The following is a 230686-nucleotide window of genomic DNA, read 5'->3' on the forward strand; positions in this document are numbered from 1 at the left end:
AATACTGTAATGGTACCAAGGTATCTTTTTGAATGTAAAGTAACGCATTGAACCAATCGTTCCAATAACCCAAAGCCGCAAACAAACTAATTGTGGCAATCCCTGGAACGGCTAGCGGTAACACAATGCTGACAAAAATGCGCATTTCACTTGCGCCATCAATACGTGCCGATTCAATAATACTGTCAGGCACGGTTTTCTTGAAAAACGTTCGCATCACTAAAATATTAAATGGTCCTAAAGCTAAAGGCAAAATTAACGCCCAAATTGTATCTTTCAATTGCAATAAGTTTGTCATTACTAAATAGTTCGCAACCATCCCTGGTGAAAATAACATTGTAATTAACGCAAACAATGTAAAGAATTTTTTAAATGGAAAGTTGGAACGAGAAATGACATAGGCATATAATGACGTCATTGTTGCATTGACAATCGTCCCTGTCACCGTAATGAAGACCGTTACCCCTAAGGCATGAATAATGCGTTGACTCATTGCCCCTTGGAAAATGTAACGATAGGCCTCCAATGAAAATTCTTTTGGCCAAAACCGGTAGCCGTTTGCTGCTAATGATCCTTCACTTGTCAATGAAATCATAATAACAAAGAAAAACGGAACCACACAGGAAATAGCAAAAATCGCAATGACAATATTGAAAATCAAATTCGCTGTCGGGTTGAAGGATCGAACGTTAACGCTAGTGACTTTTTTCTTTTTCATAATCCTTCCTCCTAAAATAGTGCTGAATCTGGTTCAATTCGACGAACAACTAAATTCGCAATTAATAACAAACATGCCCCAACGACAGATTGATATAACGCTGCAGCTGCCGTCATGCCTACATCACCAGTAGCCGTTAAGCCATTGTAAATATAGGTATCTAACACACTTGTCACGTTGTAAAGCGCACCTGAGTTTCTTGGTACGATGTAGAACAAACCAAAGTCTGCTCTGAAGATACCGCCGATGTTTAAAATTAATAAAACAGACATCATTGGCAAAATTTGTGGAATCGTAACATTTTTTATTTGTTGCCATTTGTTGGCACCATCCACCATCGCTGCTTCATAGTATGTCGGATCAATCCCCATCACAGAAGCATAGTAGATAATACTGTTGTAGCCTAGACTCTTCCAAACATTTAGGAAGACAAAAATTACTGGCCACCAACGTGGATCTGCATACCAGTTAATCATTGTGCCGCCATTACCAGTAATCCATTGATTCAAAATCCCTTTATCTGGACTTAAAAAGGCATAAACAAAATAGTTAATAACCATCCAAGATAAGAAATATGGTAGCAATGACATCGTGTGATAAACTTTAACCAAGCGACGATTTCTTAATTCACTCATAATAATAGCAAAAGCAATCGCGAAGAATAAGTTAAAGGCTAAAAAGACGACATTGTACAAAATGGTGTTTCTAGTAATTAACCAAGCATCTTTTGACGCAAATAAAAATTTAAAGTTTTCAAAACCAACCCAAGGACTTTCTCTTAGACTAGCTAAGAAACCATCTGGTGAAATATGAAAATCTTTAAATGCGACCACATTGGCTAAGACTGGTATATAGAAGAAAAATATAAACCAGATAAATCCTGGTAACGCCATAAGGATTAAGGCCTTATAACGCCATACATTTTGAAAAAACCCGTTTTTCTTCTTCATTCGTTTCGCTCCTTTCATAAATATAATAGCGTTTTCATAATATCTTTTTAAGGAACAAATTATAGGATTTGAGAAACAAATTATAGATTTTGTGTCATTTTAAGGTAAAAATTTACCGAAATGACTGTTCTTTGTGAAAACGTTTATCTGATATTTTTTTTACAACTGTTTAAGAACCTTAAAAACAATTGGCTAAACCTCACTCATAAAGCGATTTTGCTAGCGTGTATTTGTTTTATAAAATCTGAGAACTTGATAGTTTCACAGAGGATATCCTCTAATTATTTTTGAGGAGGACTATTTTTGAATTTTATCCGTAAAAAACACTAGAGCAATTCGTTTAATTGTAGTTTATTTTTTTGCAGTTTTAATGCAAGCTGGTTCTTTATTATTACTAGCTATTTCACTACTATTTTTCTATTTGCCTTTATGCACACACAATATGTTGGATTTCTTGTTATAAATCAAAAAGAGTTGACGACATAGGTCATTTTGACCTATGTCGTCAACTCTTAAATTTTCAGCTAATTAGTCGTTCTAAAACAATCGATTTTGTTTACTCCTCTTTTTCTTTGTTTCTCTTTATAACATAGAGAATTAATACAATTAAGATCAGTCCTACACCCAGATACGCAAATATTTTTTGAACTTTTTCTCCTGTTTTTGGTAAATAGGATGATTTAGACGTTTCTTTCTTGTTTATGGCAATTTCATTTTTACTATTTTTTGTAGGTTTGTTCTGGTCTGTAACAACTTTTTTTGTTTCCTTTTTATTTTCCGCTGGTTCTTCGGGTGTAATAGGTACCTCTGGTTCTTCTGGTGGATTGATGCCATCACCTACTTTGGCTTTGTTAAGAATTGTTTCGCCCGCTTTCGCTTCTTCATTAACGATCACTTTGAAGCGAATACTCCGCTCTTTTGTATCAGTGATACTTGGGTATTCCGCTGTGATTGTGCCGTTAGTTTCTTTCAAGCTGGTTGGTTTTGGTTCATCACCGACACTTGTTAGGCTATCTTTGACATACGTCAGTCCTTTGGGTAGTTGGTCTGTGATAACTACTTTGTTTAGGACGCCGTTTTCGATGGTGTTGCGGAAACTGATTGTGTACTCGATTTCTTCCCCTAGTTTTGGTTTAGCGTTATTAACAGTTTTTGTTGCGGTTAATTTGCCTTCTTTTACTTGAGGTGTGATTGGTTCTTCGGGCGTAATGGGCACCTCTGGTTCTTCGGGCGGATTAACTGTGTCATCTACTTTGGCTTTGTTGAGAATTGTTTCGCCCGCTTTGGCTTCTTCGTTAACGATCACTTTGAAACGAATAATCCGCTCTTTTGTATCAGTGATACTTGGGTATTCCGCCGTGATTATGCCGTTGGTTTCTTTCAAGCTGGTTGGTTTTGGTTCATCACCAACACTTGTTAGGCTATCTTTGACATACGTTAGTCCTTTGGGTAGTTGGTCTGTGATAACTACTTTGTTTAAAACGCCGTTTTCGACAGTGTTGCGGAAGCTAATTGTGTACTCGATAGTTTCGCCTAGTTTTGGTTTAGCGTTATTAACGGTTTTTGTTGCGGTTAGTTTGCCTTCTTTCGCTTCTGGTACCACCGGCACCTCTGGTTCTTCGGGCGGATTAACTGTGTCATCTACTTTGGCTTTGTTGAGAATTATTTCGCCCGCTTTCGCTTCTTCGTTAACGATCACTTTGAAGCGAATACTCCGCTCTTTCGTATCGGTGATACTTGGGTATTCCGCTGTGATTATGCCGTTGGTTTCTTTCAAGCTGGTTGGTTTTGGTTCATCACCAACACTTGTTAGGCTATCTTTGACATACGTTAGTCCTTTGGGTAGTTGGTCTGTGATAACTACTTTGTTTAAGACGCCGTTTTCGATGGTGTTGCGGAAACTGATTGTGTATTCGATCGCTTCCCCTAGTTTTGGTTTAGCGTTATTAACAGTTTTTGTTGCGGTTAATTTGCCTGCGTTCGTTTCTGGTACCACAGGCACCTCTGGTTCTTCGGGCGGATTAACTGTGTCATCTACTTTGGCTTTGTTGAGAATTGTTTCGCCTGCCTTAGCTTCTTCGTTAACGATCACTTTGAAACGAATACTCCGCTCTTTTGTATCAGTGATACTTGGGTATTCCGCTGTGATTGTGCCGTTGATTTCTTTCAAGCTGGTTGGTTTTGGTTCATCACCGACACTTGTTAGGCTATCTTTGACATACGTCAGTCCTTTGGGTAGTTGGTCTGTGATAACTACTTTGTTTAGGACGCCATTTTCGATAGTATTGCGGAAGCTGATGGTGTATTCGATAGTTTCGCCTAGTTTTGGTTTGGCGTTATTAACGGTTTTTGTTGCGGCTAGTTTGCCTTCTTTCGCTTCTGGTACCACAGGCACCTCTGGTTCTTCGGGCGGATTAACTGTGTCATCTACTTTGGCTTTGTTAAGAATTGTTTCGCCCGCTTTCGCTTCTTCATTAACGATCACTTTGAAGCGAATACTCCGCTCTTTTGTATCAGTGATACTTGGGTATTCCGCTGTGATTGTACCGTTAGTTTCTTTCAAGCTGGTTGGTTTTGGTTCATCACCGACACTTGTTAGGCTATCTTTGACATACGTCAGTCCTTTGGGTAGTTGGTCTGTGATAACTACTTTGTTTAGGACGCCGTTTTCGATGGTGTTGCGGAAACTGATTGTGTACTCGATTTCTTCCCCTAGTTTTGGTTTAGCGTTATTAACAGTTTTTGTTGCGGTTAATTTGCCTTCTTTTACTTGAGGTGTGATTGGTTCTTCGGGCGTAATGGGCACCTCTGGTTCTTCGGGCGGATTAACTGTGTCATCTACTTTGGCTTTGTTGAGAATTGTTTCGCCCGCTTTGGCTTCTTCGTTAACGATCACTTTGAAACGAATAATCCGCTCTTTTGTATCAGTGATACTTGGGTATTCCGCCGTGATTATGCCGTTGGTTTCTTTCAAGCTGGTTGGTTTTGGTTCATCACCAACACTTGTTAGGCTATCTTTGACATACGTTAGTCCTTTGGGTAGTTGGTCTGTGATAACTACTTTGTTTAAAACGCCGTTTTCGACAGTGTTGCGGAAGCTAATTGTGTACTCGATAGTTTCGCCTAGTTTTGGTTTAGCGTTATTAACGGTTTTTGTTGCGGTTAGTTTGCCTTCTTTCGCTTCTGGTACCACCGGCACCTCTGGTTCTTCGGGCGGATTAACTGTGTCATCTACTTTGGCTTTGTTGAGAATTATTTCGCCCGCTTTCGCTTCTTCGTTAACGATCACTTTGAAGCGAATACTCCGCTCTTTCGTATCGGTGATACTTGGGTATTCCGCTGTGATTATGCCGTTGGTTTCTTTCAAGCTGGTTGGTTTTGGTTCATCACCAACACTTGTTAGGCTATCTTTGACATACGTTAGTCCTTTGGGTAGTTGGTCTGTGATAACTACTTTGTTTAGGACACCGTTTTCGACAGTGTTGCGGAAGCTAATTGTGTACTCGATAGTTTCGCCTAGTTTTGGTTTAGCGTTATTAACGGTTTTTGTTGCGGTTAGTTTGCCAGTTACTTGTTCGTCTGCAATTTTCGCTTCTACTATATTAGAAGTTTCGTTGACTTTTGCAGATGTTAAAATATCTACTGCCTCAACGGTTGCGCTATTAGGCACTAATTCATTTGCTTTTGCTCGTTCATTTATCCGCGCTTTAAATTCGTAAATTGTTTCAGCTGTATCAGCTTTGTAGCTACCTCCTTGTGTAGCAGTTGCACCATTGCCGACACGGACTATAATTTGTTTATTGGTTTCATCATATTCAGCTTGATCATCGCCTGAAGCATCCGTTTTTTCACCAGAATTTGGTCCACTAATAATTTTTAAAGAGCCTGGCAAATAATTTAAGCGACCATCTAGTGCATCCTTTGAGACTGAATTTATCGCTTCTGAATCAGCTTTTGTATTTTTTAGTGAGACACGATACGTGATTGTTTCACCAACTTTGTAAGTTTCTTTTGGTTCCACAATTTCTTTCTTAATTTCAAATTCAGGCGTTTCTGCGTTTACAGCAAAACCAATCGCATTCGTAGAATAATCGTCACCACTACTTGTTGTTCTAAAATTAATTTGGTTTTGTCCAGCATTTAAAACACCTTCGGGAATTGCCATACGATCGATATCAATATCTAAAAAATTAGGATGATCCGGCGCAAATTTTCCTGGATACTTGTCTACCATATGTTCATCGTTATCTGTCACAGTTGCGTTCATAGCATTATTAACTGGATTGAGCGTGTTCGAAATATTTACCCAAGTTCCTGCGCTATTTTTAATTTGTGCGTTGTCTCCAGTCCAGTATTTATCTCCTTGAACAGTAAACCAGGTCACAATTGGATCAAGATTTCCTTGTTTTGCTGTTAAAAAGTTGCTCATAGTAAATTCATTATTAGTTCCAGCAGCATTGCCACGTGCTCCATAGTAAATACTAAAAGCTCTTGACTTACTTGCCTGATCCTTTGTAACAACAAACAAACTCCAACCACTAAAGTTATAATATTGATATTGACCATTTAAACTACTTGTCATAGGAATATCTGCCAACGTATAACTCCCTGTCGCACTTTTATCCCCTTGTAAAATTGAAGTTACATCTGCATAATTAGAAAATCCAGTGTTATTGTACCCGAAACGTTGTCCTGGGTTTGTTGCATCTTGATCGATACGATGGTACCTTTGGGGCGAAACACGCTGTACGGTTCCATTTGGTGTTGTAAATTGAACTGGTGCACTAATTTCTTCATCAGAAAGATTTGTTCCGTAAGCAGGGCCTTTATATCTAGATGCACTCCAAAATAAGCCCGCCCAAGCAATCTCTTTTGCACCATTTAAATCAATATAAGCCCGACTAGAGTTATACGTATTTGGATCATTGTCAACATCTGCAAATTCTAAAGGAAAATTGTTAATTGCATAACCACTACTTGCTCCTCGTGTGTTTAAAAATGTTTGCGCAGCCGCCGTATTTTCATTCGCAATTTTTAAGTTGGTATTTCCCGTTGAAAAAAGTTCTCCTTTATGAACGCTTTGATAAATCGGCGTATTAAACCCCCGACCAGGTGTTGGTGGCACTAACGGACCAGTAGGTTGCGCCTTTAATGGAGGTTGCTCAGGACTTTCGGTAGCCTGCGTTAGTGCTGTCTCTTGAATACTTTCTGTCGCCTTTCCTGCTTCAGGCTTTGTTTCGTTACTAGTAGTTGCGGTCATTTCATTTGTAGAAGAGACTGTTTCGTTTGCCTGATTTTCTACTTTTGTTTCTGAAGTTTCCTGTTTTTCCTTCGAAACCGACTCTTTATCTGCTAGTATATCTTTACTAGGTAAATCAATTACTAGTGTTCCTTTTTCATTATCTTCTATTAGTACGCTGACCAATAACTTGCTCGACGATTTTGTAGTTATTTGCCCATTTATGGTAATCTTTCTTGTCGAATTTGGTTGAAGGTTAAGCAGTTTAATATCGGTTGTTTGATCTTTCTCATTTGTTTCAACCTTTGCTTGTTCTTCTAAAGACGTAGGTCCTCGCTCTTCGCTTAAAGTATCTAATACAAATTTGATTGGACTATCATTGTTATTTTTTTGTTTTAAAATGAGATCTTTGATTGGTACATCTCGCGTATTTGTTACTTCGTAAGTGACCGTTTTAATATCTTCTTGAGACGATGTATCTTCTATTTTCCCTATTACTTTGAGCCCGTCTTTTTCAACAGTCTTCTCAGCATCACTTGTTACTTCTTGAGCAAATGCGTTCATCATTGGTAACAAATTTAAAATAAACAGCATGGTAATCATAAGGTAACTCACAAAATTTTTAACTGCTTTATTCATTTACATTCTCCTTCGTTCTTTTCATTTACTTAAACAAATCATCTTCAAACAACTTTTACAATTACTAATTGTTTCTCAACATCCACCTCCATAAAATACTTTTCAACCTTCAATTCTTTCTTTATTTAGCTACAACAACTTTTTTTAACGTACGATTTTCCGTTTCTCCTTATAATCAAAAAGTAACACATTATATTAGCTAAAAAAAGAAAAAAACCCGATATTTCAACAAAAAATCGTGAATTAAATAACACGTTTTATATGAAGCAAATATATTGACTTTCCCTAAAAAAATACAAACATAGGTAAGTTCTAGCTTTAAGAGTAATTTTTTTATTGTTTTCCCTTTAATAACATTCGTTCTAAATTGTTTTAAAAACTAAAACTTTTTTCATGTAATTTTCATTACATTTACCAAAAAAAGAAACTAGCTTAGCTACATTTGCTATTGCTAGTTCCTTTTTTTAATTGTTTTACTTTTCCCCTAAAATTTCAATCCAACCATAATAATATTCAATATATTGGTTTTCCTCTTCTAGTTGTGTCAAGATATGCTCTCCGACAACGATGCCTGTTTCAAATCCTTGTTTTGCTAAACGCTTTTTTACTTCTTCGATATTATTCAAACGGGTATCTTGTGTATTGACTTTTAAAATGAAGCCTTTGTATTGGCTACTTGATTCTTTGAGCCAAATCACTTTATCTAAACTTTTTTTATTCACATGATTTGCCAAACAAATCCCATACGTCAGTTCATTGGATTCACTTAAATCCCCATAAATACCTAAAGTTGAAATGTGTTCCATGTAAACTTTCATCTCTTCTGGATCCTCAATATCAACAACAACAATTTTATCAAAAGGAATTGGTTCATCTGAAAAAACCAATGTTTCTAAATCAATTAACGCGTGTAAATGTAATTTTCTTTTCTTAATTTCTTTGTATTTATGTTGAAGCCTTTTTATTTCTTGCCCCAGTTGTTCTTCTGTTGCTTCCATGGTGGCATAGAGATCGGTAGGTGTCTTTTTATATAAATTCAACATATCTTTGATAGGAATCCCCATTTTTCGATAAAAATCAATATCATATATTTTGAACAAATCTTCTAAATCAAAGGTTCGATATCCGTTTTCTTCATTGCGTGTTGTACTAATCAACCCTTGCTCGTCCCAATAACGAATCGTGGACTTAGGGATATTTAACAACTCAGAAACATCTTTTATTGTGTAATTTTTTTCCATACTGTTCCCTCCATCAAAAAGTTTAGCATTTCTACTGTTGACATTCAAGTTACTTGAACGTGTACAATGACTCTTTGTAACAGCTAAAACGGTATTGTTTAAGGAGGAAATTTCATGAAATTAATGAAAGAGTTTATTAAAGAAAATAAATGGATTGTTCTTGCGACAACTTTAACCATCTGTTTGCAAATCGCAGGAACCCTTGGCGTCCCTAAATTAGTTGGCAAGTTGATTGATGTGGGCATCGTTAGCGGTGACCAACAAGTAATTAAAACGATTGGCATACAAATGTTTCTTGTGGCATTCATTGGAACAATTGCCGCAATTATTTCTAGCTATTTGTCTGCTTTAGTAGCTGCTAAATTTGGTTTTCAAGTTAGAGGATTGTTCTTTAAAAAATTTCAACAATTCTCGATGAAAAATGTTGATAAATTTGGTTCAAATTCTTTGCTAACTAGAATGACCAACGATGTAGATAATGTTCAAACAATGATTGTGCTATTTTGCCAATTAATCTTTCCAGCGCCTATTATTAGTTTATTTGCCTTAGTGATGACATTTTCTTATTCAGTTTCACTCGCTTGGGTAACATTGGCTTCCATCGTATTTTACTTAGTCGTTGTTTATTTTTTAATGAAAAAAGGTACCCCTTTATCTTTAAAAATTCAACCAAAAATGGATCGAATTACTACGACTTTACGAGAGTTCTTTACTGGAATTAATATGATTCGTGCGTTCAATAATCAAGATTTTGAAGAGCAGCGAACCAATCAAACATTTAAAAATTATGCTGAACGCATGAGTAAAGTGAATCAAATCTTTGCTTGGATTACTCCCGTTGCCTTTTTATTAATGGGCGTTGTGTACGCCTCTATTTTGTGGTTTGGCGGTAATTTAGTTGCAGTAGGCACCCTACAAATTGGCACCGTTACAGCTGTGATTGAATATACGCTTCTAACTTTGGCCTACTTAATGATCGCGGCTATGGTATTAGTTGTCATTCCACGGTCCGTTGCTTCCTTGAATCGCTTGCAAGAAGTTTTGTCAGAAGAAATTGAAATTAGCGATCCTCATACTGAAGCAACCATTGCTTATCATCCTGAGAAAGCCTTGATTTGCTTCGATCACGTCACGTTTCAATACACAGAAACAGCTGATCCTGTTTTAGAAAATGTTAGTTTTGTCATTCCTAAAGGAAAAACAACGGCGATTGTTGGTGCAACTGGCGCTGGTAAAAGTACTTTAGTTAAGTTACTTTTACGAATAAATGAGGTCACAGCCGGCACGATTAGCTATTCTGGCACAGATATCCGCTCATTATCTCAGCAAACGATTCGCCAAGTCATCAGTTATGTGCCACAAAAAGCCTTTCTTTTCAGTGGGACAATCTTATCAAACTTATTAATGGGAAATGCCGAAGCAACTACAGAAGAAATAAGAACGGCACTAGAAATTTCACAATCTTCTGAATTTATCGATTCCTTACCACAAGGGATTGAAAGTTTCGTAGCACAAGGCGGGTCCAACTATTCTGGTGGTCAAAAACAAAGAATGTGTATTGCACGAGCCTTAATCAAACCGGCAGATGTTTATATTTTCGATGATAGCTTTTCCGCATTAGATTACAAAACTGATGCCGCTCTACGTGCCGCTTTACATGCACAAATGGCGGACAAAACTTTACTCATTGTTGCTCAACGGTTAAGTACAATCATGAACGCTGACAATATTATCGTCCTAGATGAAGGAAGGATTGTTGGTCAAGGCAGCCACGCTGATTTACTTACCACTAATAGCTATTACCAAGACTTTGCTAAATCGCAAGGTATCTTACCCAAGTAACTAAAGAAAGGATGTGACCGCTTGAAAGAAAATTTTCTTTTCAAGCTATACAATGAAAAAAACAATGAATCTTCAAAGCTTTAAACGTTTCTGGAAAATGATTAAACCTGAGCATCCAATCTTTTATGGTCTAATGATCTGCAGTTTAATTGGAAACTTATTAATTGTTGCCATGACCTATATTATGGCAATCGGGATTGATAACCTCTTAGAAGCTATCAAGCGTGTCGGGCTCAAAGGCATGACACTTTCTTTAGTTGAAGAAGCGCTCTTAGGTCCCGTCTTACTTTTAATTCTCTTTTCAATCATTAGTAGTATCACTTCTTTTATTCAGGAACGAGCAATGGCTTCTTTAAGCGAACGGGTTACTTTAAGAATTAGAAAAGAAGTGACAAAAAAGTTTAAAACTTTACCAATGGCCTTCTTTGACAATCACCAAGTGGGCGATATCATTAGTCGTTCAACAACTGGCTTAAACCAATTGTCACAAGTTCTTTTAACAGGCATCAACCAATTTTTCACTTCCGTCGTGACTATCCTTTTTGCAGGAATCATGTTGTTCTATATTGATGCAAAATTAACCATTTTAGTGTTGCTCCTAATTGGCGGCAGTACTTTCATGACGACAAAAATCGCGAATAAAAACAAGGTGTTTGCTGATCAAAGTCAAGCTGAATTAGGTCAATTAAATAATAAGATGGAAGAATATTTAGCAGGAAATTTGGTCACAAAAACCTTTAATCAACAACAAAATGCTGAAAAAACAATTGATGCTGTTAATCAACAACATTATCGTGCCTTTAAAAAAGCACAGTTTCTAAATTTTGCGATTTATCCAGCTATTCGTTTTATTAATCAGTTGGCTTTTATTATTAGTGCTATCTTAGGCGCAATGCTCGTTTTATCTGGTGGTATTACGATTGGTTTCTTGCAAGCGTATTTGCAATATATCAACCAAATTTCTGAGCCGATTTCTACCGCTTCTTATGTCATTAACTCAATTCAAGCAGCGATGGCTTCCATTGATCGGATTTTTGTTATCTTAGATGAAGCTGATGAACAGCCAGAAGCAACTCATTTAGAAACTATTTCTTCTCCTAAAGGAGCCATTGAATTTAAAAATGTTCAATTTGGCTACACACCAGAAAAAATTTTAATGAAAAATGTTGATTTTTCTGTTCAACCGAAAAAAACAGTGGCCATTGTGGGACCCACCGGCGCTGGTAAAACAACATTAGTCAACTTATTAATGCGTTTCTATGAAATAAATCAAGGCGCCATTACTTTTGATGGGATTGATATTACGAAACTTTCTCGACAAAATCTAAGAAATTTATTTGGCATGGTTTTACAAAACACTTGGCTATTTGAAGGAACCGTAGCAGATAATATTGCCTATGGAAAAAAAGATGCTTCTCGTGAAGAAATAATTGAAGCAGCTAAAATTGCTCAATGTGATCATTTTATTCGGACCCTTCCTCAAGGATATGATACAATTATTTCTAGCGAAAATGGTGCATTATCACAAGGGCAACAACAGTTATTAACCATCGCCCGAATCATTTTAGCAAATCCGCCCGTTGTTATTCTCGATGAAGCAACTTCGAGTGTGGACACACGAACAGAAGCCCATATTCAAAAAGCGATGGAAACTGTCACAGAAAATCGAACAAGCTTCGTTATCGCTCATCGATTATCCACAATTGAAAATGCTGATTTAATTTTAGTGATGAAAAATGGCGATATTATTGAAAAAGGAACGCATCAGGAACTATTACAAGCTCCGACTCTTTACGCCAGCTTATATAATAGTCAATTTCAAACCACTTAAAAAGAACTGGAACAAGTCATTCTTCTTTTGACTCGTTCCAGTTCTTTTATTGCTTAGAAATATTGAATTCCCATTGCTTTTTTGACTTCTGTTAAGGTTTGTGCTGCCACTTTTTCAGCAGCAAGACTTCCTTTATGCAACATTTCCATAATCGCTTCTGGATTTTTAGCCAGCTCTTCACGACGTCGACGAATCGGTGCGAGTTCTTCTTCTAGGACATCAATTAAGTAACGTTTAATTTTCACATCTCCTAAACCGCCATGGCGATAGTGCTCTTTTAATTCTTCAATATATTCTTTATTTTTCCCAAAAACATCCAAGTAAGTAAAGACCATATTTCCTTCAACTTGTCCTGGGTCCTCTATACGAATATGATTTGGATCGGTATACATACTCATTACTTTTTTCTGTACCACTTCAGCTGGATCTGAAAGATAAATACCATTGCCTAAAGACTTACTCATTTTTCCGTTGCCATCAATTCCTGGCAAGCGTCCCATGCCTTTTGGTGGTAACACAGCTTCCGGTCTAACTAAAACTTCACCGTACGTCTGATTAAAACTATGCACAATTTCTTGCGCTTGTTCCAACATTGGTTTTTGATCTTCCCCAACTGGGACTAAATTCGCTTGAAAGGCAGTAATATCAGCTGCTTGTGAAACGGGATATATAAAGAATCCTGTCGGAACACCTTCCCCAAATTTTTTTTGCTCAATTTCTGCTTTGACCGTTGGATTCCGACGAACACGTGACGTGGTCACTAAATTTAGATAGTACATTGTTAATTCAGCTAACTGTGGAATTTGCGATTGGATAAAAATTGTTGTTTTCGTAGGGTCTAAACCAACTGCTAAATAGTCCAAAGCAACTTCTAAAACATTGGCTGAAACTTTTTCGGGATTTTTTGCATTATCTGTCAATGCTTGTAAATCTGCAATCATGACAAATAATTGATTTGTAGGGTCTGCTTGCATTTCTACTCGTTTTTTTAAGGAACCTACGTAATGTCCTAGGTGCAATTTACCAGTTGGACGATCACCTGTTAAGATAGTATTCATTGTCTACACACCTTTATCGTTTACTTTCATTTATTATTTTACCTTGTTTTAAAAAGAATGAATAGTAGGCAATAGAATATTTATTGATTCTAGATAATCGAAGAGACTAGAAAGATTGCAAGGTACAGCAATTCTTGTTCCAGCCTCTTCAAACAGTTTATTTATTTTGTGACTTTAATTGAAAATTGTGCAGTCACTATCGGTAAAACTTTGCTTGTTACTTTGATTTGATAATTTCCTGCAGCAGTCGTTGCTTCTGTCCTAATCAGACCGTTTTCATCTACACTTACTGTATTGCCAGCATCTGGTGTAACCAACTCATACGTTACTTGCGAGCTCCAAGCATCCGTTTCTGTGTGCGGCGCTTGACCAATCACTTTAGATTGAATTTGATAATTTTCGCCTGATTTTATAGTGGCTGTTTCTGTAGCAAATTGAATTCTTTCAGGAATCGCATGAGTTTGCACGACTTGGAAGATTTTTCGTTCATCGGGATTCGCAATTCCTATTTTTTCTTCTACTGCAGCAGGGAACTGGTAAGTACCTGGCGGGCTACTTGGCGAATAATTACTAACATCGTCATCCCAAGAAATAACCTTCAATTTCGTTTCGCTACCATCATCTAATTTTGCAATTACTTCAGTTGGCAAATTCAGTTCGCCTCGCGAGGTGCCTGTTAGTCGATCCAGCGTAGGCAATTCCTTGAATCCAACAATATGTTTAGCGGTGACTTTTACATTGGCAATAATTGGCAGTGAAACACCTGCTGCTCGTCCTACAACAGTGAATGTTCCTTCTTTTTGATAAGAAGATGCTGGAACTTCTGACCAATTGACAGTCACTTCACGTTGTGAACCATCCGAATAAAAAATAGTTGTTTTTTCTGGTAGATTAGGGGCTTGACCCGCTTCTGTCGCAACCTCAATCGACTCATGTTTGACTTCGAAAACATTCGATAAAACAATTTTAGGAGCTAAACTATCCTCTGTTAGCTGTTGACCAGTTGGCAAGGTCAATTTGCCTGCTAAAAAGTCTTGATAGGCCTTTTGTGCGCCTTCTTTTGAAAAAGCATCAAACCCAGCATTATCAGAATCATAACCAGGCAAACGACTGTCTGTAATCGCTAATAAGAAACTTAACTTGGCTGGAATTTTCTCACCACTTTGAATTAGCTTCCGTAGATAGTTACTAATATCAATAGAGATTGTATTTTGATTATTCATAATTGAGCTATTTGTAAAAGATTGTCGAGCAATAAATTCTTCATTTGGTACATTTAAATTATTTGGACCATTGTTCCAAGTAATGGTGTTACTCATCCAATTAGTATCTGTTCCATAAACATCTACTTGGAACTGCGTATTTTTCAAACGTTCATCATTTGTATTTCCAGCACCATTCCACGCATCATAACGCATCACATTTAGTTCTAAATTGGCACTTTTTAGTGATTGATAGTTCTTCAATTCTTGTGTATCAATTTCAACGTAAATCCGGCGATTATACCCCGCAGAACTAGCATTTTTTAATTTTAATGCGTAATTGCCCGTATAGTTTACTCCATAAGGATATTTATAGGCGTCTCCTGAACTAATGGCAGCGGTACCGCCTGCTATAGCAGAGTATGCTCGGTTACCATCACTCTTTTGAACATAGGCAGTTTGAGCTGTTTTTAGTTTAACGGTGTCTTTTCCTTCACCAAGTTCACCCTCAAAAGAGACCTTGGCTGTTACTTTGACAGCATCTATCGGTAAGCCGATAACTGTTGCTGCAACTTCAACTGTGCCTGCTGTATTAATTTTTTCTTGAGGGATTGCTTCCCATTGTAACTTAAATTCTTTTTTGCCTGTCGCAACCACTTCTTCATTAACGACTTCTTCGTACGTTAATTCAACTTGCTCTGGCAAATTAGGATACACACCTGTTGCCGAACTAATTTCTAACACTTGATTTTGATAACGAATACTTTTTTCAATTGTGGATGCTTGTTGCGCACCAATATCTAAAACTTTATTTTTCAAGCTATTTCCAAAGAAGTCTTCGGCCGCACTGTTCACTTCCGACAAGCCTTTACCAATCGCTGGAGAGGTTTCTTTTAATTGGAACATTTGTGCTCGCTGACGTAAGCGTTCTTTGGAAGTAAATTCAACCACATTATCTTTTGTTGGTTTCAATGTCGTAAATTCTTGCTCTGCCAACTCTTTCACTTTTTCAGGGTTATCTGTGATTTCTAATTGTGGTTTTTCAAAAATGTTTCCACTTGATACTAATTTTTCAACAGTTGCACCACTTTTTTCTGTAGCAATTTCTTTTGGCCAAATAACATTATTTTTGAAATATTTTTCTGGATTATCGACCATTTTACGTTCAATTGGTTGTGTCCCATTTGTTGGATAATTAGATAAGAATTTTAATTGTCCGGTACCTTCTTTGTATAAAATATTATTGTAAAAATTGGCTACTGTACCACTGTTGTCAGAACTATTTCCTTCACCAAATAATGATGTTGAAATACCGTCGCCAACATAAATCGTATTATTGTGGATAGTTGGCATTGCCGCTCCATCATTTTTCACCCAATAATGGAAAATGCTTTGTTCTTTATAATTGTAGCCACCAGCTCCGCCTGGATTGTCTTTACCTGTTCCTCGGTTACCACCGCCGTCATTAGCTGAGATATTGTACCGAATAACCGAATTTTTTTGATCAGACATAAGCAATAAAAAGCCGCCAGTATTATGATGTGAATAGTTATATTGATAAATAACATTGTTTGACTGCATGTCCACATCATAAGCTTCGGCATCGTTAAATCCATATTTGATTCCGTATACTTCGTTATATTGGAACAGTCCGTCATCTACAGACATTGCCCAAACGCCCGCGTAATTTTGTGTACCATAATCAGCATTGCACATTCGGACAGCAACATTTCCTTCGACGACTCCGCCACTTTTGGCTTCTGACAAGACAATCCCGTCGCCAGCAATATCTTCTAAATAGTTATTACGAATCGTAATATTAGAAAACGTTTTGTAGAAAGTGTTGCCTCTTGAGGTATCTGAATCAGCTTTTGTTCGAATTCCTTCAAGTCCCACTCGTTGAATCACATTATTTTCAATCAAAATATCATTAAATCCAGTCGTTGTTCGATGATCATTGGCTGCCGTTACTACATTTCCATTCTCATCAAACCAACTTCCTAAAACAATAATTCCACCTACCGCTTTTAATCGTTTGGTTGCAGTATTCCCACTTAGATTCAAATAATATTCTGTTTGAACATCATGAACATAGTTATTCCGTATCGTGACACTATTGAACGTTCGATTTTGTTCATATCCTAGGACTAATATCCCCGCTCTTTGAGCATCTCCTGGTTTCTTATAGCCTTCGAGATTATCTAGCTCTGGTGTATTTGTCACTTCTAAGTTTGAAATATCCCAATATTCTTGGTTCACTAACTGCACGGCCCCTGAGATTGCACGTTTGAAAGTCCCTGTGCTGTAGGTGCCACCACCGTTAATAATCGGACGCCGTGTTGTTTCAAAAATGGTTTCTCCTTTGTCATTCGTATCATAAAAATCAATGACAATCTTTTGTGCCGCTGTCCCATTCCCTTTTGGATGCAACAATTGGTTATTCCAGGTACTTTGCGCATTCAGCAAAAGATGGTCGCCTGGCTGAAACTCCGTCTGATTCACTTTTTCAAAATCACGCCAAGCACTGGCAGGTGACTGCCCATCATTGGCATTATTTCCTCCTTCCCCATCCACATAGTAGGTCGTCCCACTTTGAGCGACACCTACTGAACGAAAAAGTAACGGTTGATCACTCACTGTTTCCCCATAAGCAGGAAGACTAAATAATTGAAGCTGGGAAAAAACAAGCAAAATAGAAAGGAAGATGGTTACACTTTTAAAATACGCTTTTTTTCTCATTTTCTGCTCCTTAACTGTTTTTATTTTGATAATTTTGAAAAAACTTTTCTCTGTCTTTCTCCAACAAGTCTACTTTGGTTGCTTGTTGATACGTAGCTAATTTCTCTTTGTAGCATGTGTTGATATAGGCATTTTTGCCAAATTGTGGTGCTTCTTCAAACTGTAAAAGTTGCCCTCCTTCCTTATTAAAAATATAAAAGTATTGGTTTTCGTGGTATCCTTTCACCACGGTACCAACAGCTTTTTCACTAAGAATCTCCCCAACAGACAACGAATAAATATCCTCTTTTTGGATTTCTGCACTCTTCAATTGATACGATTCAATAACAAGATTAGGTAATTTATTTTGCCACTCCAATAACGTCTCCTCATAAGATAGATTCGGAGAGATTGCTTCGGCTATTTTTTCTAATTCTGCTTGCTTACCTGAAAAATTTGGAATTTCAATTGCTTCAACAAAGTAATCGGTCTTTTTATATTTATCATCCAATTGCTCAAAGGCCTGCCGCAATTCTTTTTGCGTTGGCTTTTCTTTCTCCATTAATTTCTCTTTTATTTGGTCCTGTAACTGTTGATCTTTTGCATCTAAAAATTGCCAGAGCGTTAAACTGCTCTTTTGGTCTTGCCATTCTTTTTTTTCTTGCCCAAATGTTTGTGAGTGGGCTATCTCTAACTCCGTTGCCAGTTGTTTAATCATTTTATGTTGTACTAAATCCTCCGTTGCAACCTTCAGTAGTTCCTGAGTGGGTAATTTTCCGTTATACGTTTTGCGCCAGAAATTTTTCCCAAACGAAGTTAAATTATTCTGATCAGAGAATTGCTTCGCTACACGATTCATATTTTTATCGCCATAAACAATTAATTCTTCGACTTGGATTGCTTCGTTATTAATCATACTTTGCTGGCTGGTAGTAAAAATAACGACCACAAAAATAGCACCTATCAAAAAGCTACTTAAAATAATTATTTTTTTCTTCATTCGTTCGCTCCCTCCACTTTAATAAACAAGGCAAGAACAAAATAAGCAACCCCACCTTCATTCATTTTCCTGAAAATCGAGATTACTTATTATGTAAAAATTATTTATTCTTTTTTTGCTTTTCATGCAATTTCCCAGTATTTAAATAAATAATCCCTAGGAAAAGGACAGGGGTTACAACAAACCCAAACTGTGGCTTCAAAAACATCATTGCAAACATTGAGAATAGTAAAAAAACATTTAGACAGCTGACATACCATTTCCGCAGTCCATAGTAAACAGAAATCCGAAACACATCTTTAAAAGAAGCTTGCGGGTTTCGTACTTGAAAATACCAAGCATTCAGCATAATAGCTAACCCAAAAATTAGCAGAAGGACCATCAACGGAATAAACCATTTACCAATCGTTGTTTTGGCAAAAAAGAATATATCTGTCACACTGATGATGCTACTTCCTAAGCCTAGCAAGCTGATAAGAAAGCCTCTTAACCCAAACTGACGAAACTTTTGAAAAAAAGTTTTAAATGGATCCAGCTCCTTTTCTTCTTTAAAAGTATCGATTAAACCTAAAAGTGCAATCATCCCTGCCCCCATCGGCAGCAACGTTACTACAAAAAGTGGGAGGTTTCGTGGATCAATGTCTAAGCTAATCACCGCTATGAAAAAAGGAATGTTCACTAAGAGAAGCCCTAGATTACCGATAAATAAAATGTAAAGCCAGCGAAAAATTTTCATATAGATATTATTATCAAAGGTTTGCTTAGTAAACATTCAAACTTCCTCCTAATTCTTCATTCCAGATGTAGCAATACCTTCAACAAAGTATTTTTGCATTGCTAAAAAGACAATCCCTACTGGTAAAATAGAAACCACTGATGCGGCCATGATTAAGGCATATTCAGCATCAAATAAACCGACGAACATTTTCAAACCTAACTGAATCGTTTTATTCTCAGTAGAAGATAAATAAATGAAAGGTCCCATATAGTCATTCCATGTATTCACAAAAGTAATAATAGTGAGACTAGCTAAAGCTGGTTTGGTTAATGGTAAAATAATTTTCCAATAAATTCCCCACTCACTTAACCCATCAATCCGCGCACTTTCACATAGTGAATCTGGAATACTACTGTAATATTGTTTCAGTAAAAAGACTCCAAATGCATTAAATGCTTGTAATAAAACAAGTGACCATAACGTGTCAGTCAAACCTAATTGACGCATCATAATAAATTGTGGAATCATATACGATTGCCAAGGAATAGCAATTGTTGCGATGTACGTAATAAAAAGTGTATCTCTTCCTCTAAAATTCATTTTTGAAAAGCCATATGCTGCAAAGCTTGAAGTAAATAGTTGAATAATCGTAATCACAATACTTAAAAATAACGTATTTTTAAAGAAAGTTAACAATGGAATGCGTTCCCAAATAACGGAATAGTTTTCTGGATGCCAACTTTTAGGAATCCATTGAATTGGAATGGTGAAAACTTCATTGTTTGTTTTAAATGATGCTGAAACCATCCAAATGAAAGGCACCAAAGTAATTAACGCAAGTAAAGTTAAGAGAATGATTACAAGGATCCCACCAGGTGTGACTTTTTCTGCTTTTTTCGTTTTTGCTTTTCGAGTATTTTCTTTTTTTGAAAAAGTTGCTTCCATCTTTTCTCCTCCTAAACTTTCTCTTGATGTTGATTCCATTTAAATTGGGCCACAGTAATCGCTAGAACGATGATGAATAAGACCATCGCAATGGCTGATGCATAACCAAAATTAAATTTGACAAAGGCTTCATTGTAAATTTCATAAACTAACACATTCGTTGCACGTCCTGGTCCACCACCAGTCATAACTTGAACTAAGTCAAAAACTTTGAAACAGTTAATTACAAGCATGATAGTCACGAAAAAGGTCGTTGGTCGTAATGAAGGTAAGGTAACATTTAAAAATTGATTCCATTTACCCGCGCCATCCATTGACGCTGCTTCATATAATTCTCTTGGCACACTTTGTAAACCAGCTAAATACAAAATCATATAATACCCCATAAAGCGCCACACACTAACGATGATAATTGCTGGTAAAGCCCAAGTAGAACTAGATGTCCAGCCAGGAGGATTTTCAATAAATAATTTCAAAAATTGATTAATTGGTCCCATCGTTGGATGAAATAGCATATTCCAAACGACCGCAATCGCAACTAATGACGTTACATAAGGAAAGAAAAAAGCCGTTCTAAAAAATTTCATCCCTCTAATTTTACGATTCAACAAAATCGCTAGTCCTAATGAGCAAATCAATGTTAACGGAACAACACCAATCGTATAGATAAACGTTTGTTTTAACGAAATCCAAAACGTATCATCATGAATCATTTTGGTGAAATTTTTCATTCCGACAAATTCAGGGGTTGAAAAAGAATCCCAACTCATAAAAGCTAAAATCAGTGAACAGATAACCGGGATTAAAGTGAAGAGGAAAAAGCCAATAAAGTTTGGTGCGATAAAAGATAACGCAGTCCACGTATTTTTTCGTCTCAATTTATTTGCTGTTTTTGTTTTTGAAGTAATTTCCATAATTGTATTCTGTTAAGTGAACTTAACAGGCCCTCCTTCCAAAATCAAGCTACATTCTTTATTTAAAAAAATAAGCTGAAATTCATTGTAGGTTACTCATTTCAGCTTATTTTTTTCATCAATCTTTTGTGTTTTTGCAGGAAATAATAGTTAGTCTATCTCTGCTTTGACACGTTTTTCCATGTTAGCAATACCATCTTTTGGTTTTTCGTCGCCGACCATAATTAAATCATGTTCTTCTTGTAATACTTTATCAATTGCGGCACCGTTTTTATCAGATGGGAATTCTAAATTAATTGTATCTGGGTTAAAGGCTTTTTGTGAGACTTCATCTGAAGGCATTCCTTTTCTTGCAAAGTAGATTTTATCAATTTCATCTGTTTTATAAGAAGGAACCACCCCTACTTCTGCTAAAAGTTTTGCACCTTCTTTACCTGAAGCAAAGTCTAAGAATTTTTGAGCAGCTTTTTGTTTTTTACTGTTTTTATTAATTGCAAAACTTGTCGGTGAGCCAAAGGTAGTTGCTTTGCCTTTTTCTTGTTGTGGTATTTCGGCAATCCCCCATTCGACATTTGTTTTGCCATCATCAATGTTGGTTAATAAAGTCCCCATGTACCAGCTACCCATGTACATCATCGCCGCTTTTGAATTTTCAAATTGTGATTGATACGTTACTTTTGTTGATTTTGCTGTTCCAAAATCCATTTGTGATTGATCTTTTTGCATTCTCAATGCGCGATCATAATAAGTTTCCATATAATTGTATTTTGGTTCAATCAAATTGGCATTGTTTTGAGCAGCAGCAATCGCTTGAACGGTTGAGCGCCAAGTATGTTGATAGGCACCATATACTTGTTCTTCTGGTTTAGATAATTTTTTCGCTAACGCTTCATATTCATCCCAAGTTAAGTTATCGGGATAGGCAATTCCGGCTTCATCAAACATTTTTTTATTGTAATACAATACCCAGAAATCTGTACGGTAAGGCTGAGCATAGGTTTTACCATCGATTTCATACATCTCGTAACTTGCTTTGGCAGGTGCGATATCTAAATCTTTAACGTGATCGGTTAAATCCACCAATTGATTGCGTAGCGCGTAATTAGAATATGAAAGTAAGTTTTTCATGGTTAAAATATCCGTCGTATCTCCTGATGAAAGCATCGTTGTTACTTTTGTGTCATAATCATCTGAAGCAATGTCCACCGGTTCAATAGTGATATCAGGATTTTCCGCTTCAAAAGCTCTGAATAATTTCTCAAATTCTGGGGTCGTGTCATAATTCCAAGTAGTTACTGTTAATTTTGTTTTGCCATCTTCACTCTTTTCAGTTGCTTTCTTTTCACTTGAACCACCACATGCTGTTAAAGTTACTGCCGCCACCGCTAACAACGCTGCCGCTGTTAAGCCTTTTTTCCAAAATTTCATTTGTACTACCTCCGCTATTTATTATTTTTTAGGAGTTTTCCTCCATGAATTACCAAAAAGAATACCAGCTTTTCGCTAAACGAGTTAACGCTTCCAAATAAAAGTAGTCGCCCCAAATCATGCATTCATCGACTCCTGTATTTGTTTTTTTATCATAGACACCATGAAGCAATAGGCCGTTCGACTCTGGTCGTAAAACCGTTGTATACTTTTCCGCTAATGCTTGTAATAGTTCTAGCGCAACCTTTTCATAATAGCCATGTTTTTCATCATTTAATGGAAGCTGACGAGATAATTCTAGTAAGCCACATGCAGCAATTGCAGCAGATGAGCTATCACGTTCTTCTTCACTCCCTTCATTGAAAATTAAATCCCAGTAACAGATTTTGTCCTCTGGTAATTCTTGAATAAAGTAATCAGCAACATTTTTTGCTGTTTCCAGAAAACTACTATCTCCTGTATATAAATAACTTAACGTAAAGCCGTAAATTCCCCAGGCTTGGCCGCGAGCCCAACAAGAATCGTCTGAATATCCTTGTTGCGTCTTACCGTATAAAGCTTCGCCTGTTTCCGTATCAAAATAATACGTATGGAACGTGGTGTGATTTTCTCGCACAATATATTTTTGTGTTTGTTTCGCATGATTGTAGGCAGCTTCATAATACTCTTGCTTGCCAGTCATTTTTGCTGCAAAGTATAATAATGGTAAGTTCATTAAACAATCAATAATCATTCTACCTCGTTGCTCTGGATCGTCTAAATTCCCCCAAGCTTGAATAATCTTGGCTTTTGGTGAATAACGTTTCATTAATAAGTCCGCAGCTTGCAAGGCCATTTCTTTTGAGGCCTCATGACCATTGACTTGATAATCGGCAATTGCTGTTAAAATATACAAAAAGCCTATATCATGTGTTTCCAGCTCAATTTGTTCATCCAAGCGATGTTGAAAAGAAGCCATCTGTGTGGTAATCACTTCATCGAACTCTGTTGAATTTGTTAATTCCTTTGCTAAAAATAACATTCCTGGCCAAAAGCTGGCCGTCCAGTCAATATTTTCTTCAGGATAATAAATTTGATTTAAACTTGCCGCGGGTGGAACTAATTCTTTAAATGTCTCTAAATTTCCTCGAACTTTGTTTAAAGCAAAACTGATTTGCTTCGGCAACCACTCAATCTGTCCATTTTCTGTCATTGTGTATTTCTCCCCCTAATTCCCCAAAATTACAACTTTTTCTTCAACTAAAAGCTGATTTTCTTTTAACCTAACTTTAACTGGCTCAATTTGCTCATTCGGTAGTACGCCTGTCACCAATGAAATTAAAAGATGTTTCCCTTTCGACAAGTTTGCTTTCAAATATGGCAACTCCGTTAACGGATAAAGTAAATTTGTATTCGGTTCTGTTCGAATAATCGCAGCTTCAGAAAAGCCGTTGATATTTTCTACTTTTGACACACCTTTTGCATTTTTTACCTCAGCCATTTGATCAGAAACACAAGTGACCTTTTCATCGAAGAGCGGGATTGAGAAGCCACCTTCATAAGCCACTAATGCACGTTGTGTCTCAATTTCGTGGATCCGTAAATGTTGGCCTTCTAATGGTACAATTGTCGTTTTGATTGCTACATCGGACCAAGGATGCCATTGATGAATGATACGATCATCAAGAATTTCGTACTGATCATCTAATCCTTTCGTGCGGAAATAGTGGTCGTTTTCAGCTAAAGCCAAGCAATTATCATAAGCACCTTCGTAATACCAATAATCACTCTTTATAGTACTGAAACCAAAATGGGAAGAATAAACAAATTTACTATATTTATCATGCGCATGAGCTTGATAATTAATAAATTGTCCCGCTGGAAACATTAAACCATGTGTCCCTGCATCATTTACTTGATAGTAGTTCCGACTTTCTGGTGAAGGTAAGTGTTTTTCTGGAAAGCTAATAGGCTGTGTTTCTGCTTGCCAATAAGGATGATCTTTTGGAACCGCTAACAAAATGAATGTTTTAAAGGCCCAATAAGGTGAACCAGGACCATTATAGCCTTCGGCAAAGACCATATTTTGATAATCATAACCTACCGACAATAATCCATCTGTTGTAAAAATATCTTTGTTCATCCATTGATGAAGATGTCGGCTGATTAGACCTTTAATCTCACCCCACGGCAATGCTTCAACATCTGCAAAAACTAAAGCACTAAAAAATGACACTTGAGCAAAACGATACGTTAAGCTACGTCCAAAGGGAATCGCTTCTCCTGGCTGAGTAAACCAATATTTAAACTCTTGCGCGAACAAAGTTGCTCGTTCCTTCATAATAGCCACTCTTGCGGTATCTTCCGGGGCAAAACGACAATACAATAAACTATAATAATGAATAGCGAAAGAAACATAATAATCAACTTGTGTCTCGACTCCGTCATAATACCAACCATTACCGACATAAAAACGATCAATTACAGCCAAATCAACAGCGATCTGTTCTTTTGAATACGGCATTTCACAATGTTTCATCGCTAAATTCAGCAACACTCTAAAGAAATGCCAATTATTTGGCGGAATAATGTTTTCATTGGCTTGTATCAGCCAACTGTGTAAATTGTTTTGCTGTTCTTTTGTTAATTGGTCCCACGTTTTTTCTTTGTTTAACAAAAGAAATGTACTTAATGCTGCCATCTCAACAATCAATTGATCATAATCTTTTGTTTTTCCCCAATAAGATGAACTCTCAGGATCGGTTCCTTCGATAATTCCCGTTAGAAAGTCATTCAAATACTCACTTTCATTTTGCGTTACATAAGGACCTAGTCCCCATAATGGTCGTAAAAATGCCTCCGCATCACGTGTCCCTTTAGAATAAACCGTTCCGTGTGTCCCTAAATCCAGATGACCTTGATACTCTCGATCAAAAAACAATTCCAGTGGCGCTAATAAATCTTCAAATCCTTCTGCAACTTCTTCGTATGTTTCAAAAGGATTCTGTCTAATTCGTGGCTGAATCATGATTCTCCTCACTTTCAATTAATGTCCCTTTCAAAAAGCCGTAATATTCTCCGTAAACTGTCACTTCGTCACCAATCTTCAATTTTTTCTTTTGCTCATTAAAAACTTGATATTTACTAGAACCACTTTTCAAAATAAAACGATCACCTTTTTTTATTAAACTGGAACGACTGTCACTCTCAACAATCTCCCCTTTCAAAGAAATATATTCATTTAAACGAACGTCACCATTTTGTAATTCTGTTTCTGAATAAGACTGTGCCGTTTCCTTTAGATTTTGAAGAGATTCTTCATCAAATTCTTTTTCACCGGATTTACAACCTGTTAAAGCAAGTAAAATTAGTAAAAAAAATGAAAATCTTTTCACTAAACCACCTTCTCCATCGAATTAAAGCGCTTTCTTTGACTTTATAGTATATTTTTTTAGTCAAAAAATCAATAGTTTTTGCTAAAAAAAAGTAAAAAAAGCTTTTTCTTGCTTTTTTTTACTAAAAAGAAATATACTATATGCTATAATAGTACTTGAGAAGGAGGCATTTAGAATGGCAACTATCACAGATATCGCAAAAGTCGCGAATGTTTCAATTTCAACTGTATCGCGAGTTCTGAACTATGATCCAAACTTATCCGTTACAGAGGAAACCAAGCGAAAAATTTTTGAAGCAGCAGAAACCCTGAATTATACGAAATATAAAACTAAAAATAAAAACAAACAGCAGGAGCAACTGACACCTAACCTTTCCGTACAAACAGCTCCGCAAGAGCCTTCGATTGCCGTCGTTCAGTGGCGTTCAGATGACGAAGAACTAACGGATATTTACTATATGTCGATTCGTTTAGGCGCTGAAAAGCGGGCCGAAGAGTTAGGTTACAATATTCTAAAAGTTTCTCAATTGGAACAACATAACCTTCAAGGGATTGATGGCATTTTGGCAATTGGCAAATTCACTCAAAAGACGTTACAAGAGTTGCAGCAACTGCATCCCAATCTTTGTGTAATTGGCAGTAATTTCCCATTGGAAGAATTTGATTCTGTAAATACTGATTTTTATCAAGCAACCGAGATTGCCTTAACCCATCTTTTGGAATTGGGCCACGAAAAAATTGCCTTTATTGGTGCCGAAGAAAGCGAAAACATGTATGGTTTCCGTCGCTATAAAACGCCGACAACCAATGCTTATCTTGACATTATGCAGCATTATCACTTGTTTAACGAAGATTATTTTATCTTAAAAGAAAATGGCATGTTGGATGTCAAAACGGGGGAACAATTGACAGAAGAAGCGTTAGAGAAATGGGGAAATGATTTACCTACTGCGATTCTTGCTTATAATGATGCCTTTGCAATCGGTGTGATACATACGTTAGCCGCACACGGTATAAAGGTTCCTGAAGAAATTAGTGTCATGGGGATCAATGATATCTCTATTTCTCAATATGTCTCACCACCGCTATCCTCTGTCCATGCCTTTACTGAAGAAATGGGCGAGACAGGCATTAATTTATTGCACAAACGAATTCAAATGCCTAGCATTCCTCGTAGAGTCCTGTTAAACACAGAATTGGTTGTCCGCCAATCAACAACTAGCCCACGCCAGAAATAAAAAATAAGGACCGCTCCTATAAAGGAACCGTCCTTATTTTTTATTTGTTTTGACCAAATAATTCAATTTGTGTTAATGCTGGAAATGGTGATGGTTCATCTGCTTGAATTAACTCTGTTAGTATCACCCACTCCGCTGCCCGTTTCGCAAAGGTAAAGCTCTGGCGTTGCTCAGTCTTAACAGTTTTAAAGACCTCATGTGTACCGTCGGAAAATTTTAAAGTCACTTGTTGCCAATAATTATCATGAGGAAAGTCCGCTCGTAATGTTAAGATCACTTTATCCAACAAGACTTCACGCCCAAATTCAATTTTTAATGCGGCATCTAATTGCTGATTAATCCCCCATGATTGATAAGGATACGGCCCATGATAAAGATTAGCGAAGGTACCGTCAATCGCATTGCAAGCAAAAAAAGTGGCATCATTTCGCGTTTCCACGTTGGCAGATGCATGAGGATACGCACCAGTAAAATGTTGTAAATCATGCGGATTTAACGCCCAATTACGATAACTCTTAATTTCTTCTTTAGTGGCAATACGCACACTTATATAAGGTTTCTTGGTTTCAAAACGATACGCTGCTCGCGCTTCGATAGCGTTTTCATTTTTTATGATTGGAAACGTCCATTTTTGTTCTGGAACATAAATTAAACTGCTATCAAGCGTAGCATCTAACTTCACCATTAAATAAGTATTGGGCGTATCTAAACAAACTTGAATCACATCGCCGTCTTGTAATTGACAATCCCGAGCAGCTAAACAAACAAAATCTTTTCCTGTAATAGTTAACTCTTTCAAAGAATCTGAATCATCTATCTTAGCTTTTCTAACTTCTTGTTCTTGATTTAAAATCGATAATGAAATACACGTCATATGCTTCCCTCCTAATTTTACCTTTATTATATATTATTTTAGTAAATTAATCTATTTTTTACTAAAATAATAACTTTAGCTTTATTTCTATAAAAGAAAAGCATTTGATATTCACTATGAAACGTAAGATTTTGACTCTGCTCTTTTGAACACAATAAAAAAGCAGGACATCAACCAAAATTGACTGATGTCCCACTCTCTAAATCTTACTTTTCGATACTTGCGAGTATCTTCTCTGTGTTCATATAACGAAAATCTTCTTGATCGATAAAAACAACCTGCCCCTGACATCCTTCTAAATATTTTTCCACTTTTTCTTTGACACGAGCGACTTGTGGGGTCAACATTAACACATCATACTCTTTATAACCAAGTTTTTCCTCAATCCGACAAACAGGTGCATAATCTAAATCATAAGATAACTCTTTTTTCCTAATTGCTTCAAGTAATTTTGAAACTAACAGCGATGCACTAATTCCTGTCTCATAAATAATCAATATGTTTTTGCTCATAAACTTCTCCTCATTCATGAAATATTTTTATCTAGCAAATCCGATTGGTGAAAATGCTGCATAGGTTAGGATAACCACGACAACTAATATACTTGCGACAAGTTTTGTATGTTTCCAAGGTTCAATATTTACTTTCGTATCAAAAGAATTTAAAACAAATTCGCCATCTGGTTTTATTTTAGAAACTACTATTAAAATAAGAATGTCTAAGAAGAAGAGCAGGCTTAAGACATATAAAAAATGGATATCTTTCAAAAGTACTTTTGATAGCGCATACAAAACAATATGGATAGCAATTGTCATTTTTGCTCCAAAAGCAGTTGCTTTTTTGGAATAAAACGCAAAAAGTATAATCACTAACAATGGCATATTGTATAATCCATTAAACTCTTGAACAAATTGGTACAATCCAGCTGGTGCAAAAGAAATAAACGGTGCAACGATAATTGAAATAATCCCTACAATAACTGTAACTGTTTTTCCCGCACGAGCAATTTGTTTGTCATCTGCTTTCTTATTGATAATTGGTTTGTAAAAATCTAGCGAAAACAGAGTCGAGGTTGCATTTAAAGCCCCCGCAAAGGAAGATAAAATTGCCCCAAAAATAACTGCAGCAAAAATGCCGAAAAGCATTTTTGGTAAAACTTCAGTTACTAAATATGGATATGCGTTATCAGGATTGGACATCAACGCATCCCCAAAAAGATTTCTTGCAACAATTCCTGGAAATACTAAGAATAATGCGCCAAACACTTTGAAAATCCCCACTAAAAAAGCCCCTTTTTGTGCTTCTGCTAAATTTTTTCCTGAAAGTGCTTTTTGAACAATCATCTGATTGGTACACCAGAAATACAAATTATTAAACAACATCCCTGTAAATAATGTTGGCCATGGTACAACAGCAGAATCAATTGGACCTACAGAGTTCAGTAACCATGGTGTGTTTTCAACAACCTGTTCAATCCCACCAATAAAACTGCCATCACCCAGTTTCATTAAACCTAGTATTGGAACCAACAAACCACAAACCAATAAACCAACGCCATAAATCGAATCGCTATTGGCACTTAAAGATAGGCCGCCAATCAGCAGATAAAGAATCCCAACAATACCAATCACCATCGCCACAAGAATGATTGCGACAATAGGTTCGACACCCAACAGCTCATCAATATGAAAAATCTTATTGAATACTAGTGACCCAGAATAAAGAACTACTGGTAAAAAAGAAATCATATAGGTAACAATAAACAAGATTGAAATAATTCGTTTTGTAACTGTATCATAACGAATTTCAATGAAATCTGAAACCGTATTAATACCGTATTTAAAATATTTTGGTAAAAAAATGACTGCCAATGCGACAATTGCAATTGCAGCAGTTACTTCCCAAGCCATAACTTCCATTCCTGCATGATAGCTTTGACCGTTTTGTCCAACAATTTGCTCTGTGGATAGGTTGGTCATAATAATTGTCCCAGCAATCGGTAAGGCTGTTAAGCTTCGGCCACCCATGAAGAAACCTTCTGATCCAGAAGTATCTACACTTCTGGATCGAGAATAGGCAAAAATCCATACGCAGATGACAATTACTAGGAAACTGATTATTGAAAATAGATTCATTGTCTAGCTCCTTCTCGATTAAATTAAAGATCGGTGACCTTTCGGATATAGTTTCGCGCTTTGACGGCATATTCAAACGGATTGGCTTTGGCCGGATCTTGTTCCGCTTCAACCACAAGCCAACCTTCATAGCCACTCTCATCGATTGCTGACCAAATTGGTTTGAAATCAATCATACCATCCCCAGGGACTGTAAAGACGCCTTTTTTCACGGCCTTTAAGAAGCTATCTTCTTCTGTTCTGACTTCCTCTGCCATTTGTTGGCGAATATCTTTGAAGTGAATGTGTTTAATCCGGTCTTGATAGCGCTGATAGATTGCGATTGGATCTTCTCCTGAGAAGACAAGATGGCCAGTGTCAAACAATAATTTAACTTTTGTCGGATCCGTCATTTTCATTAATCGATTGATTTCTTCAGTCGTTTGGACTCCTGTCCCCATATGGTGATGGTAAACAATCTCCATACCTTTTTCATGTGCCAAGTCTCCTAGTTTTTCTAATCCTTCAGCTAGTTTTTGCCACTCTTCATCAGAAAAAATTGGTTTCTCATTAAAAACAGGAGCCGTCATAATTCCTTGTATGCTGTGTCCTTGTTCAGCCACAACAATAACCTTAGCATCCATTGCATGTAAGAAATCTCGATGTTTTTTGAAGTCTTCCGCGGTTTCTTCGAAAGATTTTGTTGTTAAAAATGTACTAAACCAGGCACTCGCTACTTTTAGTCCACGAATATCTAAATATTGTTTTAAAACCTGTGGATCTTTTGGATACTTATTGCCAATCTCCGTACCTGTGAATCCAGCTAGCGCCATCTCACTAACGCATTGTTCAAACGTATTTTCGCTTCCTAGCTCTGGCATATCATCATTTGTCCATGCAATCGGCGCAATAGCTAGTTGAATTTGTTTCGCCATTATGTCACTCTCCTACTTCATTTATAGTTGTACCAAACGATTCGTATCAAATGATTCTTGACAAGCTAATGCAATTTTTGTTGATTGTAGACCATCTTCTGCATTAACTGCTGGTTGACGTTTTTCTTGAATACAGGAAATAAATTCTTGTGCTTCTCGAATGAACGCTTCTCTAAATCTTTCTGGAAAGTTTTGAGAGCAAGGTCGCACAATCCCTTGATTATTCATAACAGTCACTAAATTTTTTTCAGGTACTTGCGCTACTCGTAATATCCCTTTGGTGCCCATGATTTCTGTTTCGACATGGTAACCATGTGTAGCATTTCTTCCAGCAACTAGTAAAGCCATTGTTTTATCTTTAAGACTCATCATAGCTGCTCCGGTTTCCAATTCACCGACTTGATCTAATTCTGGATATGCAGCATTTTTACCAATTGCCCAAACTTGTTCTACCTCTTGACCAGTAAACCAACGAACCAAATCAATATCGTGAATCGCCATATCTAGAAATAAACCGCCACTATCATTGTTCATTGCAAACTTAACGAAGCTTTCCAGTCCATCACTCGGATCAATTCCATAACAACGGATTAACGTGACTTCCCCAATTTCCCCGTCTTCTACCATTTTTTTCGCATACTGATAAGATTCATCGTAACGGCGCATGAAACCTAACATAAATACTTGCTCGGGATATTTTTCAATAACCTCTTGTGTTTTTTTTATGTCCTCAATTTCAATTCCCAATGGTTTTTCAGTAAATACGTGTTTCCCATTTTCCATAGCTAAACGGACTTGTTCACAGTGGAATCCTGAAGGTGAAACAATAAAAACGGCATCAATTACAGCGCTTTGAACCATTTCTTCATAACTAGAAAACGTATACTTAACACCTAACTCCTTCTGTGCAAATGCTAATTCTGATTCAACTAAACTACAGGCGGCCGTAAGCTCACAGCCACTAACAGCAGAAGATAAATTTTTTGCGTGTACCTTGCCTAATCTACCTAGTCCTACGATTCCTACTCTAATATTTTCCACAAAACCCCTCCTTTTTTTAAGAATTATTTGGTATATAACGCTGGTTGTTCATCTATTTCAATCATTACTTTTTCCCCTGACTCACGAGATTCATGACAAGCCATCATTGTGATTGCTGCCACGTAGCCATCCCAAGCAGTTGGACCAACAAGTTTATCGTTTTTAATTGAATCAACCCATAACTTAAATTCGTAATCATACGCATCTAAAAAACGCGTTTGCCAGTCGGGCGAAATTGGTGTGTAATTTTTCTCCGCAGCTTTAATTTTGGTATAGGCTGGATCCGTCATTCCGACTTCTGCCGTTTCAAAAACTACGTCACACTTAATGTCGTAGCCAAAACGACAATTAACAAAAATTTCTAAATCAATTGTTACACCTGATTTCGTCTGGAAAATCAGTAATTGAGGATCATGTAAATCTGCATGTGTATGACTGGTTTTCTTTGGTAAAATCATTTGCACTGAAGCATAATCTTCGGCTAATAGCCAACGAAGAACATCAATTTCATGGATTGCAGTATTACTGATTGCCATTGGCGTCTTATAATTTTCATCAGCGCTTGGATTTCTATGCGCACAATGGAGCATCAGAGCTTCACCATACTGTTTTGATTCAATTGCTTCTTTCAACTCAATGTAGCCACGATCGTATCGACGCATGAAGCCCACCTGTACCAATTTTTTACCATAAGCGACTTCTGCATCTACAATTCGGCGACATCCTGCGGCATCCATTGCTAATGGTTTTTCGCAGAATACGTATTTTCCATGCTTGATTGCTTCCAAGACATATTTTTCGTGTGTTGGGTCCCAGGAAGTAACAACAACAACTTCCACTTCTTCAGAAGCAATTAATTCTTCGCCTGTTTTGAAAAATTGAGCCCCAATCTCCTCAGCAATTTTGCTTGCCGCTTCAACATTAATATCTGATACTGCTGTTACAAAAGCGCCTTGTGTCTTGTGATTAATTCTGTTAATATGTTCGATTCCAATCGCCCCTGTACCAATTACGCCTACTTTTACTTTCAATTATTTGTCCTCCGATTTCTTTATTTTATGCGTATTATGTATACGCTTACAATTTTATTTAGTCAATCATTATTTTCAGAAAGTCATGTCTTATATTTGTACTAATAAAAGATACTTTCACCGCTTTAATCATAGAATCCTCGAAGCTCCTTTGACAGAGCTTCGAAGTAAAACTAGTTTATTTCGCTAGGAGCGTATCGAGCAGTTACAACTTTTCGATGTGTATAAAATTCTACACTGTCTTTTCCATTGGCGTGTAAGTCACCATAGAAAGAGTGTTTCCAGCCGGAAAAAGCAAACCAAGCCATTGGTGCTGGTACACCTAAATTGATGCCTAACATTCCTGCATCAACATTCTCTCTAAAGTAACGGATAGCTGAAGCATTACTCGTATAGAGGCATGAACCGTTAGCAAATTCTGATTGATTGGTCAGTGTAACTGCTGCTTCTAGATTTTTCACTCGAACAATTGAGGCAACGGGTGCAAAAATTTCATCTTGCCAAATCTTCATGTCCATCGTGACACGATCAAAGATCGTAGGTCCCACGAAGTAGCCTTTTTCAGGAATATTTTCACGGCCATCTAACAATAAGTCCGCTCCTTCATCAATACCTTTTTGAATGTAATCAAATGTTCGTTGCTGCGCCTCTTTTCGAATCACGGGGCCTAAAAAGACTCCTTCTTCCAGACCATTTCCAATTTTTATCGTCTGTGCTGCAGCCTTAAATTTTTCAACGAATTGATCTGCAATAGTTTCTTCTACAACGATCACCGAAGCGGCCATACAGCGTTCACCGGCTGATCCAAAAGAGCCACCGATAATGTCTTTTACTGCACGATCAAGGTTGGCATCTTTTAAAACGATGACATGATTTTTTGCGCCAGTTAATGCCTGGACTCGTTTCAGATTTTTTGTTCCTTCTTTATAGACATATTCACCAACATTTTTTGAACCTACAAAGCTAATTCCTTTTACTAATGGATCACGCAATAAAGTATTAACAACATCGTGTGCCCCATAGACAACATTAAAGACGCCACTTGGAAATCCTGCTTCTTCTATTAATTCAACAATTTTTTCCATCAATAATGGCGTTTTTTCGGAAGGCTTCAGCACCACCGTATTCCCTGCTGCTAACGCCATTGGGAAAATCCAAAACGGTACCATCATCGGAAAATTGAAAGGAGTAATTCCCCCAACAACACCGATGGGATAACGGTAATTGGTAATTTCAATATCTGTAGCCGCTGTGGATAGAGAATCACCCATTATTAAATTCGTAATGCCCGCTGCATGCTCGACATTTTCAATCCCTCGCTGAACCTCACCTAATGATTCTGACAAAGATTTTCCATTTTCAAGCGTAATTAATCGTGCTAGCTCTTCTTTATTCGTCATCAATAAATGATGCAATTTGAAAAGATAGCGGCCACGAACTGGAACACTTACTTTTTTCCATGTTTGAAAAGCCTCATCCGCTACTCTGATTGCTTCTGCAGTTTCTGCTTCACTAGATAATGGAACATTTACTAATGCTTCTTCTGTTGCCGGATTGACCACTTCTTCAAATTCAGTGGCTGCACTTGTTACCCAGCGGCCACCTATATAATTCTTTAAAAATCGAGTCATTTATTTTCCTCCTAAAAAAGTCTACTTATTTTTTTGTTTCTAATTGTTAGTCAATTCGTTCCGATTTAAAATCCACTCGTGTTTTTTCTCGTTATGAAACTTCCAAATTCGTTCAGGTCCTGCCATCACATTTAAATAATAAGAGGTGTAGCCATCTGGCACGCCGACAGGATGATATCCCTTAGGTACCTCCACAACATTTTGATGCTCTACAGTCATCGTTTCATCTATAGAACCATCCTCTGTATATACTCGTTGGAAAACAAATCCTTGCTCTGGATTCAGCTCATGATAATACGTCTCTTCTAAATAAGATTCGTCAGGTAAATTTTCTTGGTCATGTTTGTGTGGTGGATAGCTAGAAAAGTTACCACCTTCAGTGTAGACTTCAACCACCAACAAACTACTGGCAGTATCGACATTGTCTGGTAAAATGTTATGCACTAGTCGTTTATTCTGATATATCCCTCGTTTTTCAACCGTATTTTCCTCAGCGGTAATCACGTGCACTGGTAACGTTTTTTTAGCTGGCGAATAACAAAGGGCCAAACGAACAGTATCAGAAGTTGCTATTAGTTCAAACGACGTTTTTGCTGGGATATAGATACTATCTGTCGGAATTTTTTCAAAAACAGAGGTTCGTTTACCTAAATTCTCGTACCATTTATCGCCCACCTTAACATTGATTTTGCCAGTTAATACGACGATACAAACTTCCAGTTCATTACCAGCTTCTTGATACATTGCTCCATTATCTAATTCAAGAACTTGAAACTCAATATACTGTAAATCAGTGTTGTTTTTTCGAATATTTTGAACTTGTCGAACACCGGGAGCTAGTTCTTTTATCAACGGTTGATGTTTCAATGTTTTTTTCAATTCATTCGCTCCTAACTTTTTGGTTGTATAACGAATACCTAATATTTCCTAGCAGTTGCAAGTTTTTCTTTTTTAACTTGGTATGCTTCTTGAATCGCTGGTTTTTCTGATACTTCAGCAACACCGACATTCCACCAACTACCATCGTAACCAGCAGTCATCGTTTTAGGAAGAACATTTATTTCAATCAATGTCGATTGCGTTTGGTTTTTCGCGTCGACAATCGCCTGTTTTAGTTCTTCAATCGAATGGACTTGATACGCTTTGGCACCATATCCTTCAGCGATTTTAGCATAATTGATATTCATAATTTCGCCTTTTGTATTTCTAAATTCCGTCCCTTGACTTACGCCGCCATTCTCCATTTGCAGATTATTAATGCATCCGAACCCAGAATTATTGAACAGAACAATATTGATTTTTTTGTCATATTGTAATGCAGAGACCAGTTCGCTATGCAACATCAAAAAACTACCGTCACCGACTAATGCGTAAACCTCTTGATTAGGATTAGCAAGCCGTACCCCCATTGCACCAGCAATTTCATAGCCCATACAAGAATAGCCATACTCTAAATGATAAGTATTTTCCTTTACAGGATTCCACAATCGTTGCATATCTCCTGGTAATGACCCTGCCGAACCAATCACAATCGCATCATCTTCGACAAAATCATTCAGATGAACGAAAACCTCTGTTTGTGTCAGAGTTGTATTCAAAGAATCAGCATAATCATTTAAAATATCCTGTGTAAAGTGGTTTTTGATTTCCGGATCAAAATCTTTCCGTTTAAAATGAGTTGTTTTTAATCGCTCCCGCTCTTTCACCCATTCGTTCTTCAGTTCAGTGATTTTTTCACCATAAGCCGTCCGATATCCTTCAATCATTGGCAGAATTCCTTCTAAGGTTGCTCGAGCATCTCCCACAATTTGAAACGCTTCCATTTTGTAAGTCTGTGGTCGACTTACGTTAATATTTATCATTTTTGATTGTTCAAAATTAAAAATACTTTTTGATGCAGTGGTAAAATCCGTATAACGCGTGCCAATTCCAATAATCAAATCCGCTTGCTGAACAGCTTTATTAGCAGCCGAGGTACCTAAAATTCCCAAGCCTCCAAGATTATTTTCAAATTCCCATGAAACAGTTGATTTACCAGCATGTGTTTCAACCAAAGGTATCTGATGAACTTGAGAAATTTTCTGAAGGCTCTCACCTGCTTCTGAATACTTGCAACCGCCCCCCACAATAATTACTGGGTGTTTACTATCCTTTATCAAGTGACTAGCTGTTTCAAGCTCACGAATTGTCGGCATCCGTCGATCGATATAATGAACTCTTTTTCTAAAAAACTCTACTGGATAATCATAGGCTTCTGACTCAACATCTTGTGGCAAACAAATGGTGGCAGGTCCTGTAGTTGCAGGATTGGTCATAACTTCAAATGCCCGTAGCAATGCTGACATCAGCTGTTCTGGCCGATTAATACGATCCCAATAGCGAGAAACCGCTTGGAAAGCATCGTTGGTAGAAAAGGTTACACTTGATTCATGTTCCAACTGCTGTAATACGGGATCTGGTTGCCGAGTAGCAAACGTATCTGCTGGCAGAAACAATACAGGTATATTATTAGCGAAGGCGGTTCCAGCAGCAGTCAATAAATTAGCAGAACCTGGACCAGCAGACGCTGAAACTGCGAATATTTTCTTACGTAAACTTTGTCTAGCAAAAGCGATAGCAGCATGAGCCATCCCTTGTTCGTTTTTTCCACTGTAACTTTTTAAATGTCCCGGAGCTTGTTCCAACGCTTGACCAATCCCTAAAACATTCCCATGACCATATACATGAAAGATTCCTTCCACATAAGGTGTTTCTTTTCCATCAATGCTGATATATTGTTGATTCAAAAATTTTAATAATGCTTGTGCTGTCGTTAAACGAATCGTCTTTTCCATTTTATCCACCTTAAATCCTGGCGATCATTTCGCCGTATATTTCCTTCTCCAGTTTAATGAACTCTTTTACTTCTTGTGTCGTTGGTAAAGAATCTGAGCAATTGTTACTTTTGACCATCATCGAAGCTTCCGCTGAGCCAAACTCCAAGCAATCGATAATTTCCCAACCTTCAAATAAACCATATAAAAATCCAGCAGCATAGCCATCACCGCCACCAAATCCCTTGCGTGCCTCCACTGGAAATGGTTTAATTGAAAACTGTTGATGATCTGCTGTATAAGCTGTTGAGCCTTTCATCCCGTGTTTAATAACGACTATTTGAGCGCCACAATTATGCCAAAAAGCAGCGCTTTCATTATCTGTCATATTTGGTTGAATCAATCTTTCAGTTAAATCAAATTCTTCTCTCGAGCCCATAATAATATCTGATTCTTTCGCAACTATTGAATAATAAATAGCGATTTCATCCACATTTTTCCAATTGTATTCTCGATAGTCGATATCAAAAATAATTTTGACGTTGTTTTTTTTCGCTAACATCACAGCTTTTAACACGGCTTCTCTTGAAGGGCTTTCCGCCAAAGCAGTCCCTGAAATTAATAAGGCTTTTGAACGTTTCAAATAATCTTCATCGATATCTTCGACACTTAGTTGTAAATCCGCAGCTTGGTTCCGATACATTAAAATACTACTTTCTTTAGGCGATAGCATTTCTGTAAAAGTCAGACCCAACTTTTCGCCATGCTGCGCTTTACTTATCTGAGAAGTATCAATGCCTTGCTCATTAAAATAATCAATAACATATTCTCCGAACTGGTCATCGGATACTTTCCCAATGAAGCCAGCTTTCATCCCATGTTTGGTGATACCCACGGAAATATTTGCAGGAGACCCTCCCACAAACTTTTCAAACATATGAACATTTTTTAAAGGCTTAAATTCTTCTTTAACTTGCTCATTATAGGCAGGGTTAAAATCGATAGCCACTCTACCTAAAAGAACTAGATCAAATTCTTTTGATTGATCAAAGCTAATATAACTCATAGATCCACCTCTTCTTCGTTCTTCTATTATTTACAAACGAATTATAGCACGCTTTCAAAATGCGTGCAACATTAAATTTGCACATAATTTTTGCGTGCATTTTAAAAGAACGCAAAAAAAGAAGCATGAATTGCTTTACAGCAAGATTCACACTTCTTTTAAAGATTATATTTTGTTTTAATAATGATATCTGTAAATAACATCTCTTCTGTCATAAATTTATTATTCTGTAGTTGATTCGCTAATAATAGCAAAGAACGATAACCCTGCGTAAAACCATCTTGATCAATTAGAAAGTCAACTTGATTTTTTTTCAGCATCTCGATATTTTTCTCAGTTAAATCATAGATAATCACATACGGTCTGTCTTTACCTGCCCTTTTTTTCAACACACGAGCAATTCCTGCTTGACCTCCTGAAAACACAACGACGCCTTTTAAATTAGTATAGTTCTCTAATGTGTCACTTAAAATCTTTTCGACTTCATCGCTCGAATCAAAACTGCTTTGAACACCTGTTAATTTCAATTGTGGAAATGACTGTTTCAATTCTTCAACAAAACCAGCAACTCGTAAACTATTCACACTATTTCCAAAATATCCAGTAATAGCTAGGACATCTCCCTCTCCTTTTGTCAACATTCCTAATAATCCAGCAGCTGTCTTCCCGCTTTTAAAGTTATCCATTCCGACAAAGCATTGACGTTTACTACCAACAATGTCCGAATTGAATGTGATAACCTTAATGCCTTGTTCCGTAAGCTGATTGATTTTTTCCCTAATCGCCACGCTATCAACTGGCATGATGGCAATTCCTTTTACACCAAGTCCTAACAAGCGTTCAAGTGCCTGTAACTGCGCCGCTTCATCGACCCCGTCTATTTCCTCTAAAAAGCAATCGATATTTCTTTTTTTTAGATCGCCTATAACTGCTTGTAAACCTGATCGAATTGGAATCATAAAAGAAGATTTTGCCAATTGTGTCACAACACCTAATTTGATTGGTTCTTCTTTGGCCATCTTTTTTTTCTTCGGAACATAGTTCATTTCTTTCGCTATTGTTTTAATTTTTTCAGCAACCTCAGGATTGATTCGGCCGCGATTATTCAATGCTCGATCCACAGTTCCCCTAGATACTCCTGCTTTTTCAGCAATTTCTTTTATTGTTCCAGCCATTTGTTCTCTCCTTATTTACTTGATTTGCAAAATTATTTTGATTAATTATAAGCTTTCGTATGTATATTCTATCACAATATAAAAAAGCACGCAATTTTGCGTGTTTTATTTTAAAATGTAATTTACTTTAATTTATATTTTCAAAAAAAAAGCACCTCAGCTCAGACTGAGGTACTTTTTTGATAAGTTATTTTTTCTGATCATCTTCATCCATCTTCAGAACCGCCATAAAGGCTTCTTGAGGAACTTCCACGGATCCAATTTGTTTCATCCGTTTCTTCCCTTCTTTTTGTTTCTCTAACAATTTACGTTTACGAGAAACATCTCCACCATAGCATTTAGCCAGTACGTTTTTGCGTAAGGCTTTAATATCTGAACGAGCCACAATTTTTTGACCAATCGCCGCTTGAACCGGGACTTCAAACTGTTGACGTGGAATTAGTTTTTTCAGTTTCTCAACAATCGCTTTACCACGCTCAAATGCGAAATCTCGGTGAACAATAAAGCTTAACGCATCCACTTTTTCAGCATTTAATAGAATATCCATTTTCACTAGGCGGCTGGTACGATAGCCAGCCATTTCGTAATCTAAGGATGCATAGCCTTTTGTACTTGATTTCAATTTATCGAAAAAGTCAAACACGATTTCAGATAACGGAATTTCATAAACTACGTTTACACGATAATCGTCTAAGTAATCCATTGTAATGAATTCGCCACGTTTACGTTGTGATAATTCCATTACTGCTCCTACATAATCGTTTGGCACCATGATTTGCGCTTTAACATAAGGTTCTTCCACAGATTCAATCGTTACTGGTTCTGGAAATTCAGCTGGGTTGTCAACAACAACGGTTGTTCCGTCAGTTTTATTAACGTGATAGATTACGGACGGTGCTGTTGTAATTAACTCTAAATTAAATTCTCGTTCCAAACGTTCCTGAACAACATCCATGTGCAGCAAACCTAAGAAACCACAACGGAAACCAAACCCTAAAGCTTGCGATGTTTCTGGTTCAAATTGTAACGCCGCATCATTTAATTGTAATTTTTCTAATGCTTCCCGTAAATCATTGTAGCGCGACGTATCAATTGGATATAAGCCACAATAAACCATTGGATTCATTTTGCGATAGCCTGGTAGTGCTTCTGCTGCTGGATTGTCGGCCAAAGTCACTGTATCCCCGACCCGTGTATCTTGAACCGTTTTAATGCTAGCGGTGATATAGCCCACATCACCAACCATTAAATAATCACGAGCGATTGGTTTCGGTGAAAAAACGCCGACTTCTGTTACATCAAACGTTTTACCGTTACTCATCATTTGGATTTTATCCCCAGGACGAACGACACCGTCAATTACACGGATGTTTAAAACGACCCCCCGATAACTATCGTAAATAGAGTCAAAAATCAAAGCCTTTAAAGGAGCCTCAATATCGCCTGATGGAGCTGGTACATACTCCACCACTTGTTCTAAAATATCTTCAATCCCAATCCCTGCTTTTGCACTTGCTAAAACAGCTTCCGATGCATCAATTCCAATTACGTCTTCAATCTCTGTCCGAACACGCTCTGGATCAGCGGCGGGTAAATCAATTTTATTAATAACAGGTAAAATTTCTAAGTCATTATCCAATGCCAAATAGACATTTGCTAGCGTTTGCGCTTCAATTCCTTGCGCCGCATCAACAACTAGAACAGCCCCTTCACAAGCTGCCAAGCTACGAGAAACTTCGTAGGTGAAATCGACGTGCCCTGGTGTGTCAATCAAATGGAAAGTATAGGTTTCACCATCTTTGGCTGTATAGTTTAATTCAATTGCGTTCAATTTGATGGTAATGCCGCGTTCTCTCTCTAAATCCATTGAATCAAGTAATTGATCTTGCATTTCTCGACTGCTGACTGTATTTGTTTTTTCCAAAATCCGGTCGGCTAAAGTTGACTTCCCATGGTCAATGTGGGCAATGATCGAGAAATTACGAATTTTCTCTTGTCTTGCTTTCATTTCTTTATTGTTCATTTTTTGCCTCATTTCTTTTAAGAAAAGCTAGCTCCCTGCTAGCTTCATCAATCAATTGTTATATTTTAGTTGCCTTTTTTATCAAATTATCATGTTTAAAGGTCTAGGATAATCAGCACTTTTCATTATACCAATTTTTGAAGAAGATTTAAAGCACTTCCCTTTTATTCTTTTGGTTTCGAAAGGCTAACAGAGTTTCGAAAAATTTGGTATACTAAAAACAGTAAATTTATTGGAGATGGAAAAATGGATGAACAAGAATTTCGAAAGCAACTGACCTTAAAGCCTGTTGAGGAAGAACACATTGATCAATTTAATGAACTTCTTTCCTATGTTTTTCAAGTGACTGAAGCAGATATTGAAGAAAGTGGTTTTGAAAACAAACGCGCATTTATCAAATCAAAACAACCGATTTTAGAACTTTCAAAAGTATTTGGCTGGTTTCACGAAAATCAATTAATTTCACAAATTGCTATCTATCCATGCGAAGTCAATATCCATGGCGCTTTGTATAAAATGGGCGGCGTTACTGGTGTCGGTACCTATCCTGAATATGCCAACCACGGCTTAATGAAAGACTTGATTCAAACGGCATTAGAAGAAATGCGCCAAGATAAACAGTGGATTTCTTATCTTTTCCCTTACAACATTCCTTATTACCGACGTAAAGGTTGGGAAATCATGTCCGACAAGTTATCTTTTAAAATTCGGGATACACAATTACCAAAAACCGTTCCAGTTCCAGGAATGATTGAACGATTAGCTGTCGATCACCCAGATGTCTTTGATGTCTATGCGCGATTCGCTCGTCAAAATCACGGCGCGCTCATTCGTAGTGCCTTCAACTGGGAAGAATATTGGCGTTTCGAAAACGAGGAAGAACGGACTGCTGCTGTCTATTATGGTGCCAATCAAGAACCTTTAGGAGTACTTTTCTATTGGGTGGCCGATGAGGTATTTCATATTAAGGAAATGTTTTACTTGAACCAAGAAGCCCGAAATGGCTTGTGGAATTTTATTACTGCGCATTTTTCGATGGTTTATTGGGTCAAGGGCGATATCTATAAAAATGAACCACTAGCCTTTCTTTTAGAAGACAGCCAAATTAAAGAAAGCATTGAGCCCTATTATATGGCTCGAATTGTTGATGTCAAAGCCTTTTTAGAAAACTTTCCTTTTGAAAGTACGGCTAAGCCCTTCCATTTTGTCGTTAAAGATCCTGTTGCTGAGTGGAATAATGGTATTTTTGGCTTAATTTGGGATGAAAATGATCAAGTAACCATTACGGATGAACCTCTAGGCACCGCCGTTCACTTAGATATTCAAACACTAACTTGTTTAGTCATGAATTACCGACGCCCTTCGTACTTACATCGAATTGAGCGCATTGATACAGATAAAGAAACTTTAAATTCTTTGGAACGGATTTTTCCTGACCAAGAAGCTTATTTCAGTGATTATTTCTAAACCCTTGGATTGGAGACAGACAAATGACAAAAATTTATTTTGCAGGACCTTTATTTTCGCAAGCTGACTTACGTTATAATGCCTATTTAGTCGAACAAATTCGACAATTGGATAAAACAATCGATCTTTATTTACCACAAGAAAATGCGGCGATTAACGACAAATCTGCTTATGCCGATAGTAAAATGATTGCCTTAGCAGATACAGAAAATGTCCTTGCTAGCGACTTATTAGTTGCTTTATTAGACGGTCCAACCATTGATGCGGGCGTAGCTTCCGAAATTGGTGTTGCTTATGCCAAAGGAATTCCGGTGGTTGCCCTTTACACAGACAGCCGCCAACAAGGTGCTGATAATCACCAAAAGCTTGACGCTTTGAGCGAAGTCGCTGAAAATCAATTCCATTATTTAAACCTTTATACAGTTGGTTTGATTAAATTAAATGGTCGGGTTGTTTCTTCAGAAGAGGATTTGTTGGAAGAAATTAAGCAACGATTGTCATAATAAAAAAAGAACGAGCGAATTCGCTCGTTCTTTTTTTATACTTCTTCTATCGGTTCATTTTCAAAAACTAATTGATTGTCTAATAGACTAATCGTGACTTTTGTTTTTGGCATTACTCGACCAGAAACAATTTCTTTTGCTAATGGTGTTTCGACTTCGCGAGTAATGAAACGTTTTAACGGACGAGCTCCATAAGCTGGCTCATACCCATTTTCAGCAATCCATGTTTTAGCTTCATCAGTGATTTCCAACACAATTTCTTGTTGCTCTAAACGATGAGCAAGTTGTGCGGTCATTTTACCAATGATTCCTTTCACATTATCCAAGCTTAATGGTGTAAATAAAATAGTATCATCAATTCTGTTTAAGAACTCTGGTTTAAAGTGTCCTTTCAGAATATTCATGACTTGATTTTCAACTTCTTCTGGAATTGTTCCTTCAGGTGTCACACCTTCCAATAAAAGCTGAGAACCGATATTGCTTGTCATAATTAAAACTGTATTTTTAAAATCAACGACCCGACCTTTAGAATCTGTCAAACGACCATCATCTAAAACTTGTAATAAGATATTAAAGACATCTGGGTGCGCTTTTTCAATTTCGTCTAATAAGACAATTGTATAAGGGTTTCGACGAACAGCTTCTGTTAACTGGCCACCTTCTTCATAACCAATATAGCCTGGAGGGGCACCAACCAAACGAGACACGGCATGTTTTTCCATGTATTCACTCATGTCAATCCGTACCATATGATCTTCAGAATCAAACAAATCTTCAGCTAAAGCTTTAGCAAGTTCTGTTTTACCAACACCAGTTGGTCCTAGGAAAAGGAACGAACCAAGTGGGCGATTTGGATCTTGTAAGCCTGCTCTTGAACGAATCACCGCATCACTAACAGCATCGACGGCTTCGTCTTGACCAATCACACGTTTGTGTAATGTTTCATTCAGTTTCATTAATTTTTCTCGTTCGCCTTCAACTAATTTTGTCACAGGAATACCGGTTAAACGACCGACCACTTGCGCAATTTCGTTTTCAGTAACCGATTCTTGTACCATTTTGACGTTATCTTTAGCGTTCTTTTCTTCCAATTCTTTCAATTCATGTTCTAATTGCGGAATTGTTCCATGACGCAAAACAGCAGCTCGTTCTAAATCATAATTATTTTCAGCATCTTCTAATTCGTGTTTTGCTTTATCAATCTCTGCACGTTTATTGGAAACCGCATTAACTTCTTCTTTTTCCGTTTCCCATTGCATTTTCATTGAGTTGGCTTCTTCACGCAAATCTGCTAATTCTTCTTGCAAGTTGGCTAACCGTTTTTTACTTGCATCATCTGATTCTTTTTTCAAGGCCGCTTCTTCAATTTCTAGTTGCATTAACCGACGTGTTACTTGATCGAGCTCTGTTGGCATCGAATTCATTTCCACTCGAATCGTTGCGCTTGCTTCATCGACTAAGTCAATCGCTTTATCTGGTAAGAAACGATCAGTAATATAGCGATCGGATAAAGTAGCGGCAGCAACTAAAGCATTGTCATGAATATTCACGCCGTGGTGAATTTCAAATCGTTCTTTTAAGCCACGCAAAATAGAAATTGTATCTTCTACTGTTGGTTCTTTGACTAATACTTTTTGGAAACGACGTTCTAAGGCTTTATCTTTTTCCATATATTGGCGATATTCATCAAGCGTTGTGGCACCGATTAAATGCAATTCACCACGTGCTAGCATCGGTTTTAATAAATTCCCGGCGTCCATACTGCCTTCAGTTTTACCAGCTCCGACGATATTATGAATTTCATCAATGAATAAAATGATTTTGCCATCACTTTTTTTCACTTCTTTTAAAACAGCTTTTAACCGTTCTTCAAATTCGCCACGGAATTTTGCTCCCGCAATTAAGGCACCCATATCTAAAGAAAAAATGGTTTTATCTTTTAAGTTTTCGGGAACATCTTTACGAACGATTCGTTGTGCTAATCCTTCAACAATCGCTGTTTTACCAACACCTGGTTCACCAATTAAGACTGGATTATTTTTAGTTTTTCTTGATAAAATCCGAATAACGTCACGAATTTCTTCGTCACGACCAATGATTGGATCTTGTTTTCCTGCTTTTACTTGTTGTACTAAGTCAACACCGTATTTTTCTAGTGCTTTATATTGTTCTTCCTGGTTTTGAGAAGTCACACGATCTCCTCCTCTCATCTCTTCAATATTTTTTCTTAACTCTTTTTCCGTAATGCCTTGTTGCATTAAATATTTTGTTAAACGATAATTTTTCAATTTCATTAAAGCTAAAAGTACAATTTCGGTTGATAAAAATTCATCTTGGAATTCTTCTCGAAGTGAATCAGCTTCTTGCAATAAATGGAACAAATTTTGACTTAAATTTTGACCATATTGCACATTACCGCCTGCCACACTTGGATATTCATCTAACGCGTTATCTACTTCTCGTTCAAATGCGTCAACATCTAAACCAGCATCTGTGTAAAAATTACGTCCAAAATGGTTTGGTTGAAGAAAAATTTTCCATAAATGTGCGATATCAATTTCTTGATGTTGCCGTGTCACCGCAACTTTTTGAGCTTCAGCAATCGCCTCTTGAAGCGTGGTTGTCATTTTTTCAATATTCATAAACGATCCCTCCCGTTTATTATTTTGTCTTTTTTATTTTAACATTCTTTACAATTATTATTATCCGACTTTTGATGGATTTCTTCAAAAGTTAAGGTATTCGTAAACCTTATAAATTTATTATACCCCATTGGTCAGTAAAGGTCAATAAATAAATTGACCTTTTTTGACCTTTTTTTGATAAAAAAAACCTAAAACAACTAAATATCACTGTTTTAGGGCTTTTTTCGCAATCACAACTAGTTTGACCAACTCTTTATTGCTTTGATTTATTAAAAATAAAGTTTTAACGTAAGATACTTTTTATCGGCATAGCTAACCAAAATAGCCAAACTGGTTATCGCTAAAAATAATTCGTACTCATAACCACTAAAACCACTTGCCAAACCAAAAGAAAAAATAGCTCCGACTAAAACTGCTATGAATCCTACTGATACCAAAGGAATTAAAAAGCCAATAATCATAAATAATCCACCAATTAATTCAATTGCTGCTACACCATAAACAAAAAGACTTGGCAAACCAATACTAGCAAAAAACGCTAAAGTATCTTCCAATGACGTTACTTTCATCACTCCATGAATTAGCATCGTCACCCCTAGCCAAATTCTAATCACTTGAATGCCTCGCTGTTGTTTATCCATACTTCTCCTCCTTTGTTTTCATTAAATAGTTAATGTAACTATTTAAGTTACATTATAAAGGATAAATCGAAAAAAGTATAGAAAAAAACAAACGTATTTAACAATACGTTTGTTTTTTAATCCTTCAGTTTATAACATTATAAGAGAAAAGCGAGAAGAATCATCCTTCTTCTCGCTTTCTTTTTATCCTAAACCAACACGTTCAAAAATCGTGTCAACATTTTTTAAATGATAATGGTAATCAAAGGCATCATCTAGCTCTTCTTTTGATAAGACAGATGTAATTTTTTCATCCGCATCTAGCAACGGACGGAACGCCGTTTGATGATCCCATGCGTAAGCTGTTTTTGGTTGAACCAGATCATACGCTTCTTCACGTGTCATGCCATGATCAATCAATTTTAACAAGACACGTTGGCTATAAATTAGTCCATAGGTCGCATCCATGTTACGCTTCATATTTTCTGGGAAGACCGTTAAGTTTTTGACAATATTACCAAAACGATTCAACATGTAATTTAGTAAAATCGTCGTATCGGGAATAATAATCCGTTCAGCAGACGAGTGAGAAATATCTCGTTCATGCCATAAACTCACATTTTCAAAGGCAGTAATGACATGACCACGAATCACACGTGCCAAACCAGTCATATTTTCAGAACCAATTGGATTCCGTTTATGCGGCATTGCCGAAGATCCTTTTTGTCCTTTTGCAAAAAATTCTTCTACTTCACGTGTTTCTGATTTTTGTAGACCACGAATTTCTGTTGCAAATTTTTCAATACTTGTCGCAATTAATGCCATGGCAGAAACATATTCTGCATGTAAATCACGTGGTAAAACTTGTGTCGAAATCTCTTGAGCACGGATCCCCAAATGTTCGCAAACATATTCTTCAACAAATGGTGAAATATTGGCAAAGGTACCTACGGCTCCACTGATTTTACCCGCTTCGACACCTTTGGCTGCATGTTCAAAACGTTCAATGTTGCGTTTCATTTCAGAATACCACAACGCTAATTTCAAACCAAATGTAGTCGGTTCTGCATGAACACCATGCGTTCTTCCCATCATGACCGTATGTTTATACTCTTTGGCTTTGGCTCCGACAATCTCCGTAAATGTTTGTAAATCTTTCCGTAAAATATCATTCGCCTGTTTCAATAGATAACCATAGGCAGTATCCACAACATCTGTGCTGGTTAACCCATAGTGCACCCATTTTCGCTCTTCACCAAGCGTTTCTGAAACGGCACGGGTAAAAGCGACAACATCATGACGTGTTTCTGCTTCAATTTCTAAAATACGTGCAACATCAAATGATGCATTTTCTCGGATTTTTTGTACATCTTCTTTAGGAATTTCGCCAAGTTCTGCCCAAGCTTCATCCGCCAAAATTTCAACTTCTAGCCATGCCTTGTAGCGATTCTCATCTGTCCAAATTGCGCCCATTTCGGGTCTTGTATAACGATCAATCATTGTGCCTTATCCCCTCTTTACTCCTCAATTTTTGAAAAATAATTACGACCAAATCTTTGTTTCTTTAATTTCTTCCAGTGTTTCATCGATTTCTTTGGTTAATATAGTAATATGCCCCATCGCTCGTTGCGCTTTTGCTTCACTGTGGCCATAATAGTGGAAATGCCAATCTGGATGTTCATTAATAATGTCCATCGTTTCATAGGCCTCATTTCCAAGCACATTGACCGTGACTGCTTCAGACAACAGTTGAATCGTTGGCATTGGCCAATTACATAAACCACGAATATGCGTATCATATTGGCTAAAAGAACAAGCATCTATTGAAAAATTCCCAGCATCTTCTGGACGAGGTAAAATTTTATTTACATAAATCCCGCCTGTTTCTGTATAAAACATTTCAATTGAAAGGGTGCCGACTAAACCAACTGCTTTAGCAATCACCTTAGCAATTCGTTGCAACTCACCACTGACTTCGTCATCAATTCGGGCTGGTGCAATCGTTTCATGTAGCTTACGCTCTTTTTTAATTGTTTCCACAACTGGAAATGTCGCAAATTCGCCACGACCATTACCAGAAATCAGAACAGATAATTCTTTTTCGTAAGGAATCCAAGCTTCCAAGACACAGGTTCCTTCTCTCAGAAGATTCATGGATGGCGCTAAGTCTGAAGTACTATGTAGTACATAACGACCTTCCCCTCGCGTATTCTTCAAGATACACGGATAACCAATGCCATCAATTGCTTCTTGAATATCAGTCGGACTAACAATCGTTGCATAAGGTGCAATCACAATATTATTATCTTCCAAGAAACTTTTTTCCATTAAGCGATCTTGCGTAATCGCTAAAATGTCTGTTCCTTGTGGTATATTCGCTAAATGTTGAATCGCTGTTAACGCATCAACATCTGCATGTTCAAATTCATACGTAATCACTTGGGCACGTTTTGCCAATTTCTCTAACGCTTCAGGATCATTATATGCTCCTAATAATTGCCAATCGGCAACTTGTGCAGCAGGACAATCAATTTGTGGATCTAGCACACCCACTCGAAACCCCATTTCTCTTGCACTAAGGGCCATCATTTTTGCTAAATGTCCGCCACCAATGATACCAATCACTTGACCAGGTAATAGTGGTTTATCCAAGTTCATCACAACTTTCCATCACAGTTTTATCCTTAAAATCCTTCTGCGGTTTCTCGTCGCAGTCTAGCCTTTAAGAGTGCTCTTTTTACATGATACAAGGAAAAAGGCTCAACTTCAAGTGCCAGCAGTGTTTCCCTTAGGTTTTCTCATCAGAATTTATTAACATACTTTAGGATAAAACAGCGGTAACTTACTACTCGTCTCTTTGTAACCAAGCTTTTTTCTCTTTTTCTCTTCAGATTGATGAAAACATTAAATTTTTCTAAACGATGATGAGGTCAAAAAAGTATGAAAGAAAAGCCACCTGACCTTATCTATCATACTTTTTTGAAACTATTCGTTACTTTCTGAGGTTTCTTTTAAACCATTGAATAAAAGATTTAAAATAATTGCGGTAATGCTGCTCATGACAATTCCATTACCAGTAAACATGCTAACAGTTTCTGGTACTTTATTAAAGAGCGTCGGCATAATATTAAAGCCTAAACCAAAGCCAATTGAGATGGCAATAATTAATAAATTTTTGTCATTTGAGTAGTCAACTTTTGACAACATGCGCATTCCTTGGACAGCCACCATTCCAAACATAACCAGCATTCCGCCGCCTAAAACTGGCTCTGGGATAATTTGGGCCATCGCACCAATTTTTGGTAATAAGCCTAAAATAATTAAGAAAAAAGCAGAAAAATAAATTGGTCGACGTGTTTTGATCCCAGATAATTGAACTAACCCGACATTTTGAGAGAAACCTGTATAAGGAAACGTATTAAAAATCCCCCCTAAAATGACGGCTAAACCTTCTGCATGATACCCACGACGTAAATCATCTTCGCCAATTTTCTTCCCTGTAATATCTCCTAAGGCAAAATAAACACCTGTTGATTCAACCATACTAACAATTGAAATAATAATCATCAACACAATAGAAGAAAGATCAAACGTTGGTTTGCCAAAATAAAATGGCTGTGGAAAATGAAACCACGTAGCTTGACCAACAGGAGACAAATCCACTAATCCCAGAAACGCAGCTAAAATTGTGCCACCGACTAGGCCGATTAACACGGCAATTGACTTGATAAAGCCACGTCCCCAAACTTGCACAACAATGATTAAGGCAATTGTTACAAATGCGAGTAGCAAGTTTTTAGGATCACCAAAACTTTTGTCCGTTGCTAAGCCGCCACCCATTTTTTCAACAGCAACAGGAATTAAGGTCAAACCAATAACTGTAATGACTGTGCCGGTGACTAAAGGCGGAAATAGACGTTTAATTTTTGAGAAAAATCCTGCAATAAGAACGACAAAAATGCCCGAAGCAATAATTGAACCGTAAATTGCACCAACCCCTTTGTTCGTACCAATCATGATTAAAGGCGCAACTGCTTGAATGGCACAACCTAAAACGACTGGCAAGCCAATCCCAAAAAACTTATTCACCGTTAATTGTAAAAGTGTCGCAACGCCGCACATAAAAATATCGATTGAAATCAAATACGTCATTTGTTGCGAATCAAAATTCAAGCCGGTTCCGATTAATAAAGGTACGGCAACTGCTCCAGCATACATCGCTAATAAATGTTGCAATCCTAAAACGGCGGCTTTCCCATTTGGTGTTTCCGTCTGTTGTGGTGTATTCAATTGTTTTGTTTCCAAGATTATGCGTCCTCCTCTAAAAACGTCACCGTTCCTTCACTTAATGAAGCGATACGTGCTAAAGAGACTACATTTAAGCCCATGTCTTCTAATAACTGACGACCATCTTGGAATGATTTTTCAATTACGATACCAATTCCTTCAACCTTTGCACCAGCCTGTTGGCATAATTCTACCAATCCTTTAGCAGCTTGTCCGTTAGCTAAAAAGTCATCAATAATCAACACTTTATCAGCATCAGATAAAAATTTTCTTGAAATTGAAATTTGACTTGTCACTTGTTTTGTAAATGAATAAACTGAAGCCGTTAAAAGCTCTTCATCCATGGTTAAACTTTTTGCCTTACGAGCGAAGATCATTGGCACGCCTAATTTTTGCGCTGCGTATAAGGCAGGAGCGATTCCTGATGCTTCAATTGTAATTACTTTGGTAATGCCTGCTTCTGCGAAAACCTCAGCAAAACGATTACCCATAGCCTCCATTAATTCTGGATCCACTTGGTGCGTAATAAAACTATCTACTTTTAAAACACCATCACCTAATACACGGCCATCATTTTTAATACGTTCGACTAATTCCTTCACAATATGAACTCCTTTACTTATTTTTCGATAGATGCTTTGTTCTCATCCTGAGGAAAGGACGGTTCGTTAAAAACGAACGAAATAAAACAAAGTGCTATTTATATTCGTGTTCTAACAAAAGAAAAAACCCATTTTGCCAAAGCAAAAAAGGGCTATCCGCTCTTCTTCACTTATAGACCAGCATTTACGGTGCTGGGTAGAGACGGTCAACCGTATTTTGACCTTATACAAGCTTCTATGTTTCTCTAGGATAGTACAAAAATCTCTAACTTTCAATGGTTTAACAACTTTTTTTCATTAGAATTTTCAAATAATTGGTTCATTCTTCCATTGTTCCGTAAAAGCGAACATTAAATAGCCAAAAACGCTTTGGCAAGATAGACTGCCAAAGCGTTTTTTATTCTTCATCGGTTGCTTTTTCTTGTTCACGATATTTTTTCATTTTTTTGCTGAATAATTCACCGTTACTAGGGGGCGTATATGTAATAGCATTCGCTCCGGCGATAATGGTTTCATGAATACTCGATTCAGTTGGTCCTCCTGTTGCAATAATCGGTAATTCTGGATACTTGCCACGGAAATAGCGTACGGTGGCTGCAGTGTCTTTTCCTGCACTGATATTAATCATATCCACGCCAGCCGCAAGTTTTTCATCAATTGGTGTATGAATAGAAGTTACTGTGCTGATAATAGGAATATCGATTGCTTCATCCACCATTTTAATTGTTTCAATTGGTGTAGGACCATTCAAAACGACACCCATTGAGCCTTGTGCTTCTGCAAATAAACTCATATAAGCAGAACGCATGCCTTGCGTTAAACCGCCGCCGACTCCTGAAAAGACAGGAATATCCGCTGCTTCAATAATGCCTTTTGTAATCGCTGGATGCGGTGTAAAAGGATATACGGCAATCACTGCCTGTGCATCCGTATTGCGGATAATCGCAATATCTGTCGTAAAAATAATTGATTTTATTTTACGGCCAAAAATTTTAATGCCACTGGCTTGCCGAATAATCTCTGGCATTTTTACAATATCTTGTTTCAGCGGCGTCATAATTTCTGGAATCCACTTTTCGCTCATTGTCATCGTTCCTCCATGCTTAACGGTCGTATTTATTTAAATTGTATTCTTCAATTACATGAATGATCTTATCAGCGTATGTAGGATCCGTTGCGTATCCAGCATCTTGAAGCGCTTGTGCAGCCTCTTTATAATTTTTTGCTAACAAGACTTTTTCATATAAATTTGGATCCCAATCGACCCCATCAACAAATAACTTGGTATGATCTCGCATGGATTCTTCCCAATTGTCATAAACTCGAAAATCACCCTGAATCGTAATCCAGACCTCATTGACATACTCCTTTGTTTCTAAATTGACTTTTGGTTGATTGCCATATGCTTTAATCCCAAAAAGATTGTTATATTTCGATGCTAATTGACTTTGTCCAAAATTTGATTCTAAAACTGCTTGCCCCATAATAATACTTGGTAATACCCCGTAAGATTCTTGTAATTCACGTGCATACGGTGTGATTTCAGCAACAAATTCTTCTTTTGAGATGTTTTCATTTTGGCGATTGACTGACTCGCTTTGTCCCTTATCTGAATCAGAAAGGACAGATAACGAAAAGACAAAGGCCAAACCGACGACAACTACGCCTAAGAATAACTTTGGCAAATTCAGCTGCTTTTTTCTTTTTTTCTGATAGTTGCTCACTTCATTAATTCCCCACTTCATCTTTTATTTTCCGATAAAATGTTTCACTATCTTTCACTTTCGTGATTGATTTCATTTGTTACTATAACCGAATAATTGTATCATTTTCACAGAAAATTATCAACTTTCATCACTGCTTACGCTCGTGATTTCAGTACTTGATTCAGTGGTAGCAGTTGAAGAAACTGTACTACTTTCAGAAATTTTAGTGGATGATTTCACTGTTGTTTCAGTTGATGTGTGAACAGATTCTTCAACTGGCTTTTTGCCAAAAAAGACAAAAATTACCGCACCAAACATAATAATCACAGATAAAATCCCAGCAATTGTGTATTTCAAAAGACCATCCTTCCTATTCGTTATTCACCTACGTAAGTATCCATCAGATTTTCATTGACCCAATCTAATAATTCAACTTTTGAACCTTCCAATTGTCGTTGAATCGTAGCTGGTAACCGGAATGTAATAATATCATCAAAACCCCATTCGCCATAGGCCAGCGTCACTTTCAAATCAATATAACCAGCAGCAATTTCTTGTTCCTGTTTATTGTTAGGAATCAATTCTACAACGCCCAAATCAGATTGTAACCATTTTTTGGCAATTGTTGTTTTTAACCGTTTATATTCCGAAACAGCTAGGTTACGTTTTTCCGGAAATAAGATGGTTTGGCGGAGTATTTTTTGAGTCAGCATCCACTCATAATCCGTAAACAAATTTTTAATTTTTTGCATGACTTCATTGTCCAAACCAAATTGGCCTTCTTTCCAAGCTTGCCAATCGGCTGCTTGAATTTGATAAGCGGAGTAAAAATTTTCTTCTGTTTGGTACTGTTCAATAATTGCGTCAACAATAATATCTACATAAACTTGATGCATAATCATTCGCCTCCATTTTCTATTTTACTGAAATTCTCTAAAAAAAGCATCTTTTTATCTCTGGATTTTATCATATTTACAAAATTGTCCTTGTTTTCTAATTTCTCTTGTTTACAGTATAATAAATAATGAAGAAGATTTGAAGAAATTGCATAGATTAGGAGGACTTCTTTTGACAAAAAAATTATATCAATGGGGCATCGTAGGATTAGGTGGGATTGCCCACGAATTTGCTTCAACGTTTAAACAAGAAACTAGCCAACTTGCAGCTGTTGCTTCACGGACATTGACTAAAGCAGAACAATTTGCCGCTGATTATTCAATCCCTAAAGCCTATGGTTCTTATGAAGAATTGCTAGCAGATGAAACAATCGATGTTGTTTATATAGCAGTGCCAAATAAACAACATGCTGAACACATTTTAAAAGCGCTCCAGGCCGGAAAACATGTGTTGTGTGAAAAAGCTATTACGATGAACGCGGCAGAATTAAAACAAGCCTTGGCAGTTGCAGAAAAAAATGACCTTATTTTAGCAGAAGCCATGACTATTTTTAACATGCCACTATACGACGAATTACGTCGCTTGATGGATGCTGGCAAATTTGGTCAGTTAAAAATGATTCAAGCACCATTTGGAAGTTACAAAGAACCCGATCCTAAAAATCGCTTTTTTAATCCTGACTTAGCAGGCGGCGCATTGTTAGATATTGGTACTTATGCGGTTTCGTTTGCTCGTTGGTTTCTCAGCTCACAGCCAGACGTTTTAGCTTCTAGCATGGTTCCCTTCTCTACTGGCGTTGATGAACAATCGGTGACATTGCTTCGGAATAAAGAAAATGAGTTGGCTACTATTTCATTAACATTCCAAGCAAAAATGCCAAAGCAAGGAATTGTTGCTTTTGAAGATGCCTATATTACCATTACAGATTATCCACGTGCAGATGAAGCAATCGTTCACTACAATGACGGTACAGTTGAGACCATCGTTTCTGGGTACTCAGCTGAAGCCATGAATTATGAAATCTACAATATGGTTGAAGCAATCAAAGGTACTCAACCCAACCGCTCCTTATTTTTCACAACAGAAGTCATTGATATTTTGGACCAGATGCAAAAATTATGGCAGAATTAAAAAAAGAACTTCGGCTTTTGCTGAAGTTCTCTTTTTTATTTGTTCTCTATGGATAAATACGGTTTAACATACGTGGGAACGGAATCGCTTCACGAATGTGTTCATTACCAGTAATGAACGTAACAGCACGTTCTAAACCTAATCCGAAGCCAGAATGTGGTACAGAACCGTATTTACGTAAATCTAAATACCAGCTATATTCTTCTTCAGATAAGCCAAACTCAGCAACTTTTTCTTTCAAATAATCATAATCAGTTGCACGCTCGGAACCACCGATAATTTCACCATAACCTTCTGGTGCAATTAAATCGGCACAAATTACAACATCTTCACGTGTTGGATGTGGTTTCATATAGAAGGCTTTAATTGCTTTTGGATAATTTAAAATGAATGTTGGAACGCCATAGTAATTTGAAATAAAGGTTTCATGTGGGCTACCAAAGTCTTCGCCCCATTCAATGTGATCATAATCATTGTTTGCTTCTTCTTTTTGTAATAACTCAATCGCATCATCGTAAGTAATACGTTTGAATGGCTCCGAAACATATTTTTCCAGTAACGCTGTATCACGTTCTAAAACATCCAATGGATATTGTTGATTTTTCAATACCGATTTAATTAAATGTTTTACATAGGCTTCTTGAATATCTAGTGATTCTTCATGAGTTGTGTATGCCATTTCTGGTTCAATCATCCAGAATTCCGTTAAGTGACGACGAGTTTTGGATTTTTCCGCACGGAAGGTTGGTCCAAAAGTAAAGACTTTTCCAAATGCCATCGCACCAGCTTCTGCATATAATTGACCTGTTTGTGATAAGAATGCTGGTTGTCCGAAGTAATCTGTTTCAAATAATTCTGTTGTGCCTTCTGGTGCTGAGCCTGTTAAAATTGGGCTATCAATTTTAATGAATCCTTGTTCGTTAAAGAACTCGTAAGTAGCACGAATAATTTCGTTACGAACTAACATGATCGCATGTTGTTTGCTTGAACGTAACCATAAATGACGATGATCCATTAAGAAATCTGTGCCGTGTTCTTTCGGCGTAATTGGGTAATCTTCTGAAGCGCCAACGACTTCTAAATCAGTGATATCCATTTCATAGCCGAATTTAGAACGGCTATCTTCTTTGATAACACCAGTAACCATGACTGCTGTTTCTTGTGATAAGTGTTTAATTTGTTGGAATTTTTCTGTACCAGCTTCTTCACCAAAGGCTTCAATGAAGTTTGGTTTGAACACGACACCTTGGAAAAAGGCTGTCCCGTCACGTAATTGTAAAAAGGCAATTTTTCCGCTTGAGCGTTTGTTAGCAATCCAAGCGCCAATTTTTACTGTTTCTCCAACATGTTTGTTTGAATCAATAATTTGAATTTGTTCCACGTTTGTCTCTCCGTTCATTTCTTAGTTTATTCTTTTAGGCGTTGTGCTGAATTCGTTTCTTTTCTATAAAGTCGTTCATTCGCTCAATCGCTTTTTCTAACGTCATTAAATCTGTCGCATAGCTCATCCGCACATGTTCTGGTGCACCAAAGCCTTCTCCTGTTACCAGAGCAACATGCGCTTCTTGTAATAAATCTTCCACCCAATTAGTCACGTTATCATACCCACAAATTTCTAACGTTTTTTTGACATTCGGGAATAGATAAAATGCGCCTTCAGGTTTTATTAGCGAAACACCTGGCAAAGCTGCTACTTTTGGATAGATATGATTCAGGCGTTTTTCAAAGGCCTGACGCATGTCTTCAACTGTCGACTGTTCACCTGTTAAAGCCTCAATTGCCGCATATTGGCTAACTGCGACTGGATTACTGGTGGATTGTGAAGCGAGTTGTGTCATTGCTTGAATAATTTTTTCATCACCGACTGCAAAACCAATGCGCCAGCCTGTCATTGCATATGTTTTGGAAACACCATTAATAATGATTGTCTGTTGACGAATTGCTTCTGAGATGGTTGCAATTGGTGTGAACCGATGTCCATTGTACACCAAACGACCATAAATATCATCTGCAATAATGAGGATATTATGAGCAACTGCCCATTCACCAATTTGGCGTAATTCTTCTTCCGTATAAATAACACCAGTTGGGTTAGATGGTGAATTTAAAATGATTGCTTTTGTTTTGTCCGTTCGTACAGCTTCTAATTGTGCGACTGACACTTTAAATGATTGCTCTTGCGTGCTTGATACAAATACTGGCTTGCCTTCTGCTAATTTGACTTGTTCACCATAACTTACCCAATAAGGGACAGGGATAATCACTTCGTCCCCAACGTTCAAAATGGCTTGAAATAATAGATACAGCGCATATTTGGCACCATCTGTCACAATAACTTGCTTGGGTTGATAACGAAGTTGATATTCTCGTTCCACATAAGAAACAATCGCTTGCTTTAATTCAGGAATGCCGCCAGAAGGTGTGTAATAACTTGCTCTTCCATCCTCAATTGAAGCAATTGCTGCTTTTTGAATATTTTTCGGGGTTACAAAATCTGGTTCCCCAACCGTTAAGCTTAAAACATCTACACCTTTTGCTTTTAATGCTTTCGCTTTGGCGGCAGCTGCTAATGTAACAGAAGGAGTCAATTGCTGTGCTCGATTTGATACGTTCATACACCTTTCACTCCCACTTTCATCAAAACCTATCTAAATTAAATATCTTTGACAACGTTGATCTCTTCGCCTTTATCAAAGCTCATCAGATAATACGTCAGTACTCCTTGATCATTTTCGGTGACCACTTCCCATGCAGGGCGCTTATCATAAAGCCCTAACGTAGCTTTCATCACCGATTCATCGGGATGGGCTTTAGCAACAATGTCTGTTATTTGTTGTTCAGTTTGACCATCTTTTTGATTTAAGACCGTGACTTTTTCTCCCGATTTAGGGACAATCACGACAATCTCTGTGCCTTTATCATTTTTGCCGGTTAAAGTAAAATACGTATTTTTGCGTGTAAACCAGTAAAATTTATCAACTGTTTCTAAATTAGCAGAAGTTTTGGCAATTGCGGTTGCTTCTTTTTTGGCTTGAGCCATTGGTTGATTGGTTCGTACAAAAAAGATAATTATTGTTACAAGAATTGCTAAAAGGATTGCCAATAGGGTTAAAAGGACAGTAATCCGTTTCTTCTCTTTCTTTTCTTCTAATTCCTCCAAAAATCCTTCCATCCTCTCTAAACTTACTGGGTCTTATTATAGCAGAAAAATAGCGGCCTTTCACAAATATGACCTAAAAATAATCGATTATTTGTTTAAAAATTCCTTTAATTCTTCTAAAATTTCAGGCATGGGCGCTTCTTTTACTGAGAGTCCCTTGGGAAACGCTTTGATTAATCGTTTGCCATATTTTGCAGTGACTAAACGACGATCCAGAATCAGCAATGCCCCTCTATCTTCTTCAGAACGGATTAAACGGCCCAGTGCTTGTCGCAAACGTAAGGCTGCTTTCGGTACCGCTTCTTGAGCAAATGGTTGTATCCCTTCTGCTTCTAAATACGCATATTTTGCTTGCACAAGTGGTCGTTTCGGGTTTTCAAAAGGTAAACGCGTGACTATCAATAACTGTAAAGCTGTTCCTGGTAAGTCCACACCTTCCCAAAAGCTATCGGCTCCTAGCAAGACATTCTGTTTTCCATTAGAGAACCGTTTAAGAATTTTTTCACGACTGCCGCTAATCCCTTGGGCGAGGACCTCTTGTCCTTTTTCCAATAATCTCGGCTGGACTTGATGATACACGGTGGACAATAATTCATGCGAAGTAAAAAGAACCAACATCGAACGTTCCTCTTGCGCCATCAATTTTTCAATGGTATCTGAAATGTATTGACCCATTTCATAGGAAGAGGCATTTTGAATGGCTACTGCTTCTTCCGGTACATAGACTCGCGCATTTTCTGCATAGTTATATGGCGTTGGCAGGGTTTTGAACGTCACCTCTGTTAAACCTAACCGTTGCGGTAAATACTTTTTATTGTTGCCAAACTTCAATGTGCCGCTTGTATAAATAATTCGTTCATACCGCGGATACCACTTTGTTTCAGGAAGCAAACTAGCTTCTAAGTCATGAATTTCAATCAAGCCATGGTCTTCATTTTGTGGTAAATATTCTTTTACCCAACGTGGACGCCAATCATCAAGATAAATGGTAAAACAGTGATGAATACGTTCAATTTCATCAAAAAATTGAAACAAGCGAACAAAAACGATGCGATCAGCCAAACTAAAGGTTTCCAACTGACTCATAATTGTTTGCTGTAACTTACTTTGAATAGTCAACAGCTCCTGCAGTAAAAGCTGGAGCGTTTGACTATGTTTTTCTCCCGCAGCAGATAAATAATCAATACGTTCTTTGGTTAAAAGCAACTCCTGATGGTCTATTCGCTTCTGCGTTTTACTAAATAAACGATGCAGTTCAAAAAGAAAATCTTGGCATTCATCCACAAAATCCAGTAAACCTTGCTGATAAATTTTTACAAGCCGCTGCTCTTCAGAAAACTGTTGAAAAATTTGCTGTAAAGCAACAAAAAGTTGTTCTTTTTCAATAAAATGCGTGACTTGTTTTTTTAGTATCACGCTGTTCACTCGTTCGCTCGCCATCCGACTAGCGATGTCTGGTAAATGATGTGCTTCATCAATAATTAGCCACGGACTTTCAGGTAATAACGGTTGTTTTCTTAGCGACTCTTGCGCCAAAAATGCATGATTAACAATCAACACGTTACTTTGAGCGACTTTTTTATACAGATGTCTTAAAAAGTCAACTTCATAAAGTTCATCTTTTTTTGAAAGAAAATCCAATCCGCGATGTGTAACTTCTTTCCAGAATAAATGATTTAAATTCGTCAATTGTAGTTCATCTAAATCGCCCGTTTCTGTTTCTAGCAACCAGACGAGAACGCCCATTTGATAAAGAGCGTATTGTTTTTGCGGAGTTGGCTGATTCAACGTTGCCTTAAAGCGTTGTAAATCAAGATAGTGTCGATGGCTTTTAATAACAATGCCTCGTAATTTCCCTTGGCAGATTTGATTGGCTAATGGTAAATCTTTTTCCACTAATTGATTTTGTAAAACAATCGAAACTGTTGAAATGATGACTGGTTTTTCTGGCGTTGCTAAATAGCTCATCGGCAACAGATAGCCTAATGTTTTTCCCGTTCCAGTCGCCGCTTCAATAAATAAATCTTTTGTCGTTCCTTCTGTAAAATGATCATAGACTAAATTCATCATCCGACTCTGTTCCGCACGATAAGCGAAACGTTCGCCAAACAGTTTTTCTTTGGCTTTTTTAGTTTTGGGATACGTGCTAGTCTGATAGAACGTTTCTTCAAAAAGAGGAACTTCTTTTTTGCGTAAAGCAATGCCACTGACCACTTGATAAGCTGGATTTAATGGTGTGACTTGTTTTTTCATTTGTTCATACGTTTGTTGAATAAAAGTACTGGTTTCCCGCGCTGTCTGTTGACTTAATTCCGCAATTTTTTCCATAGTGACTAATGGTAAAGATTTCATTTTTTCTTGAATTAATAACAAAAGTTCGGCTGTAACCTGCGCATCACTATCTGCTTGATGGGGATTCTCATGAGACAAACCTAAGCTTTCCGACAAATCACTTAAACGGAAACTTTTTTCTGTCGGTAAAAAAATCTGTGCCAACTCCACTGTATCAATGGCTGGAATAGTAAGTGGCGGCGTGCCACACCGTACCAGTTCACGAGCTAAAAAATTATAATCAAAGTGGACGTTATGCGCCACAAAAATAGTATCTTCCAGATAATGATAAATTGTATGTGCTACATCTTCAAAATAAGGCGCTTTTTGAACTTGCGTATTACTAATCCCCGTTAAACTTTGAATTTGTTTTGGTACTACTTGATTGGGATTCACATCTGTCGCAAAGTTCGCAATAATCTTTCCATCTTGAACGAGAACGCATCCAAACTGAATGATCCGATCACTTGTAGGATCTGTTCCAGTCGTTTCAAGGTCAACTACTGCATACACTTGTTTGTCTTTCAATGACTTCACGCCTTTCATTCATCTTTGAAAATTATACTACAATTTATAGGATTTTCACTAGTATTTCAAAAATTCTCTTGAAATCTTTTCCAGAAATAATAAGAAAGAGCCTGAAACAAAAATCCAAAGTGATTTTTGTTTCAGGCTTAAAAGCTGATAAACTGAACGGTTTTGTCTTACCTTCTCCTAAATAAACGATTAATAACAGTCAAGGATTTTCTGCATATACTGGTTTAATTGCCCATAGCCTTCCAATTCTCTGATTACTGGGAGCGGACAACGAACCTTTTTATTAAATAGTGTCCGCTTTTCAACATATTCTGTAACTTCGTCTAAAAATTTATCTAATCCTTTTTCTAATTTCATACAACTTAACTGATTGCAAATTCGCACGTCTCCTGCCTTTTTCTTTTGAACTTGTTTAAATGATTGTGAGAATGCTTTTGCTTCAAACATTTGTGCTTCTAACTGTCTTTTTTCAATAGTTATTTTCGGTACTGCTTGATTTCCATCAGTATCCTCTAACTGGCGACTCATAAAGCGACGATAAATTTCCTCTTCTAATTCGTCCAATTGTCGTTGAAAGTCCGCAGGAATTGTCCGACTTGATGAATTTTCTTTCTCACTTTCCATAGAGACAGCTTCTTTTTCTGACTTCTGCTCCTCTTCTTTTTCGGCAGACTTATTCACTGAATTTAGCGAGCTTTTTTCTGTTTCTTGTGGAAAAGTAAATAAAGGTTTTGCCGCGGTACTCTGCTGGTTTTCTTGTTTTTTTTCTGGCAGCGCTTCTTTAATTGGCGCTGGTTCAGATAACACTGGTTCTTTCGCTGGTTCTTCAAGCACTAGTTTGTTAACGGGAAGCACTGCTTCACTTGTTGCTACAGTTGTTTCACCTTCTTGATTTTCCCGATTATCAGGCGAGAGATTGACGTCTGGTTGTTCCAGATTAGTATCCTCTGATACTTTCAGCGATGCCTGTTCTGCGGCTATCACAGGAGAAGCTCTTTTCAAATGGATCGTTTTTATTTGTCTAGAAATGACGGGATTTCTCGTTTGATTAACGGCTTCATTTAAGGAGGCTAAATTTTCTTTTAAAAGTGTCAACATTTCACGTAAGACAGCAATTTCACCAGCTAATTCCGTTAATTGATTTTCTTGCGGCACTACTTGCACATTGGTTTCATTCATACGGACTGTTTTTTTATTTTTAGTTGTCGGTATTTCATACATCCATTGTTTCAGTGCGGATCGTAAGTCACGAGTGGTCGGCTCAAAACTTCCAAAATAAACAGTGTAGTACATTAACTCCGTTTCAACATAGACATAAATCTTTTTAACAATTAACTCTTCAAACTGTTCTGATTCATCCCAACTTTCGCATAAAGCCTCAAAAAATTGTTCCCCTTCTGCTAAATTTTGATACTCTTTCGCTAAATAAAGCTTGCGAATTAAGTAAAAATTATACGGTGTTTCAACATTATCTGCATAAATTTCTCGTCCTAAAAAATCTGGATTCGTTTCTTTACAAAGAAAGACCGTTTTCTCTTCTGGTTGTGTTTCAAGTGTTTTAGTCATGAGATTCACTTCCTTTTTCTCCGTTAATAACCATTTTTTAATGATAGATACCTTTAGTATACAGGAGAAATTCTTCTGATTTTCTCATATTTTTAAGAGACAATAGAAATTTTAGAGAAAAATCGACAGAAAAAAAAACGTGAGATAAACAGTCCTATTGACCATTTATCTCACGTAAAATACTTAAACTGACTATTTTATCCTTGGACATGTAACCAATTATTCTGCTGAATCAATTGGCAAAATCGTGTCTTTTTTCTCGCGACGTGCAATTGCTGGTAAAATCATTCCTAATAGAATTAAGACGATTGGTGTCACAATGTTAGAAGCTAATTGGAACAACCAGCCTTGAGGGTCTGAAGCATACTCAAATTTAGGCACCATTCCTAGGATACAAGCAAAGGCTGTAAATAGGAAACACCAAAGACCAAACACAAAACCAATTTTAGGATTTTTAACAAATTTATATTCTGAATTAAATTGTTTGTATGCTTTGTTTAGAAGCATATAGGCAAAGAAGACCCACAAGTAACGCATTGGCATAACTACAGAATTTAAGTTAGTTAGCCATTTAACCACTTCGTTCATGTCCTTCAACCCAAACATTGGTAAAGCGATAATAATACTTACTAAAATACCTGTTAATAAGTAACCATTAATTAACGTACCTTTTTTCGTACGTTTACGTAACCAACTTGGAACAAATTCTGGATCTGCTTCAGCTAAAAGAATTTTCAGTGGAGCATCAATTGAAAAGGCTAACGCAGCCACTTGACCCACTGTATTCGTTAACGCATAAACAATCATTAAGAGATTACCGACACCATAATACGCGCCTAATTTTTGGAAGGCACTATAGGCACCATTTGCCATTAAATCTTTAGGAATATTGTCACTTGAGAATAACATTCCCATTGCAAATGAACCTAAAACAGCCGATAAACCAACCATTGCTGCTAGGAAAATCATTCCTTTAGGGAACTCTTTGGCTGGATTTTTAGTTGCATTTACGTAAGGAGAAATTTTTTCAGCGCCACCTACCGCAAAAACTAACATCGATACGGTTGTAAAATAACTAAAGTCAAATTTAGGAATGTAGGTGCTGACTTGTGACATGTTGGGCGTCGCAAATTCAACCGTTGAATTAATAAATGGTGCGCCTACCGCTAATAAAATGAATAAAATAGACATCACAAACATGGCGGTTCCAGCTAAACCACCAATAACTTTTAAGGTGGTTAACCCTTTTGTTGATAATAACAAGAAAACCAAGAAAATTATTAATGAAATAAATGATACCGTTACAATTGGCATCGTATTGACTAAGTTTCCATTCCCTTGAACTGCCCAACCTAAGGCAATTAAAATTGCTTGTGGTTTTTGTGCCAAGTAAGGAATGTGCACTACCCAATAAGTCCATGCTGCATAATAGGCTAGACGTTTAGTACTGGTATTTTGCACCCACGAACTAACCCCACCATTACTGTCTTTAAATGTTGAACCTAACTGTCCTACGATTAACGCATAGGGAATAAAATATAAAACTAAAATCAAAAGCCATGAAGTGACCACTGAAATCCCTTGTTGTGCATAATTATTCACAACATTTCCAAGACCCCAGACCATGTTAAAGGCAATTAACCCGACGGTGAACCATCGTAATTGCTTTTTGTCCATATAACCAATTCCTTTCTTATTAAAAAATAAAGCTCTTCATTTATCATAAGCATTTTACTTTTTATGCACAAGCTCAACATAATTAAATAAAGATGGCTTTTTAATAAGTAATTAAAACGCTTCTAGCAATGATTTTCTAATTTATTTGATGACTAAAAAAGGCCGGTGAATAAGTTGCTTCACCGGCCTTTTTCTAAAAGATTTTTCTTTTATAACATATCAAATAATGATAATTGGTTTTCATCTGGCAAGTCTTTTAAGACACCATTTTCATTCATGTATTCAATCAATGTTTTAGAAACTTTACCTCGTGTTGCCAAATCTTCTTTCGACAAGAACGGTTGCTCTTCTCGCGCAGCGACAATGGCTTTCGCTACGTTGAGGCCTAAACTTGGCACTGCTCGGAAAGGTGCAATCAAGGTATCCCCTTCAATCACAAAATTTTCAGCATCTGATTTGTATAAATCAATCATGCCAAATTTATAGCCCCGTTCCAACATTTCATTACATAATTCTAAAACCGTTAATAAGTTTTTCTCTTTAGTGGAGGCGTCCATCCCTTTGTCCGTAATTTCTTTCATTCGTGCTTTCACAGCTTCTTTTCCTTGTGACATTGCCACTAAGTCAAAGTCATCCGCCCGAACGGAGAAAAATGCACAGTAATATAAGATTGGGAAATAAACTTTAAAGTAAGCGACCCGCAATGCCATTAATACGTATGCTGCCGCATGGGCTTTCGGGAACATATATTTAATTTTAGAACAAGAATCAATATACCAGTCAGGGACGTTGTTTTCTTTCATCGCATTTAAATACGTATCCCGTAGTTCATCAGGAATCTTATTCCATTGTCCTTTACGTACCGTTTCCATAATCTTAAAGGCCATCCCACTGTCCAAACCAGCATGAATTAAATAAACCATGATATCATCCCGACAACCAATTACTTCAGCAAGATTGGCTTCGCCACGGCGAATCAATTCTTCTGCATTCCCTAGCCACACATCGGTTCCGTGAGACAGTCCAGAAATTTGAAGTAATTCTGCAAAAGTTGATGGATGCGTCTGTTCTAACATACCTCGAACGAAACGTGTCCCAAATTCAGGAATTCCTAAAGTTCCTGTTTTAGAATAAATTTGCTCTGCATCCACACCTAGAACATCAGGTCCTTCAAAAATACGCATCACTTCTGGATCGTCTGTTGGGATGGTTTTTGGCTCAATCCCAGATAAATCTTGTAACATCCGAATCACGGTAGGATCATCATGTCCTAGAATATCAAGTTTTAAAATATTATCGTGAATAGAATGGAAATCAAAGTGCGTCGTTTTCCATTCTGCCTCTTGATCATCTGCAGGGTATTGGATTGGCGTAAAGTCATAAACATCCATGTAATCAGGAATTACAATAATACCGCCGGGATGCTGCCCAGTCGTCCGTTTAACCCCTGTTGAACCTTTGGCTAAGCGATCAATTTCAGCACCACGCAAATGTAAATTATGATCTCTTTCATATCCTTTAACAAAGCCATACGCTGTTTTGTCGGCTACTGTACCAATGGTTCCTGCCCGGTAGACATATTCTTCACCAAAAAGAACTTTCGTGTAGTTATGGGCTTCGGCTTGATAATCGCCAGAAAAGTTCAAATCGATATCGGGAACTTTGTCGCCATGAAACCCTAAGAACGTTTCAAAAGGAATGTCGTGACCATCTTTAAACAATCGAGCGCCACATTTTGGACAGGCTTTTTCAGGCATATCAAACCCTGAACCATAGGAACCATCTTCATAGAACTCAGAATATTGACACTCAGGACAATAATAATGTGGCGCTAAAGGATTTACTTCAGTAATCCCTGTCATTGTCGCAACAAAACTCGAACCGACAGAGCCCCGTGAACCAACTAAATAGCCGTCTTCATTACTTTTATGCACCAGTTTTTGAGAAATTAAATAAATGACCGAGAAACCATTCCCGTTAATCGAATTCAGTTCCTTTTCTAACCGTTTTTCGACAATTTCTGGTAAAGGATCGCCATACAATTCGCGCGCACGATTGTAGCTTAAATCAGTGATCTCTTGTTCAGACCCAGGAATTTTTGGCGTATACAAATCGTCTTTTACTGGAATAACTTCTTCACATAAATCAGCGACTTTGTTGGGATTTTCTACTACAATTCGCTTAGCGACGTCTTGTCCTAAAAATTGAAATTCCGTTAACATTTCATCGGTGGTTCTGAAATGAACCTTTGGTAAACTATGGCGATTTAACGGATTAGCGCCACCCATAGACCCGACTAAAATTTTCCGATAGATGGCATCTTCTTCATTTAAATAATGAACATTTCCAGTGGCGACAACCAGCTTGCCAAGTTCGTCACCGATTTTCACCAGATTACTAATAATTTCTTCCAAATCTGCTTCATTTTTCACCAATTCTTGTTCAATTAACGGCGCGTAAACTGGTTTGGGCATAACTTCAATATAATCGTAGAATTTGGCACGATTTTTTGCTTCTTCGACACCTTTTTGCATCATTGCTTCAAAGATTTCGCCGTTTGAACATGCGGAACCGATTAAAAGCCCTTCTCTTAACTTCGATAATTGCGAACGAGGAATCCGTGGTACTCGGAAAAAATAATCTACATTGGACATGGAAATCAATTTAAAAAGATTTTTTAATCCTGCTTGAGTTGTTGCTAAAATCGTTGCATGGAAAGGTCGAGCTCGTTTGTATGAATCTCCTTCGCCAATATGACGATTCAAATCATCATGGAAATGCATATCATGATTCTCTTTCGCTTCTTTTAAGAAAATCCAGCACAAATGACCCGTTGATTCCGAGTCATAGATGGCGCGGTGATGTTGTTCTAAGTTGACGCCAAATTTTTTCGATAAGGTATTTAGACGATGGCTTTTGAAATGTGGATACAAGAATCTGGATAATTCTAATGTATCGATGACGGGATTAGCCGCTTCAGGTATTCCATGTTTGCCATAACTTGTATTTAAGAACCCCATATCAAAAGAAGCGTTGTGGGCCACTAAAATAGTTCCTTCTGAAAACTCTTTAAACATGCGTAAAACTTCTTCTTCGGATTTTGAACCGCGCACCATTTCATCTGTAATCCCAGTTAAATTGATCGTTGTTTGAGATAATGGATGGCCAGGATCAATAAATTGCTCAAAAGTCTCAATGACATTTCCTTTGTGCATTTTGACAGCGGCCAATTCAATAATTGTATCATAAACAGCGGAAAGCCCCGTTGTTTCCACGTCAAAGACCACATAGGTAGCATCTGTTAATTCAATATGTTCTTCGTTGTAAGCAATGGGTACACCATCATCAACAATATTGGCTTCCACGCCGTATAAAATTTTAACGCCTGCTTTTTTACCTGCAGCATGGGCATCGGGAAACGCTTGGGCGCCGCCATGATCCGTAATTGCGATGGCCTTGTGCCCCCATTTCCCCGCTTGCGCCACCAAGTCACCGACTTTATTGGTCGCATCCATTGTACTCATGTTACTATGCATGTGTAATTCTACACGTTTTTCACCTTCTGGCGCGTAGTCTTTTCTTGGCGCATGGGCGACTTCCATCAAATCTTGAGCATTCATGACTAAATCACGCATGAAGGTATCTTCTTGTACACTACCACGAACACGAATCCAACTTTGCGGTTGAATCGCATCAAAAACTTGTTCATCTTTTTCCCCATTCGAAAATTTCTTCACCACGAAAGAGGAAGTATAATCAGTAATTTTCAAAATTAAAATTTTTCGTTTAGAACGCAATTCACGCACTTCTTTATCAAAAATAAAGCCTTCAATCGTTATCCGGCGTTCTTCTTCCAGTATATTTCCCATTGGCATAATGGGTTCATCATTGGGAATATTCCGACCTAAACGAATTGGACCATCAAAAGCAGGCGCTTGTTGTTGTTTTTCTTTTTTCATTTGTTCATGTTTAACAAGCGATTCAGCAGCTTGTTGTTGAAAGGCTGCGGCTTGTTCTAATTTTTGCTCTTCAAACTTTTTCAGCACTTCTGCAGCTTGCTGTTGATCCATTTTTGGTTCAATATGAAATTTAGGAAACCCATAAGAGAAATAAAGTTCCTCAATAATTGGTAAATATTGTTGCTTCAAATAAGGAATAACTGCTTCATTATCAACAGGTAAGATAATTTTCCGATCTTCAAATTGTGGTGTCTGTGTTTTTAAGACTTTCTGAACTAACGGTGTATTGCATTGACTATTTAACAAGGCCAATTGCCAATAATCCGTTAATTGTTCCTCAGTAAATGTTGTCTGATTTGTGGTTATTTGAACGGAAACCTGCGCAATTTGTTGAAAAGCTAGTTCCAATTGTTGCATAAATGTTTGATATAGCATCACTGGCATCAATTCATCAAAACTTAAATGAAATTCCCATAAGCGACTTTGTTGGTGAACAATGACCTTGTCAATCCGGCCATTTTGAATTAAGGGATGTTCTTTCGCTGTGTCATCTAACTGAATTTGCGTCATCAGTTTATCAAATAAATCGCGTGCTTTTTCTGTCACAAAATGAACCTCCTTCTATCATTGAAAAAAGGCCCTCAGACAAATCTGTCAAGTGCCTTTTTTCGGTTTCTCTGCATTCGCTTCTCTATTAAGTATACTCGTTTTTTGTAAAAAAACAATCTTGTTTCTTTTCTAAAAAGAGCTAAGAAGAGCTTGAAGCAAAAATCACTTTAGATTTTTGCTTCAAGCTTAAACGCTGATAAGTGGCGGAAACAGTTTATCCTAATCATTCTGTCCGCCCTTTTCATTATTATTCCACTTCTGATGTTGTGTTCATCAAAATAGAAAGTGTACTTTCTAATTCTTCTTTGCGTACTTCCAACATTTCACCAGTACGTTTGATTTTGACTTCTACCACACCATCGACTGCTTTTTTACCGACTGTGATACGGATTGGACAACCAATTAAATCAGCATCAGCAAATTTTACGCCTGCGCGCTCGTTGCGGTCATCAACTAATACTTCGTAGCCCGCTTCGGTCATCATTGCTTCAACTTCTTGTGATAGTTTTGTTTGGTACTCATCTTTCACATTCATTTGGACCACGTGTAAATCAAATGGCGCAATTCCTGTTGGCCAATTAATACCACGCTCGTCTGCATTTTGTTCAACGATTGCTGAAAGTAAACGACTAACACCGATACCATAGCAACCCATGATCACTGATTTTTCACGACCGTTTTCATCTAAAACTGTTGCGCCCATAGCATCACTGTAACGCGTTCCTAGTTTAAAGATATGACCAATTTCGATTCCTTTGGTAAAGGCTAAGACACCATTGCCATCAGGAGAAGGATCGCCTTCTTGAACAAAGCGTAAATCTTCGTAACTAATTGGTTGGAAATCACGATCTGGATTTACATTTGTCAAATGATAGCCGTCTTCGTTAGCTCCAACAATGGCGTTGGCTAAATCTTGAACAGCTAAATCTGCATAAATTTTAACATCTTCGGAAACATTGACTGGACCAATTGAACCAAAGCCAGCTCCTAAGACACGGCGAGCATCTTCTTCTGTTGCTTCATCTAGGAAATCAGCGCCTAAGAAGTTTTTCAATTTGACATCATTGACATCATGATCGCCACGAACCAAGACCATTACTGGCTCTTCATCGGCAATAAATAGTACTGATTTAATAATTCGTTGTGGCTCAACTTCAAAGAAGTTTGCCACTTCGGCAATTGTACCCACTTCTGGTGTTGCAATTTTTTCTAAATCTAATTGTGTTTCATGTGATTTTTTCGGCGTATAAAGACTTGTTGCCATTTCTAAATTGGCAGCATAATCACTTTCTGTTGAATAACAAATAGTATCTTCCCCAATTTCAGAAATCGCCATAAATTCTTTAGAATCTTTACCACCCATGGCACCACCGTCCCCAATAATGGCACGGAATTCTAGTCCACAGCGTTCAAAAATGCGTGAGTAAGCTTTTTCGTAATCACGGTATGATTGATCTAAACTAGCTTCATCGGCATGGAAAGAATAGCCATCTTTCATGATAAATTCACGGCCTCTTAATAAGCCAGAACGAGGGCGTTTTTCATCACGATATTTTGTTTGAATTTGGTATAAATTCAAAGGTAATCGTTTGTAAGAATTGATTTCATCACGAATTAATTCTGTGAAGGTTTCTTCATGCGTTGGGCCTAAGATATAGTCACGGTCATTGCGATCTTTTAAGCGATACAAGTTAGGTCCATAAGTTTCATAACGGCCTGATTCTTTCCAAAGTTCTGCTGGTAATAACGCAGGCATTAACATTTCAACTGCATCAATTTTCTCAAATTCTTCTCGCATAATCGTTTTTAATTTTTCTAAAACACGATTGGCTAAAGGTAAATAAGAATAGATCCCTGCAGCGACTTGACGAATATAGCCTGCGCGCAACAGAATTTGATGACTTAAGACCTCTGCATCATTTGGTACTTCTCTTAACGTTGGAATTAACATTTTTGACTGTTTCATTAAAACTCTCCTCTATTTTAAAATCAATTATTTTTGATTTCTTTACACACTTTTTTACTTAAGCTTTCTCCTTAAAAGAAAAAGCGTTGAATATCGTTCCAAGTAACTAACACCATTAACACCATGACAAACCCAAAGCCAATTAACGTAATGATGCCTTCTTTTTCAGGACTAATTGGTTTTCCACGTACACCTTCAATAATGTTTAAGACAATTTTCCCGCCATCTAAAGCTGGGATCGGCAACAAATTAATAATCCCTAAGTTCATTGACAACATGGCCATTAAGAATACAACTGTACTTACTCCAGCATTGGATGCTTCTTCCGATAATTTAAACATCATGACTGGCCCACCTAGTTTGTTTAAACTAAAGCCTGTGAATAGTGAGCCGAGTGCTTTAAAAATCTGTGTCGTACTATTTAAAGTATCCTGAATACCGCCCATCAATTTTGACGGTAAATCGGTTTTCATATAAGGATAAACGCCGACTTTACCAATCGTTTGTTTTTCCACTTTTTGTTTTTCTGGTGTCACTGTTAGTTGCTCTTCTTTGCCGTTACGCTCAACTACGAACGTTAACGGCTTTTCGGGGTTCTTCTGCACAATGGTTGTAAAATCTTCGTATTTTTTGATTTTTTGATTATTAATCGATAAGACTTTATCGTTTTCTTTCAACCCAGCTTCTGCGGCTGGGCCATTAGGAATCACTTGTCCAATTTGATTCGTGTTTAAATCAGTAACGCCTCCTTGTAGAAAGACCGCTAACGTAAACAGAATAAACCCTAAGATAAAGTTATTCATGGGTCCCGCAAAGTTCGTCAAAATGCGTTGCGATAATTTCGCTGATTGAAATTGAACGTCAAGTGGCGCAATCCGCACCTCGGTTCCATCACTTTCAATAATCGTTGCATCATGGTCAACTTTATAAACGGTTTCTTCTTCCTCGTTTCCATTGACATAGCCCTTGATGAATAATTCTTTTTCAAGATCAAAATCAACGACTTCCATCGGAATACTATGAGGTAATTGTACTTTTTTACTTGTATTAATTTTAACCACATTACCCACGGCATTTAACTCAACAGATAGAGGCATACCTGGTGTGATTTCTGTCATGTCTTCGCCCATCCCAGCCATTCGCACATAGCCACCAATTGGCAATAAGCGAATCGTATAAGTGGTGCCATCTTTTCCACGATGCGCAAAAATCTTTGGTCCCATTCCGATTGCAAACTCACGAACTAAAATACCCGCTCGTTTTGCAAAATAAAAGTGGCCAAATTCATGTACGAGGACAAGAATACCGAAGACAATAATGAATGTGATAATTGTTTTCATAGATGTCCTTCTTCCTTCATTCACTGACGTTCAGTGCTTTTTATTATTACATGGGAAAGTCTCGTAAAACTTGCTCTGTTCCCTTCCCGATAAACCAGTGCAACTGTTTACTGAGAACAGTCGCCACTGTTAGTGAACAAATCTTTCCTTATGTAAGACAAGTTTTATTTTAGCATATTCACTCATAAATAACCATTGGACTTGACCACTTCGCCTAGATATTTTGTGTTTTTTTAGAAAACTCTATAAATGAGAGGAATTGATTACTACGACCAGTATTTTTTTAAAGACCTTCAACAATAGTAGCTAACTTTAGAGCCTAAACTTTTCCGACAGTTTGTCGTATTTTATCAACACGCTGATTGACATGTGCTACCATGAAAGTATTAATAGTAATTTTAGGGGGAATGAATCAATGTATGGAGAATTACATGGTAAAGTGGCCGTTGTCACTGGTGCAGCTACGGGTTTAGGATTATTTATTACTCTGCGTTATATCTTAGAGGGCATGAATGTTGTTGCTGACTATGTCGGTGAGCTGCCTAAAGAATTTGAAGATGTCCAAGCCAAGCACGCAGACCGCGTAAAATTCGTGAAGGCTGATGTCTCTAATGAAGAAGATATTAAAGCGTTAGCTGAAACCGCTTTAAAAGAGTTTGGTCATGTTGACATTTGGGTAAATAACGCCGGTGTGGAGGCTTCTTTTCCGACAATTGATATGCCATTAAAAGAATGGCAACGTGTCATTGATGTCAATTTAAACGGTGTCTTTTTGGGTTCTAGAGAAGCACTCCGAATATTTAGAGATCAAAAAATCAAAGGGTCAATCATTAATATGTCCTCCGTTCACCAAAGAATTCCTTGGCCAACGTTCGCCCACTATGCGGCAAGTAAAGGCGCAACCGAAATGTTCACGAAAACAATCGCTTTGGAATATGCGGAATATGGTATTCGTGCCAACTGTATTGCGCCTGGAGCGATTAACACACCTATTAATGCTGAAAAATTTTCCGATCCCGAACAGTTAAAACAAACAACAAGCATGGTTCCTATGGGTATTATTGGTAAACCAAATCAAGTAGCTGCTGCGGCCGCTTGGTTAGCTTCTGATGAATCCTCATACGTAACCGGAACAACACTCTTTGTAGATGGCGGGATGTCTCTATATCCTTCGTTCCAACACGGAGCTGGTTAAAAAGTAGTCTGCAACAAAATTCTCTATGAATTTTTGTTGCAGACTTTGTACTATCACACACAAAATCTATTCAGGAGGCTTACCATGAAACTAGTCAAAAATGTTCTTTTAATTTTAATTGGTTTAGTTATTATCGGGATTGGCGCATCCACTTTAAGAGTGGCAGGTTTAGGAGTTGATCCTTTCACTGCTATGAATATCGGACTTTCTTCGATGTTTGGTATGCAATTAGGCATTTTTCAAATTATTGTCAATGCGTTTATTCTATTCTATGTCTATTTAAAAAACAAAAAAGCCATTGGTCTAGGAACTATTTTAAATATGCTTTTAGTAGGAATTTTGATTCAACAGATTTCTACTTGGCTTCAACCTTATGCCAATAGTTTAGGAGGCTCAACAATTGGCAAACTACTTTCTTTATTCGTCGGAGTCCTGATTTTTACATTTGGCTGCGCCTTATACATGGCTACAGATCAAGGCGAGTCCCCCTATGATGCGATTGCGCCAACCATCTGTCAACAAATCAACAAACCTTATGCTTCTGTTCGAAAAGCACAAGATTTGTTGGTCCTATTAATTGGCTTTATTGCTGGTGGTCCAATTGGGATTGGTACAATTATTTGTGCATTTGGTGCTGGCCCACTCATTAGTTTCTGGAACAAGTTACTTCAACCTTTAGTAAAATAATTTTTTAACTAAAATATAAGAAAAAGCGATGACTCCATAGAGATTTTCTTCTCGAGTCATCGCTTTTTTATTTGTACTTTCTTTGAAGAAGCATGATTAGTGTGTTTCTTGTTTGGCTTTCCGTTGTTGTTTTAGTTGATTATTTGTTGGTAGAGTGAAAAACTAGCCGACAGACCCTTCCATCTCATAACTAATCAACCGATTCAACTCAACCGCATATTCCATCGGTAATTCTTTCGTAAATGGTTCAACAAAGCCCATAACAATCATTTCTGTCGCTTCGGCTTCAGATAAGCCGCGACTCATTAGATAATATAATTGTTCTTCAGAAATTTTTGAAACTTTGGCTTCGTGTTCTAAGGAGACTTGGCTGTTATGGATTTCGTTAAACGGAATCGTATCTGATTTTGATTTTTCGTCCATGATAATCGTATCGCATTCGATGTGGGAAATCGATCCTGCGCTGTCTTTGCCAAAAGTAACTTGGCCACGGTAGTTAACTTCGCCGCCGTCTTTAGCAATTGATTTTGAAACAATTGAGCTAGAGGTATTCGGCGCATTGTGAATCATTTTGGCCCCAGTATCTTGGATTTGGTTAGCGCCAGCAAAGGCAATCGATAACATCGTGCCACGGGCACCTTTGCCATCTAAGTAAACGCTTGGGTATTTCATGGTTGTTTTAGCTCCTAGGTTCCCATCAATCCATTCGACAGTGGCACCTTCGTAAGCTTTAGCACGTTTGGTTACTAAGTTGTAGACGTTATCTGACCAGTTTTGAATAGTGGTATAACGACAATAGGCATCTTTTCTAGTGAAAATTTCTACGATGGCCGCATGCAAGCTGTTACTTGAATACGTGGGTGCCGTACAGCCTTCAACATAGTGAACGCTGGCCCCTTCATCGACAATAATCAAGGTCCGTTCAAATTGGCCGGTATTTTCAGCGTTGATTCGGAAATATGTTTGTAATGGTACATCAACTCGAACGCCTTTTGGTACATAAATAAAGGTTCCACCTGACCAAACAGCTGAGTTTAAAGCGGCCAGTTTATTATCTGTTGGCGGCACAAGTTTTGAAAAATACTCTTTGAATAGGTCAGGATATTCTTTTAAAGCAGAGTCAGTATCTGTAAAAATGATGCCTAATTTTTCAAATTCTTCTTTCATGTTGTGGTAAACAACTTCTGATTCATATTGAGCAGAAGCCCCAGCTAGATAAGCACGCTCAGCTTCGGGAATCCCAATTTTTTCAAAGGTTTCTTTGATTTTATCAGGTACATCATCCCAATCGCGTGCGGGTTTGTCACTCGGTTTTTGGTAATATTTAATTTTACTAAAGTCAATATCTGACAGGTCTGGACCCCATTCTTGCATGGGCATTTTATTGAATTGTTCTAACGATTTTAAACGGAAGTCAAGCATCCATTCTGGTTCGCCTTTCACGCGAGAAATTTCGCGAACGACGTCTTCTGTTAGGCCGTCTCCGGTACTAAAGACTGGTTCCACATCGTCGTGAAAGCCAAATTTATATTCTTCTAATTCAGGTACTGTACTCAATTCGTCGTCACCCTTTCTTTATTTTTCACAATGTAAATGACCGGCTTCGCCTTGGCCGTTATTAGCAACAGCCTGCTCTAAGGCTTTCCAAGCCAAGGTTGCACATTTGATCCGAGCTGGAAATTTAGCTACGCCGCTTAACATTGCTGCATCGCCTAATTTTTCATCTTCGGCCACTTCATTTCCTTGAACAAGTTGAGAGAAATCCTCTGCTAAGGCCGTTGCTTCGGCGATTGTTTTTCCTAAGACCGCATCAGTCATCATACTAGCACTTGCTGTACTGATTGAACAGCCACTTCCTTGAAAGGCGATATCTTTAATCACACCGTCTTCAATGGCCACATCCAGTTCAATCACATCTCCACAAGTAGGATTATTCAGTTCAATTGTTTGGCTAGACGCATCTAGCGTTCCGTGGTGATGTGGGTGGCTAGAATGGTCCAAAATGACTTGGCGATATAAGTTATCTAATTTAGAAAGTGCCATGCTGGAAAAACTCCTTTGTCGCTTTAATCGCTTCAACTAAGCGATCTGCGTCTTCTTTGGTATTGTATAAATAAAAACTTGCCCGTGCGGTTGCTGGCACGCTCAAATAGTTTAATAACGGTTGCGCGCAATGGTGACCCGCTCTGACAGCGACCCCTTCCATATCTAACGCCGTAGCCACATCATGTGGATGTAAACCTTCAATATTAAAAGCAATCACACCTGTGTGGTCTTTTGGATTCTGTGGACCATAAATCGTCAAGCCCTCGATAGCTTGCAACTTCGGCAAAACATAGTGAACAAGGGCTGCTTCATGTTGATGAATGGCCTCCAAACCAATTTCTGTTAAATAATCAATGGCGGCACCTAAGGCAATTGCCCCAGCAATATTAGGTGTGCCAGCTTCAAATTTCCATGGAAGCTCTTTCCAAGTACTTTCTTGAAGATGAACAAAGTCAATCATTTCGCCACCAAATTCCACAGGTTCCATTTGTTCCAATAAATGACGTTTGCCATAAAGGACACCAATTCCAGTTGGTCCACACATTTTGTGACCACTAAATGCATAAAAATCAGCATCGATGGCTTGAACGTCCACAGGCATATGAGGAACTGCTTGCGCGCCGTCTACCACCATCACAGCGCCATTTTGATGAGCTAATTGTGTTAATTCTTCGATTGGATTAATGACCCCTAACACATTTGAAACATGAGCAATCGAAACAATTTTCGTTTTTTCTGTAATTTGTTGACGTGCACTTGCCATGTCTAAAAAGCCGTCTTCAGTGACGTCTATATACTTCAAAATGGCTCCTGTACGTTGGGCTAATTGTTGCCAGGGAATAATGTTTGAATGATGTTCCATGTAAGATATGACGATTTCATCCCCGGCTGTAACTGCCAAGTCACCATAACTTTTGGCAATCCAATTCAAACTGGTTGTTGTTCCTCGTGTAAATAAAACTTCCGCTGTTTCTTTGGCATGGATAAATTGGCGAACCTTTTCGCGGGAGGCTTCATAGTCCTTCGTTGCTCGTTCGGCTAACGTGTGCACCCCACGATGAACATTGGCATTATCGGTTTCATAATAATGTCGTAAAATATCTAACACTGCCGTTGGTTTTTGGGTTGTTGCAGCATTGTCTAAATAAACTAGCGGTTCATCATTAACTTCTTGAAATAAAATAGGAAACGATTGACGAATGGTTGCTGCATCCATCATGCGTTTAACTTCCCTTCAATTACTTCTACAAATTCATTTTGTACTTCTTTAACTGGAATTGCTGTAATGACAGAACCTAGGAAGCCACGAATCACCAAACGTTCCGCTTCTTCTTTACGCAAGCCGCGGCTCATTAAATAATACATTTCTTCTGGATCTACTCGACCAACGCTGGCTGCGTGTCCGGCAGTCACTTCATTTTCATCAATTAAAAGAATTGGATTGGCATCACCACGAGCTTTATCAGACAGCATTAAAACACGACTTTCTTGCTGTGCGTCGGCTCCTTTTGCTCCTTTTAAAATGTGGCCAATTCCGTTAAACGTTAAAGTACCACGTTCACGAATAACTCCATGTTGTAAAATATGACCAATTGAATGTGGCGCTTTGTTTGTCACTCGTGTGTCGATGCCTTGTGTTTGTTTACCTGCACTAATTGCAACAACTTTAACTTCTGAATGAGCGCCTTCGCCAACTAAATCAGAATCAAAATCAGCCACAACATCGCCATCATTCATGACGCCTAGAGCCCAATCAACAGAGGCATCCCGCATAATATAGCCACGACGATTCATATAAGTCGTTACAGTTTGCCCTAATTGATCCACGGCTGAGTATTTAACTTTTGCGCCATCTTTCGCAATCACTTCCACAACGATATTTCCAGAAGCTTTCTCTGCGTGATGACCAGTTGATTGAAAACGTTCTAAATAACTGAATTCACTATGATTATCTGCAACGATTAAAACATGTTTAAAGAAAGGTTGGTTGCTATCTGAATCCTGAATAAACAAAGATTCAATTGGCTCTTCAATCACTACGTTTTTAGGAACGTATAAGAAAACGCCACTATTCATGAAAGCTGCATGAGCTGCTGTCAGCTTATCTTCTTCTGGTAATACAGCTTTAGTCATATAGTATTCTTTAACTAATTCTGGGTGCTCTTGTAAAGCAGTAAAAATGTCTGTAAAAATTACCCCTTGTTCCGCTAATGAGGCTGGCAATTGCTCAAAAGCATGAAAAGATCCTTGTTGAACAATTAAAGGATTGTCTTTCATTTGATCAAAACTTGCGACATTTCCTTCAGAAGGCACATAACTTTCCATGTGAACATTTAATAAAGGCCAACGATGAAATTTCACACGATCAATATGTGGTAACTCACTTTCGTCAGCGTTTCTTAAAGCCGTTGTTCGCAATTCAGTCATCCAAGCTGGTTCTTCATGTTCTAGTGAAAAAGCGGTGACTTCGTCAAGATAATCCATTAGATTTACTTTTTTCATTTATCTTGTCCTCCTTACGCTTCTTCTTTGTAATCAATACCTAATTCTTGGCTGATACCAGCATAGCCTTCTGTTTCTAAACGTTTTGCCAAATCAGCCCCACCGGTTTTCACAACGCGGCCTTCCATCATGATATGAACAACATCTGGCGTGATATAGTTCAATAAGCGTTGATAATGGGTAATAATTAACGCACCAAAGTTCTCGCCGCGCATTTCATTAACCCCTTTAGAAACTACTTTTAACGCATCGATATCTAAGCCTGAATCAATTTCATCTAAAATGGCAAACGTTGGCTCTAACATCAATAATTGTAAAATTTCATTTCGTTTTTTCTCGCCGCCAGAAAAACCTTCGTTTAAGTAACGCTCAGCCATTTCTTCAGGCATATTTAATAATTCCATTTTGCTATCTAATTTTTTTAAGAACTGCATGACTGACATTTTGTTGTCTTCGTCACGTTTTGCATTGATTGCTGCACGCATGAATTCAGCATTGGTAATCCCTGGAATTTCACTTGGGTATTGCATTGCTAAGAATAAGCCTAAGCGAGCGCGTTCGTCTACTTCTAAATCTAAAACGTTGACGCCGTCAAACAGAATTTCTCCTTCTGTGACTTCGTAGTTAGGATTTCCCATAATTGCTGCTGATAAAGTAGATTTACCAGTTCCATTAGGTCCCATAATTGCATGGATTTCTCCAGTATTAATTGTTAAATCGACTCCTTTTAGAATCTTTTTATCTTCAATTGATACGTGTAAATTTTTGATTTCTAACACAGACATGTACAATTCCCTCCAACTTGTTTTAATCGTTTTTCCGTTCTCACTCATTTTAGCCTAATTGAGAATGAATCGCAAATTACAATTGCTAAAAATAACAACTCTTATCATCAAATTTTAGGATTCAATTTGTGAAGGAAAATTTTAAAAGGCTGATATTTCAAAGTTTCTCTATATTTTTAAGTGATCCTCCCTACACAAAGAAAAAAATTCTGGTAGAATAAAAAAATTTATTCAAGAAAGCGTTTTCTTGGATAATTACTTTAGAATGACTTTCGCAAAGAGAGCGTTGAGATACGCCTTCATCATCTATACAAAAAAATCCAGAGCATTTGCTTCTCTGGATTCAATAATTTTTATTAGTGATTGGTTTTATACTTCTAAAAGTTCTTGTTCTTTTTCAGCAGTAATCGCATCGATATTTTTGATGCTATCGTCTGTTAATTTTTGAACATCTTTTTCAAATGAACGTAATTCATCTTCAGTGATGTCGCCATTTTTTTGAGCTTTTTTCAATTCATCCATTGCATCACGACGAACGTTACGGACAGCAACTTTTGAGTTTTCCGCTTCTTTTTTCACGTCTTTGGCTAATTCTTTCCGACGTTCTTCCGTTAATTGTGGAATCACTAAACGGATGACATTTCCATCATTGGTTGGGCTAATGCCGATATCACTCATTTGAATAGCTTTTTCAATGTCAGCGATAGAATTTTTGTCAAACGGTGTAATCATTAATACACGTGCTTCTGGGATATTGATACTTGCTAATTGGTTAACTGGTGTTGGTGCACCATAATATTCTACTTGAATACGGTCTAATAGACTTGCGTTCGCACGACCAGCACGAATTTGACCTAATTCACGGCGTAAGCTTTCTTCCGCTTTTGTCATTTTTTCTTTGGCTGTTGCTAAAACTTCTTTAGACATTCTTTATTTCCCCCTTACAGTTGTTCCGATATTTTCACCAAGGATGGCACGACGGATATTTCCTGCTTCATTTAGGTTAAAGACAACTAAAGGAATATCGTTATCCATACTTAATGAGCTTGCTGTTGAATCCATTACTTGCAGCCCTTTAGAAATAACATCTAAATGTGTTAGTTCTTCAAATTTTGTCGCTGTTTCATCCACACGTGGATCCGCAGAATAAACACCATCAACATTGTTCTTCGCCATTAAGATGACGTCCGCATCTACTTCTGCAGCTCGTAACGCAGCCGTTGTATCTGTCGAGAAGTAAGGATTTCCTGTTCCTCCGGCAAAAATAACAACGCGGCCTTTTTCTAAATGACGTTCTGCACGACGACGAATGTATGGTTCTGCAATTTGACGCATTTCAATTGATGTTTGAACACGTGTAGGCACACCAAGATTTTCTAATGTATCTTGCAATGCTAAGGCATTCATCACAGTAGCTAACATGCCCATATAATCAGCTTGTGCACGTTCCATGCCCATTTGAGCACCAATTTGTCCACGCCAAATGTTTCCGCCGCCAACCACGATGGCCATTTCGATACCTAATTCATGGACCTCTTTAATTTCTTGGACGATTTCTTTAATGACTGGTGGTTTAATGCCAAAACCGTCTTCTCCGGCTAGCGCTTCTCCACTTAACTTTAATACGACACGTTGATACTTAGGTTTAACCATCATAATTCCCTCCAAGATTCTCTAAAAATCATTCAATTCCTCATTTAGATGACTTTTCACCAAAATGATTTTTTTGACCAAGCAGTGCGATCCACTGGTTTTGCCTAAAAAAAGGGAGCGCATATCAAAGTTATGCGTTCCCAAATGGCTGAAAGACTGCCTTGAATCAAGCAGTAATCAATTTATGCAGCTTCCTTTGGGGATCGCTGTCTGTTTAGATACTTATGATTCACGGCTTTTCAACCGAGCGTTTGATGCTCTTAGTTTTTCATTTGGCTCATTACTTCATCCGCAAAGTTATCTTCACGTTTTTCGATACCTTCGCCAACTTCAAAACGTACGAATGATTTCACTTCGCCGCCTTTAGAAGCAACAAATTTTTCGACAGTCATATCTGGATCTTTAACAAATGGTTGGTCAACCAAAGCGATTTCTGCTTTGAATTTTTGTAGACGACCAACAACCATTTTTTCAACGATATTTGCTGGTTTACCTTCGTTTAATGCTTGTTCAGTTAACACAGCTTTTTCGTGTTCTAATTCTTCTTGAGGAATTTGAGATTCGTTGACATAGCGAGGGTTGATTGCCGCGATGTGCATAGCAACATCTTTCGCTACTTCTTCGTCAGTTGTGCCATCGATAACTGTTAATACAGCAATACGGCCACCCATGTGTAAGTAAGCGCCAAATGCAGCATTGTCAGCTTTTTCGACAACTTCAAAACGACGGAAGCTGATTTTTTCACCGATAACAGTTGTTGCTTCGATTAAATCAGATTCGATTGTGCCTTTTTCAGTTTTAATAGCCATTGCTTCTTCCATCGTAGCTGGTTTGTTTTCAGCAACTTTAGTCGCAATATCTTTAACTAAATCTTGGAACATTTCGTTTTTAGAAACGAAGTCAGTTTCTGAGTTTACTTCAACGATTGCTGCAACGTTACCCACAGTTGCTACGTTTGCTAAACCTTCGGCCGCAATGCGGTCATTTTTCTTCGCTGCTTTAGCCATACCATTTTCACGTAAAAAGTCTACGGCTTTTTCCATGTCGCCTTCTACTTTTACTAATGCTTTTTTAGCGTCCATCATTCCAACGCCAGTCATATCGCGTAATTCTTTTACCATTTTAGCTGTAACGTCTGCCATTATTTGTGTCCTCCTCGGATATTATCAATTCTTTTTAAAAAAGCTATCTCAAAGGAGAATCAGGCTTTTTGTCGCCTAGCCTTTGAGACAGCTCCGTAATCATTATTATTCAGCTGATTCGTTGTTTCCTTCAACAACATCAACGATTTCTTCGATTGAAGTTGCTTCTGGTGTTTCTTCAACGAATAACTCTTCAGTTGCTTGGTCTTCCCCTTGGTTACCTTCGATGAAAGCGTCAGCCATTTTAGCAGTGATTAATTTCACGGCGCGGATTGCATCATCATTTGAAGGGATTACAACATCGATCTCATCAGGATCACAGTTTGTATCAACCATTGCAACGATTGGAATGTTTAATTTGTGTGCTTCTTGAACAGCAATGCGTTCTTTACGTGGGTCAACGATGTACATTACATCTGGAATTCTTGGCATATCAGCGATACCACCTAAGAATTTTTCTAAACGTTCACGTTCTTTGTTTAAGCCAGCAACTTCTTTCTTAGGTAAAACTTCGAAAGTGCCGTCTTCTTCCATTGCATTGATTTTTTTCAAGCGAGCAATACGTTTTTGGATTGTATCCCAGTTAGTTAACGTACCACCTAACCAACGATGGTTTACATAGTATTGACCAGCGCGGATTGCTTCATCTTTGATTGCTTCTTGTGCTTGTTTTTTAGTTCCTACGAATAAAGCAACGCCGCCTTCTTCTGCAACGTTTTTCATGTAATCGTAAGCTGCATCTACTAATTTCACTGTTTTTTGTAAGTCAATGATGTAGATACCGTTTCTTTCTGTGAAGATATATTTCTTCATTTTTGGGTTCCAGCGACGAGTTTGGTGACCAAAGTGTACGCCGGCTTCTAGTAATTGTTTCATAGAAATTACTGCCATGTTGTGTTTCCTCCAGTTTGGTTTTTATTTTCCTCTTCTTTTCGTCAACTCCTTGAAGAACTACCGTAGTAGCACCACTTCGCAGATGGAAAAGAATGTGGATTTCGTGTGTGAAAATCACACCTTTAACAGTATAAGATATTTTCAGAAAAATAGCAAGCCTTAAAACTAGAAATGTCGCTCCTACTGCGCTTGCCAAACAAGATGACATTCTTCGTTTCCCGTTTCATCGATGGTTCGCTTTTGTTGGACAAAGCCTTGTTTTTGATAAAAGGCATAAGCTGCTTGATTTTTCCTGTAAACAGCCAAAGATAAGAGGTCCTGTTCTTCTTTTGCTACTTGCAGTAATTTCTGACCGATGCCCTTCCCTTGAAACGCTTTTTTTATAAAAATTCCTGCGATATAGTTATCCATTAAGCCTAAAAACCCAATTATCTGACCCTCTTCTTCTGCTAAGATCAGTGTTGCTTTTGGTAACGCAGCGCGGACAAATGCCTTATTTTCTTGCCAATAAGTTGGTGCGACAAATGGATGAGCTTCTAGATTCGTTTGCAGCCAAATAGCCATAATGGTTTCTAATTCTTTTTCTGTTAACTGGGTTGTCTTTTTGATAGTCAGCATTTTTTGACACTCGTTTCTGTTATTGATTATTTTCAAAATAAAACATTAACACACCCGCTGCGATAGCGACATTCAATGATTCTGCTTGACCTTTCATTGGAATATAAAGATTTTTCGTGGTTTCTGCTAACAATTCTGGCGAAACCCCGCTACCTTCATTGCCTAAAATCAACGCATAATTTTCCACTGCCTCTTGTTCATAATAAGCAATCGCAGCTTCATTTAATTCTGTACCGAAAACTGGTAGTCCTTGCTTCTTGAATGCCTGAACCACTTCAGTCAACTCTCGTTGGAGAACTGGTAAATGATAGTGACTTCCCTGCATTGAGCGCAACACTTTTGTATTGTAAATATCTGCTGTGCCCTTACCTAAAATCACGCCTGCTAAACCTGCTGCATCAGCTGTGCGAATCATCGTACCAACATTGCCAGGGTCTTGGATATTATCTAAAAGTAACCAACCACCTTTAAAAGAAAGCAACTGCTCTTGTTGCGTTTCCAAGGTGACAATTGCCAAAATTCCTTGTGAAGTTGGCAGCTCCGACAAGCTATTTAAAACCTCATCACTAACAAAAATTAATTTTTCTGTTTCTTGTTCAGCTAACCAAGTTCCCCATTCTTGTTGACCTCTTTGGTTAAACAAAATCCACTGGACATCGGCATTGGCCTTCACAGCTTCTTCAATTAAATGAAATCCTTCTATTATATATTGGTTCAGTTCTTCTCGGTACTTCTTTTTGTGTAATTTTTTCCATTCTTTTAATTGGTTATTTTTCGTTGATGTAATTTCTTTCATAAGTCACCTCGCCTTTGTATTATAGCATGCTTCTAGCTTGCTTGGATACTTGCTAGAACCAAGAAAAATCGCTATCATAAAGAAAAAAGCAAAGGAAGTGTCTCTCATGGAAAAACTAAGAATGAATGTACAAGGGCGTGTCCAAGGTGTTGGCTTCCGCTACATGACAAAAATGGTGGCAGATCAATTAGGTGTCACTGGTTCGGTGAAGAACGAAGACGACGGGTCCGTTTCAATCACAGCAATTGCACCTGAAGACATAATGGAAACATTTATCAAAAAAATCAAAGATTCCCCCAGTCCAGCGGGACGTGTAACGTATGTTGATATTCAAGAAGACCCTTTGTTAGAAGAAACGGAACAATTTAAAGTGATTCAATAAACTTACTTTCTAACGATTGATTTCTTTGGGAAGAAGCCTTGAACAGCAAGTAGTTCCTGCTTTTTATTGATTTTTGTAAGAGCTTCTTTTCGATTTTGATTGAAAAAGAGCGCTGTTTCAAGTATAGTTAACCATGTAAAAATTTTTTAGAAAAGGACCGAATTACATGCGTAAATTAAACCGATGGCTTTACGGCTCTGGCTTACTATTTTTAGTAATGTTTTTATCAGGCTGTGTGAAAACAGGAGCAGATGGACAACCAACTGGTGAAGGTTTTGTCTATAACTTCCTTGTTTTACCGATGAGTAATGCAATTACTTATCTTGTCGATAACTTTAATTGGAACTATGGTTGGGCGATTATTTTTATCACCATTATTGTACGGATCATTATTTTACCGTTAGGCTTACATCAATCGAAAAAAAGCTTTATCCAAACGGAAAAAATGCAAGCAATCAAACCCCAAGTGGATGTTGCACAAGCAAAAATGAAACAAGCAAGTACGCGTGAAGAACAAATGGCCGCACAAGCAGAACTACAAAAGATTTATAAAGAAAACAATGTGAGTATGGTTGGCGGAATTGGTTGTTTGCCTTTATTAATTCAAATGCCTATTTTCTCTTCTCTGTTCTTTGCTGCTCGTTATACAAAAGGTATTGCCACGGCAAGCTTCTTAGGAATGAATTTAGGGCAACCAAATATGATTTTAGTGGCATTAGCTGGTTTAGCCTATTTAGCTCAAGGTTATATTTCAATGATTGGTATTCCTGAAGAACAAAAGAAAACAATGAAATCAATGCTGATTGTTTCACCATTAATGATTGTTTTCATGTCCTTTAGCTCACCTGCAGGCGTAGCGCTTTACTGGGTAGTTGGTGGTATTTTCACATGTATTCAATCTGCCATCACAAATATCCTCTTACGTCCAAGAATTAAAAAACAAGTACAAGAAGAATTGAAAAATAACCCACCAAAACAAGTGGTTACTCCTATCAAGGATGTGACACCAAAAGAAACAAACAAAGCAACGCAAAAAACGAACCAACCAAAAGCAAACGGCAATAAAGGTCGCAATGCTGGAAAACAAAAACGTAAATAAAAAAAGGATCGCCTCTAAACGGCGATCCTTTTTTTACTTCAATTCTTTCCCAGTCATCTCTTCAATAGTTCGAATAGACTTTGGACCAAAGCCATGCAACGAAAGTAACGCTTTTCGGCCTCGTGCGTAGAGTTCATCCACACTGTCGATTTTTTCATTCGTTAGCGCACGAACAGCTGGCTTTGATAATTGTGTTAAAATTTGTTCAAACGTTGTTTCTAGCATGCTGTCGGTTCCTCCTTAGCGGTCGAAAAACAGCGCTTTTTATTTTACAATTAATAAATCTAAGCTAGCAATTGATAACGCCATTTTAGCAATTTGCATTAATTGTTTTAATCGGTTTTGTTTGACTTTTTCATCCTCAACCATAACCATCGTTTCATTGAAGTACGCATCAATTAACGGACGTAGATTTACTAGTGCTTCATAGTTTTCTGCAATCGTGCGTGTCGCAAATGCTTCAGATAAATCGTTAACTGCTTGATACAGTTCTTTTTCTGCCTTATTTTCAAACAGACTTGGATCAATCCCTTCTTCAGTATCACCTAAAAGTTCTTGACCTTTTTTCGCTAAATTAATAACACGCGTTAAGGCTTCCATTGATGGTTTAAAATCTTGATCTTCAAAACGGCTTTTTAAAATATTCGCTGAAGCAAATAAATTCGATAAATCGGCTTGCTCAGCAGACACCACTGCATCGATAATGTCATGGCGAACATTTTTCGTCATTAATAATTGACGTAAGCGAGCTTTCACAAATTCAACGACTTCTGCTTGTCCTTCGTTTAGTAAAACGCCATATTTCTCAACATCTTGATTCACTGCTTCATCAACTTCTGTTTGTAATTGAACTAATGGGAAGGTCCAGCCTTTATCTTCAATAATTCGGATAACGCCATAGGTTTGACGACGAAGTGCATAAGGATCGTTAGAACCTGTTGGAATCATACCAACTGAGAAGAATGAAAAGACGCTGTCAAGCTTATCGGCTAAGGCCAAAACAGCCCCGATTGCTGTTTCTGGCAATTCACCTTCACTAGAAGTTGGTAAATAATGTTCTCGAATCGCCGTTGCTACGGCTGGTTTTTCGCCTTGTAATAAGGCATATTTTTCTCCCATAATTCCTTGTAATTCTGGGAATTCACCAACCATATTTGTTACTAAGTCAAATTTATAAATTTCAGAGGCACGTTTTAAATCTTCCAATTCCTCCTCAGATAAGCCAACTTTTCGACCAATGATTTGTGCAATTAAAGCAACCCGTTGCATTTTTTCATAAATTGAGCCAATCTTTTCATGGAAAGTCACATTTTTTAGTTTTTCAACACATGCTTCAATCGTTAATTTTTTATCTTCATTGTAAAAGAATTCTGCATCTTCTAAACGAGCAATTAACACTTTTTCATTTCCTTTAATCACGTTTTCAAGGTGAACATTATCCCCATTGCGAACAGCGATAAAATGCGGCATTAATAAGCCTTGGTCGTTACGAACTTCAAAGTAACGTTGGTGTTCTTTCATAGAAGTCACTAATACTTCATCTGGAACAGATAAATATTTTTCATCAAAACTGCCTACAAATGCAGTTGGATATTCCACTAAATTCGTAACTTCTTCCAATAACTCTTCATCTAAAGCTAACTGCCAATTTTTTTCTGCAGCGAGAGCGTTCGCTTGATCAACAATCATTTGTTTCCGTTCATTCGGTTGAACCACTACAAATTGTTCTTTTAATTTTGCTTCATATTCATTAGCATGTTGGAACGTCACATCGTCTCCCAAGAAACGGTGGCCACGAGAAGTTTGCCCTGTCGTCACGTCTAACACGTTGAAAGGAATTACTTCATCATCAAGTAGTGCCACAATCCAATGAATTGGACGAATATATTCGAAATCATAGTTTGCCCAGTGCATTGTTACCGGGAAAGTTAGACTTGTAATCACGTCATTTAATTTTGTTAATACTTCTTTGGCACTTTGGCCTTTGGTAAACTTCGTCACATAGACATATTCGACACCATTTAATTCTTTGAAAACAATGTCCTCAGTTGTAACTCCTTGGCCGCGTACAAAACCTTGTGCAGCTTTTGACCAATTTCCTTCAGCATCTAAAGCAATTTTTTTCGCTGGACCTTTTACTTCTTCTTCAACATCCGCTTGTTTTTCAGGAATCGCAGTTACTTTCACGGCTAAGCGACGAGGTGTGGCAAAGGATTGCACTGTTTCATAGTCTAAATGATGTTCATCTAAAAATTTGATTACTTTTTCTTCAAGTTGGATACGGCTTGGTGTGACAACATGTGCGGGCATTTCTTCTAAGCCAATTTCTAATAATAAATCTTTTGCCATGTTATTCTGCCTCCTTGGATACACTTTGATCTTTATTTAATAATGGGAACCCTAATTTTTCACGTTCAGCCACAAAAATTTTCGCTACGGAACGAGCCATATTCCGAATGCGGGCTAAATATCCTGCACGTTCCGTTACAGAGACAGCGCCGCGAGCATCCAATAAATTGAATGTATGGCTACATTTTAAAATATAATCATAGGCTGGGTGAACTAAGCTTTCTTCAATACAGCGTTTAGCTTCTTTTTCAAATTTGTCAAAGTTTTCTAAAAGCATTTCTTGGTTACTAATTTCAAAGGAATATTTTGAATGTTCATATTCAGGTTGCACAAAAATTTCACCATATTTAACGCCTTGTGTCCATTCTAAATCATAGACACTTTCGACTTCTTGGATATATGATGCCAAGCGTTCTAACCCGTAAGTAATTTCAGAAGTGACAGGATGACATTGTAAGCCGCCGACTTGTTGGAAATACGTAAATTGGGTAATTTCCATGCCATCTAACCAAACTTCCCAACCTAAACCAGCACAACCCATTGAGGGATTTTCCCAGTTATCTTCTACAAAACGAATGTCATGTTCTAATGGATCAATTCCTAATAATTTCAAACTTTCTAGATAAAGTTCTTGGATATTTTCAGGAGAAGGCTTCATTACAACTTGGAATTGATGATGTTGGTATAGACGGTTCGGATTTTCACCATAGCGCCCATCAGCTGGACGACGAGAAGGTTCTACGTAGGCAGCATTCCATGGTTCAGGTCCAATGGCACGTAAAAACGTGTAAGGACTCATGGTGCCGGCTCCCTTTTCTGTATCATAGGCTTGCATTAACATACAGCCATTAGATGACCAAAATTTTTGCAAGGTTAAAATCATTTCTTGTACGGTTAACTTGTTTTTCATTGTTTTCCTCCTTGGAATATTTTTTATAGACATAGGGATTGGCTTTGCTTCGGGAATGTAAATTTAAAAAGGGCTACAGAGAAACAATTTTGTAGAATGGGATAATTTTTATGCTGTTCATCATCTACTCTGTCGCCTTTGCGCCAATTGAGCTTTTTTGAATAAACGTTACTATTTTTTCTTTTGGTGTTAACTGTTTGCTTTTTTTATTCGGTTACAACGTTCCCTTTGGTCACCTTGTGCTGTTCCACATCTGCTCTGACACTTTGTGTCAGTCGCAGTGAGGAACATGCAAAAAGTCCCCATGCCTATTAATAGACATAGGGACGAATAATTATCGCGGTTCCACCCTACTTCCGATGTGTTCATCGGCAGCTTCGTTTGTCGTACTCCAAAGTGCCTTTCAAAAGTTCCGTGCTTCTGGCTCCCACTCTCCCAGATTCGCTTAACAGAGGGTTCTTTTTACTTCTCTTTTTCTTCGTACGTATTTAACTTCTCTATCATAATACGGTGTCTGAGGGAAGTTGTCAAATTTTTTTTAGAAAAACGTCTGCTTGTTTACGTTTATTTTTCTTCCTTCTTTCGTGGTGGAATTTTTAACGTATTTTCCCACGTTTTCATTTGATCAATAAATTTTTTGCTTTTTAAGTGCAAACCAACATATTCATCGTATAACATATCAATCGTTTCTCGAATACTCTTCTTAGTTTCTTCTTTTACTTGAATGTTTTGGACTTTTTCATAGGAGACTTGCGAAAATAAGCGAATAAAATGAATTGCTCTAGGATCTGCATGGTAGCGCTGTTCATCTAAATGCCAATGTTTTTCACAAAGCACACCGCTATACTTTGAGGAATAATCAAATTTCCCTTGTGTTTCGCCACAAGCCACACAATGATGCCATTCTGGTCGTACACCAAACCGTTCTAACAATTGAATTTCAAAAATATTTGTAATGATTTCCGGATCTTTTTGCTCATTTAAAGCGGATAATGCCATGTGGGTAAATTGAAATAAGTTCGGATCATAGTGCTGATCTTCAATTGCTGCATCGACTAAGTTTAAAATATATGTTCCATATGCGTTAATAAATATGTCTTGTTGAATGTTTCGAAAAGGTTGAACTTCTTTGCTGCTATTGAGAAAAGATAAGCCTTCTTCTCTAAAGTTTCCGATGTAGACGGCTTCTGTAAATGGCAGAATCGCTGGCAAAAGAGGATTATTTTTTCGATGCGCACCTTTCACAAAAAACATCAATTTTCCATAGGATTCTGTAAAAATTTTGACGAGTTTATCCTTCTCTTTAAAATCCTTCGTAAATAAAATAATGCCTTTGGTCTCCCCTAATGCCATTCAATTCACTTCCATTTCTTATGTAAATTAGTGTAGTGTTTGGAAAGTTCGTTTATACACTCGCTTCCCAAACACTACTTTCTTAATATTCTTCTTTGCGATAACCAAAATCTTGTAAATAGATTTTTTTGTCACGCCAGTCTTTTTGGACTTTTACCCACAGCTCCAAATACACTTTGTCATCTAATAAATATTCAATATCTTGACGCGCCTTGGTACCAATTTGTTTCAGCATTTTTCCGCCTTTGCCAATAATGATACCTTTTTGACTGTCCCGTTCCACAATAATGGTTGCTTGGACATGGACTTTATCGTTTTCATCCCGTTTCATTGAGTCCACAACAACAGCGACAGAATGAGGAATCTCATCTCTTGTTAAAAGTAACACTTTTTCACGAATTAATTCAGAAACGATAAAATATTCTGGATGATCCGTAATTTGGTCATCAGGGAAATACTGTGGTCCTTCTGGCATTTGCTCAACGAGAACATCCATTAAATGCTCAAAATTATTTCCTTCCGTGGCAGAAATGGGAATAATTTCTTTAAAGTCCATTTGTTTCGAATAGTCTTCAATAATACTCAATAAATCATCTGGATGGACTTTGTCAATTTTATTAATAATCAAGTAGACTGGACTATTATTATTTTTCAATCGTTCAATAATAAAGTCGTCACCTTTCCCGCGTTTTTGATCAGCACTTACCATAAATAGAGTAGCATCTACTTCACGCATCGCATTGTAGGCACTTTCCACCATGAAATCGCCTAAGCGGTGTTTAGGTTTGTGAATCCCTGGAGTATCGATAAAAACAATTTGTGCTTCAGGAATTGTATAAATTCCTTGAATCTTATTACGAGTTGTTTGTGCTTTGTCACTCATAATTGCAATTTTTTGGCCGACAATTCGATTTAACAATGTTGATTTCCCAACATTTGGTCTGCCGACAATGGCTACGAAACCAGATTTATGTTCAGTTGTCATTGTATTTCTCCTCTTATTTCCACATTTGAATGATTTGTAAAATTTTTGGTACAAATAGAATTAGTCCTACTAGCACTGCGAAACCGGCTGTTAATAAAACAGCTCCTGCGGCCATGTCTTTAACCTTTTTTCCGATTGGATGAAAGTGAAAATCCGTAAACATATCTACGACATTTTCAAAAATTGTGTTGATAATTTCTGCCAACCAGACAAGAAAAACAGCCAATAACAACCACAGCCATTCAGCAAGTGTTAAGGAAAACAAGAAACCAAACACAATGGCCGTGGCACCAAACGCCACATGTTTGCGCATATTACGTTCTTCTCGAAAAACTGTTTTGATTCCTTGCCAGGCAAATTCTAATGAATTAATAAAATGTTTATTCTTTCCTGTTTGCTCATCTTTTAAGGCCATACGCATCTAAAATCTCTTTCTGTAAACCAAACATTTCTTTTTCATCTTCAGGTTCCATATGATCGTACCCATTCAAATGTAAAAAGCCATGTACTGCCAAAAAGCCCATTTCTCGTTCCAATGTGTGCCCATATTCAACTGCTTGTTCTGCTGCTCGCTCTGTTGAAATAATTAAATCACCTAGATTACGTGGTAGCTCTGCCAACTCTTCATCATCAAAAATAATTGGCAATTCGTCTTCCCCTTCATCCTCTAAAGCAAAACTGATGACATCTGTAGGCATATCTTTGCCCCGATAGTCACGATTAATCACTTGGATACCTGCGTTATCTGTAAAAGTCACCGACATCTCCGTATCTTCGGCAATTTCTAGAAAACCCGCTGCAAATTGCAGCAAGTTTTCGATTTCTTTGATTTCTTCTGTTGGTACTTTCTCGGTTTCATCAATGAAAGTAATATCCATTAGTCATCTCTCTTTTCTTGTTCATCTTTCATTTCTTCTGCTTCAGCTTTCATTTTTGGATACTTAATCCGTGAATGGAAGGTACTGCATAATCCATTAATTAATGATTTTTCAATGATGCGAATCTCTTTCATCGTTAACCCACATTCATCTAATTGGCCATCTGAAATTCTGTCTTGAATCACATTATGCACAAAGGCTTGAATTTTTTCGTTGGTGGGATGATCCATCGCCCGCACAGCAGCCTCACAAGTATCAGCAATACTCACAATCCCTGCTTCTCGTGTTTGTGGACGTGGCCCAGGATAACGGAAGTCTGATTCTTTAATTTCAGGATTGCGTTCTTTTGCTTTCACATAGAAAAATTTCATCAATGTTGTGCCATGATGTTGACGACAAATGTCAATCACCATTTGCGGCATATTGTACTCTTCTAAAATTTTGGCGCCATCAATTACGTGGCCAAAAATAATTTGTTTACTATCTTCTGGTAATAAAAAGTTATGTGGATTTTCTGCACCAGCAGGTAAGTTTTCCACAAAGAAATTGGCGTGTTTAATTTTACCAATGTCATGGTAATAACAAGCAACTCGTGTTAATAGCGACCGCCCGCCAATCTCAGCAACAGCGTTAGCGCTCAAACTAGCCACCATCATGCTATGATGATAGGTACCTGGCGCTTCTTCTAACAGTTGTTTTAACAACGGATGGTTCGGATTACTTAATTCATTCAAGACAATCATACTATCATCGGTCACTAATAATTCGATATACGGATGCAAGCCCATTGTTGCTAAAAATGAAAGTACCGTTCCTGCACTTGCACAAATTAAAGCTGTCCACGTTTTGCCATCTGTTAAACTCATTCCTTGATAAATCATTAAGACAACCGCCATGAAAACAGGAAAGACCACTACCCACATTAAAGCTGGGAAAACTTGCTCACTCATCCGTTTCCGTTTAACAACTGTTGCTAGAAATCCTGAGAATAAGTACATAATCAGAATAACCGTCAACGAGTTTGTGCCAATAGAATTATAAAAGATAAATAACGCAAAAACGACTTGGAAAATGGCAGCGATTATCCCTGAACGACGATTTACAAAATGATTTAGAATCAGCGGCGCAAAGGCTGCCGGATAGAACAAGGGAATATACATCAACTGCTCTGTTTGGAAAATCTGGAAGAATTTCATTAAAATAACACTGATTAGCATAGCACCCGTGTAAAAGATAATAAACGAGCGTTGTCGCGAAGGCTCAGTCACTTGTTTTGTAAAGAAAATTAACACTTCAACTTGAAGTAAAATAGCTAATGCTAATGCCACCATCGGAAAAATAGAGGTATTTTGACTAGTCATTCCTAGTAACTCAAGTTTTTCGACCGCTTTTGCATCAATTTGAGTACCTTCACGAACAATAATTTCGCCTTGATAAATCATTGCGGGTTGAACAGCATTCATCGCTTTTTGGCGTAGCTCTTCTGTTCGTTTTTCATTGGCAATATCGTTTACCACAATCCCTTGGTTAACAATGTAACGAATGACTTGTTGCATTGTACTCGTAATATCTAAGTATTGAATTTTACCGTTAGCTTCTTGGCGAATTTTATCCAAATCAGATTCTCGAACGTGATTTTGCATCGCATCATCCACCAACATCAAACTTTCTGAACGAACCTTATCCAATTGCTCAGAGGTTAATGTAAAGATTGTTTGATAAAAAACATTAGGAAAACTTTGATAAAACGTAACTTCATCTTGCGGTAAAGATTCAAATAATGATTTTAAGCTAGCTACTCGTTCTTCCACGGTCGGCGCAGGAATCGTTTCTTCCTTTTTGGCCTTCGCTTGCTTGTTGCTGTACTCTTTGTCTACTTTTTCATTCGCAGAATCAATCAATTTAAATAATTTATCAATACGATTATGTTGGACAGATGCCGTATCTTCTTGATAAATATATTCGGGTGTGACAGCTTCTGCTGCCAATTTTTTTCTTTGTTCTGTTTCGTAGGTATTCTCGATATTTTTATTTGCACGAATGGTTTTCTCGGCCAGTTGACCTTCTTTAATTTCTACTCTTTTCTGATGGACACTGCCAAACATAATCATAAATAAAAGAAGAGAAAAAACGGCTAATAAAATAGGTAAATAGGCTTTACCTAAACGATCCCCTAACTTTGTAAGTACTTTTTTCAAAAGGTACTTTCACTCCTTCCCTAACTGCTTAGGAATGCTTTTGTTGTTCTTTTTCATAGGCTTGAATAATTTGTGCTACAACAGGATGACGCACAACGTCACTGGCTTCAAAATTTACAAAGGCAATTTTTTCAATGTCTTTTAACGTACGCTCGGCGTTAACTAAACCACTTGTTACACCACGTGGCAAGTCAATCTGACTAGTATCTCCATTAACAATCATTTTTGAACTAAACCCTAAACGAGTTAAAAACATTTTCATTTGGGCAACCGTGGTATTTTGTGCTTCATCTAGAATGACAAAAGCATCATCCAATGTACGACCACGCATATAAGCAAGCGGGGCAATTTCAATAACGCCGCGTTCCATTAAACGATTTGTATGATCCATACCAAAAATTTGATACAAGGCATCGTAAACTGGACGTAAATAAGGATCGACTTTTTCTTTTAAGTCACCTGGTAAAAAGCCCAAGCTTTCGCCAGCTTCCACCGCTGGACGAGTTAAAATAATTTTTTGTACTTCACCTTTTTTTAAGGCTGCTACTGCCATCACCACGGCTAAAAAGGTTTTTCCTGTCCCCGCAGGTCCCACCCCGAAAATGACGTCATGAGTTTTAACTGCATCGATATATTTTTTTTGACCAACATTCTTAATTCGGATGGCCCGACCATGATGGTCCTTCATAATTTCTTCTTCATACATGGCAATAAACGCCTCTAAATTTCCAGCTTTGGCCATTTTTAAAGCAGAAACGACATCTGGCGTATGCACTTTGATGCCTCGTTGAATTAATGTTTGTAGCGCTCTTAACACGGAAGCGACTAACTCTACCTCTGATGATTCGCCAATTAACTGAATAACTTCGCCACGACTATTAATCGTTACGTGAGTATTCTCTTCTAAAAATTTGATATGTTTATCATGTGTTCCTAAAAGCATGTGTGCATCATCAGAATCAGTAAGTATTAATTCCAAAGATTTTGACTGATTATCTGTCAAAAAACGTCCATCTCCTTTATTATATAGTCCTTTACAATGATACCACATTCTTATCTGTTTAAAAAGAAGTCGTACCTGATTTGACTTTGAAAGTCAAAAAAGAGAAAACCGTAAAAAGCTACCGGTTTTCTCTTTGCATAAAAAAAACTAGGACAGTATCCTGTCCTAGTTTCGATAACGCTCTTAGTTTTCTTGTAATAATTCTTTCACAATTGCGTTAACTTGGTTGCCATCGGCTTTGCCTTTGACTTTCGGCATCATAGCGCCCATCACTTTACCAAAATCTTTTGGTGAAGTGGCGCCAGTTTGCGTCATTACCTCTTGAACTAGTTGACGAATTTCTTCCTCCGTTAGTTGTTGAGGCATATATTTTTCAACAATTGCTATTTCAACTTTTACTTTTTCAACAAGATCGTCGCGTCCCGCCTTTTCAAACTCTGATAAAGAATCTTTTCTCTGTTTCATCTCACGAGACAATACAGTGAGTTCTTCTTCTCCGTTCAATTCACGGCCCGCTTTAATCTGATCATTTTGAATGGCAGTCTTTAACATACGAAGTACGGCTAAAGTTTCTTTGTCTTTAGCTTTCATCGCTGTTTTAATGTCGTCATTCAATGTGGTTAGCAATGACATACCACCAACTCCAATTCATTCAAAACTAGAATTTTTTACGTTTTCTAGCTGCTTCAGATTTTTTCTTACGCTTTACACTTGGTTTTTCGTAGAATTCACGTTTACGTGATTCTTGTAAAGTACCCGCTTTTGAAACGGAACGTTTGAAGCGACGAAGAGCATCATCAAGAGATTCGTTTTTACGAACGACTGTTTTTGACATGTTATTCCCTCCCTCCGAGCTTAAAAAGTAACCGTTTTTCTTATTTGTGGGAAAAACCCACAAATTAAAATACTGTCCTTGTTATATTATAGCTAAAGCATAAATAACCGTCAACCACTCTACTGATAAAATACGAAATTTTTGTTTGATTTTTCGTCTTATTCGCTATTTTTCGCAACAATCGGCACAACGACCAAGTATTTCAAAGCGATGTCCTTCAATTGAACAACCTTTTAACTGTTCTTCAAAAAAATTCATCGGACACATGTGAATTTCTTCCGTTTTGCCACAAACCGTACAAATAAAGTGATGATGATGTTCCACCTCTTGGCAACAACGGAAGCGAAACTTTTGTTCGCCATTTAATTCTGTTTTTTCCAGCAATTCTAAGCGCTCAAAGTCATGCAAGTTACGATAAACCGTATCATAACTGACTCCTTTAAAGGTTTCATTCATAAATTCATACACTTCACGTGCAGAAACATACCGATTTCGCTTAATCAAATAGCTCATCAGTAATTCTCGTTTTTTAGTATATTTTAATCCACTGGCTTTCATGGTTTCTAAGGCTTGTTCAATATTGGTTTTTACTGGTGCCATCGCCATTTCCTCCCTCACCAACCTAAATCAGAATCATTACGAAATACATTCTGGACTTATGGTATAATAAAATTATTAAAAATGCAAGAAAGGACTTACCCTCTATGACTATTTCTGAAGAAAAAAAATGTGTGACGATTTTTGTCATCTCAGATTCTGCTGGCGAGACCGCTTCAAAATTGGCGGCTGCTTCAATGGCCCAATACCCCACTGTTGATTTTACTTTGATTAGACGAACATTCGTTAAAGACGAAGATAAACTGGTGCAAGCGTTAGAAGATGCAAAAAAAGCAGAGGCCATGGTACTGCATACTATCATTAATGATCATCTCGTGGCGATTGCTAATCAATTTTTCAATGAGCATCAATTGTTCCATTTTGACATTTTGACACCACCAGTTGCGGAAATCGAACGATTAACAGGTGTCGCGCCCATGCGGGAACCAGGTGCCTTACATCATCTGAATGAAAATTATTTTAAACGAATTGAAGCAATGGAGTTTGCTGTCAAATATGACGATGGCAAGGACCCACGAGGCTTTTTAGAAGCGGATGTGTTACTTCTTGGCGTTTCCCGAACTTCTAAAACACCGCTAAGTCTCTTTTTAGCCAACAAGAACTTAAAAGTTGCTAATTTGCCACTAATTCCTGAAGCACATTTACCGAAACAATTATTCGAAATGGACCCTAAAAAAATTGTTGGCTTAACCAATGATCCCAATGTTTTAAACGGGATTCGTAAAGAACGAATGCGCGCATATGGATTGCCTGAAAATACTTCTTATTCAGATATTGAAAAAATTCGGCGAGAACTGGCTTTTGCTAATGATCTTTATCAAAAATTAGGTTGTATCGTTATTGATGTCGCTTCTCTTTCAATTGAAGAAACTGCCTCAATGATTCTTAATGCTTTGAACTTAGAAGATCATAGTTATTATTCCACGGAAACAGCCGAGGATTAAAAAAAACGAGAAAAAATCACTAGTGATTTTTTCTCGTTTTTTTAAAAGACTTGAACGCCTTCTTGATCAATATTGAAAATTTGGATGCTCGCTTTGGTAGATAATTTTTCCAAATTTTGAACAATTTCGTTGGTTCGTTCTTCTGGCGACAAGATTAGCACAGTTGGACCAGCACCGCTTAAGAAAGAGCCATAAGCACCTTTTTGCTGAGTTAAACGACGAATTTCTTTTAAATGAGGAACCAATGAACGACGATACGTTTCATGCCATTTATCTTGTTCCATCATTTTGCCTGCTAAAGGTAAATCCCCGTTTAAAATTGCGGCAATCATAACATTGGCAATTGAGCTGGCCGCGACCGCTTCTTTATAAGTCAATTTTTCGGGCAAAACAGCGCGACTTTTTTCGGTAAATAACGGTTCCTCTGGAATAAATGCAATGACATCACACATTGGAAAGTGATGTTTGACATGGTAGACTTGGTTTTCTACATGGCTAGCCACCACGAAATCTCCTAAAATAGCTGGGGCCACATTATCCGGATGTCCTTCCATCTCTGTGGCCAAACGAACTTTTTCTTTAGGGGACAAATTTAAATGTGCTAGTCGGTTAGCTAATTCAATGCCTGCTACAATCACACTTGAGCTACTGCCTAGTCCTCTTGCAAGGGGAATGTCAGAAACCATCCGAATAACTTTTGGTGTTAATTCTGGTGCAATTTTCAATGCCGTTTGAATTAATAAATTCTCTTCATTAGTAGGAATCTCTTCTCCCAAAGTATGTTGAATTTCCCAAAATTCACTTTCACCTAAAACGTTGATTGTTAAATAAGCGGATAATGCAATGCCACATGAATCAAAGCCAGGTCCTAAGTTGGCACTAGTGGCAGGTACTCTTATTTTCATAGTGTTGCGACTCCTTTTCGTAAGTGCAGACGCATTTCTTCCACGTCACTCATTTTTGAAATAGCTACTTCTGTCTCCATTGCTGTATCAGGATCTTTCAGTCCGTTACCAGTAAAGACTGCCACGACGGTTTCACCTGCTTTGATTTTACCGCTTTTAACATGTTGAATAACTCCAGCTAATGAAGCAGCCGAACCAGGTTCAATGAAAACCCCATCTTGAGCAGCAATTTTTCGGTAAGCCGTTAAAATTTCTTGATCTGTCACGGCATCAATGAAACCACCGGATTCATCCCGTGCCTGTTCTGCTAGTTGCCAACTAGCAGGATTTCCAATCCGGATCGCTGTTGCCACGGTTTCAGGTTGCTCAATCACTTGGCCTTTCACGATTGCTGCGGCACCTTCTGCTTCAAAACCATGCATTCTTGGTAAAGTTGTTCCTTGTTTTTCATGCCATTCTTTAAAGCCTTTCCAGTAAGCGGAAATATTGCCGGCATTTCCAACTGGAATCGCTAAGACATCGGGCGCTTGACCTAATTGTTCACAAACTTCAAAAGCTGCTGTCTTTTGCCCTTCTAAGCGATAAGGATTCACTGAATTAACTAGCGCAACTGCCTCAGTTTTCGCAATCTCTCGCACCGCTTTTAATGCTTCATCAAAGTTACCTGGAATTGAAATAATGTCCGCCCCATACATAATAGCTTGCGCCAATTTTCCCAGTGCGATTTTTCCTTCTGGAATCACTACATACGCTTTAATGCCTGCTCTTGTGGCATACGCAGCAGCGGCGGCACTAGTATTTCCTGTAGAAGCACAAACAATCGCTTTGGCACCTTCTTCTACCGCTTTTGCTACAGCCATCACCATCCCGCGATCTTTGAATGAGCCGGTGGGATTTAATCCTTCGTATTTTCCATATAATTGAATACCTAATTCTTTGGATAAATTAGGTAAAGGAATCAGTGGCGTATTTCCTTCGGCTAAAGAAATCATTGGTGTTTTTTCTGTTACGGGCAAATACGCTTGATACTGTTTTAACAAACCCTCATACATGTTTACTCATCTCCTATAACCTTCATTACATTCAATAACTGAAAGGCTTCCGTATTTTGAATAGCTGTCACAACTTGTTGCATTTGTGCTTTTGATATCTGGTGTGTAATGGCAACAATTCTTGCTCGCTGTCCATCTGATTTCTGTTGAACTAATTGATCAAAGCTGACTTCTGCTTTAGTCATTAATTGCGTCAACTGCAAAAATTGTCCTGGTGTATCTGGAACATCTAATGAAAAATAGTACTGCCCAAATACATTTTCGGAACTCGTCAATTGGGTTTTATGTTGATACGAATTGAACATATGGCCAGTCGTTGCCAAGCGAATGTTTTTAGCAATCGTAATTAAATCACTGACCACACTGGTTGCTGTCGGTTTAGCGCCAGCTCCTGGACCGTAATACATTGATTCCCCCACGCCTGCACTTTTTATAAATACTGCATTGTACTCATTCCGAACAGATGCAATAGGATGCTTTTGATTGACTAGCATAGGCGCCACTTCCACCGAGATACTATTCTCATTTTGTTCAGCAGAGCCAATCAATTTGATTTCATACCCCAGTTGTTTAGCCATGGCGACATCATCTAAAGACAATCCGCGAATTCCACGAATATCAACTTGTGGTAATGAAACATTCATCCCAAAAGCAAATTGACTTAAAATAACCATTTTATAGGCTGCGTCAATTCCATCGACATCATTTGTCGGATCCGCTTCAGCAAAGCCCAACGCTTGCGCTTCTGCTAAAGCTTCTTCATAACTTTTATCAGCAGAAACCATTTGCGTAAGCATATAATTCGTCGTACCGTTCACAATCCCTAAAACTTGTTGAATATTGTCTGCCGCTAAGCTATTAGCAATTGTTCTTAAAATTGGAATCCCGCCAGCAACACTTGCTTCATAATATAAATCACAATGATGTTTTTGGGCTAACGCTACTAATTCACTCCCATGTTGCGCCAGTAAATCTTTATTGGCAGTCACAATATGTTTGCCCTTTTCTAAAGCTTTCATGATATACGTTTTGGCTGGTTCAATGGTTCCCATTAATTCCACAACGATTTGAATCTCTTTATCTTCTAAAATATCATCAATTGAAGTTGTTAAAGACAGACCGTATTCTTCCGCTTGCGCTTGTTTCGTTTCAAGATTTCGGACAAATGCTTTTTCAATGACTACATTCATTCCTGTCACTTGTGAAATTTTCTCTTGATGTTCTTTCAAGAGAGTTAAAACGCCAGTGCCTACAGTCCCTAATCCTAGTAACCCGATCTTTAAGGTATCCTTCATTTTTACCTCCATCAACAGCGCTATTCTAGTTACGCTATTTTTTCCTACTTTTTATCGATGTTCAATATGCTCAAAGGTCTGATTTAAAATATCTATTACATGATGATCATCCAATGTATAAAAAATCGTTTTTCCTTCGCGACGTGCCTTGACAACCCGGCTATCTCTTAATAATTTTAGTTGATGAGAAACGGCGGACTGTTCCATTCCCAATTGTTCACTAATCGCCGTTACGTTATGCTCGCCTTCTTTTAAAAGTAGCAAAATTCTTAAACGTGTTGGATCACTTAATACTTTATATAATTGACTTACTTGTTTGATTTCTTCCATTTGTTTCATTATAGTCGCCTCACTTTGCACTCATTATAACACAGAGTTTTTTAAAATAAGAACTGCGATTGTTCTTTCCTACGAAAAATATGGCACAAAGAAAGTTGGAAAAATGACAAACTTGTCGATTTTCCAACTTTCTTCATCTATTCGTGGTTGGCTTGCTGAACTGCATCCATCACGGCATAACGGAAGCCATTTTTTTCTAGAGCTACGACACCGCGAATCGTACTTCCTCCTGGAGAAGTCACTTCATCTTTCAATGCTCCTGGGTGTTTTTTCGTGTCTAAGGCTAAGGTCGCCGTTCCTTTTATCATTTGAGCGACAATTTCATAAGATAAGTCCCTTGGTAACCCTTCTAAGACTGCTGCATCTCCCAATGCTTCCATAAAGATATCAACAAAAGCTGGACTGCAACCAGCCACAGTACCAAAAGTTTCCAGTTGCGCTTCACGAATTTCTTTGACTAACCCTAAAGTAGCAAGAAGTTCCATTACCAGGTCCTTCGTTCGGCCTTCAATTGTTGGTGCCAAGGCTACGCCAATCACGCCTTGATTCACGCTAACTGGTGTATTAGGAATGGCATGAACAACTTTGGCTTCTTTATTGCCAAGAGCCATTTGTGCTTCTTCTATGGTATGACCTGTTGCAACAGAAATCAATAGACTTTCGTTGGAAAAATGAGGGGCTAATTCCTGAAGGACAGGTAACACGACCTTTGCTCCTGTCGCAATAAAAATAACCTTACATTCTTGGAAAAGTGCATAATCTGTGACAAGTTGAAAGCCCCACTCTTTTTGAAGTGCTTCTGCTGTTCCACTTGAGCCGCCTTTCACATATAAATGTTCCTTCTTGACTGCCTCAGCTTTCAGTAACCCTTTAATCATGGCACCGCCCATACTGCCAGCACCGATAAAGCCAATTTTCATAGCATTCCCTCCTTAGTTAAATAAAGTGTTTGCGCCAAAAGTCAATTAGCTTTTGACACAAACACTAACAGTCGTACTTTTTTCCGTACAGCTTGTTTCGTTTATTTTATTTTGTTAATTCATTAACGACTGCTTCAAACGCAGCAATTTTTTCAGAAGCTTCTGAACTACTTGTTGCTTTTGTTGCTAGATAGAATTTAATTTTTGGTTCTGTTCCTGATGGTCGGATAGCAATCCAACTGCCATCTTCTAAATGATATTTCAACACATCAGAAGGAGGCGTTTGTAATTGTTCTGTTTGACCATCTGCAAAAGTGCGTGTTAATTCTTTAAAATCTTCCGTTTGAGCAACTTGAATCCCGGCAAACTCAGTTGGCGCTTGTTCACGACATTTTGCCATTAAAGCTTTGATTTTACCGCTTCCTTCAATTCCGCTCATTGTTACGGAAATAGTTTTTTCTTCAAAGTAACCAAATTCTTCAAAGATATCTTGTAAGCCATCGTATAATGTTTTTCCTTGTTTTTTATAGAAAGCCGCTACTTCTGCTAATAAAACTAACGCTTGAATTGCATCTTTATCACGAACAAAAGGTTTCACTAAGTAACCATAACTTTCTTCAAAACCAAACATAAACGTTTGACTGTGGTCTTCTTCGTATTGTTGAATTTTTTCAGCAATAAATTTGAAACCTGTTAAAACATTAAACATCTTCGTATTATATTTCTCAGCAATCGCTGTAGCAAGTTCACTAGAAACGATTGATTTTAGAACCGAAGCATTTTGAGGCAACGTGCCTGCTTGTTGATGGGCTTCTAAAATATAATGAATCATAATTGAACCTAATTGATTTCCTGTTAATACTTGGTAGTCTCCGTTTGGCATCCGCACAGCAGCACCTAAACGATCAGCATCTGGATCTGTTGCAATCAATAAATCAGCGCCTTCTTTTTCCCCTAAACGAATCGCGTATTCAAAAGCTGAATGTTCTTCAGGGTTTGGTGACTTAACTGTAGTAAAGTCAGGATCAGCAACGGCTTGCTCAGGTACTAAAACAAATTTTTCAAAACCGGCTTGTTTTAATGCCTTTTCTCCTAACATTTTCCCAGTTCCATGTAAGGGAGTGTAAACTAATTTTAATTCTTTACCCATTTCGTTAATTAATTCTTGATTAATCGTAACTGTTTTAATTTCTTTCAAATACGCGTTATCGACTTCTTCACCAACAATGTTAATTAAACCGCTGTGGGCAACTTCTTCATCTGATAAGACATCAATTTTCAAAGGATTTTCGATACTACGAACATATTTAGTTAATGCATCTGCATCAGCTGGCGGCATTTGACCACCGTCTTCACCATAGACTTTGTAGCCATTATAGGCAGCTGGATTGTGAGAAGCCGTAATCATGATTCCCGCAAAAGCTTTAAAGTAACGGACCGTAAAAGATAATTCTGGTGTTGGTCGTAAGCTTTCAAACACAAAAGAAGGAATATCATGTTTAGCTAATGTTTTAGCTGCTTCCATTGCAAATTCTGGAGACATATGACGTGAATCATAGGCAATAGCTACACCGCGACGTTTTGTTTCAGGATCTTGCGTATCCATAAAACGTGCAAGCCCTTCTGTCGCTTGACGAACTGTAAAGATATTCATCCGATTAATACCGGCGCCTAAAATCCCGCGCATCCCGGCAGTCCCAAATTCTAATGGTGCGTAAAATGCATCTTCACATTTTTCAGGGTCTGTATTTAAGTCCTTTAATTCATTTTTTAAATTTTCTGGAATATTTTCTTCATTTAACCATTGTTGGTAAACTTGTTCCCAAGACATGGAAAACACCTCATTTGTTTTTTTGTTTTTACTTTTTAAGTATAGCATTGGATATTCGTTTAGAAAAGGGAAGTTGTAGCGTTTTCTCTCAGCAAATGATTTTTATGCTTAAACAAAGTATAAATTTCTAATTATCTTTTTATATTTTCTTAAATGCTCGTAAAGCCTTATTCTATGTGCTTTCGAGTATTTTTACTGTAGGAAGATACTTCACGTTTCTTTGCATATTTCCTCATGTCTTAGCTGTCAGAAGTGGTAAATAAGTAGTAAATTCATTTGTACTACTAAGCAACAAGACGCTCCTGTTGCTTCTCTTTATTCAAGCGTTTCATTTCTGCCATTGCAGAATCGAATGTTGCATGTGCGTAATAGTTCAGCGTCATGGCTATATTAGCATGTCCCATAATGTACTGTAATGCCTTTGGATTCATTCCTGCATTTGCATAGTTGGTACAGAATGTATGTCGCAAACTATGTGGAGTGATGTGTGGCAATTTATCCTCGTTATACTTATTGTATTTCTTAACAAGACCTTTCATCATGCCGTTGTAATCACTTGCCACTTTTGGATAGTTCTTTCTATTAAGAAAGAGGAAATCACTATATCCATCAATCTCAACACGCTTATCATTCTTTCGATTCGCTAACACTCGCTTAAATGCTTGATAGGCTTCTTCAACCATAGGAACTTGACGTTCGCCACTTTTGGTCTTTGGTGTTTCAATGTAGTACCCAATTTCAGTATCTCTCAATAGCTGATGGTCTATATTGACAAGACGATTCTCAAAATCTAAATCTGGAAGTGTCAAACCACCAAACTCTGAAATACGAAGACCTGTTTTTAAGAGTATCAGAATTTCATCATAATTTTTGCTGTAGGTTTTATCAGCTTTTGCAAAGGCTAACAGTTTTTCTTCCTGTTCTTCTGTTAGTACGGTCTTAGGGACAGTATCATCATCAAGAACTGCTTTCAGTTGAAAGTCAAATGGATTCTTCCGAACACAATCATCTTGTATAGCAATATAGAATGAAGCCTTTAAAGAACGTTTGTAGTTATTGATGGTTTGATAAGCATAACCATTTTCACTCATTCTAATAGCCCATTCTTTAGCGTCTGATGGCTTAATACTGTCAATACTTCTTACACCTAACTTGTCTTTCTTCAAAATATCCATAAGATATTTGCGTCCAGTTTCAGTGTTTTTTCTAACCTTTGGTCTTTGAGCGTTCTGTTTTGCGTAAAGCTGGCAGAGTGTCATTTTCTTTCCTACAACATCAATACCATCATGAATGTCTTTCTGTAACTCTGCGATTTTCTCTCTAAGTGAGATACAATCACGCTTTCCTGCTGGTACTCGGTCTGTAGCCACAAGTTTCCACGAGTAAACAAATTGCGGTTCTCCAAATGAATCTATATATTTGTATAAGTATCTTCCGTCTTTTCGTTGGCTCTCTCCAGTCTTTAAGATTCGACCTTTATTGTCACGTCTTTTTTCTGACATGGCATTTGCTCCTTTCCTTTATGGAAAGAGCCTTGATACGACTTAATACTATTTTATCATATACAAGACCCTTTGGCGACGCTAGATTGCGTCCAATGTATCTATAATTTTTTCAAATTGTTTTCGTTTAATCTGAATACGATTGCCATTCATAATCAGCCAATTTGCATTTTTATTTTCCTCTGCCAAGCGTCGTAGCTTGTTTTCGCCAATACGAAAATATTTTGACGCTTCTTCAATGGTTAGGGTATAACGTTCCCAAATAGGAATGTCAGTCTGCTTCATAAAATCCTCCTTTCCAAATCACTTATTTGGATTTCATAAAAGTTGTTTTACCAGCAATCGAACAGCTTTAGCAAAGCTCACGGGAGTTCCACCCCTGCATGGTTCTCATGTAGCCATACTCATTGCCTGCGACGGTTTTATCACGCTCGGACTATTGACTGTATGGGAGTATCATTATCACGATAAGAATGTCGTTGCAGGCAATCCTGCTAAAGATTGCTTCTCGGATCACTAACATGAATCGCTCGCTATCTTTATAAGATAGGTCATGGCGGTTAGTTCCGTTGGCTCTTTTCTTATCGAAACGTATTCGATTACTTTTATTCAGTTTTCAAAGAACAATGGCTCGTTAGCCTATCAAAACACATTGAAAGCTCAATATGCTTTGGTGGAATAACAAACCTCCCTGTTCGGGAAGCGTGGAATGGTTTAGCACGCTTCCACGAAAGGAGAGAGGATATTACTTAATTTCAAATGACAAAATCTTTGTAATCAGTCTGGTTTCCATTCTTCCACGTAAGACTTCATCAACGACCATACTTTGATTGCCATATTCATCTTTCATAAGTCGTAGGGAACGCTTCGTTATGTACCCTCTGTAATGATGTAGAATCTGGTTAATCGCTTCGGTATCGCCATCTGTTGCCTTTACAATGAGAGGAAAGGGAATCATAGGATATTGTGTTTTCATTCTTCAAATTCCTCCATAAACTTTTTAATTAAGGCTAGTCCACTGGTTCTATGCCGATAGACAGTAGAACGGTTCAATTTCAACAGGTCTGCAATTTCTGAATCGCTCATGTCCATAAAGTAAAACAGCAGTAGAATTTCACGTTTCTTGTCTGGCAACTCACGTAATGCTTCACTCAACAAATCATTTTCAACGCCTACTGATAACCCATTGAGTGTAAAAATCTGAAAGTCAGTTGAATAGTTATCTGTTGTCGCAAACTGGCTAACAAGATAATCGCCAACATCCGAAAAGGACACCTCACGCTTTGCAATCCTTGAAAGATAAAGCATATAATTCTTTCGCTCGTCTTCCATAGCACGTTTACAGATATAGTCAAACTGATTTTCTATTGTGGTCTGAAAAGAAGATGGTTTCATGTTTCTCACCCCCTTTCTGTCTAGGAAAGGAAGTGAGCCTTGCTCGTTTATCTCCTTTCACTCTTAGTCCCAATGTGAAAGGGGGATTTGTTGCATTACTGATAAATAAACTTTGTAAAAAAGTTCTGAATAGCCAAAAAAGCATATAAACAGATTTATTTCTCTGTTTACATGCTTCTGTTATTCTATCTATATGATTTATAAAACCACATTGGTGGACGTACTTATCTATTGCAGATAGACGACTTTTTTTGACAAGAACCCAATGTAAGGAAATTTATTGTATATGATGTACTTCATGGCGACGTTGACCTCCAACAAACCGCCATTTGGAAGTAATATACAATATTTTAACAGCGTAAATAGCACTACCATATAACGGTTTTTTTTATTGGCGTTTAGTAGTGCTTTTTATTAAATATAAACCTATAAACCATATAACACGTTTTTCTATACCTGTTTTTAATTCAGTAGGAACAATAAAATGTATAGAGGTGGTCTACTATGCGTAAAAAAGAAGATAAATATGATTTTAGAGCCTTTGGTTTAGCCATTAAAGAAGCTCGATTGAAACGAGGTTTAACTCGTGAACAAGTGGGAGCATTGATTGAAATTGACCCACGGTACTTAACTAATATTGAAAATAAAGGGCAACACCCCAGCATACAAGTTCTTTATGACCTTGTATCGTTACTTCATGTTTCCGTTGATGAATTTTTCTTACCTGCTAATAACTTGGTAAAAAGCACCCGACGATTACAGATAGAGAAATACATGGATAGCTTTACAGACAAAGAACTATCCTTAATGGAATCTTTAGCCAGCGGTATCAACGAAGCAAGAAACATCGAAGACTAATTAAAAGAATCCATACATAACGGAAAGAGCCGATAAAATGAGATTGTATTAATCTCATTTTATCGGCTCTGCGTCTTTGCGTCTGGCTCTGTAATCACAGTTACTTTGAACTGCTTTATTTCAATTAAATTTTCTTGTCTGCATTTCGGACAATAGAGGGGGAATTTTTTTAATTCAGTATCTTCCCTTATCTTTAATCGTGTTTTTCTTGGAATTGTGCTGTTTTATCCTTTACCTTGTCTACAAACCCCTTAAAAACGTTTTTAAAGGCTTTTAAGCCGTCTGTACGTTCCTTAAGGAATTCCTTAGTGCTTTCATAGATTAAACTCACATCACGCTTTAAATCGCTTATTTTAGACTTTAAAGACTTGTTTTCTTCAAGCAACTCATTATAATCATTTACATTTTCATTAAATCGCTCTACAAGACCACTATATTTTTCTTTAACTTGCCCATGTTCTTTACTTAATTTTTTATATTCTCTCGCCATATCAGTACTCATGAGATTTCTAACATGCTGTTTTAACCTATCGTTATCTCTCGCAGCAGTCACTAAGTTTTTATAATCACGCTCCGATATAACAACATTTTTGGTTGGTTTCTTTTCTGTTTTCATTATTTCTTTTCCCAAACCAAACATGGACTTTTCACCCGTTGGCACTTCAACACTTTTCATGTGTCGTTTCGCTGGTACTTCTAAATCTGATTTAACTTTATCGCTATAAGCAGTCCATTCATCTTTTTTAACTGCTAAATTTTTTTCTAGAAAATCAATCTCTTTTTCCAAAGTTTGTTTTTTAAATTTAGCTGTCTCAATATGTTTACGGTCAGAGCCACGTTCACCACGCTTCAACTCAAAACCCTGTTTTTTCATATGCTCGGGGAATTTATCTTGTAGCCATAACAGTTCTTGACGATTAAACACATTTTTTCCTTGCAGTTTTCCATCACGCATAGGCACAACACCTAAATGCATGTGAGGGGTTTGCTCATCATTATGAACTGTTGCATAAGCAATATTTTGCTTGCCATATCGTTCGGAAAATAATTTATAACTTTCCTCAAAAAATCGTTTTTGTTCTCCTGGATCCAGTTGCTCAAAAAAATCTCGGTCAGATGTTACTAGCAACTCATTTACAAGAACAGCATCTTTCCTCGTTTTTCTTGTACCTGTTTTTTGTGATTCAATAATTTCTTTGACACGTTCGTTGTAATCAATATTTTTATCATTTTTCAAATCATAATTTTCACGTGTTCGCTCATGGTCAATATCATCATTCGTTCTACTTTTTCGCTCTCTTTGATTATGAAATTGCATGCCTTTTAGTCCAGCTGATTTCACTTTTTGCATTCTACAAACTGCATAACTCATATGTAAATCGCTCCTTTTTAGGTGGCACAAATGTGAGGCATTTTCGCTCTTTCCGGCAACCACTTCCAAGTAAAGTATAACACACTATACTTTATATTCATAAAGTGTGTGCTCTGCGAGGCTGTCGGCAGTGCCGACCAAAACCATAAAACCTTTAAGACCTTTCTTTTTTTTACGAGAAAAAAGAAACAAAAAAACCTGCCCTCTGCCACCTCAGCAAAGGGGGGTTTTGCTCTCGTGCTCGTTTAAAAATCAGCAAGGGACAGGTAGTATTTTTTGAGAAGATCACTCAAAAAATCTCCACCTTTAAACCCTTGCCAATTTTTATTTTGTCCGTTTTGTCTAGCTTACCGAAAGCCAGACTCAGCAAGAATAAAATTTTTATTGTCTTTCGGTTTTCTAGTGTAACGGACAAAACCACTCAAAATAAAAAAGATACAAGAGAGGTCTCTCGTATCTTTTATTCAGCAATCGCGCCCTTTAATGGAACAAAAAGATTTGAATTCCTGTTATAAAAAAAGGATCAATTTTGAACTCTCTCCCAAAGTTGATCCCTTAACGATTTAGAAATCCCTTTGAGAATGTTTATATACATTCAAGGTAACCAGCCAACTAATGACAATGATTCCTGAAAAAAGTAATAACAAATTACTATACAGATAAGTTGACTGATCAACTTCCATAGGTAACAACCTTTGATCAAGTAAGGGTATGGATAATAAACCACCTACAATTGCAATACCTGTTCCCTCTGATAAAAAGCTGGTAAAGTTAAGCAAACTCATTCCAGCACCAGCTTCCTGCTGTTTCAAGCTACTTGAAACAATTGTTGATATAACTGTTTTGGTGAACGAAAGCCCACCTAAAACAAATACGATTATAATTGTCATGAACCATGATGTTGTTTCTAAAAGAAAGGAAGCAGTTAAAAAGCTAACAGAAAGAAATGTAACTCCGATGTTTAACACGTATAAAGGACCTCTTCTATCAACAAGTATCCCACCAATGTAGCCGAAAATAATGACACTCATTGTTCCAGGGAAAATAATTACACTTCCGATTTCGGCAGTACTTAGCTGGTGAACATCTTTCATCATATAAGGAACCATAGAGACAAACCCTGCTACTGTTCCAAATATAATTCCCCCACAAAGAACTCCAATCATAAAAGGTATATTTTTCCCTAATCCGGGATCAACAAAAGGATCTGTTACTTTCCTGATATGTTTTACAAATATCAGGAATGACAGCACGCTAACGATAAGAAAAGAAATGCTATATGATGTTGTAAACAACATAAAAAATACAATGCCTACAGACATTAGTATAATTCCTTTGATATCAAAATGACCTTTTATCCTTACTTCTTTCTTTAATAATTTCATAAGAAACGGAACAGTGATAATTGTTATCATAGGAATGAGTAGAAGATAGGACCAATGAATATAATGGGCTATCATTCCACCAATCGCTGGACCGACTCCTTCTCCCATGGCTACTATCGATCCAATAAGACCAAATGCTTTACCCCTATTTTCCTTTGGAATATAGCGCGCAACTACAACCATTACGAGTGCTGGAAATGCAGCTGCACCAGCCCCTTGAATAAAACGAGCCATAATAAGTAAGGAAAAGAAAGAATGGCCAACAAACCCAATTACCGACCCGAAACAATTTATTATAATTCCAAATAGGAGTAACCTTTTGATGCCTAATTGATCAGATAGCTTTCCATATACAGCTGTTCCAATGGAAAAGGTTAACATAAAGGCTGTGTTCACCCAGTTTGTACTCGCAGGTGGTTTATTAAAATCATTTGCAATATCAGGTAATGAGACGTTCAAAACCATTTCATTTAATACGCTAAAAAAAGATAAAATGCAAAGCCAAATTAAAATTTGGTTGTGTCGTAAATTCGATTGTGAATAGGATGTATTCACATTTCACCCCTCCAATAATGAGGGCAGACGTAGTTTATAGGGTTAATGATACGCTTCCCTCTTTTAATTGAACCCTGTTACATTCATTTCACTTCATAATTAATTCCTCCTTTACACTTTAATTCAAATCTTTATTAAAAAATATTTCATCTTATTTAACAAGAAACCATATTTATATAACAACATAAAATACACTAAGTTATTTTATTGAACATATATCGTACTTTATCTATCCGACTATTTGGACGACGGGGCTGGCAAACAGGTTCACCGGTAGTAACATGGTACCCTTTTAACTCTGTTAAACAAACACTACGTCCATTTGTAAAGAAAGTTAAATCACTACGATATTCTTGAATACACCGAGCAGGGATTTCTCCACTAAGAATGACCTCATTATTTTTCAATTGAGTGTCTACGATGTTCGCACAATATTTAGGAGCATCGTTGTATGCTCGTGAAAGATATTCCTGTGGCGCATAAATTTTAAAACTAAGATATGGCTCTAACAATTCTGTTCCAGCTTTTTTTAAGACTTGTTCCAATACAATAGGAGCAAGCATCCGAAAATCTGCTGGGGTACTAACAGGGCTATAGTATAAGCCATACTTAAAACAGATTTTACAATCCGTCACATTCCAACCATATAATCCTTGTTCGCAACCATAGCGTATCCCTTCCATAACTGCATTTTGAAATGATTGATTTAAGTATCCAAGAGAAACCGAGCTCTCATACTGCATTCCACTTCCCAACGGAAGCGGTGATACAGATAAACCAATGGAAGCCCAGAAAGGATTTGGCGGCACTTCGATGTGAATGGTATATTCTGCATTTTTTAACGGTCTCTCCATATAAATGACTGTAGGCTCTTTTAGTTCTATCTCCACATGATACTTTTCTTGCAACAGTGCACTAATCACTTCCATTTGTACTTTCCCTAAGAAAGAAAGTATAATTTCATGTGTCGTAGAATCCACATAATATTGTAGAAGCGGGTCACTGTCGGAGATTTCTAAAAGTGCATCAAGTAACATTTCCCTTTGTTGAGGTTTGCTCGGTTCAACAGTTGTTTGCAGCAGAGGGAGCGGATTTTCAATTCTCTCTCTCTGTGGCAATAGCTTTGTATCTCCAAGAACACTATTTAGCTTCAAAAACTCATTTTGCAAAATAACAATTTCCCCGGAATAAGCCTTATCAATTTTACATAATTCACCATTTATTGAAGTATACATTTCTGTAATTTTTATTTTTTCCTTTTCCGATATTCTAACCGAATCCCGCAAATGCAGGATTCCGCCATAAAGGCGTACATATGCAAGACGTTGTCTTTCTTCCGAATATTCAATTTTGAAGACATTTCCGCAAAGTTCAGACTTCTTTCTGTATGTTGATGAATAAAATTTATTCGTTATCACTTCTATAAGCTGCTCAATCCCTATGTTGCTTTTTGCGCTTCCATGATAAACAGGGTACAAGGAGCAATTCTGAAATCTTCTGATTTCCTCTTGTTCGAGTTCTAATGCTTCTAATGATTTACCGGACATATATTTCTCTAAAAGGTCATCATTTCCTTCTATTACCACATCCCATTGCTCAGGTTCCGTACAGCTCATCACACACATATTAGGGTGCAGCTCTACTTTCTGTTTGATTATAATTTCCATAGAAAGTTTCTCTTTAATATCCTGATAAACCGTTGATAAATCAATTCCATTTTGGTCAATCTTATTGATAAAAAAGATTGTGGGAATCCCCATTTTCCTAAGTGCATGAAATAATATACGAGTTTGTGCTTGTACGCCATCTTTTGCAGAAATCAGTAGAATTGCCCCATCTAAAACTGATAATGAACGATATACTTCTGCTAAGAAATCCATATGTCCTGGCGTGTCTATGATGTTCACCTTCGTATTTTCCCACTGAAAAGAGGTTATTCCTGTCTGAATTGTAATTCCTCTCTGACGTTCTAAAAGCGTATTATCCGTCCTCGTTGTACCTTTGTCCACGCTTCCTAATTCTGTAATCGCTCCACTGTTATATAATAAGCTTTCTGTTAAGGTAGTTTTTCCTGCATCAACATGAGCTAAAACTCCAATATTAATAATTTTCATGTGATTTTCCTCCATTCAAAAACCCAAAAGGGCATAAAAATCCCAGTGATAAATACTTTTATCACTGGGATTTTTATGCATAACCATAGGTATACAAAGCATACAGATATTCTCTGGATACTTTAGAATCACATGATAAAGGTATTCTTAAACTGGGTACAAAAAACTAAGCCCTCCTAAAAAAGGACATCTAATTATTTGTTCCTGCTATCAAATTGACAGTTTATTTAAGAATACCTTGCCGCATATTTATTAACTCCTTTTAAATAGTCACTTAAATAATAGCACGTAAGAGCATATTTGTAAAGGAATCTCCAATTTTTTATCAAAAAGAGTACATGATTACAAAGTATCTGTAATCATGTACCAATATTTGTTATTTTACAATCTTCCAATTACTCCCGTTCTTTTCAAGTACCAAATCAAATTGAGATACCTGCGTTGCTTTGGTCTGCTGGTCGATATACTCCACTGTCAGCGATACCGTGACTTGATTATCCTTACGATTGTGAATAGGATTTACCAGTTCTTGAAAGATGTACTCTTTTCCGATTGGTTTTAATATCCCGTCATTCACATAGTAGGAAAGTTCACTGGCTGTCGCTGTAGGATAGAGCTTGAAGAACGTCGTTAAAAACTCATTGATTTCATTGGTTGTAATGGAATCAACCGTCCCCTCACTTTCAATGGCTTTTGGTTTATAACTTGATTTCTTAGGTATGTTGGTAATGGTCGGATTCTTAACCAGTACCATATTTCCAGAACCATCTACATAGACACTCACTATATAAGCAGAGTGGACGGTCTTTGTATTTTCTCCCTCTGTAATGAGCTGGTCTACACTGTAGGTTACATTAAACTCATTGTCGCCAGTTGGCTCTACCGTCCATATCTGAAATCCTCTTACAGAAGACGATACAGGAATATCTTTGCGTACTGTATCAACATTGAGAGCTTGAAGTTCATCTGTCAGATAGCCTTTTAGACTTTCCATTCGATTATCAATGGACTTATCGGATTGCTCCCATGAATAGTAGACTTTCGCAAAGTTCTCTACAAAATTTTCTACATGATGAGTATCAACGTATTCCTTTTCTATGATAGTTGTTTCGTGAATAGTATGAGTATCTATAGCTGTAAAGTGCTTGAATATCGCAAAGCTGAAACTAAGCCCTAAAAGTACCCACAAGGCAATCACAACCTTTTTATGAGGATTGACCTTATAGACACGAGGTTTCTTTTCCTTTGGTATCTGTTTTTCTTTATTCTGATTTTTTCTAAATTTCATCATTAAATCTTCCTTTCTCATTGTTTGATTCGTCCTGCTCCCACTAAATGCTGTTGCCAGTAGGGGCTTGTTAAGTCGGCATAACCGATTGGGTCGCCTGCATGAAACATACGGTTATTGCCAAGGTATATCCCAACATGAGTAATATAAGAGCCAGCGTTATAGGTAGAATGAAAGAAAACCAAATCGCCAGCTTGTGCTTCCGATAGTGGGATATGCTGGGTCACATCATATTGCTGTTGTGCGGTTCGTGGTAAGTTAATTCCAGCTTTTCCATACGTCCATTGTGTCAGTCCGCTACAATCAAAAGAAGTAGTCGGGGAAGCTCCACCGTAAACGTATCGCCAGCCCTCATATTTCAGTGCTTCGTCCATGATGGCTTGTACCGTATCATCATCAAACTCTGTTGTGACAAGATACTGCGTTACCAGTTGCACATAAAACATATTGCCATAGTTGTATCGCCAGCCCCCATTGATAGGTATGGCTATGGGATTGGGGTAAGACACTTTTTCGCCACCTGAATACTCTTTTGAGAAACTTTGAGCCAGTTCAAAGGTATATTTATTTCCACGATTAGCCACATACCCTAAGAAACCACCACCATAATTGTAGGACTGGATAACCGATTCTAAATCTACACTGAGCCTTTCGCTACTGGCTAATAATTCACTGAAATACTTCACACCTTGCTTAATGGATTCTTCTGTACTCAATGAATTAGGTGGAAGACCGAGGGATTCCGAGGACTGCATAACATCTTCCGCAGTACCGCCCGATTCCACCTGTATAATCGCAAGAAGTATGTTGACATATTCTTCAACGCCATATTCTTTGGCATATTTTTCTACCATAGGCTTATGAGCCAGCACTTCTGCGGAAACATTCACACCTCCATAATGAATATTGGAAATTCCGCTGTCCTGTTCATCTGAAAATAAAATGGCAACAAACAGAAGCAGTGAGAAGACCATCAAGAATAATCCAGAACCACCAATCACTAAAGTTTTCAACTTCATGGTTTCTTACCGACTTTCTTAATGGTGGCGGTTTTGATTGGTGGTCTACTTCTTGTATTTTGTAGTGGTACTCTTTGAACAGTAGACGGACGTTCTTTTGTGATTGGACGTTGTGAAGTTCTATCTGCTGTAGTGGTTGAAGTTGCTGGCTTTTGAACGGTTTTTTCTTGAACGGTATTGCCTTGGCGTTCCACTTTTGGACTTGAAAAATCGGACTTAACTGCTGGACGCTCTTGTTTGGCTTGTTGAGATTCCTTATATGAAGTCTGAATATTAGACTGTTTTGAGGTCTGTTCATCATGATATTGTTCTTGTCTTGTAGTCGGTCTTTCATGAACAGAAGAAGCAGGCTGTTTTTTCTGTTTGACCTGTTCCATTTCAGAGCGACGCTTCGCAATGGTTTTTCGCCTTTGTTCCTGCTGTTCCTTGCGTCCACTGGCTCTGTCCGCTTTGGTTTGAGAAATACTACTGGTTAAATCACGGACATTCTCTTTTACTTTGGATTTTCCTTGATATACTGCATATCTTGCATTGGTCGGCAAATCTTTAACCTGTTCTTTCAAACCACTAGCAGTGTCTACCATTCTGTCTTTGGTATCAGCTACTGTACCGATGGTTTGACCGATACGTTTTCCAAGTGTTGATTTTTCCTTTCCGTCTGGTCGGGAGTGATCTGCTTGTGTCCTTGCAGAACTCCCCGAACCCGACTGTCCTTTTTTACCTGTAACAATGGCAGACCCAGCCCCTAGAGTAGTCATGGAACGTCCAAGTTTCCGCTGTAGACGGTGCATGTGAGCGTGCATAAGCATACGAGGTTTTCTCATCACACGACTTCCCACACTTTGAGAATCGTTACTCTGTAGAGAAAACATACTCATTAAATCGCCCAGCTTGAAGTAGATTCCTGCAAAGGTCACAATCTGTAGAAAAGCAATCAAAAAGAACGGATAACCAGCCGATAAGGTATAGAGCATGGTTGAAATACTAAATGCTGTCGTAATAATCAATGTGATTCCAGCTCGTGTCAAAATGGTATTAAAGAGCTTTGTTATGGCTCGTTTTGACATACCATCAAATGATGGAATCATGCTTAAAATAAAGCTCACAGGCAGAAACATAGCATAGATGATAAAAAGTACCTGCGAGAAAATCATGATTCCTGTTAATAGGAATACAAATATGGAAATCCCAATATTGAAGACAAATAGGAAGAAGACTGTACCTAAACGGTTAATGGTCTTTGTAATGGTTAGATTGGTATTGCTTCTGTCTTCAATTTCTTCCGCAACAATTTTTTCTCTGTCTTCGCCATTGTTGGAATCTGGGCTGGTGGAGAGCAGGCTTTCCACACGGTCAATACCGATACTTTCAATGTCTGAACTGTTGTATTGAAGCAGTAGCCACGGTTGCTGAACCTGTATGGAAAACAGGCTATCTCTGATTAAGTCCACGCTGTCCTTGCCTTGACTATCGGAATGGGGCATGACAATCTTCGTGCCAAGTGATAAACTGGCATTACTGATGTCTGATGAAAAGTCATTGATTTTTTTAATGTAGTCGGGAGCGTAGGCAATAAAGGAAGCCGATAGGATAAACACCAGCACAAAATTCATAATGGCATGAATTGCCTTTGTGGTTTCTCTCTTTATCAGTCCCGTATAGGCAACATAAACCCCAAGAACCAAAATCAAGAGTAAGAGGAATCCAACATAGAAACCCTCTGTTGAAAATCCGTTTGCACTCACACCAGCTAAGGTCTGCATATTCTTACCAATGGAATCTGCTGTAGCGGAAATGAAGTCTAAGGAATAGGCTTCCTGTACTAAGTAACCTGTCGCATTGGAAACATACAAACTGATTGTCCAAATAAAATTGGTAATGGCATATAGTCCATACATGACCTGTTTTCCAATCCCGTCCGACCAGTTCCACGGAAGCCAGCCCCAGCTATTATCCACATAAAAATCCAGTTGATAGTTTTCAAGTGGGTATCGGCTGTATTCATTTGCCACATTGACCGTATCATCTACCAAGCCCGCAGCTTGAACCACCGTTCCCAGCATGGCTAAAAGAAAAATGGCAATCACAAGTGTGAAAGCCACTGTCATTGCCACTTTACCTAGACGTTTCAGCGTCCAGTTTGATTTTATTCTGTTTACTATTGATGGTTTCACATTTACACCTCTTTTCGCACAGGTGGTCTGGTATCAAAGGCATGGAGCAGTTCTTCAAATACAGGGTGGAACTGTATCACACCGACACGACCATATAAATCACTGATAAGGCATTGCCCGTTTTCCAAATCACGCAATCGCTTCTGATTGTTTTCGTCCTCTGGGTCTACACCAAAAAAGGCTAAGGTCTTTTTAATCTCGTTAAGGTCAGTGGAACGAAATGCAAATTTTAAGCCGAGGTTATTTTTCAGTTTTTCATCTAAGAGGTCGTCTGTATTTTGGGTCACGAAATATACCCCAGCGTTCATAGCACGACCAGCCCGAACCAGCTTCATAGATAGTGTTTTTCCTTGTGCTACCTGTAAAAAGCTCCATGCTTCGTCTAAATCTACAATCTTGAAAATGCTTCGGTCTGTATGGATAAAGTCTAAAGCAAAGGTACTAATGACAATCAGCATAGCAACGGATAAAAGCTCCATAGTGGTATATTCCTCAAAGGAAGTTTCCTTGTCGGGAAGTACCAAGTCCGCAACCTGTATAATGTTCAGTTGTTTTTCTAAGCTGATAGACTGCTCCACATAACCATTACTGAATAATAAATGTGCAAAGTCATAGTCTGTAAAACTTTCGATATGGTCGGCTATACTGGTACTTAGTGGCGTATTCTCAACCCGTAATTCCTCAATCACTTTCATCAACCCTCGTACTTCACTATTGGTTACTGCACGAATGGCTTTTCTAAGGATTGGGAAGCGTTCCCCATCACGAGAGGAAATCCCCGTAAGGAATGTCAGAATATCAATAGCCAGTGATTCAGAATCTTTGGGATTTTTCATAATCACATAAGGGTCAAGTAAGCCTTTGTTTTTCTCATCAGAAGTCAGAGTGACGATATTGATTTCATGGGAAATCTCTGGCAAGGTTTCTTTCCATCTGCCACGTTCTGCTTTTGGGTCTACAATCACTGCTTGTGCCCCATAAAGCACCGCATAATAGACGATAAGGTTATTCGCAAAGGATTTACCACCACCCAGCGAACCAACAAAAGCCGACGCTAACGCATTGGTTACTGAACCCTTAACCCCTTGACTGGCAAGAGCAGGTTTCAGATAGACATTGCGTCCAGTATCTAAGCTGTAGCCAACATAAATCCCCTCATTTTCCCCCAGCATTTGAGTAGCACCAAAACCTAAACCAGCGAGGAAATCAGAGGTCACGTATTGAATATAATCATTCATATAACGCTTGCTGGCAGGTAAAAATTCTTCATGTAAGCCGAGCATATCCCCAAATGGTCGTACCAGTTTTACGCTTAAATCGTCATAAAAATCTTTCACTTCATTACAACGACGTTTGAGTTCGTCAAGATCATTTGCTGATACCCTTACCACATAAGACAGCTTGTACATAGATTCCTTGCTTTGGTCTAAATTGGTTTCCAGCTCATTCACACTTTCCAGAGCTTCCGCCACATTGGAGCTGGTTTCATTATCACTTTGCCAAGCGTGGTTATCCAAGTCTTTCAGTTCTTTCTTTTTATTGCGGACAGTAGATAGGGCTTTACGATTCGCTACAATTTCCACATTCATTGACGTATCAATCGGGAATGTAAATTGCTGTTGCTGGTAGTAGAAGATTTCAGAGGACGGGAAGTCCAGTTCTCCGACAATGCTGTTAATGGTAAAGTAAGCTACATAGACGGTTTCATCTTCCTGCTGGATTTTCAAATATCGCTGTTTTTCTTCCACCAAACAGCGAGTAGGCTTAATCAAGTCATAGTATTTAATCAGCGTTTCATTATCCAGCTTTTTCTTTGATAGATGGTACTCATACTCTTCATAGGCAGTGCCTGTCTGTCCGTAAAGGTGTTCAATCAGATAGCCGAAGTCGTCCTTATCTAACCTGCGGATTTTGAAACGACGAGAGATTTTATTTTCTAAGAGCTTTTCCATCTTCTGAAAACGCAGGATTTCATCATTACTCATACTAACAAAATCGCCCATCAGCTTATGGTTCACATCATAGACAAAATCAGACAAAGCATTTTTTGCTTCAACGGTAAGACTTTTCATAGAAAACTCCTGATCGTTGAGAAGCAACTTAAAGCCGATAAAGAAACGGTAGTTCACTTGATTTTCGCCAATCATGGATATTAAAGCGTCTGTCTGTTGGTCGATTTTGTCATAGGCAACCGCTTTGAGCTTGCCAGTGACTTCATTTTTGGAACGCTCTTGTGCAGAACGTATGCTGGATTCTGTACTGATTTGTAAAGCATGAATTTTGCCATCACGATTTTGTGCGATAAGCTGTCTGAAAGAATCATGCACTTGTATTTTCTGTTCTGGACTTAGAAATGAGTAATTGTAAGGAACAAGCTCATAGTAAGCATAACATTCCCCGTCTTTATTCCAGACGAGATTGTTTTCAATGTATTTAATTGGATATGCCATAAAATTCACTCCTAACTGCTGTAATGGCTTCTTGTGGCTGGTTTCTGCCAAGCGTTACTTTTTTTCCTGCATAGGTCAGCTTTGGTCGCAGTGCATAAGCAATGACAGACTTCAAAAATCCATAAGGCTTTTTACCATCAAAAGTTTTTGTAGACATAAACCATGTGAAAGCCACAGGAATCCCAAAGTATTTGAGAAATGCTCCCTCTATCATGGAAAGAGGGGGCAAGTTGCCAAGTATCATCACTGCAAAGAGTGACACGACAAACCATGTCATTTGCGTAAAGGTTATGGGAAACGGAAGTCTAAAATCATTGATAGAATACAGTACCTTTTCCACAGACCAGATACTGGTATAGCTTCGTATTTTCTTCATGTAATCAATCCTTTCATAAAAAATAGGGGTAGCTGATTGAGCCACCCCGTAAAATAGAAAATCTGCCAGTAGTAATGTACCGACAGATTTAATAGACGATTTCAAAAATCCCATGATTGGTTGAGATAAACGTTCCTGAAAGGTCTAAATCCCGACCATAGGCTTGATAATCAATATAGTTTTGAAGACTAGCTGGTACTTCGCCTAAAGCACCCGTTTCTTCAATGTAGTAGCGTGCCACGTCATACATATCATCACAATCGGAATGAATGATAATATCCTCTTGATGTTCGCTTAGTTCTTCAATGCTTGAAAAATGAGTGAGCAGAGCAGATAGCTCCGATTGTAATTCTTCGGGTAATTCCGATACCATTTCCCATAGTCGATTGAGTTCGCCAATGGAAGTGTATTCGTCAACCGTAAAGGGTAACTCGTAGTCATGAATGGCGTATTCCTCATATTCATCATTCAAGCCGATTTTCTCTTTGACTTCCTCAAAGTCAATGGGAAAGGTAAACCACGCACCGACCAATTCGCCCTCATTGTATTTGCCTAAATTCGCAATATAGACTTGCATATCGTCCATATATTCACGTCCTTTCTTTGTAGAGATTCAAAAATCCCTACCGCACTTCGTTTGGTGTACCATTCCTTTGCGGAACATAAGAAAACCACTTATATTCCACAAAAGAACGGTTTTATTTAAGCACCAATAATGCGATTGAATAGCTCTAGTAAAATGTCTTTTACTCCAGCAGCGTTGAAGACTAAGCCAACCGCAATAATCGCAATAATTAAAAAGCCAATCAGTTTGCTAAACTCACGCTTGAAGCCAAGATACAAGCCAATCACAACGATTGCTAAAAGCACCAGTGATTGAGCGTTTGATAGAAACCAGTTATATATGGATAGGTAAGTTCCTGATATTATAAATATCTCAAACTTTTCCCCCCATTCACACGGAGCGTGCGACTTTCACCGCACTCCGCGTTCCATCGTGTTTATATTGAAAAGTATTTATGTAGTAGACCTATATCAAGTTTAATTCTTGATTGCCAGCTAATACTCTATATTTATTTAGTCTTATGAGCTGGACTTTATTTAGCTTCAATAGAGCTATATATTTTTGTATTGTTTCTTCTGTTTTAGCGTGTATTAGACGGTGTACCGCCTCTTTTACCAAAATAAGATTTTTATAATCGTCATTTCCACCAGCTCCAGTTGGTACAATATGATGACAATGTATTTCATTAGCTTGTTGAAATTCTTCCAGAGTTATAGCACATTTTCCATGTTGAGCAGAAAATAGCGAAATTCGATTGTCTGCGTATTCTATTGTGCGATTTTCCAAAGATAATTTCATTAACTGGTACATCAGTAATTTATCAACACTTAGATTGGTGTGGATAAATTTTCTTCCCTCTAGAGTGTAGCAATTCGCTAAATACACCTTTGCCATTGGTTTTCTGTGTTGGATATATCCAACAGGGAAAATAGGTTCGCCCTCGCCAGCAACATACCGAAGCATTTTAGATTTACCATATCTTGTTGCCTCCTTTGTCGTAAGTTGTCTGCCTGTTTTTCTCAATCTGCCCCTTTTGTTTGTACCTAATCTGTTAGTGAAGATAGCCATTACAGCTCTATTCAGTTTCATACAATCCAGATTTACATTCGTTGCAATCTGATAATAATTTTGCATACCTAATACCATTGAATTATAAAGTCTTGTTTCTTCTAATTCCGTTTTCCCTTTTGAGGGAGAAGCAATTTTCTTTGCCTGTGATACCAGCTTGTCTTTTTGGTTTTTGAATTGTTTATCACTTATATGTGATTTAACAACTAACTTCTTTCTTCTCGGTATCATTTTAATCTTGAAACCAAGAAAGTCGGAGTATCTTTTTCTAACATTTACAATTCTTGTTTTTTCTTGTGATACTTCCAATTTTAATCGTTGTTCAATCCATTGAGTGATTGCTATTTTGGCTTTTTCAGCACTTTCCTTGTAGCGGCAGAAAACTCTAAAATCATCTGCATAACGAACCATATACATTTCCTTTAACTTTGTTTTCTTCATTTCTTTGTAAGCGTTGCTTTTACATGGGCTACCGCTTTTATTGATATGAACCACATAGTTTTTTGTAACAGGATTTTCCTGCCATTGGCTTTCTACCCAATGGTCTAACTCATTAAGAACAATGTTTGCTAGTAGTGGGGATATTATTCCCCCTTGCGGAGTTCCTTTCTCTGGATATGTTATTGTACCGTTAGTCATTTTGATTGGAGCTTTTAATATCCTTTTTAAAATGAATATCAAGTGCTTGTCCCGTATTCCCATAGCCCATATCTGTTTTATCAGCTTGGAATGGTTCACGTTGTCAAAGAAACCCTTAATATCAAATTCAATCACATAATGTAGCTGGCTGATTTGTAGGCGGTTATAGGTTGCTTTTATTGCATTTTCAACTGACCTATTAGGTCTAAAACCATAGCTGTTTTCACTAAATTTAGCTTCGCAGATTGGTTCTAATACTTGTTTTATACATTGTTGTATAAGCCTGTCCCACATACAAGGAATACCTAGAGGTCTGGTTTTACCATTTGGTTTTGGTATTTCTTTTCGCCTCACTGGCTTAGGTCGATACCCATGTGGACTGCCTGCAACAATGTATCTTACTTTTTTGACAACTGTTTCTGCTGGCAATTTGCCAATATCTTTAATTATTGTACCGTCTGTTCCTGCTGTTTTACTGCCTGCATTTGCTTTGATATTTCGATATGCCAGTAATATATTTTCTCTCGATAGGATAATATCCATAAGATGAGTGAAAATATCTCCATTCTTACTTTTGGCATATAAATCATCAAAGGTGTTTTGCATTTCGTAATATTCAGCGTGTCTTAAATCTTCTACACACAATGTTTCATTTTTATTTTTAGGCATAAGGCTTCACTCCTTTACTTGAAATTGAGTGAGCTTTTTTATCTTACTCGTAATCCTTATTGAAACAACATAATACTTTTCTAATATATACACGACTTGAGGGCATTCCTCCATTCTCATTACAAGAATTTCTTAGGTTCGCCCTCTGCTTTTCAGCATTAGTTCAACTGCTTATTGTTCTTCGTCAGTTTATTCTCTTGATGAGAACCCAATACCTTTCCTCGTTCCGATAATCTTATCTATACATATATATCCTTAGGTCACTAGCTATAAGCCTGCTGGCTTGATACCGCCTGTAACGTTATATGGCATTTCATAACCTATATTCTTACTTTGCCACACCAGCTACGATTTCTCGTACCTTTGCATTTCTACAAAGTTCAAATTTAGACCCGTACATTCGCTGTTTCGTCAGTTCCTTATAGAACATTCTAACCATAGATATTTTATAGACCCCCGACCTGTTGGATACGCTACCCACCTCTGGATAGTTTTCGATAGAAGATATATGTTCATCAACTATTACGGTATCTTTCAGCCGTCTTTACCGAGCTTCAAACATTCTGAGTTTCCTCATACAATGCTTGTCGGAGGCTCAGGGCAGGCGTTTCAGAGCGTTACTTCATCATTCCACCTGTCAGATTATCAGTTCTCCTAATAACCAAACTTTTTCGTTCTTTTATTAGTGCCTTAGCTTTTCACTAAGGAACGAGTCGCACAAAGGTTTTGTCCAAAATTCATAAAAATGTTCTCCTCTCTATATTCAATGAATTTGTATTTGAGTTATTTTTTTGTTGTTATCACGTCCTGTTCTTTTACTGACTGTTGCTTCAAAATCTGCTTGTGTCGGTCTGTCAGTTTCGCATGGTCGAGAATGTCTTTTACAACCTGCGTCTGGTTGATTTCATCAAGTTTAATCGCAACCTTTAAGGTCGGGGCAACTTGATGAGATAGCCAGTTCAGCGTCCTTTGGAAGGAGTAAGGCTCTGGTTTTGTGGTTAGTTTTAATCGTTCACGATTGTTCCCAATAAACCAAGCCCATTCTTCATTCAGTTTCCAATCAGAACGAGGTTTGGAATCGTCTTTATCTACAAAACGGATATACCGATTGATAATTTTAAAGGCGGTATGCTCTGGATTGTCATAGACGAGTAAATCACGGACTGCATAATAGGCACGCTCATTTTTCAATCGAATCTCAAAACGGTTTTTTACTTCTGCGTCTTCAATGGGAATATCATTTTTCTTGTACTGCTCGTAGTCCTTTTCATAGATACAGAAATAAACTTCACTTTGTAATGAACCGATATAGAGGGTGTTTCCCATACATTCCTTTTCCTCTTTGCGTACCAGTTCGCCACTGCGATAGCTTTTAAAACTGCGGAAGACGGAGATACATTCTTCCTGTTGGCACTTTTCAGTGAGTACAGGGATATTTAAAATCCCTGTCTTATCGTTAATGGCAAGGTCAAGGCGTTTCATCACACCGCCAGCCACCAAAACGTCCATAAAGAACTCATACCAGCTTCTTTGTTGTGCCAGAAGATAGCTTTCAAATTGTCTGCACCCACGACCTTTCAATTCCACCAGAACTCCTTTGTCCAGTTCATGGGAGCAAAGGACGAATATGTCGCCTAAAGCATAATGCTCTGAATAAGAATAGAAACCATAGTCCTCATGAAGAAAATAGGACAGTTTCAGTTGTAAGATGTTTTCGACCACCTGCTGTACGTCTGTTGTCGGAAAGCGAATTCTTACATAATCAAACAGCATTTCAAGGGGAGCGTCGGGATTGAAGCGTTCCAGAGCTTCCCAAAGGGACTGCTGTAAATCCTCTGATGGCTTGACTTTTCCTGTTTCAATATCGCTTAGATACTGCCTTGTAATACCAGTCGCAACAGCTAAACGGTTTTGAGATAGTCCATAAGCCAAGCGTTTTTCTTTTAAATGCTGTAACCAAGTTTGTTCATTCAGTAAAAATCCCTCCAATCAAAAAGGCGTATGTCAACTTTTAAAGCCCATTTGACATACGCTGAAATTTTGTAAATCCCTTGTAACCAAAGGATTTTCTAATGTTTTTTTGACTGTTTCCTGTCGATTTGTACCCCCCTGTTAGATACGGGGGGGTAAGTGCTGGCGTGGCTATTGCCACACCAGCCAGCAAGATCAGTCCACACCTGCGACTTCCGCTTCGCACGTCGCCTGCGTGGACTGTCTGCTGTTGGATAACTTTTTAATTTCCTCCAAGAAATCATATCCTTTTGGTACAAGGGGAGTATAAAACTCTGATATGACACTTGTTCCTACATCAACATAGCCACGACCTTTGATTCGCTTTAAGAAGAAATCCTTTTGTACGTCACTGCCAAACATCATGCCATAGCCCATTTCAGACATACGACCTAAAGCCACTCTGAAATTAAACTGATCACGGATTCCGTCGCCTAAATATTTTGCGTCTGGACGTTGACAAGCCAGTATTAGAAAGAAGCCAGCTTGACGACCTAACATGACAATCTGTTTCAGCTTATTCATAACTGCGGTGTTTTCTTTTGTTCCCAGCATTTCCATGAAAGCGACGTATTCATCAAAGATTAAGAAGTGTGCCGGGAGACCTAAGTAAGCATAATTTTTGCCAGTCTTATAGTTCTTCATCTGCTTCATTTCCTCACTACGTTTCATCATTTCTTCATAGAATGTTTCAATGCAAGAAAGCAAGTCTTCTTTTCTATAGTAGACATTTGCCATCACAGAACCTAAGTCCGCAAGATCAGCATTTTTCGGGTCAAGAATATACAGTTTTGAATCTGTATGAAGCAAGGCTTCAATCAGTGTCAGTATAAAGTAAGTTTTACCGCCACCTGTACCACCAGCAATCAACATATGAGGGAGCTTATCATATTCCCACCATACGTTTTTCATTAAGCGAAGTTTACCATCTTTAGCTTCTACTTCATCAATAGAAATACGACTGGCTATGGTGTCATAGAGCAAAGTATATTCCACATAGGAATCCTTTAACTCTTTATCCGTCAGCTCACAGTACAAGCCACTCTCTAATTTCTTTTCCAAGTGTAAGAGTTGGTCTTGATATTTTCCCAGCGTGATTTCCACCCGTATCTGTATCAAGCCATTTTTAAGTCGATAATACATTTTAGGGAAGTAGGTTATCTTTTCCTTTGTACGACCAGCACTATCTTTAAAGAAACCCTCTGTTTTGACCTGTTCAGATTCATACCACTTGTTTTCAAGTATCATCTTTGCCAGTTTTTGACGGTGGTAAAGTTGTTTAACCGTATCATAGCGAACCCGTTTGAATACAAACGCTACCAGCAAGCAGATAAGAATTGCGACACTGAAACTGATAATTAAATAGGGAATGTCAATCTTATCTGCTTGTGATAGGTTAAAATCCTGCCAGTTGATCTGCTGGATTGTCTTCACATGAAACAGTCCGACAACCAGCAGGAAAACAGGCAGGAGTGACGCTATCGTAAAATGAAAGACTAAATCTTTACCAGATGGGCGAATCCTTTTACCACGCTGTTTCATGCGAAAAAGTCTCCTTTCTACCTAGCGACTATTTGTCTTGTGTCGGTTCTTTCTTTGCTTGTGGTTGAGCTTTGAATGAACTAGAATCCTTTGTCAGCACAATATCGTCTGCCTTGATATACCAGTCAACATCTGCTCCTTGATAGGTGGCAGTAGCAACGGTGTCCGCAATGGGATTGATAAGTTCCACCCGTGCGTTATAATCAAACTCTTTCAAAGGCACGCTGGCAGGAATACTTACTTGAATCATGCGTCCTTGTCCTTTGGATTTTAAGTCATAGGTACGTTCCTTGATTTCATCTGAAACCGACCCGTCTTCATTTTGGATTCTCACTTCACGACGTAGAGCAGAGAATTTCAATTCTCCAAAAGTCGTGTCTTTATCTAATACAATGCCATTTGCTAATCTCATCATTTTTCCTCTCTTTCTTTATTCTTTTATCATGTCGTCAGCATGTAAAAGGTAATTTGTAAAACCACGAGTGCCGATTTTGTAGCCCTCTGCGGTAATACGTGGATTGACTAACTTCACACGTTCCTCAAAGCCGAAATGTTTTTCGCCAGCTTCAGCAGGAAGCACCACCACAATATCATCTGCTCTTTGAACATCAGAATAGAGATTATAGCTTCTTGATAAGACAGTTAGCCGTCCGTTGATTCTTCGCTGAACGACTTTATCCTCGCCAGCAAATTCTAAATTGCCGAATGTTTTTTCCATGTTGGGAATCACAAATTTAAGTTCCATATTTTTACCTATCCTTTCTTTTTTATTGGCTGAATGAATGTTTGATGGTCTTAAAGAGTGGGGAACGACCTTTTGATTCTTGATTTTTTGTTTTCATAAGTTCACTTCCTTTCAAAATCGGGTAAAAAAATAGACACCTCATTTTTTGAAGTGTCTACCTATTAAATATTCAAATTTTATTGGAAGTATCTTTATATCTTCACTTTTCAAGGATAAATCGTCGTATCAAAGCTCATTCATAAGTAGTAAATTAGTAGTAAATTGAGTGGTTTTGACCTTGATAAAGTGTGATAAGTCCAGTTTTTATGCGGATAACTAGATTTTTATGCTATTTTTATAAGAAAAATCTTACTTAGTGTTCTATTTTTGTTTGTCTATTTTCAGAAAGCTGTCGTGTAATCCGTACCATTCGCTCACAAAAAAGAGGAATTTCTTCTGGTGAAATTCGGGAACAGTTCAAGCGAATACTTCCACGTTTTTCACTAAAAGCTACACTTGGTGCTACCAAAACACCTTCTCGTAAAAACACTTGCCAATCTTCTGGCTTAAGTGCCCCTTGACACCAATGTGCCCATAAATAAAAGCCGCCTTTTACTGGCGAAACTTCCCATTCTGACAACGATTTAAATACTTGATATACAGCTGTTGCTCGTTGTTCTACTTGTTTATTTAATAACGTAATTTTTTCAGAAAAAGAAGGATCTTCAATCGCCATTTTAGCGAGCATCTGCGGAAAAATACTCAACGAAACATCCATCATTTTTCTGGCTTCTGCAATTTGTTTCGTCACGGAGGCGGGCGCACTTAACCAACCAATTTTCGTGGTCGAACCTAAAATTTTTGACAACGAACCGATATACAGGACATTGTCTGGATCTAATTTTTTTAAAGGAGGAATTTCTGTTTTTGAGATAAAACTTAGCTGCCCAAAAACATCATCTTCTAAAATAGGAACTTGATACGTTTGACAGACTTTCACGAGCTGTTCTCTTTTTCTTAAAGGCATCACTGTCCCAGTCGGATTTTGAAAGGAAGGATTAACCATAACCATTTTGATGCGATGTTGTCGGATTGTTTGTTCTAGCGCTTCAAGATCAATCCCTTCCTCTGTCATGGGCACACCAAATAAGCGCACACCAGCAGCTTGGAAAATTGGTAAGGCATAGAAGAAAGATGGATCTTCTACGGCAACACTATCTCCTTGTCTCAATAAAACTTGTAAAACTAAAAAAAGTGCTTGTTGCGCACCTGAAGTAAGCAATAAACTTTCACTTGGTAAATGAAGCTGATATTCCGTTGCTGTAATGGCTTGGATTTCTTTTCTTAACGGCAAATAACCTAATTCATCTTGTGCTTCCTCTTTTAAAAATTGTTTCCAATTTAATGCTGGAAAATCGAAACTGGGAATTAAGTCTAACGGCAACTCACCTGTATACATATCTAAGTCAGTCGGCAAATTTTGTTTAGCTCGTAACTCAATCTCTGCCACCAAGGGATGAACTTGTTTGAACACATTTTGTTCTAAATAACGATGCCAATCCGTTCGTGGCGTCATCATTACCCCCCATTTCCCTTCGTTGACAATCGTTCCGCTCCCTCTTTTTCGCACAATCCAACCCAAGTCCACCAGTTCGTCTAATGCATGAACAACGGTTGAACGATTGACAGACAAGTACTCTGCCAGTTTACGTTCCGAAGGGATTTTTTCGCCTGGTAATAATTCGCCTGTTTGAATCTTTTGAACAATCATTTCCATAATACTGCGATAAATGGGAACATTTTGTTCTTTTTTAAGTTGCCACATAGCAATCACCTCAACAATTGGATGAGTTAAAAGTAATCCAGTTTAATGCTTTTGTCAATCGAAAATACAAGAAAAGTGAGACAGCCGTTTTGACGAATGTCCCACTTTTCTGTTTTACTATTAACAGGTTTGTCTCAATGTTTGTGTAAAAATGCTTGGATGGTGTTATAAAAGATTCCTGCGAACATAAAGATTAACCAACTAAACCGCCAATCCCCTAAAACAAAACTAATAAATAGATAGAGTGCAACAACTAAGGGCCAATAAACGGATGCAATAATTGCACCGACAGGATTTCCCACAGGTCCTTCCTCTGTTTTTGTTTGTTGAGGGGCAAAATCAGGATGACCAACATGTTCTGAATAAAAATAAGTTTCATTTAACAATTTATTAAAACTTCCTTTAATTACTCCACCAAATATAAACAAGAAGACGCCAACCGATACTAAAAAGAAGAGCCAACTAATCCCCATCGTTCCATTATAATATTGTCCGCCCATCATTTGATGCATGGAACGGCGCATCATCAGATGAAGGCCACTACTAAAGACAACAACTGGGATTAAACCCAAAATACAAAAAACTACGCCCGCTGCCATACAAAAAATAAATGATCGTTGAAAACTTTGTTCTCTTTGTGCAACTTCTTTTTTTAACTTAATCGGAATCAATCGTTGCCCCAGCTGTTTGTCCATTGCAACAAACCGATTACCAGCAACAATAAATAATGGAACGCCGATTGCCACACCTATGAAAAGACAAACTAAACCAAGACCGTTAGAAAGAACACCACGCATACCAACCAGCAAGCCAACACCCACCATGATTGCAACAACACCAAGACCAATTTGAATAGCACCTTTACGTTGGACAGCTAAATAGTCAAGTCCTTCCTCCACTGAAATTTCTGGCAAACCGTTCATTGAATCGTTTGTTTCATCCACTTGTTTATTTTCTAAATTCAATTCTTCCATTAATTCATCAATAGTACCAAATTCAGAAATAATTGTACCAATTGCTTCATTTTCCGATTTTCCTTGGCTGAGCAAATCTTCATAACGATCCTCAGCATTTGCTAATAAGTCCGCCTTTAATTGTTTTGTTTCAGGTGTTTCAACAACGCCTGAAAATAAGCTATCAATAAATTCTTCTATAATTTTCATTTTCCCATCTCCTTTACAAATGCTTCGACGACGTCTTTTGTTACTTCCCATTCTAGTAACTTTTCCTCTAAATAACACTCTCCTGCATGGGTTATTTGATAATAGGTCCGCTTTTTGCCATGCGTTATTTCTCCTGGAAATGATTCAATGTAGCCATTTTTCTCTAAACGTGTAAAAGCAGAATAAAGTGTCGTTTCTTTAATCGAATATTGTTCTTTAGAAATTTCACGAATGCGTTTAGAAATCGCATAACCATATGAAGCGCCGGATTGTAAGATTGAGAGAATAAAGGTATCGTTGTATCCTCGAATTGCATCACTACCAATCACATAAATTCCTCCCTCAAGTACTTCAACTATCGTACTACGTCTGTCGTTGTAATTATCTTAACACGATTACTACGATAGGTAAAGTAAAAAAAGCACGTAATGCAGAAATCATTTTAATTTCTGCACTACGTGCTGTCTTCTTTTCAGTCTATAGTTGAATGTTAAATGGTATCACCATTAAAAATAGAATTTTTTACAATCACATAATCAACTTTACGAATCGCTTCTAAATCACGACCTCCCGCGTATGAAATGGAAGATTGTAAATCTTGTTGCATTTCGACTAAAGTATCTGCCAACTTCCCTTTATGGCGTAACCAGATTTTTTTGCCTTCAACGTTTTTCTTTTCGCCTTTTTGGAATTCAGAGGCGCTACCAAAGTATTCTTTGTAAACAACGCCATCTTCCACTTTTGTTTCACCTGGTGATTCTTCATGTCCAGCAAATAATGAACCAATCATGACCATAGTTGCCCCAAAACGCACAGATTTTGCAATGTCTCCATGGGTCCGAATTCCACCATCTGCAATAATTGGTTTCCGAGCAGCTTTGGCACACCAACGTAAAGCCGCTAACTGCCAGCCACCTGTCCCAAAGCCAGTCTTAATCTTAGTAATACAAACTTTTCCTGGTCCAATCCCCACTTTGGTGGCATCGGCTCCAGCGTTTTCTAATTCGCGAACGGCTTCTGGTGTTCCAACATTGCCCGCAATAACGAACGTTTCTGGTAAAGATTTTTTCAAGTGTTGAATCATATTAATCACCGCATTTGAATGACCATGGGCGATATCAATTGTCACATAGTCAGGAACTAAACCTTCTCGGGCTAACGTTTCAACAAAAGCGTATTCCCCTTCTTTCACACCCACACTAATTGACGTGATTAAGCCCTTTTGTTGCATTTTTTTAATAAATGGCACTCGCGCCTCTTCATCAAACCGATGCATGATATAAAAATAACCATTTTCAGCAAGGGTTTCCGCAATCGTTTCATCAATAATTGTTTGCATGTTCGCTGGAACGACAGGCATTTTAAACGAATGTTTTCCTAAAGTTACTGTAGTATCACATTCAGAACGACTATTCACGATACATTTATTGGGAATTAATTGGACATCTTCATAATCAAAAACTTTCATACTTACTGCCTCCTAGTTATTTACAAAAATAACGTAAAAACCGAACATTCGGTCATTTAACGTTCGTGTTTACAAACACCATTGTTAATTTACACTATTTACCGCCACTTGTCAAAGGCGTTTTAACGAAAATTAATCTTTTTATCCTTCTTGAACGTTTGGTAAAATGGCCTGCAATAAAATAGCAACAATTGAGGCAGTTGCCACGGGTGAACTAAATAAATATTGTAAAAATTGTGGTAGAGTTTCCAAAAACTCTTTTGGTAACAATGTCAACGCTAACGTCATAATAATCGGAACGGCAATTACATACATCTCTTTTTCATGAATTGTTACATCACTCATGACTTTCATTCCACTTACAGAAATGATGCCACAAACAACCACAAAAACACCGCCGATAACTGGTGCCGGAATGGCCGAAATCAAGGTGGAAAGTTTTCCAGATAAGCCAAATAAGACAAACCACGCACCTGCAGCCACAAAAACCTTGCGACTAGCAACTCCAGTGATTGAAATAATCCCAGCATTTGTAGAGTAACTAGTTACTGGCGTGCCGCCAATGAATGAAGAAACTAAGCAACCTAAGCCTTCACCAATTACGCCGCGATTAATTTTTTCTTCGGTCAAAGGTTCAGCGACAACATGACTCACAGCAAACCAAGTGCCTGTTGTTTCCGCCATTAAAACCAGATAAATAACTAACATCGTGGCAATAGCTGACCAATCAAATTGGAAAGAAAAGTTAACTAATGGTAACTGAGGCAAACTAAACCAAGCCGCTTCACTAACGGCTGATAAATCAAGTACCCCTAATAATTGTGCCGCGATGCTCCCAAATAATAATGCCAAAATGACAGAAGAAACGCGGAAAATCCGCCCTTTTTTCAAAGCAGAACCTAAGAGCGCAAAGAAGATCAACGTACCCGCTGCTATAAATGCTAATAAAATATTTTGTCCTAATTCCCCTTTTGCGTGGTAAATATTATCCGATAAAGCGACTGGCATTAACGAAAGCCCCACCACAAAAATAATTGTTCCTCCCACAATTGGTGGAACAAATTTAGTGATTAAACGATTAAAGATACCAGTAAATCCTAATATAATAACAACAATTGCCCCCACTAAACTAGCACCTAAAACTGCGCCCCAGCCATTTCCTTGTTGGTTATTGGCAAAATAAATTCCTGCAATTGCCCCGATTGGAATAAATGAAGGGCCTTGCGCAACTGGTAATCTCATACAAAAATGAGATTGAATAATCGTGGCAAGTCCTGCTGCTATGAATGTTGCTTGGATTAAAGAAGACGTTTGTGCTGTGCTAATCCCAATAATTGAAGCAATGATCACAGGTACGACGTACACGTCCATTGCTAAGACATGCTGAATCCCTAACATAGTGGCCTGCCCAAAAGATACTGAATCTTCTGGCCCCACTGTTAAATGAAGATTATTTTGTTTCTTTTCACTCATTTTTTATACTCCTTTAGTTGCTGACATTAAATTTTTATCATGTACTTTTTCACCTTGTACCCAGACTTCTCGAATATTTTCTGGTCGTGCTAAATATAAGATTTTTTGGAAAATATCAAGCAATGATTCCCCTGGATTTTTAGGGATTCGTGCTTGTGACAAGCTTGTATTAATAATTTGAACATCCCAAGCATACCCTTTTTCTAATTTTCCAATTGGCAAACTTAGCGCTTGACCACCACCAGCAGTAGCTAAATAAAACGCTTCATTTACGGTAATCCGTGCTGTTTTAACACCTCGTATTTCTGTTTTTTTTGTAGCATCGACGCCATCTTCTAACATTCTAGAAGAAATAACCGCTTGCTTTAAATTGTCAAAAAGACTTGGTGAAAAACCACCTGAAAGATCACTACCTAAACCAACTTCTACTTGATGTTGATGTACTAATTTTGCAATCGGTGTTACCGCATTGCCAAAATAAGCATTAGAGATTGGGCAGTGCGCCACAGCCGTCCCTGTTTCATGGAATAAATTCATATCTGTTTCTTCTAAAAAGCCTGCATGTGCCATCACTGCTTTTTCTGTCAATAAACCAAAATCATTCAATGCTTGAGCATCATTTTTTCCAAAACGTTCTTGAACAAATTGATGTTCCCAATCACTCTCACTACAATGACTTTGAACATGGACTTGATATTTCGCTGCTAATTCTCCTAATCCTTTAAGTGCTTCCTCTGTACAACTAGGAATGAAACGCGGAGTTACAACGGGATACACGCCTTGTTTTGTTTGCTGCGCTAATGTTTGAATTTCTTGAATAAACCGTTCCGTTTCTTCTAATGCTTGTTGCGTTGTTTGATCACGATAGTATTCAGGATTCTCATTAAGATCATCCATTACAACTTTACCAATTAAGCCACGCTGCCCTTTTTCCGCACAAATCTCTGCCAAACGACGGCTGGCTTCATAATGAATGGTTGCAAAATAAAGGGCTGTTGTTGTCCCATTAGCCAACAATTGGGTTACCAATTCATCATAAACTTGTTGGGCAAATGTTAAATCTGCAAATTTGGACTCCAAAGGAAACGTGTACGTATTCAGCCATTCATACAATGGAATATCCAAGGCGGTCCCAGATTGTGCCCACTGAGGTGCATGGACATGTAAATCAACAAAGCCAGGTAAAAGATAAGAATCTTGGGGCAATTCTTGAAAACGTTGTGCCTCTTTTTGTTCTGCTAGCACAGTTTCATACGCTTCAGCATCTGGTTCAATTATTTCCTGTATTACTCCGGCCTCATCTATACAAAAAAGTGTCTCTTCATAAACTTTAATCTCTTGCAAATTTTTACTAGAAAAACCTGTTCCTTTTATTACAAAATGAAACATTTAATACTCCTCCTTACTATCACATGAAGATTATACATAAACTTTCGTTTAATAACTATAAAAATGTGAGTTTTTTTAAAAAAACACGTGTTAAAACAAGCAAAAACCGAACATTCTAAGAATGATTTATTTTTTCTTTGGATAAACAAGAAAACTTTCTATTCTTAAGATTCTTCGGTATACTTGAAGAGAATCGTTAGAACTTTAGGAGGTCCTGAGATGATACAGATCGAACAAATTAGAACAGGTGTTATTCAAGAAAACTGTTATCTTGTTTATAATGAAGAAGCATTATTAATTATTGATCCAGGTGCAGAAGGAGCAAAACTAATTCAAGAAATTACCCGTTTAGGGAAGAAACCAGCCGCTATTTTATTAACACATACTCACTATGATCATATTGGTGCGGTAGAAGAATTGCGCCATCATTATCAAATCCCTGTTTATGTTAGTCCATTAGAACAAGCGTGGCTTTCCAATCCTATTTTGAATCTTTCAGGATTAGGCAGACATGATGATATAGCAAATATTATTGTTCAACCCGCCGAACATGAATTTAAACTGACCGATTATGAAATTGGCGGCATGAAATTTTCCGTAGTCCCAACACCTGGTCATTCAATTGGTAGCGTCAGCTTTGTCTTTGATGATTTTGTTGTTGTTGGGGATGCATTGTTTAAAGGTAGTATTGGTCGTACCGATTTACACACTGGTGATATGCAACAATTATTACACAGCATTACGACCTATCTATTCACTTTACCAGAAGAATTTCCTGTTTATCCAGGCCATGGTGATGCCACAACCATTCAACATGAAAAAGCCACAAACCCATTTTTTAATTAGAGATTTATTCACTATTTAAAGAAACTTAGGAGGAGTAGCAATGACTGAAGCAACGACACTTTATATTATTCGTCACGGAAAAACGATGTTTAATACGATTGGCCGTACCCAAGGCTGGTCAGATACCCCCTTAACCAAACAAGGAGAAGAAGGCATTTATCATTTAGGCTTAGGTCTTAGGGACATAGACTTTAAGGAAGCCTATAGTAGTGATAGTGGTCGTGCCATGCAAACCGCTCAGATTATTTTACAAGAACATCAAAACCACCAAAAGATTCCTTACCTAACCGATAAACGGATTCGTGAGTGGTGTTTTGGTTCTTTAGATGGTGGCTATGATGGTGAACTTTGGGGTGTGGTGCCACGCATTTTAGCTTTTAAAAGTTATGAGGACATGATGACCACGAAGATTACCTATCGTGAGCTAGCAAATGCTATTATTGAAGCCGATACGGCTGACTGGGCGGAGCCTTATGAAGTTATCCGTGATCGTGTTTGGTCTGGTTTCGAAGATATCGCTCATCATCGAGAAAAAAATGGTGGCGGCAAAGTCATGGTGGTTTCCCATGGACTAACAATTTCCTTTTTACTTTCCTTAATTGATGCAAGTTTGCCTATGCAGATGGCGCTGGAGAATGGTAGCGTGACGACCTTAACTTACGAAAAAGGAACATTTACCATTCAAGGAATTAATGATATTTCTTATATTGAAAAGGGAAAAAAGATCGCTGAAAAGCGCCGTTTATTGTAAAAAAAGAGAAGGGTATCTGTCAAAATGACAGATACCCTTCTCTTTTTATTTATTCTTTTAAACGTTCTACATTTTTTCTTGAGATTTGAATTTTTTCTAAGGTTTCCTTATAGTTTTTTGCTGCATAAGCAAAAAATAAAACATCGACTACATACAATTGTGCCACCAAGGAAACAGTAGCCGCACTTCTCAATGGCACGTCTTCCCCACTAGAGGTTTGGAGGACGATATCACTTTTTTCACCAATCACTGATTTTTCATCTTGTGTGATACTAATAATAGGAATCCCTTGCTGCTTCGCTAAATCAGCTAAAGTACTTGCTTCTTTATTCGTTCCAGAATTAGAAATAACAATAAAAACACTAGGCTTTTCTGTTGAGCCTAACATGGAAGCAAATAAATGATGATCCAATGTTGTAAATACCGTTCGGCCTAATCGCGTAAACTTTTGATAAATATCTTGAGCAACCAACGAAGAGGCGCCCAACCCATAGACAAAAATTACTTCTGTTTTTTCCAACAAATCAACGGCTTCATTCACTGCGACATCCTCTAATGTCTGACCGCTTCGCTCAACCACATGAACAAAGCGCGCTTGTAACTTTTGTTTAATATCAGCTGTTGATTCCCCTTTAGTAACTTCAGTGTACATTTGCTGCTTCATTTGGCCAAGATTTGCAGATAATAAAAGTTTCAACTCTGTGAAGCCATTCACATCCATAGAATGACAAAAGCGAATAATTGCCGCTGGACTTGATCCTGCTTGTTTTGCTAGCTCTTGCGCATTCATTGAAATAACTGTTTCTGTATTTTTTAAAATATATTCTGCGATTTTTCGTTCTGATTTTGGTAATTGTTGTAGACGATCTTGGATAGATAAGACAATATTTTGTTGCATAAACACCCCTCCTGATACACCATTTCCTACGCAATTAAATTTTAACAAAGAAAAAGGGAGAAGCCAAGTTCTCCTTTTTCTATTTATTATTTAGTTGTTTGCATATCTTTAGGAATCCCAAAGAATAACGTTGCTACAAAACCACCTGCGTAAGCAGCCAATAAACCTAATACATATGCAAGCCATTGGTTGTTGGCAATTAATGGAATTAAAGCCACCCCACTTGGTCCAATAGCAATCGCACCAACATTACCGAAGGCCCCAATCACCGCACCACCAATACCACCGCCGATACAAGCAGTAATGAATGGACGTCCTAATGGTAAAGTAACTCCGTAGATTAATGGTTCACCAATACCTAAAATCCCAACTGGCAAGGCACCTTTAATCATTTCAACTAATTTTTTATCTGATTTACAACGAATCCATAATGCTAAAGCTGCACCGACTTGTCCCGCACCAGCCATGGCCAGAATTGGTAATAACAAAGTCATCCCTGTTTGATTAATCATTTCAATGTGGATTGGCGTCAAAATTTGATGTAAACCAAACATTACCATTGGCAAGAAGGTTAAACCAAGAGTAAAGCCAGCAACCATGCCACCTTTTTCTAAGACAACATTGATAATACCAACTAAGCCATTAGAAATAGCTCCGGCTACAGGCATGATTAAGAAAATAGTTGCTAAGCCAATCACTAAAAGTGAAATGGTTGGCGTTACGATAATATCAATTGATTCTGGGACAATTTTATGCAATTGTTTTTCTAACAATGATAATAACCATACGGCAAAAATAACACCGATAATTCCGCCTTGTCCTGCAGATAATGTTCCCCCAGTGAAAATATTACTGATTGGAGCATCCGGATTCATTCCTGTTAACATTGTGACTGCCCCAATAACACCCCCCAACGCTGGCGTTGCACCAAAAACGCTGGCACTGTTAATCCCAGTGTAAAGAGCTAAATAAGCAAAAATCCCATTTTTAATGATATTTAAGACATCAATATATTGTTGCCATGAAGCTGAAATATCACCAGCAACAACTAAGTTAGACATAACAGCTGCAATCCCGCCAATAATACCAGCCCCAACAAAGGCAGGAATCATCGGAACAAAGATACTAGAAATGGCTTTTAACACTTTTTTAAATGGTGAAGTGTTATTTTGTTTCGCTTTTTGTTGTGCTTTCATTTGAGCGGCTTTTTCTTCTACTAAATCTTTTCCAGATTTGCCTGCTGAAGCATCAGTTGTGGTGCCATGATTAAATGGTTCTCCCAATTTGACACCTGCTTGATCTACCATTTCTTGTGCAACCTTGTTAACAGTCCCTGGACCAACAACTACTTGTAACGTATCATCTTCTACGACGCCCATAACGCCATCAATTTTTTTCAATCCTTCAATATCTACTTTGTCATAATCGCGGATATCCATACGAACACGAGTCATACAATGAATGACTTTGTCCACGTTTTCTTGACCACCAACTTCTTTATAAATCCCATCAGCAATGCGTTTAATTCTTTCTTCTGCCATGTTAAAACACCCTCCTAATTCCTTAATTTAATGTATTCTTGATAAATTGATTCCCGTCAATTAATTTTTGTGTTGCTTCTTCTTTAGTACTATCAGTTAAAATCATTACAATTGCTAACTTCACATTTTCTTCTGCTTCTACAAATTTTAGTTCGGCAACTTCATAACTACAACCCGTTGCTTCCATAATAATCCGTTTGGAACGCTCCACTAATTTTTCATTGGTTGGTTTTACATCAACCATTAAGTTATTGTAGACTTTCCCAATACCAATCATGGAAATAGTTGATAACATATTTAAAATTAATTTTTGAGCTGTCCCAGATTTCAAGCGAGTCGAACCTGTTAAAAATTCAGGTCCTGCATCTACTTCAATCGGCATTTGCGCATATTTACTAATTTCGGCATTTTTATTACATGCCACAGTTGCGGTAGCTGCTCCCACCGTTGTAGCATATTCTAAACCGCCAATTACATAAGGCGTCCGACCACTGGCTGCAATCCCAACAACAATGTCATTTGCTGATAATTTTAGATCAACTAAATCTTGACGACCTAGTTCTTTTGAATCTTCAGCACCTTCTACTGCGACAGTCATTGCTTTTTGACCACCAGCGATGAGGCCTTGAACCATCTCTGGCTCGACGCCAAAAGTTGGTACGCATTCGGCTGCATCTAAGACACCTAACCGACCACTCGTACCAGCGCCCATGTAGATCAAGCGGCCGCCTTGATTGAAGCTTTTGATGATGGCTTCTACCACTGGTTCAATGGCTGCTAATTCTTGACCCACTGCCATTGCAACTTTTTGGTCTTCTTGATTCATTTTTTGTAAAGCTTCTTTGACACTCATCTCATCTAAGCCCATTGTATTTTCATTTCTACGTTCAGTTGTTAAGTTTTCTAAATTCATTTTCTATCGTTCCTTCCGTGACTAGCGTAAATTGATTGCCTGCCTTGATTAACGGCAATATCGTTTGATCTTTTTCAATAATTCGTGTAATCGTATTGACTTTTTCATCTTTCGGCAAGTCCGCAAGTGTGACTTGAATTTCTCCCATATAGCGACCATATTTTTCATTATCAATCGTTACGGTTCCCACTGGACGTGCTTTAGTCTGCTCTGACTCAATCGTTGCAATTTCATCTTTTCTGAACATTTCACTCGTTCTTGATAATTCACTTCGCAAAACATCTCTTGCAGCATCTAAACGATTGGTATGAGTTCCAAGTATTCGCTTCAAATAGCGGCTCTCGCTAGGTGCTACTTCTAACAGAAATTGATTGGTTTGGTGATAATAACCAAATTGAGCCATGGTTCGCTCACTAATTGTGGGATCACCAATATAAACAGCATCGACATAAGGATCAGCCATCAAACCAACGGCAGCGGCGAAAGGATTTTGCCCCCGATGTTTTTCTAATGTTGGTAAACCAGCAAAAATTGGGCCTCTTGTTTGCCCATCTCCTGGTACAAAAGTAAAAACTTGTAAGCCTAATTCTTTAAGCCAGCGGTTCTTTTCATTAAAAAATGTTGTTCCAATGCCTGTTTCAGGTCTTGGATAATAATTATGCCAAGCTTCTAAGCGAGAAAAGTCCGCTTGGTGAGCCTTTAACTCAGCCACTTCTTCCAGTGTAATGGTACTAGCATTCAATCCTATATCAATCTTATGTGAAGCATGAGCCATTTGTTCTATCGTAATGCCGTAGTCCATCCGGAGGCCAGTTACACCCAACTCGATTAAAGGCTCTAATTCATCGAAAGAAAAACCCGCTCTTTTTAACGCTTCACCTGAAATATCTACCATAATTTTCATTTTTTCTGCCTTAGCAATTGCCCCTAAATCAGTCAAGCGTTGGCGGTAAAGGGAAGTATCATCTTCTGGAATGTGTAAAGAAGTGAAAATACCATCAAATCCAAGCGCTTTCATCTTTTTGATATAAATAATTGTATCGTTTGTAATCTCTTCACCAAGAAAAACTGAAATACCATACATCTTTTTAGCTCCTCTCTAATACGCTTTCATTATAACTTGTTTGAAATAAAATTTCAACTATTTTTCTAAATATTTTTTAATTCCAAAATAAAATTTTATTTATGTTCAAAAAAAAACAGATATTCCTTTATAGAAATATCTGTCTAATGCATTAATTGGCTGTGGCAGAGCCAACTGGTGTACTAGCTGTAACCATGCCAGTTTTCTCTAACGAAAATTGTGCTACTTTATCCATGTTGGTAATAATGACAACCATTTCAGTTCCTTTACCAGCTGCTTTAATTGCTTCTAAATCAGCAATTGCGACCACCGTATCTGCAGTCACTTGGTCGCCTTCTTTCACTTTAATAGTGAACGGTGCCCCGTTTAACTCCACCGTATCGATACCCATGTGTAATAAAATTTCAAGACCGTTTGTCATTTTTAAACCAATGGCATGTTTTGTTTGGAAAACGCTTAAAACTTCTCCTTCAATAGGTGCATAAATTTCACCATTTTCTGGAACTACTGCATAGCCATCTCCCATCATTTTTTGTGAAAAAACAGGATCATTCACTTCACTGATTGGGATAATGGTTCCATTAGCAACGGCATACATTGTATTATTTTCGACAACTTCATTCTTTTTCTTCAAAAATCCAAACATTTCTCTTCCCCCATTTTTTAAAGTATCACTAGTATAGAAAAAAGTTTCATGAATTACAAGTGGCACCTTTGTATAATTCTAAAATTTATTTTAAAATAAGAATTTGCATTGGCATTTACTTTGTCAGCGGGTATACTTATACTTGATGTATTTTGCATTTATTTCAGAAAGGAATGGTGACATGCTTTTTGCTAACCTATGGAAAGCAATTATTCTTGGTATTATCGAAGGAATTACCGAGTGGCTTCCAATTAGTAGTACCGGACATTTAATTTTAGTGGATGAGTTTATTAAACTCGATCTAAGTAAAGATTTTATGGAAATGTTCAACGTCGTTATCCAATTGGGAGCGATTATGGCGGTTGTTATTTTATACTTCCACAAATTGAATCCTTTCTCACCAAAGAAAAATGGCGAAGAGAAAAAAGATACTTGGATTCTTTGGTCTAAAGTCTTAGTCGCTTGTTTACCAGCGGCAGTTATTGGTCTAAAATTTGATGATTATTTAGATGCACATTTTTATAACTTTTTAACAGTATCGATTATGTTAATTGTTTATGGGATTGCTTTTATTATCATTGAAAAACGAAATAAAAATGTTGCACCGAAGTGTACTAATCTAAAAGACTTCACTTATAAAGCCGCTTTAATCGTTGGTGCTTTCCAAGTACTGGCATTAATTCCAGGAACTTCACGTTCAGGAGCGACCATTTTAGGGGCAATCTTAATTGGGGCCTCACGTTTTGTTGCAACAGAGTTTTCATTTTTCTTAGGAATTCCAGTAATGTTTGGAGCAAGTTTTTTAAAAATCTTTAAATTCTTGGCTAAAGGAAATACGTTTGGGTCAGAAGAAATCATTATTTTATTAACTGGCTCTATTGTTGCCTTCGTTGTTTCCATCATTGCGATTAAATTCTTATTGAATTACTTGAAGAAAAACGATTTTACAGTTTTCGGTTGGTATCGTGTAATTTTAGGTGCGATTTTAATTGGCTACTGGTTATTCTCATAAAAATAAAACCGTTGCTTTCAACAGTGAAAGCAACGGTTTTATTTTTTTAAATCGCCAAACGTTATTCGCTCAATCCCCTGTTCTTCAAACCACTGACGAACACGAGGATCACAAATCGTTGCTAATTCTTTGCAGCGTAAAGTGGTATATGAAGAATTATCTAACACAAATTGATCCAAATACCCAACATCAAAATGCATCTCAGCAATTGCCGATTCCGGCATCCGTAATAAACCAAAGTCATCTTCTAAAAAATTCTCCACTGATACGCCTTCGTGAATATAAGATAGCGCCCCAGACTCTAACAAATGTGTTACCTGGAAATAACCTTGTTGCGGTGGATATTCTTTTCCCCCACTATATTTCAGGGTTGTATGAAGTCCATACTCTTCTGCTAATTCTAAAAATACTTGATCAACCACTTCATCACCAATCGAATGGCAATCAAAATGTTCAGGATAATGTCCAGTTAGTTCCTTAAAGCGCGTCAATTGCGCAATCGTTTCAAGTCGTACTTCTTCATATACGAAGGTTACTTGCTTTTGTTGACGATAATAAGAAGAGCGATGAAAATTGCCTTGTTCATCTACCAGTGAAGGAATCATACATGGGTCCGCACAAGGTTTCCCTAATAAAAAATTCGTATGCTGACCTACAAATAAGCCTGGATAATTTTTTGCTAACGCAACGGCATGTTCTGCTGTTGGTAAATTGGGCATCAAAAGTGTCGACGTCGTTAAACCATCGACATAACTTTTGATAATGCCATGATTAATCGCTTCTGACATCCCAAAATCATCAGCATCAATAATTACTTTAACCAACAGCTCCCCCCTCTTTTCTTTACGTATTTTTGATGACAATTCCGACAATAATATTAACAGCTGATTCACAATCATTAATCGTGCGCTCAAGCTGATCATAAACATCTTTCCACTTGATAACTTTTAATAAATCTTTTTCGTTAGTCATCAAATCTTTCATGGCGCTACTGTATAATTTATCGCCTTGAGATTCAATCGTATTCACTTCATCAATCAATGAAACTAACGTTTTAGAATTTTTAAATTTTGCAAATTCCTTCGTTGCTGATTTAACGCCTTCTGTCGCTTTAACAATATAAGCAGTTAATTCTAGCGCGGGCGCAATCATTTCTTCGACAACTAAATGATCAAGTAAATAAGACAAACTATTAATGCTATCGATAATGTTATCTAAGTGATCCGTAATATCGACAATATCTTCTCGATCAATCGGCGTAATAAAGGAAATATAGAGTTCATTTAAAATTTTGCGAACAATTTCATCATTCTCTTTTTCCAATTGATGAATCGCTTCTGATTTTTTTACTAAGTTTTCTAATGAATAATTGTCTACAATTTCTTGCAAAACCTTTGCCGCTTCATAAGCATTTGTTGCTAACTGGTTTAATTCTCCAAAATAATCAAATTGTTTTTTACGTGCCATGTTTTTCTCTCCTTAAAAAATTGCAATAAATAATTTTGACATCACATAAGCGATCAGCCCACATCCTGGGAAAGTTAAAATCCATGCTATCAGCATTTCTTTCACGATACGCCAGTCAACACTTGAGATTCGCTTAGAAGCACCTACTCCCATAATCGCTGTCGTTTTTGTATGAGTAGTTGAAACTGGAATCCCAAAAGCCGATGCTAAAAATAAACAAATAGCCGTGCTTAAATCCGCAGTGAAGCCTTGATAGCGTTCGAGTTTTACCATATCCATCCCGACTGATTTAATGATTCTCATACCGCCCACAGAAGTTCCAATGCCCATTGTAATGGAACACAGAACCATAACCCATAACGGAATCACAAAACCGCCACCTGTTTTTTCGACTAAATTATTATAAAAAAGCACTAACATGAACACGCCCATAAATTTTTGCCCATCTTGCGCACCATGTAAAAAAGCATTAGCTCCTGCACCAAAGGCTTGTCCAACTGTAAAAAATTTGTTGGCTTTTCTTCTAGGCACAGCCGAGAAAGCTTTCACAACAAGTTTGGCAATCAAATAACCGCCGCCAAAGCCCATAACGGTAGAAACAACTAGACCAACAAGCACTTTGATCCATTCCGAGCCATTGACTGCACCCAAACCACCTAATGCCATTGCCGAACCAGTCAAGCCGGCAATTAACGCATGGCTTTCACTTGTGGGAATACCAAAATACCACGCAGCAACTGCCCAAACCACAATTGAAAAAAGCGAAGCAGCCAAAGCCACCTGTGAAGCGTTTCCATTTGCGTCAAAACTAACAATGTTGCTAATCGTTTCAGCTACTTGGGCATTAAAAAAGGTCATGACTAATGCACCTAAAAAGTTCATCACAACAGCCATCCAAATTGCGACATTCGGTTTTAACACCCGAGTCGAGACAGCGGTTGCAATTGCGTTCGGCGCATCCGTCCAACCGTTAACAAAAATTACACCCATTACCAAAGTAATCGTTACCAATAATGCAATACTCACAAAGACACCACCATTTTTCATTTATCTATTTTATCATAGCATGTTTTAAAAAAAATGTATGCTTTTTTCTTAAGGCTCTGGCAAATTTTCTTATTTTTTTCTTGAAATTGTCTGTTAAGGAAAAAAACTTGTCGTCTTTTATTGCAATGGAACAATGGATTAGGTATAATGATTACTGTTGAATTACATTGGCTGACCAGTGTAAAACCTAAATCATCGGAGGTGAAACAAATGCCAAATATCGAATCTGCAATCAAACGCGTACGTACAAGTGCTAACGCGAATGCGAAAAATTCATCTCAAACAAACGCAATGCGTACAGCAATCAAGAAATTTGAAGAAGCTGTAGCTGCTGGAGCTGATAACGTCGATGCTTTATACAACGAAGCTGTTAAAGCTGTTGATATGGCTGCAACTAAAGGTTTAATCCATAAAAACAAAGCTAACCGCGATAAAATTCGTTTAAGCAAATTAGCTAAATAATGTGAGATAGAAGTTAGCATTCATGTTAGCTTCTTTTTTCATCAAAAAATGTCCAAGTCTGTTTTCACAAAGACTCGGATATTTTTTTATAAAGGTGAATCAATCCACGGTAAATCCGTTGTGAGATGTTGACTAAATAATTTAGTCTCTTCTCGCAAAGCTAAACGTTGTTGTCGTCTCGTTTCATAATTGGAACAAATCAACTTTTCTTCTGCAGTTTCTGGGACGACTGCCGCTAATTGGAAGTCACTTTCAGGATTCATATGAGACGGAATGGCTACAAAAGTTGTAAAACAAGTCGCCGCTAAATAACGCTCTCCAGTTGTTAAATCTTCTCCTACAACTTTAACAAATACTTCCATCGATTTATGATGCACGCCAGAAACAAACGTTTCAACACACACTGAGTGATTTTCTTTTAAAGGTTTTAAAAAATTCAAGTTATCTAAAGATGCTGTAACTGCCCCTCTCCGACAATGCCGTGAAACGGAAATGGATGCGGCGTCATCAATTAAAGACATTAATTTCCCACCAAATAGTGCACCAAAGGGATTTAAATCAAAGGGAAATACACGATGTGTTTGAATCACTCGTGATTCTCGACAAAATTTTTCTTTCGTCATTAACGATTCCTCTACTTTCATTTATAAACTTTTCCACGCTTTACTTTAGCTTACTTTACCATTTGATGCAATCCTTACTTTTTAGGAAACATTTAAAAAATAACAAATTTGCAAGTCCCATTTATTCATTTTTAGGAAAGTTGCTGTATAATAATAACGGTTAAAGAACTTTTAAGGAGATGGATACACATGAAAATTGCAATTGCTGGTGCCGGCGCTATGGGCAGCCGTTTAGGAATTATGTTGCATCAAGGCGGAAATGATGTAACTTTAATCGATCAATGGCCCGCACACATTGAAGCCATTCGTAAAAATGGTTTAATCGCTGATTTTAACGGAGAAGAAGTTGTCGCGAACCTACCAATCTTCTCACCAGAAGAAATTGACCATCAAAATGAACAAGTAGATTTAATTATCGCTTTAACCAAAGCACAACAATTAGATGCAATGTTTAAAGCGATTCAACCAATGATTACTGAAAAAACGTATGTACTATGTTTATTAAATGGCTTAGGTCATGAAGATGTACTAGAAAAATATGTGCCAAAAGAAAACATCTTGGTTGGCATTACCATGTGGACAGCTGGTTTAGAAGGACCGGGACGTGTTAAACTTTTAGGTGATGGCGAAATTGAATTAGAAAATATTGATCCTTCTGGTAAAGAATTTGCTTTAGAAGTCGTCGATGTCTTCCAACAAGCTGGTTTAAATCCAAGCTATAGTAGCAATGTTCGCTACTCTATTTGGCGGAAAGCCTGTGTCAATGGCACGCTAAATGGTTTGTGTACAATCCTTGATTGTAATATTGCCGAATTTGGTGCACTACCTGTTAGTGAATCCCTTGTTAAAACATTAATCAGTGAATTTGCAGCAGTCGCAGAAAAAGAAGCCATTCATTTAGATCAAGCAGAAGTCTATACACATATTGCTCAAACTTATGATCCAAACGGTATTGGCTTGCACTATCCGTCTATGTATCAAGATTTAATTAAAAATCATCGTCTCACAGAAATTGATTACATCAATGGTGCTGTTTGGCGCAAAGGACAAAAATACAACGTAGCAACACCTTTCTGTGCCATGTTGACACAGCTTGTTCACGGAAAAGAAGAACTATTAGGAGCTAAATAATAAGAAAGTGCCAGAGGCAATCGTTGTATGACGATTGTCTCTGGCACTTTCTTATTTTGCTTGCGCAGTCAATTTTAAAATAAATAATTGGAATAGTAATTCTTTATCCATTTGGCCCGTTTTCATGCGGTAATCATTTTCAACTAATTCATCATAAAGTCTTTCTAATCGAGACAATTCAAATCGTCGGACTTGTTGTAACGCTAACTTGACTCGATAAGGATGAACCTTTAATGTATCAGCGATATTCGCTTGTTGATAGCCCATCTTAGCCAAAATTTTTGTTTGTAGAAAAAGGCGAATCTGATTCAGTAAGATTGCATTTAACTTAATGGTTTCTTCTCCTTGTAAAAGTAAATCTTCATACAATTGAACAGCTTTTTCACTGTTTCCAGAAAGTACTTCGTTGGTTAAATCAAAAACATTATGTTCCAAAGACTTAGGGACTAATTCTTGAACCGCACCTCGTGTAATTGTCTTCGTTTCAAGGGCATATAAATACAGCTTCTGTAATTCTCCCATAATTTTTGATAAGTTCAAGTCTGTCAATTGAAGTAATAAATCAAAAGCATCGGAGCGAATAGTGTACCCTTCGCTCTCAATCGTTTGAGAAATGTACTGACGAATAGCCTTTTCATCCATTGGATTGACGTCAACTACTGTGGCATTTTTTTTCAATGCTTTGGTAATTTTTTTGCGTTCATCTAATTTTTCATATGAGGCCATAAAAACAAGAACAGTTGTTGGTGATGGACTTTCCAAATAATTCAATAAAAGATTGACATCATGTTCCACACCGTTTGTTTTTCTTTCGGCAGTTAAAAAGTAAGGATTTTCCACAAAGACAAGGCGATAATCACCAAAAAACGGAATTGTTTCCGCTTCAGCAATCGCTGCACTTAAAGGTGTTTCCTCCATATCAAATGAGAAAAAGTTAAATTGATCATCCTCTTCCGTCAACAATTCTTTCATCAATGTTGTTTTAAATAATTCAGTTAAATAAAGTTCTGTTCCTATTAATAAATACACTGGAGCGATTTTTTGCTCTCGCACTTCTTTCAAAGCTTTTTGTAACTCCATTGGCTCGCTCCTTTTCTCGTTTCTCTTGTTTATCCTATCATGTTACTTCTGGAAATACTAGTCTTGTTCTTTAACAAATTTGGCTTTAGAAAGCCCTTGCCAAGGTAACCATTGATAATAAATCATTCCTTGAAGATCGGTCCGATAATAATTTATTATTTGCTCCTCCAGCGTCGCTAATGTCTCCTGATGAGGATGTTTAAAACGATTATTCAGTCCAGCTGAAATCAATGCTTCTCGCGGATTAAGCTGTTTGATAAATCTTTTAGTAGACGACGTTTTACTACCATGATGACCGACTTTCAAGATGTCGATTTTCAACTGGGGATAGCGAGCCAACACTTGTTCTTCTCCTTCGGCTTCCAAGTCACCAGTAAATAAAAAATGCCGTCCGCCTAATTGTGTGGAAAACACTATCGAATCATTATTGCCCCCAATACTGCTCTTATTGGGCGATAAAATTTGAAGAGAAATGGGCCCATTAATTCGCTTGGGCGCTAAAATTGGCCGACAGTCTGTTCCGCTTTTTTGGAGTTGTTTCAAGACTTGGCGAAACGAAAAATTGGCTTCAGCTGCTCCTTTAGGGAAATAAAGAACAGAAATTGGAACCTTCTGCGCAATGGCTAATAAATCGCCAAAATGGTCTTCATGTGCGTGTGTGATGATCACTTCATCTAAACGTTTGACTCCTTGACTTTTGAGAAAAGGAATCACTGAATATTCTGCTCCTGATCGACTATTTTTCCGTTGCCGCCAAGCTTCTTTGCCAAAAGACAACCGCCCCCCTGTATCGATCAGTGTATTTTTTCTGTGAAAAGGCGCTTGGATAAACAAACTATCCCCTTGGCCTACATCGATCATTGCAACAATGCCAATTGGCGAAAGGTATTTACTATTTATCAAAACAATTAGTAGTCCGATTGAGAAAAAAATTTTTTTAGACTTGTCTGCTAAATAAATCATTGAAAGTCCGATTAGTAATAACAAACTAATTTGTATCCAAGAATTTAAATAGCCGATGGTCAGCTTCGGATTTAAGTGAACTAGCACCCACTCAAATAAGCCATTCATTGTTAAAAATAGTGGTTCGAGCAAGGCTGCTAAATAACGTGCTGGCATAATAATCACTAGAAAAAAGCTCAACGTCAAAAGCGGTAACAAGAACCGTTCAAAAATTGGTAACAAGAGAAATGTTAAGAAACTTCCTAACAAGGGCCATTCATAAAATGATTGGACTAAAATAGGTAAGGAAGCCACAGCCAATAGGAAAGAGCCTAAACAATTTTTAATAAAAGGCGAAGAATAACCAACCAATGTTTGCTCTAAAAACAGCAGAACAAAGGAAAGTAAATAACTAAATTGACCGCCGACTGAAAAAAAGAGGGTTGGCTGAACAATCAAGTGCACTAAGAGAGTTAAACTCCAACAATCGAGGGCCGGAACCTGCCAATTAAACCGTCGATTGAACGTATTGAGGTTTGTTTGTAAAAGCGCCCGCATGACACTAACTGAGAATCCTGTTAAACCAGCATATATCAGTGAAAAACCGCATTGCCACAAAAAATAACTTTCTTGCGTTCGGCGAGCAATTCTTAGCATTAGTAAGCGAAATAAACGAAGGAAAAAAGAAACATGCATCCCTGACAAACTAAAAAGATGCAAAATGCCTAATGCTGAAAATTTATCGCTTATTTCAGCAAATTCTTCATTACGAAAACCTAAGAGCAACGCATTCATATACATTGCACTAGTCTCAGCAAAATTTTTCTGAATATGTACCATCGCCCACTTCCGCCAGCCGCTAATGATTTCTTTAAACCGCCAAGAAAAAAAGGAACGCGGTTGTCCTATCTCCTCAATGAATAAAATAGCTTCGATTCCTTGATTCTTTAAAAATAGTTGATAATTGAAGCCATTTTTGTTGGTTTGACCTTGGGGCGAGTCTAAAATACCTACAGCGGTTGCCTGAATGGTTGTGGTTAGTTGTTGCCATTGCTGTTTTTCTTTCACACTTTTTAATTGATAAAATGCCATCACTTTCTGCCTTTTGCCTTTTACGATCCAATTGGCAGGAAATTTTACTTGATCACCATCGACTTGTATTTCATCTGGTAATATCGTTAGCTGTCCTGACAAGCGAACTTCTTTAGGCAACAAAGAGACTGGCTTTAACCACTGGAAAATCAATATGCCCCCTACTATTAAAAAACTGCACAAAAAACCTCCCAATATAACAGGAAAACTTTTTGTACAGACAATACGGATAACAGTGATAGAAAGAAGAAGAGCTCCTAATAGACTAGGTGCGAAAAAACACCACAGCCCACAACTAGTCAGCAGAGCTATGAAGAACCAATTATTCCTCAGCTGAGGAAAGATTGTCCTCAAGTGTGGCAAATTCTTCTCCCCATTGTAATTCGGCAAAATATTTTGGTACTAAAGTCACTTTTTCAACCGTGGCTCCTACTTGTTCAATTAAATTTAGGGCATACTCATCATTACGGTAATCCTTTAAATAATAAATCTTTTTAATCCCTGCTTGTAAAATCATCTTTGTACATTGCAGGCAAGGGAAATGTGTCACATAAATTTCTGCCCCTTCTGTAGGGACGCCAAACTTCGCACATTGTAAAATTGCATTCATTTCTGCGTGGATTGTTCGAACGCAATGATTATCAACAACATAACATCCTTCATCAATACAATGCGTTCCGCCACTGACTGAACCATTGTAACCTCCTGCAATAATTCGTTTGTCGCGAACAATGGTTGCTCCGACAGTTAACCGTGTGCAAGTACTTCTTAATGATAATAAGACGCTTTGTCCCATAAAATATTGGTCCCATGGAATTCGTTCCATAATAAACCTCCTTTATTTTTAATGACTCCTGTGTTCGATTTGCCAAATCATTTAATCTTATTACAAATAGTATGTTATCCGCATCCCATAGTCAAGAATTCTCAGGAATTTTCTGTTAAAAGTTAGCCAGTCACTGTCAACATGTCTTTTAAACGTTCTACTGTTTTCTCTCCAATACCTGGAACATTTTTCAGTTCCTCGACGGTTTTAAACGGTCCTTGTTCGTCACGAAAACGAATAATCTCTTGTGCTTTTTTCGCACCGATTCCTGAAATCGTTTGTAGCTCTGCTTCTGTTGCCGTATTAAGGTTGATTTTTTCCTCCTGATTTTGCTGAGCAGGTGCTGATTCCTGCAGCGTTTCTAATGATTGTGCCACTGGTTCTCCTTTTTTGGGCACGTAAATAATCATTTGATCTTTTACTTTTTGAGCGTAATTGACCTGGGCAGTATCAGCTTCCTCGCTCACGCCTCCAGCTAAAGCTAAAGCATCCCAAATCCGCTGCTGATTTTTTAGTTGATAGATTCCTGGTACTTTCACTGCGCCTTTAATATCAACATAGATCATTGTTTCTGCCCTTTCTTTTGTGGCATCTGTGGCGACCTCTGTCGTAGTGGTCAAACTTGTTTCTTCCCACATTGTGGTGTCTACTTGTGGCTCCTTATTAACCATCAAATAAATGCCCACTAATAGAGTTATCAAAATGACCATGAACACGCCACTACCTAGCAATAGCCACTTTTTAGGTAACTGTTTCAACCAATCCATCGTTTGCCCTCCCTTCAAAATATAATTACGCATTTTTTAACAAAAAAATGCGCCTGGACCAAAAATCACTAGTAATTTTTGGTCCAGGCGTACTTTTATTTTAATTTCTCTAGATAGTTCAAGGCATCTTGAACCGTTTTTACTGGGACAATTTTCATTTTTGTCCCAATTTTTTTCGCAGCTTCTTGTGCTTCTTGATAATTCGATTTGATTTTCGGTTCAACTTTTTTCATTTCTGAAGTTATTTCATCATCGGGTGCAAAGAAAATTTCTGCACCGTTCTCACTGGCAGTTACAACTTTTTTGTCAATACCACCGATTCTACCAACGATTCCTTGACTGTTCATCGTACCTGTTCCAGCAATTTCATGACCTTTACGTAAATCTTTATGACTTAATTGTTCATAGGTCTGCAAAGTAAACATTAACCCAGCCGATGGCCCACCAATATCACCCGCTTCAATAGATACTGGGATAGAAGAATCAATTTCTGTATGATCGGTCAAACCAATACCAATCCCCGCTTTTTTATCTGTTGGCAATTCAATTAATTTGCCGGTCGCTTCTTTTGCTTTGCCATCTTGAATAAATTGAACAGTGACTTTTTGATTCACTTTTTGTGCTTTAATGTAATTCATTAATTCTTCACTGCTTTTAAAAGATTTGCCATCCACGCCTGTCACGGTATCGCCAACTTCAATTTTTCCTTTAAAACTTGAGTTGTCTTCCATCGCTAACACATAGACGCCTTTAAATTTCATCTCATATGGAACCTTCGCTAATTTTAAGGCTTGCTCAATTGCGGCGTTTTTTGAGGAATCCATATAGTATTGTTGAATTCGATTATATTCGCTATTACTACTATCTCCCATTAATTCTTTTTTGGACATGACTTCTTGAAAATCCGAAAAGTTTGCTTTTATGGCAGAAAAAATAGTGGCCGAACGAATGCCCACCGTTGTTAAATAAAAAGCACCTGACTGCGTATCTTTTTTCCCATCAACAGTTACAAACTCTTTTAAATTTTCAGTCGTTCCTGGTCCTTCAATATAATAAGGAATTGGGACGATAAACAAACCAATTAGCAGCAATGCCAATACCATTGGAATAAGTGATTTAAACGAAAATTTTTCTGTTTTTTTATTCATAATTTTAGCTCCAGTCATTCTTCTTTTGTTTTAACGCATGATAAACATTGGGAGGAAGATAGTCAGACACATCGCCCCCAAAACGTAAAACTTCTTTTAGTAAACTGGAACTTACATGTGCATATGGTTCTTCTGCTAATAGAAAAACCGTTTCAATTTCTGGCGCCAGATGTTGATTCATTTTAGCAATGTCTTTCTCGTACTCGTAGTCTTTGACGTTTCTAATGCCACGAATCAAAAAATTAGCCCCTAATGATTTTGCACTTTCCACAGTTAACTGGGTTTCTTGCATAATAACACGCACATTTGGCATTTCTTTAGTTGCTTCTTCAATTAAATATTTTTTCTCTTCTGGCGTAAATAATGTTTGCTTACTTGTATTTATAAAAACGCCAATAATGACTTCGTCAAATAACTTCGCACTGCGTTCAATCAAATTTAAATGACCATTTGTCATCGGATCAAAACTTCCGGGAAATAGAGCAATTTTACGCATCTTACGCCTCCTGACGATAAATCGTTACTTGAGTGATTCCGTAAACGGTTTCTCTTGTTTTTTCTAGTGTACCAATCGTTTCCGGTAATTTGACAGTTTTATCTGTTTCACAAACGATAACGGCTTCGTTTGTTAATAACTGCCGTTCTAACATCTTTTCTAATTGTGAAACAATTTCTTGTTTGGCATAGGGCGGATCCAATAAGACCAAATCAAATTGTAGCTTCTCTTCATAAAACTGTTCTAAGGCACGATTAGCATCCATTTTTCTAACTTCAAATTTTTCTGGTTCTTTTGTAATCGCAATATTTTCTTTAATTACTTTTAGTGCAGCAAAATTCTTTTCAATACAAATACTTTTGTCCATTCCACGAGAAACGGCTTCAATCGCTAACCCGCCACTTCCTGAATATAAATCCAGCGCCATTCCACCTTCGAAATATGGACCAATCATATTAAAAATAGATTCTTTTACTTTATCTGTTGTGGGCCTAGTATTGTCGCCATCTAACGCTTTCAGGCGCCGGCCACCATATTCTCCAGAAATAACACGCATTGTTTCGACTCCTTTATCAATCATTCTTTTATAATTCATTATAACAAAAAGAGTGAAAAATGTTTGAAATTTCTCATAACATTTCTCACTCTTTTGCATTAGACATTCTCTGCTAAGCGAATCTCTGTAGATAATTCCTCTACTACATAGCCGTCGTCTTCTTGTTCTTGATAAGCCGCTTTGGTACCAATTTTTTCAGCAAAATTCATTTCGACATCTGGTCGATACGATTTATCGACACTACGAACAAAATGTAACTGATTAATTTTTTCCATGTTACTTTCAATATTTTCTTCATTCATGTAAATCACCACATATTTCATTTTTCGTGAAACATAGTGAATCAGTCCATATCGGCGTAACTGTTTTAACGGTTTTAATGTGTATACCCAAACAATTAGGCAACGACGCTCTTGAAGCGTAAATTCTTTTTCTTCTTTAGCTTGCATGGCAGCTTCCTCCACAACCTGAATGTTTCTTTCCTCGTTCAAAGAAAGGATTTCCAGCATCTACTTTAATATCTTCAGAAATTAGTTGCGCAATCTTTAAACCAATTGTATCTAGCAACGTTTGAACGTTTGTCTCAGCAAAACGATAATTTGCAACGATTTCATTTAAATCAAGCGCCCGCTTCGCTTTACGTAGGGCTCGTTGTTTCTCCCGAAAATCGGGTGCATGAATTCCATAAGCCTCTACTCGTTCAAAGGCTGACTTAGCTTCTAAAAATGCTTTTTGTAACTGAGCAACTTCCGCCGAAGCATACATAGCTTTTTTTGTTTCTTTATAGTTTTGAACAGCATCACTTTCTAAAAGTGCTGAAATTAAGCATTCTGTTTGATCTTCAATTGCAAATAAATGTTCTGTTACAATCATAACTTTTCACTACTCTCCGTGATTTGCCTATTTTCTGGTCGTTTCTCTAATAAGACTAACACACCTTCGTTGGAAAAGGCAACGCCCAATTCTGTCATTTCTGACTCAGCAAAATAGCTATCATATTGCGGGTCCGAAAGCCATGACAAAATAGTAAAGGTACTATCATAAACAGGTTCTTGGAAAATACCTGCTGGTTCTCTCAACGAAAGTTTGCTCGTTTTAACTAATAAAGAAAATTCGTCCTTAGTCAGATGAAAGGGATGAATGGCCGTATGTTCCTCTCTCGTTTGTAACAATTCTGCTTGTCGATTTGCTGACAAAATTGTTGGTGTATGGTTAGCCAGTGTTTGATACAATGTTTGGGCATCTTTTTGGCTTTGTGTAGAAACTGAAAAAGCAGCTTGATTTTCTTGCTGTTTAACCAGATTCATGACATAAATCGCTTGGTTACTTTGAACAGGATCGAAGGTCATTGACTGCGTTATATCAACTGGCAAAGGAGAACCTTCATTTAATTGATACGGCATTTCCGTGAGCAACGTTTCTTTATTGACATAATTAACTGCCATTAAACCGCCTGTCCGCTGATTAAAAAATAACACCGCAAAACTGCCATTATCAAAAGCAACCAGTGGTCGATAGTTCATATCTTCTTCCATCAGCTCGACATCGTAAGCTTCATGATGAAAATTAAATGCAAAATTCGAATAAATCGTCATTAAATCAGACAAGTCTGCAAGCTTCATATCTATCTTAAACGGTTCTATCATTTTGTCATTGTTAAAGGCCTTAATTGCGATGACTTTATTTTCTCGAACGTTGACTTCTAAGTAATCATTCATCGTCAAACCGAACGTCCATAATTCATACGTACGACCTGTTTTAATTTTTTCTTTAGGATTGCCAAACTGGCGGATAAAGGTTTCCACATCTTTCCCTATGTATGCTGCGTAGCCAGAAGCTGGCAATTCTTCATGAGGAACAGCGGTGTGAGCGCTGGATAAGCGCCCACTTTGAGCTGTTTCGGTTGGTTTTTCAGCAGGGAAAAAAACTGGCTCTAAATATCCAATGAGTAGAACTGTTAAAAAAACAGCAGTAAAGGCCCAAAATCGCTTCATTTTTTCCCCTCTCATCTTATTTTTCTTTTACTTCTAATAACAAATCACCTGAGCTGATTGCTTCGCCTTCTTCAACATAAATGTGATCTACCGTGCCCGCAAAACGTGCTTCGATAGTCGTTTCCATTTTCATGGCTTCTGTAATCAGCAACGGCTGACCTTTTTCTACTTTATCGCCACGTTTGACCAATACTTGTAGAACAGAACCAGACATCGTTGCGCCGATTTGTTCTTTATTAGTTGGTTCTGCCTTTTGTTTTACTTGAACAGCAGACTTAATGGAGGCATCTTTAACTAAAACCTCACGACGTTGCCCATTCAAATTGAAGAACAAGACACGGTTTCCGTCAATATCAGGTTCGCCAATTTCATCTAAACGAATAATTAACGTTTTTCCTCGTTCAATTTGAACTTCCAATGTCTCTCCTTGACGAATACCATTAAAGAATGTTGGCGTATCTAATAAGGTTATATCTCCAAAGGTTTCGTATTTTTGACGATACTCTAAAAATACTTGTGGATACATTAAATAACTTAAAACTTCTTCCAATTTAGGTTGATACCCAATTTTTTCGGCTAATTCTTCTTGTACTTTCGCAAAATCAACAGGTGCTGCTAAGTCACCTGGCCGCTCTGTGAAGGCTGGTCGACCTTTTAGAATAATTCGTTGGAGCTCTTTCGGGAACCCACCAACTGGTTGACCTAAATCACCTTGGAAAAAAGTCACAACGGATTCAGGAAAACTTAGTTCTTCACCACGCGCATAAACATCTTGTTCTGTCAGATGATTTTGAACCATGAAGAGTGCCATGTCTCCCACGACTTTTGAAGATGGCGTCACTTTTACAATATCGCCAAACATCAAATTCACTGTGTGATACATTTTTTTGATTTCATCCCAACGGTGCCCTAAGCCTACCGCTTTTGCTTGCTGCTGTAGATTAGAGTATTGACCACCAGGCATTTCATGCATATAGACTTCTGTTTGCGGGGCATTTAAGCCATTTTCAAATGGTTGATAATACATGCGCACATCTTCCCAATAATGATTGATTTTCTGTGCATTATCAATGTTAATAGTTGGCGTTCGTTCACCATTGACTAAAGCATAATATAGACTGTTCATACTTGGCTGGCTAGTTGCGCCACTCATCGCACTCATTGCGACGTCAACAATATCAACGCCCGCTTTAGTAGCTGCTGAATATGTGATGATCCCATTGCCACTAGTGTCGTGAGTGTGGAGATGAATTGGTAAATCCGTGGCTGCCTTTAATTCACTAATTAAACGATAAGCAGCTTGTGGTTTCAATAAGCCAGCCATATCTTTAATCGCAATGATTTGTGCACCTAAATTTTCCAATTCTTTAGCCATATCAAGGTAATATTGAACATTATATTTTGCTCGGGCTGGATCATTGATGTCCCCAGTATAACAAATTGCTGCTTCCGCAATTTTTCCGGTATCCCGAACGACTTGAATACTTTTTTCCATTTGAGGAATCCAGTTTAAGCTATCAAAAATTCGGAAAACATCGACTCCTTGGCGAGCAGATTCTTTAATAAATTCTTCAATAACATTATCAGGGTAATTTTGATAGCCTACCGCATTAGAACCTCTGAACAGCATTTGTAAAAGTGTGTTTGGCATCAACTGACGAATTTTTCTTAAACGTTGCCATGGGTCTTCGGTTAAGAAGCGATAGGCAACATCGAACGTAGCGCCACCCCACATTTCACTAGAAAACAGCTCAGGCAGGGCTGCATCAGTTAGACCAGCAATTGCTTTAAAATCTTGTGTTCTCACACGAGTAGCTAATAAACTTTGGTGCGCATCACGGAACGTGGTATCTGTCATTAACACACTTTCTTGATTCTTAACCCAATCGATGACGGCGGTTGCTCCTTGAGCGTCTAGAATATTTTTAGCTGTGATCACTTTTTCTGGAACTTCAATATCTGTCGGCACGCGCGGGGCTTCAAAATATTTTTTCTCCGTTCGTTCAATGCCAGGGAACCCATTGACCGTTACTTCTCCAATGTATTTCATCGTTTTATTGCCACGATCGCGCATACGAGGAAATTCAAATAATTCAGGTGTATTATCAATAAAGGTTGTTTTGGCTTCGCCAGATTGAAACGCTGGATAGCTCACAACATTTTGTAAAAACGGAATATTTGTTTTCACGCCACGAATCCGAAATTCTTTTAAGCAGCGTTGCATTTTACTGATTGCCTGTTCAAAAGAGAAACCATGCGTACAGACTTTAACCAATAAAGAATCAAAGTAAGGCGTCACAGCGTAGCCAGAATAAGCATTTCCTACATCTAAACGTACACCAAACCCACCTGGTGAACGATACGTATCAATTTTCCCTGTATCTGGCATAAATTGGTTCAGGGGATCTTCAGTCGTAATCCGACATTGAATAGCCGCGCCTTTTAATGTCAATTCGTTTTGTTTTGGCAAATGCATATCTTTATGCAAATCAAGCCCTTGTGCAATTTGTAATTGAGAGATCACAATATCAATATCTGTAATCATTTCTGTGATAGTATGTTCTACCTGAACACGAGGATTCACTTCAATAAAATAAAACTGATCCCCTTCTACTAAAAACTCAACCGTTCCCGCATTCACGTAGCCGACATGCGCCATTAACTGCACAGCAGCCGAACAAATGGCTGCTCGTTGTTCTTCATTCATTGATACACATGGTGCGACTTCTACCACTTTTTGGTGGCGCCGTTGAACGGAACAATCACGTTCAAATAAATGCAAGACATTCCCATGATGATCGCCTAAAATTTGTACTTCGATATGTTTAGGATTAGAAATATACTTTTCAACATAAACCTCGTCAGAACCAAAGGCTGCTTTCGCTTCACTTTTTGCTCTTTCGTAACCTTCTCGTGCTTCCTTGGCATCGTGGGCAACACGCATCCCGCGACCGCCGCCACCTAAAGCAGCTTTAATCATGATAGGAAAGCCATGCGTTTCACCAAAATCTACGACCTCTTCCACCGTTGCTACTGGCCCATCTGAGCCTGGAATCGAAGCAATCCCCGCAGCTACAGCTGCTTCTTTCGCTTTAATTTTATCGCCAAAAATATCTAAATGGTGTGTTTTAGGTCCAACAAAAATGATTCCTTCTTCTTCACAACGTTCGGCGAAGCGTAAGTTCTCAGATAAAAAGCCATAACCAGGATGAATGGCATCTGCTCCCGATTTTTTGGCAATTTGGATAATATTTTCAATGTCTAAATAGGCTTCAATTGGTTTTTTCCCCTTACCAACTAAATACGCTTCATCTGCTTTGAAACGATGAACAGAATACTCATCTTCTGCAGCATAAATCGCTACTGTCTGGATATCTAATTCTGTACAAGCTCTAAAAATTCGAATCGCAATTTCGCCACGATTGGCAACTAATACCTTTTTCATAACGTCACTCCTACCATCAATTTCCTTCAAATTTATTGGTTCTGTTCTAAAGATAAATAGTACTCATTTTCTAATTTCTGACGTGTTTCATCTGCACTGATATTCAGGACAAAGGCCACAGCAATCGAAATAATCAGCAAACTATTCCCACCTTGACTCAAGAACGGGAAAGTAATTCCTGTTAATGGAATAATCCCAGTAATCCCACCAACATTAATAAAAACTTGAATTAATAACATTGTACCAATTCCAATACACATTAGTGAATTAAAAGGTTTCTTCGAGCGTACACCGACTAAAATAATTCGCGCAATCATAAACATCAACAATCCTAAAATCGCTAGACCGCCGATAATGCCTAACTCTTCTAAAGTAATCGCAAAGATAAAGTCCGTATGTGCTTCTGGTAAAAAGCCTTTTTTCTGAACACTATTCCCTAGACCTTTGCCAAACCAGCCGCCATTACTGATTGCATAATAAGAATTAGCTAACTGATGGCCTAAGTTCCGTTCATCTAAAAATGGATTTTTAAAAACAGCAAAACGATTATAAATATATTGGTAACGCGCTGGGAAAATTTTTCCTTTCGACATAATTAATAACTGAATAGCCGTGATACTACCTAAAATGCCCAAGCCACCAACCAAGTAGGTATACATATAATTAATCCCACTTGCTAAAACCATCACGATGGTAATTAATGTTAGAATGGCCGCATTCCCGAAGTCAGGCTGGATTGCAACTAGAGCAATTAATACAAAAACGAGCATCAACGGGCGCCCGGCAGCTTGTTTAAATTGATCCATGCCTCCATTAATTGTCTTTTGTCGCCGTGCTAAAATATAAGACAGATACCAGACAACCATAATTTTTAAATACTCAGCTGGTTGCATCGAAAATCCACCAATCTCAATCCAACCACGTGCGCCGTTAATTTCTTTCCCGATACCAGGAATCCGAACGGCTAAAACCATAACCGTAATTACTGCAATGGCAAACATGATAAAACTTCGATTCTGAAAAACGGATGTTTTCATCTTATAAATAAAAAACATTGCAACTAACCCTACTACCCAAAAGGCAACCTGGTTAATAACGAATGACGTAGGTGAAAAACCTTTCATTACTTGTAATGCGGATGTGGAACTATATACCATAATCAATCCCACGATACTTAAAATTAAATATGGAATAAAAATACTATAGTCTAGCAAATGCCGTTTCTTTACTTTGTTTGGCAAAGCTTAACCCTCCTTGCCAATCTCGTTTTTTTCTTGTGTTTCTTCATAAACATCTGTATATAATTGATTCAATTCGCGTTCTAAATCACTTAGTAAGCGATGTCCTTCATCACTAGTTAAAATCCCCAAACGGGTCGCATAGGTCACTTGTCTTGAAAAACCATACATTTGTGTATCCACCACTTCTTCAAATGCTTTACATTGAGAAATGCACAAACTGTTTTTTTGATTACGAATAAGCATTTTAATGCGTTCTGCATCGTCTTCTAATAATTGAATGGCAAATTTCTTTGAAATTCCTTCGTCCATTTGTACAGAACCTCCCTATCTTAATTAAATAATTATAACATAATTCTCAGTTAGATACATGATGATTTCAGAAAATTTCCTTTAAGAAATTTTCTAAAACCAAGCGATATATTAAGTAAGAAATCTCTTTATATAACAAGCTTATTTTATCACTACAACAACAAATACATTAAAAGACTTTTTTCTTATTTTCTGCTTTTAATTTTAAATAAAATAACAAACTATATCATTTTTTTGTCTCTTGATATTCTTTAATTACTTCTAAAAAGGCGGTACCATATTTATCTAATTTATTTTGGCCGACCCCTTTTATTTGCAATAATTGAATCGTTGTTTGCGGTAATTTTTCACACATTTCTTTAAGTGTACTATCGGAAAAGACTACATATGGCGGCATGCCTGCCTCTTGAGCCATGTCCATACGTAATTCGCGCAATCGTTCAAACAAGGCATCATCCACTGCTACTTTTCGAACTTTTTGGTCTTCTTTTCGGAAGACCTTCCGTTCCCCTAAGAGCACCTGAACACCTTCTGTCGAGACTGATAACAACGGAAATTGCCCATCAGAAGGAATTAAATAACGTTCTGCTGTTAAATAATCAATCAGCTGTGTGACTTCTTTTTGCGTGCGACCTTTCATTAGTCCATATGTTGGCAAACGATCAAAATGCCATTGATCAATTTTTTGATCTTTTGAACCAGTCAAGACTTTACCAACTAAGCCCTTACCGAAACGTTCTCCCATACGTTTTACACAAGACAAGACTTTTTGGGCATCGACCGTAATATCGACTAATTCTCGATTATCCAGACAATTCGAGCAGCGACCGCAGTCCGTCCCTTCTTCACCAAAATAGCGTAAAATATATTTTTGTAAACACATTTGTGCATTCGCATATTGTGACATTTCCCGTAATTTCAAGTACTCTTTCTGCTTATAATCAATGGTCATTTCAGATTGTTCAATAAAGTATTGTTGAATTTGCAAGTCTTGTGGAGCAAACATTAACACAGCATCACTAGGTAGACCGTCACGACCAGCTCGGCCCGCTTCTTGGTAATAAGATTCAATATTTCCTGGTACTTGTGCGTGAATGACAAAACGAACATTACTCTTATTAATCCCCATACCAAAGGCATTTGTTGCTACCATCACTTGCACTTGATCATACAAGAATGCTTCTTGATTTTCACTACGTAACTGTTCACTCATGCCCCCATGATACATCCCAGCTGCAATTTTTTTACTTTCTAATAAATGATAAATTCGTTCAACTTCCTTCCGCGTGCTTGCATAAATAATACCTGATTGTCCAGTATTCATCTTTAAATATTCCAAAAGAAAAACGTCTCTATTTTGATCTTTCACGACTTGAAAAGATAAATTTTCTCGAGTGAATCCTGTTTTGATTTCATTTTCTGATGGAATTCTTAATTGCTTGACAATATCCTCCGCTACTTGTGGCGTTGCTGTTGCTGTTAGTGCAATCACAGTTGGTTGCTGTTGAAATTGATCGATAATCTCTGCTAAACGCAAATAGCTTGGACGAAAATCATGCCCCCATTGTGAAATACAGTGTGCCTCATCTACTGCCAATAAATCAATCGGTACATGTGTCAGCATCTGTTGAAAATCATAAGATTCTAATCGCTCTGGCGCAACATACAATAGCTTGACTTCTTTGTTAACCGCTAATTGAATACGATGATTCATCTCTTGATAGGAAATGGTACTATTGATATATGTAGCTGGAATCCCCATTAAATTCAGGGCGTCTACTTGATCTTTCATTAAAGAAATTAATGGTGAAATCACCAATGTTAAATTATCCAGAAGTAAGGCTGGCAACTGATAACAAATCGATTTGCCTCCACCTGTTGGCATAATGCCTAAGACATTTTCTTGTCGCAATACATGACGAATAATCGTTTCTTGTCCTGGCCGAAAATCATCATAGCCAAATGTATCTTTTAATAATTCTTGTAATGCACTCATTTATTGCGCTCCAATCTTTGTTCTACAAGTCATTTTAACACGCTAATCTAACAGGAACAAGGTGTGTTAAAACAAGACACAATCGTGAAACACCAGTTAACGTGAAACATCAAAAAGAATGAAAAATTGTGAAAGCTTGCTATCAAAAGCTTTCAAAAATAACGACATTTGCTTGTTGTGGATAACGAGTAGTTATCCACACATAAAAAATATCCTTATCTTAAAATACGCATTAATTCGTTTTTGCCATCAAAAAAACCAACTATTTTCGTAGTAAAACGAGCATAGTTGGTTTAAATGTTTATTTGTCGAAAAATTATTCAGCTTTTTTCTTTTTCTTGCTTGCTTTTTCGCGTTCATTTTTGTTAAGAATTTGTTTTCTTAAACGGATGCTTTCTGGTGTTACTTCACAGTATTCATCTTCATTCAAGAATTCTAATGATTCTTCTAACGTTAATTTTTTCGGTTTTTTGATGACTGATGTTTGGTCTTTCGTTGCCGAACGAACGTTAGTCATTTGTTTAGCTTTTGTGATGTTCACAGTTAAATCGTTGTCGCGGTTGTTTTCCCCAACAATCATTCCTTCGTAAACTTCTGTCGTTGGTTCAACGAAAACTGTACCACGTTCTTCAATACTCATAATTGAGTAAGTCGTTGCTTTACCAGTATCGATTGAAACTAATGCACCTTGATGACGGCCACCAATCGTTCCTTGAATCATTGGTAAGTATTGATCGAAGGTGTGGTTCATAATACCATAACCACGAGTCATTGATAAGAATTCTGTTGAATAACCAATTAAGCCACGAGCTGGTGCTAAGAAGATTAAACGCATTTGTCCGTTACCGGCATTAATCATATCTTGCATTTCGCCTTTACGTAAACTTAGTGATTCAATCACGCTACCCATGTATTCTTCAGGTGTGTCAATTTGAACACGTTCAAATGGTTCACATTTAACCCCGTCAATTTCACGCTCAATAACTTCTGGACGAGAAACTTGTAATTCATAGCCTTCACGACGCATGTTTTCAATTAAAATTGATAAATGCAATTCGCCACGGCCTGATACAGTCCAAGAATCTGGGCCAATTGGATCAACACGTAAAGATACGTCTGTTTGTAATTCAGCCATTAAACGTTCTTCGATTTTACGAGCGGTGATGTATTTTCCTTCACGTCCCGCAAATGGAGAATTGTTAACTAAGAAAGTCATTTGTAAGGTTGGCTCATCAATGTGTAGAATTGGTAATGCTTCTTGATTGTGAACATCTACAACTGTTTCCCCAACGAAAATGTCTTCCATTCCAGAAACGGCAATTAAATCGCCCGCTTTTGCTTCATCAATTTCCACACGTTGTAAGCCAAAGAAACCTAAAATTTTCGTTACACGGAAATTTTTCACGCTGCCATCTAATTTCATCAACGCAACTTGGTCGCCGACTTTCATTGTGCCACGGAACACACGGCCAATCCCAATACGTCCAACGTAATCGTTGTAGTCTAGTAATGAGACTTGGAATTGAAGTGGTTCGTCTGAATTGTCAACTGGAGCTGGCACATGTTCAATAATTTTATCAAAAATTGGGGCCATTGTTGGCTCTTGATCTGCTGGATCATCTGATTCACTTGAAGTTCCATTTAAAGCAGAAGCATAAACAACTGGGAAATCTAATTGATCGTCGTCTGCGCCTAATTCGATGAATAACTCTAAAACTTCATCTACTACGTGTTCAGGACGAGCAGAAGGTTTGTCAATTTTGTTAACAACCACGATTGGTGTTACTTTTTGTTCTAATGCTTTTTTCAATACGAAACGTGTTTGAGGCATTGTTCCTTCATACGCATCGACAACTAAAACAACACCATCTACCATTTTCATGATACGTTCTACTTCACCACCGAAGTCCGCGTGTCCTGGTGTATCTAGAATGTTGATACGTGTACCGTTATAATCTACGGCTGTATTTTTTGCTAAGATAGTAATTCCACGTTCACTTTCAAGTGCATTGGAATCCATTGCACGTTCTTGTAATTGTGTGTGTCCATCTAAAGTGTCAGATTGTTTTAAAAGTTCATCTACTAAGGTTGTTTTACCATGGTCAACGTGGGCGATAATTGCCACGTTACGAATATCATCTCTGTATTTCAATTTAATTGCTCCTTATCTATATACGCTTATGTTACTTAAGTCCATAAAAGCCGACTGCTTATTATAGCAAACTTTTTTCATTAAAAAAAGGCTTTCGCCTGTAAAAATAATGAAAGTTTTAGAAATTATTCGGCTTTTTCTGAAAACAAGGACATTTTTTTACAAATCTTTCTCTTTTAAAAGAGGAAGAGCCTTACCTTTCAGCAACGCTCTTCTTTGATTATTCCGATTCATTTAAATACCGGGTAAATACTTCATCATAGGTTTCAGGAGTTGCTGCAATAAAGTATTCACGACCCGCAAAAGTTAATGGTTTTCCTGTAATACCAGAGTATTTAAACCCAAATTCTTCCAAAAGTACTAAGCCTGCTGCATAATCCCAAGGACTTAGATTAGATAAATAGCCATGATGGTTGCCTTTTAACATGGCAATAATTTCCAAACCTGCACAACCGCTAATACGCACGCCCATACTTGCTTGTCCGATTTCCGTTGCGTGATGAATATTTTTTCCATGCATGTAAGCATTCATGCCCCATAATCCATCTGCCAAGGCTTTCATAGTAGGCGCTTTTAATAATTGATTATTCCGATAAACGCCAAGCCCTTTGCCGCCCCAATAAAGTTCTTCTCGCATCACATCATAGATAAAACCTAATTTACCAATGCCGTCTTCATAAACAGCTAACATAATACAAAAATTTTCTCTTTCCATCACGAAATTCATTGTGCCATCAATCGGATCGATGATCCACACGCGACCAGCAAAACTTTTTAAAGTATTGTAGCCTTTTTCTTCCCCTAAAATTTGATCTTCGGGAAAATTTGTTTGAATTTTATTCATTAAAAATTCTTGGGTTTGTTCATCCATATTTGTCACTAAATCAGTGCGGCCATTTTTCTGTTGAACGGTTAACTCTGATTCCAAGTTCATTCGAATCACATCGGCTGCTTCAAAAAGCCAACTTTGAATTGTTTGAATAAATTTTTGCGTTTCAGTCATCTAATCATCCCCCAGCTTTAATTTACCGCTTCCCTGTTTTTTAGCTTGTTGAAGCGTACGATATAACGAATATCCTGAAGCATTTTCAAATTCACGACCTAAGCGTTTTTCTTCGCCGATACTTTTAACGACCGTTTTAAATTGTTGATAAGTTGTTAAAAATTTGTCAACAGGCAAGCCTGTTTCGTTGGCTTGCTCAACTGCTGTCCACATATTAGTGACAATCACCATTTCCTCTGTCGTCCAATCTAAATCTAATGGATATTGATAGTCTTTCATGTCTTCACCTCATCTTCTCTAGTTTAGCATATTTTCATAAAAAAACATCTTATTTACGTCGATTTTTTAATGCATTAAAGAGAGGATATTCTGCTGTTCCTTTGCGATACAAACTTTGTTGTGAAGCATAAATACCGCTATTTCCTGAACACATAAAACTGATTAAGCAGACCATGAAAAAATAGACCGCCGCTTCACTACCAAATAGTTCAATGCCCATAATGAAGCAAGCAATCGGCGTATTCGTGGCGCCAGAAAAAACACCAATAAATCCTAAACCTGCTAAAAAAGGAATTGATAGATGTAACAAAGGGGCCAAAGAACTCCCTAACGTAGCCCCAATTTCAAACAATGGCGTCACTTCTCCTCCTTGGAATCCGGCACCCAAGGATAACACCGTAAAGAATAATTTCCCAACAAAATCAAAAGGCTGCGCATTGCCTGCAAAAGCATCTTCTAATAAAGGTAAACTCAAGCCTAAATAACGCTGGTTGTTTAAGACGAGCACAAACAGAACGACAATGGACGCCCCAAGAAACGCACGAAGGTAGACATTAGCAAACCAATTTGCGTAGGTCTTTTTTAAAAAGACAATGGAACGACTAAAAACCCAACCTGCCAAACCAAAACAAATCGATGCCAAAAATAATTTTACAAATAGTTCAACCGACCAAGTCGGAATTTTGCCCATCGGATAATGCGTATGTGTTACACCAAAACTTTCAGTCACAAAATTAGCAAATAAGCCTGCAAAAAAACTTGGGAAAAGTGCCTCTGCACGAACTTTTCCAATCGCCAAAACTTCTAATCCGAAAACCGTTCCCGCTAATGGTGTGCCAAAAACAGAACTAAAACCTGCACTAATTCCGCTAATAATAATTACTTGTCGTTCCAAAGCGGACAGTTTAAAGACTTTTCCTACAGCATTCGCGATTGCGCCCCCCATTTGCACCGCCGTCCCTTCACGACCAACAGAACCACCAAATAAGTGCGTAGTAATCGTGCCAAACAATGTTAAAGGAATTAAGCGCAAGGGAATATCTTCTTCCCCGCCATTGCCTTGTTCAATCACTAAGTTATTTCCTCGGCTAGCATTTTTCCCAAAACGCGTATAGAAATACGTAAAAACAACACCGCTAATGGGGAGGATAAAGAGTAACCAAGGGTTTGCTAAACGAACATCTGTTACATAGGTAAGACTCTTTAAGAAAAAGGCGGATAACGCCCCCATAAATAAACCAATAATTGCGGTAATGAGCAACCATTTTGCCATATAACCGCCGATTGATAGTAGTTGCTTTGTTTCTTTTTTCACTTTACATGCTCCTTTACAATTTTCTTATCGCCAATCCTAGCGTACAGAAAAAGCCTACCAAAGGGTACACTTCTCCCGTTTGGTAGGCGTCATTAATTTATTCGTCCAATAAATAGTTCGTGGTGAACACCATCACCATGTTGCTATTAAACTATTAAAAATAATACCACGCAACTCTGGAAAGTGCAATAAAAAATCAATTGCGTTCCGTTTTTATCCACGTGCTATTACCTTTGATAAACCGATAATAAGCCATCACCACACTAACGAATAAAATTAAGTACATGTAGGAAATAGTAAAAGGCAAAATAATCAGCCCCAGTTTTGCAGGTACTTTTAGTTGAAAATTTTTCAACTCGCGATAATAGTTGATTGTAAAAAAAATGCCGAAAACTAACGAAATACTGACGGCCAAAACAAAACTAATGACAAGCGATAACGAAAAGCCTAACCTATACAAGTGTTGCAGTTGAAGCCCAGTTAAGACAAAAACGAGCATCCCCGCTACGAGATTAATAAAGGGTTGCGCTAAAAAATAATAGATTCCACACTTCTGCCTTAGCGTTAATGACTTTGATTTAATCACCCTGGGTAAATACGCTAGACAATCTAAATTTCCTTGAACCCAACGACTTCGTTGACGAATAAAACGTTTCACATCTCTCAGTGCTTCTTGAGCCATAAAGGCCTCGTCAATATAAGCAATCGATAACTCTTTCAGCATTAATTTAATGGTTAACTCATAGTCATCCAACAAAGCATTTCCCCAAGGCTGATAGCCTAAGTGTTCGGTAATCATTGATAACCGAAAAAACTGACCATTGCCACCAAGTCCGATGGTTTTTGTTGCTCGACGCGCCTTTTGAATAAAATTATTAATCGTAAAAAACTCAACATCTTGTGCAATAAACATAAAATTTGTGACATCTTTCATTTTGATTCTTGTTTGCGCAGCACAGACTGTTGTATCTGTGAAAACAGCAGTTAGCTCATTGACAATATTTTCACTAAAAAAACCATCTGCATCTACCACACCCACTAAAACTTGATCCCAAGAATAGTGTCCTTTTTCTGCATCTGTTAATACAATTTGGAAAGCGTGGTTCAAAGCGGCGCCTTTGCCTTGTTGCGCATTGGGAAATTGACGAGACAGAACTTGGATTGGACCAGCAATACTGTCCATCATTGCTTTGGTTTGGTCCGTTGATCCATCATCAATCGCAATTATTTTTTTCTTAATTGGTAAAGCAACCAGTTTTTTTAATGTTTCTCCGATGACTTTCTCCTCGTTTACACACGGTACAAGAAAGTAGCAGAAAAATTCTTCTGCTACTTCGACTTCTCTTCTTGTTTTTTTTCTTGTTCGAAAACTGAGAAATAAACTTGTAAATAAATAGGTTAAGAAGATGAACATAATTACTTTGTATAACTGATACAAATAAATCATGTAATTTGACCTCTTTTAAAAAAATAACGGTATAGAATGTAGGCAGTGACAATCGAAACTAGAATAACGCCAATTAAATCAACCACAAAAAAGGCGCCTGTTGAAATTACCCCAAGTTTCGGTAAAGCTGATTGGCTCATTAAATACCCCTTTCTCTCTATTTGTTTTTTACCAACACACCACCACGATGACCATCACACACCCCCTATAATAATACTTTGGAGGATTATAGTACACAGGTGGATTATAGTACGTAACTGGTGGAATATATCCTGGCCAATATGTTGGTGGTGGCGGATTATAAACCGGTATTTTTCGGTTTTCTCGAACAATTGCAATTGTTTGACCCGCATGATTTTGCGTCAGACTGACGCGTGTTGGCGTAGTATTTCGTGAATAACCAGCCGGCGCTTGAACTTCTCTAATTTCATATACCCGGTTGACAGATAGCCCACTAATAGTGACTGTACCATCCCAACCTGTTGTTACTCTTTGTGTATAGCCATTAGTTGTATCTTTCCATTCAAAAACAGCGCCCGCTAAACGTGCTTTTGTTTCAACATCTTGTTTAATAATTCTGATAGCACCATAGTTTGCTTTATTGTTTAACACTAACGTATACGTTTTTGTGCCTTGACCTCGTAAATCAATCCGATGGACCCTACTATCCAACGCATACCCAGTTGGCGCTTGTATCTCGGTGATTTCATAAATACGATCCGACGATAATCCTGGAATCAGTACTTCACCATTTCCATTTGCTGTAAATGTTGCCGTATAGTTATTGGTAGTATCGCGAAATCTGAATTTCGCTCCTGCTAAACGTTTTCTTGTATCCGTATCTTGCTTAATAATTTTGATGGCGCCTTTTTGTGCTTGATTATTTAAGACTAATGTATAGGTTTTACCACCTTGTCCACGTAAATCTACTTTATGAACACGTCTATCTATGATATAACCATTCGGCGCTTTGATTTCTGTGATCTCATAGATACGATCACCGGCTAATCCAGTAATCAGTACTTCACCGTTCCTATTCGCTGTAAACGTTGCAGTATAATTATTGGTTGTATCTCGGAATTTAAATTGTGCGCCTGCTAAACGTTGTTTCGTATATCCATCTTGCTTAACAATTTTGATGGCACCTTTTTGTGCTTGATTATTTAAGACTAATGTATAGGTTTTACCACCTTGTCCACGTAAATCAACTTTATGAACACGTCTATCTATGATATAGCCATTCGGTGCTTTGATTTCTGTGACCTCATAGATACGATCACCGGCTAATCCAGTAATCAGTACTTCACCGTTCCTATTCGCTGTAAACGTTGCAGTATAATTATTGGTTGTATCTCGGAATTTAAATTGTGCGCCTGCTAAACGTTGTTTCGTATATCCATCTTGCTTAACAATTTTGATGGCGCCTTTTTGAGCTTGATTATTTTTGGTGAACGTGTAGGTTTTGCCAGCATAATTCGCAGGTAAAAGAATTTTATGCACCGTTCTGTCAAGTATATAACCATTTGGTGCTTTTATTTCTGTAATTTCATAAATCCGGTTGACGGAAAAATTATACAAAGTTGCTTCACCATTAGCATTAGCAGTTACTACGCCTGTATTCCCATTCACTGTGTCACGCCATCTAAATTGTGCGCCTACTAAACGTTGTTTTGAGTAACCATCTTGTTTAATTAATTTTAAATTGCCACGTAGCGCAACATTTTCAATGGTATAATAACCAATCTTGTCAGCAAAATTAGTCGTTAAGATAACTCGGTAAGTCTTGTTATTTAAGATATAGCCGTTTGGTGCTTTAATTTCTGTAATTTCGTATACACGATTGACTGGCAAATTCGTTATCAGGGCTTGTCCGTTTTTGTCAGCTACAACTGTTCCTTCTTTTCCTGTCACCGTATCACGCCATTTAAACTCCGCACCTGCTAGACGTTTTCTTGAATCTTTGTCTACTTTGATTATTGCTAGACTACCTTTTTGCGCTGTATTATCAATAGTTACTGTCACTACTTTATTAGCTTGTGCAGTTGTTAGAGTGACTTTATGCACAGTTTTATCTAATACATACCCCACTGGTGCTTTCGTTTCTGTGATTTCATACGTACGATTGACTGATAAGTTGGGAATTGTGATGGTTCCATCGGTTCCAACTGTCACTATTCCTGTTTTTCCTGTCACTGTATCTTTCCACTGAAATTCTGCGCCTGTTAAACGTTTTTTACTGTCTTTGTCTTGTTTAACAATTTTGATAGACCCTTTTTGCGCTACATTTTCAATGATTACTGTCACTACTTTATTTGCTTGTGCAGTTGTTAAAGTGACTTTATGCACGGTTTTGTCTAGTACATAACCTGTGGGTGCTTTCGTTTCTGTGATTTCATACGTACGATTGACGGATAAGTTGGGAATTGTGATGGTTCCATCGGTTCCAACTGTCACTGTTCCTGTTTTTCCTGTCACTGTATCTTTCCACTGAAATTCTGCGCCTGTTAAACGTTTTTTACTGTCTTTGTCTTGTTTAACAATTTTGATGGAGCCTTTTTGCGCTGTATTTTCAATGATTACTGTCACTACTTTATTTGCCTGTGCAGTTGTTAAAGTGACTTTATGCACGGTTTTGTCTAGTACATAACCTGTGGGTGCTTTTGTTTCTGTAAGTTCATACGTACGATTAACTGCTAAATTGGGAATTGTGACCGTTCCGTCGGTTCCAACTGTCACTGTTCCTGTTTTTCCTGTCACTGTATCCTTCCACTGAAATTCTGCGCCTGTTAAACGTTTTTTGCTTTCTTTGTCTTGTTTAACAATTTTGATGGAGCCAATTTGTACTTGCTGCTTATTCTTCACCCGATATGTTAAAGTGTAGTCGGCTTTTCCAGCAAATGAAACAGGATGTTTAGTTTCGTCTAATTCATAGCCATTAGGCGCCTTCGTTTCAACTAAATAATATTCTCCATCAGGTGATAAATTTGAAAATAACAGCTCGCCATTTTCATTCGTGACACCTTTTTCTATTAGATTATTTTTTTGGTCATACAACGAAAATTCAGCACCTGCTAAACGTTTCACCTCATTATTTTCATCTACTTTTTCTACTTTTAACTGGTTTTCTAAACGCGTATTTTCTTTTTTCAAGCGAATCGTCTGTGTTTGTTCTAACTTAATTTCAAATGGAACTGGTGTTGCATCTAACTTGTAACCAGTTGGTGCTTTTGTTTCAATGAATGCATACTGACCAGCTTCCAAACCAGCTAAACGAATTTGACCTGCTTGATTGGTGGTTAATGTTTCTTGAACAACTTGTTGTGTTTTTGTGTTCACGACTTTGAAAACAGCACCTTCTAAAACTTTAGCAGTTACTGCATCAATTTTTTCTAAAACGACACCCCCTCGACCTGTTCCATCATTACTCTCGTCTGCTGTGATGTAGGCAATATCATCATCTTCCCAAGCATCGAATCCCTCACTAGAAATACGCATATACGTGTAATTTGATAGCACGGCATCACTTGGAATATTTTCATTTGGAATCGTTTCTAAATAAATATAATAGGCATTTTTATTGGAAAGATAACTGCCCGTGGCTGTTGGTATTCCTTCAAATTTCTCTGCTTCATAATTAAATCCAGATTCAGAGGCATTTTTTTGGAAAAATTGACTGGCATCATAGCTATATTCGTCATGTTCCAAATTCCGAATCATTTCACCATTTGTTTCTAAAATAGGCTGCTTGGTGAGATATGCAGCAATACTGTCAATAGCTAATGTTTGGTTTGGACCTACATTATCTAAAAATTTAAAGGTTGTTTTTTCTGAACCTGAAAGACCTGCTTGATTATAGTTAAAATAAATGACCCAAGCAATTCTTCCCTCTGAGGTAAATCCTAACGGGACTTTTCGAACCAGTTCAGTTGGCGGAACTTTCTCCACGTATTGCCCGATATTAATTTTGACAATTTTTTGTGAATCCCCAAAAGTAAAAACGACTTGATCTTCAAAATCTTCTGATAAATTTTGATTATATCGTAGCTTCAGTTGCAAATCTGCTGAGTAATCTGTAAGCGTTTGTAAGGCTTTAATCGTCCAAGTACCATCATCGTTTGGAATCACTTGAAGTGCGTCTCCAATTTCAAAAGGTGTCATTGAATAGGAATATTTTTCGCTAGCCATCCTTAATGTCATCGTCTCTCCGCTTGCTAATTCAGAGATTCCTAATGACAAAGAAACTGTCGCCCAATCTTTTGTAGCAACAATTTCCGTTTTTTCCCCCGGATATTCAACAGCTATAGACCGGATTTGTGTGCCACTTTCATTATCCATTGCATAAGAAATAATACTTGTATTAGATCCTATAATAGTAAAGATAATTAAACAAATCGAAAATAACTTATTAATACTTTTTTTCATTCATCACAATCCTTTCAACACTAATGTGTGTCTTTTTAGACACTAGCTCACTAAAAAAAATAGTCATAATTTCTTCATTATTAAAATCCAACAATTGTGAAATCAATTTAATATCCGATGCTTTGAAAACAACTTCTCCTTTTAATTTTTTGTAAATCGTTGAAGCGGATATTGGTTGCCCGTATGCAGTCATTTCATTTGCCAACCACTCAACATTTTTTCCTTTCATTTTCAATTTTGAGTGAATTAAATTTGATTCCATTTTACTCTCCCCCTTTTCAGTGTCTAATAAGACACTTAAAATTATATCATTTTGTGAAAAAAACGTCAATATCATTAAAAAATGCTGATTTTTCTATTATATTCGTTACTTTCATTTTGAAAAAAACATGTTTCTTTTGCGACACTTTTTGTGCTAGAATGTTTTTACGGAGGTGGTTTTTTTGAAAGAAAATTTTTTGAAGCAAAAAAGGATGGAGAAAAATCTTACATTAGAACAAGTTGGAAATTTTGTTGGTGTTGGAAAAAGTACCGTCAGGAAATGGGAAACTGGAATGATTGAAAATATGGGGAGGGATAAAATTGTCGCCTTATCTAAAATTTTAGATGTATCACCTCTTGAAATCTTAGGTATTCCTGAAACGGAAGAAACGCCATTTGTTGTCCCAACCAATATTATGAACATTTACAAACAGTTAACAACTGAAAATCAAGAAGCAGTCTTTCGATACGCTCAAAAGAAATTAACAGAACAAAATTACTTTTAATATTTATTTTAAATAGATGAATGCTAGACTTTTTAGTCAACGTCAAACAAAAAAAGCTTATCCTTACGGATAAGCTTTTTTTAGATTGACTGTTGACCAAAATACTGACGCCATTTGGTTTTCATGGCTGTCGTCATCGGCAACGCCGCTTCTTTGACAGCACAATATTTGTCAACAAAGGTTACAATGTAACTTTCTTTGTATTTTGGTGGTGCAATAGTTGCGCCCCACATATGTTTAATAATAATGTCTCGTTCTAAATCAGACAACTCTGTAATTTTTTCAGCATTTTTGGCTGCAATTCGTGGATGAACATAGGCATGAGAGCCTTCGTCAAACTTTGTTGTGCGCCAATCATAGTAAAACAAATCATGCAATAAACCAGCACGAGCTGTTGCACGAGCATTGCCGTTCCAACGCTTTGCTAATTTATAGCTATGATAGGAAACACTAATTGAATGTTCTAAACGAGTTGAATGCATATGTTGTGTGTATTCTGCTAATTTTTGGACTTCTTCGGTTGCTAATAAATCTTCTACATAAGAAAGATATTCTTCGTCTTCACGCCATTTTTCTGTCATATAATTGGGTGCCACCTTTTCTAATCCTTTTATAACTTGACTCGAGTATAGCACCCCAGCTATTTAATTACTATGAATTTCTCAATCTGTAACTTAACTTTAATATTTGCTTAATAAGTTTAGCGTTCAACGCAGTAAAATTTTCACAAAAACTTCTACATTTCTTCTGGTGCATGTAACCCTAGTAAACGTAAATCTTCTTTTAGAACAGTAGCTACTGCATAAACTAACGCTAAGCGTGCCTCTTTTTGAGCATCTTCATCCAAAATCCGAACATGGGCATAATATTTATTGAACGCTTGTGCTAAATGAATGCTATGTTTCGCAATAACAGATGGTTCATATTTTTCAGCAGCTTGCATCACAGTTTCAGGGAATTTTTGTAACAACTTCACGACTTCCCAGCTATCCTTGTCATTTAGTGCATAACGTTGTGTGGCGTCTGGTGTAAAGTTTGCTTTACGTAAAATACTCATCGCACGAGCATGTGTATATTGAACATATGGCCCAGTTTCTCCTTCAAAACGAACAACTTCATCTAATACAAAATCGAAATTATTTAGACGATCATTTTTAAGGTCATGGAAAATAACTGCACCTACACCTACTTGTTTCGCCACTTCTTCACGATTTGCTAAGTCTGGATTTTTCTCGTTAATTTGATTTCCTGCTAAAGTAACAGCTTCATTCAATACTTCTTCTAATAAAACAATTTTCCCTTTACGTGTGGATAATTTTTTACCGCCTTGAGTAATTAAACCAAACGGAATGTGTTCCATATCATCTGACCATTCAAATCCTAGTTCTTTCAAGACTGCTTTTAATTGTTTGAAGTGATTGCTTTGTTCGTTGCCGACTACATAAAGTGATTTGGCAAAATCATACGTCCGTTTACGGTAAAGCGCAGCAGCTAAATCCCGTGTGATATATAACGTCGCACCATCTGATTTACGAATAAGTGCTGGATTTAAATTATATTCTGTCAAATCAACAATTTCTGCACCTTGATTTTCTGTTAATAAATGTTTTTCTTCTAATAAAGTAACAATTTCATCCATTTTATCATTATAAAAGGCTTCGCCATTATAAGAATCAAATTCAACTTCTAACATGGAATAGATTTTATCAAATTCTTTTAGAGACTCGCTACGGAACCATTTCCATAATTCATTAGCTTCTTGGTCTCCTTCTTCTAATTTTTTAAACCATGCACGTGCTTCGTCTTCTAATTCTGGTTTTTCTTCTGCTTCTTCATGAAATTGCACATATAAGCGCAATAATTCATTAATTGGTTGTTGGCGGACTGCTTCTTCAGAACCCCATTTTTTATAAGCTACAATTAACTTACCAAACTGTGTACCCCAGTCACCTAAGTGGTTAATCCGAATTGGCTGATACCCAATTTTTTCTAAAATAAAGGCAATTGAATTCCCGATTACCGTAGAACGTAAGTGCCCCATAGAAATTGGTTTAGCAATGTTTGGTGAAGACATATCAATAGGAACATTGCCATTATTACCAAAGGTACTGTTTCCGTAGTTGTTTTTTTCTTTGACTACTTCGCCAATAACAGCTTGACTGACTGCTTCTTTATTCATGAAGAAGTTTAAATAAGGTCCCACCACTTCAATTTTTTCAAAATTTGTGCCATCAATTTTTTCTGCTAATTCTGCTGCAATTTGTTGTGGTGCTTTACGATAAATTTTAGCTAATGAAAAGGCTGGAAAAGCAACATCTCCATGATCAACAGATTTAGGATTTTCCAATAATTGTTCGATTTGATCCATCGTTAATTCTTCATTTAAAACATCATGTAACGCTTTTGCTACGATTTCTTTGTTGTTCATAAAAACCCTCCTGATTAATTTGTAAGTATAAAAAACAAAAACGTCTCTGACAAAACAAAATAATTTGTTTTGTCAGAGACGAGAATTTACCCGCGGTACCACTCTAATTGTCTATACTACTTGGATAGACCTGCTTCATCGATAACGGTGATTGCCGTCTGCTTTCAGCAGAATTCTAAAAGTGCGCTTCCTCATTCCGATCACTCTTGGCTCCCACCTTCCCAAGATCGCTAAGCTGACGTTGAAATAAGTACTCTCTTTATCATCGAATGTCATTGTTAAACTGGCTTCATTATAGCAAATTTTTGTCTAGCTGGCTAGCCTTCTTCACTAATTGTCATAAAACTAACGCCAGGTTCTGCATTTAAGTTATACGAAGCAAAGTGATTCTTTTCAGCTTCGATAAAGGCGGCAGCGCCAATCATCGCCGCGTTATCCCCACAAAGTTTTAATGGCGGAATAAGTAATGTCACTTCTGGTAATTGTTCACTGATTGCATGTCTCATTGCTTCTCGTAATCCTTGATTCGCAGCAACGCCCCCAGCGATTAGCAATTGCTTAACAGGATATTCTTGACAAGCACGAATGGTTTTAGTCACTAATACTTCTACCACACTCGCCTGAAAACTTGCGGCTAAATCCTTTGTAGACAGTACTTCACCACGTTGCTCTGCATTATGAACCGTGTTAATAAACGCACTTTTCAAACCACTAAAGCTAAAGTCATAGTTATCCTCTTTTAGCATCGCCCGTGGAAATTGGTAGGTATCTGTGCCTTCATGGGCCAAAGCATCAATCTCTTTGCCACTAGGATAAGGCAACCCTAACACACGTCCGACTTTATCATACGCTTCACCAGCTGCATCATCACGTGTTTCACCAACAATTTTGAAAGAGCCATCTTCTTTCATGTAGACCAATTCCGTATGTCCTCCACTAACGAGTAAGGCCATCAATGGAAATTCGAGCGGTGCCACAAAACGGGCAGCATAAATGTGCCCAGCCATATGATTGACTGGAATAAGTGGTAATTGGTGCGCCCAAGCAAATGCTTTTGCTGCAGAAAGTCCTATTAATAAAGCACCGACTAACCCAGGCCCATAGGTCACAGCAACGCCACTGAGTTCTTCTGGTGTGACTTTTGCTTCTGTTAATGCTTCTTCAATACAGATCGTCACTTGTTCAACATGATGACGACTCGCAACTTCCGGAACGACTCCGCCAAAACGTTGATGGCTCTTAATTTGCGAAGCTACGATATTGGAAAGAATTTTGTCGCCATCTTCAATGACAGCCACACTTGTTTCATCACAGCTACTTTCCACAGCTAATAATAATTTACGTTCTTTTGTAAAAATTGTCATTGGGCTTCCTTCCTTAATTTCGCACACATTACAAAGGCATTTTCTTGCGGTTCTTTATAATAATTTTTTCGAACAGCTACTTTCCGAAAACCTGTTTTCTCATAAAGTTTTTGAGCTAATGTATTCGATTCTCTGACCTCTAAGAAAATTTGTGTAATGTCACGACTTTTAACATATTCTTTAAAAGCTTTCATTAACTGACAACCAATTCCTTGGTGTTGTTTCTGACCATTCACAACAACGTGACTAATTTCTGCTTCATCTAAAATAAAATGATAGGCAATATAACCTAACCACTGGCCATTTTCAACTAAAAAAAGATATTCGCTATTTTCCTGAGCAAAATCTTCCGCGAATTGTGTTTCTGTCCAAGGGGAGCCAGTTGTATAAGAAGAATTACTAAAACGCCATAATTCTTCACCAATATTTGCTACAGATATTTCTTTTTTTGTTACTAACATTTTTTCTTCACTCTTCTTTTAAATCAATTATCATTTCTAGTGCGTCTTCATTATTTTCGTCATAATAGCCTTTTTTCACCGTCTGTGAGACAAAGCCAATTTTTCGATATAAACGTTGGGCTTTAACATTACTCATTCGTACTTCTAGCGATAAGGTTTCACACCGATTTTTCTTGGCAAAAATTCGCGTTTCTTCTATTAAAGAACGACCTAAACCTAAGCCTTGGTATGCTGTGTGAACAGCGACATTCGTAATGTGTGCATCCGTTCCTTGAATCCGACAACCAATAAAGCCAACTGTTTTTCCGTTAATTGCCGCTAACAAATAGAGATGCGGCGCTTTTGAGCCAAGTTCTGCCATGAAAGCAGACATCGTCCAAGGAAGTTCCCCAGCATAAACTTCACGTTCAATTGCTAGTAAATCCTTAATATCTTGGTAGGTGATTTCACGCAATTGAAATTCTTGCTGGTTCATTGCAATGGTTTTAGTTATATACCGTTGCCGTCTTTTTGTAAAGTATTTTGTCACAAAATTAAAGTTTTTCCACATAGCTTTCTCCATTAGGCGTGTGTGTCTTCAACCAATTTTCTTCCGCTTCTACTTTTTTCAAATACGCAGGTAAGAACCCATGAACATTTTCAACAGGTTCAGCCACACTACCTAACGCAGCCAAAACTGCGGCATTAGGAATTTGCCATTGTGGAACATCACAAATTTCTCCATGAGGAATGATTTGAGCTATTTCTTCAGTGAATTTTTCAACATCTTCACCAACAAAAAAAAGATTTGGTTCATTTTTTAGTTGTTCTAATAACTCCCGCAGGGAAATATGTTGGTCCGGTAACTCATTTTGCCACACGCCATTGACAAACCGATAAGCACCAGCATAGACGTTTTTACGACGCGCATCAAAAAGAGGCACAATTAAACCAGTTTGTCCAACACAATTGGCAGCTAACGTTTGTAGACTGGAAATGCCTACTAGCTCTTTCTTTAAAGTATAGGCCAATGTTTTGGCAGTCGTCACGCCTAAACGTAAGCCAGTGTATGATCCAGGTCCTTCTGCTACGACAAAACGATCAATTGCCGTTGGCGCCAAGTTCAGTTGGCTCATCAAATAGTCAATTGCCGGCATTAATGTTAAGCTATGATTTCTTTTAACCGTTGCTGTATAACTTCCCAGAATTTTTTGATTTTCACACACAGCAATACTCAATGTTTGGTTAGATGTATCTATTGCTAAAATTCGCACACGAATCCCTTTCCTTCTACAATTTAGTCGCTTCATTGTAGCACACTTTCCTTTTTCTAAAAAGGGAAAACGAGGTTTCTTTTTACAGAAACCTCGTTTCGTTCATTTTCTCTTTTTATTTAATGGTTGCTTCTAAGTAATCAATTAATGGTTTACTGATATCTGTTGCAGAACCATTTTCTCCTGAATTTTCAACCATAATCATTGTTAAGAATTTATTGTTACTACGATCTAACGTTAGAAGGAAACTGTTTTCTTTGCCATCTGTATCTTGTTTATCTTTTATTTCAGCTGTTCCTGTTTTAGCAGCCAATGAGAAGTTCGGATTGTACATATTATAAACATAACCTGAAGGATCTTCCACACTACCTAAAAGATCTGTGGCAATTGTATTCGCTGCGTTGGCGCTGATTACATTGTCTTTTTTCTTCGTTTCTTTGTCTAAAACTAGTTTTGGATAGACTAATGTTCCATTATTTTGGAAAACACTATACATGGTAGCTTGCTGGATTGGCGAAATTAACAATTGACCTTGACCGTAGCCCGTATCTGCTAAAAGAATTTCAGAATTAAATTTATCTTCATTTGAAATTTGAGCAGGCGTCATGGCAATTGGTAAATCTAGTTCCTCACCGAAAATGAATTTATTAAGACCCGCTCTAAATTTGTCTTCTCCCATCCGTAATGTTTGTTGGGCAAAATAAATATTATCTGAATTAACTAAAGCGGTACGCAGATTGACTGGACTTGCTTCTTTTACACGTGTCGCAAAATAGCCGCCCCAAGATTTATCTTTTTGCCATTTCAAACCATTAATTTCTAGCTCTTCATCTGGCTTCAATGTCCCTGCATCTAAACCAATGGCACCGGTAATTGTTTTAAAGGTAGAGCCTGGTGCATAGCCTGTCGCAAAACGTGCTGTGAATGGTAAATCTTTGTTGTTATTGTAAGCATCATATTCTTTTTGAGAAATGCCATTGGCCATTTTATTAGGATCATACGAAGGTGAACTAACCGTTGCTAATAAATCGCCTTTTTGAGGATCGGTAATGACCGCACTACCAGGGCGTTTGTCAAATATAGCAAAAGCTTGTTGTTGTACGCCACTGTCAATCGTTAATTTAATCGTTTGACCATCTTTTTTCTCTTTGGTTTGTAAAGCTTTTTTGACATTCTCTTTGTCATCTAAAATAACTAGTGAGCCACCATCTTGCCCTCTTAATTCTTTATCAAACGCTCGTTCTAAGCCAGTTTTACCAATTACGCCCGTACTACTTAACTCTGGATTTTTTTCAATATCTTCTGCAGTAATGGTGCCCGTATACCCGATTAATTGCGCAGCTGCTTCCCCCAGCGGATAATAACGTGACTCTGTATCTTTTGTCGCAGCCCCTGTTGGTAATTCTGTCACTGGTTCAGAAGCGACTGTGATTGGTACAAAGGAGTCTGCTTGGACCCATCCTTGGCTTAACTTTTGATTGATTTCATCAACAGAAACGCCGAATTTATCACTAAAAGCTTTGATATTGGCTGTTTTTTCTGCGCCAGAACCGAGTTTGCCAGGCACTACGCCCACTTCGTCAAACACTTTGTTAATTGCTAGCCCACTACCATTACGATCGACAATTTCTCCACGTTTGGCATTATCTACTTGAATCGAAATTTTATCATTTCCTGACATATCTGGAAAAATTAAAGATGGCTTCCAAGCGATTTGGTAGGTATCGCCTTTTTTGGCGATACTTGATTGATAAGACAAATCTTTCATTTCGCCTAAAGGCGTGCTCATCGATAATTTATAGGTAAATGTGTATTGATTGTCTTTCGCCTTTTTGACTTGAACATCACTAGCTTTGACTCCTTCTGCTTGAATCCCTGAATAAATTGCTTGGTATTTTTCAACAACAGATTTAGTATCATAGCCATTTTTCTTTAAGCTAGCTTCTTGAACAACGGACGGTAACTTATCAAATTCCTGTTTTGACAATACGTTTAAAAATGTAGTAGCTGTTTTCTTCGCTTCGGCTAATTCTTGTTTGGCTTGCCATTGACTATAAGCATAATACCCGCCACCGGCAGCAGCGATTAGAACCAAGGCAGAAACACCAAGAATAAGTGGTTTTTTTGAAGATTTTTTATTACGATTGCTTCGTTCCATTCAATAATCCCCTAACTATATAATATGTCTTTTCTTCTATTATACGTAACTTTTTTTAAAATGCTTGTGTTTCACCTATACTTTTTTTAATTTCTTAATAAAGTTTGATCAATTTTTTCCATTTCATCAGGCTTTCGTTGGATTTCTCTGCATTCATTGTGTGGTATACTAGCTTTAACAATTAGTTTTTTATTAGGAGGAATGAACATGGGACTTATTAAAGCAGCAACAAGTTCAGTTGGCGGTGGCTTGGCCGATCAATGGCTAGAGGTTATTGAACCTGATAATATGGGGGACACAACCGTCATGACAAAAGGTGTTTTTGTACGTAAAGATGATAAACGTGGTTCTAATCGTAAAGGAACGGACGATGTTTTAACAGATGGTTCTGTTGTACATGTCTATCCCAACATGATGATGCTTCTTGTCGATGGTGGCAAAATCATCGATTACACTGCTGAAGAAGGCTATTATACAGTCAAAAATGATTCTGCGCCTTCAATGTTTAACGGTTCTTTAAAAGATGCGATTGCAGAGACCTTCAGTCGTTTCAAATTTGGTGGCGTAACTCCACAAAAACAACAAGTTTTTTATATTAATTTGCAAGAAATTAAAGGCATTAAATTTGGAACACCTGCGCCATTAAACTATTTTGATAATTTTTATAATGCCGAACTTTTCTTACGTGCACACGGAAATTACTCAATTAAAATTACAGATCCTTTGCTATTTTATACTAATGCGATTCCTAAAAACCAAACGCAAGTAGATATTAATGATATTAATGAACAATATTTGGCAGAGTTCATTACAGCATTGCAAGCAGCAATCAATCAAATGTCTGCTGATGGGCAACGTATTTCTTATGTTCCCTCAAAAAGTGTTGAATTAAGCAAATATATGCAAACTGCGCTTGATGAGGATTGGCGCACCAATCGCGGCATGGAAATTGTTTCTGTAGCAGTTGCGAGCATTTCTTATACAGATGATTCAACAAAATTAATCAACATGCGAAATGAAGGTGCTATGCTCAGCGATCCAGGTGTTCGCGAAGGCTATGTTCAAGGTTCCTTGGCTCGTGGTATGGAGGCTGCTGGTAAAAATGAAGGTGGCGCTATGAGCGGCTTTATGGGCGTTGGTATGGGCATGAATGCGAATGGCAACTACTTTGCGCAAGCGTCTCAAACAAACCAACAACAAATGCAAGAAAAACAAAACCAGCAAAACGCACAAGGGGCTACAGACACTTGGACTTGCCCACAATGTGGGACTGAAAACACTGGGAAGTTTTGTTCAAACTGTGGTACACCAAAACCAACAAACGAGAAACCAAAATTAGAAATGAAATGTAGTGAATGTAGCGAAATTGTTGACTTAAGTAATGGTATTCCTAAGTTCTGTCCACATTGTGGTAAACCATTCCAAGGGGTTCCTTTATAAGCAAGTAGTGAACAATTAAAGAAAAGGGTCAGGCACAAGTCTACCCTTTTTCTTTGAATCAGATTCCTGTTATTTACTCACTCTATTAGAAAGGACGGTTGCAATGGAAACAACATTTACCCATAAATGCCCCAACTGTGGCGGCCCGCTCTTATTTAATCCCAAAGATCAAAAATTTCATTGTGAATATTGTTTAAATATTTACACGGAAGAAGAAGTGACTCGTTATGAGCAACAGCAACATGAGGCGCATTTAGAGAATCCCTCAACAACGACTGCCGAGGAAAATTTGACTTTCACAGCGGAAGAAGAATCCTCCGCTACGCAACAAACAGAGACCACTGAGAATGAAACAACTGCAGATGTAGGCACAATGGAAATTTTTAATTGTCCAAGCTGTGGCGCTCAAATTGTCACCGATGCAACAACGGCTGCCACATACTGTTATTATTGCCATAATCCAGTTGTCTTGGCTGGTCGATTAAGTGGCGAATTTTCACCAGAAAATGTCTTACCCTTTACAATTGAAAAAGACGAAGCGATTGAAAAATTTCTCGCTTGGACCAAGAAAAAATGGTTCATTCCCCGAGATTTTTTCAGCAAAAATCAAATCGATAAATTAACTGGGGTTTACTTCCCCTATTGGGTCGTTGATGCAGAAGTCGACGGACAACTGCAAGCTACTGGCACAAGTATTCGCATTTGGCGCGTAGGTGATATTGAATACACCGAAACAAAACGTTTCAATGTGGGACGTTCAGGAAAATTATCGTTTAAAGAATTAGTTAAAAATGCCTTGTCAAAAAACGTCCAACAAAAAATGGTGGAAGGCGTTCAACCATTTTTAATTGATCAAGCGGTGCCTTTCAAAAGCCAATACCTAGCAGGTTTCCAAGCAGAAAAACGCGATATTGAATATGAAGCAATCAAAAAACACGTCCAACAAGAATTACAAGATTATTCGGAATCATTGTTACGGGACTCTGCTTCTGGTTATACTACGTTGACAAATGTTCGCACGGATATTTCTCTAAACCAAGAAAATAATCACTATATGCTTTTGCCAATTTGGTTAGTCACCTATCGCAGTCAGGAACAATCAAAAAAAGTTTATTATTATGCCATGAATGGACAAACAGGTAAAGTAAGCGGTGTGCTTCCAATTAGTTACACTCGTTTAGGGCTAGCAACGTTAGGCATTTTCGCTGGACTCTTAGCACTCTTTTTATTAGGAGGTTATTTCCTATGAAAAAACGACTTTTACCTATTTTTTTCCTAATACTTCTTACCTTTGGCCTTGCCCTACCCGTTTCGGCGGCTGAAAATTCAATTGATGATGGCGCACAATTACTGACACCTGATCAAATCAACCAACTAAAGCAAGAGATACAACCTTTAGAAGAAAAAACAAAAGCCTCTGTCTTTATTGTAACCACAAATAATAATACCTATGGCGATGAACAAGAATATGCAGATCATTATCTTTTAAATAAAGTTGGCAAGGACCAAAATGCGATTCTTTTTCTCATTGATATGGACTTACGGAAAATCTACATCTCTACTTCTGGAAACATGATTGATTATATGACAGATGCACGAATTGATGATACCTTAGATAAAATATGGGATAATATGAGTCAAGGAAATTATTTCGCGGCTGCTCAAACCTTTGTTCAGGAAACTCAAGCATTTGTTAATAAAGGGGTTCCTGGGGGGCACTATCGTGTGGACAGCGAAACAGGTAAAATCACTCGTTATAAAGTCATTACCCCGCTGGAAATGGTAATTGCTTTTGCTGCTGCGCTGATACTCAGTTTGGTCTTCTTAGGCATTAATATTTCTAAATATCAATTAAAATTTTCAAGTTATCAATATCCCTTTAGGGAAAAAACAACTTTAAACTTAACCTCCCGCACAGATCAGTTAACCAACTCTTTCATCACTACGCGTCGTATTCCTAAAAACAATGGCGGCAGTGGCGGAATGGGCGGTGGTGGTAGCACCACCCACTCAACTGGCGGCGGCACATTCGGTGGCGGCGGTCGAAGTTTTTAGATTTTTTATCTTTTTTAATTATTTCATAAAAATAATGGTGTTATTTTTATGAAATAATGATAAAATAAGTATACTGTGGTGTGTTATTTTTACACATGGCGGTATACTTATTTTCATTTAAACTAAGTGATTTGTAGTCCAAAGTTATTTAATTGGGGATTGTTTTCAACTATTTAGTAAGCGCTACAAATCATTAACTAAACTATGGGAGGGAAAGTGAAAATGAAAAAAAATGATTCAAATGAAGGAAAAGTAAAAAAACCATTTTATAAGAAAATTTGGTTTTGGGTTGTAGTAGTTATTGTACTGGGGATTGCTGGTAGTGGTCTTGGCAAAGAGGATAAAAAAGCAAGCAATGATACCAAAGAAGTGAAAACAGAAGCCTCTTCTTCAAAAGCTACGAATAGTTCAAAAAATGATACAAAAAAAGAAAGCTCTGAAAAGAAATCAGAAGATAAATCGAAAGATAACTCTGATTTAAAAGCAACTTACGATAAAATTAATGTCGGTGATATTATGAACAGCAGCGAAGGCGGTTCTACAGAAGATGAAGTAAAAGCAATTTTAGGTGAACCAGCCTCTTCTTCTACAACAGATATCCAAGGCATCTCTACCACTACTCTATCTTGGACAAATGTCAAGGGTGGTGATCTTCTTGCATCTATTACTGTTTCATTCTCTGATGGCAAAGCAGCGAGCAAATCTGTAAGTGGCTTGAAGGTTGCAAAACATGATAAAGTTACTGCAGACCAAGTAAATAACATTGCTACTGATGGTTCATATTCTGAAGAACAAGCTAGAAAAGATTTAGGAGACCCAACAGGGATTACTTCTACAAATATCAATGGTGAAAAAAATGATACTTTAATCTGGATGAAAAACTTAGATGGTGATTTAGGTGCTACTGTTACTGTTTCTTTTTCTAATGGAAGTGCAATTTCTAAATCAAGTTCAGGATTAAAATAAGAAAAACTTGTCATTGTAAAATATTAACAACGAAGTCAGGACAGAAGTGTTTAACTCCGAGCACCACGTAGGTAAGGATTAAGATATCCCGAACACTTGTGTGAGAAAGTCACTTTCGGCTTATTTCCGAAAGTGTTGCTTCTGTTCCCGCCGTTTATCAGTTTTTGAGCGTGGGACAAAAATCCAAAGTGATTTTTGTCCCACGCTCGTTTTCTATTTTAGTTGTAATTTTTTTCTTATTGAACAAAAATCTGTGAGCTGAAATTATAAAACCTATGAACATCATGGTATTTTATTGAAATACACTAGTATGCTTGCTTAGATACTCGAATAAAAGAAACGTTTTTCACAATACATATATCAAAAATAATAGATTTTTTTCTTCTTGGTATTTTCCCATAATTCTTGATAAGGTATTTCATGGATATCACGGAAATAGGCTACTTCAAACTTTTCAAAATCAGTTGACTGGCAGTTGCCGGTTAAAACACCAATTCCTGCTTTGCCATGACACGTTCCCATAAAAACATCCACGAGCGAATCACCTACCATAATTACTTCTGTCGCCTTCAATTGACATGACTGACAAAAGGCTTGGAGCATGTCCGCATCTGGTTTCGGTAAGTAACGATCTCCTGTCGCAATAAAATCAAACATTTCTGTTAAACCAAGATATTCCATAATCAACATAGTCGCTGGCAAAGTATCTGAAGTTGCTAATCCAATTTTATAGTTCTTCCGTTTCAGCTCAAGAAATAACTGTTTTAAATCACCAATCGGTTCGATCTTTTTCAGATTTTTTCGTAAATAATCATAAAAAAATTGCTCCAGCCATCGACTGCTGATTCCCTGTTCGACTAATTCCTCAAATTGCGCCAATTCCTGATAAAGTTCCTGATAAAGGACTTCATCAAGTAAATGTTTTTGCAAAAAACGTTGCTCCTGAATAGCTAATATCTTTTTTATTTCTGCTGAATGATGAGGGGCTAACATACTTAGTGTTTCAAAACAAGCTTGCAAACCTGCTTGCCAAAGAGTGTCAAAACGAATACACGTACCATCTTTATCAAATAAAATTCCTCGATTTTCCATGAAAGAACACCTCAAAACGTTTGCTTTGCTTCCTATTTGTTTCTTCAAGTATACTAATCATTTATTTGATTTTGATATTCTTTTTGTATCATTTGTGTAAAAAAATATAAAAAAGCAACGAATTTAGAAAAATTCGTTGCTTTTTTATTAATCAATCACTTTTTTCACTTTGAATTCTTTTGTTTCAGCAGACGGTTCTGTTTGATCAGCTAATTCAAATAAAATATGGGTACCATTTTCTTCATCTTCAACGATAATCAGTTTTCCTGGAATCTTTCGAGTATCTTTCGCAATTTGGGCTTCTTTAATTAATTCTTTTTGATCTCTTTTTGAAGCAAGGGCATTTCCTAAATTAAAAAAGACAGTTTCTTCCATAATTAACCACTCACTTTCTCTACTTTTCTTAAGTCAATTATAGCATATCCCTAGAAAAAGTGGCAGCTTGTGTCCTTTTACTTTCATTTAAGCATCAATAATCAAAGAATAAGCATAAGGACTTTCATAAATTCCTGAAGCATAATAATTGAGCCTCTTTTTAAATAGCGGGCCGTCAATTACCAACGTATGGTACTCCCCGTTTTCTCCGCAAATATCTAATTGATGCTCTTTAAGGTACGTGATAAATGTTTCATCTAACGGTTCTCCTAAAAATTTTATTGGAATACCTGCCTCTTTGCTGACCGTTTTGATAATTGCTGTGTACCCTTTTACCAAGAATTCTTTCACAAGTGCTTCGCGATTCTCCTGCCAAAGAGGTAATTGTGGCTCAAGCCCAGCACTTAATGCAACTTGGCGATCCCAAGCACCATTTTGTTCAATATCTATATCGCCAAAACAAACCGTTTCTGCACCTAATTTTTGGGTTTCCTGCAGTGCCTCAACCACTTTTTCTGTGTAATTTGTTTCATTGTTATGTGATATAACAAGTGGTAAATCTAACGCTTCGGCTGCTGCTTCTAAGACGGAGATTGGTATGCCGTGAAACCAAGAACGATTAATTTCATCACTTAATGTTGTCACTAACGCAACTGGCTGATTTCCTGCTTGTACCAATCGATCCATCGCCAATAAACAATCTTTACCAGAGCTATAACTTAAACAAAATTTTTTCATAACCGTTCCCTCTTTTCTCTATGACTATACCTCAAAACAATACATCCGTATACATATTTATTATTTAAGTATAACTAATACTGAATAGTTATTTGAATCAAAACATGGTATAAAATAGAGGTAAAGCAAGCTTTATTCACTTCTTTATATCTCTTTTCAACGGATGATCAGCTGGCGGAAACCAGCTGATCTTTTTTTCAAAAAACACAGCTATCTTTTGCAGTTTTCTTTTCCTCATGTTATAAAGAGATAGTAGGAAGCATTTATTCACTTCTTTACAAATCTATCTTAATCTTAGACAGTCGGCGGAAAACGGCTGTCTATTTATCTGGAAAAATTATGAACTCGTCAGCTAGTGGTCAGTTGACGAGTTTTATGTTATAATAATTAGAACACGAAAAATATTTTTAAACGAACCATTCAATTGTTTTGATGATTTTATTCAAAACTGGCGTGTCTAGAGAGATACAAGGATGTATTAGAGGTAGGGAATACATCGCTTAAATGAAAAATACTTGAATACTAGAAATAGTCTGATCCAACTTTAAAATAATAATATTGATTCGTTAGATAGCCTTCTCTTTAAAGAGAAGGCTATTGTCAATTAAAGAGTAAAACCACCGTATTCTTGTCAGTATACGGTGGTTTTACTTCTTCACATGTTACATATAATCAACAAATTTACTTCTGAACTTAACATGTAAATGAGCTCCTACGATAAATATTACTAATGTTGTTAGCCAAAAAACAACAAGCTGGGGCTTATCTTCAAAAAACCATCTTTTATAGAAAAATGTATCTCGAAATCCATTAATAATATATGCGTAAGGATTCAACATAAGAATTTTTGATAACCAAGACGGTAAATTCTTTGTACTCAAATCCCAAAAGACCCCTGACATATACATTAATACTTGGATAATAGAATTCAAGAAAATTTGATAATCCCTAATTAATGCAGCAATCGTTGAATTAATTAGACTAAAACTATATAAAAAGATAATCATCGCTACAATATAGTAAGGTAGCTGAATCCAATAAATAGAAATCTTTTCACCTGTCGAGATTGACACAATCGCTGTTAACGTAGTGAATGCAAAATAACTTGGTAACTCAGAAAATATTTTAACCATTGGCAATATACTTATTGGAAACTTCATTCTAGAGACCATGCCAACTTGCATATAAACAGAACTAGAAGCTTGTTTCGTTACTGTACTTAAAAAAATCCATGTACTTAATCCTACCATCAACCAAGCGATATAGGATACTCCTCCTTTTACGGTTCGAGCACCACCAAGGGCAATCCCAAAAGCAAAATAATAGACACCTAACTGAATTAAAGGACTTAAAATTTGCCATAAATTTCCTAAGATGTGGCTTTGATATAATGCTTTATTACTGTATTTAGCAATTCGTTGTGCAACGCCTAAGTATGAAAACTGTTCAGCTAAAATTAATTTTACCTCGCGCATTATTCAGTCACCTCTTTCAATTTCAACACTTGTCCAGGATAAATAGGTACCTCAATGATTTCTGGGTTCAAAGTTTGAAGTTGTTCTATAGTGAGTCCGTGATTTTCAGCAATCAAACTGACTGAATCTCCAACTTCCACAGTATACGTTGACACAGCTTGTTCACCATTATTATTTTCTGATGCGTTCGTTGAGCTAGACTGAACTTCTTCCTGCTGGCTAGATTCTTTTGTTGAAGCTGGTTTAGCTTTAGTTGTTTTCACAGCATTTGTATCCTTCCCTGCTACTTTCTCAGGAACAAATATACGTTGAATTGTTTCCGCTGGATGAATGAAAGCTGTTGTTAATGAAATACCCTTTACAAAGGTAAGACTTACATAAAAAATCATACAAAGTAGCAAAATTAACAAGCTCTTCGTACCAAGAGTCATTTTATCTCCAATTTTATTTTTAGTAGTAAATTTAATGACTTCTTTAGTCGTCCGGCGACTGCCTACTTGTTGATTGGCTTTTTCAAGAATTGTTTCTTGAAGTTGTTCCAAAGAAAAATTTCTCTGTTTGGCCTTGCCATCTCTCTGATACGATTCTTTTTGCGGTTCAGTGAAATGATTATAACGGTGCAAGAAAGCACGATATTCTTTTAAAATATGCTTAGTTTCACCAAATGCACGTAGGTCACCATAATGCATCCAAGCGACACGATCACAAATTTGCTCTACTTGTTGAATAGAATGAGAGACAAAAAAGATAGTTTTGCCTTGCTCTTTAAATGCAAGCATTTTTTTTAAGCCTTTATTATAGAAGGTTTGATCTCCTACAGATAACGCTTCATCGATTACTAAAATATCTGGATTTTGATGAACCGCAATTGAAAAACCAAGCTTAGCACGCATACCGCTAGAATAAGTTTTAACAGGCTGGTCGATAAAAACGCCTAATTCTGAGAATTCAATAATATCATCGATTTTGGCATCAATTTCTTTATTCTTTTCCCCCAACATTAAACATTTCATTCGAATATTTTCTCGTCCTGTTAAATTATTATTTAGTCCTGCACCAATCGAAATAATTGAAACTTCACCATTTATTTCAAGTTCTCCTGACGTTTGAGGGGTGATGCCTGAAATAATATTTGATAAAGTGGATTTGCCTGAACCATTTAAACCAATAATACCAATTGTTTCTCCAGAATATACGTCGAGGCTAACACCTTTTAACGCCCAAAATGTGGGAACTTTGTTTTGAAAAACACTAAAAAGTGTCTTCAATTTGTCAATACGTGTTTGCGCTAAACTGTATTCTTTGGTAAGTAATTTTGTTCTAACTTTCAGTTCTTTTTCCATTTGTTCCTCCGAGTCTAACCGTTCACTAGTTGGCCATTTCACCAAATTCTTTAGCGACTGCTTTCAAAGCTGCTCCGAAAACTTGGTCCATATCATAGTATTGATAATTGGCTAAACGTCCACCAAAAATAACTTTTTCTTGAGCGTTTGCTTTTTCTTTGTATTTTCTAAACAAAAGTGAATTTTTCTCATCATTAACAGGATAATAGGCTTCTTTTGAACGATCCCAATCTTGTGGGTATTCTTTCGTCAAAATCGTTTTGTTTTCATCGGCCTTTTGATCAAAATGTCGCCATTCCATTATCCGTGTATAGGGAGTTTCCGCATCTGTGTAATTAATTACGGCATTGCCTTGTGCATTGTTTGAATCTACTGTTTCATTTTCAAAACGTACTGAACGATATTCTAATTCGCCATAAGAATAATCAAAGAATGCATCAATCATCCCTGTATAAACAATTTTTGGAAACTCTGATAAGTAAGTTTCTTTCTCTGCCAAAAAGTCTTTATTCAATTGAATATCAATTAATTCACTCTCTAACAATTTATCAAACATAGCTGTATAACCGTCGACAGGTACGCCTTGATAGCGATGGTTAAAGTAATTATTATCAAAAGTAAAACGAGTTGGCAAACGGCGAATAATAAAACTTGGTAATTCCGTAGCCTTACGTCCCCACTGTTTTTCTGTATAGCCTTTAATTAATTTTTCATAGATATCCGTTCCTATCAAACGAATCGCTTGTTCTTCTAAATTTTTTGGAGCGCCTTTAATTCCAGCTGCCTCCCGCTGCTCTGAAATTTTTGCTTGTGCTTCAGCTGGTGTTTTTACCCCCCACATTTGGTAGAACGTGTTCATATTGAATGGTAGGTTGTAGAGCTCCCCTTTGTAATTAGCAACTACTTGATTGATGTAGCCATTGAATTCCGTCAATTGATTGACATAAGACCATACTTCTTTATTGTCAGTATGAAAAATATGGGCACCATAGTCATGGACATTAATCCCGTTTTCTTTATGTGTATACATATTGCCACCAATATGAGCACGTTTCTCAATAACTAATACTTTTTTTCCTCGTTTAGCTGCTTCACAAGCAAACGTTGCCCCAAAAGGTCCCGAACCAACAATTAAATAGTCATAATTTTTCGTATTGTATTTCATTTACTAACTTCTCCTAACAAAGTTACTTTCAATTTATTTCAAACACCAAATGCATTATTTATTTTTTCACTAGAGTAGCTAATACTTTTTTCCCAACGCCTTCTTTTGTGTAAGAATATAAGTTGATTTTTTCGTTATCTTTTTCTATTTTATAAACTACAAGTGATTTCAAATTTTTTCCCTTTAAAATCACAATATTATCATTTGTAGTGGAAACATCATAAATACGTTTGCCATCCAATGTCCACACATTATCTTTAACAACTAATGTTTTCCAATCCCAATTAGCTGTTACTTGATACTCTCCATTTGTAATCAAAGGTTGTTCTGAGTTAGTACTTTTGGAAATAGTTGTCTCTTGGTTTTCTGAATATTTTTTACTGATGTAATATCCTGACCAAAAACCACAACCGATACCAATTGCTAAAGACACAATTATTGTGATTATTTTCTTCATGTCACACACTCCCCTGTTTATTTAAAAGTTAAACTTGCTTCCCACATATTTGCACCTAAAATTCTCACTTCTGGTTTTAATAAAAATCCAGAAAATTCATAAACTTTTGCAATAATTAAATAAATTAATGCTTCATAGTCTTGAGCAGAGGCTTGTTCAACATTGATAAAGAAACCTGGATGTTTTTCAGATACTTTTACTCCGCCAATTCTAGTACCAACTAAGCCAGCTTGTTGAATTAATCGAGGCGCCCGTCCCCAAGTAAAAGTTGACCCATGATTTGGATGTGTTAGTGGGTGCATCCTTTCTCTAATTTCGACAGTTCCTACCATGTCATTTACCATATTTTCTAAATTACCTTCTGAAATCTGTAATTTAGTTTCTAGAATAATCCACTCAGGATGATCCATAAATGAACTATAGCGATGACTAAATTGAACATCTTCTTTATTTAAAACTTTAATTTCTCCATTTTCATCTACGATCGTAGCTTCAAGAAACATACTATTAATATCCTTAACTGTCCCAGCATTCATATAAACTGCGCCACCAATGGTTCCTGGAATATTATCTGCCCATTCTAAACCGCATTTCAAGTGTTCTAATAGATAATAAGATGTTTCAATTAAGCTTGCACCTGCCGAAACTGTTAAAACATTCCCCGTAATTTTACGATAATTCAAGGCAGTCATATTTAAAGTAATCCCACGGATACCACCATCACGGACTAAAATATTTGAACCTTTACCGATAACAGTTAAAGGAATCTGATTATTTTTAGCATATTTTACAATTAAAGCAACTTCTTCTATCGTTTTTGGAAAAATTAAAAGGTCTGCTGGACCACCAACAAAATTCGAAGCATATTCTTTTAATTCACGACCTACAAATAACTCTAAATCTGGTAATTCTTCTAAAAGATCTTGTTTCCACGAACGAATTCTCTCATTTTGCACAATTTTCATAATTAATTGTTTTCTTGTTAAAAGATTCTCGGGAATTGCTAATGCTTTTTTTTCTGTGCCTTGTTTCGGTTTAGGCTTAGGTTTTTGTATCGGATGCAAATACATAACATGTTCGATTTTTTCATCTTTCACATATTTACCGACGATTCTAAAAGGACTGAACGTTTCCTTTCCCTTAAACTTTTCACGATTAAATCTTGTAGTGACTTCACGATGATTATTCATAAAAATTAATTCTTTATCTGTTAGCTTCCAAAAGCTTTCATTAGGATTGGAATTTTTTATCGTACCATTTGGCGATAAAACAATTGCTGCGGAAATCGGAACAGTTGTTTTAGCTCGATAAAAATCCAAAGGTTTATTGATAATATATCGCCTAAATTCATCATATACTTCGTCTTCATCTGGGCTAAATTTACTTGTCAACGCATCGGTTAACCACTTATCTGAAATCTCTTTTTCTCTAGCAATCTTTCCAGCGGTCTTTTGATAGTCAAGTGCTAAACTAATATTTTTATTTTCTTCAATTTCTTGTTTTGTGTTTTGCTCATAGACACGTCTAGTTTCGCCAAGCTCAAACAGGTTCATCAAGCTATTAAAGCGGTCAATTCCACGTTGTTCATTATAAAAAATTGAAAACGGTTTTTGGAAAATAGTCGCAAAAACAGTGCCATGAAACGAATCAGTAATAATATATTTTGCTTCTCGATAAACAGATAAGAAATTTTCTGGTGTATCTTCAGAAACATATTCTACTGTATTAGGAAACGTTTTTTTCGCTAGTTCACGTCCTTTTAAAGGATTAGGCAGGACCACTAATTTCAGTCCCAATTTTTCTGCGATCGCTAGTGCTACACGAACTTTTTCCTTGTTAATATCCAAGAAAAAGACAGCCATATAATCTCCTGATTCTTGTCGTTTAAACGTAGCTTGATCAGCTAAAGAATCATATTCACTTCTTTCAACAAGATAGGTTGGATCCAAAGCCTGAATAACTTCTTCTTGAAAAATATCTTTCATAATTTGTACAGAAAAATCTTCTCTCATAGAAACATGATTAAACTGTGTAATATCTTTTTTGCGGTTTGCAACCCATTTAGGATCATATTTACTTGTATCTGCTTTTCCTAATGAAACAGAATAAGCAATTGTTTTATTACGAGGATAAACAAAATCTAAGAAATCATCGTCGTCTACCCAACCATTCCAGGGATTCCACATTTGATCAGAGCCTAAAATAAAGGTATCTAGATTTTCTAAATCGTTCAATGTCGGTAACGTTTCTTTTGTTAATTGTTCAGTATAGGGCATATTATTTTTCTTAAAAAAATTATACGCTAAAGGCATCCATGCTCGAAAGTTACTTCTGTTTTTATAACCTAGTGGTCCATCAATCATAACCGTCTCGTACCCTTTATTCTGTACATATTTGTTTAGAGCATAGTATGTTAAGATTGATCCATAATTTTGGTTATACCACCAGCCCATAATTGCTGCTTTTTTCATTTTTCCGCTCCTACTTTCTCTGTTACTTAATCAAATAAATAATTATTTATTAACGCTAATTGTAAATGAATACTTTCCATTATCGTAAGGCCGTGTATACCAATTGTATTTTCAGAATCAATCATTAATTCTAATTTTTTCAAGGTAAAACCATTAGATAAGGGGTAAATTTTCTCATACATTTTTTTATTTGCTTCAGAAGCAATCACCGTAATGTTTTCTAATTCATAGTTTGACTGTTCCATCTTATCTTTTATTCGGTTTGAAAAATCCATTTCTACGAAATCAAACATTAACTGGCGATCTATTCTACCATCCGCGCTGTTTACCCAAGGCTCTCGATCAATTACTGGATCTACACTAACTGTTTTGTAATTACCTGTAATACCTAATAATAACGCTCCCGTTCCGCCTCTAGAGTTTCCATAGAAGATTATATCTTGATGCTTCAGTCCAAATTCTGTTTTCTTTGCTTCAATTAAATCCAAAATTTCTTGCTCAAATAATGTGTAATAGGATCCTGACACAAAGCCAACATCAGCTATTCTAAGAATGATGGTATTTTTTCGAACAGATTGAGACAGGGTATTCCATTGTCTCAATCCAAAATATCTTTCTTTGGCGCCAGAGTGTCCCACTCCATCCGCAGGAACAAAAAGTACTACCATCTTCTTACTTAGTAATTCATTAAATTCTGGGATTTGGATACTATAATGAATATTTCCAAATTTTTCCAGACCAATAGATAGAGTATCTAGAGCAACAAAATTAAGTTGATCATTTAAAATTCCATCAACTGTATAACCTTGTAATGCTTTTGCCTTTATCAATTCTTTCTCTTCAGGATGATTATCTAAAAAATTCCATAAATCGTTCATTTTTAATCTCCTTTAAAATCTTTCTATTTCAACAACCCTTTTGCTTTTTTAAGACTTTTTGATACAGCTTTTTTAATTGTTGTAGGTTCATTTCCTTCAATTTTATTGATAGGTGTTAATTCGTTACCAATACTTGTCATTGTATCTTGGATATAGCCTTGGTTTTGTCGAACGACACTAAAATGTGTTTCCCCTTCTCGAGAAGTCAAAATTCGAACATTGTAATCAAATGCTGCATATTTTTGAGTATAGCCCGCCCAAATTGTAAAAACATTGTCTACGAAAGTATAATACATATTTTCTTGTAGTAAGGTATAGCCTTTTTCCCACTCGGCTTGTAAAACAATCGATTTTAAAGTAGTACCTTCTTTTTTAATTAATAAAGATACTAATAAACTATCATGAATTATTTTTGTATTGTCACCCATATAAACGAAATCAATCACTCCGCTGGCATTGCTTGTATCGTTATCTGCAATAATAATTGAAAACATTTCAATTGCCGTCCCATTTCCCTGGGCTTTCTCTTGTCCAAAAATTACTTTACCTCCACGCTCTTGAATATGAACATTCGGAATAATGAAGGTTTTTTTCATCCCAAAATCTTTATAAATATTTTGATATATTTCTAAATTGTATTGTAAAATATTTTGGATTCGAGTGATACGTTCTACTTGTTCTGGGTCATTAGAATATTTTTCTTTTTTCACTAAGTCTAGCCCTAATTGTTGGATATATTTCTCTTTTAATTCTTGATAGAAACGTTCTTTAAATGCTTGATCAACACGATTCATATCAAAAATAAACCAGTTTAATGTATTAATAATTTTTAACCGATATGCTTCAATTCGATTTGGAGCATGTTGTTTTAAGTACTCCAACATTTTGTCATGTAAATTGAACTCATCACGATAATTCATTCCATACGTAGACATCAAGCCATCTTGTCTAACGATTCGTGTCAGCAAATATTTGTTTAGTGCAACAATTTTTTCGGTACCTAATAATGCTGTATAAGTGAAATAAGCATCCTCGCCAACAAATTGTTCTAAGTTTACCAAGTTATTTTCTTTGATGTATTCTAATAAAAATAATTTGTCATATAAATAAGGAGTTACTTCATCCAATGAAATTTCTTCACCAGACATACGTCCGCCATTAGTTAGTAATGGATTGTGAACAACGTGCACTTCTCCATTTGGTAACTTTTCTTTCATGCCAAATAACAGAATATCTGTTGCACTATCATATGCACGATAATAAGCGTCTTGTAATAAATTCGCTTCAAAATGATCATCTGCATCCAGAAATTGCAAATACCGTCCTCGTGCCATCGAAATGCCTACATTTCTTGCGTGTCCAGGATTACTTTTGCCAATAGAAATCCCCGTAATTCTCGGATCTTTTACTGCAAATTCGTTAATAATATCCATGGTATTATCTGTAGAGCCATTCTCTACTAAAATGATTTCAATCTCACGTAAAGACTGCTCACAAACAGTTTCTAATGTTTGTCTTAAATATTTTGAAGCATTGTGAATCGGCATGACAACACTAACTTTATACAGATTTTTCAAGTAGTCCTCATAATAAGCTGCTGGATCATTTGCAATTTGATAAAATTGTTTGATGTATTCAAAATCGATATCATTCAGCTGGTCTATTTCTATAGCTTGTTTAAAATCTACAGCTACCTTTTGAATCACTTCATAAACCGACTCGTCACGTAAATGTGTTAGTTTTTCAATCGCCCAAAAGTATTTTTCGAACATTTGTTTATAAAAATAACCTTTGTAGCGTTCAAATTTATTTTGTTCAATTAAATTTGAACGAATTAGTTTAAATTGTTGAAACAAGAAAGGAACCTTTGTTGCCACATTATTTACTGTCGAATTTGGGTTGTCTTGTCTATAAAAATACAAACAATCTTTAATAAAAATAACATTCTGAGATGCTGAATTGATTTTCCAAAATAGACCAGTGTCCCCATAACTTTTAATTTCCTCATCCCAAGTTACGTTTTCTTTCTCAATCATACTTTTTTTATAAATGGCATTCCATGGATAAACTTGTACAATTAAATCCGTCGTTTTTAAGTCAATCAATTGATTGTATTTATCGGGATATTGCCATAAGATATCTCGCTCAACCTCTTCTTCAGAAGAAAATTCAACCCAATTACAACGGACAACATCTGCATGATGACTTTTGGCCGTATTGTATAAACGCTCATAGGCATGCAATGCTACATAATCGTCACTTTCAAATTCAGCAATATACTCACCTTTTGCTTCTGAAACACCCAAGTTAAAGGCTTTTCCAATTCCCCCATTTTTAACATTGAAAACGCGAAAACGTGGATCATCTTGTGCAATTTCTTCAATAATTTTTTGACTATTATCAGTAGAGCCATCATTAATAATTAAGAATTCAATTTCTTTCAATGTTTGGTTTTTCAAACTCATTAATGCCTCTTCTAAATAGGTTTCTACGTTATAGACGGGTACAATGACTGACACTTTCACATTTTCCATAAAACAAATTTCCCTCACTTATCATTTATAGTTGTATACTCAAAATATCCTGATTTAAACGGACAAAATTTAAGCAAAAAACTTACTAAAATCTTTAACCCCAATTTCTAAATAATTATCAAAAACTATCGTAAATCTACTTTCTTTATTTGAAAATTTTTCTGGCAACTCTACCTGATAACTAGTTTCACTAATTTTTTTAAACGCCAGCCTCTGTCTTGTTTCAAAAGGATTTTTCAGCTCTTTTATTTCAAATCCTGTAATTTTTTGGTGTGTATACACATTTAAAGAAAGCATATTGCCTTCACGTTGCGTTGCTTCTGCATAAGCATTCATGCGAACTGCTGGGAATCGTTTCAATAATCTGGGATAATAATAACTTCTCTCTGTTTTTGAAACATAACCAAAGCGATTGACTAACACCCAACGAATGGACTGACATTGAATAAACCAATACAAACCATCAATATCGTTAGTTTGTAAAAATGTCCAAATGATTTGGCGCACATCACTTCTAAAATACGGGCTAGGATCAAAATTTAATTCGCCTAAATACTGATCCATCTGTACTTTAAAGTCTTGTAATCGCTTTTTACTGAATGGATACCCAGTATCCCTCCGAATACAAAAGTCATAAATTAGCCATTCTAAACGGCGTGCTAACATCCGTTCTTTAGACAAATCATCTGGAAACTGTTGATTGATATAACTTAACGCACGCAACCAAGAAAGCATAAATGTCCGATTAATTGATTTGCTTAAACTTTCATTATCTGCATCTCGATTTAAATAAGTCGTTAACCTTTCCCCTTGTGTAATGGTTTTTGAAAATCGCATGGCTTCATAAAAGAACAGCACATCATCAGCCACCCGTTGATTAACAAAGTGTAAATTATTATTGTGTATCAGTGAAGTTCTTAACATGATAGCTTGCGGTCCTAACCAACCATAAAATTCAGCTGGCAATTCTTGGATAGACCGATTTTTAAATGACCCATCCACATAATATGGCTTACTTTTTAACATTAAGTGGCCATCCGTACTCTGTATTAGACCAGAAACAGCAAAATCATCGTGAGAGTCATCTAGTAGGTCTGATAAATATTTCAATGCATTTAAATCATACCAATCATCTGCATCTAAGAAGACACTATACTCACCACGTGCATTTACAATCCCTACGTTTCTTGGGCCGTGAGCGCCTCCAGTGTTTTCAAGTAGCTGATAAATTTCAATATTCGGATATCTTTCAAGATATGGCTCTATTACTTTTAACGAATGATCTGTGGAACAATCATCAATAAACATCACTTGCAATTGCTCAATCCCAATGGTTTGTTGAACAAGAGAATCCATCATCTTTTTAAGATATGGTGCATTATTGTAATTAGCAATAATGATTGAGACTTTAGGATTTTTTGATATTTTTTCTGAAGAAAACAGCTTAAATTGACTTAACTCCTTTTTCCACGTTTCATTATCTAACATATATTGATACTCTTCATATTCTTTTTGGACTTCTTTTTGTTTTTCCAACCTACACCCTCCGGCTTTTTATCTCTTTAAAATTTCTGAAATCAGCTGTCTAGTGGCATCCTGATTTTCAAGGCAAAATTCACGAAAAAACTGCACATATAAACGTTGTTCCTGTTCCGTTTTAGAAAACAATACGTTTTTTACAGACGTTACTAGGCTATCCGTATCTGTCACAATTTTCCCAGGCAAAATTGCTGTTGGGTCAAAATAGAATCCCCTTGTACTATTTTTATACTTTTCCTTATCATACATAAAAAATAGCATCGGTTTTTTTGTTAATGCAAAATCAAACATAACCGATGAATAATCTGTAATTAATAAGTCAGCGATTAAATAAAGTTGATTGATATCTGGATAAGAAGAAACATCGATTACACGTGAACCAAATGCACTTATATCAAAACTTTCTGCAATTAAATAATGTAATCGTGTAAGTATTACAATAGAAGAATCAATTTCTAAAAGTTGTTCAACTGGCAAATGATTGGTAAAACGATAGGCTCCTTTTCGGATAGACTCATCATCGCGCCACGTGGGGGCATAAAGAATAATTTTTTGATTGGCTGAAAGGCCTAACTGATTGCGAACAGAAAAAGCTATTTTGTCCTTATTTTCACAAACTAACAAATCATTTCTCGGATATCCTACTTCTAATATTTTCCCTTCATAATGAAAGGCCTGTCGAAACACTCTAGTACTGTATGCATTAGGTGAGATGAGATAATCCCAACGCTTTGCTTCTTGAATAACTTCTAGTTTATAGCTCTCTGTTTCATGCTCTGGCATTTTGACTGTTTCAATATCTAAGCCCAGTTTCTTTAGAGGGGTCCCATGCCACGTCTGTATATAGATTGTTGTTTGATTCTTATACATCCAAGCTGGCATCCGCGTGTTAAAAACCCAATACTGAGCTCTTGGCATCAACCATAGCCATCTCCAACTTAATCGTTTGACGAAAGGAACATTCTCTTCCACAAAAGGCATCTCATATCCTTTTTTGACTGCCCAAATACATTGATATTCAGGACAGTTATCTCTTATGTACTCAAAAATTGCACGTGGATTATCACTATACTGTCTTCCATGAAAACTTTCAAAAATAAATAACTTCTTTTTAGGTAGTTTACCTAAAAAGAAAAAACAAGCTTTTACGGCTTGGTGCATACTATTCTCTAAAAATTTTTTCATTGAATTAATCCTTTACATTAGATTATCAAAAATATAATCCTAATCTATAATTTTGTATGAAGAACGCGTTCACAAATCTCTAAATTCTCTTCTCTTTACTTGCTTAAATTTATGAATAACTCTCACCACGATTGAACAAGCATGTAAAATACATTATTTTGCTTTTCTTCTTTTAAGTATAAATTTATCTATGCTAAACGTCAATGGCTTTATTGAAATAAACATTCCAGTGTTATTCGATTGTTATAATTTAATTTTTAACAATCGACTTTCCCTCTGAATGTTCAGATATTTAACATCCGATCACCTATTTAATTTTTAGAAACTTTAGCCGCCTTTATACAATTACTCTTATAAATTAAATAACTCACAAGGTACCTAAACTAACCCAATAAACAGCAAAAATCCAGAAGAGTCTCTCTTCTGGATTTTTGCTTATTTGACGATACTTTTTTTAAATTTTGTTAATCAATTTAAAATAATCCACATAAGTGCATAATTGGGAAAACAAATAATAAACTATCAAAACGATCTAAAATACCACCATGACCTGGCAAGATGTTACCAGAGTCTTTCACGCCATAATGACGTTTGATAGAAGATTCAACCAAATCACCGAATTGCCCTACTATAGAAAATAGAACCGTCAATACAAGCATCACCGGCATTGGATAAGGAAATAGCCCTTTATTAGCTGTGAAAACTAAAAACAACGCTGCTACAACGACGGCTGATAAAATACCACCAAGTGCACCTTCTATTGTCTTGTTGGGTGAAACATCTGGCATCAATTTATGACGACCAAATCGGCGTCCAAATAGATATGCACCAATATCCGTTGCCCAGACAATGAATAAAGCAAATAACAAGACTTCAAAACCTGCGGAACGGGCACTAATAAAGTTCTGGAACCCCATCCCTACATATAAACTGACAATAACTGGAAAGCCAGCTTCTTCAATCGTATATGTATTTTTAGAAATTACCGAAGCACCTAACAACAACATTACAGTGACATAAAATAAAATGAAATTTGTTTGCATTTCCGGCAAAAAGTTTAACCATTTAATTGTCGGGATAACTAAAAAAACGGCCCCTAATGCTGATAAAACACCTTCAAAACTTAATAACGTTAATCCTTTCATACGGAATAACTCGTACACGCCGACTACTGCCAAAGCAACAGCGGCAATCTCAATTGCAAAACCACCATACCAGATAATTGGAATAAAGATGATTAATGCGACGATAGCTGTGATGACACGTTGTCTCACTGCGGATCGCTCCCTTCTGTTTCTGTAGTTTCTTTTAGACCACCAAAACGACGATTACGATTTTGGAAAGAAGCAATCGCGGTTTCTAAAGTGTCTCCTGAAAAATCAGGCCATAATGCTTTTGTAAAAAACAACTCGCTATAAGCAATTTGCCATAGCAAGAAATTACTAATTCTCTCTTCCCCACTTGTTCGAATCAACAATTCTGGATCACGAAGTTCCGTGGGTAAAAAGCCAGTCATTAAGTGATCTGCGATCGTTTCTTCTGTAATCTCATCTGCCGTATATGTTTTTTCTGAAACCTCTGCAGCAATCTGTTTCATGGCAGTTAGTAGCTCCGCACGCGCCCCATAATTTAAAGCAAAGTTCAAAACCATGCCCGTATTGTCCTTGGTTTGCTCAATGGCGCGCTTAACAGCATCTTGCGTATGGCTTGGTAGAAACTCTTGGTAGCCCATTACATTGACTTTAACATTTTCCTTAATTAATTCAGGCACGAATGTATCAAAAAAATCAACAGGCAATTGCATTAAGAAATTGACTTCATCTGTTGGTCTCTTCCAATTTTCCGTTGAAAATGCATAAAGTGTTAAAACTTTAACGCCTAAATGACTAGCATGCTTCGTTATTTTTTTAACCGTATCCATGCCTTCTTTATGTCCAGCAATTCTCGGCAGTCTTCGATTCTGTGCCCACCGGCCATTTCCGTCCATAATAATGGCAATGTGCTGCGGAATTTGGCCTTCTTTATCAAAGGCGTACTGGCTTGCTTCTTCTACATATTTATTTTTTTGCGGAAAAAAACGTAACATCTTTTTCCCTCCATTCCAAAAAATCTATCTTAATTATTATAACAATAACTAATGCAAATGCCTATGCATAGTCCCTGAATTTTCCTGATAATTAAGAAATTCCTTGTAACTTTATCATTTATAGTCCTTTTTTAAAAGAAAAAAACTTAGACTTGGCAAGTAAATCAACATGATGTATCTGCCTAGCTTTAAAATTTTAAATAAACAACGGGACAGGAGCAGCTTCTTCGGAAATAAGCTGAACGTCCTTGAGAGACAAAAAGCATCTTTCAGAACTTTCTTCTTATTTCTTGAAGCTTAACACGCCTGTCCCGACCTCAAGTTTTTATTCTATTGTCTTTTTCTTTTTATTCATTGACTGGAACAATGGCACCGTTCCATTTTTTCGTAATCCAATCTTGGACTTCTTTGCTACGTAACACTTTGACTAATTTTTTTACATTTTCGTTGTTTTCGTCTTCTTTACGAACCGCAATAATATTAGCATAAGGTGAACTTTCTTTTTCTAAGGCAATCGCATCTTTTTTCGGATTTAATCCTTGATCCACGGCAAAGTTTGAGTTAATTAAAACCGCAGCCCCTTCTTCATTGTCATAAAGAGTGGTCATGATTGCTGGATCACTTTCATGATTGAATTTCAACTTTTTAGTATTTTTATCAATATCATCGAAAGTAGCAGTTGTCCGGTCTACCCCTTCTTTCAGCGTGATTAAACCAGCATCTTCTAAAATCGTTAAAACACGTGGCCAATCTGAAACAGAAGAGCTAACGTAAATCGTTGAACCATCAGGAATTTCTTGTAACGATTTGTATTTTTTCGAGTAAAGCCCAACTGGTTCTAAATGAATCGCACCTGCATTCACAAAGTCATAATCATTTTCTTTAACCGCTTCATTAAAGAACGGCACATGTTGGAAATAGTTGGCATCGATATCGCCACTTTCCAACGCCTTGTTAGGTAGCACGTAATCTGTATAAGTCGTCACTTCTAGTTTTACGCCTTCTTTTTCTAATAAAGGTTTTACATGTTCTAAAATCTCTGCATGTGGAACCGGTGAAGCCCCAACTTTCAAGACCGAGTCATTACTCTTTTTATTGCCGCAAGCCCCTAAAACTAAGACAGCTATTGCTACAGTAATTACTGACCATAATGTACGTTTTTTCATCTTATTCCCTCCATTTATCGTTTATCTATTTTTTTAGCGACTGTATCCCCAAGCCATTGAATCGCAAAGACAATAATTAAGATACAAATCGTTGCTACTAAGGTAACTGTATTTTGACCACGTTGGAAGCCATCTTGATACGCCAAACTTCCTAAACCGCCCGCTCCAATAGCAGCTGCCATTGCAGTGTAGCCCACTAAAGAAATGGTTGTAACGGTTAAGCCAGAAACAAGCGCTGGCAGACTTTCTGGTAATAGAACTTTCCAAATTATTTGGAAACGATTGGCCCCCATTGCTTTGGCTGCTTCAATCACGCCTTTATCGACTTCACGAAAAGCAATTTCGACCATGCGAGCATAAAAAGGTGCTGCGGAAATAATCAATGCTGGTAAGGAGCCTTTGACACCAGACATACTCCCTAAAATAATTTTTGTAAAAGGAATTAACAGAACGATTAAGATAATAAACGGAATCGAACGGAAAATATTTACAAAAATGGCCACTAGCCAATACAGTAATCGGCTCAAAATCCCTTTTCTGCCTGACGTTTCAAAAAGTAGTAGTCCTAAAATCAGCCCTAAAATGGCGACCACTATGATTGAAATCCCTGTCATATAAAGTGTTTCAATCGTTTTTTCTTGTAGTTTACTTATATCAATTTGGGAAAAATCAAAGAAACTTGCTAAGCCACGATTATTCATTTCCAATCACCTCTGTTTCTACACGAAGTTTACGTAATCCTTCAATGGCTGCTAGAATATTTTGCTCTTCGCCTAATAATTGAATATAAAGAGAACCCACTGCACCCTGCTTTGTTTGCTGAATGTTCCCTTGAATAATACTGACTTCTACTTGATATTCTTGGACAATATGCGAGATAATTGGCAATTTCGCTTGTTCGCCGTGGAAAAGTAGGCGAACAATTTTTCCATTCGGATATTGTTCCAACATTTCTTCAACAACCAGTTCCGTTTCTTCAATGTTTTTATCCGCTTCTTGTTGGATAAAGCGTTTCGCAATTTCTGTTTGAGGCTTTTTGAAAATATCGATTACTTTACCTTCTTCAACAATTTCACCATATTCCATCACGGCTACGCGATTACAGATTTTACGAATCACGTGCATTTCATGGGTAATTAATACAACCGTTAAATTTAATTCTTGGTTGATTTTTAGTAGTAATTCTAGCACTTCATCGGTTGTCTGCGGATCCAAAGCACTCGTTGCTTCATCACAAAGCAAAATATCAGGATTGTTAGCTAAGGCACGGGCAATCCCCACTCGTTGCTTTTGCCCACCAGAGAGTTGACTTGGGTAGGCGGTTTCCCGTCCTTCTAAACCAACCAACTTGATTAACTCTTCTGCGCGGCTTTTCCGATTTTGTTTTGGAACACCAGCAATTTCCAATGGGAGCATGATATTTTCTAGGACCGTCCGTGACCATAATAAATTAAAATGTTGAAAGATCATCCCAATTTTTTTACGGAAGTTTCGTAGTTCTTTATTTGGCAACAATGCAATATCTTGTCCTTGAATTTCTACTTCACCTTCTGTAGGTGTTTCAAGTCCATTCAATAAGCGAACCAACGTACTTTTTCCTGCACCTGAATAGCCAATAATGCCATAAATATCACCAGATTCAACCGTTAAATCAATATCTTTTAAAGCCGTGACTTTACCCGCTTTACCGGAAAACTCTTTTTTTACATGACGTAATTCAATTAATGCCATTTTGTTCTCCTCTTCTTTCTGTTCTACTTTCTTATTTTGAAGGTTTCGCACTTTTTATGAAACGAATTTGCTTAATAAAAACAAAAAAACTTCCATCCTTTTGCTATTACAGCAAAAAGGACGAAAGTTTGTCATTTCGTGATACCACCTTAATTCGCTATTATTTCTCAATAATAACCTCATACGGTACTTGATTCTTCGCATACCGTTGGCTGTAACGGGCGCCCCGTAGTAAGTTCACTGCTTCGCTCACTTACTCTGCTCAAAGACCATCTTCCATCTTAAATCTGTTACCCATTCTCAGCAAACAGGGCTCTCTTCAAACGTCCTTAACATGTACTCTTCTTTTCAAAGCTTTCTTTTGATTAGATTGAGAAAATTATAGCAATAATCATTGGCCTTGTCAACGTAAGACTAAAGATTTTCAAATTCTGTTGGTTCAACATCTGCTAAAACAGCAATCCAGGCATTTTCTTCATCTAATGCACTTGGCTCTTGATCAGCCGCTTCATTAATCGCAACTACCTTACCAGATAATGGACTACTGAATTCACTGACTGCTTTTTCTGCTTCTAATTCAATTAAAGAGTCACCTTTAGCTAATATTTGTCCAACTTTGGGAAATGTTGCAAAAGTAATCTTCCCTAAATCCTCTTGGGCTTCAGCGGTTAAACCAATTTTATAACCTGCTTCTGTTGGTAAGATCCATAATTGATCGATTTGTTTCATTTCACTCATTTTCCAAGCACTCCTTCGTAATCTGCTTCTTTAAAACCATTCGTTAGAAATGTATTGTCTTTTAAGAGAATTGGACGCTTAATCAACATGCCATCCGCAGCTAAACGCTGACTTGCTTCTTCAATAGAAAAACTGTCAACAAGATCTTTTAAGCCTTGTTCTCTATATAAAACCCCGCTTGTGTTAAAAAAACGACGAACAGGCAAGCCGGTCTCTTTCATCCATTTTGCTAATTGTTCACTACTAGGCGGTGTTGCTTTAATATCAATTGCTTGGTATTTAACGCCTTGTTGGTCTAACCACGCTTTCGCTTTTTTACAAGTTGAGCATTTAGGATATTCATAAAGTGTGTACATTTCTACCCCTTCTTTCTTCTTTCTTTAACGACCACTTCTGGTACGAACCGTTTCTTGTTGGTAACGCATGGACATAATTAAGCCCACCCCAATCATGTTACCTAAAATGGAAGAACCACCTTGACTAATAAACGGTAATGGAATCCCAGTTAATGGTAGTAAACCAATATTCGCTCCAATGTTTTCAAAAACATGGAACAAAATCATCATGATAATTCCTGTGGCAATGTAGGCATAGAATTCATTATTTGTATCAAAACAAACGCGAATCATGCGGTAGATTAAAATAAAATACAACAAAATAATGAAACAGCCACCAATAAAGCCAAAGTTTTCACCAACAACTGTAAAAATCATATCTGACTCACGAACAGGGACATACACATCACTCACGTTAAAGCCTTTTCCGAAAAGGCCTCCAGAACCAATTGCTGTTAATGCTAGCGCTGGTTGGAATGAGCGATCTGGATCTGTATGGAAAGGATTTAGCCATAAATCAATCCGATCAAATTTATAGGCTTCGACCCCTAACTTAGACAATAAATCTCTACCTGTTTCTGTTGTAATCAAGTAAATAGTTCCTGCCCCCACTAGAGCAGCTAAAATAAAAACTGGCACAATAATTTTCCAAGTAATGCCAGACATTAAGAAAACTCCCCCAAAAATGGCTAAGAAAACTAACATCGTCCCGAAGTCTTTTTGTAAAAGTACTAAAACAATTACCGGAATCGCGACTAATAGCATTTTAGCGATTAGCCAAAAGTCGCTTTTGAGTGTTCGGTCCACATATTTAACATTATGCATGGTCACTATATAGGCCAACATCAAAATAAACGCAATCTTCATCAATTCCGATGGTTGGAATGTGGTGCCACCAAAGCGAATCCAGTTTTTAGAACCTGTTTGCTCTGCTAGCACGGGGTCATAGAATTTCAGTAGTAATCCCATTAATACTAATCCAAGTGCATAAAAAACGGGCGTTAACCGCCAGAGTAATTTTGAGCTAAAATGCATAATAATGACAATACTTAATCCTCCGACTAAATACCACAGTCCTTGTTTCATTAACAAGCTACCAATTTTAGGTTTGCTTGGATCATTGTAAAGCGCTACGTAAAGCGATAGCATACCAATTAGTGATAAAAGAAAAACTGGTAATATCACGCCGTAATCAATTCGACTATCTAAATTTGTTTTCTCTTTTCTATTCATTCGTCATCCCTTTTCCTTTGTTCATACGTTTTTTATTATATCTTTCTCACAGAAGAAAAGAAAGGAATTCTACTATATTTGAGAAAAACTTTAGAGAATTGGTCCTTCACTAGCAATTTTTTCTTTTTCTTCAATTCTATTTGGCTTTTATTTAAAATTTTTCACATCAGTGATAATGAGAAAGTTTACTATAAACATTCAGTAACAAAAAACAGTCGCAACTAAAACACGTTGCGACTGTTTTTATTCGCTTTTTCTTTGTTTCGTTTGTTGTAGCTCTTTATTAATTCGGACAATTTCGTTGCCAAAATTTTGCCAGTCACTGGCTCGCGGGGGCGCTAACCAAATTAAACATTTTACTGAAAATAACGTTTTTGGTAAATAATCCGAAACTACTAAATCAGTATCTGGTCGAATCGCTGAATGAAAGTGAATGCTGAAAGATTCGAATATTTTGATTTGTTCTTTGATAAACTGAGTATATTTTTCTCCTTGCGTAAAATTCACATAAAGATTGATCGTGCTTTTTTCATTCCTTTGGTCATAAAGACGGGATAACACTAATAGCAAATCAAAAAATAAAGAAAGCTTACTAAACTCAAACGCCGAGCAATCCAACGCAAATAAAAACTGACGACAGCTATTAAAAACAATTGGGTAGCGTTCCTGAAAAAATTCTAAATCCATAATTCGTAAGGTGATATCGATGAACGGCGTAATAAAACGATGTTGATAAATAATCGGAACAATTTCTTGATAAAATTCTTCGTCCGAAATTGTAAACGGCATATAAGAAAAGAATAATGTTTTCGTAGCCGTAATTGCCTCATTGTGAGAACTCAGCAAATGTTCCGAAATAAGTTCACTTTGATAGACCGATAAATTGCCGATAATTCCTTGAATTTCTGCGTTTTTCTCTGCATGAGTCGCCTTCATCACTTCGTTGATCCAACTTTGAATTTCTTGATAAATCGAACTTTCTTCATCAAAAGCGAATGGATTTTCTTCTTGGGATAAAAAATAATTAGCTTTTCTTTGCGTTCGTTCTAACGCCACCAATACATAATGTTTAAATAAATGAAAATTAGTGATATTTTCATAAGAGCCTTTCAATTGAGCCAATAATTGGTTCACTGCGCGAAGATCTGTTTGATTATATAATTCTTCAGAATCTTTGTAAATTCGGTAATAGAGCATAGTAAAATATTGTCTAATCGCCATTTCATTGCCGCTAAGTTGTAAATTTTTGGATAACTTAATACCGTATTGACCTAATTCTTTCCGGATATGGTCAACAATTTTGTATACAACCGTTCGACTCATCCCGTGCTTTTCACCGTATTTTTTGATTGAGGTAAACTGATGAAAGAAAATCGTTTTTAATAGATTAAATTCTAACGAGTCTTTTAAATAATATTCTTCAATAATACTTGAAGAAATACGAAGGCTTTGAGATAACAAAATTTCATTATTTTTTTCACTGATTTCCATCTCATTAATCAGACCAAAGCGTTGCAAATCTGCATTGATTTCTGTTATGTTCCGTTCTAGCAAATAAGGAGAAATAGCTAATTGCTTACATAAACGATCTTTTCGTTCAGAAAATGAATATTGTTGCTCTAACTTTCTAATAATCGCTAATTTTAAATTTTCCCGATCATCTAATAACAAGAATTCCATTTAAACTCTCCTTGTTCCATACAAAAGTGAGCCTGACAGGAAGCTTAAAGTGGTGCCAAATTGAGAGGACCCACTTGCCGCTCCTCCAGTAATTTCCACTGGGGCTATCGTATCTATTTTTTTCAACAACTCATCATTTAACAGCACCTTTTTATTTACTCGTTCCTGTTCAATTTTATTTTTCTTTTTCTCCTGTTTTGTTTGTTGCTCCTTGTCCTGTCTCGAGGCAATAATTGGTCTTTCTGGGCCAATCATTGCTTGACTATAAGGAAGCTCTGCAAGCATATTCCCCTCTGCAGCAAAATTAGTAGGGTTGACATACACCTTCGCAATAGAAAGGTATGACTCGTAACGGAAGGTTACAAAATAAAGGCCTACTTTTTGAGTATTTACATTATTTTCTATAATTACATTTTCTAAATTTAAAGGGCGACCCTCTTTATCTTTTAGAAAAACGACATTGTCTAAGGGTGACCATGCTTGATTAACTCCTAAAAACGTGTCTTTTAATTTAAGTTCCGTTTGATTTTCTTTGACCGTAATGGTTGCTGTTTCAATTTTGCCATCCACTTCATAAGTCACGGTGTATTTGCCTGGTGTTGTCGCTTCGTTTGCATAGCTATTCACTGAAGCAATCAACATTCCTGAAGAAAGAAATAAGGCTGTGCCGATACTACCATAATAAATAGTTCGCTGGTTCATCTCGTTTATTATTCCTCCAAACTATTTCATAAAAATAACTATCTTAACAGAAAAACCTGCTAATAGGTGTTCTTAAAATAAAAGTCACTTGTAAAACTTCCTATTTTCCAAGGAAACAGCTACCCTCATTCATGCACTTATTCATCTTTTAAGCGTGGAACAAAAGTTACTTTAAACTTTTGCCCCACGCTCATTTAATTATTTTCGTTTCTTCTTGATGACTATACCACTAATAATCACAATAAGTAACACAACAAGTCCTAGCACACGATATAGACCATTAGTTTGTTCTCCCGTTTTTGGATAACGTCCTTGCTTGTCAGGTTTCACAATATGTGTGACATACTGACTACGTTTTATCGTGGTTTGATTCGTTGAGGAACTAGTCTGGTTGTTCTCATTTTTATCTGGTAGTGGTGTAGGATTACGATCAATCACATGAACAGTTGCTACTGTCGTCAATTGACGAGGTGTCTCGTTTGAAAACATTGAGAAAAGTCGTGACTGCACAGCTGGTTTGGTTTCATTAACTGGCTCAGTGGTATAGGAAATCTGGTACTCTCCTGTTTTCTTTGTATCAACTTCCCCTTTTACTTGAACCTTATCAAAGGATATAGCATGACCGTCACGATCTGTCGCTGAAACGAAATTATCTTCTGGTTTCCACGAATCACCAACATAAATCGTTGTATCTTTAACCTCTAACTTAGATTGGTCGGGTTTGACGGTCACATGGGCTGTTTCTTCTTTACCTTCGTAACTGTATACGATTGGATAAACGCCTGCTTTGCTAGTATCAACTTGACCTGAAACAGTGATTTTTTCGAATGGGACATCTTGACCTGTTTTATCTGTTGCTGAAACAAAGTTCTCTTCTGCTTCCCATGAATCTCCCACATAAATCGTTGAATCTTTGACTTGTAAGCGACTGTCATCACGAACATGAACGATTGCTTTCGCTTCTTTTGTGCCATTTTTATAGACAATTTCATAATCGCCTATTTTATCAACATTCACTGTTCCCTGAACATCAATTTTTTCAAACGGAACGTCTTGACCTGTTTTGTCTGTCGCGGAAACGAAGTTATCTTCTGCTTCCCATTTATCACCCACATAAATTGTTGTATCTTTGACCTCTAACTTAGACTGGTCGGCTTTGACGGTCACATGGGCTGTTTCTTCTTTACCTTCGTAACTGTAAATGATTGGGTAAATGCCCGCTTTGGTGTTATCAACTTGACCTGAAACAGTGATTTTTTCGAAGGGAACGTCTTGACCTGTTTTATCTGTCGCTGAAACAAAGTTCTCTTCTGCTTCCCATGAATCTCCCACATAAATCGTTGTATCTTTGACTTGTAAGCGACTGTCATCACGAACATGAACGATTGCTTTCGCTTCTTTTGTGCCATTTTTATAGACAATTTCATAATCGCCTATTTTATCGACATTCACTGTTCCCTGAACGTCAATTTTTTCAAACGGGACATCTTGACCTGTTTTGTCTGTTGCTGAAACGAAATTATCTTCAGGTTTCCATTTATCGCCGACATAAATCGTTGTATCTTTGACCTCTAACTTAGACTGGTCGGCTTTGACGGTCACATTAGCTGTTTCTTCTTTACCTTCGTAACTGTATACGATTGGATAAACGCCTGCTTTGCTAGTATCAACTTGACCTGAAACAGTGATTTTTTCGAAGGGAACGTCTTGACCTGTTTTATCTGTCGCTGAAACAAAGTTCTCTTCTGGTTTCCATGAATCACCGACATAAATCGTTGTATCTTTGACTTGTAAACGACTGTCATCACGAACATGAACGATTGCTTTCGCTTCTTTTGTGCCATTTTTATAGACAATTTCATAATCGCCTATTTTATCGACATTCACTGTTCCCTGAACGTCAATTTTTTCAAACGGGACATCTTGACCTGTTTTGTCTGTTGCTGAAACGAAATTATCTTCAGGTTTCCATTTATCGCCGACATAAATCGTTGTATCTTTGACCTCTAACTTAGACTGGTCGGCTTTGACGGTCACATTAGCTGTTTCTTCTTTACCTTCGTAACTGTATACGATTGGATAAACGCCTGCTTTGCTAGTATCAACTTGACCTGAAACAGTGATTTTTTCGAAGGGAACATCTTGACCTGTTTTATCTGTTGCTGAAACAAAGTTCTCTTCTGGTTTCCATGAATCGCCGACATAAATCGTTGTATCTTTGACTTGTAAGCGACTGTGATCAATTGTTTTAGTTAATGGAATTTTTAGTTGATTGTCTCCTTTGACCAGCTTAATGGCTTTTCCTGTCAAATACTCTTCATCCACGGAATATTCCTGCGGTACATTCGTTACTCGCAAAGTATAATCACCTGTCATGATGGCATCAAAGGAGTATTGACCTTTTTCATCTGTTGTAAATTCGGTTGCTGTATGCGTGACATTATCAATTAGTTCAAAAGAAACCTTCGCAATTGCTTGGTTTTCATCCTCTATGTTATGCGTATAGAATGTGGCAGTTGCTAAATAAACAATGCCTTCCGCATCGCCTTCTGAGAATTTCAATGTGATTGGTGCAGTGGTGACTTTTTTCTTGCTAGCAGACATCTGGTTCAATGTTTCAGAGTCGATTGTTGTTTCTGTATAGATTTGGCCAGCGTTTGCAGAGACAGTATTGTATTCAATCGTAATGTTTTCTGTCAATGTATAGTCTTTAAAAATAATTTTCGCACCGTTTGTAGTCTTCTCTAATGAATAAGCATCTTCTGGCACGCCTTTCACGGTAATAGAATTCAAATCGATTTGAGCATTGGTTGTGCCTTTTGGTGTTAATTCAATCGTTGGATTTTTCACACGATGTGTTTTATTATCAATATTTTTTGTTGTTACTGTCGTTTTTGTTACATTTTTTAATGTTGGATTCGCCGCTTGTGTTGCACTCAAAATGTCTAACGCTTCATTTTGAACAGAAACCGAAGCAGACCCTTCATTATTATTCGATTGTGGTTCTTTAGCTGTCCCTGTTATATAAAGAGTTGGCACGTCGATCCAGCCATTGGCGTTTTTATACTCAATAATGTAACGTTTGTTGGTTTTTCCAAAATCAAACGTGTAACTATTGGTATTTTCGTCAAAAGTAATCGTTGGGTATCCAGGACTGTCTGGTGACATTGGTTTATCAAAATAATAGCCACGATCCCAGTATTGTGGATAAATTGAATCTACCTGATCGTTTGAAACATCATAAATGTCAAAAAGAACATCGGCGCCAGCTGGAATTTTTGTACGGACGCTTAGTGAGTCAAAAGAATCATTTCGTGCATTGACAAGGAATTGATTTTTACTACTTTGAAGTGTTCGTTCAGAACCACGCTTGCTATTAGTAGTTACTGTCGTATCAACTGGAGTTAAACCTTCAGCACTCATTGTTATCGGTATCGTATCGACTGGGATACTTTTATCTTTTGGCAAACTATCGGGCACATAATTAAAACCAATTGGAATTTGGATTTCGTTGGTTATTGGCGTAGTGAACTTAATAACTGAACCATCTGACGTTGGCGTTACTGTATAATCCGTTCCTAACTTGTAATAAAAATAAATTTCTTTTGTAGCTCGCAATGAAAGATAATTAGGATGCTTTACTTTAATTTCTAAATTTTGAATCGGTGTCTCTTTGCTTCCCATAACTGAGACAGTTGTTCTTGATGAATAGGCACCATTTTGATCATAATTACCCCAAGCAGTTTCAGCATTCAAAGGATTAACAACACTAATTGGTTCAATATATTGATCGGATACTAATTGAATGGCTTTATTGGGACCAATTACAGGTGTACTTAATGATAGATTAATGTCCTTCTTGTCAAAATCCATTGTTAAATCAGAAATATTTATTCTTAAATAGCTATCTTTTGTGGCTGTTAAAGTGAGCTTGCCACCTTCAGTTTTAATATCAAAATAGTCTTCCAATTTTACATTTTCATATAAAGGACCATACGCCGTAAATTTAGGATTCTTAATTTCTTGACCGTTTGTACTCTCTAATACGATTTGTTGACCCACTTTTGTTTCTGTTAACGTGCCATAAATTGTTACATAATATTTCCCTTTGCTTTGAAAACTGATATAGGACATACTACGCATTTCACGATCAGCAATTACTTTACTTGTTTGACTCGTCTTAGCAGTAAAATCGGTTGTTTGTTTAGTTCCTGTCGTACTTTTCAAAGAAATTGACCCAATTTTTGTGGTTGGATACTGCTGCGAATATAAGTAGTTATAGTCCGAAGCACTCTCTAAATAAATTGTCCGATTAATCGATAAGGAATAGGCTTTTTGTTGATTCATGTTTGGAACAGTTACAGCAATCCGCCCGAGTGAATTATCGCTTAATGTATAATCTTTGCCAGGTGTTAACAGGGTTTGCGTTTCTGGTAAAATTTGACCATTAATGTCGACATCGTAACTGAAAACTTGAGGTTCCAAGTTATCTTGTTTTCCAAAGACAGCGCCTGGCGTCTCTGTTGTCAATAATTCTAATGTTTGATTGCCAGTTAACGTCCGGTCTAAATTATAAAAAATTTCGCCATCTAACCCCGTCGTTCTGGTTCGTTCATTATATTGAATTGGTTCCACTTGTTCATATAAATCAAACGAGTAGGTTTTTTTATTTTTTCCTGGAGTTTCAATTTTGATTAATGGTTCCGCCTCTGTTGTTAGATAACTTTTTAATTCTACTTTAAAGGAAGTATCTGAAACTCGTTGATTAAACGTAATACTTAATGTTTTGGTTGCCGCATCGACTGCCCAAGTTGCGCCAATGCCCGTCACATCTCCGCTAACAGTTGAATAACCTAAATGTTCTGGTAATTGAACTGTATAAACTGATCCAGGTGCATAACCTGTGTTTCCAACAGCAAATTGGAACGTAGCGGTTACCGGTGTTGTATTTAATTCGCGGTGAACCTCTGTTTGGCTGTATTCTGTTCCACCAATCGGCGCAAGACTCATACTGTCAAGTAGTTCATCTGTAATTGGCGCTTGAACATCTGGTAGGGCTTTTTCATTAAGTGAGGTGTCCTTGTCCTCCGTTGTTTGTTGTTCAGATGGTGTAGCAGCATCACTGGAAGCTGTTGTGCTCGCCTCTGTGGTTTGCGATTCAGTTGTTGCAGTTGGTTGATTCATTTCTGAAGTAGTCGTTGTTGCTAAAGGTAAAGATGGTGTTGAGTTCGATAACTCTGCCTCTTTTTTTGCTATATCAGTGGTCTCTGTTTGTGCTTCTGTCGTTGTTACAGCATAGGCATTTACGGCAAACCCGAAATTTTGTGCGAGAAGTATACTCAACATCACAAAAGAAAAAGTTTTTTTCTTCATACTAATCCCCTTTCAATAAAATTCATATAACCTAATAATAGCTTGTTAAAAATGAAACAATTGATTAATTTTTTTTGAATCTTCAAAAAAAAAAAACATCTTTTCATAAAAAAATACTTGGAAAATCAGCCACAATCACTGTTTTTCCAAGTATTTTTTTATTAATATTTGTAAATTATCGTTTCTTTTGACGAAAAACGACCACGAAATAAACTGCAATAAACAATAACACTAAGAGCGAGTTACTATTTTTAATAAAAGTTAAAAATTGACTTGTTTGCATTGAAATGCCTTTGCCGCCAGTCAATTCTAATAAAAATTGTGTCGTGCCACCTTTGCCTACTACAGTGACTAACATAAGCGCCATCAAAATAAATTGATGGAATAAACTCCCTTTTGTTTGTGTTGTGTATTTGATAAGGATGCGGCTATCTTTTGGCAAATCTGTCTCTTGATAATATCGCCTAGCTAAAAAGCTGTTCAATGTGCTTTTGAAAAAACTCAAGAGAAACAGGCCTAAAATAGTCCACGAAGTAAGAAGTAATATTCCCAAACTTCCCGCCAGACCAATCATTGGTATGTTGTTTGACCATTGTTTCGTTTTACTAGCTGCAATCATTGCAAAAATCATCCCTAAAACATAAGGTAAATAGAGATAGATGCCCATATGAGCTCTGCCGTAAACCCCTGCAACATAAATGGAACCAAATAAAAATAAATAGTTCCCCACAATCCCGTTAATCAAGATCGCAAGATTCATTTCTAATGATACTTTATATGCGCCGCGTTTGCCATAATGACTAACGAAAAGGACAGCCACCACAAAGAAACAGCAGGCGCCAACAATCGCATAATCAAATTCCACCGCATTCGTTAATAAGCGACCACTTCTTAATAAAAGTAATAACACAAAAAAGATAACAAACAGAATTAATTCTTTTCGTGAAACTTCTGCTGATTCTTCTTCTAGCTCGTTTAATGAAACAGGATAGCTCTTGATTGCTACTAAAGCAACCAGAAAATAGAGCGCGTACACCAATAACGCCAGTCCAATCTCAGTCGCTTTAAAAAATAAAGCGCCAAATAAAACAGCGGTCAATAAGACTGTCGTTAAAAGATTGCTGTGACTAATTTTTTGACCTTCTTCTTTCAAGAAAAAGCGAATTGATTGATTACTTGGTGGCAACAACGCCCCACTAAGTCCTAACAACATTCCTGAAATACTATAAAGCGGGAAAGAAAAAGCGCCGGCGATCCCAATTAAGGAGCCTGCCAAGCCTAACAATAGAGAAATCTTTAGTAGACCTAGACTAGTTAAAGACAAATTAATTCCTCGAACCAGAAAAATGCCTGTCATACGCAATGTATAAAATAAGACAAATGGTAAAATTGTTAAAAGGTTGTGTCCATCACTCAATTGAATGTAAAGTAAATAAGGCACAACAATAATCGTATTACTTAGTAAACTTAATGCTGTATTACCAAGACTTTCAATTTTTTTATTCATTTTGACCTCTTCTTTTATCTTTCATTTTCTATTATTTTTAGGGTAGCATTGTTTACTTTTTTTGTCCATAAAATAACAGATGTAGCAATTTCCTAATGTTTATTTTCCACTGTTACGTATAATAGTTAATGACGACAGCTTGGACTTTCTCTGTTCCGTCATTTATATACGTGTGTACTTGATTAGCATCAAAATACATAGCGGCGTCTTTTGGAAGAAGGTATCTCTGACCGCCCACTTCAAGAGCTAATGCTCCTTGAATAACCATGACATATTCTGTCGAACGTTTTGAATGCCCAACAGCTTGATACTTTTTCCCTGGATCTAATTCAAACTGAAAGAGTTCAAAGTTTCTTTCCTGGTTGTCTGAGTAGTAATTAAAGACTCGATAGGAGTGATCTTCAGAATGTTGTGTTACCGTCTCAGTTTTTTTAACCACGGGATTTTCTTTAACATAGTCATCTTCTAATAAATACGTATACGGAACATTGAGTCCATTACTTATTTTCCAAATTGTATTTATGGTAGGATTGGTGGTTCCTTTTTCAATCTGCGAAAGCATCCCTTTACTCACTCCGGTTATCCCAGCTAGTTCATCTAACGTAAGTTTTTTTTCTTGTCTAATTTTTTTTAAATTATTGCCAATAATTGTATTAATCTCCAAAATAGTTGCTCCTTCTGTTTCTTTTTATCATCCAAAAGTTTAATATATTGAACAAAAGTATTCTTTATTGTATTATACAATATATATCTTAGTTGTTCAAAAGGAGTGGTTAATAATGAAAACGCTCATTCGCTCGTTGTGTCTCATTATCGAAGGTCTAGATTTTCATACACACGTGTTTAAATTTTATACAGAAAGAAGGAAAAAAAGAGAATGAACCACCAATTAGATGCACGCACTGGCATTCGTGAAGCCTTGCCAACGGTTTTTGGCTATATTGGTATTGGCATTGCTTTTGGTATCGTAGGACAAGCAGCAGGTTTTTCCCCTCTGATTGTTAGTGCGATGTCGTTTTTTATTTTTGCAGGATCTGCTCAGTTTGTAACAGTTAGTATGTTGACTGGTGGCAGCCCTATTTTATCCATTGTGTTAGCGACTTTCTTAGTAAATGCACGTATGATTCTTATGGGAATGACCATTGCGCCTTACTTTAAAGCCGAATCTCTCGGTAAAAATCTCTGGTTGGGAACCTTACTGACGGATGAAAGTTTTGCACTAGGAATGAATAAATTAAACCACACCAAAGGACGTTTAAGTTTTGAGTGGTTTAATGCTGCCAATTTGATTTCCTATGCGACTTGGTTTTTTTCGACGATTATCGGTGCCTATCTAGGGCGCTTTATTGCAAACCCTCAAGCATTAGGTCTTGAGTTTGCGGTCGTGGCTATGTTCATTGGTTTACTTTATCTGCAGATAATTAGTGATCGTTCCATGAAAATCGCTTTACAACTCATCATGGTCCTGATTACTTTTGGGTTGATGTCTATTGGACTAATTTTTATTCCCAGTAATTTAATTGTCTTAGTTGTCACGTTAATCGGGTGTGGAATAGGAGTGATGATAAAACATGCCTTCTTCTGAGTATCTCTTTTTAACAATTTTAGGCTGTACCGTTGCAACCTGGCTTTCAAGAATACTGCCATTTTTACTTTTAAAAAAAATCTGTCTGCCACAGAAATTATTAGAATATCTAAGTTTTGTTCCCATTGTGATTATGTCCGCCTTATGGTTTAGTAGCTTATTTGAACAAAGAATAGGACATTTACCAAGCCTCAATCTTCCTTATTTATTCGCTTCATTTCCTACCATTTTAGCCGCAATACTTACTAAAAACTTATTGCTTATTGTACTGGTAGGCATTGCTTCATTTGCACTAATCCAATATTTTATCTAAAAAAACAGACAGGCACTACCAGATGGTAGTGCCTGTCTGTTTTTTTAGATGCCAGCTGCAGGGATCGAACCTGTGACCTACGCGTTACGAGTGCGTTGCTCTACCAACTGAGCTAAGCTGGCCTGAAACAAATCTATTATAGGACTTTCTACTTTATTTGTAAAGTCTGTTTGTTATTTATTTATGCAAAATCTCTTTAAAATAAGCCAAATAGCGACTTTACAAACTTTTTTCTGAAAATGTGGTATAATAGAGATATCAAGAAAGGATGGTTTTTTGTATGTCAAATTTTAATGGTATGGTTACTCCTGTTGTTCCATCGGATGCTGGTAAGGATTTCGCCGTTGACACCCATGTTACTTTTCTTGTTCACGGACAGCCACAAACAGGCGTTGTTACGAAACAATTAAAAAATGCCGCTGTCGTCGAAATTGACGAAACGCAAAAAAACAATCACTTAATGGTGCACAGCAATGGTGTGATTGTTATTAATTACAAACAATTGAAAAAGATTTAATTCTTCAAGCGTGGGAAATTTCCCCCGCTCTTTTTTATGTACAGAATTGGAATACTTTCCAATTCGTCGGAAACTATAATGCTGTAATAAACGCAAAAAAACCAAAAATAATTCCGGGCACATTAGCAAAAATAATGGACTTATCTCGTGTTTCTCCATCGTCTCCATATAACCCATGAATCGTCCAAAAAATACAATTAATCATTGCCACTAATGGTTGCGTCGGATTGCCTTTTTCCCCATGTAAATTTCCATAAATTTGTGGAATATATGAAACATACATCAAAACTGACATCACACTAGCAATCACAGCGATAGCGTGTAAGACTTTTTTATTCTTTTTCATAGCTCCTCCTTTGTTTTTTTATTTTTTATTATACACCTAGAAAAGTTCTTTAAGCAAAAGAAAACCGTTAGTAACCATAATCGGTTATCTAACGGTTTTTTGTTATTATTTTGTTCCAAATAAACGGTCACCAGCATCCCCTAAACCAGGAACGATATAGCCGTCTTCGTTTAAGCGCTCATCTAAAGCTGCTGTATAAATATCTACATCTGGATGCGCTTCTTGTAAAGCTTTCACACCTTCTGGAACGGCCACTAGACATACAAATTTAATGTTGCTAGCACCACGTTCTTTTAATGAATCGATGGCCATAATTGCGGAACCACCTGTTGCTAGCATTGGGTCAACAACAAATAATTGACGACTTGCAATGTCTTCAGGTAATTTCACGAAGTATTCATGTGGTTGCAATGTTTCTTCATCACGGTAAAGTCCAACGTGTCCAACTTTCGCTGCTGGAATTAATTCTAAAATCCCATCAACCATGCCAATGCCGGCACGTAAAATAGGAATAATTGCTACTTTTTTCCCTGAAAGTGTTTTTTGTGTTGATTTACCCATCGGTGTTTCGATGACAACATCCTCTAAAGGCATATCCCGTGATACTTCATAAGCCATTAACATAGCAATTTCGTTGACAACTTCGCGGAAAACCTTTGTCCCACAGTTCTTTTCGCGAATCATTGTTAGTTTGTGTTGAATTAGCGGATGATCAATTACTTGAAATTTTCCCATATCTATTCTCCTTCATTATTTTATTCTTTCTTATTGTAAAACAAAAGAGCCTAGGACACAAGTTGAATTCCTTAAATCCTAAGCTCCGACTCTTATTTGTACAGAGAATCGCGCTTCAGCTATCCCTGATGTTAGTTATATAATGGATATTTTTTAGTTAGCGCTGCTACAGCTGCTTTGACTTCATCATGAACTGCTGTATTTTCTGGATCTTTTAAAACTTGGACGATTAATTTAGCAACTTCTACCGCATCTTCTTCTTTAAAACCACGTGAAGTAATCGCAGGCGTTCCAATACGGATACCACTTGTTTTAAATGGACTTAATTGTTCAAACGGAATTGAATTTTTATTGACAGTAATATTTACACTATCTAAAATAGCTTCTGCTTCTTTTCCATTTAAACCAAAACCTGTCACTTCAATCAGTAATAAGTGGTTGTCTGTTGCCCCACTAATTAAACGAGCTTCTGGCGCTTGATTGAAAACTTTCGTCATCGCTTGTGCATTTGCAATCACTTGCTGACTATATTCAGCAAAACTTGGATCCAAAGCTTCTTTAAAAGCTGCGGCTTTTCCAGCAATCACATGTTCCAATGGGCCACCTTGAATGCCTGGGAAAATACTACTATTTACTTTTTTCGCCAATTCTTCGCTATTTGTCAAAATTAAACCGCCACGAGGACCACGCAATGTTTTATGGGTCGTACTTGTTACGATATCAGCATACGGAACTGGATTTGGGTGCAACCCTGAAGCTACCAAGCCTGCAATATGCGCCATATCAACCATTAACTTGGCATCTACTTCATCAGCGATTTCACGGAAACGTTTGAAATCAATCGTTCGTGAATACGCACTTGCGCCAGCAACAATTAATTTTGGACGATGTTCTCTTGCTAAAATTCGCACGACATCGTAATCGATTACTTCTGTTGAAGGGTCCACTCCATAACTGACAAAATTATAGGTTTTTCCACTAAAGTTAACGGGCGAACCATGTGTTAAGTGACCACCAGCTGATAAATCCATCCCCAAAATGGTATCACCTGGTTCAACCAATGAAAGGTATGCCGCTGTATTGGCTTGAGAACCTGAATGGGCTTGTACATTCGCAAATTTTGCACCAAATAATTCTTTGGCACGATCGATAGCTAAATTTTCTACGATATCGATAAATTCACAACCACCATAGTACCGTTTACCAGGGTAACCTTCTGCATATTTATTCGTTAAAATACTTCCTTGGGCAGCCATAACTGCTTTTGACACGACATTCTCAGATGCGATTAGTTCCAAGTTATTTTCTTGGCGCTCTTCTTCTCTTGCAATTGCATTCCATAAATCTGGGTCATACGTTTTGTAATCCATTCAAACAACACTCCATTTTGTTTTCTTTTGTCTGATTGTATCATACTTCTGTGTCAGCTTCGTTACAAATACCTCTTATTTTTCAAAAAATTTTTGATTGGCTGATTTTTTCAAGCGATTCATGTAAGCAGTGCCTAAACCAGTTTCTGCAAATCCTTGCGCAAAAATCGTGGTAGCTCCTTGCTCATCTAACGCTCTTAACCCTGCAAATAGTTCTTTTGTGGCATTTTCAACCGTTTCTGCACCATAAGAATAAACAAACGCATTTTCTGTATCTAGTTGTGCTGCCTGTTCATCACTTAAAAATAAGCCGATTTTTTCCTGTTGTTCTTTTGCTTGCTGAATCGCCGCTTGCCATTCTGCTGTTTGACCGCTTATAATCCAAACTTCCGCATCAGGAGAATAGTGTTTGTATTTCATCCCTGGCGCTTTGGGTGCTGCAGTTTCACTAATCAAATGTGTATCGATTTTCACTTGGGGAATAATGCTTTCCAACTGCTCTTTGGTAATTGCTCCTGGTCGTAAAATAACTGGCACACCATCTTCCGCCGTTAAATCCAAGACCGTTGATTCCACCCCAATCTGCGTTGGGCCATCATCTAATATGGCAGCAATTTTCCCCTGCAAATCATGATAAACATGCTCTGCAGATGTTGGACTAGGCTTGCCAGAAGTGTTCGCACTTGGTCCGACCAACGGAACATTGGCTTGTTCAATCAAAGCTAAGGTCGCTTGGTTATCTGGCATACGAAAAGCGACTGTCTCTAAACCACCTGTTACTGTTTTAGAAAATGTATCGCTAGGCACATTAAAAATTAAAGTTAATGGTCCCGGCCAAAAGGCAGACACCAATTTTGTAGCGACTTCTGGTAAGGTCGCCACGTATTTTTTGACCATCTCAACGTTGTTCACATGAACAATCAATGGATTATCACTGGGGCGGCCTTTTACTTGGTAAACTTTTTTTACTGCCGCTTCATTTAAGGCATCAGCACCTAAGCCATAAACAGTTTCTGTTGGAAAAGCCACTAGCTCGCCTGCTTGAATGGCTGCTGCTGCTTGGGCTATTTCTTGTTTGGTTAATTTTTTTGTTTCCATTGCAAATCGCTCCTTCTAGAAAAGTGGCGACGAAGAACCTTAGTTACTCGGCTATCGCGAGGCGATCGTTGCCAGATAAATCTTTTTCAATTTTAATTGTTTTTTGTGGATAGACGGCGCTCAATAATTCTTGGAGGGCCGCGCCTTGTTGAAACCCTATTTCAAAATAAATTTTACCGTCTGCTTTAAGCATCGTTTGACTTTCATGAATTAATTGTTGGTATAAAGCCAAACCGTTATTTTCAGCGAATAAAGCGGTTTTAGGTTCATACGTTCGGACACTTGCATCCATTAAATGCCATTCTTGTTCACTAATATAGGGCGGATTAGAAATAAGCAGATCAATTTTTTCAGAAGCAACTGGCTGTAAGCCATTCCCATGATAAAATTCGATGCCAGCACCTAATGCTTGCGCGTTTTGTTTAGCGACAGTCAACGCTTCCTCCGAAAGATCAATGGCAATAACTCGCCAGTTGGGCCGTGCCAGTTTCAAGCTAATCGCAATGGCACCTGTCCCTGTTCCGACATCCACGACCGTCAAAGGAGTATCTGGATTGGCTTTTAAGCAACGCTCGACTAATTCTTCTGTTTCTGGCCTAGGAATCAAAGTATGTTCATTAACAATAAAGGAATGTCCATAAAATTCAGCTTGTCCTAGTAAATATTGTGCTGGGTAATCTGTCAATAATTGGGCTAAATCCGTTTTTAATTGTTCCTCTTCTTCTTTGGGCATTTCTTCTTGCATATGCAGGAGCCACTGCGTTTTATCCCAACCTTTACGTTCTAAAAAAACATAGTGAATAGCATAGCCTTCTTTGCCTTGCGCCTCTAAAAAAGAAGAAGCCCAGTTAAGGACTTCAAAGTAACGTTTAGCCATTTTGCATCTCTTCTAATTTCGATGTTTGATCATATAAGACTAATGCATCAATGATTTCATCTAATTTGCCAGCAAGAATCTGGTCTAGTTTTTGGATGGTTAAACCAATACGATGATCCGTTACTCGATTTTGTGGGAAGTTATACGTTCTGATTCGTTCTGAACGATCTCCGGTCCCCACCGCCGATTTACGGTTAGCATCATATTCACTTTGTGCTTCTTGTTGAATTTGGTCATACACACGAGCACGCAAAACTTTCATTGCTTTTTCACGGTTTTTTAGCTGTGAACGTTCATCTTGCATTGCGACCACGATTCCTGTTGGTAAATGGGTTAAACGAACAGCCGAAGCGGTTTTATTGACGTGCTGTCCACCAGCGCCACTTGCATGATAAATATCGACACGGATATCTTTATCAGCTAATTCGATTTCGACTTCTTCCGCTTCCGGCATAACTACAACGGTTGCTGTCGATGTATGAATCCGTCCTTGTGATTCTGTTGAAGGAACTCGTTGCACGCGGTGAGCGCCACTTTCGTATTTTAATTTTGAAAAGACGTTATCTCCTGAAATCATCATAATTACTTCTTTATATCCACCGATTCCAGTGACGTTCGCTTCTAAAACTTCCGCTTTCCACCCTTGTGCTTCTGCATATTTTTGGTACATATTAAATAAGTCGCCAGCAAAAAGTGCGGCTTCATCGCCACCGGCTGCACCACGGATTTCCATGATGATATTTTTATCATCATTTGGGTCTTTTGGTAATAATAAAATTTTAATGCGGTCTTCTAACACTTCTTTTTCTTTTTTCAAATCAGAAAGTTCTTCTTTCGCCATTTCGGCCATTTCCGCATCTAAGTTTTCACTTAAAAGTTCTTCGGCATCGCTAATCCCTTCAACAACTTGTTTATATCGGCGATAAACCTCAACCGTCTCACGTGTATTAGCTTCTTCTTTCGATAATTCCATGAAACGTTTTGTATCGCTAATGACTGCTGGGTCACTTAATAATTCGCCCAATTCCTCATAGCGATCTTCAATAGATTGTAATTGATCGTACATAGTGTCTCTCCTTACTGTTCTTCATTCACTGTTTTTGGATGAAAATAATGTTTGCGACAAACAGGATAGTAGGCTTCATTCCCACCAATTTGGACTTGATCCCCTTCATAAACGGGTTTGCCATCAATATAGTGCAAGTTCATAGTTGCTTTTTTATGACAGAACCAGCAAATCGTTTTTAATTCTTCTAATTTGTCTGCATATAAAAGTAAATACTTTGAGCCTTCAAATAATTCATTTCTAAAATCATTCTTTAGCCCAAATGCCATTACTGGAATATCTAATTCGTCAACAATTCGTGCAAATTCAATGACATGATGCTTGTTTAAAAATTGACATTCATCGACTAATACGCAAAAAGGTTTGTAAGACAAATCATTAATCAAGTCAAAGACATTGGTTTCTTCAAAAATTGGAATAGCATCTCTGCGTAATCCGATGCGACTGGATACTTTCCCGACACCATCACGTGTATCTAGTCCACTGGTCATCAAAACAACTGGTTTGTCTTGTTCTTCGTAATTGTGTGCTACTTTTAAGATTTCAATGGTTTTACCACTGTTCATTGCGCCATACTTGAAAAATAATTGAGCCATGTTCACTACACCTTTCCGTTAGTTCCTTACGTATTTTACTATATTTTCAGCAAAAAAGCAGTATTTTTAGCTAAAATGGTCGTGCATTTTTCTGAAAAAAACAGAATCTACGCCAAAGTCATTTTAGCAGGGCTGTTTATACTCCAACTAATGATCCTGCTAGTATGCAATAAAAAAGCCCGAAATTGTAGTTATTTGACTACAATTTCAGACTTTTTAATGCTAGTTATTTTTGAGCAGAGGCAAATTCTGCTGATTGCGTACCTGCTTGACGACCATAAATGATAATATCGGCGATGGCATTGCCTCCGATACGGTTTTGACCATGTAAGCCACCTGTTAATTCACCAGCAGCATATAGACCTTTAATTGGTGTGCCATCTTCACGTAAAACTTCTGTTTTCGTGTTGATTTTCACGCCACCCATTGTGTGGTGAATCCCTGGTGCAATTTTAATTGCGTAGTAAGGCGCTGTGCTTAAGTCAGCTTCCATGCCAGTTGTCCGGCCAAATTGTTTGTCATCTTTGGCATTAACATCTTGGTTCCAAGTATCAATCGTTGCTTTCAATGTATCGGCAGGCATGCCAATTTTTTCAGCTAATTCTTCAATCGTTTCACCTTTTTCCACGAAACCTTTTTGATCATAGAAATCAATGGCTTTTGCACGGTCGCGAACGCCTTGGTCAAAGACTAAATAAGCTGATTTTTCTGGTAAGGCATTGATTGCTGCAGAAACTTTGTCACGTGTATCTAACTCATTAACAAAACGTTCTCCTTTTTGAGAAGCCAAGATTGCGCCTTCTCCACGAACTGCTTCACCAATTAAGAAAGCATCGCTTTGTTGAACAGTTGGGTGAATTTGAATTTCTTTCATATCCACTAACGCACCGCCAACTTTTTGAATCATTTGGATACCGTCACCTGTTGTGCCTTCTTGGTTCGTTGTAACATAGTTTTTCAATTCTGGTTTGTATTGTGTAATTAATTTTTCGTTGGCACCGAAACCACCTGTTGTGACAACGACTGCTTTTGCTTTAACTGTTTTTTCTTTATCATCTTTCATTTTCACTTTTACGCCATCGATTTGACCGTTTTCTTCAACTAAGTCTGTCACGTCAGCATCAACAAACAATGGAATTTTTTCTTCGCGAACGTTACGTACTAAACCGTCAACTAGATAGCCCCCAATTGCTGATCCGTCAGCAGGACGGTGTGTGCGTTTTTCGCTCATTCCACCTGTAATCGTTAAATTGCTCAATGTAATTCCTTTTGTATCTAACCAATCAATTGCTTCAGCTGAATGATCAACAAAATAACGTAGTAATTCTTGATCGTTGGTTCCTTTACCGCCTTTTAGTGTTTCTTCAAAGAATTTATCGTTGCTATCTTTAATGCCTTCTTTTTCTTGGAATTTTGTTTGTGAAGCATTCATTCCTGAAGAAGATTTAATTGTATTCCCACCTGCAACAGGCATTTTTTCTAAAATAACTGGATTCATACCAGCTTCTTTGGCTTGTAATGCAGCGGTCATCCCCGCACCACCTGAACCAACAATAACAACATCATAACTGTCTTTTAGTTCACTTGGATCTGTATAACCATTAGCAGAGGCCCCAGATGTTGCTTCTGTTTTTTCAGAAGATGCTTTTGTTTTACCAGCAGCTTTTTCTTGATCGCTTGTACAACCTGTTGCTGCACCTAATAATAACCCTAGGGAAAGAACTCCCATTAACACTTTTTTCATTGTTTTCCCACCTTATAAACTATTGATTTCTACCAACACAATTTCTTATTTTTCATTTGAATAAAAATAACAGTTTGTTACATAAAGTGAACACATTCACATATCAACCGAAATAAAAAAGCTACCACTACTTTTTAAAGTTGTATCGTTAGACAAACTGACCAATTAGCAATAAGTTGTTTGGGGAACAACCTATTTTTCTATTCTTTCATAAAATATCATGTTCTCGCTTGTTTGTGGATGTTTTCCAATTATTTCTAACGAATTTCTTATTTTTATTTGTCATTTCAAGGATTTTCTGGCAGAATTATTCGTTTGAGGCGAAAAGTTTTGGTATACTTAGTTTAATTAGAATTGGGAGGTTATCTAGTGAACCATACACGTTTGCTGTGGCTGGCACAGCGAAAAAGCGATCGATTTATTCGCAAAAATTTTTCATCTATTCAAATCATCGTCGCTTATTACATATTAATGACGGTTATTTCTTATTTATTGTTTTGCCTCCCTATTTTCAGAGAACCTGACTCGCGTGTTCCTTTTATTGATTTATTTTTCTTAGCAATCAGTACAGTCAGTGTTACTGGACTCACCACAGTCGATATTAATTCGGTTTTTAATGATCGTGGGATCGTCTTATTGGAGGTTCTTTTCCAAGTTGGTGGCTTAGGGATTATGATGATTTCAACGGTCTTTTTTATTTTATCAAAACGGCGAATCACATTAAAGCAACGTCAGTTAATTATGACTGACATGAATCAGCCGCGACTGAGCGGAATTGTTCGACTGATCCGCACCACTTTTTTGATTTTAATTTGG

At 37.3% G+C, this 230686-nt stretch carries 197 protein-coding genes, 1 tRNA gene, 2 pseudogenes, 2 riboswitches and 2 other annotated features (2 of these 204 only partly in view); of the genes and pseudogenes, 26 read left to right on the top strand and 174 right to left on the bottom strand.

From position 1 onward, the window contains the following. The 4 genes from IGK72_RS09180 to IGK72_RS09195 all read right to left on the bottom strand — a co-directional run. Positions 1 to 718: the 5' portion of a carbohydrate ABC transporter permease gene (locus tag IGK72_RS09180; RefSeq protein WP_002359877.1), read on the bottom strand. The gene continues 206 nt to the left of window position 1, outside the view; the window shows 718 of its 924 coding nt (coding positions 1-718); the start codon lies at positions 716 to 718; its stop codon lies beyond the left edge, outside the window. An 11-nt stretch (positions 719 to 729) separates the two neighbouring features. Continuing rightward, the gene (locus IGK72_RS09185; protein ID WP_002356852.1) at positions 730 to 1686 is read right to left on the bottom strand and encodes an ABC transporter permease; all 957 of its coding nucleotides are present in this window, start codon (positions 1684 to 1686) and stop codon (positions 730 to 732) included. Positions 1687 to 2224: 538 nt separating this feature from the next. Next, positions 2225 to 7546, bottom strand: coding sequence for an isopeptide-forming domain-containing fimbrial protein (locus IGK72_RS09190; RefSeq protein ID WP_430619603.1), 5322 nt, complete (start codon positions 7544 to 7546; stop codon positions 2225 to 2227). 473 nt (positions 7547 to 8019) lie between these two features. Next, positions 8020 to 8835: a MerR family transcriptional regulator gene (locus IGK72_RS09195; protein ID WP_002383586.1), complete on the bottom strand. Its 816-nt coding sequence runs from the start codon at positions 8833 to 8835 to the stop codon at positions 8020 to 8022. Between the two features lie 66 nt (positions 8836 to 8901). Between IGK72_RS09195 and IGK72_RS09200 the strand changes: the two genes are divergently transcribed. Next, the gene (locus IGK72_RS09200; RefSeq protein WP_222821629.1) at positions 8902 to 10629 is read left to right on the top strand and encodes an ABC transporter ATP-binding protein; all 1728 of its coding nucleotides are present in this window, start codon (positions 8902 to 8904) and stop codon (positions 10627 to 10629) included. 52 nt (positions 10630 to 10681) lie between these two features. After that, positions 10682 to 12460 (top strand): ABC transporter ATP-binding protein, encoded by a 1779-nt coding sequence (locus IGK72_RS09205; RefSeq protein WP_002389946.1) that lies wholly within the window; start codon positions 10682 to 10684, stop codon positions 12458 to 12460. A 53-nt stretch (positions 12461 to 12513) separates the two neighbouring features. Here IGK72_RS09205 and trpS read toward each other — a convergent pair whose 3' ends face one another. The 10 genes from trpS to IGK72_RS09255 form a co-directional block, all read right to left on the bottom strand. Continuing rightward, positions 12514 to 13518: a tryptophan--tRNA ligase gene (trpS, locus tag IGK72_RS09210; RefSeq protein WP_002362895.1), complete on the bottom strand. Its 1005-nt coding sequence runs from the start codon at positions 13516 to 13518 to the stop codon at positions 12514 to 12516. 161 nt (positions 13519 to 13679) lie between these two features. After that, complete coding sequence (locus IGK72_RS09215) at positions 13680 to 17459, bottom strand: Ig-like domain-containing protein (RefSeq protein ID WP_165548574.1); 3780 nt, start codon at positions 17457 to 17459, stop codon at positions 13680 to 13682. 10 nt (positions 17460 to 17469) lie between these two features. Continuing rightward, positions 17470 to 18438: a hypothetical protein gene (locus IGK72_RS09220; protein WP_165548576.1), complete on the bottom strand. Its 969-nt coding sequence runs from the start codon at positions 18436 to 18438 to the stop codon at positions 17470 to 17472. 100 nt (positions 18439 to 18538) lie between these two features. Next, positions 18539 to 19210 (bottom strand): hypothetical protein, encoded by a 672-nt coding sequence (locus tag IGK72_RS09225; protein WP_002389246.1) that lies wholly within the window; start codon positions 19208 to 19210, stop codon positions 18539 to 18541. A gap of 12 nt (positions 19211 to 19222) precedes the next feature. After that, positions 19223 to 20140: a carbohydrate ABC transporter permease gene (locus IGK72_RS09230; RefSeq protein WP_002383582.1), complete on the bottom strand. Its 918-nt coding sequence runs from the start codon at positions 20138 to 20140 to the stop codon at positions 19223 to 19225. Beyond that, complete coding sequence (locus IGK72_RS09235; protein ID WP_002356840.1) at positions 20113 to 21015, bottom strand: carbohydrate ABC transporter permease; 903 nt, start codon at positions 21013 to 21015, stop codon at positions 20113 to 20115. Before IGK72_RS09235 ends, IGK72_RS09230 begins: the two co-directional genes overlap by 28 nt. A 150-nt stretch (positions 21016 to 21165) precedes the next feature. Next, positions 21166 to 22443 (bottom strand): ABC transporter substrate-binding protein, encoded by a 1278-nt coding sequence (locus tag IGK72_RS09240; RefSeq protein ID WP_002356838.1) that lies wholly within the window; start codon positions 22441 to 22443, stop codon positions 21166 to 21168. Between the two features lie 49 nt (positions 22444 to 22492). Then, the gene (locus IGK72_RS09245) at positions 22493 to 23635 is read right to left on the bottom strand and encodes a glycoside hydrolase family 88 protein (RefSeq protein WP_002356837.1); all 1143 of its coding nucleotides are present in this window, start codon (positions 23633 to 23635) and stop codon (positions 22493 to 22495) included. Positions 23636 to 23650: 15 nt separating this feature from the next. Further along, entirely contained in the window at positions 23651 to 25450 is a 1800-nt protein-coding gene (locus IGK72_RS09250; RefSeq protein WP_165548577.1) for a DUF2264 domain-containing protein, read from the bottom strand. Further along, positions 25431 to 25817, bottom strand: coding sequence for a membrane lipoprotein lipid attachment site-containing protein (locus IGK72_RS09255; protein ID WP_002359865.1), 387 nt, complete (start codon positions 25815 to 25817; stop codon positions 25431 to 25433). Before IGK72_RS09255 ends, IGK72_RS09250 begins: the two co-directional genes overlap by 20 nt. Before the next feature lie 175 nt (positions 25818 to 25992). On the opposite strand from IGK72_RS09255, the gene IGK72_RS09260 reads away from it, so the two are divergent. Beyond that, positions 25993 to 27054, top strand: coding sequence for a LacI family DNA-binding transcriptional regulator (locus IGK72_RS09260; RefSeq protein WP_002356832.1), 1062 nt, complete (start codon positions 25993 to 25995; stop codon positions 27052 to 27054). A gap of 40 nt (positions 27055 to 27094) precedes the next feature. Here the strand turns inward: IGK72_RS09260 and IGK72_RS09265 are convergent, their stop codons facing one another. From IGK72_RS09265 to lepA, 12 genes are all read right to left on the bottom strand, one after another. Further along, positions 27095 to 27928 (bottom strand): hypothetical protein, encoded by an 834-nt coding sequence (locus tag IGK72_RS09265; RefSeq protein WP_002369000.1) that lies wholly within the window; start codon positions 27926 to 27928, stop codon positions 27095 to 27097. 206 nt (positions 27929 to 28134) lie between these two features. Further along, on the bottom strand, positions 28135 to 28458 hold the full coding sequence (locus IGK72_RS09270) for a PTS sugar transporter subunit IIB (RefSeq protein ID WP_430619604.1): 324 nt from the start codon (positions 28456 to 28458) through the stop codon (positions 28135 to 28137). Between the two features lie 9 nt (positions 28459 to 28467). Further along, positions 28468 to 30063: a solute:sodium symporter family transporter gene (locus tag IGK72_RS09275; RefSeq protein WP_080120134.1), complete on the bottom strand. Its 1596-nt coding sequence runs from the start codon at positions 30061 to 30063 to the stop codon at positions 28468 to 28470. A 23-nt stretch (positions 30064 to 30086) separates the two neighbouring features. Next, entirely contained in the window at positions 30087 to 30977 is an 891-nt protein-coding gene (iolE, locus tag IGK72_RS09280; protein WP_023894487.1) for a myo-inosose-2 dehydratase, read from the bottom strand. Positions 30978 to 30998: 21 nt separating this feature from the next. Continuing rightward, complete coding sequence (iolG, locus tag IGK72_RS09285; protein ID WP_002384270.1) at positions 30999 to 32018, bottom strand: inositol 2-dehydrogenase; 1020 nt, start codon at positions 32016 to 32018, stop codon at positions 30999 to 31001. Positions 32019 to 32041: 23 nt separating this feature from the next. Next, complete coding sequence (locus tag IGK72_RS09290) at positions 32042 to 33049, bottom strand: Gfo/Idh/MocA family protein (protein WP_002364407.1); 1008 nt, start codon at positions 33047 to 33049, stop codon at positions 32042 to 32044. A gap of 173 nt (positions 33050 to 33222) precedes the next feature. Beyond that, the gene (locus IGK72_RS09295) at positions 33223 to 34680 is read right to left on the bottom strand and encodes a CoA-acylating methylmalonate-semialdehyde dehydrogenase (RefSeq protein WP_002370405.1); all 1458 of its coding nucleotides are present in this window, start codon (positions 34678 to 34680) and stop codon (positions 33223 to 33225) included. 39 nt (positions 34681 to 34719) lie between these two features. Then, positions 34720 to 35559, bottom strand: a complete 840-nt coding sequence (gene iolB, locus IGK72_RS09300; protein WP_016617551.1) for a 5-deoxy-glucuronate isomerase — start codon at positions 35557 to 35559, stop codon at positions 34720 to 34722. Between the two features lie 38 nt (positions 35560 to 35597). Beyond that, positions 35598 to 37514 (bottom strand): 3D-(3,5/4)-trihydroxycyclohexane-1,2-dione acylhydrolase (decyclizing), encoded by a 1917-nt coding sequence (gene iolD / locus IGK72_RS09305; RefSeq protein WP_010823010.1) that lies wholly within the window; start codon positions 37512 to 37514, stop codon positions 35598 to 35600. Positions 37515 to 37524: 10 nt separating this feature from the next. Further along, complete coding sequence (iolC, locus tag IGK72_RS09310; protein ID WP_023894486.1) at positions 37525 to 38559, bottom strand: 5-dehydro-2-deoxygluconokinase; 1035 nt, start codon at positions 38557 to 38559, stop codon at positions 37525 to 37527. 158 nt (positions 38560 to 38717) lie between these two features. Next, entirely contained in the window at positions 38718 to 39734 is a 1017-nt protein-coding gene (locus IGK72_RS09315; protein WP_002388286.1) for a LacI family DNA-binding transcriptional regulator, read from the bottom strand. A gap of 187 nt (positions 39735 to 39921) precedes the next feature. After that, the gene (lepA, locus tag IGK72_RS09320) at positions 39922 to 41757 is read right to left on the bottom strand and encodes a translation elongation factor 4 (RefSeq protein WP_002362155.1); all 1836 of its coding nucleotides are present in this window, start codon (positions 41755 to 41757) and stop codon (positions 39922 to 39924) included. A 246-nt stretch (positions 41758 to 42003) separates the two neighbouring features. On the opposite strand from lepA, the gene IGK72_RS09325 reads away from it, so the two are divergent. Continuing rightward, on the top strand, positions 42004 to 43224 hold the full coding sequence (locus IGK72_RS09325) for a GNAT family N-acetyltransferase (RefSeq protein WP_002356813.1): 1221 nt from the start codon (positions 42004 to 42006) through the stop codon (positions 43222 to 43224). 23 nt (positions 43225 to 43247) lie between these two features. After that, positions 43248 to 43727 carry a nucleoside 2-deoxyribosyltransferase gene (locus IGK72_RS09330; protein ID WP_002362885.1) on the top strand — a complete coding sequence of 160 codons (480 nt, stop codon included), beginning with the start codon at positions 43248 to 43250 and terminating at the stop codon, positions 43725 to 43727. Between the two features lie 35 nt (positions 43728 to 43762). Here IGK72_RS09330 and clpB read toward each other — a convergent pair whose 3' ends face one another. From clpB to IGK72_RS09380, 10 genes are all read right to left on the bottom strand, one after another. Continuing rightward, on the bottom strand, positions 43763 to 46369 hold the full coding sequence (gene clpB / locus IGK72_RS09335; protein ID WP_002362158.1) for an ATP-dependent chaperone ClpB: 2607 nt from the start codon (positions 46367 to 46369) through the stop codon (positions 43763 to 43765). Positions 46370 to 46641: 272 nt separating this feature from the next. Further along, the gene (locus IGK72_RS09340; RefSeq protein WP_002359784.1) at positions 46642 to 47013 is read right to left on the bottom strand and encodes a DoxX family protein; all 372 of its coding nucleotides are present in this window, start codon (positions 47011 to 47013) and stop codon (positions 46642 to 46644) included. A 183-nt stretch (positions 47014 to 47196) separates the two neighbouring features. Then, a complete protein-coding gene (gene purB / locus IGK72_RS09345) occupies positions 47197 to 48492 on the bottom strand; it encodes an adenylosuccinate lyase (protein ID WP_002356808.1) in 1296 nt (431 codons plus the stop codon). 42 nt (positions 48493 to 48534) lie between these two features. Next, a complete protein-coding gene (gene purK, locus IGK72_RS09350; RefSeq protein WP_002382795.1) occupies positions 48535 to 49650 on the bottom strand; it encodes a 5-(carboxyamino)imidazole ribonucleotide synthase in 1116 nt (371 codons plus the stop codon). A gap of 327 nt (positions 49651 to 49977) precedes the next feature. Then, positions 49978 to 51297, bottom strand: coding sequence for a nucleobase:cation symporter-2 family protein (locus IGK72_RS09355; RefSeq protein ID WP_002382793.1), 1320 nt, complete (start codon positions 51295 to 51297; stop codon positions 49978 to 49980). A gap of 2 nt (positions 51298 to 51299) precedes the next feature. After that, positions 51300 to 51881, bottom strand: a complete 582-nt coding sequence (locus tag IGK72_RS09360) for a xanthine phosphoribosyltransferase (RefSeq protein WP_023894484.1) — start codon at positions 51879 to 51881, stop codon at positions 51300 to 51302. Between the two features lie 153 nt (positions 51882 to 52034). Continuing rightward, a riboswitch (purine riboswitch) is annotated at positions 52035 to 52132 on the bottom strand. A gap of 146 nt (positions 52133 to 52278) precedes the next feature. After that, entirely contained in the window at positions 52279 to 52965 is a 687-nt protein-coding gene (locus tag IGK72_RS09365) for a hydrolase (protein WP_002356802.1), read from the bottom strand. Positions 52966 to 52984: 19 nt separating this feature from the next. Further along, positions 52985 to 53626: a glycoside hydrolase family 73 protein gene (locus tag IGK72_RS09370; protein ID WP_002366997.1), complete on the bottom strand. Its 642-nt coding sequence runs from the start codon at positions 53624 to 53626 to the stop codon at positions 52985 to 52987. Between the two features lie 99 nt (positions 53627 to 53725). Continuing rightward, positions 53726 to 53905: a hypothetical protein gene (locus IGK72_RS09375; protein ID WP_002384259.1), complete on the bottom strand. Its 180-nt coding sequence runs from the start codon at positions 53903 to 53905 to the stop codon at positions 53726 to 53728. Positions 53906 to 53964: 59 nt separating this feature from the next. Then, a complete protein-coding gene (locus IGK72_RS09380) occupies positions 53965 to 54489 on the bottom strand; it encodes a hypothetical protein (RefSeq protein WP_002382789.1) in 525 nt (174 codons plus the stop codon). A 166-nt stretch (positions 54490 to 54655) separates the two neighbouring features. Here IGK72_RS09380 and IGK72_RS09385 point away from each other — a divergent pair, with 166 nt between their 5' ends. Next, entirely contained in the window at positions 54656 to 55615 is a 960-nt protein-coding gene (locus IGK72_RS09385) for a Gfo/Idh/MocA family protein (RefSeq protein WP_002389307.1), read from the top strand. Between the two features lie 46 nt (positions 55616 to 55661). On the opposite strand, the gene asnS is transcribed toward IGK72_RS09385, so the two are convergent. From asnS to rseP, 9 genes are all read right to left on the bottom strand, one after another. After that, a complete protein-coding gene (gene asnS, locus IGK72_RS09390) occupies positions 55662 to 57014 on the bottom strand; it encodes an asparagine--tRNA ligase (RefSeq protein ID WP_002385776.1) in 1353 nt (450 codons plus the stop codon). A 16-nt stretch (positions 57015 to 57030) separates the two neighbouring features. After that, on the bottom strand, positions 57031 to 58230 hold the full coding sequence (locus IGK72_RS09395) for a pyridoxal phosphate-dependent aminotransferase (protein ID WP_002359774.1): 1200 nt from the start codon (positions 58228 to 58230) through the stop codon (positions 57031 to 57033). Positions 58231 to 58268: 38 nt separating this feature from the next. Continuing rightward, on the bottom strand, positions 58269 to 58787 hold the full coding sequence (locus IGK72_RS09400; protein ID WP_002382785.1) for a DUF5590 domain-containing protein: 519 nt from the start codon (positions 58785 to 58787) through the stop codon (positions 58269 to 58271). 75 nt (positions 58788 to 58862) lie between these two features. Beyond that, the gene (locus tag IGK72_RS09405) at positions 58863 to 61652 is read right to left on the bottom strand and encodes an ATP-dependent DNA helicase DinG (RefSeq protein WP_165548579.1); all 2790 of its coding nucleotides are present in this window, start codon (positions 61650 to 61652) and stop codon (positions 58863 to 58865) included. A gap of 180 nt (positions 61653 to 61832) precedes the next feature. Then, a complete protein-coding gene (locus tag IGK72_RS09410; protein ID WP_165548580.1) occupies positions 61833 to 63209 on the bottom strand; it encodes a hypothetical protein in 1377 nt (458 codons plus the stop codon). A gap of 219 nt (positions 63210 to 63428) precedes the next feature. Next, on the bottom strand, positions 63429 to 64886 hold the full coding sequence (locus tag IGK72_RS09415) for an amino acid permease (protein WP_002356790.1): 1458 nt from the start codon (positions 64884 to 64886) through the stop codon (positions 63429 to 63431). A gap of 209 nt (positions 64887 to 65095) precedes the next feature. Continuing rightward, positions 65096 to 69451, bottom strand: a complete 4356-nt coding sequence (locus IGK72_RS09420; RefSeq protein ID WP_002381593.1) for a PolC-type DNA polymerase III — start codon at positions 69449 to 69451, stop codon at positions 65096 to 65098. A 250-nt stretch (positions 69452 to 69701) separates the two neighbouring features. Continuing rightward, positions 69702 to 71420: a proline--tRNA ligase gene (locus IGK72_RS09425; protein WP_002359769.1), complete on the bottom strand. Its 1719-nt coding sequence runs from the start codon at positions 71418 to 71420 to the stop codon at positions 69702 to 69704. A gap of 71 nt (positions 71421 to 71491) precedes the next feature. Further along, a complete protein-coding gene (gene rseP / locus IGK72_RS09430; RefSeq protein WP_002362168.1) occupies positions 71492 to 72760 on the bottom strand; it encodes an RIP metalloprotease RseP in 1269 nt (422 codons plus the stop codon). Between the two features lie 415 nt (positions 72761 to 73175). On the opposite strand from rseP, the gene IGK72_RS09435 reads away from it, so the two are divergent. Continuing rightward, positions 73176 to 73955, top strand: coding sequence for an SDR family oxidoreductase (locus IGK72_RS09435; RefSeq protein ID WP_002359767.1), 780 nt, complete (start codon positions 73176 to 73178; stop codon positions 73953 to 73955). Positions 73956 to 74039: 84 nt separating this feature from the next. After that, positions 74040 to 74642: a YczE/YyaS/YitT family protein gene (locus tag IGK72_RS09440; protein WP_002389010.1), complete on the top strand. Its 603-nt coding sequence runs from the start codon at positions 74040 to 74042 to the stop codon at positions 74640 to 74642. 162 nt (positions 74643 to 74804) lie between these two features. Here IGK72_RS09440 and sufB read toward each other — a convergent pair whose 3' ends face one another. The 11 genes from sufB to IGK72_RS09495 all read right to left on the bottom strand — a co-directional run bounded on the left by sufB (position 74805) and on the right by IGK72_RS09495 (position 85078). Continuing rightward, complete coding sequence (gene sufB / locus IGK72_RS09445) at positions 74805 to 76199, bottom strand: Fe-S cluster assembly protein SufB (protein ID WP_002356769.1); 1395 nt, start codon at positions 76197 to 76199, stop codon at positions 74805 to 74807. A gap of 18 nt (positions 76200 to 76217) precedes the next feature. Beyond that, positions 76218 to 76685, bottom strand: a complete 468-nt coding sequence (gene sufU / locus IGK72_RS09450) for a Fe-S cluster assembly sulfur transfer protein SufU (protein ID WP_002356768.1) — start codon at positions 76683 to 76685, stop codon at positions 76218 to 76220. Next, positions 76672 to 77907, bottom strand: coding sequence for a cysteine desulfurase (locus IGK72_RS09455; RefSeq protein WP_010709740.1), 1236 nt, complete (start codon positions 77905 to 77907; stop codon positions 76672 to 76674). The genes sufU and IGK72_RS09455 overlap by 14 nt, the downstream gene beginning before the upstream one ends. Next, entirely contained in the window at positions 77904 to 79190 is a 1287-nt protein-coding gene (gene sufD, locus IGK72_RS09460; RefSeq protein ID WP_002364433.1) for a Fe-S cluster assembly protein SufD, read from the bottom strand. The genes IGK72_RS09455 and sufD overlap by 4 nt, the downstream gene beginning before the upstream one ends. 14 nt (positions 79191 to 79204) lie before the next feature. Next, a complete protein-coding gene (sufC, locus tag IGK72_RS09465) occupies positions 79205 to 79975 on the bottom strand; it encodes a Fe-S cluster assembly ATPase SufC (RefSeq protein WP_002356763.1) in 771 nt (256 codons plus the stop codon). 369 nt (positions 79976 to 80344) lie between these two features. Then, on the bottom strand, positions 80345 to 80902 hold the full coding sequence (frr, locus tag IGK72_RS09470; RefSeq protein ID WP_002356762.1) for a ribosome recycling factor: 558 nt from the start codon (positions 80900 to 80902) through the stop codon (positions 80345 to 80347). Positions 80903 to 80905: 3 nt separating this feature from the next. Beyond that, on the bottom strand, positions 80906 to 81628 hold the full coding sequence (gene pyrH / locus IGK72_RS09475; protein ID WP_002356761.1) for a UMP kinase: 723 nt from the start codon (positions 81626 to 81628) through the stop codon (positions 80906 to 80908). 260 nt (positions 81629 to 81888) lie between these two features. Beyond that, positions 81889 to 82770, bottom strand: a complete 882-nt coding sequence (gene tsf, locus IGK72_RS09480) for a translation elongation factor Ts (RefSeq protein ID WP_002356760.1) — start codon at positions 82768 to 82770, stop codon at positions 81889 to 81891. Between the two features lie 105 nt (positions 82771 to 82875). After that, positions 82876 to 83661 (bottom strand): 30S ribosomal protein S2, encoded by a 786-nt coding sequence (gene rpsB / locus IGK72_RS09485; RefSeq protein ID WP_002356759.1) that lies wholly within the window; start codon positions 83659 to 83661, stop codon positions 82876 to 82878. 183 nt (positions 83662 to 83844) lie between these two features. Next, the gene (locus IGK72_RS09490; RefSeq protein WP_002367049.1) at positions 83845 to 84282 is read right to left on the bottom strand and encodes a GNAT family N-acetyltransferase; all 438 of its coding nucleotides are present in this window, start codon (positions 84280 to 84282) and stop codon (positions 83845 to 83847) included. A 19-nt stretch (positions 84283 to 84301) separates the two neighbouring features. Continuing rightward, complete coding sequence (locus tag IGK72_RS09495) at positions 84302 to 85078, bottom strand: TrmH family RNA methyltransferase (protein ID WP_002394709.1); 777 nt, start codon at positions 85076 to 85078, stop codon at positions 84302 to 84304. A gap of 106 nt (positions 85079 to 85184) precedes the next feature. Here IGK72_RS09495 and IGK72_RS09500 point away from each other — a divergent pair, with 106 nt between their 5' ends. Further along, a complete protein-coding gene (locus tag IGK72_RS09500; protein ID WP_002356756.1) occupies positions 85185 to 85460 on the top strand; it encodes an acylphosphatase in 276 nt (91 codons plus the stop codon). A gap of 166 nt (positions 85461 to 85626) precedes the next feature. Continuing rightward, positions 85627 to 86559 carry a membrane protein insertase YidC gene (gene yidC / locus IGK72_RS09505; RefSeq protein ID WP_002384232.1) on the top strand — a complete coding sequence of 311 codons (933 nt, stop codon included), beginning with the start codon at positions 85627 to 85629 and terminating at the stop codon, positions 86557 to 86559. Between the two features lie 33 nt (positions 86560 to 86592). Here yidC and IGK72_RS09510 read toward each other — a convergent pair whose 3' ends face one another. From IGK72_RS09510 to IGK72_RS09565, 12 genes are all read right to left on the bottom strand, one after another. Continuing rightward, positions 86593 to 86784: a DNA-directed RNA polymerase subunit alpha C-terminal domain-containing protein gene (locus IGK72_RS09510; protein WP_002356753.1), complete on the bottom strand. Its 192-nt coding sequence runs from the start codon at positions 86782 to 86784 to the stop codon at positions 86593 to 86595. A 39-nt stretch (positions 86785 to 86823) separates the two neighbouring features. Next, positions 86824 to 88908, bottom strand: a complete 2085-nt coding sequence (gene glyS / locus IGK72_RS09515) for a glycine--tRNA ligase subunit beta (RefSeq protein WP_010819536.1) — start codon at positions 88906 to 88908, stop codon at positions 86824 to 86826. A 1-nt stretch (position 88909) separates the two neighbouring features. Next, complete coding sequence (gene glyQ, locus IGK72_RS09520; protein WP_002379669.1) at positions 88910 to 89818, bottom strand: glycine--tRNA ligase subunit alpha; 909 nt, start codon at positions 89816 to 89818, stop codon at positions 88910 to 88912. 564 nt (positions 89819 to 90382) lie between these two features. Beyond that, positions 90383 to 91171: a DNA repair protein RecO gene (gene recO, locus IGK72_RS09525; RefSeq protein ID WP_002359746.1), complete on the bottom strand. Its 789-nt coding sequence runs from the start codon at positions 91169 to 91171 to the stop codon at positions 90383 to 90385. An 82-nt stretch (positions 91172 to 91253) separates the two neighbouring features. Further along, a complete protein-coding gene (gene era, locus IGK72_RS09530) occupies positions 91254 to 92156 on the bottom strand; it encodes a GTPase Era (protein ID WP_002359745.1) in 903 nt (300 codons plus the stop codon). Between the two features lie 13 nt (positions 92157 to 92169). Beyond that, positions 92170 to 92571 carry a diacylglycerol kinase family protein gene (locus tag IGK72_RS09535; protein WP_031323828.1) on the bottom strand — a complete coding sequence of 134 codons (402 nt, stop codon included), beginning with the start codon at positions 92569 to 92571 and terminating at the stop codon, positions 92170 to 92172. Further along, the gene (gene ybeY, locus IGK72_RS09540; RefSeq protein WP_002356745.1) at positions 92555 to 93034 is read right to left on the bottom strand and encodes an rRNA maturation RNase YbeY; all 480 of its coding nucleotides are present in this window, start codon (positions 93032 to 93034) and stop codon (positions 92555 to 92557) included. Before ybeY ends, IGK72_RS09535 begins: the two co-directional genes overlap by 17 nt. After that, a complete protein-coding gene (locus tag IGK72_RS09545) occupies positions 93034 to 95232 on the bottom strand; it encodes an HD family phosphohydrolase (RefSeq protein WP_002356744.1) in 2199 nt (732 codons plus the stop codon). The genes ybeY and IGK72_RS09545 overlap by 1 nt, the downstream gene beginning before the upstream one ends. A gap of 28 nt (positions 95233 to 95260) precedes the next feature. After that, positions 95261 to 96175: a PhoH family protein gene (locus IGK72_RS09550; protein WP_369810298.1), complete on the bottom strand. Its 915-nt coding sequence runs from the start codon at positions 96173 to 96175 to the stop codon at positions 95261 to 95263. A 243-nt stretch (positions 96176 to 96418) separates the two neighbouring features. After that, complete coding sequence (locus IGK72_RS09555; protein WP_002356741.1) at positions 96419 to 96868, bottom strand: GatB/YqeY domain-containing protein; 450 nt, start codon at positions 96866 to 96868, stop codon at positions 96419 to 96421. Between the two features lie 25 nt (positions 96869 to 96893). After that, a complete protein-coding gene (rpsU, locus tag IGK72_RS09560; protein WP_002356740.1) occupies positions 96894 to 97070 on the bottom strand; it encodes a 30S ribosomal protein S21 in 177 nt (58 codons plus the stop codon). Positions 97071 to 97235: 165 nt separating this feature from the next. Then, positions 97236 to 97676: a Fur family transcriptional regulator gene (locus IGK72_RS09565; RefSeq protein WP_002387080.1), complete on the bottom strand. Its 441-nt coding sequence runs from the start codon at positions 97674 to 97676 to the stop codon at positions 97236 to 97238. A gap of 98 nt (positions 97677 to 97774) precedes the next feature. Between IGK72_RS09565 and IGK72_RS09570 the strand changes: the two genes are divergently transcribed. After that, positions 97775 to 98632, top strand: coding sequence for a pyruvate, water dikinase regulatory protein (locus IGK72_RS09570; protein WP_002389973.1), 858 nt, complete (start codon positions 97775 to 97777; stop codon positions 98630 to 98632). Positions 98633 to 98673: 41 nt separating this feature from the next. Here the strand turns inward: IGK72_RS09570 and thrB are convergent, their stop codons facing one another. The 10 genes from thrB to IGK72_RS09620 all read right to left on the bottom strand — a co-directional run bounded on the left by thrB (position 98674) and on the right by IGK72_RS09620 (position 107871). Then, positions 98674 to 99537 (bottom strand): homoserine kinase, encoded by an 864-nt coding sequence (gene thrB, locus IGK72_RS09575; protein ID WP_002362187.1) that lies wholly within the window; start codon positions 99535 to 99537, stop codon positions 98674 to 98676. After that, a complete protein-coding gene (gene thrC, locus IGK72_RS09580) occupies positions 99534 to 100589 on the bottom strand; it encodes a threonine synthase (protein WP_002356733.1) in 1056 nt (351 codons plus the stop codon). The genes thrB and thrC overlap by 4 nt, the downstream gene beginning before the upstream one ends. Before the next feature lie 2 nt (positions 100590 to 100591). Continuing rightward, positions 100592 to 101884, bottom strand: a complete 1293-nt coding sequence (locus IGK72_RS09585; RefSeq protein ID WP_002356731.1) for a homoserine dehydrogenase — start codon at positions 101882 to 101884, stop codon at positions 100592 to 100594. 51 nt (positions 101885 to 101935) lie between these two features. Next, the gene (locus IGK72_RS09590) at positions 101936 to 102244 is read right to left on the bottom strand and encodes an ArsR/SmtB family transcription factor (protein WP_002356730.1); all 309 of its coding nucleotides are present in this window, start codon (positions 102242 to 102244) and stop codon (positions 101936 to 101938) included. 116 nt (positions 102245 to 102360) lie between these two features. After that, positions 102361 to 103143 (bottom strand): pyrroline-5-carboxylate reductase, encoded by a 783-nt coding sequence (proC, locus tag IGK72_RS09595; RefSeq protein WP_010819539.1) that lies wholly within the window; start codon positions 103141 to 103143, stop codon positions 102361 to 102363. 106 nt (positions 103144 to 103249) lie between these two features. After that, positions 103250 to 104974: a phospho-sugar mutase gene (locus IGK72_RS09600; RefSeq protein ID WP_023894642.1), complete on the bottom strand. Its 1725-nt coding sequence runs from the start codon at positions 104972 to 104974 to the stop codon at positions 103250 to 103252. Between the two features lie 284 nt (positions 104975 to 105258). Continuing rightward, on the bottom strand, positions 105259 to 106476 hold the full coding sequence (locus IGK72_RS09605; RefSeq protein WP_001291561.1) for a tyrosine-type recombinase/integrase: 1218 nt from the start codon (positions 106474 to 106476) through the stop codon (positions 105259 to 105261). Between the two features lie 81 nt (positions 106477 to 106557). After that, entirely contained in the window at positions 106558 to 106761 is a 204-nt protein-coding gene (locus IGK72_RS09610) for an excisionase (RefSeq protein ID WP_000814511.1), read from the bottom strand. Positions 106762 to 107221: 460 nt separating this feature from the next. Next, positions 107222 to 107452: a helix-turn-helix domain-containing protein gene (locus IGK72_RS09615; protein ID WP_000857133.1), complete on the bottom strand. Its 231-nt coding sequence runs from the start codon at positions 107450 to 107452 to the stop codon at positions 107222 to 107224. After that, a complete protein-coding gene (locus IGK72_RS09620) occupies positions 107449 to 107871 on the bottom strand; it encodes a sigma-70 family RNA polymerase sigma factor (RefSeq protein ID WP_000804885.1) in 423 nt (140 codons plus the stop codon). The genes IGK72_RS09615 and IGK72_RS09620 overlap by 4 nt, the downstream gene beginning before the upstream one ends. A gap of 504 nt (positions 107872 to 108375) precedes the next feature. Here IGK72_RS09620 and IGK72_RS09625 point away from each other — a divergent pair. Next, positions 108376 to 108729 carry a helix-turn-helix transcriptional regulator gene (locus IGK72_RS09625; protein ID WP_001227347.1) on the top strand — a complete coding sequence of 118 codons (354 nt, stop codon included), beginning with the start codon at positions 108376 to 108378 and terminating at the stop codon, positions 108727 to 108729. Between the two features lie 59 nt (positions 108730 to 108788). Here the strand turns inward: IGK72_RS09625 and IGK72_RS09630 are convergent, their stop codons facing one another. The 24 genes and pseudogenes from IGK72_RS09630 to guaD all read right to left on the bottom strand — a co-directional run bounded on the left by IGK72_RS09630 (position 108789) and on the right by guaD (position 135997). Beyond that, positions 108789 to 108944, bottom strand: a complete 156-nt coding sequence (locus tag IGK72_RS09630; RefSeq protein WP_080120191.1) for a cysteine-rich KTR domain-containing protein — start codon at positions 108942 to 108944, stop codon at positions 108789 to 108791. Then, entirely contained in the window at positions 108923 to 110101 is a 1179-nt protein-coding gene (gene mobV / locus IGK72_RS09635) for a MobV family relaxase (protein ID WP_025193416.1), read from the bottom strand. Before mobV ends, IGK72_RS09630 begins: the two co-directional genes overlap by 22 nt. 563 nt (positions 110102 to 110664) lie before the next feature. Further along, positions 110665 to 112041: a tetracycline efflux MFS transporter Tet(L) gene (tet(L), locus tag IGK72_RS09640; RefSeq protein WP_001574277.1), complete on the bottom strand. Its 1377-nt coding sequence runs from the start codon at positions 112039 to 112041 to the stop codon at positions 110665 to 110667. Positions 112042 to 112075: 34 nt separating this feature from the next. Further along, positions 112076 to 112138 (bottom strand): annotated as a pseudogene (locus IGK72_RS09645) (tetracycline resistance efflux system leader peptide). A gap of 97 nt (positions 112139 to 112235) precedes the next feature. Beyond that, positions 112236 to 114155 carry a tetracycline resistance ribosomal protection protein Tet(M) gene (tet(M), locus tag IGK72_RS09650; protein WP_001574275.1) on the bottom strand — a complete coding sequence of 640 codons (1920 nt, stop codon included), beginning with the start codon at positions 114153 to 114155 and terminating at the stop codon, positions 112236 to 112238. Between the two features lie 15 nt (positions 114156 to 114170). Then, positions 114171 to 114218 (bottom strand): annotated as a pseudogene (locus tag IGK72_RS09655) (hypothetical protein); the annotation flags it as partial. Between the two features lie 313 nt (positions 114219 to 114531). Next, positions 114532 to 115464, bottom strand: a complete 933-nt coding sequence (locus tag IGK72_RS09660; protein ID WP_001224319.1) for a conjugal transfer protein — start codon at positions 115462 to 115464, stop codon at positions 114532 to 114534. Further along, positions 115461 to 116462 (bottom strand): lysozyme family protein, encoded by a 1002-nt coding sequence (locus IGK72_RS09665; protein WP_000769868.1) that lies wholly within the window; start codon positions 116460 to 116462, stop codon positions 115461 to 115463. Before IGK72_RS09665 ends, IGK72_RS09660 begins: the two co-directional genes overlap by 4 nt. Beyond that, on the bottom strand, positions 116459 to 118636 hold the full coding sequence (locus IGK72_RS09670; RefSeq protein WP_000804748.1) for a CD3337/EF1877 family mobilome membrane protein: 2178 nt from the start codon (positions 118634 to 118636) through the stop codon (positions 116459 to 116461). The genes IGK72_RS09665 and IGK72_RS09670 overlap by 4 nt, the downstream gene beginning before the upstream one ends. Before the next feature lie 2 nt (positions 118637 to 118638). Further along, a complete protein-coding gene (locus tag IGK72_RS09675; RefSeq protein ID WP_000331160.1) occupies positions 118639 to 121086 on the bottom strand; it encodes an ATP-binding protein in 2448 nt (815 codons plus the stop codon). Beyond that, the gene (locus IGK72_RS09680) at positions 121070 to 121462 is read right to left on the bottom strand and encodes a conjugal transfer protein (protein ID WP_000723888.1); all 393 of its coding nucleotides are present in this window, start codon (positions 121460 to 121462) and stop codon (positions 121070 to 121072) included. Before IGK72_RS09680 ends, IGK72_RS09675 begins: the two co-directional genes overlap by 17 nt. Positions 121463 to 121550: 88 nt before the next feature. Continuing rightward, complete coding sequence (locus IGK72_RS09685; protein ID WP_000342539.1) at positions 121551 to 122048, bottom strand: antirestriction protein ArdA; 498 nt, start codon at positions 122046 to 122048, stop codon at positions 121551 to 121553. Between the two features lie 116 nt (positions 122049 to 122164). After that, positions 122165 to 122389 carry a hypothetical protein gene (locus IGK72_RS09690; RefSeq protein WP_032509114.1) on the bottom strand — a complete coding sequence of 75 codons (225 nt, stop codon included), beginning with the start codon at positions 122387 to 122389 and terminating at the stop codon, positions 122165 to 122167. Between the two features lie 103 nt (positions 122390 to 122492). Then, entirely contained in the window at positions 122493 to 124403 is a 1911-nt protein-coding gene (gene ltrA / locus IGK72_RS09695) for a group II intron reverse transcriptase/maturase (RefSeq protein WP_002286940.1), read from the bottom strand. Between the two features lie 783 nt (positions 124404 to 125186). After that, entirely contained in the window at positions 125187 to 126392 is a 1206-nt protein-coding gene (gene mobT, locus IGK72_RS09700) for a MobT family relaxase (RefSeq protein ID WP_000398284.1), read from the bottom strand. 177 nt (positions 126393 to 126569) lie between these two features. Beyond that, complete coding sequence (locus tag IGK72_RS09705) at positions 126570 to 127955, bottom strand: FtsK/SpoIIIE domain-containing protein (RefSeq protein WP_000813488.1); 1386 nt, start codon at positions 127953 to 127955, stop codon at positions 126570 to 126572. 28 nt (positions 127956 to 127983) lie between these two features. Continuing rightward, the gene (locus IGK72_RS09710; RefSeq protein ID WP_000985015.1) at positions 127984 to 128370 is read right to left on the bottom strand and encodes a YdcP family protein; all 387 of its coding nucleotides are present in this window, start codon (positions 128368 to 128370) and stop codon (positions 127984 to 127986) included. 15 nt (positions 128371 to 128385) lie between these two features. After that, on the bottom strand, positions 128386 to 128700 hold the full coding sequence (locus tag IGK72_RS09715) for a YdcP family protein (RefSeq protein WP_000420682.1): 315 nt from the start codon (positions 128698 to 128700) through the stop codon (positions 128386 to 128388). 352 nt (positions 128701 to 129052) lie between these two features. Continuing rightward, positions 129053 to 130504, bottom strand: a complete 1452-nt coding sequence (locus IGK72_RS09720) for a PLP-dependent aminotransferase family protein (protein WP_023894643.1) — start codon at positions 130502 to 130504, stop codon at positions 129053 to 129055. Between the two features lie 134 nt (positions 130505 to 130638). Further along, complete coding sequence (locus tag IGK72_RS09725; protein ID WP_002397145.1) at positions 130639 to 131667, bottom strand: permease prefix domain 1-containing protein; 1029 nt, start codon at positions 131665 to 131667, stop codon at positions 130639 to 130641. Continuing rightward, positions 131664 to 131996, bottom strand: coding sequence for a PadR family transcriptional regulator (locus tag IGK72_RS09730; protein ID WP_002397144.1), 333 nt, complete (start codon positions 131994 to 131996; stop codon positions 131664 to 131666). The genes IGK72_RS09725 and IGK72_RS09730 overlap by 4 nt, the downstream gene beginning before the upstream one ends. Positions 131997 to 132157: 161 nt before the next feature. After that, positions 132158 to 133135 carry a GMP reductase gene (gene guaC / locus IGK72_RS09735; protein ID WP_002356720.1) on the bottom strand — a complete coding sequence of 326 codons (978 nt, stop codon included), beginning with the start codon at positions 133133 to 133135 and terminating at the stop codon, positions 132158 to 132160. A gap of 141 nt (positions 133136 to 133276) precedes the next feature. Further along, positions 133277 to 134608, bottom strand: a complete 1332-nt coding sequence (locus IGK72_RS09740) for a nucleobase:cation symporter-2 family protein (RefSeq protein WP_002359736.1) — start codon at positions 134606 to 134608, stop codon at positions 133277 to 133279. A 3-nt stretch (positions 134609 to 134611) separates the two neighbouring features. Beyond that, positions 134612 to 135997 (bottom strand): guanine deaminase, encoded by a 1386-nt coding sequence (guaD, locus tag IGK72_RS09745; protein WP_023894645.1) that lies wholly within the window; start codon positions 135995 to 135997, stop codon positions 134612 to 134614. A gap of 219 nt (positions 135998 to 136216) precedes the next feature. Here guaD and IGK72_RS09750 point away from each other — a divergent pair, with 219 nt between their 5' ends. Both IGK72_RS09750 and IGK72_RS09755 read left to right on the top strand, forming a co-directional pair. Then, entirely contained in the window at positions 136217 to 136843 is a 627-nt protein-coding gene (locus IGK72_RS09750) for an MBL fold metallo-hydrolase (RefSeq protein ID WP_002356716.1), read from the top strand. Positions 136844 to 136883: 40 nt separating this feature from the next. Then, positions 136884 to 137594, top strand: coding sequence for a histidine phosphatase family protein (locus IGK72_RS09755; RefSeq protein ID WP_002359733.1), 711 nt, complete (start codon positions 136884 to 136886; stop codon positions 137592 to 137594). Between the two features lie 49 nt (positions 137595 to 137643). Here the strand turns inward: IGK72_RS09755 and IGK72_RS09760 are convergent, their stop codons facing one another. The 5 genes from IGK72_RS09760 to IGK72_RS09780 form a co-directional block, all read right to left on the bottom strand. After that, positions 137644 to 138492, bottom strand: coding sequence for a MurR/RpiR family transcriptional regulator (locus tag IGK72_RS09760; RefSeq protein WP_002382748.1), 849 nt, complete (start codon positions 138490 to 138492; stop codon positions 137644 to 137646). Positions 138493 to 138578: 86 nt separating this feature from the next. Then, positions 138579 to 140033 carry a PTS transporter subunit EIIC gene (locus tag IGK72_RS09765; RefSeq protein ID WP_002362674.1) on the bottom strand — a complete coding sequence of 485 codons (1455 nt, stop codon included), beginning with the start codon at positions 140031 to 140033 and terminating at the stop codon, positions 138579 to 138581. Positions 140034 to 140055: 22 nt separating this feature from the next. Next, positions 140056 to 140946, bottom strand: coding sequence for an N-acetylmuramic acid 6-phosphate etherase (gene murQ / locus IGK72_RS09770; protein WP_002356712.1), 891 nt, complete (start codon positions 140944 to 140946; stop codon positions 140056 to 140058). Further along, on the bottom strand, positions 140921 to 142030 hold the full coding sequence (locus tag IGK72_RS09775) for a DUF871 domain-containing protein (RefSeq protein WP_023894646.1): 1110 nt from the start codon (positions 142028 to 142030) through the stop codon (positions 140921 to 140923). Before IGK72_RS09775 ends, murQ begins: the two co-directional genes overlap by 26 nt. Positions 142031 to 142181: 151 nt before the next feature. Continuing rightward, entirely contained in the window at positions 142182 to 142742 is a 561-nt protein-coding gene (locus IGK72_RS09780) for a PTS sugar transporter subunit IIA (protein ID WP_025190097.1), read from the bottom strand. Between the two features lie 115 nt (positions 142743 to 142857). Between IGK72_RS09780 and IGK72_RS09785 the strand changes: the two genes are divergently transcribed. Further along, positions 142858 to 143688, top strand: coding sequence for an undecaprenyl-diphosphate phosphatase (locus IGK72_RS09785; RefSeq protein WP_002356708.1), 831 nt, complete (start codon positions 142858 to 142860; stop codon positions 143686 to 143688). A gap of 38 nt (positions 143689 to 143726) precedes the next feature. On the opposite strand, the gene IGK72_RS09790 is transcribed toward IGK72_RS09785, so the two are convergent. From IGK72_RS09790 to IGK72_RS09800, 3 genes are read right to left on the bottom strand one after another with little or no spacing between them, the layout of a single operon-like run. Next, positions 143727 to 144512: a ChbG/HpnK family deacetylase gene (locus tag IGK72_RS09790; RefSeq protein WP_023894647.1), complete on the bottom strand. Its 786-nt coding sequence runs from the start codon at positions 144510 to 144512 to the stop codon at positions 143727 to 143729. 19 nt (positions 144513 to 144531) lie between these two features. Continuing rightward, on the bottom strand, positions 144532 to 145155 hold the full coding sequence (locus tag IGK72_RS09795) for a DUF47 domain-containing protein (protein WP_002356705.1): 624 nt from the start codon (positions 145153 to 145155) through the stop codon (positions 144532 to 144534). A gap of 12 nt (positions 145156 to 145167) precedes the next feature. Beyond that, on the bottom strand, positions 145168 to 146202 hold the full coding sequence (locus IGK72_RS09800; protein ID WP_002356704.1) for an inorganic phosphate transporter: 1035 nt from the start codon (positions 146200 to 146202) through the stop codon (positions 145168 to 145170). Between the two features lie 210 nt (positions 146203 to 146412). Between IGK72_RS09800 and rpsT the strand changes: the two genes are divergently transcribed. After that, positions 146413 to 146664 (top strand): 30S ribosomal protein S20, encoded by a 252-nt coding sequence (gene rpsT, locus IGK72_RS09805; protein ID WP_002356703.1) that lies wholly within the window; start codon positions 146413 to 146415, stop codon positions 146662 to 146664. Between the two features lie 86 nt (positions 146665 to 146750). On the opposite strand, the gene IGK72_RS09810 is transcribed toward rpsT, so the two are convergent. Continuing rightward, complete coding sequence (locus tag IGK72_RS09810) at positions 146751 to 147308, bottom strand: acyl-CoA thioesterase (protein WP_002382741.1); 558 nt, start codon at positions 147306 to 147308, stop codon at positions 146751 to 146753. 168 nt (positions 147309 to 147476) lie between these two features. Between IGK72_RS09810 and IGK72_RS09815 the strand changes: the two genes are divergently transcribed. After that, positions 147477 to 148418: a 2-dehydropantoate 2-reductase gene (locus tag IGK72_RS09815; protein ID WP_002385757.1), complete on the top strand. Its 942-nt coding sequence runs from the start codon at positions 147477 to 147479 to the stop codon at positions 148416 to 148418. Between the two features lie 51 nt (positions 148419 to 148469). Here the strand turns inward: IGK72_RS09815 and holA are convergent, their stop codons facing one another. The 22 genes from holA to IGK72_RS09925 form a co-directional block, all read right to left on the bottom strand. Then, a complete protein-coding gene (gene holA / locus IGK72_RS09820; protein ID WP_002362655.1) occupies positions 148470 to 149498 on the bottom strand; it encodes a DNA polymerase III subunit delta in 1029 nt (342 codons plus the stop codon). 57 nt (positions 149499 to 149555) lie between these two features. Further along, a complete protein-coding gene (locus tag IGK72_RS09825; protein WP_430608923.1) occupies positions 149556 to 151820 on the bottom strand; it encodes a DNA internalization-related competence protein ComEC/Rec2 in 2265 nt (754 codons plus the stop codon). Between the two features lie 34 nt (positions 151821 to 151854). Continuing rightward, entirely contained in the window at positions 151855 to 152358 is a 504-nt protein-coding gene (locus tag IGK72_RS09830; protein WP_023894961.1) for a ComE operon protein 2, read from the bottom strand. Positions 152359 to 152480: 122 nt separating this feature from the next. Continuing rightward, a complete protein-coding gene (locus IGK72_RS09835) occupies positions 152481 to 153158 on the bottom strand; it encodes a helix-hairpin-helix domain-containing protein (RefSeq protein ID WP_031324145.1) in 678 nt (225 codons plus the stop codon). Positions 153159 to 153220: 62 nt separating this feature from the next. After that, complete coding sequence (locus IGK72_RS09840) at positions 153221 to 154291, bottom strand: SepM family pheromone-processing serine protease (RefSeq protein WP_002382735.1); 1071 nt, start codon at positions 154289 to 154291, stop codon at positions 153221 to 153223. Beyond that, the gene (gene coaD / locus IGK72_RS09845) at positions 154278 to 154769 is read right to left on the bottom strand and encodes a pantetheine-phosphate adenylyltransferase (protein WP_023894959.1); all 492 of its coding nucleotides are present in this window, start codon (positions 154767 to 154769) and stop codon (positions 154278 to 154280) included. The genes IGK72_RS09840 and coaD overlap by 14 nt, the downstream gene beginning before the upstream one ends. 1 nt (position 154770) lies before the next feature. Beyond that, the gene (rsmD, locus tag IGK72_RS09850; RefSeq protein WP_077932795.1) at positions 154771 to 155364 is read right to left on the bottom strand and encodes a 16S rRNA (guanine(966)-N(2))-methyltransferase RsmD; all 594 of its coding nucleotides are present in this window, start codon (positions 155362 to 155364) and stop codon (positions 154771 to 154773) included. A 59-nt stretch (positions 155365 to 155423) separates the two neighbouring features. Then, on the bottom strand, positions 155424 to 155774 hold the full coding sequence (locus IGK72_RS09855; RefSeq protein ID WP_002359714.1) for a YlbG family protein: 351 nt from the start codon (positions 155772 to 155774) through the stop codon (positions 155424 to 155426). Further along, complete coding sequence (locus tag IGK72_RS09860) at positions 155764 to 156198, bottom strand: YlbF family regulator (protein WP_002356689.1); 435 nt, start codon at positions 156196 to 156198, stop codon at positions 155764 to 155766. The genes IGK72_RS09855 and IGK72_RS09860 overlap by 11 nt, the downstream gene beginning before the upstream one ends. Then, positions 156195 to 157319 carry a CAP-associated domain-containing protein gene (locus IGK72_RS09865; protein WP_165548588.1) on the bottom strand — a complete coding sequence of 375 codons (1125 nt, stop codon included), beginning with the start codon at positions 157317 to 157319 and terminating at the stop codon, positions 156195 to 156197. Before IGK72_RS09865 ends, IGK72_RS09860 begins: the two co-directional genes overlap by 4 nt. Positions 157320 to 157335: 16 nt before the next feature. Beyond that, the gene (locus tag IGK72_RS09870) at positions 157336 to 160764 is read right to left on the bottom strand and encodes a pyruvate carboxylase (RefSeq protein ID WP_222821631.1); all 3429 of its coding nucleotides are present in this window, start codon (positions 160762 to 160764) and stop codon (positions 157336 to 157338) included. Between the two features lie 32 nt (positions 160765 to 160796). Further along, entirely contained in the window at positions 160797 to 162005 is a 1209-nt protein-coding gene (locus IGK72_RS09875; RefSeq protein WP_002356686.1) for an FtsW/RodA/SpoVE family cell cycle protein, read from the bottom strand. A gap of 3 nt (positions 162006 to 162008) precedes the next feature. Then, a complete protein-coding gene (locus tag IGK72_RS09880) occupies positions 162009 to 162314 on the bottom strand; it encodes a YlaN family protein (RefSeq protein ID WP_165548592.1) in 306 nt (101 codons plus the stop codon). Between the two features lie 226 nt (positions 162315 to 162540). Beyond that, entirely contained in the window at positions 162541 to 164310 is a 1770-nt protein-coding gene (recQ, locus tag IGK72_RS09885) for a DNA helicase RecQ (RefSeq protein WP_222821632.1), read from the bottom strand. A 316-nt stretch (positions 164311 to 164626) separates the two neighbouring features. Beyond that, entirely contained in the window at positions 164627 to 166462 is a 1836-nt protein-coding gene (gene typA, locus IGK72_RS09890) for a translational GTPase TypA (protein WP_002356682.1), read from the bottom strand. 220 nt (positions 166463 to 166682) lie between these two features. Continuing rightward, positions 166683 to 167465, bottom strand: coding sequence for an inositol monophosphatase family protein (locus tag IGK72_RS09895; RefSeq protein WP_002356680.1), 783 nt, complete (start codon positions 167463 to 167465; stop codon positions 166683 to 166685). Continuing rightward, positions 167466 to 167744 (bottom strand): UPF0223 family protein, encoded by a 279-nt coding sequence (locus IGK72_RS09900; RefSeq protein WP_002356679.1) that lies wholly within the window; start codon positions 167742 to 167744, stop codon positions 167466 to 167468. It abuts the gene before it with no gap. A gap of 49 nt (positions 167745 to 167793) precedes the next feature. Further along, positions 167794 to 169059, bottom strand: a complete 1266-nt coding sequence (locus tag IGK72_RS09905) for a voltage-gated chloride channel family protein (protein WP_002356676.1) — start codon at positions 169057 to 169059, stop codon at positions 167794 to 167796. 76 nt (positions 169060 to 169135) lie between these two features. Beyond that, a riboswitch (Fluoride riboswitch) is annotated at positions 169136 to 169205 on the bottom strand. Between the two features lie 50 nt (positions 169206 to 169255). Next, a complete protein-coding gene (locus tag IGK72_RS09910; RefSeq protein WP_002379685.1) occupies positions 169256 to 170506 on the bottom strand; it encodes a glycosyltransferase family 2 protein in 1251 nt (416 codons plus the stop codon). Continuing rightward, a complete protein-coding gene (locus IGK72_RS09915; protein WP_002356674.1) occupies positions 170503 to 170646 on the bottom strand; it encodes a hypothetical protein in 144 nt (47 codons plus the stop codon). The genes IGK72_RS09910 and IGK72_RS09915 overlap by 4 nt, the downstream gene beginning before the upstream one ends. Before the next feature lie 28 nt (positions 170647 to 170674). Then, complete coding sequence (locus tag IGK72_RS09920) at positions 170675 to 174928, bottom strand: SpaA isopeptide-forming pilin-related protein (protein ID WP_165548596.1); 4254 nt, start codon at positions 174926 to 174928, stop codon at positions 170675 to 170677. After that, complete coding sequence (locus IGK72_RS09925; RefSeq protein WP_002379687.1) at positions 174912 to 175265, bottom strand: hypothetical protein; 354 nt, start codon at positions 175263 to 175265, stop codon at positions 174912 to 174914. The genes IGK72_RS09920 and IGK72_RS09925 overlap by 17 nt, the downstream gene beginning before the upstream one ends. 97 nt (positions 175266 to 175362) lie before the next feature. Between IGK72_RS09925 and IGK72_RS09930 the strand changes: the two genes are divergently transcribed. Next, a complete protein-coding gene (locus IGK72_RS09930) occupies positions 175363 to 175695 on the top strand; it encodes a helix-turn-helix domain-containing protein (protein WP_002356667.1) in 333 nt (110 codons plus the stop codon). Positions 175696 to 175775: 80 nt separating this feature from the next. On the opposite strand, the gene IGK72_RS09935 is transcribed toward IGK72_RS09930, so the two are convergent. The 7 genes from IGK72_RS09935 to IGK72_RS09965 form a co-directional block, all read right to left on the bottom strand. Continuing rightward, a complete protein-coding gene (locus IGK72_RS09935; RefSeq protein ID WP_002356666.1) occupies positions 175776 to 176276 on the bottom strand; it encodes an HD domain-containing protein in 501 nt (166 codons plus the stop codon). 155 nt (positions 176277 to 176431) lie between these two features. After that, positions 176432 to 178123 (bottom strand): arginine--tRNA ligase, encoded by a 1692-nt coding sequence (gene argS, locus IGK72_RS09940; protein ID WP_002372206.1) that lies wholly within the window; start codon positions 178121 to 178123, stop codon positions 176432 to 176434. 71 nt (positions 178124 to 178194) lie between these two features. Then, positions 178195 to 178398, bottom strand: a binding site (T-box leader). Between the two features lie 42 nt (positions 178399 to 178440). Further along, positions 178441 to 179487, bottom strand: coding sequence for a tRNA (adenosine(37)-N6)-threonylcarbamoyltransferase complex transferase subunit TsaD (gene tsaD / locus IGK72_RS09945; protein WP_002378561.1), 1047 nt, complete (start codon positions 179485 to 179487; stop codon positions 178441 to 178443). Continuing rightward, a complete protein-coding gene (gene rimI / locus IGK72_RS09950) occupies positions 179484 to 179948 on the bottom strand; it encodes a ribosomal protein S18-alanine N-acetyltransferase (RefSeq protein ID WP_002359702.1) in 465 nt (154 codons plus the stop codon). The genes tsaD and rimI (IGK72_RS09950) overlap by 4 nt, the downstream gene beginning before the upstream one ends. Before the next feature lie 7 nt (positions 179949 to 179955). Further along, positions 179956 to 180510 carry a ribosomal protein S18-alanine N-acetyltransferase gene (gene rimI / locus IGK72_RS09955; RefSeq protein WP_002387121.1) on the bottom strand — a complete coding sequence of 185 codons (555 nt, stop codon included), beginning with the start codon at positions 180508 to 180510 and terminating at the stop codon, positions 179956 to 179958. Continuing rightward, on the bottom strand, positions 180482 to 181201 hold the full coding sequence (gene tsaB, locus IGK72_RS09960) for a tRNA (adenosine(37)-N6)-threonylcarbamoyltransferase complex dimerization subunit type 1 TsaB (RefSeq protein ID WP_002356660.1): 720 nt from the start codon (positions 181199 to 181201) through the stop codon (positions 180482 to 180484). Before tsaB ends, rimI (IGK72_RS09955) begins: the two co-directional genes overlap by 29 nt. Positions 181202 to 181316: 115 nt before the next feature. Beyond that, the gene (locus IGK72_RS09965; RefSeq protein ID WP_002356658.1) at positions 181317 to 183359 is read right to left on the bottom strand and encodes a penicillin-binding transpeptidase domain-containing protein; all 2043 of its coding nucleotides are present in this window, start codon (positions 183357 to 183359) and stop codon (positions 181317 to 181319) included. A gap of 207 nt (positions 183360 to 183566) precedes the next feature. On the opposite strand from IGK72_RS09965, the gene IGK72_RS09970 reads away from it, so the two are divergent. The 4 genes from IGK72_RS09970 to IGK72_RS09985 all read left to right on the top strand — a co-directional run bounded on the left by IGK72_RS09970 (position 183567) and on the right by IGK72_RS09985 (position 187820). Then, a complete protein-coding gene (locus IGK72_RS09970) occupies positions 183567 to 184799 on the top strand; it encodes an SPFH domain-containing protein (RefSeq protein WP_002356656.1) in 1233 nt (410 codons plus the stop codon). A gap of 103 nt (positions 184800 to 184902) precedes the next feature. Continuing rightward, entirely contained in the window at positions 184903 to 186048 is a 1146-nt protein-coding gene (locus tag IGK72_RS09975) for a hypothetical protein (RefSeq protein WP_023894467.1), read from the top strand. Next, entirely contained in the window at positions 186045 to 186854 is an 810-nt protein-coding gene (locus IGK72_RS09980) for a TPM domain-containing protein (RefSeq protein WP_002379689.1), read from the top strand. Before IGK72_RS09975 ends, IGK72_RS09980 begins: the two co-directional genes overlap by 4 nt. A 222-nt stretch (positions 186855 to 187076) precedes the next feature. Further along, positions 187077 to 187820: a DUF3862 domain-containing protein gene (locus IGK72_RS09985; RefSeq protein ID WP_002379690.1), complete on the top strand. Its 744-nt coding sequence runs from the start codon at positions 187077 to 187079 to the stop codon at positions 187818 to 187820. 360 nt (positions 187821 to 188180) lie between these two features. Here IGK72_RS09985 and IGK72_RS09990 read toward each other — a convergent pair whose 3' ends face one another. From IGK72_RS09990 to IGK72_RS10110, 25 genes are all read right to left on the bottom strand, one after another. After that, the gene (locus IGK72_RS09990; RefSeq protein ID WP_002379691.1) at positions 188181 to 188912 is read right to left on the bottom strand and encodes an HAD family hydrolase; all 732 of its coding nucleotides are present in this window, start codon (positions 188910 to 188912) and stop codon (positions 188181 to 188183) included. A 147-nt stretch (positions 188913 to 189059) separates the two neighbouring features. After that, a complete protein-coding gene (locus tag IGK72_RS09995) occupies positions 189060 to 189287 on the bottom strand; it encodes a hypothetical protein (protein ID WP_002362220.1) in 228 nt (75 codons plus the stop codon). A gap of 87 nt (positions 189288 to 189374) precedes the next feature. Continuing rightward, the gene (locus IGK72_RS10000; RefSeq protein ID WP_023894597.1) at positions 189375 to 190025 is read right to left on the bottom strand and encodes a diphthine--ammonia ligase; all 651 of its coding nucleotides are present in this window, start codon (positions 190023 to 190025) and stop codon (positions 189375 to 189377) included. A 662-nt stretch (positions 190026 to 190687) separates the two neighbouring features. Next, positions 190688 to 191500, bottom strand: coding sequence for an ABC transporter permease (locus IGK72_RS10005; protein WP_002367095.1), 813 nt, complete (start codon positions 191498 to 191500; stop codon positions 190688 to 190690). Next, the gene (locus IGK72_RS10010; protein ID WP_002392972.1) at positions 191500 to 192885 is read right to left on the bottom strand and encodes an ATP-binding cassette domain-containing protein; all 1386 of its coding nucleotides are present in this window, start codon (positions 192883 to 192885) and stop codon (positions 191500 to 191502) included. The genes IGK72_RS10005 and IGK72_RS10010 overlap by 1 nt, the downstream gene beginning before the upstream one ends. Then, entirely contained in the window at positions 192869 to 194008 is a 1140-nt protein-coding gene (gene glf, locus IGK72_RS10015; protein WP_002376666.1) for a UDP-galactopyranose mutase, read from the bottom strand. The genes IGK72_RS10010 and glf overlap by 17 nt, the downstream gene beginning before the upstream one ends. Positions 194009 to 194066: 58 nt before the next feature. Next, complete coding sequence (cpsH, locus tag IGK72_RS10020) at positions 194067 to 194465, bottom strand: lipoprotein CpsH (protein WP_002387128.1); 399 nt, start codon at positions 194463 to 194465, stop codon at positions 194067 to 194069. Positions 194466 to 194482: 17 nt separating this feature from the next. After that, on the bottom strand, positions 194483 to 196936 hold the full coding sequence (murB, locus tag IGK72_RS10025; RefSeq protein ID WP_002359685.1) for a UDP-N-acetylmuramate dehydrogenase: 2454 nt from the start codon (positions 196934 to 196936) through the stop codon (positions 194483 to 194485). Between the two features lie 26 nt (positions 196937 to 196962). Continuing rightward, the gene (gene cpsF, locus IGK72_RS10030) at positions 196963 to 197814 is read right to left on the bottom strand and encodes a casular polysaccharide biosynthesis protein CpsF (RefSeq protein WP_002367100.1); all 852 of its coding nucleotides are present in this window, start codon (positions 197812 to 197814) and stop codon (positions 196963 to 196965) included. 23 nt (positions 197815 to 197837) lie between these two features. Continuing rightward, entirely contained in the window at positions 197838 to 200348 is a 2511-nt protein-coding gene (locus IGK72_RS10035; protein WP_023894594.1) for a glycosyltransferase family 2 protein, read from the bottom strand. Positions 200349 to 200417: 69 nt separating this feature from the next. Further along, a complete protein-coding gene (locus tag IGK72_RS10040; protein ID WP_010777853.1) occupies positions 200418 to 201884 on the bottom strand; it encodes a glycosyltransferase family A protein in 1467 nt (488 codons plus the stop codon). Positions 201885 to 201902: 18 nt separating this feature from the next. Further along, entirely contained in the window at positions 201903 to 203072 is a 1170-nt protein-coding gene (locus IGK72_RS10045; protein WP_430608787.1) for a CDP-glycerol glycerophosphotransferase family protein, read from the bottom strand. A 473-nt stretch (positions 203073 to 203545) separates the two neighbouring features. Then, a complete protein-coding gene (locus tag IGK72_RS10050) occupies positions 203546 to 204346 on the bottom strand; it encodes a phosphatidate cytidylyltransferase (protein ID WP_002359680.1) in 801 nt (266 codons plus the stop codon). Next, positions 204343 to 205158, bottom strand: a complete 816-nt coding sequence (locus IGK72_RS10055; RefSeq protein ID WP_002356646.1) for an isoprenyl transferase — start codon at positions 205156 to 205158, stop codon at positions 204343 to 204345. Before IGK72_RS10055 ends, IGK72_RS10050 begins: the two co-directional genes overlap by 4 nt. Before the next feature lie 347 nt (positions 205159 to 205505). Beyond that, positions 205506 to 206324: a MetQ/NlpA family ABC transporter substrate-binding protein gene (locus tag IGK72_RS10060; RefSeq protein ID WP_165548604.1), complete on the bottom strand. Its 819-nt coding sequence runs from the start codon at positions 206322 to 206324 to the stop codon at positions 205506 to 205508. A 14-nt stretch (positions 206325 to 206338) separates the two neighbouring features. Then, positions 206339 to 207025, bottom strand: coding sequence for a methionine ABC transporter permease (locus tag IGK72_RS10065; RefSeq protein WP_002356640.1), 687 nt, complete (start codon positions 207023 to 207025; stop codon positions 206339 to 206341). After that, on the bottom strand, positions 207018 to 208055 hold the full coding sequence (locus IGK72_RS10070; RefSeq protein WP_002356639.1) for a methionine ABC transporter ATP-binding protein: 1038 nt from the start codon (positions 208053 to 208055) through the stop codon (positions 207018 to 207020). The genes IGK72_RS10065 and IGK72_RS10070 overlap by 8 nt, the downstream gene beginning before the upstream one ends. 113 nt (positions 208056 to 208168) lie before the next feature. Further along, positions 208169 to 208416, bottom strand: a binding site (T-box leader). A 53-nt stretch (positions 208417 to 208469) separates the two neighbouring features. Beyond that, positions 208470 to 208784 carry a glycine cleavage system protein H gene (locus IGK72_RS10075; RefSeq protein WP_023894593.1) on the bottom strand — a complete coding sequence of 105 codons (315 nt, stop codon included), beginning with the start codon at positions 208782 to 208784 and terminating at the stop codon, positions 208470 to 208472. A 5-nt stretch (positions 208785 to 208789) separates the two neighbouring features. Continuing rightward, positions 208790 to 209149: an arsenate reductase family protein gene (locus tag IGK72_RS10080; RefSeq protein WP_002359675.1), complete on the bottom strand. Its 360-nt coding sequence runs from the start codon at positions 209147 to 209149 to the stop codon at positions 208790 to 208792. Between the two features lie 24 nt (positions 209150 to 209173). Next, complete coding sequence (locus IGK72_RS10085; protein WP_002356636.1) at positions 209174 to 210361, bottom strand: FtsW/RodA/SpoVE family cell cycle protein; 1188 nt, start codon at positions 210359 to 210361, stop codon at positions 209174 to 209176. 243 nt (positions 210362 to 210604) lie between these two features. After that, positions 210605 to 212041, bottom strand: a complete 1437-nt coding sequence (locus tag IGK72_RS10090; protein ID WP_002356635.1) for a helix-turn-helix domain-containing protein — start codon at positions 212039 to 212041, stop codon at positions 210605 to 210607. Beyond that, on the bottom strand, positions 212042 to 212743 hold the full coding sequence (locus IGK72_RS10095) for a bacterial Ig-like domain-containing protein (RefSeq protein WP_002356634.1): 702 nt from the start codon (positions 212741 to 212743) through the stop codon (positions 212042 to 212044). 198 nt (positions 212744 to 212941) lie between these two features. Next, positions 212942 to 218116: a bacterial Ig-like domain-containing protein gene (locus IGK72_RS10100; protein WP_222821635.1), complete on the bottom strand. Its 5175-nt coding sequence runs from the start codon at positions 218114 to 218116 to the stop codon at positions 212942 to 212944. Between the two features lie 175 nt (positions 218117 to 218291). Beyond that, positions 218292 to 219623, bottom strand: a complete 1332-nt coding sequence (locus tag IGK72_RS10105) for a hypothetical protein (protein ID WP_430608788.1) — start codon at positions 219621 to 219623, stop codon at positions 218292 to 218294. A gap of 112 nt (positions 219624 to 219735) precedes the next feature. Further along, on the bottom strand, positions 219736 to 220287 hold the full coding sequence (locus IGK72_RS10110) for a helix-turn-helix domain-containing protein (protein WP_002362234.1): 552 nt from the start codon (positions 220285 to 220287) through the stop codon (positions 219736 to 219738). A 213-nt stretch (positions 220288 to 220500) separates the two neighbouring features. Here IGK72_RS10110 and IGK72_RS10115 point away from each other — a divergent pair, with 213 nt between their 5' ends. Next, positions 220501 to 221208 (top strand): AzlC family ABC transporter permease, encoded by a 708-nt coding sequence (locus tag IGK72_RS10115; protein WP_002379698.1) that lies wholly within the window; start codon positions 220501 to 220503, stop codon positions 221206 to 221208. Continuing rightward, positions 221195 to 221521, top strand: a complete 327-nt coding sequence (locus IGK72_RS10120; protein WP_023894471.1) for an AzlD domain-containing protein — start codon at positions 221195 to 221197, stop codon at positions 221519 to 221521. Before IGK72_RS10115 ends, IGK72_RS10120 begins: the two co-directional genes overlap by 14 nt. A 49-nt stretch (positions 221522 to 221570) precedes the next feature. On the opposite strand, the gene IGK72_RS10125 is transcribed toward IGK72_RS10120, so the two are convergent. Further along, positions 221571 to 221643: transfer RNA gene (locus IGK72_RS10125), tRNA-Thr, on the bottom strand. Between the two features lie 158 nt (positions 221644 to 221801). On the opposite strand from IGK72_RS10125, the gene IGK72_RS10130 reads away from it, so the two are divergent. Further along, entirely contained in the window at positions 221802 to 222038 is a 237-nt protein-coding gene (locus tag IGK72_RS10130; protein ID WP_002381528.1) for a hypothetical protein, read from the top strand. 73 nt (positions 222039 to 222111) lie between these two features. Here IGK72_RS10130 and IGK72_RS10135 read toward each other — a convergent pair whose 3' ends face one another. From IGK72_RS10135 to IGK72_RS10170, 8 genes are all read right to left on the bottom strand, one after another. Next, complete coding sequence (locus IGK72_RS10135; protein ID WP_002356625.1) at positions 222112 to 222384, bottom strand: membrane protein; 273 nt, start codon at positions 222382 to 222384, stop codon at positions 222112 to 222114. 105 nt (positions 222385 to 222489) lie between these two features. After that, positions 222490 to 223119, bottom strand: a complete 630-nt coding sequence (gene upp / locus IGK72_RS10140) for a uracil phosphoribosyltransferase (protein ID WP_002356624.1) — start codon at positions 223117 to 223119, stop codon at positions 222490 to 222492. A gap of 131 nt (positions 223120 to 223250) precedes the next feature. Further along, positions 223251 to 224489, bottom strand: coding sequence for a serine hydroxymethyltransferase (glyA, locus tag IGK72_RS10145; RefSeq protein ID WP_002356623.1), 1239 nt, complete (start codon positions 224487 to 224489; stop codon positions 223251 to 223253). Between the two features lie 75 nt (positions 224490 to 224564). Then, positions 224565 to 225587, bottom strand: a complete 1023-nt coding sequence (locus IGK72_RS10150; RefSeq protein ID WP_002356622.1) for an L-threonylcarbamoyladenylate synthase — start codon at positions 225585 to 225587, stop codon at positions 224565 to 224567. 43 nt (positions 225588 to 225630) lie between these two features. Next, entirely contained in the window at positions 225631 to 226464 is an 834-nt protein-coding gene (prmC, locus tag IGK72_RS10155; protein WP_002378583.1) for a peptide chain release factor N(5)-glutamine methyltransferase, read from the bottom strand. Further along, positions 226457 to 227530 carry a peptide chain release factor 1 gene (gene prfA / locus IGK72_RS10160; protein ID WP_002356619.1) on the bottom strand — a complete coding sequence of 358 codons (1074 nt, stop codon included), beginning with the start codon at positions 227528 to 227530 and terminating at the stop codon, positions 226457 to 226459. The genes prmC and prfA overlap by 8 nt, the downstream gene beginning before the upstream one ends. 11 nt (positions 227531 to 227541) lie before the next feature. Then, the gene (locus tag IGK72_RS10165) at positions 227542 to 228126 is read right to left on the bottom strand and encodes a thymidine kinase (RefSeq protein ID WP_002356618.1); all 585 of its coding nucleotides are present in this window, start codon (positions 228124 to 228126) and stop codon (positions 227542 to 227544) included. Positions 228127 to 228352: 226 nt separating this feature from the next. Further along, positions 228353 to 229870, bottom strand: a complete 1518-nt coding sequence (locus tag IGK72_RS10170) for a flavocytochrome c (RefSeq protein WP_002356617.1) — start codon at positions 229868 to 229870, stop codon at positions 228353 to 228355. A gap of 369 nt (positions 229871 to 230239) precedes the next feature. On the opposite strand from IGK72_RS10170, the gene IGK72_RS10175 reads away from it, so the two are divergent. Next, on the top strand, positions 230240 to 230686 hold the beginning of the coding sequence (locus IGK72_RS10175; protein ID WP_165548609.1) for a TrkH family potassium uptake protein. Its footprint extends 969 nt past the window's final position; only the first 447 of its 1416 coding nucleotides appear in the window; the start codon lies at positions 230240 to 230242; its stop codon lies beyond the right edge, outside the window.

Source organism: Enterococcus sp. DIV0183, from assembly GCF_050541505.1.
GTDB classification, from domain to species: Bacteria; Bacillota; Bacilli; order Lactobacillales; family Enterococcaceae; genus Enterococcus; species Enterococcus faecalis.

Bases quoted from the DNA above. Each gene is read 5' to 3' on its own strand.
- IGK72_RS09185 (WP_002356852.1), bottom strand. From the start codon at position 1,686: ATGAAAGGAGCGAAACGAATGAAGAAGAAAAACGGGTTTTTTCAAAAT.
- IGK72_RS09190 (WP_430619603.1), bottom strand. From the start codon at position 7,546: ATGAATAAAGCAGTTAAAAATTTTGTGAGTTACCTTATGATTACCATG.
- IGK72_RS09200 (WP_222821629.1), top strand. From the start codon at position 8,902: ATGAAATTAATGAAAGAGTTTATTAAAGAAAATAAATGGATTGTTCTT.
- IGK72_RS09205 (WP_002389946.1), top strand. From the start codon at position 10,682: ATGAAAAAAACAATGAATCTTCAAAGCTTTAAACGTTTCTGGAAAATG.
- trpS (WP_002362895.1), bottom strand. From the start codon at position 13,518: ATGAATACTATCTTAACAGGTGATCGTCCAACTGGTAAATTGCACCTA.
- IGK72_RS09215 (WP_165548574.1), bottom strand. From the start codon at position 17,459: ATGAGAAAAAAAGCGTATTTTAAAAGTGTAACCATCTTCCTTTCTATT.
- IGK72_RS09220 (WP_165548576.1), bottom strand. From the start codon at position 18,438: ATGAAGAAAAAAATAATTATTTTAAGTAGCTTTTTGATAGGTGCTATT.
- IGK72_RS09225 (WP_002389246.1), bottom strand. From the start codon at position 19,210: ATGTTTACTAAGCAAACCTTTGATAATAATATCTATATGAAAATTTTT.
- IGK72_RS09230 (WP_002383582.1), bottom strand. From the start codon at position 20,140: ATGGAATCAACATCAAGAGAAAGTTTAGGAGGAGAAAAGATGGAAGCA.
- IGK72_RS09235 (WP_002356840.1), bottom strand. From the start codon at position 21,015: ATGGAAATTACTTCAAAAACAAAAACAGCAAATAAATTGAGACGAAAA.
- IGK72_RS09240 (WP_002356838.1), bottom strand. From the start codon at position 22,443: ATGAAATTTTGGAAAAAAGGCTTAACAGCGGCAGCGTTGTTAGCGGTG.
- IGK72_RS09245 (WP_002356837.1), bottom strand. From the start codon at position 23,635: ATGACAGAAAATGGACAGATTGAGTGGTTGCCGAAGCAAATCAGTTTT.
- IGK72_RS09250 (WP_165548577.1), bottom strand. From the start codon at position 25,450: ATGATTCAGCCACGAATTAGACAGAATCCTTTTGAAACATACGAAGAA.
- IGK72_RS09260 (WP_002356832.1), top strand. From the start codon at position 25,993: ATGGCAACTATCACAGATATCGCAAAAGTCGCGAATGTTTCAATTTCA.
- IGK72_RS09265 (WP_002369000.1), bottom strand. From the start codon at position 27,928: ATGACGTGTATTTCATTATCGATTTTAAATCAAGAACAAGAAGTTAGA.
- IGK72_RS09270 (WP_430619604.1), bottom strand. From the start codon at position 28,458: ATGAATGAGGAGAAGTTTATGAGCAAAAACATATTGATTATTTATGAG.
- IGK72_RS09275 (WP_080120134.1), bottom strand. From the start codon at position 30,063: ATGAATCTATTTTCAATAATCAGTTTCCTAGTAATTGTCATCTGCGTA.
- iolE (WP_023894487.1), bottom strand. From the start codon at position 30,977: ATGGCGAAACAAATTCAACTAGCTATTGCGCCGATTGCATGGACAAAT.
- IGK72_RS09295 (WP_002370405.1), bottom strand. From the start codon at position 34,680: ATGACTCGATTTTTAAAGAATTATATAGGTGGCCGCTGGGTAACAAGT.
- iolD (WP_010823010.1), bottom strand. From the start codon at position 37,514: ATGGAAAAGACGATTCGTTTAACGACAGCACAAGCATTATTAAAATTT.
- iolC (WP_023894486.1), bottom strand. From the start codon at position 38,559: ATGAGTTATATTAGCTTTGATCAATCAAAAGAATTTGATCTAGTTCTT.
- IGK72_RS09315 (WP_002388286.1), bottom strand. From the start codon at position 39,734: ATGGCTGGAACAATAAAAGAAATTGCTGAAAAAGCAGGAGTATCTAGG.
- lepA (WP_002362155.1), bottom strand. From the start codon at position 41,757: ATGAACAATAAAGAAATGAAAGCAAGACAAGAGAAAATTCGTAATTTC.
- IGK72_RS09325 (WP_002356813.1), top strand. From the start codon at position 42,004: ATGGATGAACAAGAATTTCGAAAGCAACTGACCTTAAAGCCTGTTGAG.
- IGK72_RS09330 (WP_002362885.1), top strand. From the start codon at position 43,248: ATGACAAAAATTTATTTTGCAGGACCTTTATTTTCGCAAGCTGACTTA.
- clpB (WP_002362158.1), bottom strand. From the start codon at position 46,369: ATGAATATTGAAAAAATGACAACCACGCTTCAAGAGGCGATTGCTGAA.
- IGK72_RS09340 (WP_002359784.1), bottom strand. From the start codon at position 47,013: ATGGATAAACAACAGCGAGGCATTCAAGTGATTAGAATTTGGCTAGGG.
- purB (WP_002356808.1), bottom strand. From the start codon at position 48,492: ATGATTGATCGTTATACAAGACCCGAAATGGGCGCAATTTGGACAGAT.
- purK (WP_002382795.1), bottom strand. From the start codon at position 49,650: ATGAACTTGGATAAACCACTATTACCTGGTCAAGTGATTGGTATCATT.
- IGK72_RS09365 (WP_002356802.1), bottom strand. From the start codon at position 52,965: ATGAGCGAAAAGTGGATTCCAGAAATTATGACGCCGCTGAAACAAGAT.
- IGK72_RS09370 (WP_002366997.1), bottom strand. From the start codon at position 53,626: ATGAAGTGGGGAATTAATGAAGTGAGCAACTATCAGAAAAAAAGAAAA.
- IGK72_RS09375 (WP_002384259.1), bottom strand. From the start codon at position 53,905: ATGTTTGGTGCGGTAATTTTTGTCTTTTTTGGCAAAAAGCCAGTTGAA.
- IGK72_RS09380 (WP_002382789.1), bottom strand. From the start codon at position 54,489: ATGATTATGCATCAAGTTTATGTAGATATTATTGTTGACGCAATTATT.
- asnS (WP_002385776.1), bottom strand. From the start codon at position 57,014: ATGAACGGAGAGACAAACGTGGAACAAATTCAAATTATTGATTCAAAC.
- IGK72_RS09395 (WP_002359774.1), bottom strand. From the start codon at position 58,230: ATGAACGTATCAAATCGAGCACAGCAATTGACTCCTTCTGTTACATTA.
- IGK72_RS09400 (WP_002382785.1), bottom strand. From the start codon at position 58,787: ATGGAAGGATTTTTGGAGGAATTAGAAGAAAAGAAAGAGAAGAAACGG.
- IGK72_RS09405 (WP_165548579.1), bottom strand. From the start codon at position 61,652: ATGAAAGGCGTGAAGTCATTGAAAGACAAACAAGTGTATGCAGTAGTT.
- IGK72_RS09410 (WP_165548580.1), bottom strand. From the start codon at position 63,209: ATGACTAAAACACTTGAAACACAACCAGAAGAGAAAACGGTCTTTCTT.
- IGK72_RS09415 (WP_002356790.1), bottom strand. From the start codon at position 64,886: ATGGACAAAAAGCAATTACGATGGTTCACCGTCGGGTTAATTGCCTTT.
- IGK72_RS09425 (WP_002359769.1), bottom strand. From the start codon at position 71,420: ATGAAACAGTCAAAAATGTTAATTCCAACGTTAAGAGAAGTACCAAAT.
- rseP (WP_002362168.1), bottom strand. From the start codon at position 72,760: ATGAAAACAATTATCACATTCATTATTGTCTTCGGTATTCTTGTCCTC.
- IGK72_RS09435 (WP_002359767.1), top strand. From the start codon at position 73,176: ATGTATGGAGAATTACATGGTAAAGTGGCCGTTGTCACTGGTGCAGCT.
- IGK72_RS09440 (WP_002389010.1), top strand. From the start codon at position 74,040: ATGAAACTAGTCAAAAATGTTCTTTTAATTTTAATTGGTTTAGTTATT.
- sufU (WP_002356768.1), bottom strand. From the start codon at position 76,685: ATGGCACTTTCTAAATTAGATAACTTATATCGCCAAGTCATTTTGGAC.
- IGK72_RS09455 (WP_010709740.1), bottom strand. From the start codon at position 77,907: ATGATGGATGCAGCAACCATTCGTCAATCGTTTCCTATTTTATTTCAA.
- sufD (WP_002364433.1), bottom strand. From the start codon at position 79,190: ATGAAAAAAGTAAATCTAATGGATTATCTTGACGAAGTCACCGCTTTT.
- sufC (WP_002356763.1), bottom strand. From the start codon at position 79,975: ATGTCTGTGTTAGAAATCAAAAATTTACACGTATCAATTGAAGATAAA.
- frr (WP_002356762.1), bottom strand. From the start codon at position 80,902: ATGTCTAAAGAAGTTTTAGCAACAGCCAAAGAAAAAATGACAAAAGCG.
- pyrH (WP_002356761.1), bottom strand. From the start codon at position 81,628: ATGGTTAAACCTAAGTATCAACGTGTCGTATTAAAGTTAAGTGGAGAA.
- tsf (WP_002356760.1), bottom strand. From the start codon at position 82,770: ATGGCAGACGTTACAGCTAAAATGGTAAAAGAATTACGCGATATGACT.
- rpsB (WP_002356759.1), bottom strand. From the start codon at position 83,661: ATGGCAGTAATTTCTATGAAACAATTACTAGAAGCCGGCGTACACTTT.
- IGK72_RS09490 (WP_002367049.1), bottom strand. From the start codon at position 84,282: ATGCTGACTATCAAAAAGACAACCCAGTTAACAGAAAAAGAATTAGAA.
- IGK72_RS09495 (WP_002394709.1), bottom strand. From the start codon at position 85,078: ATGAAAGAAATTACATCAACGAAAAATAACCAATTAAAAGAATGGAAA.
- IGK72_RS09500 (WP_002356756.1), top strand. From the start codon at position 85,185: ATGGAAAAACTAAGAATGAATGTACAAGGGCGTGTCCAAGGTGTTGGC.
- yidC (WP_002384232.1), top strand. From the start codon at position 85,627: ATGCGTAAATTAAACCGATGGCTTTACGGCTCTGGCTTACTATTTTTA.
- IGK72_RS09510 (WP_002356753.1), bottom strand. From the start codon at position 86,784: ATGCTAGAAACAACGTTTGAACAAATTTTAACACAATTATCAAAGCCA.
- glyS (WP_010819536.1), bottom strand. From the start codon at position 88,908: ATGGCAAAAGATTTATTATTAGAAATTGGCTTAGAAGAAATGCCCGCA.
- glyQ (WP_002379669.1), bottom strand. From the start codon at position 89,818: ATGAAAAACAAGTTAACCGTACAAGAAATGATTTTAACCTTGCAAAAA.
- recO (WP_002359746.1), bottom strand. From the start codon at position 91,171: ATGGCATTAGGGGAGACCAAAGGCATTATTTTATTTACGAAGGATTTT.
- era (WP_002359745.1), bottom strand. From the start codon at position 92,156: ATGACAACTGAACATAAATCTGGTTTCGTAGCCATTGTCGGCAGACCA.
- IGK72_RS09535 (WP_031323828.1), bottom strand. From the start codon at position 92,571: ATGGCCTTAAAAGATGAGCAAACAGGAAAGAATAAACATTTTATTAAT.
- ybeY (WP_002356745.1), bottom strand. From the start codon at position 93,034: ATGGATATTACTTTCATTGATGAAACCGAGAAAGTACCAACAGAAGAA.
- IGK72_RS09550 (WP_369810298.1), bottom strand. From the start codon at position 96,175: ATGCTTTTAGGAACACATGATAAACATATCAAATTTTTAGAAGAGAAT.
- IGK72_RS09555 (WP_002356741.1), bottom strand. From the start codon at position 96,868: ATGTCATTGCTAACCACATTGAATGACGACATTAAAACAGCGATGAAA.
- rpsU (WP_002356740.1), bottom strand. From the start codon at position 97,070: ATGTCAAAAACAGTCGTTCGTAAAAACGAATCTCTTGATGATGCTCTT.
- IGK72_RS09565 (WP_002387080.1), bottom strand. From the start codon at position 97,676: ATGGCGATGGCACCAGTAAAAACCAATATTGAACAAGCCTTAGAAACC.
- IGK72_RS09570 (WP_002389973.1), top strand. From the start codon at position 97,775: ATGACTATTTCTGAAGAAAAAAAATGTGTGACGATTTTTGTCATCTCA.
- thrB (WP_002362187.1), bottom strand. From the start codon at position 99,537: ATGAAAATAAGAGTACCTGCCACTAGTGCCAACTTAGGACCTGGCTTT.
- thrC (WP_002356733.1), bottom strand. From the start codon at position 100,589: ATGTATGAGGGTTTGTTAAAACAGTATCAAGCGTATTTGCCCGTAACA.
- IGK72_RS09585 (WP_002356731.1), bottom strand. From the start codon at position 101,884: ATGAAGGATACCTTAAAGATCGGGTTACTAGGATTAGGGACTGTAGGC.
- proC (WP_010819539.1), bottom strand. From the start codon at position 103,143: ATGAAAATTGGCTTTATCGGTGCTGGCAGTATGGGCGGTGCCATGATT.
- IGK72_RS09600 (WP_023894642.1), bottom strand. From the start codon at position 104,974: ATGTCTTGGGAACAAGTTTACCAACAATGGTTAAATGAAGAAAATATT.
- IGK72_RS09605 (WP_001291561.1), bottom strand. From the start codon at position 106,476: ATGTCAGAAAAAAGACGTGACAATAAAGGTCGAATCTTAAAGACTGGA.
- IGK72_RS09610 (WP_000814511.1), bottom strand. From the start codon at position 106,761: ATGAAGCAGACTGACATTCCTATTTGGGAACGTTATACCCTAACCATT.
- IGK72_RS09615 (WP_000857133.1), bottom strand. From the start codon at position 107,452: ATGAAAACACAATATCCTATGATTCCCTTTCCTCTCATTGTAAAGGCA.
- IGK72_RS09620 (WP_000804885.1), bottom strand. From the start codon at position 107,871: ATGAAACCATCTTCTTTTCAGACCACAATAGAAAATCAGTTTGACTAT.
- IGK72_RS09625 (WP_001227347.1), top strand. From the start codon at position 108,376: ATGCGTAAAAAAGAAGATAAATATGATTTTAGAGCCTTTGGTTTAGCC.
- mobV (WP_025193416.1), bottom strand. From the start codon at position 110,101: ATGAGTTATGCAGTTTGTAGAATGCAAAAAGTGAAATCAGCTGGACTA.
- IGK72_RS09660 (WP_001224319.1), bottom strand. From the start codon at position 115,464: ATGAGAAAGGAAGATTTAATGATGAAATTTAGAAAAAATCAGAATAAA.
- IGK72_RS09665 (WP_000769868.1), bottom strand. From the start codon at position 116,462: ATGAAGTTGAAAACTTTAGTGATTGGTGGTTCTGGATTATTCTTGATG.
- IGK72_RS09675 (WP_000331160.1), bottom strand. From the start codon at position 121,086: ATGGCATATCCAATTAAATACATTGAAAACAATCTCGTCTGGAATAAA.
- IGK72_RS09680 (WP_000723888.1), bottom strand. From the start codon at position 121,462: ATGAAGAAAATACGAAGCTATACCAGTATCTGGTCTGTGGAAAAGGTA.
- IGK72_RS09685 (WP_000342539.1), bottom strand. From the start codon at position 122,048: ATGGACGATATGCAAGTCTATATTGCGAATTTAGGCAAATACAATGAG.
- ltrA (WP_002286940.1), bottom strand. From the start codon at position 124,403: ATGCCTAAAAATAAAAATGAAACATTGTGTGTAGAAGATTTAAGACAC.
- IGK72_RS09705 (WP_000813488.1), bottom strand. From the start codon at position 127,955: ATGAAACAGCGTGGTAAAAGGATTCGCCCATCTGGTAAAGATTTAGTC.
- IGK72_RS09710 (WP_000985015.1), bottom strand. From the start codon at position 128,370: ATGATGAGATTAGCAAATGGCATTGTATTAGATAAAGACACGACTTTT.
- IGK72_RS09715 (WP_000420682.1), bottom strand. From the start codon at position 128,700: ATGGAACTTAAATTTGTGATTCCCAACATGGAAAAAACATTCGGCAAT.
- IGK72_RS09720 (WP_023894643.1), bottom strand. From the start codon at position 130,504: ATGTGGCAACTTAAAAAAGAACAAAATGTTCCCATTTATCGCAGTATT.
- IGK72_RS09725 (WP_002397145.1), bottom strand. From the start codon at position 131,667: ATGAAAATTATAGAAGAATTTATTGATAGCTTATTTTCAGGCGTTGTT.
- guaC (WP_002356720.1), bottom strand. From the start codon at position 133,135: ATGAAAGTTTTTGATTATGAAGATGTCCAATTAATTCCCAATAAATGT.
- IGK72_RS09740 (WP_002359736.1), bottom strand. From the start codon at position 134,608: ATGAGTGAAAAGAAACAAAATAATCTTCATTTAACAGTGGGGCCAGAA.
- guaD (WP_023894645.1), bottom strand. From the start codon at position 135,997: ATGTTTCATTTTGTAATAAAAGGAACAGGTTTTTCTAGTAAAAATTTG.
- IGK72_RS09750 (WP_002356716.1), top strand. From the start codon at position 136,217: ATGATACAGATCGAACAAATTAGAACAGGTGTTATTCAAGAAAACTGT.
- IGK72_RS09755 (WP_002359733.1), top strand. From the start codon at position 136,884: ATGACTGAAGCAACGACACTTTATATTATTCGTCACGGAAAAACGATG.
- IGK72_RS09760 (WP_002382748.1), bottom strand. From the start codon at position 138,492: ATGCAACAAAATATTGTCTTATCTATCCAAGATCGTCTACAACAATTA.
- IGK72_RS09765 (WP_002362674.1), bottom strand. From the start codon at position 140,033: ATGGCAGAAGAAAGAATTAAACGCATTGCTGATGGGATTTATAAAGAA.
- murQ (WP_002356712.1), bottom strand. From the start codon at position 140,946: ATGAATTTAGAAAACTTAACAACTGAACGTAGAAATGAAAATACAATG.
- IGK72_RS09775 (WP_023894646.1), bottom strand. From the start codon at position 142,030: ATGTATGGTATTTCAGTTTTTCTTGGTGAAGAGATTACAAACGATACA.
- IGK72_RS09785 (WP_002356708.1), top strand. From the start codon at position 142,858: ATGCTTTTTGCTAACCTATGGAAAGCAATTATTCTTGGTATTATCGAA.
- IGK72_RS09795 (WP_002356705.1), bottom strand. From the start codon at position 145,155: ATGGCACGTAAAAAACAATTTGATTATTTTGGAGAATTAAACCAGTTA.
- IGK72_RS09800 (WP_002356704.1), bottom strand. From the start codon at position 146,202: ATGAAAAATGGTGGTGTCTTTGTGAGTATTGCATTATTGGTAACGATT.
- rpsT (WP_002356703.1), top strand. From the start codon at position 146,413: ATGCCAAATATCGAATCTGCAATCAAACGCGTACGTACAAGTGCTAAC.
- IGK72_RS09810 (WP_002382741.1), bottom strand. From the start codon at position 147,308: ATGAAAGTAGAGGAATCGTTAATGACGAAAGAAAAATTTTGTCGAGAA.
- IGK72_RS09815 (WP_002385757.1), top strand. From the start codon at position 147,477: ATGAAAATTGCAATTGCTGGTGCCGGCGCTATGGGCAGCCGTTTAGGA.
- holA (WP_002362655.1), bottom strand. From the start codon at position 149,498: ATGGAGTTACAAAAAGCTTTGAAAGAAGTGCGAGAGCAAAAAATCGCT.
- IGK72_RS09830 (WP_023894961.1), bottom strand. From the start codon at position 152,358: ATGGAACGAATTCCATGGGACCAATATTTTATGGGACAAAGCGTCTTA.
- IGK72_RS09835 (WP_031324145.1), bottom strand. From the start codon at position 153,158: ATGCGTAATTATATTTTGAAGGGAGGGCAAACGATGGATTGGTTGAAA.
- IGK72_RS09840 (WP_002382735.1), bottom strand. From the start codon at position 154,291: ATGACTGGAGCTAAAATTATGAATAAAAAAACAGAAAAATTTTCGTTT.
- coaD (WP_023894959.1), bottom strand. From the start codon at position 154,769: ATGCGTAAAATTGCTCTATTTCCCGGAAGTTTTGATCCGATGACAAAT.
- rsmD (WP_077932795.1), bottom strand. From the start codon at position 155,364: ATGAATTATAAAAGAATGATTGATAAAGGAGTCGAAACAATGCGTGTT.
- IGK72_RS09855 (WP_002359714.1), bottom strand. From the start codon at position 155,774: ATGCAAGCTAAAGAAGAAAAAGAATTTACGCTTCAAGAGCGTCGTTGC.
- IGK72_RS09860 (WP_002356689.1), bottom strand. From the start codon at position 156,198: ATGATTGTAACAGAACATTTATTTGCAATTGAAGATCAAACAGAATGC.
- IGK72_RS09865 (WP_165548588.1), bottom strand. From the start codon at position 157,319: ATGAAGCGATTTTGGGCCTTTACTGCTGTTTTTTTAACAGTTCTACTC.
- IGK72_RS09870 (WP_222821631.1), bottom strand. From the start codon at position 160,764: ATGAAAAAGGTATTAGTTGCCAATCGTGGCGAAATTGCGATTCGAATT.
- IGK72_RS09880 (WP_165548592.1), bottom strand. From the start codon at position 162,314: ATGGACGAAGGAATTTCAAAGAAATTTGCCATTCAATTATTAGAAGAC.
- recQ (WP_222821632.1), bottom strand. From the start codon at position 164,310: ATGAGTGCATTACAAGAATTATTAAAAGATACATTTGGCTATGATGAT.
- IGK72_RS09895 (WP_002356680.1), bottom strand. From the start codon at position 167,465: ATGACTGAAACGCAAAAATTTATTCAAACAATTCAAAGTTGGCTTTTT.
- IGK72_RS09900 (WP_002356679.1), bottom strand. From the start codon at position 167,744: ATGAAAGACTATCAATATCCATTAGATTTAGATTGGACGACAGAGGAA.
- IGK72_RS09910 (WP_002379685.1), bottom strand. From the start codon at position 170,506: ATGATTTATTTGTATCAGTTATACAAAGTAATTATGTTCATCTTCTTA.
- IGK72_RS09915 (WP_002356674.1), bottom strand. From the start codon at position 170,646: ATGAGCCAATCAGCTTTACCGAAACTTGGGGTAATTTCAACAGGCGCC.
- IGK72_RS09920 (WP_165548596.1), bottom strand. From the start codon at position 174,928: ATGAAAAAAAGTATTAATAAGTTATTTTCGATTTGTTTAATTATCTTT.
- IGK72_RS09925 (WP_002379687.1), bottom strand. From the start codon at position 175,265: ATGATATTGACGTTTTTTTCACAAAATGATATAATTTTAAGTGTCTTA.
- IGK72_RS09935 (WP_002356666.1), bottom strand. From the start codon at position 176,276: ATGACAGAAAAATGGCGTGAAGACGAAGAATATCTTTCTTATGTAGAA.
- argS (WP_002372206.1), bottom strand. From the start codon at position 178,123: ATGAACAACAAAGAAATCGTAGCAAAAGCGTTACATGATGTTTTAAAT.
- tsaD (WP_002378561.1), bottom strand. From the start codon at position 179,487: ATGACAATTTTTACAAAAGAACGTAAATTATTATTAGCTGTGGAAAGT.
- rimI (WP_002359702.1), bottom strand. From the start codon at position 179,948: ATGTTAGTAACAAAAAAAGAAATATCTGTAGCAAATATTGGTGAAGAA.
- rimI (WP_002387121.1), bottom strand. From the start codon at position 180,510: ATGGAGAAAGCTATGTGGAAAAACTTTAATTTTGTGACAAAATACTTT.
- IGK72_RS09965 (WP_002356658.1), bottom strand. From the start codon at position 183,359: ATGGAACGAAGCAATCGTAATAAAAAATCTTCAAAAAAACCACTTATT.
- IGK72_RS09970 (WP_002356656.1), top strand. From the start codon at position 183,567: ATGGGACTTATTAAAGCAGCAACAAGTTCAGTTGGCGGTGGCTTGGCC.
- IGK72_RS09975 (WP_023894467.1), top strand. From the start codon at position 184,903: ATGGAAACAACATTTACCCATAAATGCCCCAACTGTGGCGGCCCGCTC.
- IGK72_RS09980 (WP_002379689.1), top strand. From the start codon at position 186,045: ATGAAAAAACGACTTTTACCTATTTTTTTCCTAATACTTCTTACCTTT.
- IGK72_RS09985 (WP_002379690.1), top strand. From the start codon at position 187,077: ATGAAAAAAAATGATTCAAATGAAGGAAAAGTAAAAAAACCATTTTAT.
- IGK72_RS09990 (WP_002379691.1), bottom strand. From the start codon at position 188,912: ATGGAAAATCGAGGAATTTTATTTGATAAAGATGGTACGTGTATTCGT.
- IGK72_RS09995 (WP_002362220.1), bottom strand. From the start codon at position 189,287: ATGGAAGAAACTGTCTTTTTTAATTTAGGAAATGCCCTTGCTTCAAAA.
- IGK72_RS10000 (WP_023894597.1), bottom strand. From the start codon at position 190,025: ATGAAAAAATTTTGTTTAAGTTATAGCTCTGGTAAAGATTGTTTATTG.
- IGK72_RS10005 (WP_002367095.1), bottom strand. From the start codon at position 191,500: ATGCGCGAGGTAAAATTAATTTTAGCTGAACAGTTTTCATACTTAGGC.
- glf (WP_002376666.1), bottom strand. From the start codon at position 194,008: ATGAAATACAATACGAAAAATTATGACTATTTAATTGTTGGTTCGGGA.
- cpsH (WP_002387128.1), bottom strand. From the start codon at position 194,465: ATGAAGAAAATAATCACAATAATTGTGTCTTTAGCAATTGGTATCGGT.
- murB (WP_002359685.1), bottom strand. From the start codon at position 196,936: ATGAAAAAAGCAGCAATTATGGGCTGGTGGTATAACCAAAATTATGGA.
- cpsF (WP_002367100.1), bottom strand. From the start codon at position 197,814: ATGAACGATTTATGGAATTTTTTAGATAATCATCCTGAAGAGAAAGAA.
- IGK72_RS10035 (WP_023894594.1), bottom strand. From the start codon at position 200,348: ATGGAAAATGTGAAAGTGTCAGTCATTGTACCCGTCTATAACGTAGAA.
- IGK72_RS10045 (WP_430608787.1), bottom strand. From the start codon at position 203,072: ATGAAAAAATTTTTAGAGAATAGTATGCACCAAGCCGTAAAAGCTTGT.
- IGK72_RS10055 (WP_002356646.1), bottom strand. From the start codon at position 205,158: ATGTTACGTTTTTTTCCGCAAAAAAATAAATATGTAGAAGAAGCAAGC.
- IGK72_RS10060 (WP_165548604.1), bottom strand. From the start codon at position 206,324: ATGAAAAAACGTACATTATGGTCAGTAATTACTGTAGCAATAGCTGTC.
- IGK72_RS10065 (WP_002356640.1), bottom strand. From the start codon at position 207,025: ATGAATAATCGTGGCTTAGCAAGTTTCTTTGATTTTTCCCAAATTGAT.
- IGK72_RS10070 (WP_002356639.1), bottom strand. From the start codon at position 208,055: ATGGCATTAATTGAATTACGTCATGTAAAAAAAGAGTTTTCCGGTAAA.
- IGK72_RS10075 (WP_023894593.1), bottom strand. From the start codon at position 208,784: ATGAAACAAATCGATCAATTATGGATCTTACCAACAGAAGCAGGTTAT.
- IGK72_RS10080 (WP_002359675.1), bottom strand. From the start codon at position 209,149: ATGTACACACTTTATGAATATCCTAAATGCTCAACTTGTAAAAAAGCG.
- IGK72_RS10085 (WP_002356636.1), bottom strand. From the start codon at position 210,361: ATGAATAGAAAAGAGAAAACAAATTTAGATAGTCGAATTGATTACGGC.
- IGK72_RS10090 (WP_002356635.1), bottom strand. From the start codon at position 212,041: ATGGAATTCTTGTTATTAGATGATCGGGAAAATTTAAAATTAGCGATT.
- IGK72_RS10095 (WP_002356634.1), bottom strand. From the start codon at position 212,743: ATGAACCAGCGAACTATTTATTATGGTAGTATCGGCACAGCCTTATTT.
- IGK72_RS10100 (WP_222821635.1), bottom strand. From the start codon at position 218,116: ATGAAGAAAAAAACTTTTTCTTTTGTGATGTTGAGTATACTTCTCGCA.
- IGK72_RS10105 (WP_430608788.1), bottom strand. From the start codon at position 219,623: ATGAATAAAAAAATTGAAAGTCTTGGTAATACAGCATTAAGTTTACTA.
- IGK72_RS10115 (WP_002379698.1), top strand. From the start codon at position 220,501: ATGAACCACCAATTAGATGCACGCACTGGCATTCGTGAAGCCTTGCCA.
- IGK72_RS10120 (WP_023894471.1), top strand. From the start codon at position 221,195: ATGCCTTCTTCTGAGTATCTCTTTTTAACAATTTTAGGCTGTACCGTT.
- IGK72_RS10130 (WP_002381528.1), top strand. From the start codon at position 221,802: ATGTCAAATTTTAATGGTATGGTTACTCCTGTTGTTCCATCGGATGCT.
- IGK72_RS10135 (WP_002356625.1), bottom strand. From the start codon at position 222,384: ATGAAAAAGAATAAAAAAGTCTTACACGCTATCGCTGTGATTGCTAGT.
- upp (WP_002356624.1), bottom strand. From the start codon at position 223,119: ATGGGAAAATTTCAAGTAATTGATCATCCGCTAATTCAACACAAACTA.
- glyA (WP_002356623.1), bottom strand. From the start codon at position 224,489: ATGGATTACAAAACGTATGACCCAGATTTATGGAATGCAATTGCAAGA.
- IGK72_RS10150 (WP_002356622.1), bottom strand. From the start codon at position 225,587: ATGGAAACAAAAAAATTAACCAAACAAGAAATAGCCCAAGCAGCAGCA.
- prmC (WP_002378583.1), bottom strand. From the start codon at position 226,464: ATGGCTAAACGTTACTTTGAAGTCCTTAACTGGGCTTCTTCTTTTTTA.
- prfA (WP_002356619.1), bottom strand. From the start codon at position 227,530: ATGTACGATCAATTACAATCTATTGAAGATCGCTATGAGGAATTGGGC.
- IGK72_RS10165 (WP_002356618.1), bottom strand. From the start codon at position 228,126: ATGGCTCAATTATTTTTCAAGTATGGCGCAATGAACAGTGGTAAAACC.
- IGK72_RS10170 (WP_002356617.1), bottom strand. From the start codon at position 229,870: ATGAAAAAAGTGTTAATGGGAGTTCTTTCCCTAGGGTTATTATTAGGT.